The sequence below is a fragment of the Veillonella sp. AF13-2 genome (assembly GCF_003603295.1).
GTDB lineage: Bacteria > Bacillota > Negativicutes > Veillonellales > Veillonellaceae > Veillonella > Veillonella parvula_E.
In genome coordinates, this window is the sequence record NZ_QTMT01000001.1 from 403701 (window position 1) to 634386 (window position 230686).

Sequence of the window (230686 nt, forward strand, 5' to 3'; positions counted from 1 at the left end):
AAGGTATTACTTGATCTCGATGGTACACCGTTGCGTATCGTAAAACGCGATCGAACTATGGCAGAGCGGCTTATCGAAGAATGTATGCTCATTGCTAATGAGACGGTAGCTACGCATTTAAAGGATACTCAACGTACATCGGTATATCGTATTCATGAACATCCTAGTGAAGAAAAATTGGATTTATTCCAAAAGGTATTACATTATTTAGGTCAAACTCTTGTCCTTAGTGCTGATGGTGTAACACCACGAGATTTCCAAAAAATCCTTGATGTAGTGAAGGGACAAGATATCGAGCAAGTGGCTCAAATTATGACCTTACGTTCTATGCAGCAAGCGAAATATAGCATTGAAAACGTCGGCCATTTTGGGTTAGCATCCACTTGCTATACGCATTTTACATCTCCCATTAGACGTTATCCGGATTTGATGGTACATCGACTTTTAAAAGCGGATATGCACTGGAAGGGTGGATACTCTAAACGAGATGTAGATGAAGCTTTCTTAGCTGGTGCTGTGGAACATTCTTCCATACAAGAACAAGTGGCAACCGAGGCAGAACGAGAAACTACGGATCTAAAGAAGACTCAATACATGGTTCCATTTGTAGGTGAAGTTTTTGAAGGCACTATTGCGAGCATAACCTCCTTTGGCATGTTCGTAGAGTTAGAGAATGGTATCGACGGTCTCGTGCATATTAGCATGATGAACGACGATTATTATTTCTTTGACGAAGAACATTTTGTTCTTGTTGGTAAGCGGACAGGTAAAACCTATCACTTAGGTGAAAAGGTTACTGTTACACTTGTAAAAGCCGATGTAGAAAAGAAACAAATCGATTTTGTTCTTGGTGAAGTAGATAATCTGATGGCTATCCAAGAACAATTGAGTAGTGGCTCTGACCATGCTACTAGTCGTGATGGTTTTGGAAATCTAAAGGGGCGAAAGTCATCCCGAAAAAACGGTAGAAAAACTTCTAAACGAGATGATTCAAAAGCTGGGCGTTCTAGATATGATGCTTTCAGTAAAAAATCTAAAAAAGGTAAATCGAGTCGCAAGAAGTCAAATAAAGCTACAAAACGTAGTCAATCTAAAAAATCTAAAAGTAAACGTAAACGATAGAGGAGAATATGGCAAAGAAATCTAGCCCATCGCTTATTGCTGACAATCGTAAGGCGCGTCATGATTTTCATATTCATGAAACCTATGAAGCTGGTATTGCTTTAACAGGAACTGAAATAAAGTCTATTCGTCAAGGTAAGCTTAATCTTAAGGACAGCTTTTGTCGTATAGATAAAGGGGAAATTTTATTGTATGGTGTACATATCAGTCCGTATGAACAAGGTAATCGTTTTAACCATGAACCGGAGCGGACACGCAAGTTGTTGATGCATAAATCTGAAATCAATAAGTTACATGCTCAAGTTAAGGAAAAAGGATTTTCTTTAGTGCCGCTAAACTTTCATTTCAGTCACGGTTATGTAAAGGTTACTGTAGGTCTAGTAACTGGTAAGAAACTTTATGACAAGCGTCAAGATATGGCGGAACGTGATGCCAAGCGCGATATTGCTAAGCGAATCAAAGAACAACAAAAATATTAAGAGTCATAAGGAATCAAGTCGATATGGCTTGGTTCTTTTTTATATATTTGTTAACTATATTATTTTTAGTGGTTGATAAAAATACAGTGAGAATTTATAATGTAAACAATAAGAGGTGTTTGTAGTTGACATTTTCTAAGTAGAGGAGATATATTATGAATCAGAACATTCGGTACATTACAGAGGTTGCTATTTTAACTGCCATGATTACTGTATTAGGGGCTATTAAAATACCTAATGTCATTCCAGGTATAGAGTTTCAACTATCAGCCCCGTTGGCGGTAGCGATATGTGCCGTATTCGGATTTAAAAAGTATATTATAAGTGGTTGTTTATCTAGTCTAATAGGCTTAGCATTAGGTACTCAAACTATTTTAAATGTTATGATTGCTATGCAATTCCGGCTCATTGTGGGACTAATCCTTTGGATTTGCCATAATCACATGATAGGTATTATGGTTTCTGGTCCAATTGCATCTGCTTTAGCGCGATTATCCTTGTCTTTATACGTTGGTAAGGCTGCATTACCGATGATAGCTCTCGCAGTTCCAGGTATGATCTTTACAGTAATTATGGCACCAGTATTTGTGAAAGTATTCCATAAAATTCACAACCAAGTACCTCAAAGTAATGTAGTTAAAGGTAAGGTATCATAATGGACGAATTATATAGTGTGCGTATGCGCGCGGCTCAAGGTGGTCCCCATGAAAACGGGGGCCACCATATTTCTGGCGCAGAACGCATTGTGACCTTAAATCAAGTTGGAGCTATCGCTCAGTCTTTAGCCGAACGAGCACTACATCATAGTAAGGGGACAGCTGATTTTATCAATATTACAGTGGACTTGATTCCTTCAGAAACAATTACATATATAGAATGCTTAAAAGTAAATGAACATTTTGCTAATACTGTTGCTGAGGCGCATCAATTAGCTGTTGAACTTTTACAGGGCGCTGATATTAGTGAAACTGCTGTTAAACATGCTATTTATCTATTAGAAGGTTTAGATTCATCTATGCGAGGTGCTATGTTGGTTGACGCAATTTCTGGTGAGCGCATAGATTCTGGTAACCGTGGTGTTCGCGTGAGTCATATGGACTCCTTTGATTCTGAAAAACTAGGGGATAATGAACATATGAGAGAGGCCTTAGTATTGGCCTCTAAAGTACAATCTGCTGAAGGGATTGTAGGTGAATTATGTTGGTCTGATGATCCTGATTACACAGTAGGCTATGTGGCTTGCAATGATATTTACCATCGAATTCCTAGCATGAAAGAATTTGGATCTAATCTAGGAGGGCGTGTATTTTTTGTTAAAACAAATACTGATGTGGACTGTGTAATCAAGTATTTGGAAAAAGCACCAGTACTTGTTCAGCGGTGATTGTATGTATAAATTCTTCCAAGAGCAATTAGATAATAAAATCAATAACCTAAATTTGCGCACATTAACGGAATATTGCCCTATAGACGCAGTACGGGTTAGAAGAGATGATAAAGAATATTTGATGATGGCATCAAATAACTATTTAGGGCTTACTTTTGATGAACGTGTAATAGAAGGGGCCATTAAAGGGGCTCAACAATATGGTACTGGATCAGGTGGATCGCGTCTAGTATCCGGTACATTTCCCTTGTTTACAGATCTTGAAAGAGAACTAGCAAAATTTAAGAATACAGAAAAAGCCCTCGTATTTAATACGGGTTACATGGCAAATGTAGGAACCATTTCTGCCATAGCAGATAAGAATACTATTATTTTTAGCGATGCTTTAAATCATGCTAGTATTATAGATGGTTGTAGACTGAGTAGAGGATCTGTAAAGGCTTATAACCATTGTGATGTAGACGAATTAAAGTATTTATTGAAAGAAGTAGAACGAAATACAAGAAAGCTAATTGTCACAGATGGTGTATTTAGCATGGATGGCGATATAGCTCCATTGGATAAGCTCTACGAGCTTAGCCGTGAGTATAATGCTTTACTTATGGTAGACGATGCTCATGCGACGGGTACCATTGGTAGCGGTCATGGAACGGCTGCTTATTATGGTCTTGAAAAAGAAGTGGATATTCAGCTAGGTACATTGAGCAAATCGTTAGGTTCTGTTGGCGGCTATGTAGCTGCTAATAGCACCATCATTGATTATCTTGTGAATATGAGTCGTAGCTTTATATTCTCCACTGCATTATCTCCTGCTGACATAGGGGCAGCCCTGGCTGCATTACATGTTCTTGAGTCTGATACATCTGTTTTAAGGCGACTACAAAATAATGTGAACTATATGGCAGATTGCTTAAATTCTATAGGAATATATGCTACGAATGATACTCCAATTTTCCCAATACTTATCGGTAGTAATGAGGATACTCTAACAGTATCAAATTATTTATACAATGCTGGAATTATAGGTACAGCGATACGTCCGCCTACAGTTCCTGTTGGTGAAAGTAGAATTCGTTTAACCGTTACAGCTGCTCATAATAAAGAACAAATTGATTATGTGTGCCAATCACTGCATAATGCTTTGAAGCAATTAGACTCATGATAGTAGATAATATATCTAAATAAAGACAGTATTAAAAGAATCCTAAATTGATTGGTTAATTAGTCTATATTAGATAAATCGAGTAGTCTAAGAAGAGTGAATATATCTGAACTGTAAAGGTTTCATACAATTGACAGTAATACCAAATAGGCTTATAATTATTAAACCGACGCACGGGGATGTAAAGGTTTCGACAGGGGTGCGTGTGGTATAGATAGCGAGTCGGCGTTCCATGAGGCCGTTAAACGGTGGGAAAACATTTAAACGCAGAAGAAAATTTTGCATTAGCTGCATAAGCTACGTCCCTCATACTTGTGCCTACCAAGTGTGAATGGACGTCAAACAGTAGGCTGGTCTAATTTAGTTGTTCATATGAATTAGGCGAGACAATATGAACTGGGGTTGTGTAGCTTGTCTGTGAGCGATAGCAACCTGAGACTTAAATCATAGACTGTGCTCGGAGAAGTCTATATGGCAACACTTTTGGACAGGGGTTCGACTCCCCTCATCTCCACCAAAATAGAAGCGTACATTTTAAGAAATAAGTCTGCGCTTACAGATAAATTTGTGATTATTCGGCTATAATTGATATAGAACAGCCGATTAAATGGTTTTAAAACCGTCTAGGTAGATTCTTAGGCGGTTTTTTGTATATTAAACATAAAATTTTCATATTAATTTAAATAAAGAATCTTAGAGGTGATAAGACATGGAAATTTTACTTATGTCATATTTAGCAGGAGCAAAAAGTATAACAAAAAAGTATCTTTCAAAAATGGTTTCAAATAAAATAATTTTTATTCCTACTGCTGGAAATGTTGAACCATATACTGGATATATTGATGAAGGTGTTGAGATGTTAAAGTCTTTAGGATATGAATTGGAAATTATTGATATTTCTAAATATGATGAAGATTATTTAAAGAATAAACTTTCAAAGACTGAATGTATCTGTATATCTGGTGGTAACACATTTTATCTATTACAAGAGCTGAAAAAGAAAAATCTTATAGGCCTACTTTATGAAAGAATCAAAGAAGGCTTATTATATATTGGTGAATCTGCTGGCGCAATTATTATGTCTGAAAATATTGAATATAATCAGATAATGGATGATAAAAGTATAGCATCTGAATTAGATGATTATATGGGTGTAAATGTATTTAATCATTATGTTTTACCTCATATAGGGGAATATCCATTTGAAGAGACTGCTCAGAAAACATTAGATACTTATCAAGATAAGATACCATTAGTGCCGATAAACAATAATGAAGTAATCTTAGTTGAGGATCATGGTTATACGGTATTAACTGAAAAAAAGTAAACTAGTAATATATAGTTTTATAATTCTAAAACTATTTAAGTTCATATTGAATATAAAATGTCAATAGTTTTTAACATTTTTGTTGTATACAATATATGTGGGTTTAATCAGATTTTATCTATGTTCTACAAAGGTAGAGGGGTATCGGAAAAATTGACTTTATCTATATAATCCTGTAAAATATATAAAGAAATTTATGTAATTATGACACATAGATGATTAGTTTCGTGTAAAGGAGTACAGATAATGAAGTTCCGTTATTCCCGTATGTTAGCGGCTCTCGTTGTATCCGCTGTAATGGTTGCTGGTTGTGGCAGTAATCAACAGCAAGCAGGTGACGTGAGTGTCAATGCATACAAAATTACTGCAAGTGATGCACAGGTAAACCAAACCTATGCTGGTACGGTAGTTGCAGAAAACTCTGTAGCTGTACATGCTCGTGTAACTGGTTACGTAGTTGAAAAATTTGTTAAAGGCGGGGAGCAAGTTGTAGCTGGCCAGCCATTATATCGTATCGATTCTCGTCAATACGAAGCTACTCTTGCTAATGCAGAAGCACAAGCAGCTCAAGCTAATGCAAACTATAAAAATGCTGAAGTAGACCTTAATCGTTATGAAACATTAGCTCAACAAGATGCTATTGCGCAACAACGTGTAGATACACAACGCAGTACTGTAGAACAAGCTAAGGCAGCTTATGAAGCATACCAAGCATCCGTAAAAATTGCTCAAGATAACTATGGCGATACAATGGTATATGCACCATATTCTGGTACATTACGTATGGATGATATCGATATGGGGACATTTGTACAAGCAGGTTCTACAACATTAGTAACTATTGATTCTATCGATCCTATCTTTGTTGAATTTAGTATGACAGAGCAAGAATATCTTGACTTCATGAAAAATCCAACTGGCGATGATTCCAATGGTCCAAATATTCAATTAAAACTTGCTGATGGCGAAACGTATAATCAACCGGGTTCTATTGTTCAAGCCGCAAAAAGTCTTGATCAATCAACAGGTAAGCTTGTGTTGAAAGCATCTTTCCCAAATCCTGATCATTTGTTGTTGCCAAATATGTTTGCTACAGTGATTTCTCCTGGTCAAAAACTTAAAGATGCTATTCTTGTTCCTAGTCGTGCCATTCTTCAAATCATGGATAAAAACTTTATCTATGTTGTAAATGCTGATGGTGTAGTAGAACAAAAAAGTGTTGAAGTTGGCGGTACAAGTGGTAGCGATACAATTATTAAAGCCGGTTTAGCACCTGGAGACACAATCATCGTTGATGGCTTAACTAAGGTTAAAAACGGTGTGAAGGTTAATGCTAAATTGCTTTCAAAAGAACAATTAAAAACTACAAAATAGAAGGGGGCTAGATCGTGTCGAAATTCTTTATTAATCGACCTATCTTTGCCATTGTAATAGCCATTGTTATTACCTTGGTAGGTCTCATTTCTATGATGAACCTTCCGATAGCTCGATATCCACAAATTTCTCCACCTACAGTTCGTGTAAACACTGCCTATACAGGTGCAACGGCTCAAGTTGTTAATGATACGGTAGCCAGTGTTATTGAAACACAAATCGTAGGCGTACAAGATATGGACTATATGACATCTAGTAGCTCTAGTAATGGTAGTTACTCTTTGACTGTTCAGTTCAATCAAGGCACAGATGCCGATATGGATACGGTTAATACACAAAACCGTGTACAAGCAGCACTTGCTCAATTACCTGCAGAGGTACAAGCAGTTGGTGTTACAACTACTAAATCTTCTGGTGATATGGCTATGGTATTTTCCTTGAACTCACCTGATGGTACTTATGATTCTACATTCTTAAAGAACTATAGTACCAACTATATGATGGATGCTATTAAAGCCATTAAGGGTGTAGGTTCTGTACAAGAGTTCGGTTCTGACTATGCTATGCGCATTTGGTTAGATCCTGCCAAAATGCAAAACCTTGGTGTTACTATTTCTGAAGTAACGGCAGCTATTAAGGGTCAAAACTTACAGGCTGCAGCAGGTACAGTAGGTCAAAATCCTACTAATGGGGAACAAGCATTCCAATATCCTATCAAAATTGAAGGTCGTCTTGTGACACCTGAACAATTTGGTAACATTGCTATTAAAAGTTCCAATGGTAAGGTGTTACATTTAAAGGATGTTGCACGCATTCAAATTGGAGCTAAAGGCTATGACTTTATTGCTAAGTCCGCTCATAAAGAGGTAGCAGGTTTTGCTATTTCTCTTCAAAATGATGCGAATGCATTAGAAACAATTGCTAATGTTAAGAAGGTGTTGGATGAACAATCTAAATCCTTCCCACCAGATATGCAATATAACGTAGTTGTAGATAATACAAAATTCGTAAGTGCTTCAATTAATGAGGTAGAGCATACCTTTGTAGAAGCATTGCTACTCGTTCTTTTTGTAGTATATGTATTCTTACAATCTTGGCGCTCTACAATTATCCCGATGATTGCTGTGCCAGTATCTTTGCTTGGTACATTTGGGGCATTCGTATTATTAGATTTCTCCATCAATACATTAACTCTATTTGCCATGGTATTGGCTATCGGCCTCGTAGTTGACGATGCTATCGTAGTAGTAGAAGCGGTAGAGTACGAATTACAATATAATGGTTTGTCTCCTAAAGAGGCGGCTATTAAAGCGATGGAAAATGTACAAGGCCCTGTAATTGGTATCGCCTTTGTATTGGTAGCGGTATTCGTACCGGTTGCCTTCATGGGTGGTATGACAGGTATCCTTTACAAACAGTTTGCTTTAACAATCGCTGTATCTGTTGTTATTTCTGCGATTGTCGCTCTTGTTTTGACACCAGCCCTATGTGCTACGATGTTAAAACCTCACACACCAAAAGAACGTGAAGACTGGGTACATCGTCAGTTAAACAAATTTAATGCAGCTTTAGAGCGTTTTAGCAATTGGTATGGTATCCAATTGGCTCGTTTAAGCCATCGTTTGAGCTTAACTGTTATTGCATTATTAATCTTTGCTGGTGGTACAGGTTTAGTATTCCACTTCTTACCAACATCCTTTGTACCTGCAGAGGATAGTGGTTACTACATGATTGCTGTTAATGAGCCACCTGGTGCTACATCAGAACGTACTATGGCTACACTTGAAAAAATCGCATCTTTCTTGGAAGGTAAAAATGATCCTGAAAAGCCTAAGGATGAACAATTATTCCAAGAAGTATTTACTGTAGCAGGCTTTGACCTTTTAGGTGGCGGTCAAAAATCTAGTGCTGGTGTAATTTTTGCAACCATGTCTGACTGGAAGTATCGTACAACACAAGCTACATCCATTAATGCTATGATTGGTCAAACATTTGGCTTTGCTGCACAAGGTGTTCCTGAAGCTACAGTTATTGCATTGAATCCACCATCTATTCCTGGTCTTGGTACTACTGGTGGTTTTAGCATGTACATCATCAACAAAGCTGGTGATAGCCCACAAGTTATGGCGGAACGTGCTAATGAATTCTTAGCAGAAGCTCGTAAGAGCCCTGCCATTCAATCTGTTTACACTACCTTCGATACATCTACACCATCCTTACAATTTGATGTAAACCGCGAAAAAGCGGCCCAAGATGGTGTGGCATTAGCAGATATTTTTACTACATTACAAGGTTTCTATGGTAGTATTCAAGTCAATGACTTTACTACATATGGTAAAAACTACAAAGTAGTAGTTCAAGCTGAAGACGCTTATCGTCAAAATGCAGATCAGCTTAATATGTTAGCTGTTCGTAATAGTAAGGGCCTTATGGTTCCAGTTTCTAACTATATTACGAAGGAACAAACTGGTATGCCATCTAGTATTACACGTTTTGATAATGCTATGGCTGTACAAATCGGCGGTTCTCAAGCACGTGGTTACTCCTCTGGTGATGCTATTAATGCATTGAAAGAGGCGGCAGCTAAAACGTTACCAGCTGGTTATACATATGACTGGGCAGGTCAATCTCGTGAAGAATTGAAAGCTGGTTCTCAAACCATCATGATTCTTGGTTTAGGTCTAGTATTTGTATTCTTAATCTTGGCTGCTTTGTATGAATCTTGGAAGGTTCCATTTGCCGTATTGTTCTCTGTACCATCTGGTATGATTGGAGCTTCTTTAGTTCCATTCTTGTTGAATTTTACAGGTAGATATTCCTTAGCTAACGATATTTATATGCAAATCGGTCTTTTGACCCTTGTTGGTTTGGCCGCAAAAAATGCGATCTTAATCATCGAGTACGCTAAGATTCGTGTAGACGAACGTGGTATGAACGTTGTTGATGCCGCTATCGAAGCTGCAAAAATTCGTTTACGTCCAATCTTGATGACATCCTTTGCGTTTATCCTTGGTGTATTGCCATTGGCATTGTCTTCTGGTGCTGGTTCTGGTGCTAGAACAACTATGGGTATTACAGTAGTAGCAGGGATGACAACAGCAACATTGTTTGGTATCTTTATCATTCCAATGTTGTTTATCATCATTGAAACACTTGGGCCTGGTTTATTGACAAACCGCAAAAAAAATCACGACTAATCATCTACATTAGATAATTTTGTAGAATGATAAAAACACGCCACTACTTAGTAGTGGCGTGTTTTTTTATATAATTTATGATATAATAATAGAGTTAAAAATCGGATTGACGTAAGTCGATATTAAGTGTGAAATTAATATAAAAGAGGTATATTATGAGTGAAGTAAAAACATATGTAGCAGGTCATAAAAGCCCTGATACAGATTCCATTTGTTCTGCTATTTCTTTTGCTAATTTGTTAACTCAAATGGGTACACCAGCAACTCCAGTATGTGCAGGTGAAGCGAACAAAGAAACAACATACATTTTGAACCATTTTGGTTTTGAACATCCACAAATCGTTAAGAACTGGGAAGAATTTGCTCCAGAAGGTGGCAACTTATACCTAACAGACCACAATGAATCTAAACAAATCATTGACGGTTACAAGTCTATGAATATGTGCGGTGTTGTGGATCATCACCGCATTGGTGATTTCGAAACTGATGGTCCTGTATTCATGCGTTTAGAACCAGTAGGTTGCTCTAATACAATCATTACTAAATTATACATAGAAAACAATCAAGAAATTCCTAAAGGTATTGCTGGTTTGATGTTATCTGCTATCATTTCTGATACTGTATTATTCCGTTCTCCAACATGCACAGAAACAGATAAAGAAATGGCTCATAAATTAGCTGAAATCGCTGGTGTTGACATCGAATCTTATGGCCTTGATATGTTAAAAGCTGGTGCAGACATTTCTGATTTGACTAATGATGATATTGTTCGTACTGATATGAAAGAATTTTCTGAAGCAGGTAAAACAATTTCTATCGGCCAAATTTCTGTTATGGATACAACAGATGTATTGGCTAAACAAGGGGAACTTGTAGCGGCTTTAGAAGCTCTTCGCAGTGCTAACAACTACGATGCATCTTACATTATGGTTACAAATATTCTTGATGAAAGCACTACATTGCTATTCAGTGGTGATGTTGAGGCTGTAGTAACAAAAGCATTCGAAAAAGAAGTTAAAGACAATGGTGTATTCTTGCCAAATACTATGTCTCGTAAAAAACAAATCGTACCACCAATTCTTGGTGCTATGAAATAGTATAGTAGTATACAAAGATAAAGAACGTTGCTTGCAACGTTCTTCTTCTCTATTTATATGATTATCAAACTATAGTATTTGTAAGGGCGATAGGGGTGTTCCGATGAATTCATTACTAACAGGTTTAAATAAAGAGCAGCAACAAGCCGTTCAACATACGGAAGGCCCTTTATTGATTTTAGCTGGTGCTGGATCTGGTAAAACAAAGGTGTTAACCGTTCGCATTGCACATTTATTAGCTCAAGGTGTTAATCCATATGAAATCTTGGCGATTACATTTACCAACAAAGCGGCTAAGGAGATGAAAAGCCGTGTAGAAGGTCTTGTTGGTGATGTAGCCAATCGCATTTGGCTCAGCACATTTCATAGCTTCTGTGCGAAATTCTTGCGTTTTGAATTAGATAACTTCTTAGGTTATAACAGTAACTTTACAATCTACGATACATCTGACTCTCAAGCTGTTATTAAGGCTGCTTTAAAAGCATTAAACCTCGACGATAAATACTATCCTGTAGGTGCTATGATTGGTGCCATATCTGATGCAAAAAATAAATTGTTATTTGCCTCAGATTTTAGAAAGCAAGCAAGAGACTTTTACCAAGAAAAGGTTGCTGATGTATATGAGTATTATGAACGGGAATTGCGTAAGAATAATGCTCTAGATTTTGATGATCTTTTATTGGTAGCTGTTAAATTATTACAGTCCAATGAGGCTGTGTTAGATAAATATAGCAAACGTTTTCGTTATGTTATGATCGACGAATATCAAGATACGAACCATGCTCAATATTTATTGGCTAAATTATTAGCCTCTCATTGGAAAAATATTGCCGTTGTAGGTGATGCTGATCAAAGTATTTACGCATGGCGTGGCGCAGATATTCAAAATATCTTGGACTTTGAAAAGGATTATCCGAACTGTACATCCATCAAGTTGGAACAAAACTATCGTTCTACAAAGATTATTCTTGATGCAGCCAATGCGGTAATTGAAAATAATGAAGGCCGTCCTAAGAAAAATTTATGGACAGATAAGACAGAAGGGGCTAAAATTCAGCATTTTACGGCTCAGTCTGAACATGAAGAAGCTGCTTTCATCGGCGATACTATCGCTAAAAAGCACGATATTCATGGTGTGCCTTATGGTGATATGGCTATTTTGTACCGTACAAATGCTCAATCTCGTGTACTTGAAGAAGCGCTGATTAAACGGGCTCTGCCATATACGATGGTAGGGGGCACGAAGTTCTATGATCGTAAAGAAATTAAGGACGTTTTAGCTTACTTACGCGTGTTATATAATCCATTCGATGATTTGAGTTTATTGCGCATCATCAATGTACCTAAGCGTAGTATTGGTGCTACTACAGTGGCAAAACTACAAGATTATGCTCGCGCAAATGGCACGTCCTTGTTTATGACATTAACACAGTTGCATCTAGTAGATACGATTAAAGGTAAGACAAAGGAAAAGTTAGAGGAATTTGGTATCCTTATCTTTACTCTCGTAGCTGAAATGGAAGATAAAACGGTACTTGATATCTTAGAATCTATTCTCGATAGAACCGGTTACTTGGCACAATTAGAAGAGAGTACAGATCCACAAGATCAGGCTCGCGCTGAGAATATCGGTGAACTTTTATCTGTAGCTAAAGACTTCCAAGATACAAATCCAACTGGTACAGTGGAAGACTTCTTGGAACAAGTAGCACTTGTAAATGATGTTGATTCTTTCGAGCAAGAAGAGTCTAAAGTTACATTGATGACATTACATGCTGCGAAAGGTTTGGAATTCCCTATTGTATTCTTAGGTGGCTTGGAGGAAGGTTTATTCCCTCATAGTCGCACCTTGATGAACCCTGAGGAAATTGAAGAGGAACGCCGCCTTGCTTATGTAGGTATTACTCGTGCTGAAAAGGAATTATATATTTCTAATGCCACTACGCGTACCGTATTTGGACGCACTAGCAGCTATTTACCATCTCGTTTTATCGATGAAATTCCAGAAGAGTTAGTAGATGGTTTGCGTGCTAAGCGTAAAGTACCTGATGATATTAAGCGTCATGTACCGCAACATATGAGTGTTACAAGCCGACCAGTTACAAAGCCAATCGTTCGCAATGAAGTGATTGCTGATTGGAATATTGGCGATACGGCTATTCATAGCAAGTGGGGCAATGGTAAAGTCATCAATGTTGCCGGCGAAGGGGCTGGTATGAAGCTGACAATTGAATTCCCCACACAAGGTGTACGTGTAGTAATGGCAAAATTTGCACCTGTTAAGAAGGGATAAAATTTGTGTATGGCAGTTAACCTCTCTACCTTACTTGTAAGGAACGTATAGAGTGTTACTGCACTATAAAAGGGATGTAATATGAATCCGAAAGATAGAATTAAAGAGTTACAACAAGAGCTAACTCATGCGCAGTATTTATACTACGTAAAAGATGCTCCTACAATGAGTGACTTTGAATATGATAAAAAATATCGTGAGCTTGTTGATTTGGAAACAGCTCATCCTGAATATATTGTGCCATCATCGCCAACACAACGGGTAGGCATGAAGGTAGAAGGTTCCTTTGAAAAGGTCGTCCATGGCCGCCCTATGTTGAGCTTATCTAATGTATTTAGTGCTGATGAAGTACGTGCATTTGCTAGTCGTGTAGAGAAGGAATTAGGTCATAAGCCTTCTGCTTATGTGGTAGAACTTAAAATCGATGGTTTAGCTGTTAATTTGCACTATGAGAACGGCATGTTTGTACGTGCCGTAACACGTGGTGATGGTCGCGTTGGTGAAGACGTAACTGCTAATGTGCGTACTATTAAATCCATTCCTTTATATCTAGAGGATGCGCCAGAATTTATCGAGGTTCGCGGTGAAGCATATATGCCTCATAGTGAATTTAAACGTATAAATGAAGAACGTGATGAAGAGGGCTTACCTACCTTCGTAAATCCTCGTAATGCAGCAGCTGGTTCTTTGCGTCAACAAGATCCTGCCATTACGGCTAGTCGTAATTTAGCATTCTTTGCCTATGCAATCGGTTCTGAAGTGGGAGCTAATATTCATAGCCAAGAGGAATTGCTCCAAAGTCTAGAAACGTTCAAGTTTTCTGTAAATCCTCATTACCGCGTATGCAAAACAATTGACGAAGTCATAGAGGCTATTAATTATTGGGGTGAAAAGCGCCATGAGTTGCCATACGATACAGACGGTATGGTAATTAAGGTTAATAGTTTCGATGACCAAGAGGTACTTGGCAGTACTGCGAAGGATCCTAAGTGGGCTACAGCTTACAAATATCCACCAGAAGAGGTAGAAACCGTTCTTAAGGATATTACTATCAATGTAGGACGTACAGGTGTTCTTACTCCAACTGGTGAATTGGAATCTGTATTCGTATCCGGTACAAATGTAAGTCGTGTTACATTACATAATCAAGACTTCATCAATGAAAAAGATATTCGCATTGGTGACCATGTCATCATTCACAAGGCAGCCGAGATCATTCCAGAGGTTATTCGCGTAGTTCCTGAAAAACGAACTGGTTCTGAAGTGCCTTTTACAATTCCTAATACATGTCCTGTATGCGAATTTCCTGCAGTCCGACGTGAAGGTGAAGCCGCTGTTCGTTGTACCAATAAACATTGTCCTGCCATTGAAAAGGAACAAATTATCCATTTTGCATCTCGCGATGCTATGAATATTGATGGTCTCGGGCCTAGTATTGTAGAAAACCTAATCAATAACAAATTAATCACCAATGTTGTTGATTTATATCATTTAACGGTCGAACAACTAGTTACCATGGACCGAATGGGTAAGAAGTCTGCTGAGAATTTGGTAAAAGCTATCGCAGATTCTAAATCTCGCGGATTAGATCGTGTACTATATGGTCTTGGTATTCGACTAATTGGATCTAAGGCAGCCGGAACAATTGCAAGTGTTGTAAAATCTATGGAACGATTCATGACTATTACTAAGGAAGAACTCGTTGCAGTAGAAGAGATTGGTCCTACAATGGCAGATAGTATTGTTGAATACCGTCAAGATCCTGCTCATGTAGAAATCATTGAAGGCTTAACAGAAGCTGGACTTAAGATGACTGTAGATGTTGTTGAAGCAGCAGGCAACCAAATGGAAGGCGAAATCGTCGTTCTCACAGGTAAACTTGAAATTATGGGTCGCAGTGAAGCTGGTAAGATTCTTGAAGCTCATGGGGCTAAGGTTACAGGTTCTGTTTCTAAGAAAACAACCCTTGTTATTGCTGGCGAAGACAGTGGTAGTAAACTTACTAAAGCAAATGAATTGGGTATTCGTGTTATGAATGAAGAAGAGTTTGTAGAACTCCTACGCGAACTGGGAGAAATCCAATAATCATACATTCTACAATATTTTGAAAATATATATTATTTGCTTTATAATAAATAATTATGAAAGGATGTGTCTCGATGAAAATCAGCCAAGAGGAAATTAAAAAAATCGCCTTACTTTCACGCTTGGAAGTTAAGGAAGAACATATGGCACATGTAGAAAAAGAGTTGTCCGACATCTTGACTTATGTTGCTGAACTAGATGCATTAGAACTTGATGGTGTGGAGCCTATGGCTCATGCAGTACCATTGCACAATGTATTTAGAGAGGATGAAACAAAACCATCCCTTGATCATGATTTAGCTTTATCCAATGCTCCAGAAGCAGAGGATGGGTACTTTAAAGTACCTCGCGTTGTACAAGAATAGGAGGTTTCGCTGTGGCAACAATTCATGAATTACACAAGAAACTAGTGAATAAAGAAATCAGCGCTGTTGAATTGACGAATGCTGTTATTGCACATAAAGCGAAAGTGGAACCGACTGTACATGCGTACTTATCCGATTCTCATGATCGTGCTTTGGCTACAGCTAAGCTTGTAGATGAAGCAATTGCTAAAGGTGATGCTATTTCCCCATTGGCAGGTATTCCTGGTGCAATTAAAGATAATATTTGTATTAAAGATGAACCTGCAACATGTGCATCTAAAATGTTGGAAAACTTTGTGCCTCCATACAATGCGTCAGTTATTGAACGTTTACAAAACAATCATTATATTAGCCTTGGTAAACTTAATATGGATGAATTTGCTATGGGTGGCTCTACAGAGAACTCTGCATTAGCTAAAACATCTAATCCTTGGAATGCTGATTGCGTACCAGGTGGTTCTTCTGGCGGTAGTGCAGCAGCTGTATCCAGCGGGTCTGCTATTTGGGCTCTTGGCTCCGATACTGGTGGGTCTATTCGTCAACCAGCGTCCTTCTGTGGCGTTGTAGGCTTAAAACCAACATACGGTAATGTATCTCGTTATGGTTTAATCGCCTTCGCATCCTCTTTGGACCAAATTGGACCTATTACTCGTGATGTAACAGATGCTGCTTTAGTATTAAATGCCATCTCTGGTCATGATGCGAAAGACTCCACATCCATTCCAGGTGCTCGTGTAGATTACACTACAGCTCTTGTAAATGATGTACAAAATCTTAAAATCGGTGTGCCAAAAGAATTCTTTGGCGAAGGTCTTAATAGCGAAGTTCGCAAAGCTATGGAAGAGGCCATCGAAACGTATAAAAAATTAGGTGCTGAAATCGTTGAGGTTTCCTTGCCTAACTCTAAATATGCATTATCTGCGTATTATATCATCGCATTAGCAGAGGCAAGCTCTAACTTGGCTCGTTATGACGGTGTAAGCTATGGTATGCGCGTACCGGCGGATAATTTAGTAGAAATGTCTACTAAAACTCGTACAGAAGGCTTTGGTCCAGAAGTACAACGTCGTATCTTGTTAGGTACATATGTATTGAGTGCTGGTTACTATGATGCTTACTATTTGAAAGCATTAAAAGTTCGCCGCCTCATTAAAAATGAATTTGATGAAGCATTCTCCAAAGTGGATTTGATCTTAACACCAACTGCACCTAATACGTCTTATAAATTTGGTGAAAAAGCAAATGATCCATTGGCAATGTACTTAGAAGATATCTGTACAGTACCAGCAAACCTTGCAGGTATTCCAGGTATTAGCATTCCAGCAGGTATGAGCAGCAGCAATTTGCCAATTGGCTTGCAATTGCTCGGCCCTGCTATGGGTGAAGAAACATTGTTACGTGCCGCTTTCACATTTGAACAAGCACGTCCAGACTGTCAATTAGTAGCACCAACTGGGGAGGTTTCTCTATGAGTAGTAAATACGAAACAGTCGTTGGTTTAGAGGTTCATACAGAGCTTAAGACTAAGTCTAAAATCTTCTGTGGTTGTACCACTGAATTCGGCGGCGATCAAAATACACATGTATGCCCAGTATGCCTAGGTTTACCTGGTGCTATGCCTGTGTTAAATAAACAAGTAGTAGAATTTGCTATCAAAGTAGGTTTAGCATTGAATTGTGAAATCCTTAACTTTAACAAATTTGACCGTAAAAACTACTATTATCCTGATTTGCCTAAAAACTATCAAACATCTCAATATGATTTGCCAATTTGCCTAAATGGTCATTTAGATATTGAGGTTAATGGTGAAACTAAACGCATTGGTATTACCCGTATTCATATGGAAGAAGATGCAGGTAAACTCGTTCATAGTGGTAATACTATTTCCGACTCTAAATCTTCTAATGTTGACTACAACCGTACGGGTGTACCTCTTCTTGAAATCGTATCTGAACCAGATATTCGTTCCGGTGCAGAAGCGCGAGCATACGTTGAAAAATTACGTTCTATTTTACAATATTTAGAAGTATCTGACGGTCGTATGGAAGAAGGTTCTTTGCGTGGTGACTGCAACGTATCCGTACGTTTACGTGGCACTACAGAATTTGGTACACGTACAGAAACTAAAAATGTTAACTCTTTAACTGCAATTCAAAAAGTTGTTGAATATGAAGCATTGCGTCAAGCTAAGTTAATCGAAGCTGGCGGCAAAGTAGATCAAGAAACACGTACTTGGGATGATGCTCAAGGCATTACTATTGGTATGCGTAAGAAAGACGAAGAAAACGACTACCGTTACTTCCCAGAACCAGATTTGGTACCAATCGTAATTACAGACGAAAAAATCGAAGAAGTGCGCCGTGCATTGCCAGAATTACAAGATGCTAAAATTGCACGCTTTGTATCTGAATATGGTTTGTCTCGTGAGGATGCTACAATTCTCACAGTATCTCGTAAGACTGCAGACTTCTTAGATGATACTGTTAAAGCAGGTGCAGATCCTAAAACTGTGGCCAACTGGATGCTTGGTGACTTGTCCAAGATGATTAATGAAAGTGGTTTAACATTTGCTGAATCCAAGGTAAGTCCTGAAAACTTGGCTGGTATGATTGCTCTTATCGATAAAGGTACAATTTCCGGCAAAATTGCGAAAAAAGTTATCGTATCCATGTGGGAATCCGGCAAGGATGCTGATACTATTGTAAAAGAGGAAGGTCTAGTTCAAATCACAGATACTGGTGCTATTGAAGAAATTGTTAAGCAAGTTATTGCTAATAATCCACAACCAGTAGCAGACTTCAAGAGTGGTAATGGTAAGGCTATAGGCTTCTTAGTTGGTCAAGTTATGAAGGAATCTAAAGGCCGAGCTAATCCGGGAATGGTAAATGAATTACTTAAAAAATTCTTAAATGACTAATCTACGTGTAAGCATATATTAACATTAATCAATATATAAAAATACAATCCCTTCAGATATATGGCTTTATATCTGAAGGGATTTCTATTTGCCATTATGATGGTAAAATATGGTATAATAAATTGTATAAAATCAATTAGTATTTGTTCATATAAAGGAAATACATATGAATGATCAACACAATATAAACAATAATCAAAATACATATAGAAATGGTAAATCAGATGATACTTATAGTCGCAGTACTTATTCTGGTGAACCTAATACACGCGTATTATCCGACGATGAGAGACGAGAATTTGATGGTGTAACTATTGAAGAGGTAGGCGATTCCGTCCATGTAGATTCAACGCCAACTAATATCAATGACGAGCAACAATATTACGATGAAAACAATCAATATGAACCGAAAGTTAAGGTGTATAGCTTTAATAGTACAAGCTGGCTTAGTCGAATTATATTGTTCATTGTTTTAGGGATTATTTTGGCTGCTGTTGTATTCTTTGGCAGTATCATTCTCACTGTCGCATCTGTTGTTATTTTAGTGGGTGCTATTATTTCTATTATATTTAGTCTCTTTTAATGGTATAATACATATATTATGACTAGACGGTGGCTGAGCCATTCGATGATTTAAAGGGGACCTATGAACGTAGTTTTATCCACATTAAACTCAAAATTTATACATTCTTCTCTGGCTTTGCGTTATCTCAAAGCGTATGGGCAGGCTCACGGACAGGCATACGATATAGTAGAATATACTATTAATATGCCTGTTTTACATATTCTTAGCGATATTACAGAGCGCAATATAGATATATTGGGCTTTGCTTGCTATATCTGGAATATTGAGATGACTTTACATGTAGTAGACATGGTGAAAGCTGTGCGACCAGATATTAAAATTATTTTAGGTGGGCCGGAGGTGTCTTTCACAGCCGATGAAATCTTAAATCGTTGTGCTGCTGTGGACTATGTCGTACAAGGTGAGGGGGAAGAAGCTTTTTATCAACTTATTAGTGCACTAATCGCTGGCAATGATGGCTTAGAAGAGCAGATTCCTGGCGTACGTGGTCGACACATTTCTGGCCGACTCCTGGGCTCTACTGATACGGTGGAGGTAAAAGATCTGAGTACTATACCATTCCCATATGTAGAAGAGGATATGATAGATTTAGAACATAAAATCATCTACTATGAATCCTCTCGAGGGTGCCCATTCTCTTGTCAGTACTGTTTATCTGGCAATAAAAATACAGTTCGCTTTTTTCCGCAGGAAAGAACTTTTAAAGAACTACAGTGGTTTATCGATCATAAGGTAAAACAAGTTAAATTTGTTGATAGAACTTTTAACTGTGCGCCACATCATCATCGACCTATGATGGAATTCATGCGTGATGCCGATACGGAGACGAATTTCCATCTAGAAATGGAACCAGAGCTAATGACGGAATGGGAAACAAATATTCTTTGTGAAACACCACCAGGCCGTATTCAAATTGAGGTAGGGGTTCAAAGTACACATAAGAAAACCTTAGATGCTATTAATCGATATAATGATTGGCCGTATATTCAAAAGGCTATTCGCCCTATTATTGAAGCAGGCCGAACTCATGTGCACATGGATTTAATTGTAGGCCTGCCTTACGAGAATAAACAGCGGTTTGGATTATCCTTTAATGATCTTTTTAGTTTACAGCCACATGCGTTACAAATTGGATTTTTAAAACTGTTAAAAGGTTCTGGTGTACGCCGTATGGAGGAGTATCAATATATTAGTGATCCCTTAGCGCCATATGAGGTATTAAGTACTCACGTGCTCCCTTATAGAGATATACGTTTCTTAAAACACTTTGAAGATGTCTTTGAACGCTTTTATAATAGTGAACGATTTAGAACTGTGTTTGGCTATATTGGTAGTAAGCTTATAAAAGAACATACTGATACATCTATAACTGGGGAAGATACAGAAACTAATCATGTACCACCTATGAAAAAGTATGATCCTTCTAAAGTGGAGACAAAAAAAGATGCTTTTTCCTATTTTTGTGACATGACACAGGCTTGGCTCGATGCAGGTAATCATAAGATTAATTTGAAAGATATAGATCAAATAGAGTTCTTGTACAATTTTTTCTTGTCTAAAGGTGATACAGTAGCTGCCGAATTATTACAATATGATACACTCGTTAGCTATCGTGGTAAGGTCCGCAGTGAAGCCGTAGGTTTACCAAAACAGACAAAAGAACTTTTACAAGAAGGGGAAGCATTTTGGCGCAATGAAGAAATTGCATCTCAGTATATCCCTAACTATACATTTAAAGAGTGGCGCAAAATTCGTCAACAATATGTAGAAATGCCTATGTCTGAAGATACGGCTAAAGTGTTAGGTATAAAGAATGTACCAAATGTACCTTTTACAGTTGTAATCGACGTAAATAAAGAGGTAAAACCTTTTATACGTCCTGAAATAGAGGCTTGTTAGTAATATAAAAATAGTTTATCTAATTTTTTATAATCAAAAGATTAGAGAATTTATGATAGTTGAAATATTACATAATAAGCGATGATTGGTTAGTTTAATAGGAGTATTATGACCGATACAACGAGATCAAAACGATACCGCATGGTATCTAAATATTATAAAGAAACATATGGGGAAAAGGTTTATAAATTACCTGTAGCACTACCCTTGACCTGTCCTAACAGAGATGGTTCGGCTGGTGTTGGAGGCTGTACCTTTTGTGGTGAAATTGGCGCGGGATACGAAAATCGTCCTGCCTGGATGACGGTGCGCATGCAATTAGAGGAAAATATTGCTCACATAGGCCCTAAATATAAAGCAAAGAAGTTCATCCCTTATTACCAAAACTTTAGTAATACCTACTTGAATCTTGATGATTTTAAAAGCTATATTGAACAAGGTTGTATTGATAAAGCCGTGGGCATTGCTATTGCAACAAGACCCGATTGTATTGCCGATGAATATCTTGAGATATTAGCTGATATTAGGGATCGCTTTCATAAGGATATCTATATTGAGCTAGGTCTTCAAACGGTTAACTATGATACATTAGAGAAAATTAATCGCGGTCATGATTTAGCCCAGTTTATTGATGCCGTATTACGGATTAAGCGATATGGATTTAACATAACTACTCATATGATAGTTAATTTACCATGGGATACAATGAAGGATACAATCGAAGGGGCTCGTATTTTATCTGCACTCGGTGTTGATCAAGTGAAACTACATGCTTTGTATATTGTAAAAAATACATTGATGGCCAAGTGGTATCAAGAGGGTCAGTTTACCCTAATTAGTGCGGAAGAATATGCTGATCGGGTTGTTAATTTTGTACGTCATTTACATCCTGACATTGTTTTACAGCGTCTTGTAGGGAGAGCACCTGAAGATAATACGCTTTTTACAAACTGGTCTATGGGTTGGTGGCGCGTACAAGATTTAATTGATGATAAACTAGACGAACTAGATGCTCATCAAGGTGATCTCTGTGATTACCTAAATGGTAAAGCAGTTCGTAAATTTATAGATTAGGAGGTTGTATGAGCGAACAAGTATTTACATTTCCTACATATGACCTAGCACAATCCATACTAGGTCAACATAATCGATATCTGCATATGATGCTTGAAGTCATCTCTGCAGATGTAGTGGCACGAGGTGATACGGTAGTTATAAAGGGCGATGAAAAACAAGTAGAAGCTCTCTATCGTACCCTTGAAGAATTAGTATTCCTTTACCGTGAAGGTAGTACCATAACTGAGTCTCAAGTGCGTATTGCGGCTAAACTTGTGGCTAATGGTAAAGCTGATGCCGTACATACTATGTTTGAGGATACTTTATCCGTTAATATGCGTGGTAAAAATATTACGCCTAAAACGGAAGGTCAAAAATACTATGTAGATAGTATCCGAAAAAATACTATTACTTTTGGTATTGGTCCTGCTGGTACAGGTAAAACATTCCTAGCAGTAGCTTTAGCTGCATTCTATTTAAAAAACCGCAATGTAGATAAAATTATTTTGACACGCCCTGCTGTAGAGGCAGGTGAACGGTTAGGCTTCCTACCTGGTGAATTACAAGACAAGGTTGATCCTTATTTAAGACCTCTTTATGATGCATTACATGAAATGTTTGGTATCGAGCAAGTACAACGTTTTATGGAACGTGGTACTATCGAGGTAGCACCACTAGCGTATATGCGTGGCCGTACATTGGAAAATGCCTTCGTCATTCTCGATGAGGCTCAAAATACGACGGCAGAACAGATGAAAATGTTCCTAACTCGTCTAGGCAACAACTCTAAAATGGTAGTCAACGGTGATAAGACACAAATTGACTTACCTCCACGTGTTGTGTCTGGCCTCGGCGAGGCTGAAAAGGTATTGCGTCATGTACCTGGTATTAATATGGTTTACTTTAGCGATCAAGACGTTGTTCGTCACGATTTAGTAGGTCGCATTGTAAAAGCTTACGATGCATATCACGAACGTAAGTTAGCTGGTGAGACTACAGAATCTAACGCAGTATCCAAAGAGAATGTAGCGAAAGGATAAGTATGTATATACACATTAGCTATGATGAAGGAATTCAAGAGGATTCCAATATTGAGGCTGTTATACGCAAGGTCTGCGATGAAGTGAGTCGCGTATATGGCCTCGAAGAAGATGAAATGAGTATTTTACTCTGCAATAATGCTAAAATTCACGAGCTTAATAAGGAATATCGAGGCATCGATAGACCAACGGATGTATTGTCCTTTGCCCTCAATGAAGGGGATGATTACGAAGGTAGTAAAGAGGAACATCACTTACTTGGTGATATGATTATTTCCTTAGAGCGTACTCGTGAACAAGCTATTGAATATGGACATAGTTTTGAACGGGAATTAGCATATTTAACGACTCACAGTTGCTTACATATTTTAGGCTATGACCATATGAACGACGAAGATAAAAAAGAGATGCGCACAGAGGAAGAATTTATCCTAGGTAACTTGGGTTATGTGCGGGAGGATGCACCATATAATGAATAAGAACGAACATTTTAAATCAGGCTTTGTTGCCGTTGTAGGACGCCCTAATGTAGGTAAATCTACCTTAATCAACGCTCTTATTGGCGATAAGATTGCTATCGTATCCGATAAGGCTCAAACAACGCGTAACCGTATCATCTGCGTATATACGGATGAATCCAAACAAATCGTATTTATGGATACACCTGGTGTGCATAAACCTAAGCACAAGTTAGGCGAATTCATGGTAGATGCTGCTATTGAGTCCTTAAAAGAAACGGAAGCCGTTTTATTTGTCGTAGCAGGCAATGAAAAACGTGGTCCTGGGGATAATTTTATTATTGAACAATTGAAACGTGTAAAGGTTCCTGTATTTTTGGTAGTCAACAAAATTGATACACTCAAAAAAGAAGAGCTTTTAGAAGCAATCGTTTCTTATCAAGATGCATATCCTTTTGCAGGTGTCATTCCTATTTCTGCAAAAGATAAAGAGAACTTATCTGAAATTCTTAAGGTTCTAGAGGAAACCTTGCCGGAAGGTCCACAATATTTTCCGGAGGATATGATTACGGATCAACCGGAACGCCTTATTATTTCCGATATCATTCGTGAAAAAATCTTGTTAGCTACACGAGATGAGATTCCTCATGCTATCGCTGTAGACGTAGATGAAATGAAAACACGTGATGATGGTACTACCTATATCCGCGCTACAATCTACTGTGAAAGAGACTCTCAAAAGGGAATTATCATCGGTAAAAAAGGTGCTTTGTTAAAACAACTTGGCGCTGAAGCGCGCGCAGATATTCAAAAGCTATTAGCTACAAAGGTGTACTTGGACCTTTGGGTTAAAGTAAAAAAAGATTGGAGAAATAAATCTGGTATGTTATCTGAACTTGGTTATAGAAAATAATTTGATATAATAAAAAGAAATAAGTGTTTCCATATTCATATGAAAGGAATAAAGATGGATAGTGTAGATGGCCTGTTACCCATAGGGTTTGGTCTGTTATGTATTTTTTTAATTAACTTTTTTGTGGTTGCAAAGTTCTCCTTTGCACGCCTTCGTAAAGAACATGTAGAGGATATGGACATCCTCTTGGAGAAGGATAGAGAATTTTTATTAAAGCTTTATCAAAATCCTGAGTATTTTTTAAATACTACACAGTTTTTGATTCTATTCTTTATTTTGGCCCTTGCAGGCACAGGTACTTTTGTATTTGATAATATTGTTGATCGTATAGTGGCGGTTCTTAATATTCATAGTACTTGGATGCATTTGGTACTAGATATTATTCTATTACTATTAATTAGTTTAATCGTCCTAATTTTCGGTGAAATTGTACCTAAAGCATTGGGCTTATCCTTCCCTACAAAATACGTAAATACCTATAGCCGTATCGTCGTGGCTGCAGGTAAATTGGTGTATCCATTTATTTGGATTGCTAGTAAAATCTCCAATGTTATTTTAGGCTTTTACAAAACAAAATATTTAACAGAGCTTGATCTTGTGTACTCAGAAGAAGAAATTCGCATGATGATTTCTCGAAGCCACGAGGAAGGGCAACTGGACCAAGTAGAGTCTGAGTTAATCGATAATGTTTTTAACTTCGTAGATCGCATGGCGAAAGAGGTTATGGTGCCTCGTCAAGATGTAGACTGCGTATTCGTTGAAGATGGTTACGATGAAGCGATGAAGGTTATCCGCTCTAAAGTACATACACGTTATCCACTCTGTGTAGAGGATAAGGATCACATTATTGGACTCGTTCATATTAAAGATTTAATGGAACGCCCTAATCAAGCCCGTAAGGATTTGCGCAATATTAAACGAGACATTCTTACTGTTCCAGAGGTAATGAAATTATCTACCTTGTTGCAATATATGAGAACGCGCCGTATATATCTAGCTGTAGTAGTAGATGAATATGGTGGCATGGTTGGTCTAGTAGGCTTAGAAGATATTATCGAAGAGTTGGTTGGGGACATACAAGATGAGCATGAGCCGCATTTACCAGCTACGATGTCCTATGCAGATGGTTCCTTCGAGTTTGATGGCAAGGTCCTCGTAGACGAAGTAGAAGAAATTATGAATATTGAAATTGATAATTCTGATTCTGATACAATAGGTGGCTATGTCTTTGGTTTATTAGAACGTACACCAATCGTAGGTGATACGGTGGATGCTCATGGTTACACCTTTGAAGTTACTCAAATGCAAGGATATCGTATCTCTCGCATTAAAGTAACACCTATACCAGTAGAGGAACCAACGGAAGAAGAAAATGAAGAAGCTTAATGGTGGTTTTAATACGCCAGCCATCGTCATAAGTCGAAAAAAGTATAAGTTGTATTCCGTATTTACGTTTATTACGCCTAGCTTGGGACTTATTAAAGCATCGATTCCACATAAGCGAATGATGACGATGCGCAACAGCTCCTATTTACGTCCATTTAGTGCCATGTATATTACAGTTGTACCGGATGGGGAATATGTAAATGTTACGCAAATTGATGGCTCCTATGTGGTGGAATCCTTAGATGTAAACCTCGATAATATTGCTTATGCAGCAGTAGCGAGTGAGCTCATTCAAGAGTTATTTGCCATGTATGACGTAGATCGCAAGGTCTTTGATACTGTTGTAAACTATTCCAAGCAAATTCGACGTCGCAATGTACAATTGGGAACGATAATGCTCGGATGGCAACTATTATCTCTCGCAGGGGTTGTCCCTAGTGCTAATGCTTTTAACCATCAAGACGGAATTGAGCCATTCTGGATGCAGGTGCGGGAAACTACAAATCTTAGCATTTCTCGTTCTGTGAAAGCTACATTACCTCAGATTCTAGCTTACCAGTGGGGTGAAGATACGCCTTTAGAATTTCCCAAAACAATTTGGAAGGAACTTGAAAAACTACTATTTGCCTACTGTGAGCAAGAAATTGGTAAACCATTACAAAGCGTTAAATTTTTAAATTCCATAATTTAATGACAGTAAAAGGCAGTTTGAGACATCAAACTGCCTTTTATTGAAATGTATTATGAGGTACTATATGGATATAATATTTTCTTCGTTGCCTATAGACAAAATAAATAAAGATAAAACTTTAGATTTACAAGAAATTCAACAAATATATAATTTCCTTTTAACTAATGACTATTATATATTTTCTGATTATGCGTTAGTAAATAAGTTATTTCAAATCATGGTTTTAAACAATCGTTGGGATTCCAAGATAGCACTTAGATACTTTGAATACTTATGTTTTCTAAGTTGGGAATATGAAGCCATCATTGTTAGAGACCTTTTATTAGATAATCATGTTAGTTTAGCTGGTGAATTTTGTTTAGATACAGAATTAGTTAAAGATGGACTAAGTTATTTTAGAGATGATGCCATTTGGAGGGGGAAAGATTATGATAGTGACACTATTCCGGCATGTATGTCTAAATGGGCCATTTACTATGATGAAGAAGAACAAAGGTTTCATAAAGTAAAACCATCAATGATAGAAAATATTATTATTGAGGTAGTTGATGCTGAACAGGGACTCTATATTATTGGAAAAAAATAATTCAAATAGACAAATGTACATCTGTAATTGACACTTTTAATAACAATTATTTATAATATAACAATGTTATATTATGTATTTTTACAGGAGGTCATTATGCAGCTTTTGGGAAATCTCAAAATACATTTTCTAGCGCTCGTACTAACTGTAGTCGCTGAATTTATAGGCATAAAAAAACTAGGTCCTGTTGTATTATTGCCATTATTGTACACATTGATTCTAGGTTTATTAATTTCTATTCCTAAGTTTAAAATTCTTACGATTAAACAGATGGAAAAATCTGCCGATTATATCGGTATCGCCGTTATGATCTTGATGGTAAAAGTAGGACTTGGTATCGGTCCAAATCTTGGTATTCTTACAAGTGCTGGCTGGGCATTGTTATTACAAGAGCTTGGTCACTTCTTCGGTACTATTGTATTTGGTTTACCAGTAGCTTTGCTAGTAGGCATGCGTCGCGAAGCAGTAGGTGCTTGTTACTCTGTAGACCGTGAGCCAAATGTAGCGATTATCATCGATAAATTCGGTTTTAGCTCTCCAGAAGGCCGTGGCGTTATGGGCATGTACATCTGTGGTGTTCTTATCGGCGCTATGTGGTCATCTGTATTGGCAGGTATGTTAGCACAATCTGGCTGGTTTCATCCTTTGGCATTAGCTATGGGCGCTGGCGTAGGTAGTGCTAGTATGATGGCGGCAGCTACAGCTCCAATCATTGCAGTATATCCTGATTACGAACAACAAATTATGGCTCTTGCAGGGGCTGCAAACTTGTTGACTACTGTTCTAGGCGTATACTTTGGTTTATTTGTTTCTTTACCAGTTATGGAGAAAACATACAACTTCTTTACAGGTCGTACCCGGGAACAAGATTTAGCAGAGGAGGCAGCACATCATGAGTAAAAGTGAAAGATTAACACAGTTTGTCATCGTTATCTGTATTGCTGCTATCATCACTGCAGTCGGTAATGTAATGGATGGTAAACTTCTATTTAGCGATAGTTTAGTTGGCGTAGCTATCTTGGCAGCTCTTGCTACAATCGGTGCTTTGATCTCTAACTTGCCATATGCTAATAAATTGCCTATGGTATTCTGGGTGTCTTTAGTTGGTGTTATTGCATCCTTACCAGGTATGCCTGGTCAAGAATGGATTATCGCAAAAACTAGCCAAGTTACATTCTTAGCTACTACAACACCTGTACTTGCCTATGCAGGTTTATCCTTAGGTAAAGACCTTGGTGCATTCCGTCGCTTATCTTGGCGTATTATCCCTGTTGCACTAGCTGTAACAGCAGGTACTTTCATCTGTGCAACAGCATTAGCCCAATTAGTACTTCATTTAGAAGGTTTAATTTAATACTAAATCATAATGTTAGATGTCTAAATTATGTTAAGATATAATTATAGAATTATATTTTAGAAGATATCTATACATCATGATGACATGATCGACCGTATTTTATACGGTCGATTTTATAAAGGAGATATTATGAGCCGTATGACAAAGGAAGAAGTAAAGCAACGTGTTTGTAAAGCTATTGTTGATGCACAACCGCGTTTACGAGAATTGGCTGAATCTATTATGGCTGAACCAGAATTGGGTTTTAAAGAGGTAAAAACCTCTAAAAAGGTTCAAGCTATGTTTGATGAACTTGGCATTTCTTATACTACTGGCCATGCATTGACAGGTGTAAAAGGTAGAATGAAAGGTCGAGATAGTAAATATACGGTTGCAATGGTGGGGGAATTAGATGCCATTCTCTGTCCTCGCCATCCTCGTGCCGATGATTTAACAGGGGCCGCCCATTGCTGTGGTCATAATGTACAAATTGCGAATATGTTTGCTGTCGCTATGGGTTTACAAGCTGTGGTGGACGAATTAGCTGGCGATGTTGTATTATTTGCTGTTCCGGCAGAGGAAATGATTGAAATTGATTACCGCAATAAATTGCGTGAGCAAGGTAAGCTTAAGTATATGGGTGGTAAGCAACAGCTCATCTATGAAGGAGCTTTCGACGATATTGATATGGCTATGCAAATGCATGTGGAGACAGCCAAAACACCAGCTGGTGAAATGGGGCTTGGTAGTACCTCTAATGGTTTTGTATCTAAACTGATTGAATATCACGGTAAGGTAGCCCATGCAGCACAAGCACCTCATGAAGGCATCAATGCTCTTAATGCTGCTTTGATGGGGGTTATGGGGGTTAACTCCATTCGTGAAACTTTCAAAGAAAGCGATTATTTCAGATTCCACCCAATCATTAATCAAGGTGGTACATTGGTAAATTGTGTGCCTGATTATGTTCAAGTTGAAAGTTACGTGCGTGCCTCTAATATTGAAGCTATTGTAGATGGCAATCATCGTGTAAACCGGGCCTTAAAAGCCGGTGGCGATGCAGTAGGAGCCACATGTGTTATCCATGACCTACCTGGTTATTTACCGATGCGTAATGATGAACGTATGAATGCTCTATTACGAGAAAATTCAAATCCTATCTTTGGTGAAGCCAATATATACCAAGGCCCACATATAACAGCTAGTACAGATATGGGGGACGTATCTCACTTGATGCCGGTCATCCATCCATGGGTTGGTTGTATAAGTGGTGTACTACACAGTGCGGAATATGAAATCTCTGTACCTGATGTAGCGTACATTAAAACAGCACAAGCATTGGCTATGACAATCGTAGACTTACTATACGATGATGCAGCAGGTGCTAAAGATATATTAGACAACTTTACACCAGCCTTAAATAAAGAAAGCTATATTGAACTCTTAGACCGTATTGCTAAGGGTGAATAAAATAAACCGCCTATCGAAGATGAATTGATTTATCTTTGGTAGGTGGTTTTACAGTTTAAACTCTCTATTGACTGTCAAGATAAAAACATAATAAAATATAAAACAGATTTATATTTTATTACAAAAGGAGCAATATGAAAAAGAGAGAGTTATTATTCTGTCTAAGTTTAGTGTGTATGGTACCAATACATATTTTGGGTGCTAAACCTATTGATACTCAAGAACAACTAGATAGATCGAGAGAACAACAACTAGCGAGAGAGGCGCGGCTTGGAGAGGGACGAATTACAGTACAAACAGGTGGAATAGATTTTTCATCTGGTTCTTTAACACCACAAGATGGTTATACAGTACCGGCACAACAGCCAGCACATGTAGAGCCATCTTTTTTTGTATCTCATATCCGTGTTGTAGAAGAACCTATTAGTCAGTCTGCAGAATTAACATATAGTAATATGATAAATACTACTATGGATCAGACGACATTTGTGGATAATAGTTCTGCAGCAAGTGTACGATTAATTAAAGGTCCATTATATTATGAAGCACAAAAAAAGAAGATACAATTAGATGTGCCTAACGAGTTTACGTTTCTACGTAAAACAATTAAACCATTTGTAAATCGCAAACTTACAGTTGAAGATGTAAATAGATTATCTACTAGCTTAAATACTGCACTTATAGAACATGGATACGTCACGTCTCGGATTGGTATTCCATCCCAATCATTAGCTTCAGGTAATCTACAATTTAATTTACAACTCGGTCGCGTAGAGTCTGTCTTATATAAAACGTATGCACAACCATTGCCATGGCAAAATGCATTTCCTATTCGTGAAGGGGATATCCTTAATATTCGAAATATAGAACAGGGGATAGAGCAAATGAAGCGGATTGGTTCTCAAAATGTGTCTGTTGAGCTTGAGCCAGGAACAAAACCGTTAGCTACGAATATTGTACTTGAAACTACTAAAAAACCACCAATTCATGGAATGATATCCATAGATGATTCTGGACTAAAAGATACTGGTAAACTGCAGTGGACGGCTGCAATTGGAGTTGATAGGATATTTAATGCTAATGATTCATTAAACTTAAGTATTAATCGAGATGCTGCTCAAGATGGTGAACGAAAAGGTAGTCGAAACCATACTATTTCTTATTCAATACCTAGAGGGAAGGACACCTTTAGTATTTCCTATAGTGATATGAAATATCATCAAACGATTAATTCTATGGCTACTCCATTTATTAGTTCTAGTCATGCAAAGACTGTAAGAGGTTCGTGGAATCATGTATTTCATCGAGATCGAATGACTAAGCGTAGTTGGGATATTATTATCAGCAAGCGTAATGCTAAAAATTATATTAATGATGTAGAAATTGCTGTACAACGTGCTAATACAGCTTCTTTAGAAGTAGGTATATCAGAACGTAGATACATAAAGAAAAATACATTATACTCTAGAGCAGCTATTAAACAAGGGGTTGGTTGGTTTGGTTCGCAACCAGAATATGGTAATGGAGCGCCTAGTACTCGATATACTCAACTATTGTTAGATGTCGATTATCAAATTCCACGTATATGGGGACATAGACCAGCAAGTATAACTACATCTTTCCATGGACAATGGACATTAGGGGATAAACGTTTATTCTCTAGAGATATGATTAGCCTTGGGAATCGATATACTGTACAAGGATTTGATGGTGAAAATACACTAATGGCTGAAAGTGGCTGGTATATGCGTAATGAGGTTGCTAGTTACATCCCTAAATGGAAATCAAGTGTTTATGCTAATATTGATTTTGGCGCCGTATATGGTCCAAGTACAGAGGTATTTACAGGAAAATTTATTGCTGGTACTAGTCTTGGGATAAGAGGGCAATTTATATCTGGATTATTCTATGATGTATTTGTTGGGGCTCCTTTATATAAACCAAGTGGTTACAAAACTGATTCTGTAACCGCAGGTTTCCAAGCAGGTGTGCGGTTCTAATATAGTATACGTATTAATTGAGAGAGTAAATATGAAACAAAAACGATTACAATATAAAATTGCAGTATGGCTTACTATGGGGCTAATGATCGTTGACCCTTTAGTCGTACCGTTTGTATATGCAGAAAATCCTATAGAGGTAGATCGAAATGCGCCACATGAAAGACAAGCCATGATTGGACAAGCTGCTAATGGTGTCACATTAGTAAATGTCGTAGGCCCTAGCGCTGGTGGAGTATCTAGAAATGATTATACTAACTTTAACGTACCACAAAATGGTGTAATTCTTAATAACTCTTACCAAATGTCTAATACCAAGCTTGGTGGATATGTTCCTGGTAATACTAATATGATGCGTGGTTCTGCCAATGTCATTGTTAATGAGATTACTTCACACAATCCAACCAATATGAACGGGTTTATTGAGGTAGCAGGTCATAAAGCTTCAGTAGTTATAGCAAATCCTAATGGTATTACTGTAGATGGTGGCGGATTTATCAATACAGATCGAGCAGTATTAACTACAGGTAAACCTGAATATGATTTATCAGGAAATCTAAACTCATATCGGGTGGAGCGAGGAATTGTTGCTATTAATAGAAACGGTCTTAATGCCAAAGAGGCTAACTCGTTACAAATTTTAACAGAAGCAGCGAGTGTAAATGCTGGAATCTGGGCAAATTCGATCGAAGCTCGCACGGGTAAGAACAAAATAGATGCTAATACATTAGACACGCAAAAAATTGGTAATTCTAACAATATTGGCTTAGATGTATCCGCAATTGGGGGTATGTATGCAAATTCTATTACTCTGAAAGGGACCAATACTGGTCTTGGGGTAAATGTTAAAGGTGTAGTAAGTTCTTCACAAGCCTCTAGTATTACTAGTGATGGTCAAATTGTAGTTGATGGTGGCGTTACAAGTAATGGCAATACTATTTTAGATGGACAAAGTATAGCAATTCATTCAAATGGTGTGGTTCAAGGTGATTCCTCTACAACTGTACATAGTCAAGAAAAGGTAAACAATAATGGTCTTATCAACTCTGGAAATACTACAACTATAAATGCTAAATCTATAGATAATCATGAAGGTGGACGTATTTATGGTGATACAGTAGATATTAAAGCTAATATAGTTACAAATCATACTAATAGTGAAATAGAAGAACGCTATCATAAAGCTGGTAAAGAGCTAGAAAAGGCAAAAAATGAACTTGATGCTGAATGGAATGCTGATATATCTAAATATAAGACCAAGCCTGAGTTAGACGCACATCGTCAACGGATTAATGATTTAACAAAAGCGTATGATGATGTACAAGAGAAAGTTACTGCTCTTAAGGCAGAACTAGATTCTCATAAGTCTGGTGTAATTGCGGGTCGTAATCACGTTAATATAACTTCAAATACAATAGATAATACTGGTAAAGGTCTCATTTATAGTGGTGGAACTATGGACTTTATTGCTAAAGATGGTATACATAATAAAGGGGCGACTATTAAAGCTACAAAGTCTATTAAACTTGATACTCCTACAGTAGAAAATAATAATGTTGCGTTAGGAACCAAGCGTGTTTCAGATGGGATTACTAAAAATCCAGATAAAATAAAAGTTACTCATCCAAATCATAAATTAGAAGGTCAGGTATTTGATAAGTCTGAGTTCCCATATGCTGATGATTCAAGTGGTTATGGTACACCGCATGTAAAACCAGTTAAAACGCCTGAAGATGAAGCTTATAATAAGGAAATGAATAAGAATGAGAACCGAATAAATCAGTTTACAATCATTAGAAGTGAAGCCGAACAAACTCACAAAAAGATTACCAATGATGATCCAGGTATCATTAGTAGTGGTGGTGATTTAGTAACTACTGGTATACTTTATAATGATAATAGCAGCGTGATTTCAGGAGGAACTTTTAAAACAAAGGGCTCTATACAAAACATATCAGATATGATTAGTGATAAAACCTTTATTACTGGAACTACTCAAGAGAGTAGAACCGAAAAGAAAAGGAAACGTCATGGTTATAGAAGTAAACGTATACGTGTTTGGGGCCCTGAAGTCTTTATGACACCGTCGATTACTGAAGAAAATGTAAAACCAATTGGTACTCTAAAAGAGCACGCTGAAGATAAAGTATCCAAAGCTACTATTGCAAAGGTCAATGATAGTTTAGATCCATATGGTCTGGGTGGGGGCAAAGGTAAAGCAAGTCAAACCATAGATGGTTTATCGTTACCAACAGAGGCACTATATGATATTCATCCTGCTATTACGGCTAATGCTTTGATAGAGACTGACCCTGCTTTTACTAATCGAAAGAATTTTTTATCCTCTCAATTTATGATTGATGCGTTGACAAATAATCCTGAAAGAAGATTCAAACGTTTAGGTGATGGATTCTATGAACAGCAACTTATTAATGAGCAAATAGTATCAGCTACAGGTAAACAGTATTTAGAAGGTTATACAGATAATGAAGCTGAATATAAAGCATTATTAGAGGCTGGTGTAGCTTTTGGTAAAGCTTTTAAATTAACACCTGGAATTGCCTTATCTAAAGAACAAATGAAAGCTATAACGACTGATATGGTGTGGTTAGAAACTAAAACAGTTGTAGTAGATGGAAAAGCTCAACAAGTTCTATATCCTAAAGTATATTTAGCGAAACAACCTGCAAAATCTGTTGATGCAATGGGTGGAATCATAAGTGGTAAAGCTATTGTTAGCAACACTAATGCAGATATTCTAAATCAAGGCATTATGACTGCAGATACAATTGTATTAGGGGCTAATGATGTAGAAAATACAGGTCGTATAGATGGACGTAAAGTGACTATTAAGGCATCTCAAGACGTAATAAATACTGGTAATATTCATGGTGAGAAACAGGTTAATATTAATGTTGGTCGTGATATTAATGTAGGTGCTCATGTAAATAGATTACAACATCACGATATTGTTGGTCGCCAAGGAACTATAGGTGTAGGAGAAAAAGGCGATTTAGTTTTATCTGCTAAACGAGATGTTAACCTTAAAGGTGCTATTGTTTATACTGGAGATAATTCTAAAGCAACGATTGAGGCTGGTCAGAATATTAATTTAACAACAGAGGCATTATCCGCTAAAAAGGATATGACTGTTAATAGTGAGAATTATAATCGCACAGATCGTCGTACTGAATTAGGTACAGCTATTTTAAGTGATAGTAATGTTAATTTACATGCAGGAAATGATGTAAATATCCGCAATGGTATTGTTAATAGTGAACATGGTGTCACATCTGTTGAAGCTGGAAATGATGTTACTATTACAAATGGGCAAAGTTATAGTCGTGATGAATATGGTCTAAAATACAAAGAAAAGAGTTTACTATCTCGTACAACTAATATCATACGTACAGATCATGAACGCACAGGTGTTTTATCTTCAACAATTGGTGGAGATACGATTAATGTGAAAGCTAATCGCAATGTTTCGGTAACAGGTTCTAATATTTTGGGAACAAAAGATGTATCCGTATCTGCAGGTAATGACGTGCGTACAGATTCAGGTGAAGAAACACAACGTGATGATGTATATCAATATAGTAAAAAATCTGGCTTAATGGGCGCTGGTATAGGCTTTACTATTGGTAGTAAAAAAGTGACTGATACAACAGATGGCAGATATAAAAATCAAGTTGCTACCAATATTTCTTCCTCTAAGGACGAGATAAATGTTAGTGCTGGTAATTCAATTCACAGTACAACAACAAACTATTTTAGTAATAAACCGATAGACTTATCTGCTCAAAATGTAACGGTTGATGGAAAACATAATACTGCACATGTAGTGCAAAGTCACGAGGAGAAGCGTTCCGGTCTTACTGTAAGTGTTGGTGGTCAAATTGTTAATGAATTGAATGCTGTTCAGCAACTTGGTAAGCGTGCTAACTCTAGAAAAAATAGCAACTTATCAACATTAGAGTATCTTGAGGCTGCAAATACTTTAAAACATGCTTATAATGATGGGACTTCTTATAAAAATGCTAAGATAGAAAAACTTGTAGAAAAAGAAAAAGATATACTTGCTAAGGCTGATGAACTTAATAAAGCATATCAGGCAGAACATCCTGAAGAGAGCAATGCTATGCATCCAGATGTAAGAACAGCGATTAATAATGTAAATAATAGAATTAAAAAAGATCGTTTACTCAATATACAAGTAGGTATTGGTTCAAGTAAATTTAAACAGCATAGCGAACTTAATCAAGAAAATTATATAGGTAGTTCTATAGGGAGCAAAAATAATGTAAGTATTACTGCAGATAGTGATAATAGTGACAAAGGAAATATTCATATTAAAGGTAGTATTGTAGAGGCTCCAAAGGTTAATCTAAATGCATCAAATAACTTAAGTATAGATGCAGGAACGAACTCTTTAGTACAACGCGATACATATACAAGCTCAGGATGGTCTGTTGGTGCCACAGTTAGTCCTCACGGTAATGGTGTTATTGGTTTAGATGCTAATGTGTATAAAGGTAAAGAAAATGCATTAGAGACAACTAAGACGCATACTGGAACTGTTATTCGTGGTAAACAAGTCAATACTGTCTCTGGAAATGATACAGAAATTATTGGTTCTAAGGTCATCGGTGAAAGTGTGACCACAAAAGTTGGACATAATTTGAATATTGAAAGTTTACAAGATACGAATGACTACCATAAAATAAGTAAAAATAAAGGTATATCTGTATCTTATGGAATGAGTGGACCTGTAAGAGTTGGATTTGATAATTCGAGAGGCACTACAGACAGTCACTATGCAAGTGTTACAGATCAGGCTGGTATATACGCAGGTGATGGTGGATATAATGTACAGGTAAATAATGCAACTACACTTACAGGTGGTATAATTAAAGGGAGTCCTGATAAATCCAAGAATAAATTATCCTCTAATTCTTTAAAAATGAATGATATTCAAAATAAAGCATCCTATTCAGCAAAAACTTCTGGATATAGTTTATCTACAACTAAACGCTCTAAAAATAATCTGATAGGTATTACTGGCAGCCCTAAAATGGGGATTCCTGTGAAAGGTAATTCTAAATCAACTACTCATTCTGCCATCAGTGAAGGTATCATTGAAATTGCTGAGAAAGAATCTTTAGAAAAGATTAATCATGATACGGAACAAGCATTAAATAAACTAGCACCGATTTTTGATAAGAAAACAGTAGAAGAAAAACAAATTCTTTTATCTAAAATTTCTGATCATGGATATAAATTAATTGGTGATATTGCTGTTAGCGAACAAAAAAAATATGTAATATTAGCTGAATCTGCTGAAAATGCTAATAATGAAAAATTAGCAAAAGAATACTTGGACAAGGCTAAAAAATGGGATGATGGTGGAATTTATAAAGTTGCTTTACATGGTGCGCTTGGTGCAACTATATCGAAGCTTTCTGGATATGATTCTTTTAATGGATTTAAAATTAGTGCAATAAATGAAGTTACACAACCACTTCTAAGAAAAATCGATAATCCTGACATGCAAAAGTTAGTTAGTATAATTTTAGGGAAAAGTATTAGTGATCAATCAATAGCAGTGCCTTTGATAAATTCAGCCGTTGATAATAATTGGTTGACCCATGACGATCAGCTAAACTTGTTACGTGATTATAGAAGTTTTAAGTATGGAGAAATTAGTTTAGACGAATGGGTTAGAAAACTTGCTTATTATGATACCCTTATGTGGTATGAATACAATCATAATTCAATCTATAAAACTAATAATGAAACATCCATACTTTTAAATGGTGAATTGGAAAGTAGTATACCAGAAGTAATTGGATCGGGTTCATTCCAAGATATTATGAACAATTTAGTATATAAATATGTTACATCAAATGGCCTAGAAGATTCATTTAGTATGTACAAACAAGAGGCTAGTTCTAGAATTGTTTCTTCTAATAAAGCATATGAAGACTCCTTGCTAAATGACTATATTGATAAATATGGTGTAGAAAAAGGGCGTGCATTATATGGATATGAAAAACAGAAACGTGATAGAATCAATAATAATTCTATTAATAATTTAACTTTAAGTGTTGATAAAGATATTTTATATAATAACCACACTAGTACAACCAAAATATTTGACTATAATTTAAATTCTAATAATCCTAATGATACTATAGAAGTTAGTAAACCTACTAATAGTATAAGTACTAGAGATTTAGAAAAGTCGGTTTTAACTAATACTACATCTGAGTTGACCAATCAACCTTTAAAGGGGTATTTATATTATACTGAGAATGCTAAACCTGCTTTTAGAGTAGTTAATAGATTGGGGGGGGTTTTTAGTATAGGAAGCATGACAAATGATTTTGTGCAAGACTATTATACCTATAGTGGAACCAATTTAGTTAAAGCTTGGGGGACAAATTTAATTCCTCCAATAGGCTCTGCAATAGGAGGTGCTTATGGTACTGCAGAAGGATTCAAACTAGGATATCCTTATGGACCAATTGCGACAGCAGTTTCATCTTATTCTTTAGGAACTTTAGGAAGTATTTCCGGTGGAATAGCAGGAGATATAAAAAAAATGGAGCTACGACAAGATATTCCGACAGATGAAGAGATTAGAAAACGAGGTGAAAATAATAAATGAAATTAGTATATTATTTTGCTACTATATCCTTGTTTTTAGCATTTGCCTATAGTGTAATTCAATATATTCGAAGATCTAATGAGGACATAAATGAAAAATATAGATTAATTAGTTTAGGAATATTTTTAGTTGTATTTTTTGTGGATTTTAAGTTCTTAGATGATATAAATAAACAATTTAAATATCTAGTTGAGTTTTTACTATTATCATTCAGTACCTACTTGTTTTCGCTAATATTTAAAAATAGTAACCATAAATGGATTTACTATTTATTTACTTTCTTTACTATATTGCTATTTTTAATGGCTATCTTATTTTCTATATAATTTTATTCAAGTTATATATTTAGCTAGATATAGGTATTAATTTATTTTTCAACATATATTTGGGGTAAAAGTTTTAGATAATAGTTTGACATTCATCCCTCTCTATTGCTACAATATTGTGTATAATATATGCGATGAAGCAGAGTAGTAAACCTCTCTAGCGAGTGAGGATGGTGTAAGCTCACATTTGGTTGAAGGCGCTGTAGAGCATTGGCAGGAACGCAGGTATCTGTTAGTAAAGGCCAACATAGAAAAAAGAGGGCGCAAGCCAAATAGGGTGGAACCGCGGGTATACTCGTCCCTGTAACGTTTTTCGTTACAGGGACTTTTTTGTTTGTAACGAAATGGTTGATTTTATGTCGGTTGTGTAAAGTGGAGGCAGCAATGACATTTCAAGAGATTATTTTAAATTTACAAAAATTCTGGAGCGATCAAGGTTGTATCGTTCAAAATCCATATGACATAGAAAAAGGTGCAGGTACAATGAATCCTGCTACATTCTTACATGCTATTGGTCCTGAACCATGGGCTGTATGTTATGTAGAGCCTTCTCGTCGTCCAGCAGACGGTCGTTATGGCGATAACCCTAACCGTTTGTTCCAACATCATCAATTCCAAGTTATCGTGAAACCATCTCCAGATAACATCCAAGAATTGTACTTACAATCTTTGGCTGCATTGGGTATTCATGCTGAAGATCACGATATCCGTTTCGTTGAGGATAACTGGGAATCTCCAACATTGGGTGCTTGGGGTCTTGGTTGGGAAGTATGGCTCGACGGTATGGAAGTAACTCAGTTCACATATTTCCAACAAGTTGGTTCCATTGATTGTAAACCAGTTTCCGTAGAAATTACATACGGTTTAGAACGTTTGGCTATGTACATTCAAGGCGTAGAAAACGTATATGACCTTAAATGGAATGAAAATGTTACATACGGTGATGTTTGGCATGCTAACGAAGTTGAACAATCCGTATACAACTTTGAATTAGCTGATACAGATATGCTTTTCAAATTGTTTGATATGTACGAAGCAGAAGCAAAACGCGTTTGTGCAGCTGGTTATGTATTACCAGCTTACGACTATGTATTGAAATGTTCCCACACATTCAACTTACTTGATTCCCGTGGCGCTATTTCCATCAGCGAACGTACTGCTTTCATCGGCCGCGTACGTGCATTGGCTCGTATTTGTGCACAACAATACCTCGCTAAACGCGAAGAGTTAGGTTTCCCACTTTTGAAAGGAGATAAATAAGATGGCAAAAGATTTATTATTTGAAATCGGTGCAGAAGAAATTCCTGCCGGCTTTATGCCAAATATCTTAGGTCAATTGAAACAATTGGCTGAAACAAAATTAAATGATGCCCATCTTTCTTTTGAAAGCATCGCAACATACGGCACACCACGTCGTTTGGCTCTTATCGTGAAAGGTCTTGCTGACACATCTGCTGAAATCAGTGAACGTCATAAAGGTCCTTCTGCGTCTATCGCATATGATGCTGACGGTAATGCCACAAAAGCAGCTATCGGCTTTGCTCGTGGTAAAGGTCTTGATGTAGCTGATCTCGTTGTAGAAGACGGCTATATTTACGCTGAAACCAAAACTGCAGGGGTTCCTGCAAAAGATATCGTCACAGATATGTTACCTCAATTGATTACAGGTCTTAACTTCCCTAAATCCATGCATTGGGGTAATTTAGATGCTAAGTTCGTACGTCCTGTACGTTGGCTTGTAGCTTTACTTGATGAAGAAGTAATTCCTGTAGAATTTGCTACTGTAAAATCTGGTAATGTAACACGTGGTCATCGTTTTTTAGGGGCTGATGAAATCACTATTAAAAATGCAGCATCCTATGTAGATACATTAAAAGAAAACTTTGTTATGGTTGATCAAGACGCACGTCGTGAATTGATCTCCAAACAATTACATGATATGGCAGCTTCTAAAAATGCATCCATCGTTTGGGATGATGATTTGTTAGAAGAAATCAACTATCTTGTTGAATGGCCTACAGCATTGTGTGGTGGCTTTGAAGAGTCTTACTTGACACTTCCAGATGCAGCCATCATCACACCAATGAAAGACCATCAACGTTATTTCCCATTAGTTGATCAAGACGGCAAATTGTTGCCAATGTTCTTAACCGTTCGCAATGGCTCCGATCATTCTATTGAAGTAGTTCAAGCTGGTAATGAACGTGTATTGCGCGCCCGTCTTGATGATGCTAAATTCTTCTTCAACGAAGACCGCAAGAAACCTCTTATCGACCGTCAAGATGGTTTGACTAAAATTGTATTCCAAGAAGGTCTTGGTAATTTAGCGGATAAAACTGAACGTTTACTTAAATTGGGCCGTGTATTTGGTGAAGAATGTGGCTTGCACGAAGATACAGCTGTTGTGTTAGACCGCGCTACAGAGCTCGCTAAAACCGACCTTACAACCGGTATGGTTACAGAATTCACTGAATTACAAGGTGTCATGGGTAAGGAATACGCTTTACTCGATGGTGAATCCCCTGAAGTGGCAGAAGCTATTTTTGAACAATACTTACCACGTTTTGCAGGTGATGTATTGCCTCAAACTGAGGCCGGTAAAGTATTGTCCATCATCGATAAAGTAGATAACATCGTCGCTACTTTCAGCCGTGGTTTAATCCCTACAGGCTCTCAAGATCCATATGCATTGCGTCGTCAAACAATTGGTATCTTGAATATCTTGCTTGGTAGCGAATGGAATATCAGCTTACGTCCAATCTTCAAAGCATCTATGGAATTACTTAATGTACTAGCTGAAAAACAAGACGAATTGCTTGACCAAGTAGAAGAGTTCTTCACACTTCGTTTGAAAAATATCTTCCTTGATCGCGAAGTTCCTCATCATGTAATTGACTTATTGTTATCTAACAACGAATTGTCTGTTGCTGATGCTGAAGGTCTTGTAAATGCATTGTTAGCTAACCGCATCGATGAAAACGTTGAACTTGTTCAAGCTTATACTCGTATGTACAATCTTGTAAAAGATGTGGAATATACTGGTGTTAATAGCGATTTATTGAAAGAAGATGCTGAAAAAGAATTGTTCGAAGCTGCTTCTAAAGCATCTGAAGCAAGTAGTGCTGCTTGGGAAGCTGGCGATTATGATGCAGTCGTGGCAGTTCCAGCTACTTTAGTTCCAGCCATTAACAAATTCTTTGAAGATGTAATGGTTATGGATAAAGATGAAGCTATTAAAGCTAACCGTTTACAACTCGTTCGTTTAGCATACAGTGTAATGGCTATTATTGGCGATATTAGCGCATTAAAATAACATATTCTAGTAAAAGTTAAAATTTTTATAATGATATACAGGAGAAGAGGTACCGTGCGTACCTCTTTTTTGCTTTTACGAAGAATATGCAAATTTTATGCAGGATTTTTAGAGACTATGACGAATACTTTATAATATACAAAGTTGTATGAGGAGATAGATGATTATGAATCATGATGAATTATATAAAGCCTTGTGTAAGGTGCCAAGCGGCAAAGAAAAGTCTCGTGATAGAATTATTATTGAATTATATATGCGTTCCCAAGGAGCATCACAGAAGCAGTTAGTAGATGCTCTAAATATGCGTCCCGCTACTGTGTCGGAGCAGACAGATATTCTCATTGAATTGGGATATGTTACAAAACATATTGATTATATGGATAAACGTATATCTGTAGTTACTTTAACAGATGAGGGGAAACGGTTAGGCAAAACTCTTTTACATACATTTAACGAATTTCTTAATGTAATGTTCTCTGATTTATCGGATGAAGAACAGGAGAATTTATACCGCTTATTAGGTAAGTTAAAACGACCAATTATACGTAAATAATACGTAATTATTTGGATTATTAAAATAATATAGAAAATACTTGCTAACAGTACGTGATTTATGATACTATATTGCTGTTAATTTGAGACAGTCCGCTGCCTATAAGGTGTAGGTATTGAATGTCTGCAAACAGGAGGAAACAATGAACATTATTAACGTACTTGAACAAGAACAACTTCGTACAGACATCCCTACTTTCCGCGCTGGTGACACAGTTCGCGTACACGTAAAAGTAGTGGAAGGTACTCGTGAACGTATCCAAGTGTTCGAAGGTTTGGTAATTAAACGTCAAAACGGTGGCGTACGTGAAACTTTTACAGTTCGTCGTATTGCATCCGGTGTAGGTGTAGAACGTACATTCCCACTTCACAGCCCACGTTTAGCTAAAATCGAAGTTATGCGCCGTGGTGTTGTTCGTCGTGCTAAATTGTACTACTTACGTAACCTTACTGGTAAAGCTGCTCGTATTCGCGAAAAACGCTAATGTTCATAAAAGGCTGCCGTTGGCAGCCTTTTATTTTTGCTAAAATTAGATATAAATAGTTCTATTTTATTATTCTATGAATTAAAGAATTATAATAGAGGAATATAGAGCTGTAAAAAGATAAATATAAAATATACTAAGTATCTCTATGAGATGTATATAAAGTATGTAGAAAGGATATAAAATGGCAGATTCACCTATCGTACATTGGTTCCCTGGGCATATGGCGAAAGCTACTCGTATGATTACAGAGTACATCAAGAAGGTAGATGTTGTTATCGAGTTATTAGATGCGCGTATTCCTCGCTCTAGTGCGAATCCTGTAATCCTTGAACTCGTTGGTCAAAAACCACATATTGTACTGTTAAATAAAGTTGACTTAGCTGATCCTAAAGCCACAAAGGAATGGACTGAATTTTTTACTAAACAAGGCATTACAGTATTGGCTATCGATTCTAAATCTGGCAAAGGCAATAAAAAATTACTATCTACCGTAGAACGTCTAAGTAAACCTATCATTGATCGTTGGGTAGCGAAAGGTATTCGCAGTCGTTCTGTTAGGACTATCATCTTAGGCATTCCTAATGTTGGTAAATCTACATTGATTAACTCTTTGGCTGGTTCTGCTGCAACGCGTACAGCTAATAAGGCAGGTCATACACGTGGTCAACAGTGGGTTAAAATCGGTAAAAATCTTGAATTGCTTGATACACCAGGTGTATTATGGCCAAAATTAGAGGACCAACGTGCAGCGGCTCGCCTCGCTATGACAGGTGCCATTTCCGATGATGTTTATGATTTAGAGCATGTTATAAAACAACTATTAAATTACTTATTGACGAACACGCCAAATATTTTGGTAGAGCGTTATAAATTAAAAGAAGAAGAGATGACCGATGTTGATACGATTCTTGAAAGCATTGGACGTCGTCGAGGTTGTCTTGTAAGCGGTGGCATTGTAGATTTTGACAAGGCTCGCCGTATTATCTTGCAAGACTATCGCAATACTAAGTTAGGTACAATTACTCTCGATCAAGTTGATGAAGAACCGTACTACCCTGCAGATGGTGAGGAGAGTCATAATGGATAAGGATGTATTTTCTAAGTTAAAAGTAGCAGATATTAAAGCTCTCTTTGAAACTGAACAAGCCTTAGAGATTTTGTCTTTTGCTCAAGAGGATACTCGTAGTTCTGTACAGAAATTGGCTGCTTCTTATATTAAGCGTCAAGAAAAAGAGTTAAAAGAACAGCAACGCCTCATGGGTATGTATGACTATGAAGGCATGTTCTATGATCAAGGTATTTATCATGTGGCTGGTGTCGATGAAGTGGGGCGTGGTCCTATTGCGGGGCCTGTTACGGTAGCTGCTGTTATCTTGCCACCTATGACATTAATTCCAGGCCTTAATGACTCTAAAAAACTAACAGAGGAAAAACGAGAAACACTCTATGATATCATCATGGACGAAGCCGTTGCTGTTAGCTGTATTTCTTACGGTCCAGAAAAGATTGATGAGCTAAATATCTATGAAGCAACGCGACAAGCGATGTATGAGGCTATTCGTACGCTTAGCGTACCAGCTGAAGCAGTAGTAGCCGATGCTATGAAATTGCCTGATTTGAGGATTCCCGTTGAATCCATCATTAAAGGTGATAGCAAAAGCGCTAATATTGCTGCTGCATCCATCATTGCAAAGGTTACGCGAGATCGATATATGAAGAGCCTTGATGATGAGTTCCCTGGCTATGGCTTTGGTATTCATAAAGGTTACTATACGGAATTACATAAAGAAGCTATCGAGCAACAAGGGGTAACACCGCTTCATCGTAAGAGCTTTGAGCCTATTAAATCTATTGTGCGTTGGGTTAAACCTGACTAAATTTTAGTTATTTATATATGGATAATAAATTTATTTTATGATTAGACTATTAAGTTAAGTCCTATAGTTGTATTAGTTTTATTCATATTATTAGATTATAAATTGCATATAGTTTATAACCGTAAAGAGGTTCCTATTGGTCACCTATGTGACTATTAGGAACCTCTTTTGTATTTACTTTTGTTACCTCCATAATTTACGCTACAAGTAAGTATTACCTGTTGAAAGATTAATATAGTATAGATATTAAATTTTATGAGTTGTTGTTGCAGATACACTTTATTAGGAGGTATATATGAAAACGATTAGTACTGGTAAAGCTTTTAATGAACTCGATTCAAAAGAACTGGGCAAATGGGGAGAACGAGTAGCTACCAATTATATTGAAAAAATGGGACTTACGGTAGTAGATACAAATTATCGAACCCGTTTAGGCGAAATAGACATCATTGCTAAACGTGATTTAGTCTATCATTTTATTGAAATCAAGGCACGTCGGGGTATGCAACATGGTTTGGCACGTGAGGCAGTCACCAAGAAAAAACAAAAGCATATTAAACGAGCTGCCATGTTGTTTCTATATGATTTAAATCAAAAAAAGCGCCGTTGGAAGGAAATATCCTTTGATGTAATAGAGGTGTATTTGCACGAAGACTTTCAAAGTTCTATTCATTATTTACCACAGTGCTTTTAGTGAGGTCAGTTTATGTACGCAAAATTAAATGGAGCCACCTTACACGGCATTGATGGATGTATCATTACTGTAGAGGTTGATATATCACAAGGTTTGCCGGTCTTTGATATCGTTGGACTACCTAATCAATCTGTTAAAGAGGCTCGTGAACGAGTGCGAGCGGCCATTAAAAATAGTGGATACGAATTTCCAATGAGACGCATCGTAGTCAATTTAGCCCCGGCTACAATTCGTAAAAGTAGCGCTGGGCTCGATTTAGCAATCGCTTTAGGGGTTCTGCTTGCATCAGGACAGATAAATGGGCGTAAAGCTAAAATTTCGGCTTTATTTGATAAGAGTTTGTTTATGGGAGAGTTAGCGTTAGATGGTTCGTTATTACCGACCTTTGGGACTCTAGCTATGTCGCTAGCAGGATTAGATGCTAATTATTCAAAAATTTATACAAGTATTGAAAATAGTAAAGTGCTACAGTCTATTCCTAATTTAACTATATATGGTGGATCATCACTACAAGAAATTATTACTATTTTAGAGGAACAAATTAAGCCAAAGGTAGTTGATAAAAATAAACAAATAAGTATCAAAAAAGGAAAAGTAGATAAACACAATGCCAATAAATCAATTCTAGGGCCTTTAGAGTCTATGCCATTAACCGGAAGCAATGAAAATCTAGATACAATCAGTAAACCACAAGTAACTATGATTAGTAATAATTGTGTTGATACGTCTGTTACGGATGAAAGTATAACTATAAAGACTAATCAACCATATACAGTTGATTTTGGCGATGTACAAGGTCAAGAGTTAGGCAAACGAGCCATGCTCATCAGTGCTGCAGGTCATCATCATTGTATTATGATAGGGCCTCCAGGTGGGGGTAAAACGATGATGGCCGAACGATTGCCGACCATATTGCCTCCTATGACTTGGAATGAAATTGTTGAAGTGAGTCGTATACAAGATGTAATAGGTTTACTAGGTGATAATGGGCTAGTGAAATCTAGACCTTTTAGACATCCTCATCATACGGCAACTTTGGCTAGTATGGTCGGTGGAGGGATACAGGGACGTCCTGGAGAGGTAACATTAGCTCATGGAGGCGTATTATTTATGGATGAAGCGCCTGAGTTTCAACGCCAAGTAATCGATGCATTACGACAGCCTTTAGAGTCTAGAACGATTACTATAAATCGGTCTCAAGGAAATTATATATATCCAGCTAATTTTATTTGTATTCTTGCGGCCAATCCTTGTCCTTGTGGGTATTACCATGATCCTTATAAGGAATGTGTCTGTACAGAAACGATGGTTAAAAACTATCAGCAACGGTTATCAGGGCCGATTATGGATCGTATTGATTTGCATATTCCCGTTGAGAGACCGACCCTTGAACAGCTGTTAGATACATCATCTTCAAATATGACGAGTGAAAGTATGAGACAACAAGTTATCATGGCCACTGCTATGCAACAGAAACGATATGAAGGTTTTGACTTTAATTCGAATGGAGCAGTTCCCCATAAGGCAATTAGTGAACTATGCAATATTACAGATAAGGCTTGGAGTGTTTTAGGCAATATATTTGACCATTTTCATTTAAGTGGGCGAGCTTTTGATCGCATATTAAAGGTGGCTCGTACAATTGCTGATTTAGAAGAAAATCCAAAAGTAGAACCACATCATATTTCTGAAGCAATGTTATTTAGAACTGGCAAATAAAGTAATTATCTCATAAATTTAGTAGTTGTTTATTTGCCAAAAGTAGTTGTTTGATTCTATATAAAATTAATGATTATATACTTAGAAAGAATTACTAGGTGTTTATATGATTAGATACGATGACAATATTTATATTGCAGGATTACAAAGCTTATACAATGTTGGAGCCACATATGTAAGGCGTTTTATAGAGGATTTTGGATCCCCTTATGATGCGTGGCAAGCTATTAAGAATGTAGAAAACTTAAAATCTTATACATATATTTCTGCATCTGATAAACGTGCCATTTCAGCATCGGCTAAAGATGAAAAATTAGAGTATATTATCCATAAAGTAGACGAATACCAGATGGATTTTACTACCTTTTTAGACAAAGACTTTCCGTCTATTTTAAATCATATATATAATCCGCCAGCCATTTTATTTATGAGAGGTAATCGGGCACTCTTAGATGGACGCTTAAATCGTATTGCTATTGTTGGAGCAAGGAGTTGCTCCTTATATGGTCGGAATGTGGCGAGAATGCTCGGCAAGGAATTAGGTAAATATAGTACCATTATTGTTAGTGGTGGGGCGCGTGGTATAGACTCACATGGTCATGAAGGCCTTCTGGCTAGTCAGGGGTATGGAATCATTGTTATGGGATGTGGTTTAGATATTACCTATCCTCGAGAAAATGCAAAATTATTTGATCGTATATTACAAAATAATGGGTTACTTCTCTCCGAATACCCGCCAGGTACACCGCCGTCCGCAAAACATTTCCCAGCACGGAATCGTATCATTAGTGGATTATGCAGAGGTGTTATCGTAGTGGAGGCCAAGTCTAGTAGTGGTTCTTTGATTACGGCAGATATGGCGGTTAGTGAAGGTCGAGATGTATTTGTGGTACCATGTAATCTATTAGACCATACAGCAGATGGAAATAAATTCTTAATGAAAAATGGTGCATATGTACTTACTGGTTATGAGGATATAGTTGAACAATACCATTTAACAATGCGGGAATATTTTTCTAGTGAACATAAACTTTTACCAACAAATAATAAAGGTAATAAAGGCGTAAAAGCTAGCGTTCAAATAGGGAATCATAGTCAAAGTGTTGATAGAAAAGGGTGCTCTATGTTAAGCTTTAATGTGGATAGGAGTGTAATATTGAATGAAATACCTCATGATCGATGTATTACGGTTAGTGATATTTTGAAAGCGACTCGTATTCCATTACAACAACTACAGCCCTTATTACTAACATTAGAAATGGAAGGGGCTATAGAGAATCATCCGCCGAGAGGCTATATTAATATGACTAGGAGTGATATACTTGTCCATTAAACGATCTATCGTTATTGGCGAGCCGAAAGCAGCTAGTACTAGTAAAGATACAGAAAAGAAAAATACTAAGAAAGAGAGTACTACTATAAAGCGTAAGGTTACTAAAGAAGCCCTTACTCCAATGGGGATTGTACGGGATAAATCTGTACTACAAACTTCTGTGCCACCGGAGCAACGGGAACCTCGCGTATATAATCCGAACGGCAAAGTCTTGGTTATTGTAGAATCTCCTGCTAAATCTAAAACAATTGAAAAATTCTTAGGTCCTAACTATGTGGTAAAAGCAAGTATGGGCCATCTACGAGACTTGCCTAAATCTCAAATGGGCATCGATATAGAGCATGGCTTTACACCGCGCTACAGCAATCTTGTAACTCGTAAAAAGGTTATAGATGAACTCGTTTCCTATGCTGATGAAAGCAGTGCCGTATTGCTTGCAACTGACCCTGACCGCGAAGGGGAAGCCATTTCTTGGCACTTAGCGTACATTCTCAATGTAGATCCTAAGTCTACATGTCGTATTACGTTTAATGAAATCACTAAAAATGCCGTAGCAGAGGCTTTGGAGGCTCCACGTACCATCGATATGAATATGGTAGATGCTCAACAAGCGCGCCGTGTATTAGATCGTATCGTAGGCTATAAATTGAGTCCATTACTTTGGAAAAAAGTATGTAAGGGTCTCAGCGCTGGTCGTGTACAATCTGTAGCAGTTCGACTCATCTGTGAACGAGAGCGCGAAATCCAAGCCTTCGAACCACAAGAATATTGGACCATTAAAGGTAATTTTGAAACACCTAAAAAAGAATCTTTCACAGCGGAGTTGACACATATTAAAGGCGAGAAAATCGATATTACTACTGAAAGCGATGCACAAGCGGTGGTTGATGCTATTGGCGGTGAAGATGCAGTAGTGACAAATATTGAAAAGCGCAAACGTTCTCGTAAAGCGGCACCTCCGTTTACAACATCTACGTTGCAACAAGATGGTGTGCGTAAATTGAACTTTGGTGCTAAGCGTACGATGATGATTGCCCAACATTTATATGAAGGTTTAGAAATTGGCTCCTATGGCCACGTAGGTTTGATTACGTACATGCGTACAGACTCTACGCGTATTTCTAAAGAGATGCAAGTTATGGCTAAGGACTTTATTCTTCGTAACTATGGGGAGGAATATTATCCATCTAAACCAAATGTGTACGGTTCTAAAGGTTCTGCACAAGATGCGCATGAGGCGATTCGTCCTACATCTCTCGAGTTAACACCTAAAATGGTGGAACCATTCTTGAGTCGCGATGAACTTAAGCTATATACGTTGATTTGGAATCGTTTTATGGCGAGCCAAATGGCGCCTCAACAAAATGAATCCACAACGATTGAGTTGAATGTTAAAGATGACTATACCTTTAAAGCAACTGGCTCTCGTGTTATCTTCCCAGGTTTCAGTGCCGTTTATGAAGATGTGAAAAAAGAGGATGCACCTCAATTGCCAGCTCTGAAAAAGAATGATGCTGCCCATACGGTAGAGGTATTGCCTGAACAACATTTTACACAACCACCTCCACGTTACTCCGAGGCGAGTCTTATCAAGACATTAGAAGAACTTGGCATTGGTCGCCCTAGTACATACGCACCAATTCTAGATACTATCGTAAGCCGTAACTATGTGGAAAATACGAATAAACAATTCGTGCCTACAGAGTTAGGCTTTGTGGTGGTAGACTTCTTGATTACATATTTTGAAAAAATCATCAATACTGGCTTTACCCGTGATTTAGAAGAAGAACTTGATGCTATCGCATCTGGTAAGGATACGTATGTAAAAGTATTATCTGATTTCTACGAGGTCTTTGCGCAAGAACTAGAAGATGCAAGTGATGTAGACCGCATTGAAATTGCATCTATGGAAAGCGATGAGATATGTGAACTTTGTCATAGTCCAATGGTATATAAATTTGGTCGATACGGTAAGTTCTTAGCATGCTCTAATTTTCCAGAATGTAAAAACACAAAACCTATTACAGTGGGAACTGGGGTAACGTGTCCTAAATGTAAAGAAGGGGAAATCGTAGAACGTAAGTCTCGTCGTGGACGCATTTTCTATGGCTGTAATCGATACCCACAATGTGACTTTACACTATGGGATAAGCCAACCCATGATTTCTGTGAAACATGTGGTTCTATAATGGTTGAAAAGACATATAAAAATGGTACAGTTAAAAAGTTCTGTTCCAATGAAACTTGTCCGACTCGACCACCAAAGAAAACAAGAAAGAAAAAGAGCGAAGCTAGTGAAGAACCTGTAAAAGAATCTAAAAAGTCTAGTAAAGCTAAAAAAGAGGAAACTACAATTGAATAATAAAAATGTTATTGTTATTGGTGCAGGCCTTGCAGGCTCCGAAGCGGCTTGGCAACTCGCTAACCGAGGTATTCATGTAGACTTATATGAAATGCGCCCTGTGAAGAGTTCTCCGGCGCACCAAACAGATCAATTTGCAGAGCTCGTATGTAGTAACTCGTTGCGTGCTGGTAATATTGAAAATGCGGTAGGCCTTTTGAAAGAAGAAATGCGTCGTTTAGGTTCTATCATTATGGAATGTGCCGATGCAACTGCTGTACCTGCCGGTGGTGCATTAGCCGTTGATCGTCATTTATTTAGTGAAATGGTGACTAAGAAGGTAAAGAGCCATCCTAATATTACAGTTCATCACGAAGAGGTAACTGAGATTCCTACAGAGAGAACTGTTATCTTTGCTTCTGGTCCACTTACGTCTGAAGCATTAGGAGATAAGATTAAAGCCTTAACTGGTGAAACAGGCTTTTACTTCTACGATGCTGCTGCACCTATCGTAACGGCTGAATCTTTAAACTACGATAAAGTTTTTGCTGCTTCTCGTTATGACAAAGGCGATGCGGATTATCTTAACTGTCCTATGACAGAAGAGGAATATAAAGCGTTCTGGCATGAGCTTACAACAGCTGAAGCTGTACAGCCAAAGGATTTTGAAAAAGAAATCTACTTTGAAGGCTGTATGCCCGTAGAAATCATGGCAAGCCGTGGTGAAGATACATTACGTTATGGACCATTAAAGCCTGTAGGCTTAGTGGATAAACGTACCAATGAGGAATCTTACGCAGTGGTACAATTGCGTAAGGAAAATAAGGAAGGCACCATGTTTAACTTGGTAGGCTTCCAAACTCATTTAAAATGGGGTGAACAAAAGCGTGTATTCGGTATGATTCCAGGACTCGAAAATGCAGAATTTGTTCGTTATGGTGTTATGCATCGCAATACATATATCAATTCTCCTGAACTATTAAATCACGCATTTCAACTAAAAAAAGAACCACGTCTATTCTTTGCTGGTCAAATGACAGGTGTAGAAGGCTACTTGGAGTCTGCTGCTAGCGGTCTCATGGTAGGTCTTCAAGTAGCTCGCTATTTAGAGGAAAAACCGTTTATTGAATTCCCTAAGACGACGGCTATTGGCTCTCTTAGTCACTATATTTCTAACTACGAAGGCTCTAACTTCCAACCAATGAATGTCAACTTTGGCATTATGGAGTCGTGGCCTCAAAAAGTACGTAAGAAAAAAGAAAAAAATGCACTGATTGCAAATCGTGCATTAGAAGAAATTGATGTTCTAAAAGCTAAAGAAAGTTTATAAGAAATAGCCTTATAGAGAATAGGCTTTTAAGAAATAGTTTTATTTCAAAAAATAGTAAAAGTCCTACATTCAATGGTAAAACCAATGAATGCAGGACTTTTCTTTTTATATGTAATTTATTTACGTTTTTTAGTTTTTACTGTTGGTTCTATAGCAACAAGTACCTTTTGATTTTTCTTTTCTAGATAGCCTAGATAGATGAATACACAGATACCGACAATGATAGCTATTAAACTCGTCATTTGAGCAGATTTTAGACCTAGCGTTAAGTTTACGTAATCGCCACGTAAGAACTCTAAGAAAAAGCGAGCCGTAGAATAGAGAATAGCATATAGTACGAATACCTGACCCTTAGCATGCTTAAAAGATCCAAATAATAGAAGGACTACAAAGATAAGAATATCGATTTGACCTTCCCATACTTCGGCAGGCCATAGTGGTTGATTACCGTAGGTGCGGTAGGCAAGGGTACTTTCAGGATAGATAATACCATAATTACCGCCCGTAGGATGACCAAAAGCATCACCGTTTAAAAGGTTTGCCATACGACCTACGGATTGCGCCAAAATCAATGCAGGGGCAAATAAATCGGCAAAAGCCCAAAAGTCAATCTTGTTTTTACGAAGATACCAATAGCCCGCAATTGTGCCTAGTACTACGCCACCTTGAATGGCCATGCCTCCTTGCCAAACAAAGGGAATTTCCAATAAATGATTACCGTAATAATCCCAATCAAAGAAAAAGACATCCCATAGGCGAGCACCGATGAGACCAGCTACGGCAACAGTAATGGAAAAGTCGATGATGTGTTCATGCCAACCGCGGCCATCCTTTTTCAATAGTACATAGGCAACAGAGGCACCACAGATGATAGCCAAAGCTAACATGGTACCATAGGCTCTAATAGGGAAGTCCCCTATGAAAAATAAATATTGATGCATACAAAACTCCTTATGTGATAATTTTTATTAGTACATAGATTAAATTATAAATTACATATATCCTTCGTGCAAGAAAAGAGATGAACTATATATAATATGGTATAATATAGAAATTGGTATTGTATCCCAGTATGGGACCTAGAATTAGGAGAGTACATGATTCGTAAATCTACTATTATAAAATCGTTAACGGCTTTAGTAATGTCCGCATTATCAAGTACATTCGTACATGCAGAGGTATTGGTTTCATTAGATCAATTTTTAGCTAATACTACACGTCATTACGAAGCAAATCAATATAAAACATCATATACCGTGTATGTTCCACAAAGTGAATTACAAGGTGATAAGGTTGTTTTAAATCCTACAGCCGTAGGTGAACCTGTTAAATTGCCCATTACCAAAAAAGATGGTATATCCTATGTAGATATTGAGTCTGAACCAGCTATGCTGGGTGTTAGTTATACAAAAAATAATGGTCAACTTATTTTAGGCCCTGCACCAGAAGCATCTACGGTGAAAGCGCCTTATACATTGCAAACACCATTGGCGTGGGCTTTTGATCCATGGACAGCGGAGGGCGCTCCATATCAGGCAAAACTCAATACGAGTGGTGATAATATCATTTCTCCAAGTTGGTTTAAATTACATAGCTTAGGTTTAGAAGCAAGTCCAAATATTAATATTAATTATGTGAAAGCGTATAAGAATAAAGGCTATCACATTTGGCCGTTGATTACTAATCGGTTTGACTCTAATTTTACAAGTGGTATTTTGGCGGACCAATCGGTATGGAAGAAATATGCTCATAATCTTGTTCAATATGCCTATATATATGGGTTTGATGGTTATAACTTTGACTTTGAAAACATCGATTATGCTGACCGCGATCGTTTAACAACATTTGTATCATATTTGTCTAATCATTTACATCAATATAATATTAAAACTTCTATCGATGTGACCGGGTATTCTGATAGTCCAGAATGGTCATTAGTGTATAACCGCAAAGCTTTGGCAGATACTGTCGACTATGTAGTTCTTATGGCATATGACGAAACTTGGGCTAAGAGTACTACTGCAGGTCCTGTTGCAAGTTATCCTTGGGTTCGTAGCCATACAGAAAGAATGCTCTCTGAAGTTCCTTCTCAAAAGCTAATATTAGGGGTACCATTCTATATGCGCTTATGGCATGACACGAATGGCTATGCTAAAAGCGAAACATTGGCTATGAAGAATACAGGGAATTACTTTGCTAATTACAGAGATAAAATGACTTGGGACGATCGATTAAAGTTATACTATTTATCTATTCCAACAGCTGCTGGTTCAGATCGTATTTGGTTTGAAGATAATACATCGTTAGGCTTAAAACTTGATCTGGTAAAAGAATTACACCTTGGTGGGTTTGCAGCATGGCGTAAAGGGTTTGAAGATGTTTCTACGATTACTATGATTCAAGAAAAAGACTTAGGACGTGGTATTCCTAAATCTCCTACAGCAGTTGTTCCTGAACCTGTAGTTGAAGTATCTAAACCATTAACTAAGCTTGAACAATACAAATTACGCTTAGAAGAAAAAGAAAAAGAAAAAGCAGCTAAAGCGGAAGCAAAACGAAAAGCTAAAGAAGAGAAAGAGGCTGCTAAACGCAAAGCAAAAGAAGAAGCTGAAAAAGTAAAAGCTGAGAAAAAACGCTTAGAAGAAGAAGCTAAAGCTAAAAAAGAGCATAATAAACAAACAGTTAAAGAGCAAAATAATTTATATACTAGTTATAGTTCGGATCAAAATACAAGCCCTAAAAATGATTTAACCAAAAGTATTCAAGTCGTAAAACGCTAGTGTTTGACTGCTTTTACAGTACGTAGTAAAATAAAAACATTAATTATAAAATGGCAACTTATGAGGTTGACCATATGAGGAGGCCCCTACATGAACGAAAAATATGTAGCCCAAGATATTGAAAAAAAGTGGCAACAGTATTGGGAAGATAACCATACGTTTAAAACAGAATATGATGAATCTAAAGAAAAATACTATGTATTAGAAATGTTCCCGTACCCATCTGGTAATTTACACATGGGGCACGTGCGTAACTATTCCATTGGTGATGTAGTAGCTCGCTTCAAGAAAATGAAGGGGTTCAACGTGTTGCATCCAATGGGGTGGGACTCCTTTGGTATGCCTGCAGAAAACGCGGCGATTAAACATGGTATTGCCCCTAAAACATGGACTCTTGATAACATCGAGAACATGAAATTGCAACAAAAAGCACTTGGCTTGTCCTATGATTGGGACCGCGAAGTAGCAACATGTAAAGAAGATTACTATAAATGGACTCAATGGTTTTTTGAACAGTTCTATAAAAAAGGCTTAGCCTATAAAAAGGAAGCAAAAGTAAACTGGTGTGAAACTTGTCATACTGTATTGGCAAATGAACAAGTTATCGATGGTGCTTGCTGGCGCTGTGACAACCCAGTTGAGAAAAAAGACTTGTCTCAATGGTTCTTGCGCATTACAGAATATGCAGATCGCTTGTTAACTGATTTGGATACTCTTGATCATTGGCCACAACGCGTTAAATTGATGCAAAAGAATTGGATTGGTCGTTCTGAAGGTACAGAATTCTCCTTTGAAGTGCCATCCATTAATGAACGCGTATCTGTGTATACTACACGTGTTGATACTATTTACGGCGTAAGCTATGTAGTATTGGCTCCTGAACATCCGTATGTGGAACGCCTCATTGAAAATGCTCCTAATAAAGTTGAATTAGAAGCTTTCATTACGCGTATGCGCAATATGAGCGATATCGACCGTACATCTACAGAGGCACCTAAAGAAGGTATGTTTACTGGGTCTTATGCAGTAAACCCAATGTCTGGCGAACAAGTTCCTGTATGGATTGCAAACTATGTATTGGTAGACTATGGTACTGGTGCTGTAATGGGTTCTCCTGCACATGATGAACGCGACTGGGAATTTGCTCATAAATATGATTTGCCTATTAAACAAGTCGTAACTCGTGAAGGTGAAGAATACAGCCTTGAAAAATGGCAAGAATGGTATCATGAAGATGGTATCCTCGTTAACTCTGGTGAATATAATGGCCAAACATCTGAAGAGGCTCGTAAAAATATTACAGCTGCTCTTAATGAACGCGGTATTGGTAAAGGTAAAGTAAATTTCCGCCTTCGTGATTGGTTGATTTCTCGTCAACGTTACTGGGGCGTGCCAATTCCTGTAGTATATTGTGAAAAATGCGGTGAACAACTCGTTCCTGAAGAAGAGTTGCCAGTACGCTTACCAGAGGATGTTAAATTTGAATCTGGTGCTGTATCTCCATTAGCTACATCTGAAAACTTCCTACATACTACATGTCCTAAATGTGGCGGTCCTGCACGTCGTGAAACAGATACAATGGACACATTTATCGATTCCTCTTGGTACTTCTTGCGCTATACAGACGCTAAAAATGACCAAGCTCCATTCGATAAAAAAATTGCTAATTACTGGATGAATGTTGACCAATACATCGGCGGTATTGAACATGCTATCTTGCATTTATTGTACTCTCGATTCTTTGTGAAAGTTATTCACGATTTAGGCCTTATCGATGCAAATGAACCATTCCGTGGCTTGTTGACACAAGGTATGGTTCTTAAAGAAGGCAGCAAAATGTCTAAATCCAAAGGTAATGTAGTTTCTCCTGAAGAAATTATCAATACCTATGGTGCTGATACTGCACGTTTGTTCATTCTATTTGCAGCGCCTGTTGATCGTGACCTTGATTGGTCTGACCAAGGTGTTGAAGGTTCCTATCGTTTCTTAGGTCGTGTATGGCGTATTGTTGATGCGTACAACGAAGAGGCTAAGAAAAATGTAACTGGTGAACTTACAAAAGACGAATTCGGATTGCGTCGTGAATTGCACCGTGTTATCAAAAAGGTAACAGAAGACCTCGATAACAACTTCAACTTCAATACTGCTATTTCTGCTATCATGGAACTTGTAAATGCTATGTACGCTCATAAGGATAAAGCAGAAACAATCAATAGCGCATTAGCTAATGAATTGACACATTCCTTATTGCTTCTTTTAGCGCCATTTGTTCCTCATATTACAGAAGAATTGTGGCATGAATTGGGTGAAACTACATCCATTCACACAGAAAAATGGCCTGTATATGAAGAATCCGCTCTCGTTGTAGACGAAGTAGAAGTAGTCTTGCAAGTAAATGGTAAAGTTCGTGATAAACTTACTGTTTCCGTAAATATTACAAAAGAAGAATTAGAAATATTGGCCAAAGAATCTAGCCGTGTTCAAGAATTTATAGAAGGTAAGAATATCGTAAAAGTTATTTACGTACCTGGTAAACTTGTAAATATCGTAGTTAAATAAGGATATTCTATTTGTTTAATATTGTAAGCCCCCAACTACATAGGTAGAAGGGGGCTTATTTTAAGTGAGGTAATTATGGCAAAACGTAGCGATTATATTTCCTGGGATGAATACTTCATGGGTGTTGCCATTTTGGCAGCACAACGTTCTAAGGATCCAAATACACAAGTTGGTGCATGTATTGTTAGTAATGATAATAAAATCTTGTCCATTGGTTATAATGGTATGCCTTTGAATTGCAGTGATGATGATTTCACATGGGAACGTGATACAGCTGATGATAATAAATATTTCTATACTGTACATAGTGAACTCAATGCTATCTTAAATTATCGTGGCGGTTCTCTAGAGGGCTCTAAAATATATGTAACGCTTTTCCCATGTAATGAATGTGCGAAAGCCATCATTCAAAGTGGTATTAAAGCCGTTATCTATCGCGATGATCTCTATAAGGATACAAAAGAAGTAAAAGCATCCAAACGGATGTTGAAAACCGCAGGTGTAGACATTATTGAATACAAATCTACAGGCCGCACATTGAATATTACATTGTGATATAATAATTTTTTACCACTAATAAGAGCCCCTATATACGCTTGTATATAGGGGCTCTTTTATATGTAGCTTTCAATTATAAATTGCTATCTAATAGACAAGTTAGATAGGAAGTCCAGTTTTTATGGGAACATTTCACTTGTTTATACTTGTAAACGGCCATCAATCATAATGTCTACTTCTTGACCGTCACGAGTGTAGCCTTTAATATTCATATGTTCATGACCAATCATAAAGTCTACATGTGTTAAGGAGTAGTTAAGGCCACGTTCTTTTAATTCTTCTTCAGATAAACCATCACTATCTTTGAGGCATGTAGGATAAGATGCACCAATCGCTAAATGGCAGGATGCATTTTCATCAAACAATGTTTCGTAGAAAATTTGGTTAGATTGGCTAATTGGGCTGAAGTGGTCCACCAAAGCAACTTCGCCGAGGTAGTGGGAGCCTTCATCGGTTTCTATTAACTCTTTTAATACTTCATAACCTTCTTTTGCAGTATAATCAACGATTTTACCTTCTTTGAAAGTAAAGGAGAAATCAGAAATAGTATTACCCTGGTAAATTAAAGGTTTTGTGCTGTATACAATACCATTAACACCATTATATTGGGGTGCGGAGAAAACTTCCTCTGTAGGAATATTGGCATTAAAAATAGTGCCATCTTTTGAAGATTCTTCACCACCTAGCCATATATGACCTTCTGGTAATTCTAATAAGAGGTCAGTACCATTTTTACAAGTATAACGCAATGCCTTTAAGTCTAATTTATTCAATGCTTCACAGCGGTGACGCAATTTTGCCATGTGATGACGATATGTGTCTTTCGGTTCTACACCTTCAATACGGCAAAGTTTTAATAGGGTAGCCCATAGTTGTTCAATTTTCTCTTCATCTGTACCTTCATAGCCAAGTAAATCTGCCCATAGAACAGTTGGTACAGAAGCAACGCACCATGTAACAGAGGAGTTCATAATCGCTGTATGGTAGAAGGATAAAGCTTTATTTAAGTTACGAGATTGTAGTGAAATACGATTTGTTGGAATACCTTCTAACGCTTTTGGGTTCGCACTAATCAAAGATAAGAAAGCGGCCTTATCATCGATGTATTGCTTGTAGAATTCAGGTATCCAGTTAGCCGGTCTTTCTAATACAGATTCCTTAGCATGTAATAAACGTTGACGAGCGATTGGAGAACATCTCCAGTTGAGGACAACCTCTTTGGCACCTAATTCATATGCTTCTTCTGTGACGATAACTGCAAAGTCTTTGTTTTCCACATCTACAGAAATAACAAGAGTTTGATCTTCTTGTAAATTTACGCCATATTTTAACAAGGTATGTGCATATTTTTTTAATGTTTCTTGATTCATTGTATCTCCTTATATTCGACATCAATTATGAAACTCCTGCTGGTGTGACCAATAGAGTCAACGGTAGGAGTTTACTTTTTCATAGGGAATTCTTTCAGTAGGAGGTGCACTATGAAAGTAAAATTGAAGCCATATATGACAATTATATTAATCCTATGTGTTTTAGTAGGAATTTATTTCCTATGGCCTATTATAACAGATGAAAGCGATTCTGTCTTAGTTGAAGGAGCAATAGATGGAAATTCTTCTATATCAACTGTTGAACAAACATCCAACAAACCTATAGCTTATATTACGGGCGCCGTAGTTTCACCTGGTTTATATGAGTTTGAAAGTAGTGCTACTGTAGGTGATGTAGTTAAGTTAGCAGGTGGGCTATTACCTTATGCTGATGTAGAATCAGTCAATATGGCAAAGTCGGTTAATGCGGGAGATCATATCCACATAGTATTTAACTTCCACGGTAATCCAGAGGTTTTATTGCGCGGTAACAAAATTAATATCAATACAGCTTCTGCAAAAGATCTTGATGCATTACCAGGCATAGGACCCGCTATGGCAAAAAGAATTGAAGAGTATCGTTCACAAAAAGGACCCTTTACATCCGTTGAAGGTATCAAGGGGGTGAAGGGCATCGGTGATGGCGTATTTAAGAAGATTAAAGATAAAATTACAATCTAAATTTAGGAATACAGAACGAGCGTTTGAGGAATCAATCTTCAATACTCAAGTATTAGTTAATACAAAGCCATTTATAACTTATAGCCAATGGGCACATACTATATTGGGATCTATAATAATTGGCACTATATTAGGATATGGTAAATATTATCCCGTACTTAGTCAAATGCATTATATTTTTGCGATTGCCTTAGCTATTATCGGTGTAACTGTTATTAAAATAATGCAATCTTATTGTAGGTGGCGTTTATATGCCAATTTATTAATATTAGTTTTTGCTGCAATGGGATTATCCTATTATCATACAGACTTACAAATTATTAATTATAGTAGCTATACATCATACTATTTACAGCAAGAAGGAGAATATCTAGGTACTGTTGTATCATCTCCTGAAATAGTAAATCTAGATGGACAGGAGTATTACAAATATAATGTAGAGTTACATGGATTAAATCCCTATAAAGATACTGCTAAAAATGACTATATTAAGGCACAGGGTCGATTACAGATTTACTCAAAGGTATCTACTACAAAGTATTCAATACGGCTAGGGGAACAAGCAATAATTGAAGGTACACCAAAAAGCTTATTTCTCATTGAAGAGGAAGGACGCATTAATCTTAGAGGTAGATATATGAGCTCTAATACAAGAGGTCGAATCTATGATGGTGTATATCGATCTGCTACTAATAAAGATTTACAAGCATTCCACTTTAAAGAAACATTTTCTGAAAAACTATATGGAAAAAGTTTATATGTATGTGGTCAAATACGAGAATCTATTGAAAAAAATATTGCTAGTAATCTAGATGGTCCACAAAAGGTATTAGCACAAGCCTTATGCTTGGGTGGTCATTATAGTGAGCTAGGGGAAGAGCGAATGAAAGATTTTGCTTATACGGGTCTCATCCATATTTTATCTATCTCTGGCTCACATATTGCACTGCTATTAGCCTTAATTTACGGTTTAGGAAGATTCGTTAAATTACGGAAGCGCACATGCTTAATTTTAGGTATATTAGTAGCTTGTATATATTGCTGTATCGTTGGTGGAGATGCACCTGTTATACGTGCAACGATGATGAGTATACTCATGTGCATGGCTTATGTAAAAGGACGATTATATCAAGCTAAACAGGCTTTATGTATATGCGCTATTCTATGTCTTGTATATGATCCTTTTTCTTTGTTTGATGTAAGCTTTCAACTATCCTTTGGTGCAACCTATGGTTTACTTATATGGGGGAAGGTACTATATGAACGGATACAATGGCTACCAAAATGGATTAAAACACCCCTTGTGTTATGTGTGTCAGCACAGTTGCTCATCTTGCCGCTACAGCTGTATTACTTTCACTATATTAGTATTGCTAGTTTGTTAGCAGCTTGCATAGTAGCACCTATATTAGATATATCCATCATTTTAATCTTTATAAGCACTGTTATTAGCTATGTAATGTCTATATCGTTTCTATGGTCTTTGATAGATGCACTATTACGCATATCGTTATATTTAAATCATGTCCTAGGGCGTAGTGGTAGTTTACTTTGGCTTGGTATGATGCATCTTTATTGTGTTTATGTATATTATACTTTACTAGGTCTGTTTACGTACTTTTTGACAAATAAGAAGGAGTATACTGTATATGTAGTGATGTCCTTATTATGCATGGTTGCAGCCTATGGTGTTTCATACTATGTGACTCATCATAACAAGAATACGTTAATCCATTATATTCCTATGAAACAGTGTAATGTGCTGCTGTGCATAGCACCAAACCATGAACAGGCATATTTGTTAATCGATGCACCAGATTATATTAAAACGATACCTAATGAAAGACAAATTAATCAAACTATTAGGGCATATGGCATGAATCCTAGAATGGTAAAAGTTAAGTACTTTCACAGTAACGGTTTGGCAAGGGTAATATATAAAAATGGTATGAACCAAATAGTCGTATATAATGGACAAAGTAGAGAAAAAAATCTAAAATTAAATGATAAGGCTAATGTTTTATTTATAACGAGTCGATTTAGTGTAATGCATGAAATTGATCGTATTTCACCGCGTAGTACGGTTTTGTTTAGTAGTCCTCATGGTGCTTTACGCGATGTGGATCCATCATCAGAACATATGTATATAATGGGATACAGCTTTATTAAAGATATCTATCTGTGAAAGGAGGGAACATGGCACATATTCAACTCATCTATGGCGACGAACCACAATTAATTGAAGAAGAAAAACGTAAATTTTTAAGTGCCTATCCAGACCTTCCACTGACTGTATTAGATGATGAGGTGGGCCCACAAAAAATAAGTGAAAAACTATGTGAAGATTCACTTTTTGGCGATCAAAAGGTCTTCTGTTTAGTTAATTTGCCCATCATTCGTAAAAGTGGCAAAAATAGTGATGCTTGGGTTCCATTGTATGAACTCCTCTTGGAATATAATGGAGATAATCCTATCGTTTTGATTTATCATGATATGATTGATAAACGGATCAAGCAGAATAAAGAGATTTTAGAAAAAATACCAAATCATCAATGTAAGCGTCTTGAAGGGGAAGACCTCGTGATGTGGATACGTCAGTACTGTACGTCTAACGGCTTTAAAATGACGCCTGATGCACAGGAATATGTAGCCCATCTTATCGATTTGTGGCAAGAGGTACCTGTTTCTTTTATGAGAACTGAGTTTGACCGATATTTTTTACAGATTACTGGGGAAAAGGTTATTACCAAAGAATTTCTCGAAGAAAACGGTAGTGACTATGGAGCCAAAAACATTTTTACTTTTAAAGAGGCTCTATTAAAAAGAGATATTGATACATTACTTGAACTATTTCCATTTATGTTTGGCTATAAAGAATTAGACCGTGCTATGAGCTATATTGAGGGGCAATTACGTTTACAGTTGCTAGTTAGCGAATGTCGCCAAGTGGGTATGTCTGTTCAAGCCATACAAAACTTATGTAAGGATCATGATTCGTCATTTAAACCATATCCGATTAAGCTAGCTTACGAGGCGAGTCCGAGAATTTCAATTAAGGCTCTACGAGCTTTATTAAAAGGACTTTATGAGATTATATTAGATAGCCGTAGCAGCAAGGGCGATATTTGGCGATTTAGAGATTTATGTATTACCTACTGTGGGTATAAGGGATAAAAATGAAAGTACGTTATCGTGTTGTACCAAAACAGAATAAGAAATCATCCTTCTATGTGAACTGTCATAGCCAACATGTGACGATTCAAGCAGCAGACTCTGCATTTTCCACATTGCTTAGTCTACGTGAAAGGTTGTCTGCATGGTATAAGGAAAAAAATATCTCTTTTGATGATATTCCAACAAATACAGATACAGCTTGTTGCTTTGCTTGGAAAGTAGATACTGAAACGGGTGAAGGGTTAGATACCTATTATTATGGCGGTGGCTGTGGTGCTGGTGAATGGATTGAAGCGGCTGAAGCACAACGTGAAGCTGATGAGGCTAAAAATCAAGAACCTAGAGGCAAGTCTTTTGCGGGTTATGACCAACAAGATGAATATGATGATGTAGACGAAGATGATTTTGCCCCATTTGTAGAAGCTATTGAATTAGGCTATTTCAACAATAGTCCAGTTGTTGTGTCTCGTTCTAATCATACGGCTGCCGAATATAGCAGTAGTGATACTATCGCATCTGTGAGCAGTACACCTAAAGTAAGCAAAGGCTTTGGCCCTAAAAAAAATACAAAATCTACGGCTAAAGGAAGTGAAGGGGATGGTAAATATCCTCGTCGTGCACCAAAGGATGCACCTACTGATGAAGGCATGATTTTAGGACCTAAAATTGAAGGGGTCACCTCTAAAATCATGGGCACCTTGGATACACCTAGTGTAATTTTTGAAGGTGTCTTTGTTGGTTTAGATAAACGTGATACTAAGACGGGTAAAAGTATCGTTAACGGCAGCATTGTAGATGATACAAATAGCATTAAATTTATCAAGTTTACGAACAGTCCTGAAGAAGGGGATGAGTTACTAAAACAACTAAAAGGCTTACAACGGGTTCGCGTACAAGGTAGTGTCAGCTTTGATGATCGTTTTGACAAGGATTATATCCTTTCTATTCGCAGTATTGAAGCAATAGAAACTACTAGTGTGGAACGAACTGAAAATCGTCCGGACTCTCGTGTGGAACTTCACTTACATACCAAGATGAGTGATAAAGATGCTCTCGTATCTGTAAAAGACTTGTTTAAAACAATTAAAAAATGGGGCCATCCTGCGGTGGCTATTACGGACCATGGCGTAGTACAAGCCTTCCCAGAAGCGCAAGCTCTTGGTAAGGAGTTAGGTGTTAAAGTTATCTATGGTGTAGAAGGTTACCTCATCGAAGATGAAACGGTAATAAAAGATGAAGAGCCTGTACTAGATAAAAAGAAGAAGAAGGAAAAAGATAAACGTTACCATATTATTTTATTAGCTAAGAATATGGTTGGTTTGCGTAATTTATATAAAATGATTTCCATTTCTCACCTTGAACATTACAAAGTTCGTCCGCGTTTGCCTCGCTCCGTTATTGAAGAACATCGTGAAGGTATTATCATCGGTTCTGCCTGTGAAGCAGGGGAGCTTATGCAATCCATCGTTCGTGGAGCTACAAAAGAAGAGCTTTTGGAAGTAGCATCCTTCTACGATTATCTTGAAATTCAACCACATACTAACAATACGTTTTTGGTTCGTAAAGGTCTCATGCCCGACGAGCAGGCACTTATTGATATGAATAAGACCGTTATCGAATTAGGAGAAGCCTTAAATAAACCTGTATGTGCTACTTGTGACGTTCACTACCTGACACCAGAAGAAAAAATTTATCGTGAAATCATGTTAACTGCATGTGGTTATCCAGATGCAGACGAACAGCCAGATTTACATTTACGTACTACAGATGAAATGCTTGCGTCCTTCCCTTATTTAAGCGAAGAGAAAGCATACGAAGTAGTCGTTACTAATACACGTGCTATTAATGATAGCATTGAAGATATTAAGCCAGTGCCTGATGGTACATATTCACCTAAGATTGAAGGTGCTGACGAAGCTTTCACAGAAATGTGCTATAGAAATGCGAAGGCTATTTATGGTGATCCATTGCCTCGTGTCGTACAAGAACGTCTAGATTATGAATTGGATTGTATTATTTCCAATGGTTACGGCGTATTGTATTACATCGCTCATAAGCTGGTAAAAAAATCTCTTGATGATGGGTATCTCGTAGGTTCCCGTGGTTCCGTAGGGTCTTCCTTTGCCGCTACCATGTCTGAGATTACAGAGGTAAACCCATTACCGCCTCATTATGTATGCCCTAACTGTAAATATTCAGAATTCTTTGAAAAGGGTGAATATGCAGGGGGCTTTGACTTGCCTCGTAAAGACTGTCTTGAATGCGGTCATGCTTTACAAACAAATGGACATGATATTCCATTTGCAATTTTCCTTGGTTTTGAAGGTGACAAGGTTCCAGATATTGACCTTAACTTCTCTGGTGATTACCAAGCAAAAGCTCACAAATATACGGAAGAACTATTTGGTCGTGACAATGTATTTAAAGCCGGTACAATTGGTACTATAGCTGATAAAACTGCTTTTGGTTATGTTAAAAAGTACGCCGAAATTAGAGACATTCAAGCTCGTAATGGTTTCTTTGAACATTTAGCAAAGGGTTTTACAAATGTGAAGAATACTACAGGCCAACATCCTGGTGGTATTATGGTATGTCCTCGAGATATGGATGTGCATCACTTTACGCCAATTCAACATCCAGCTAATAAAAAGGAAAGTGGCGTATTAACGACACACTTTGATTATCACTCCATTGAAGGTCGTATGACTAAGCTAGATATTCTGGGCCATGATGATCCGACCATCATTCGTATGTTAGAGGATTTGACTGGTATCGATGCTAAGACAATACCATTTGATGATCCAAAGACATTAAGCTTGTTCTCCTCTACAGAGGGGATTGGTTTAACACCTGAGCAATTGCAAGGTGACCAAGTAGCTAGCTTGGCTGTTCCAGAATGTGGCACGAAATTCGTACGGGGCATGCTTGAAGACTCTCGTCCCCAAACATTCTCTGATTTAGTTCGTATTTCTGGCTTTTCACATGGTACAAACGTATGGCTTGACAATGCGCAAGATCTCATTAAAAATGGTACTTGTAAGTTGAATGAAGCCATTTCAACACGTGACGACGTAATGAACTTCTTGATTCATCGTGGTATGGATAGAAAACATAGTTTCTTCGTAATGGAAAACGTTCGTAAAGGTAAGGGTATTGAAAAACGAAATAAACAAGGGCAAGCTACGACGGAATTTGAAGCAGAAATGCGTGAAAATAATATTCCTGAATGGTTTATTGAATCTTGTAAAAAGATTTCCTATCTATTCCCACGGGCCCATGCGGTAGCTTACGTAATGATGGCTTTCCGTATTGCTTGGTTTAAGGTATATCATCCATTGGCATTTTATGCAGCTTACTTCTCCATTCGTGCGAAAGCCTTCGATTTACGGATCATGACAGGGGACCTCAAAACACAATTGACCGAGTTTAACCGTATCAAGGCTCTTGATCGTGCTGCTAGTCCTAAAGATAAGGACCTTATGAGTGCCTTGGAAGTATCTATGGAAATGTATCAACGGGGCTATCGTTTTATCAATGTAGACATTCAAAACTCAGAAGCTAGACGCTTTAGCATTAAGGATGGTGCTCTATTACCTCCATTCTTAGCTATTGATTCCCTTGGTGAAACAGTGGCTGATGCTATCGTCGAGGAAAGAAATGAACGTCCATTTACATCTCTAAAAGACTTACAACGCCGTTGTAAAGTATCAAACACGATCATTGATCTTATGAAAGACCTCAAATGCTGTGGTGAACTACCTGAAGACGAACAAATGTCACTCTTTGGAGCATAATAAACTACAAGACAAGACTTAAATACAAAGTAAGCACTATATACCCAAAAGGTGATATAGTGCTTATTTTTATATATTTTGCTACAATGAAATAAATAATTAAAAATAAATGATATATATTTTTTGCTGTGTATAATTAATAATATTATTGCTCACCTAAAAGACCGTAAGAGGATAACATGATTTTTATTTTTATAACAATAATGGCTATTATAACTATAGCAATTTTAGCTAAGCAAAAAGAAATATATTTTGTATCTTTTTCTTTTAAAAGAAGTAGATCTTATTTATACATACAAATTTTCCAAGTTTTAGTAATTTATATGGCACTAATATTTGCCAATTATAGTAATAAGGTATTCGCTATTACTTTATTTTCAATTTCTATCTTAGAAGTACTAAAATTATATTTTTTGAAGAAGATTGTGAACGAAGAGCTTAATAAAGAAACAAATATGCCTTATAAATTAACTGATGTCATTAGTCGATTTAGTCTGTATAGTCGAATTATCTTTTGGATAGTACTTAACATTATAGGGAATTGGTTTGTATTTAGATAGAGTGCTTTAATAAAGGGAGTGTTAGGAAATGATAGATAAAAAAAATAATCAATCTGTGAAGATAGAATTTTGGGATATTGAGCCCGAAGAAACTGTTGAACTAGAAGAATCAGATATTCCAGGTGTATACATTAACGAATTCCGGGAATATGTAGATGAAGAGAGGAATGTATTATCTCCATCAGAGGTTGATGCGATACGGTATAAAGACGATTACGAGGACGATTATTATAGATAGAAATAATTAAAGTGTAATTTTTATCTTGTTATTATATTAAAGTGAGTTGGTGAATTATGAGAATTCCAATATATGAAGCTTTAGCACACTATAAAAAGAATGAAGAGCTGCCTTATACAGAATATTTTGGATTAGGATTTTTTTCTTATATATCATTAGCTGAAGAGGCTCTAGTTGAATCTAAAATATTGTCTGGATTTTCTAAGTTAAATGATGATTCCTTTTCCATAAAAACTCACTATTTAAATGATTGTGCTCATATAGGTGATGATATTAACTATGAAATAGTAAATAATAAAATTTATGGTGTTTGGTATGATTACGATATAGATCCATATTATTCCAGTTCTGGATACATAGGTTTATTTAGCACTTTAGAATATGCAGAGAAAGCATTAAAGTGGTATAAAACATGGGATATCTTTAAAGTACATGGATTAGAGTATTTAGGAATAAACATAATTACTCTTAATTTAAGAGGGTGGACTGAAGGTTTTATAACAGTATATGATTAAAATTATGTAATAAAAGAGGTATCATCAAATGATGACACCTCTTTTTTGAAAGTTTTGCAGTTTTAAATATTTGGCAGATTTAGTAAAGTTTTAGTATAAGGATTTATATTTCATCCAGTTTGTTTTGGCCATTTCTTTAAGTTCCGTACCACGGCCATCAAGGATTGCATTGATTAAATATTTGCTGAAGCCTTTAGCTTGTTGGTAAGCAATCTTCGGAGGCATTGCAAGTTCTTGTTTGTCCACGCGAACATTAACGATGACTGGACCATTATGGTTAAGGGCTTCCATGATTTTTTCATCCACTTCGCTAGAGTTATGAATGCTTACACCTTTGATACCAGCAGCTTCAGCAAGTTTACCGAAATCTGGATTTACAAAGTCTGTAGCGTAGTCTAGATAGCCGGAAGCTTTCATTTCCATAGCGATAAAGCTAAGTTCTTCGTTATTGAATACAAAGATTTTAATTGGTAGATTCAATTGTTTTAAAGTCAGCATTTCGCCCATCATCATTGTAAAACCACCGTCACCAGAGAGGGAGATGACTTGACGATTAGGACATGCATTTTGAGCACCGATAGCGTGCATCATAGCATTAGCCATGGAGCCGTGGCTAAAGGATCCTAAAATACGGCGTTTACCATTTGTTTTTAGATGGCGAGCAGTCCAAATAACTGGAGTACCTACGTCAAAGGTAAAGATCGCGTCTTCTGCTGCTAGTTTATTGAGGCGATTTACGAAGTATTGAGGGTGAATTGCTACACCATCTGGCTCGGCAACGGCATAACTATCTAAATCACCTCTAAATTTAGTGTACGCTTTACGCACTGTGTCGATAAATTCAGTATCACCACGTTGGCCTACAAGAGGTAATAATTCTTTTAACGTATCTTTTACAGTACCAATGATACCTTGTGTAAGAGGTACGCGACGACCTAAAGCGCTAGGATCTCTATCTACTTGTATTACTTTCGCATTTTCTGGATAGAATGGACGGTAAGGAAAGTCTGTACCAAGCATTACCAATATATCACATTGTTCAATAGCACGGTAGCCAGATGTATAGCCTAATAGGCCAGTCATACCTACATCATATGGATTATCCCATTCAACCCATTCTTTACCTCTGAAAGCATGTACAACTGGTGCTTGTAAGCGTTTTGCTAATTCTACCACTTCGTCATGAGCACCTTCACAGCCGGCACCACAGAATAGGGTAATACGTTTGCCTGTTTCTAAATGAGCAGCCATTTCTTCAATATCTTCTCGTTGTGGAACAATATGAGGTAAACGAGGTGGGGCCCATATAGGTAATTCGTCAATTTCCATTTCCATAACTGCAACGTCCCCAGGAAGAACGATAACAGCAACATCTTGGTTACCAACAGCAGCGTTCATAGCACGGAATAGAATTTCCGGCATTTGCTTAGGATTGGATACAAGTTCGCAGAAACAAGAACATTCTTTGAATAGATTTTCTGGATGTGTTTCTTGGAAATAGTTCAAACCTACTTCAGATTGAGGAATGTGAGAAGCAATGGCCAATACTGGAACACGATTGCGATGACAGTCGAAGAGACCATTAATTAAGTGTAAGTTGCCAGGACCAGAGCTACCAGCACATACAGTTAGTTTATGAGTTAGGGATGCTTCTGCACCGGCAGCAAAGGCTGCTGTTTCTTCATGTCGTACATGTTCAAAAGCAATTTTACCATTGCGGCGTAAACTATCATTTACAGAGTTTAGACTATCTCCAGTGATACCGTAAATGCGTTCGATGCCCGCATTGGCTAAGACTTCTATAAGTACATCAGAAATTCGTTTTTTTGCCATATTATCACCTATATTTAATAATTACTATCATTAAAATATGGTTATTCAAACCATATATACTATATTAGACTTGTTTAACATGTAATTATGTGATAAAAGTTACTATTTACTGTATACATAGTTTATATATGTTTATATTAAAAGTAAATATATATTATTATTTATATTGTTCTAGTATTTGTGTTCTAAAAATTATATTTTAATTAAATTATTTAATATTCTTTCTCAATACAAAACTATTATTCTTGCATAACATTAATAAAAGTGTTACTATTAATTCATAAACAAAATAGATAAGTCTTTGGGGATAGGTGAAATTCCTTACCGGCGGTAAAGTCCGCGAACCTTTTTGGTATGAATCGGTGCAATTCCGATACCGACAGTAGAGTCTGGATGAGAAAAGACGAGGCACATTTGTTGTGCGCATTTGAGATGACCCAAGGACTATGTAATAGTCCTTTTTTTATTGAGGTGATATGGTGGATGACGTAGTATATATGAAACGCGCCATTGAACTGGCAAAATTAGCCACAGGTCACACCTCACCAAATCCTTTGGTTGGTGCTGTTGTGGTAAAAGATAATACAATAATTGGTGAAGGTTATCACCATAAAGCTGGTACAGCTCATGCTGAGGTGCATGCACTAAATCAAGCAGGTGATAATGCCAAAGGTGCTACTTTATACGTAACATTAGAGCCATGTTCCCATTATGGAAAAACACCACCTTGTGCGCTTCGTATCATTGAGGCTGGCATAGCTAAAGTAATAGTAGGTAGTACGGATCCAAATCCACTAGTTTCTGGAAAGGGAATGGAGTTACTTCGTGAAGCAGGTATTGAGGTTGTTTGCCCCGTATGTAGTGATGAATGTGCTGAACTAAATGAGCATTTCTTTACCTATATACAGACAGGTAAGCCTTTTGTCACTCTAAAAAGTGCTATGTCACTAGATGGGAAAATTGCTACATCTACTGGACAATCTCAATGGATTACAAATGAGTCCTCTCGTCGCGATGGACATGTGTTGCGTGCAACGCATGATGCCATGCTCGTTGGAATTGGTACAATTTTGGCAGATAATCCACAGTTAAATTGTCGTTTAACGGATAGTGAATTATCAGATGCGTTATTAGATAAAAGCATACTTGATGAACCGATTACGATTCATCAACCAGATGTAATTATCTTGGATAGTCTTGGTAGAACACCTACTACTAGTCGCGTCTTTGAAATAAATAATTGCAAGATTCATATATTCGTATCTAAAGGTTGTCCTAAGGATCGGATACAAGCCTTAGAACAAGTTGGTGCTCAAGTAACCGTAGTAGAATCTATTTCTACTCGTAAAAGCAAGAGCACAGACATTGTGATTGATATTAAGAAATTATCTATCGATGATATTCTTACAAAACTAGGTGAACTAGGTTACACATCTATTCTTGTTGAAGGTGGATCTGCAATTATCAGTTCCTTTGTGGAAACGAAGAACTTTGATAAGGTCGTAACATATATTGGAAATACCATTATTGGTGGTAACGATGCAACACCAGCTGTAGGAGGTCGAGGTTTTGAAAGCTTAGAGGTTTCACCGCAATTAACTTTTACCAAGACTAAAGTATTAGATAATAATATTCGCATTGAAGCGTATCGTCAAGGAAGGAGGGGCGCTTATGTTCACGGGAATCGTTGAAGAAATCGGCCGCATCGAGAACATTAAAAAGGGCCCTAAATCCTTAGCCATAACAATTCGAGGAGAAAAAATTTTTAGTGATTTAAAAGTTGGTGATTCCGTAGCTGTTAATGGGGTGTGCTTGACGGCCACAACGATTGGCAATAGTATATTTACAGCGGATGTGATGCCAGAATCCATTAAGATGACTACGTTTACTAATTTGAAAGTCCATCAACCAGTCAACTTAGAGCGAGCTATGCTTGCTAATGGTAGATTTGGTGGTCACATTGTGGCAGGTCATGTAGATGGTACGGGCCGCATCATTAATCGTGAACAAACGGATAATGCCATTATCTTTACCGTAGAGGCCCCAAAATCCGTTATGGATTATGTTATCTATAAGGGCTCCATTACCATCGATGGAATTAGCCTCACAATTATGCGACGAACAGACAGTAGTTTTTCCGTCTCTATCATTCCTCACACCTTAAGTGAAACCATATTAGGTTTTGCTCATATTGGAACAGAGGTCAATTTAGAAACGGATATTGCTGGACGATATATTCGTCATTTTATGAATCTTGGTAGTGAACCTACCGAAGAAAAACCTAAAAAATCTATGCAATCCCTCTTAGTAGAGAATGGATTTATATAAGTAAGGAGCGTTCCTATGAGCGAACAATTACATTCTATTAATGAGGTCTTACAAGACCTTAAAGCTGGTAAACCTGTTATTATTGTTGATGATGAAAGCCGTGAAAACGAAGGCGATCTTATCATTGCTGCAGAGTTTGCGACGCAAGAAAACATTAACTTCATGGTTAAATACGCCCGTGGTATTGTATGTACACCTATGCGCCGCGAAGCGTTAGAAAAACTTGGCATCCCTGCAATGGTTACCAAAAATACTGATAACCATGAAACTGCTTTTACTGTGACTGTGGATCATGTAGATACTACAACAGGCGTATCTCCTGCAGAGCGTGCTTATACAATTCAAAAACTATTAGATCCTAATGCGAAACCTCTAGATTTCCGTCGTCCAGGGCACGTATTTCCACTTGTATATAAAGAGGGCGGCGTATTGGTACGTCAAGGTCATACTGAGGCTTCTATCGACCTTTGTCGCCTAGCAGGATTACAAGAGGCTGCCGTTATTTGTGAAATTACTAAAGACGATGGCGATATGGCCCGTTTGCCAGATCTTATGAAATTTGCTAAGGAGCATGACTTGAAAATTGCTTCTGTAGCAGAACTTATTGAATATCGTAAACAACATGAAGATATGGTTGATCTTGGTGCTTGCTCTAAACTGCCTACTAAATTTGGAGATTTTAATATCTTTGTATTTAAAAATGAATTAGATCATAAAGAACATTTAGCTATCGTAAAGGGCAATGTTCAAGATTGTAGCGATGTACTTGTACGTATTCATTCCGAATGTTTAACAGGCGATGTATTTGGTTCTAAGCGCTGTGATTGTGGCGAACAATTAGACAATGCGTTGCGCGCTATTGAAAAAGAAGGCAAAGGCGTTGTTGTATATATGCGACAAGAGGGCCGTGGCATTGGTTTGACCAATAAAATTAAAGCCTATGCATTACAAGAACAGGGCCTTGATACAGTAGAAGCAAATGAACAATTAGGCTTCCCTGCAGATATGCGTGAATACTCCTTAGCAGCTCAAATTATCCGTTTCTTGGGTATTAAAAGCATCCGCTTATTAACTAACAATCCCGAAAAGCGTCATGGCTTAGAACATTGGGGAATCAATGTAACTAGCCGTGTACCACTCATCATTGCTGCAAATAAATTTAATGCAGGTTATTTAAAAACAAAAGAAGAAAAAATGGGTCATATGTTAGAAGACTAATTAACTTTCACCATATAACTCGGTCGTTACATATATATTTCCTTAGATGGAATAGAGGAGGTCAACATAATGATGGTTCAAGAAGGTAACTTATTAGGTACTGGTAAGAAATTTGCTATTATCGGTTCTCGTTTCAACGAGTTCATTACATCTAAATTAATCGGAGGCGCTGAAGATTGTTTACTTCGTCACGATGTTAAACAAGAGGATATTACAGTAATTTGGGTTCCAGGTGCTTATGAGATTCCTTTGATTGCTAAGAAAGCAGCTTTATCTGGTCGTTATGATGCAGTTATTTGTGTAGGTGCTGTTATTCGTGGGGCCACTACTCATTATGATTATGTATGCAACGAAGTAGCTAAAGGTATCGCACATGTATCTTTGGAAACTGGTATTCCTGTTATGTTTGGTGTAGTAACTACTGAAAACATTGAGCAAGCTATCGAACGCGCAGGTACAAAAGCGGGTAATAAAGGTTATGATTGTGCGATGGGTGCAATCGAAATGGTTAACCTTATCGATCAAATCTAAGAATTGTATATATAACACTCAGTATCTTATGGTACTGAGTGTTTTTATATCATCGAAAATATGTTCTTTTAACTTTAAATCAGACTAGACGAACATATATTCTCTATTATTGAAAGTTAAATATTTGACATGATATACTATATAAGCAATATAAAAGTAATACCTTAATAAAATAAGTAGAAATAAGGAATGATAGAATGGATTATATAAAACGTTTTACAACCCGAGAAGGGGTTCGTATGTCTTTAGCTGTAACAACCGATACAGTTGAAACAGCTCGTGTACGTCATGATTTATGGCCTGTAGCAACAGCTGCTTTAGGTCGTGCTATGACGGGAGCTATTTTATTAGCTGGTGATTTTAAAAACCATGAAAACGTAAGTCTTCGTATTAAAGGTGATGGTCCACTAGGTGTAGTTCACGTAGATGCATTCTCTGATAATACGGTTCGAGGCTATGTAGATGAGCCACATGTTGATGTACCTTTAAAGCATGCTGGTAAGCTTGATGTAGGTGCTGCCGTAGGTCATAATGGTGAAGTACAAGTTACGCGATTTACACAATTGGCGCAAGACTATACTTCTACAAGCCCGATTCAAAGTGGTGAAGTAGCAGAGGATTTGGCATATTATTTATATGCATCTGAACAAGTACCGTCTACGATTAGTTTAGGTGTATTAGTAGATCCAGATTACCATACGGTTGTAGCTGGAGGTTTTATCGTACAAGCCTTACCGGATGCTACAGATGAAGCATTAGCACAAGTAGAAAAGAATATTAATGAACTTGGTCCTATTACAGAATATTTGAAAGCAAACCCAGATGGTAAAGGTCTTATGGAACGTGTTCTCGATGGTTTAACTGTGAATGAAGTATATAATGAACCAATTCATTTCCAATGTCGTTGTGGTCGTGATCGCTTTGCCAGTGTGCTAATGACATTACGTGAAGAAGATAAGAATGCTATTTTGGAAGATGACGTAACAGAGCTTGTTTGCCATTATTGTAATGAAAAATATCATTTCACACGTGAAGAGTTACAAGATATGTTCATCCCAAAAGGTCCAATTCAATAAAAACTTTATAATATGTAGAAAAAATACAGGCTACTAGGTTTTTCCTATAGCCTGTTTTTCTATTCTATGAGAAAATAAAAGATAGAGTTATTAATAATAGGAGGTCACAATGAGTGCAATTGGCGTAATTGGTGGTACTGGTGTTTATGATCCGTCCATCTTTGAAAATATTCATGAAGAATCCTTAGTGACACCATATGGTGAAATAGATTATGTACAAGGTACATACCATGGGAAAACTGTAATCTTTGTAGCTCGTCACGGCAAAGATCATACAATTCCTCCACACAAAATTAACTATCGTGCTAATATTTGGGGCCTCAAAAAACTAGGCGTTACATTTATTATCTCCACGACAGCAGTAGGTTCTTTAAATGAGAACTTTAAGCCAGGTCATTTTGTGTTGACTGACCAATTCTTAGATTTCACAAAGAACCGCATCACTACGTTTTATGAAGGCGGGGACCGTCCAGTGGCACATCTTGATGTAACAAATCCATACTGCCCTGAATTACGTAATATTCTTCAAAAGGTAGGTACGGAACAAGGCCTTACGATACACAATGGAGGTACCTATGTATGTACTGAAGGCCCTCGTTTTGAGACTCCTGCAGAAATCAAAATGTTCCACATGCTCGGTGGCGATACAGTAGGTATGACAAATGTACCGGAAGTAAATTTAGCGAATGAAGCTGAAATGGCTTATTCGACGATCTCTATGATTACCAACTATGCAGCAGGTATTTCTGAATCTGCTTTGACACATGCGGAAGTTGTAGAAATGATGGGCAATATGGCGGCCCAACTAAAATCTCTTATCTTAGGTGCTATTGATGCAATCGATGTGGATGCGCGTTATGATGCTCATAATCGCATGCATGAATATGGTGGTTTTAAACTATAATCACACTCATAATGATACACAATAGTTCATTGAAGGAGAAGTTATGATTAATATTGAATGGCGTAAAGATACGCTGGTACTATTAGATCAAACTAAATTGCCTACTGAAATTACATACGTTCACTGTACAGATTGGCGTCAAGTGGCCGAAGCTATTAAAATGCTTCGCGTTCGTGGTGCACCTGCTATTGGCGTAGCTGCTAGTTATGGTCTCATTTTAGCTGCTATGGAAGCAGGACGTTTAGAGGCGCCATTTAGTGAACAACTTACAAGCTTATATGAGTTTAGTGAGACCTTAAAAGAAACTCGCCCTACAGCAATCAACTTAGCTTGGGCTGTAGATCGTGTCATTTCTCTTGTGAAAACTAATGTTGACAGTATGTCCTCAATGAGTGAAGTAGTAGACCTCATTACAAAAGAGGCTATTATCATTCACGAAGAAGATGTGTCTTTGAATAGACGTATGGCCGAAGCAGGGGCTACATTATTTGAAGGCAAAAAGAATATTCGCATCTTAACTCATTGTAATGCTGGTGCACTAGCTACAGGTGGTCTAGGAACAGCTCTTGGTGTTGTTCGTAAATTACATGAAAATGGACAATTGGAACGCGTGTATGCTGATGAAACACGTCCATTATTACAAGGTGCTCGACTTACAGCCTTTGAACTTCACGAGGATGGTATTCCTATTACTCTTGAAACAGATAATATGGCAGCCTATGCGATGCAACATGGGTTAATTGATGCCGTTATCGTCGGTGCTGACCGCATCACTACAAAAGGAGATGTAGCCAATAAAATTGGTACCTATGGTGTGGCTGTACTAGCTAAATTCCACAATATTCCGTTCTATGTAGCCGCTCCTTATAGTACATTTGACTTTATTCTGGAAAATGGTGGAGATATTCCTATTGAGATGCGCAACGATGATGAAGTAACCGCTTTACACGGTGTTCAAACAGCCCCTAGTGGTATTGGTGTACTTAATCCTGCATTCGATGTAACACCTCATGAGCTTGTAACAGCGATTATTACCGAAGAGGGAGTATTGACTCCAAATTATGAAGAGTCAATCGATAAGCTACGCCAGATTGTAGAATCTAAATAGCCTATTATCTTAATGATTAGCTTATTAAGCATTCTATATATAAGAAATATATTATCTATATAAGTAAGCATCTACAACGATATTAACAAAATTATATAGTATCAATAAATCTAAGTAGATTTACTATCAACCATTTATTTTATTGTATCTACTTGTATGAGTAAAAGGAGATATTATGCAATCTTTAATTAGAGATATAAATTTAGCAACAGAAGGTCGCAAAAAAATTGATTGGGTTTCTAACTTTATGCCTACATTAAACACATTAGGTGACCGCTTTGAAGCAGAACAAACTTTCAAAGGCCAAACAATTGTTGTTAGTGTTCACTTGGAAGCAAAAACAGCATACCTTGCGACTGTATTAAAACGCGGTGGTGCAGATGTAATTGTAACGGGCTCCAATCCGTTGTCTACACAAGACGATGTAGCTGCAGGTCTTGTAGATATGGGCATTACTGTATATGCTTGGTACGATTGTACTGATGAAGAATATTTTAACTTCCTCCATAAAGCACTTGATCATAAACCACATATTATCATTGATGATGGTGGTGATTTAGTAAATCTATTACATACTACACGTCAAGATGCAAAAGAACGTTTGTTAGGGGGGAGTGAAGAAACTACAACAGGTGTACATCGTTTATATGCATTAGAGAACGCTAAACAATTAACATTCCCTATGATTGCTGTCAATGATTCTTACTGTAAATATCTTTTCGATAATCGCTATGGTACAGGTCAGTCTGTTTGGGATGGTATCATGCGCACTACGAACTTGACTGTCACAGGTAAGAACGTTGTTGTTGCTGGTTATGGCTGGTGTGGTAAAGGCGTTGCAATGCGCGCAAAAGGCCTTGGTGCACACGTATATGTAACTGAAGTAGATCCAATTAAAGCTATAGAGGCTGTATTTGATGGCTTCAAAGTATTGCCTATGATTGAAGCCGCTAAGGTTGGGGATATCTTCTGTACTGTAACAGGTTGTAAAGATGTTATTGTAAAAGAGCATTACAAAGTGATGAAAGATAAAGCTATCTTATGTAATGCTGGTCACTTTGACTGCGAAGTGAATGTTTCTGATCTTACTGAACTTGCTGTAAGCCACGAAAGGGTTCGCCAAAACATCGAAGGCTATACTATGTCTGATGGTCGTAAACTCTATGTATTGGCTGAAGGCCGTCTAGTAAACCTTGCAGCTGGCGATGGTCACCCTGCAGAAATTATGGACTTGTCCTTTGCTATGCAAGCCCTTGCTGCAGAGTATATCTTGAAAAACGGTAAAGAAATGGATCCAAAAGTATACGTATTGCCTCATGAATTAGATGTGGAAATCGCTAAACTTAAGTTGAACTCCATGGGCTATGATTTAGATTCTTTAACACAAGAACAAATCGATTACCTAACAAAAGTAAACTAATACTGTATTGAAATATAATGGTTTCTGTAATACATTTTGTATCTAAACTATTACTAGCTTTCAAATTAAACAAATATAACCGAGCTATCATGGCTCGGTTATACCTATGAGGGAAGACTATGTCTGATTTATTGATTACTCATGTAGACGTCCTCACCGATGAGGGAGTTCTAAAAAATCATGCCATTGAAATTAAAAATGGTTATATTACAGCTATTTTAAACGATAGTGAAGCTACAAAAGTAAAAGATTCTGCTAAAGAAGTGTTAGAAGGTAAAGGCCAATTGGCTGCGCCAGGTCTTATAAATACACATACCCATATTGCGATGGGTCTATTTAGAAACTATGCAGATGATCTTGAGCTTATGGAATGGCTTGAAACGGCTATTTGGCCAACAGAAGCAAAATTAAATGACGATTATGTACGGTACGGTACACAACTCGGTATTGCTGAAATGTTGCGCACTGGTACCACTACATTTAGCGACATGTATTTCTTTATGAATACTACTGCTGAGGTGGTAAAAGAAACAGGTATTCGCTCTGTATTGTCACGTGGCTTAGCCGGTGTATCCCCAACAGCAGATCAAGCATTAGTTGAAAATGCTGACTTATTCCGCACTTGGAACGGCTTTGATAATGACCGCATCAAAGTATTGCTTGGACCACATGCACCATATACTTGCCCTGATGATTATATGGAAAAGGTGATTGCCTTATCTCATGAATTAAATTGTGGTATTCATATGCACTTGTCCGAAACAAAAGGAGAAGTGGAGAATGTTATGAAAGCTACTGGTAAGACACCAATTGCGCATATGCATGATTTAGGTTTATTCTGGAATACTACCTTAGCCGCACACTGCGTTCATGTAACAGATGAAGATATGGCTATTATGGCTGGAAATAATGTAGCGGTAGCGCATAACCCACAATCTAATTTAAAATTAGCTAGCGGTATTGCACCAGTACCTGAAATGATTGCCAAAGGTATTACGGTTGGTCTTGGTACAGATGGCTCCGCTTCTAATAATAATGCTGATATGCTTGAAGAAGTACGTCTTGCAGCAACATTACATAAAGCACGTCTTTATGATCCAAAGGCTATTCCTGCTCAAGCCGCATGGAACATGGGCACTGTAGAAGGTGCAAAAGCATTGGGATATACAGATCTTGGTGTATTAGATAAAGGCTATCGTGCAGATATCGTGCTATATGATGTATCTGGTATGCACTGGATGCCTCGTTACAATGATTTAGCAGCTCTTGTATACTCTGCTAATAGCTCCGATGTAAATACTACAATTGTGGGTGGTAAAGTTCTTATGAAAGACAAAGAACTGCTTACAATTGATGAAGAAAAACTACGGGCAGAGATTGATAAAGCTCAGGTATATTTTAGTAATTAGCAGTTAATCTAAACACAAAACCCACTCATGATAATCATAGAGTGGGTTTTGTGTTATATATTATATAGATTTATTTAATTGCTTTCACCAAGAACATGGGTACAGGAATATAAAACTCGTCTTCCTCATTGTAAATACGCGGACCTACAGTTAGATCAATGGTAACAGAACTAGCACCTAATTTAGTAAGTAGTTCTTTATCCCATTGAGGTCGTGTATAAGACGAAATGTCGAGCATATGATAAATGGTATGACACCGTTCTTTTAATTCGTTGCTTACATGTTCATGGGCATGATGAACAGATTGTGGTACATTATGATGATTACGAGCATGTTCCGCATCATAGTTTAAAATCAAACCGCCTGGGCGAATGACGCGAAACCATTCGGCATAGGCTTTGTCAGGATGGGGTAAATTCCACGTTACATTTCTGGCCACAACGATATCAAAGGTATTAGTATCAAATCCTAGATTCTCTGCATCCATCACAGAAAAGGTTGCATCACAATCGAGGGACTCTGCTAGTTGATTTGCCTCATCTATCATATTAGGTGTAATATCAATGCCATGCACTGTATGACCAAGCTGAGATAGTATAATACTAAAAAAGCCGGCTCCACATCCAATATCCAATATTCGTAAAGATCTATCAGAATCAAATATATGACAAGTTAATTCTTCTCTCCATAATTTTAGTTTGGGACTTTCTAATTCTTTTGCACGTAAAGCGCCAAAATCGTGAGATCGATCTGCCCAATAGGCTGTAATAAATTCTTTATCATCCTTCATAGGATGGTTGCGTTCAAAAGTATCATTCATAATTTAGTTCTCCTCATATTCTATAGTATGTATAGTACCATAAAATAATAATGAACTATACAGCAAAAATCACATTAACTCCATAAATACTTACTATTAGATATGATATAATACTCCTATGTTTTTATTTTACTGAAAGGGCAGGGGCTATGATATTACAGACTGGGCAACGTACAGATATTCCTGCTTTTTATGGGCAATGGCTAATCAATCGTATACGTGAAGGTTTTGTAGATGTTCGTAACCCTTATAATCTCCTACAGGTGACACGGTATCCAATTAATCAAGAAGTGGTAGATGGTATTGCATTCTGTACAAAGAATCCTTTACCGTTTATTCCACTACTAAATGAAATTGTTGATTACAGACAATACTGGCATATGACTATAACGCCTTATGGAACTGATATTGAACCCTATGTGCCAACTTATGCGTCTATTATAGAAGGGTTTAAACATATTTCTAAACTGCTTAATTCTCAATCTATGGTGTGGCGCTATGATCCTATCATTTTAACTAATGAATATACTGTTGATTTTCATTGTGAAAGCTTTTACAAAATGGCTCAAGCCCTTAAAGGTTATACAGATACAGTTGTTGTTAGCTTTTTAGATATATTGGATAAGGTGGCTCAGAATTTTCCAGAAGGATATAGACCAAGTTTAGATGTTCAAACTAAGATCATTAAAGAATTTGTTTCCATAGCTCATTCCAATCATATGAATCTTAAAACCTGTGGAGAAAGGGATATCTTTAAAGAGTTTGGTGCTGATACAGAGGGGTGTTTAACCTTAGATTGTTATGAGAGGGCCTGGAATATAAAATTAAAAGCACCTAAACGCACACCAGCACGATTAGAATGTAATTGTTATTTACATGGTGATATTGGTGCCTATGATAGCTGTAGCCACTTTTGCCGTTATTGTTATGCTAATACTAATCAAGCAGTAGTTCGATATAATCGTTTACATCATGATCCAAATTCTAGTTTACTTATTGGAAGACTTTCAAAAAGAGAAATTATCAAAGAAAGTACGGAAAAGAGCTGGATTGTAAAAGAAACTGTAACACAGGATAGCTTATTTTAGAGAGAATTACGAGGAATTACTAAATTAAATGAATTGACTTATCGTGTAAAATAGATACCAAAGGGGTTGTCAAGCAGGTATCTCAGGAATATAAGAGAGTGTAAATGTATTTTTTGTTTAGTTTAAAAGGAGGTGCATTTATGATAACGTATAAGAAAGATAGTAAAGATAATTTACTATCACCTGACTCGTCTATGCCCGTGTTAGCAATGTGTTATGACTTTGATAAGACATTAACCCCTGACGATATGCAGGCACAAGGTTTTATTCAATCGGTAGGCTATAACGAAGAGCAAATCAAACAATTTTGGCATGAATCAAATCAATTGGCTAAAAAACATGATATGGATAATAACTTAGCCTATATGTACAAAATGATTCAAGAAGCTGTAGGCCATTTCTATGTAACAAAAGATAAGCTCATGGAATACGGCAATCAGGTAGAATTATACGAAGGGGTACGGACTTGGTTTGAACGCATTCGTCAATATGGCTTAGAACAAGGCGTTAAGATTGAACATTATATTATTTCGTCTGGCTTAAAAGAAATGATCGAAGGCACTGAAATGGCAAAAGAGGGGGCTTTTACCAAAATCTATGCCAGTGCATTTATGTTCGATGATAAAGGTGTAGCTGTTTGGCCCGCACAAGCCATTAACTATACGAATAAGACGCAATTTTTGTTCCGTATTCAAAAAGGAATTCTCGATATTAATGATACTGGTGTTAATGATTACATTAAGCCTGAAAATCAACGTGTGCCGTTCCGTAACATGATTTATATTGGAGATAGCGATACAGATATTCCTTGTATGAGTCTTGTGAACGCTAATGGGGGTCATTCTATAGGTGTATATGATCCATTTAAGAAAGATAAAGAAAAGGTATATAAGATGATGCGTCATCATCGTATCCGTTATTATGCACCTGCAGACTATTCTAATGGTTCAAAACTAGATACATTAGTGAAGCAAATTATTCGTAAAACCGCAGCCTATGAAGTATTAGAAGGCGAATATATTCATTGTAAATACGAAGCCGAGGAGTAATATGGAACAATCTAAATTAACTAGCGAATGGATTCAAACCTTTAACCGATTAGGTTCTGAAGGTAAATTAAAACCTACCGTACCATATCATGATTTATTTAACCGAAAAGAGTTAAAAGGATTTCCGTTACACACATTACCTATGTGGACGGTAAATTTTCCAACAGGTTATATTACGTGTTGTGATCCTCTAGTAACATTGCCAAGCAAACCAGATACATATCTTAGACAGGTAACACCAGGTACGTATCTGTTAGAGACTAAGATAATCGAAATGGAACCAAATGAATATCGTTATGTAGCTAGTCGAGTTGTTTTTAGTGGCAATGAACCTGTATACTATGAATTAGCATTAAAAGGAACTGAAGACTTAACCGATTTAGATGATGGAGATACCTATATTGGATTTCCTGTAGATTCAGGTTTAGCTACAATTGTAGATGCACAAACAATTGAAATATATAATAAGTTTTATGAACAATGGCATATAAACTACCCTGAAAAAAATATATACGATGACTATTATAGTGATTTATTCCAATTAAATGCTATGGCATATCCACAATACCAACGTTCTAAAGGAGATTGGATTAACTTTACAATTCCTGATACAGAATTGACTGTACCGATGATTCAATCTGGATTTGGCGATGGTTTATATCCAGTATACTGGGCATTTGATAAAGATGGTCAGATCTGCCAAATTATTATGGAATACATTGATTGCAGTGAAGCATATGAATAATATACTGGGTGTAGTTAAGGAACCAATTTTATAAATCAAAAAATATAAAAATAAGGCGCTTAGAAAACTAAGCGCCTATTAATATGTTCATATTCATCTGAGAAATTAGATACCAAAAACCCAGTTAACTAACACGCGAATAATACTTAAACCAACAACCATTTCAGCAAGAAATCTTAAAGAACTCTCCATGCCATTTCCTAAATGTTTTAAACCGCCAATTTTGGCTTTACTTACAATATCACACCAGCACATAAAATTCCTCCATAAGAGTATGAGTTAATTAGATAATTTATATTACTATTTTACAATCTGATTCTAAAAAATTCAATATAAATTTTATGTAATAATAATACTTTATTGGCATATAGAATAATTAATTTTTACTGATTATTTTGATTAACTAAAATAAACTAGCTTATAGACTTATAGGCTAGTTTTTGTTTTTAACATAAATTACTTCCGATAACGATATATTATCGGAAGTAATTATGTTAAGAAAATTGGGCCTAAATGGCCCAATTCCTTATGTTATATGGTTTTTTAGCTATTAAGCTTATTTACGTTTAAATGTATATGGTTCGTATTCTACATCATTATTACGGTTAGTCCACCAGTTCCAACCAACTCTTGCTAACTTCCAAGCGATGAATCCTACGATGATCCCTAATACTAAGCCTGTTAATACATCTGTTGGATAATGTACAAATAAGTAAACTCTAGAAAATGCTACTACTACTGACAGTACCAATGCTAAAATCCCTAAATATCGCCTCTGAGGCTCTATTTGGCTCAAGCCTAGGTAAATGGTCATGGCAGACGCAAATGAACCAAAACTATGGCCTGATGGGAATGAAAAACTTGTCGCTTTTGGTAAAGCTGACTCTAATGGTACCATAACATTCGGAAAATCTACAAATGGTCTTAACCGAGCCACATTAGGTTTTAATCCTTGGTCACCGATGATAAATACAAATCCTAAGGCAATAATTATGGCTACGCCTAATACGCGGTATTTTTTTTGAATCATCAATAATAATGCGATTAGAATCCATAATGCGCCATTACTAGTTATTTTAGATATAATTGCCATTATTGGCGTTAAAAAACTATATACAAGGTGTTCATGTACATAAAAAATCACGGAGTGATCAAATTGTAAAATTGAGTCCATAACTTCCTCTTCTATTTTATTAAATGATAATTATTGAGAATGGATGAATGTAGATTATATCCTCAATATTCTGTATTGGATTTCTATATACTTTATACTATGTATATATCACTTTCTCATTTACATCCAAATAATAGCCTAAACTATTTATACATCATGGTCAATAGCTTAGGCTATATTTAATAAAATCTTTAATTATGGTTTCTTTTTATCTGCTTTTTTAGTAGTACCTTCTGGAGGCATTGTTATAATCGTATCTACTGGATCATATACGGATTCAAAGGAATCTGTTTGCGTAACCCAGTTACCATAGGTAATGGTTCTATACGTATTCATTGTTAAACCTACATGCCCCTCCTGCACTTCTTTTTCTTTTAATGAAGGATCTACCCTAGTGATAGTTTTGTTAGGAATTTCGCCATAGTCTCCTACAGAAATAGAAACATTTTTAGGCTTATCTTGAGCCGTACCTATAATGTAGATCGTTAACGTTCCGTTGTTCATAACACTAAGGATATAAATAGATTGTTGGTAAGGATTTCTAAACTTAAAGTCTAAATAGCCCCAAGCTACTGTAGCATCACGACCAGCTTGAATATATCCTACTGGCTCAAAGTGTGGTGTACGCTCGATAATATTCATACCGGATAGTAAAGCTGTATTAAATATGGTAGAACTTACTTGACAAATGCCACCGCCAATACCTGGAACTAATTTGCCATCAATCATAACCGGTGCATCATCATAGCCAGCCTCTGCAGTACGTTCACCTACAACATCGTTAAAGGAGAATTGTGCACCAGGCTTAATTAGGGTACCGTTTATTTTATCAGATGCTAATTGGATATTATGAGTTCTGCTTTCATTACTAGGATCATACTCTGTAGTGTAAGAAGCTAATACAGTATTCAATGGTTTTAAATCGGCATCACTTACTTTTACGGTATTTTGTGTAGTAAATACCATAGATAAGGAGTTAATACTATCACCGGCCTGTAAATCATCTTTTAATTTCTTAAGGGTAGCATCAATGTCGATACGCTTACCTTCCTTTGCAGGGTGGAATACAACTTGTCCATTTTCAATGGTAAGATATGCATCATGTCCTGGTGTATCAATTGTTTTAGCCAATTCACTTAGATAGGTTTTACCTTTTACCTCATCAAGCTTATATTGTGGCTTAAAATGATGACCGTAGAATAAGGCATTAAATCGATTTGAAAGTAGTGTCCATATATCATCTTCATAGCCATATGTAGAAATAGCTTTTACCATAGCATCTGCATCGATTTGGATCCCTAAATCATGATAGGTAGCTTGTTGTTTTTTATTATTGCCCATATCAATAGATATAGTTTGAGGGATTTTACTATTTAACTCTTGTAAGCGAGCTTGTAATTCATTCTTAGGTGTATTAGATAGATCTGTATCATTGTAATATACACCATAAGAAATATTTTCTGTTGGAATGTATGAACAGCCGCTCGTCCCTAAGAAAACAAGCATAGTTCCTACTAAAATATATTTCTTTGTCATTATTTATAAACTCTCCCGAATTAGTTATCATATTCTCTAATTATAGCATATTACTGTCTAATCTATGGTACAATTAGATTGATAATTTTAGGGGTAAGGGTGAATTATGTCAGAATCTAAGGAACAACAAAAACATTTCTATTTGCGTAATAATGATGCGCTTATGAATAGTACCAAGTTGTCTATGAAAGCTAAACAAAGTATATTGTTATCTAAGGCTGAGAATACTGTGGATGCTTACGAATCGGATTGGGATGATTTTGTAGATTGGTGTACCTATCAAAAGGTATCTTATTTTCCTGCTACACCAGAAACCATAGTAAACTATATAAATGATCTAGCTGATTATGCTAAGGCAAATACAATCTCTCGTCGTATTAGTGCTATCTCAGAGAATTATAATGCTTCTGGACATCGGGATAATCCATGTATGGCACCAATTGTAAAACAAGCGTTACGCGGGATTAGACGTTTAAAAGGTACATTTCAACAAGGTAAAACACCAGTACTATTAGAGGATATTGAAGATATTCTAGATTGTATGACTAAACTAGATGTACCCGAATTACAATTATTACGAGATAAGGCTATTCTTTTAATTGGTTTTATGGGTGCTTTTCGTCGTAGTGAAATTGCAGCTATTACAGTAGAACATCTACAGTTTTCTCCACAAGGTGTTGAAATCTTTGTACCATCCTCAAAAGCAGACCAAGAAGGTCAAGGTGCTGTTGTAGCGATTCCTCATCTATCCGGTTCTCCTCTAGACGCAGTACGTGCCCTACAGCAATGGTTACGTGCCTCTGGTATTACTGAAGGGCCTGTATTTAGAGGTTTTACTAAAAATATGTCACTTCGTAAAACAGCCATATCCGATAAAATGATTGCAGAAATTGTAAAGAAATATATTTCTCTCATTGGTCTTGATCCAACTATGTATGGTGCCCATAGTTTACGTCATGGCTTTGCAACCACTGCCGCAGCTTATGGTGTGGAAGAACGTAATATTATGAGACAAACACGTCATCATAGTGTTAACATGGTTCGCCGTTATATTAATGAAGCCAATAAGTTTGTCGATAATCCTATTTCAACAATCTTTGAAAAACGATTTAGATGATAATTATAGATCAATTGATTAAGATAATATCTATAAATCGTATTCATACATCCAGTTTTAATGGAACCCTCCTCAATAGAAAATTCGGCGTATGTACAATTTACTTTTGTCGGAGGCTTTAGATAAGATATTTCACTAGTTATCTTAATTGTATAACCTTCAATAAATTTATCACTCTTATCCCTAAATTCCTCTATACGCATTATATCTTTTAAGTAGTTATAACAACCTTGGTCCTTAGCACCTTGCTCCTTCAACATATACACTTACATATTTCTCTACTACTTTATTGTATTCTTTTGAAAACTCTTCTCTGCTATACGTATGTTTATTAAATACCCAATGGACTTCATCATATGTAGGATAGTTAACTTCTTCATATTCATTAATAGCTTCAGTATCTTTACGTTCTGTAGTATCTTTACAATTTTTCTTATCGTAGAAATTTTCAATGGTTTCAAATATTACAGGATAATCCGCCTTGTACTCTTTTGGCTTAATTTGAGTTAATAGATATTTTACAACTTCACAACACCAACCAAGTTGTTTATCTAAGTGGTCTTCTTTTGTCATTTTCATGGCCGTCTCTATTAACTGTAAAGCTTTCTGTACATGTTCAGATTCGTAGCTTTCACCACATGCTAAAGACGCATGAGCATAGCCACAACGATAATACCAAGACCAATCACGATGTGCCTCATCTATACGATCAAATAACTCGATAGCCTCTTCTGGTCGACCATTATTGTTATACATACGTCCTAAGGTGCTTAGTAATATAGGCGACAAATTATCGATACCGATGTTAGTTAACAGCTCCATAGTACGATCAACATCTAGGTCCTCTTGTTCATTAAGGAGCTTAACCTTTTCCTCATCACTTAAAGATTGAAATTCTTCATCCGTAATCTCTTCAATACTGATATATAAGTTCTTAATAAAGTCACCAAAGTTATCTGCTAACAGAGTGATTGAGTAATCACCTTCTTGGTCAACACGTACTACCTTAGGTTCACCAGTAGGACCACACTCACGATAATCGAGGAAAATCATATCATGCCCACCAGAAATCGTATCGGCTACAACGATACCGATAGGAGGATACTCCCATTTAGAAATCCAAAACTCATTACCCATCTCACCTATAAGAGAGTATTTTTTATCTCTATCGATGCCATATATGCCTGTTACATATACACAGTCGCCATTATTATTTATAAAGCAGTTCTTATTCAATACACCGCCATTATGATTGTTAAGTAATTCAATATATGTTGCAGGTAATGTATAGCCTAGCTCAGATTCAGCATCCTTAATATCCTTATCCGTAACAGGTTTACCTATATAAGATTCAAATGCATAATCAACATCGTTCCAAAACCCATTCCAATCAAAGTTTTTTAGATTACTCATAATACTCGCTCCTAGTCAAATATGTTACTTCAATCAAATTGTTTCTCATCAGTGGAATATTCTTTAATTAAAGCTTTTACCCTGCGTCGTATCAAAATGGTATCAACCATATAGGAAAAAATGATATAAGGAGATACATTTATAATCCCTATAGGCGCTAAAATAAGTGCTACTCTCAATAGGTCAAGTGAATATGCATACCACTTAAAATCGATATTATTTAAAATGGGTGTGACATAGTCAAAGACTTTTATCTCCCATTGCATTAGCGGGTTTAATTCCTCACTTGTTCCTAATAGCCAAACGAAACTTACAGCAAAGATCAAACAATATACTATGCCAACTGGAATCAATATCTTCGCTCTCTTTTTTAACAGATCACGGCAAATCTCATCTTCTTCCTCTGGTGTTACATCGTATACCATATTACATTCTATCTGAATCCGTCTAAATCGATAGCGAATATACTTATACAAAAGGTTATTCGGTGTATATAGCATAATAAGCTCCACAGTATCCTTTACAGGCTTTCTATCTCAGGTCTTAAATCTAACACGATTTCCCAACTATCTAATGTAGGAACCTTACGATGAGCAATAAAATCTTCTATTATCTGTAATACCTCTTGATGGCCCAGCTCATTCTTACCATATATGATGGCGCCTCGGTCACCATCATTAGTTACACTAAGCTCTATATGTAATAAATCGGTATCTTGATCACTACAAACCTGTACAAAGTTATATAGTTTATTATCTATGAAGATTGCCTTTGATGGAGAAATAACTACAAAGTCTTGCTCTTGGTCTTCAATAGCATACAGATTTTGTTCAACTTCATTCAGTGTAATACCTTCATATTTATAGGTGCCTACATCAATGGACCAATCCGTATATGTTTTCTCAAATGTATGTGTCATATGTATTGCCTCTCCTTTACGATATCCCCTAAAACAAGGTTTCTAATTGACCTGCCATATCGGACATAAACTCTTCAAATTTACAAAGCTCTCGTAGTTCTTGATGTTCTACATCATAACAAGAAATCTTTTTAGACTTAGGGTCCCACACAATTTGCCAATCATTATACTCACCTAGTTCTTTAGATAAACGTAATACATTACGGCGACCTAATTTAAATAGAATCGTATCAGTAAGTGAGAAGAACTCTATAGATATAAAATCAGAGTCTGGCAATTCAAAATAGAGAGTATCTCCCTCTAAAAACGATACTAACGCCTTTGGTAGTTTAAATGGCTTTAATTGATCCATTTTATTTTGTATATCATGGAACTCAGCAGGCTCTAATGATTTAAAATACTCTGCCATTTCCATATCGCCCTTTTCAATAGCAATGCTATAGGGACGCATACCATCCTTTTCTGTGATGGTCACATCAGCGCCATGTTCTACCAAATACTTACACATTTTTAAATCCACATACCGTGCTGCTACACACAATGGGGTTGGCTTAAAGGGATACACAGAATCAGGCTTGTTGTAGTTAATATCTACACCATTACGAATAAAGAAATCTAGAACATCATAATTTCTATCTGTAATGGCATTTCTGAAAGCTTTACCGCCATATTTCTGTACCGTATGGCCTAAGTCATGAATAATCTGTAAGTGATTATATTTCTTGCCATATAAGGCAGCTTGAAAGGCATCTACTTTCACACGGTTCAAGGCGTGAACATTAGCACCATGTTCTACGACGTAATCGATAATCGCTTGATTCCCATATCTAACAGCAAGCAAAAAACTTGGATTTTCCTCATCATTTAGATCAGCGCCATTATCGACTAACCATTGAATACTTGGCAAGCAACACATAACAAGAGCTAATTCTAAAGGTGTATGCTCACTATACTCACCAATTTCTATAGGTATATTAATATCCCAACCCTCTGCTAATGCATTTTCTAAAGCTACGATATTGCCTTTTACGATATCTATTACTATTTCAGGTACAGATTCAAAGGTACCTAAATCTTTTAACTGTATCATGACTCTCTCCTAAGAACTATATATTTAAAATGATTATCACTAATTACATTATATTACATTTATAAGTATGAGTGTATAGTAAAAGCCCTTCGTATAAACGAAGGGCTAATCTATTATTTCTCTTGTACTTGTTTACCACTCATATGTTCAATGGTGATTTCAAACATTTGAACTGCTCTACCAGCATGAGCAATATTTTTGTCTACAAGCTGCTCACTAGGATAATATTTCATAGCAAATTCTTTTAATCGATCTATAGATTCTGAACCTGCCTCTAGCAAACGACATCTTCCAAATACGACTACACTTTGTACATACGGCGCCCAGGATTCAGATTCATCAATTCTCTCATTACCATATACGGTAAAACATACCTTATCTGAAGTTTTCAATGACTCTACTTTATGACCAGCTTTAGCTCCATGAAAATAAATCTTTTTATTATCACAATCATAAAAATAATTAATAGGAATAGCATAAGGATAACCCTCAACACCATTCATGGCAATAATTCCACGACGATTAGATTGTAATAAAGCTTCTGCAGCACTATGGTCTATTTCATTTATCTTTATACGAATTGGTTTAAACATAATCTATCTCCTAATTTTATTTACTTATCCTATTTACAAGATACATAAAAGTACCACTATTAGTATCATCAACTTTAGAATATTCTTTCCAATTTATAGGATATATCCTAGTTAATACTATAGGTGCTTCCATTCCACGCATTGTTCCTTTTCCTGTATTAGAGGACCAATATATTTAGTTTTGAGCCACATAGTCCAAAGCTCTAACAGGACTATCATTTTTCTTAACCGGTACTTTTAAAACTGTACCAGGAACTAATGCACCAGAGTCATCAATTTTGTTGAGTTCCTTCATAGCATATACCATTTCACGAACATCCATATCTTTATGAGCTGTGCGAGCTGCAATATCCCACATCGTATCACCTCCTTGTACTTTTACTTCACGGATAGCATGTGTGTTTGCTTCTGTTACAGGATTTGTCATATTATAGCCGAATAAGATTGTTAAGCACATTCCTACCATCATCAATATATTTTTCATCTCATACCTCACATTTACATCGAACATAATATCTGAGAACATTTGTTTGTTTACATGCTTATATTAGCACACGAACGAATGTTCGGTCAAGTGTTTTAGAACAAATGTTTGCAAAAATTTTTGAAATTGCCTATAATAGGTATATAAGATAAGTAATTATCTTATGTTTTTATTATATAGTACAAAATGAGTAAATTTTTACGCATATACATATTAAAATTATTTTGACATTACATTGACTATGGAGGTTCATCGTGAGACGCCCTGCTACAGATATTAATACAAAACAGCGCCGTATATTAGATTTTATTAAGGAATCTTTACATAATGAATATCGTTGTCCTACTGTTCGAGAAATCTGTACCAATGTAGGCCTTAGTTCTACTTCTACAGTGCAATCTCATTTGAATGCTCTTGAAAAGTTTGGTTATATTAAACGGGATCCTAATAAAAATCGCGCTATTACAGTACTAGAGGATACAAAACCTTCTATTTCTGTAGATGGTAATGAAACATCAAGTTCTGATAATTTTGAGTTCTTAGGAGCTGGCTTAAAACAAGTTCCTCTTATTGGTACTGTACAAGCAGGTATGCCTATTACAGCAGTAGAAAATTTAGAATCTACTCTTACATTACCTGTTCAATTAACTGGTGATTCTGACTGCTTTTTACTACGTGTTCAAGGCGAATCCATGATGAATATTGGTATGTATGAAGGTGATATGCTCATCGTACGCCATCAAAATACGGCTAATAATGGTGATGTTGTTGTGGCACGTATCGATGATGAAGCTACAGTAAAACGTTTCTATAAAGAAAATGGTCATATTCGTTTGCAACCAGAAAATGATGATTTCGATCCAATCATTGTAGATGATTGTCATATTGAAGGTCTTGTCATTGGTCTTGTACGAGACAGAATATAGAAAAAAAACGGCAACGTATGGTTGCCGTTTTTTTTGGTATCTATTAAGTTTATATATTACGTAAACTATTCTCTCTACGAAGCATAGCAAAAATAGCACCTGATATATTGTGCCATACACTAAAGATAGCTCCTACTAGAGTTGCTAAAGGATTTAATGCAAAATTTGTTGCCGCCAATGTGACTGCTAAACCACTATTTTGCATCCCTACCTCAATCGCTAATGCTGTAGTTTTATCATATCTTAATTTAAGTATATATCCTACACCTAAGCCTAACAGCATGCCTAGTATATTATGTATACCAACAACTATTAGTGTTTCTAGGCCAGAAATTAAAAGTTTATCTCTATTAATGGCTATAATGGCTGCTATTAATAATATGATAGCAATCATAGAAACAATAGGACTTACGCTAGTTAATGTATTAATCCGTGATTTACAAACATATTGGATGATTGCACCTAATAATATAGGAACTATAATTACTTTTACCATAGTTATTATCATTGGTAGTAATGCTACATTTACCCATGTACCTCCCAAATATAGGATTAGTAAAGGCGTTACAATTGGTGCTATTAATGTTGAAGTAATCGTCATTCCTACAGATAAAGGAACATCACCTTTAGCAATATAGGTGATGACATTGCTGGCGGTTCCACCTGGACAGCAGCCAACTAATATGACACCAATTGCTAAATCTGGAGGTAATGTAAAAATATGACAGATTCCCCAAGCTAATAAAGGCATTATTGTATATTGAGCCAGTACACCTATACAAATATCCTTTGGATGTCTGAGAATACTACACAAATCTTCAAATTTAATAGTTAGTCCCATGCCAAACATAGCGATGCCAAGTAAAAATGGTGTATACGCTATGGCCCAAGAAAAATATGAAGGCACTATATAAGCAATACAAGAAAAGCCTATGATTAGTATCATTAAGTATTTGGATATCAGTTGATTTAGTGTTACTAGTTGCTTCATAACCTCTCCCTCCTAATTTGGATCATAGGAGAAGTTATCTATTAGACGTGTAGTACCAATATATACTGCCATGGCAACTAGAACAGGAGCATTAATCTCTTCAACTGGTTGCATAGTATTAGCATCTACAACTGAAATATAGTCAATTTTAGCAAGAGGCTCTGACTGTATTATTTCTGTCATAGTATTAATTATGCTATCCGCAGAACAACCTGGTGTAATTGATTCTTTACCTTTTTGGATAGATTTATATAATATAGTTGCTGCCTTACGCTCTTCAGTCGATAAATATGTATTGCGAGAAGATTTTGCTAATCCATCTTGTTCACGCACAATAGGAACACCAATAATATTTACAGGAAAGTTTAAATCAAAAACCATTTTACGGATAATGGCTAATTGCTGTGCATCCTTCTCACCAAAATATGCATTTGTAGGCTGAATAATATTAAAGAATTTTGCTACAACAGTACATACACCTTTAAAGTGAATTGGTCTACGAATGCCACATAATGTACTAGATAAATCAACAATATCTACAAAAGCCTTTTTATCTTGATACATTTCTTCTGGACTAGGTGTAAATATGAGGTCCACACCATGTGATTCACATAGCTTTTTATCGCTATTGATATCACGTGGATATGTGCTTAAATCTTCATTTTCTCCAAATTGAATGGGATTAACGAAAATAGAGACAATTACCTTATCATTATTTTTTCTTGCTTGATCTATTAATGATGCGTGCCCATCGTGTAAAAACCCCATAGTTGGGACGTAACCAATGGAATAGCCTTCTTTTTTCCATTTATTAATCGTATTGCGTACATTTTCAATTGTAAGTACATGTTCCATAGTAATTCCTCCGTTTATTGTAAATACGAAGATAGTCCTATACAGTCTACTGTAATTCGATCAATAACAATTAATTTTGATCAACTAATAAACCATGTTTCTCATAGTTTTTTATATGACTTATCTTGTTGTTTGTATCTACAAATACAACGAGAGGCTTATGGCTCTCAACTTCAGTTTCATTCAACTGTGCATAACACATGATAATAATTTTATCATGTACTTGTACATGTCGTGCAGCAGCTCCATTTAAACATATAACACCACTACCGGCTTCTCCGGCTATAGTATATGTGCTAAATCGTGCTCCATTATTAATATTTACAATTTGAACTTGCTCATATTCTCGTATTCCAGATGCACTCAAAAGATCTGTATCTATAGTAATGCTCCCCACATAATCAAGTTCTGCTTGTGTCACAGTAGCTCTGTGAATTTTACCTTTTAACATTGTTAGTTCCATGTTAAACTCCTTGTGTTTTAATGTAATCGCCTTATGGTCGATTCGAAATATCACAAATTTCTGTTTATCATGAATTAACAGTAGACTAGAGTATAGTTGAAAATACTATCTCCAGTGCAATTATATCATAATAAAAAGTTTACACATTATATTTTTGGTTATTAGACTATAAAGATTAGTAACAAATATAAGACATATAAAACAAAACCAGTAGCTACATAGTAGTTACTGGTTTTATGATTATTTATATATTATTGTAAATATTCTGCTAAAGCTTTATCAATATATGCTGCTTCATCAGCCGTTGGTTCACACATTGGTAAATTAAATTTTCCCACAGGTAAGCCAATTTTACGGGCTGCATATTTAACAGGAATCGGATTTGTGGTGATGAACATCGCTTTTATAATTTCTGATAAAGCTTGATGAATACGAATCGCTTCGTAGTTATGGCCAGATTCATAAGCTTGAATCATAGCATTCATATCTTTGCCTGCAATATGAGATACTACGGATACTACCCCACATCCTCCAATAGAAAGCATCGGTAATGTAAGACCATCATCCCCACTATAAACCATGAAATCATCTCCAGGCATTAAGCGCTTAATTTCAGAAGCAATCATTAAATTACCACTTGCCTCTTTGATAGCACAAATATGTGGATATTCGTTATGTAGTTGAACTAAGGTAGTTGGGAAAATACCTGTCCCCACACGACTTGGTACATTATACACCATAATTGGCAATGTAGTAGCTTCTGCAATAGTTTTAAAATGCAAATATTGGCCTTGTTGGTTCGGTTTATTGTAATAAGGTACTACAACTAGCAAACCATCGATACCATCGATTTTAGAGACTTCCTTTACAAATTCTGCAGAAGCCATTGTATCGTTACTACCTACGTTAGCAATAATCGAACCTTTATGTCCACATTCTTTTGCAATCGCATTAAATAGAGCTAATTTTTCGTCTCTAGACATAGTTGGGTTTTCACCCGTTGTACCACAAACCACAAGACCATCAGAGCCATTATCTAACAGATGATTGGCGATAGCAACACAATTTTCAATATTTACGGATCCATCATTATTAAAGGATGTCACCATAGCTGTTAACACTCGACCAAAGGTTTTCATATATGTCCTCCCCTTGATAGATTAAAATGCTTGTTTTTCCACCAAGTACTCAGCAATTTGCAACGCGTTAAGAGCTGCACCTTTACGAATTTGATCCCCTACAATCCAGAAGTTCATACCTTTGTCATTATATAAGTCTTTACGAATACGACCAATTTCACAGTCGTTTTGATTAGATGTATACAATGGCATAGGGTAAATTTGTTCAGCAGGATTATCTTTAACTTGTAAACCAGGGAATTTTTCACATGCTGCTTTGAAAGTCTCTACAGATACAGGCTCCGCTGTTTCTACCAAGACAGACTCAGAGTGGGAACGATATACAGGAACACGCACTGTAGTAGGAACTACTTGAATAGTTTCGTCATGAAGGATTTTTTGTGTTTCGTAAACCATCTTCATTTCTTCTTTTGTATAATCATTGTCCAAGAACACATCAATTTGTGGTAAAAGGTTAAATGCTACAGGATAATGTTTAGGCGCAGAACCTGTTGGCAATAAGTTTGCAGTCATTTCTTCGCCGGCTGTATATTGTTTTACTTGGTTTTCAAGTTCTTCAATACCTTCTTTACCTGCCCCAGATACAGCTTGATATGTACTTACAACTACACGTTTAATTGGAGAGATATCATGAAGCGGTTTTAATCCTAAACTCATGATAATTGTAGAGCAGTTAGGATTTGCAATGATACCTTTATGTTTCAAAATATCTTCTGGGTTAACTTCTGGTACTACGAGTGGAACTTCAGGATCCATACGGAATGCACTAGAGTTATCGATTACAATAGCACCGCGTTTAGCGGCTTCTGGCGCTAATGTTTTAGATATAGAGCCACCTGCAAATAGCGCAATATCAATATTATCAAAAGATTCAGGTTTTGCTTCTTCTACAATATATGTTTTACCATTCACAGTAAGTTCTGTACCTGCAGAACGAGCGGAAGCTAATAGTTTTAAGTTTTCATAAGGAAAGTTACGTTCTTCAATAAGTGTAATAAATTCAGCACCTACTGCACCAGTAGCACCTAGAATTGCAATATTAGGTTTTTTCATTGATACATCTCCTTGCACAAATATTATAAATAATGTTCTAAACCGTATGTTAAGCCAGTTTTAGAACTAATTTTTTTACATGCTAATACTACGCCTGGCATAAAAGATAAACGGCTTAAGCTATCATGACGTATGGTTAATGTTTCATCATAACCACCAAATAAAACTTCTTGATGAGCCACATAACCTGGAAGGCGTACACTATGAATTGTTACATCGTCAACCTTAGCACCACGAGCACCTGGTAAGCTTTCACGAGTTAAATCCTCATCAGCAGTTACCTTAGCAGCTTGTTTAGCATCGTTAATCAATTTAGCTGTTAAAATAGCTGTGCCAGAAGGCGCATCGTATTTGTGATTATGATGTAATTCTATAATTTCTACATTAGGGAAATATGGAGCGAGCTCTGCAGACACTTTCATCATCATTACCGCCCCAAGAGAAAAGTTTGGCGCCACTAAGCAATTTGCTTGATTGGAACGACCTATTGTATCAAGTTCATCACGTTGTTCTGCAGTCAATCCTGTAGTACCGATGACTACATGAATACCAGCGGATAACATTTTCTTCGCGTTTTCATAAATAACTGCAGGATTAGTGAAATCTACAATCACATCAGGTTTATTTATATCTAATACCTCATCAATGGAGGCATTCATCTTGATACCTAATTGTTCGATTCCTGCTACAGAGCCTACATCTTCCCCTGCCTTAGTCGGATCAATACCACCAACTAATGTTAAATCAGGATCGTTATGTACTGCTTTGACCACTTCACGACCCATTTTGCCGCCAGCGCCATTTACCATTACTCGAATCATATATACCTCCAAAAAAGCCAGTGGATGCATCCACTGGCCTTATAGATTATATAGCTATATATACTCTTATGAAAAGCTCAATGATAGCACTCCACCAATACAAGATTGATGACAGTTGTCTATCTATTAAATAGACAACCAGAACGATGAGTCGCAATCATCGAACTTCGGCAAGCATCCCTTTTATCATGGATCAATGCATGCCTACTCCTCATGATTACTCTTAATACTCGCACCTCTATCAACATATTCATTTAATACTATTAGTATAAGTAATTATGCGATTTTAGTCAATTAAAATGGTCAATAAGTTCTTTCGCCGCCGCAAGTGCTGTAGCAGACATTCCCTTACCAGACATCATAGACGCGATTTGTGTTACTCGTTCGTCCTCATTTAAGACTACTAATGTAGAGATTGTACGATCATCTTGCTCGATTTTAGATAGATGATAGTGTTGTTTCGCAATACTTGCAGTTTGAGGCAAATGAGTAATACAAAATACTTGATTTGTTCTAGATAAATTAAGTATTTTTTCTGCCACCTTAAGTGCTATATCACCACTGATACCAACGTCAATTTCGTCAAATACCATAGTTTTAAAAGCGTCACTGCGGAATACTGATTTAAAGGCTAATGCAATGCGAGCTAACTCACCGCCGGATGCTACTTTATGTAGAGGTAATAACTGTTCCCCTTTATTCGCAGAGAATAGCATTTCAATAGACTTTGCACCTAATGAGGATAACTCAGTCCCCTCTTCAATATGAAATTGAATATCCCCTTTGGGCATCCCTAGATCCACTAATTCTTGATGTAAGGCCGTAGCAATATCTTTTGCATTTTTTTGACGTACCTCGTGTAAAACTGTTAACGCTTCTTCTGCTACCTTTTTTGCTTCTTCAAGACGTGTTTCTAATTCATCTTGAGCAAATACAAGGCCTTCTAGTTCTTCTAAACGAGATTGCGCCTTTTCTTCGTATGCTAGAATATCTTCTACGGTTTCACCATATTTTTTCTTTAAGCTATAAATTGTGGTATCTCTGTCTTGGCAATACTTATAACGCTCTTCATCGTAGCTGATAGTATCCCTGTAACGATCTAAAGATTGTGCAGCTTCTTCTAGTTGGAAATAAGCAGAGTCCACCATTTCTGAGACTTCTTTTAACTCGCTGTCATATTTTACTAGATCATTAACCTCTACCTTAATCGAGTTAATCGTATCAAGTAATGGTTGACGTCCATTATAAAAGACATCATAACAAGAACCTAATACCTTATCGATATGTTCAAAACTGTCAAGACGGTTAAGTTCTTCAGCAATAGTTACATCTTCACCAACACTCAGACCAGCATCTTCAATTTCGTCGATTTGGTATCTAAGCATATCAAGCTCCCGGGCTCGCTCAGACATATTTTCTTGTAAATAATCTACATCTTGTTTTGCTTTCTTATACATTTTATACGCATCAGTATAAGTTTTATAGGCTTCTTTTCCTTCTTTATTAAAAGTATCTAAATATTCATGATGTGTATCAGCGTCTAGTAAACGTTGGTTGCTATATTGTCCGTGAATATCTGCTAAGTATTGACCAATCTCCTTTAAAGCTTTTAAAGGTATTGGTTGATCATTAGCCAATATACTAGATTTGCCATTACGGTTAAAGGATCTAGATAGAATTAACTGGCCTTCTTCTATCATGATATTTTTAGACTCTAATAGGTCTTGAATACTTTGGTGATTAGCAATATCAAATATTCCATCAATAACAAAACTATCTTTACCGTGACGAATAAACTCGCTACTTGCGCGTTCTCCTAATAGGATACTAAAGGCATCCATAAGAATGGATTTCCCTGCCCCAGTTTCGCCGGTAAAGATAGTAATGCCATCATTAAATGAAATATTCATTTGCTCAATCAACGCAAAGTTGCGAATGCTCATTTGCGTTAACATATTATTAGTCCTTCATTAAATCTTGAATTTTCGCTAAAATTGCTGGAACTTCAGCTTCAGATTTTGCAATTAACAAAATAGTATCGTCCCCTGCTAATGTACCAATAATTTCAGTCCATTTTGCATGGTCGATAGAAAATGCTACAGATTGAGCAGAACCAGGGATTGTATGTAATACAACTTGGTTTAAACTGTGATCAACCTTAATCAAAGAATCTTGGAATAGTCGGTTAATACGACTACGAGATAAAACTACATTTTCCTCTGGAGATAATGCATAACGATAATGTCCATCGCCTGTAGGAATTTTGATTAACATTAATTCCTTAATATCACGAGAAACTGTAGCTTGTGTAACTTCAATACCTTCTTCTAGTAAAGCCGCAGCTAATTCCTCTTGTGTTTCAATCGCCTTGGACTGCACGATCTCTTTAATTTTGTTATAGCGATAGCGTTTCATTTTGAACTCCCTTTTTTAAACCTTGCACATAAAAGAGAATAGTATCTTTCTGATAATATTATACCATATATTCATAATTAATATATGGTATAAATCGCATATATTATACGTCTTATGCATATTATATTAATATTTAAAATATTGTTAATATTCTATATATTGATAACGTGCAAATTCATAGCTCATAAGGTTCATCTATTTATAGGGAATTAATAATTTAAAAATAAAAAAATATACATGTATAATTAAAATCCCCTATAAAGGGGGTTTTACTAACTGAGTATGAGTTTTATTCATAATGAATAAAGATATATTTCGTTTTATCGTTTTTGCAATATAAATAACTCAGGTGGATTATGTATTTGGTTCATCGGATGCCAGTGACATACATTATATATTTTCTGATCTAAATCTGATAAATACGATTTAAGAGACTGCATTTCTTCAAATCCCTCTGTTGTTCCAGGGTAAGCAACTATTGTAATAACTCCAGACTTGGAAAGTTTGTGTAAACCTTCATTTATGGCATCAATGGTTTGATGCGGTTTTGTTACAACTTGGTGATCTCCTCCAGGTAAATATCCTAGGTTAAAAATCATTAAATCAATAACTTCATCCTTTAATTGATGAGCTACCGCCAAATCATGAGAGTCATGAATAAACGTTAAACTCACTTCTGGCGCAATATCATTTGATTGTAAAAGCTCCTTGCTAGTTTTAATAGCTTTCATTTGAATATCAATTCCATATAGATGGCATGCTTTTTGTGCCCGTTTAGAAAGGTATAAAAGATCATGGCCATTACCACATGTAGCATCTACTACCACTTTGGCATTTTCCATGCATCGATCCCAGATTAAATGTTGGAATTGAACAGCATTGTTAATGTTAATCACAAAACCACCCCACTTGAGATTTGGTTATAACAATTCATCTCGACGAGATGCTAACTTTTTAAATAAAGTACCAAAGAAACATTGATCCTTGAATCGTACAAATAAACAATATACAGGGTTAGAACTTATATGTAAGGTTTCTTTATTTGTAAAAGTATAGTCAAATGTACCATCAATACAAATATGTAATTGTGGTTCTCTTTCCGGCATTGTAATTTGAATCGTATCATGTTCCTCTAAAACAAGGCTTACACCTTGAATTAAATGTGGTGCTACTGGGGTGACAATGATAGATCGATTATCTGGTTTCATGATTGGACCACCAGCCGATAGATTATAGCCGGTAGAACCTGTAGCAGAGGAAATAATTAAACCATCCGATGGATACATTTGTGTGTGTTGATTATTTATGGACATATTAATTCGAGCCATTTTAGCAGGCTCAGCACGAGTGATAACAATTTCGTTAATGATAGGAACTAGTTCTTCCTCTTTACCCTCATGACGTTCTATATAAGCATATAAATGTCCGCGCTTTTCAATATTATAATCACCATTAGCAATACGTTTAATATGACTTTGCATTTGATGAATTTCAATTTGATTTAAAAAACCTAGTTCGCCAAGATTAATACCACAAACAGGTACATTATATGGATAAATTTGTCTTGCAAGATGGATGATGGTACCATCACCACCAAAACTAAAGGCAATATCTATTTGTTTGAAGATTTCTGGGCGACTTAAAATATGAGTTTCAGGAATCTTAAGTACTCGTGCAGGTGCATCTGATTCGAGATCATCTGGCAAAAATACTTCGATACCTTCATCTTTACAAATATGTGCAGCCATTTTTAGAACTGCCATAATATTGCTTTTCCCCATATTGGGGAAGAATCCGATACGCATAGTAATCTCCTATAATGAATGGGCTTCTGCAACCACTGTATCAATCAAAGTATCATCAATGGTTAAGGCCCCTTCTTCGTACTTTTTAAAATAACCTAAAAACTCTATATTACCTTCCATACCTTTAATTGGTGAGAAAGTTAAGCCATGTGTATACAATCCACAATCATACGCAACGTGTAGAATACGATGTAAAACCTCTTTATGGATTTCACTATCTCGCACTATACCGCCCTTACCAACATTTTCTTTACCAGCCTCAAATTGTGGTTTTATTAAGGCCACAAGTGAGCCCGTATCTTTTAATAAATTAGTAGCTACTGGTAAAACTTTGTCTAAAGAAATAAATGCTACATCAATAGAAATAAAATCAACAAGTTCACCTATTTGTTCAGCGGTAACAGTACGGATATTTTGTTTCTCCATATTAATTACACGTGAATCTTGGCGTAATTTCCAAGCTAATTGATTATATCCTACATCGATGGCAAAGACCTTAGACGCACCGTTTTGTAATGCGCAATCTGTAAAACCACCTGTACTAGCTCCTATATCAATCATCACAACCCCATGTAAATCGATAGGGTAAGTTTGAATAGCCTTTTCTAATTTAAGTCCTCCACGGCTTACATAAGGTAGGGTATTGCCTTTAACAATAATATTAGCATCCGCAGGAATCTTGGTGCCTGCTTTATCTATGCGCGTAGTATCCATAAATATAAGGCCCGCCATAATAGCTGCTTTTGCTTTTTCTCTACTTTCAAAAAGGCCTCGATTAACGAGGAGTATATCTAATCGTTCTTTATTGTTCATATTACACCATGATAAATACAATAAAACTGAATAAAGGCCACAAGAATACCGAGAATTAAACCACCAAATACTTCGATAGGTGTATGTCCCAACAACTCTTTTAATGCTTCTTTACGTGTAATGACAACAGGTATATTCTTTTTGGTAAAATAATCTACAATTTGATTAAGTATTTGAGCTTGTCGTCCTGCCTCTAATCGTACACCAGACGCATCATACATAACAACAATTGAAAATACTAAGGATAATATAAATAGATCCGTTACACCATTTTTAAGGTAAATCGCTGTTGTTGTAGCAATTACAAATGATGTATGTGAACTTGGAAAACCACCAGATCCAACAAGGCGCTCTGGTCGGAATTTACCATGTCTTAAGAGTTGCCATACAAATTTGATAGCTTGAGCCGTAAACCAGCCCCAAAATGCAGCTTGTGCGATATAATTATGTGCTATTTGTGGTAATATATCAATCATTGTTTATACCTTCTACAGGTAATACCCATTAATTCGTACGTTCTAAAAGATAATCAATTAATGCTGATAGTATAGTTGTATCATAAGAAACCAAGTTTAACGCATCATGAGCTTGGCTACCTACTAAGTAGGCTTGATGTTTTGCTTGATCTAAACCTAGTAAAGATACATAGGTAGATTTATGTTGGCGAATATCACTACCAGGTGTTTTCCCTAATTCTTCAATAGTACCGGTTACATCTAAAATATCATCAGTAATTTGGAATAATAATCCCAGGCAATTAGAATATTCCATAAGGGCTGTTCGCGTAGTATTATTAGCACTTCCAAGAATAAGACCTAATTCTACAGAAGCGTTAAATAGTGCACCTGTTTTACCACTATGTAAAACCTTTAATTCTTCTAAAGGAATATGTTTATCTTCACTGAGCAAATCAAAGGCTTGTCCCCCAACCATACCTTCTGGACCAGCCGCAGTAGCAACACATTGTATAGCATCTAGTTTTTGCTGTGCACTAGCAACTGTATTTGAAGTCATCAATTGAAAGGCATATGTTAATAACCCATCACCGGCTAAAATAGCAAGTCCCTCACCGTATACTTTGTGATTGGTCAAATTACCTCTGCGATAATCATCATCATCCATAGCTGGTAAATCATCATGAACTAATGAATACGTATGGATACACTCCATAGCACATAGAAATTCCTTATAATCAGCTGGCTCTTTATGAAGCATTTCCAACATAGCCTTAGTTAAAATAGGTCGTATTCGTTTGCCACCTTGCATTAAACTATAATTCATAGATTCATAAAGTTGTTCAAATTCTTGATTTGGGCTATTAAGTACTTCGCCTAACCATTGTTCAATATTTTGTTTGCTAGATGCTAAATAATCTTTGAACATAGAATCTCCTTATTCGCTGATGCGGACTTCTTCGATAATTTGTTGTACTTCATCTTCAACAGAATCGAGCATTTCAGCACATTCTTTTACCAAAGTTAAGCCCTTTTTATATTGTGATAAAAGCTCAGAAATGGTCATATCCCCATCATCTAATTGCTTAACAATATCTTCTAAGGCCTTATATTTTTTCTCATAACTTTTTAGTGATGCGGGCATCCTTGTGCGCCTCCTTTACCGTAGCAGTAATATAACCATCAGCTAGTGTAACTCGTATATCATCATTTGGTTGTAATTGGGCAACCGAAGTAATAGGTTTGTTATCATACTCAACCTTTGCAAAACCTTTAATCATCATTTGTAATGGATTTAGTGACTCTAACTGTTGTGCCAATAATGCTAAGCTATGTCTCTCTGCATTACATCGTTCTTTAGTTGCATTAGTTAGAGTTTGTGAAAGCTCTTGTAAGTGTGATTTTTGCTTATGTAAAAATTGCAGAGCTGGAATGCCAAGTTTTCGATTAAAGAGCAATGTTAAATCTGTACGTTTTTGTTGTAGTGTATAGTGTATATATTCGTGTAAATACTCTTCTTTTTCTGTCAACTGATCTTGTAATGTAGTAATTGGAAGTACTGCCATTTCTGCAGCATGGCTAGGCGTAGCACCACGTACATCAGCTACATAATCACATAAGGTGTAATCTGTTTCATGACCTACCGCCGAAATAATTGGTGTATGAGCATTATAAATTGCCTCTACAACAACTCTATCATTGAAACACCACAAGTCCTCCATAGATCCACCGCCACGACCAACGATGATGACATCAATATCTGGATCAGCATCTGCCGTAGCAATTCCTTTTGCTATAATTGGGCCTGCGGTACTACCTTGTACAGGAACGGAAAACAATTTAAATTGAACTAGTGGATTGCGTTGTTTACTAACATGTAGAATATCATGTAATACAGCACCAGATTGGGATGTAACAATACCAATGCAACTCGCCATATAGGGTAAACCTACTTTATGGCTATCATCAAAGTACCCCAAAGCAGTTAACTCTCGTTTTAGAGCGTCAAATTCGAGCTGTAACGGACTTTTAGCACCTACTTGCATATCTGATGCAATGAGATTTAAACGGCCCATTTTATTGTAAAAGTTAACAGATGCTTTTACAGTTACTAACAAACCATTTTGAATGGCATTAGCTAGTCCCTTTTGCATGACTGTACTAGACCACATTGTCACATCAATAGCAGATTCCTCATCTTTTAAAGAAAAATACATATGACCACTACTATGACGTTTTGCATTAATAATGGTCCCACTTACATATACATTCTTTAATAGATATTCACGATCTAAAGTACGTTTTATGAGATTGTTTAATTGTGTAATGGTTAATACATTCACGATTATCCTCTAGATTCTTGTAAATAAGCAGCACCAAAAGCATTACCTGTGGCATTATCAACAGAGAATTGTGGCTGCGCCACATGTAATTGGAGATGATTTCGTTTACAATAGGTTTCCATCCGCTTACGAAGTAAACTATTACTCATCACACCACCTACAGCAATGAGTGCACGTACAGATTTCTCTTTAGTATGATAAGTAATCATTTTTTCAAGAGCATTTCCAATGGAAGTAAAAACAGCTCTAGCTAACTTAGATTTATCTATATCACTCATAGCATTATTTATACGTCGCATAGCAGCACTACAAGGACCGGCAAAGCTAATCCATCCGTCTTTTACAGATGATGGCAATGGTTCATATTCTGTAGTTTGTAATGCTAATGCCTCTAAATGTTTACCTGCAGGAAATGGTAAGCCCAACGCGACACCTATGCGATCAACATATTGCCCCCCTTGTAAATCTTTAGAACCGCCAACGATGTGAGATTCAAAAATACCGTTTCCTTGATAATGGCAATATACTAGTTCTGTCGTGCCACCTGATAGATGTAATGCCAAAAATGGGTCATTAGGAATATTTTTTAAATCCCTCAAAGCAGCTAATATATGATTCTCTTGATGTGCAAAAATATGTAAAGGCACATTCATAAGATGACTCAAGGTTTGCCCCTGTCCTAACCCGACCATAAAGGCAGGCATATAAGAGCGTTCTTCACGGCGCGGAAAGCCACTAACACCTATGCCTCTAATTGGTACCTGAGGCAACTCTGACATTAACTTAGGCAATGCCTTTGTATGCTGAAAGACCATATTTGATTGTTGTAGTCCTCGCTCACCTAGTTTTACCTCTAAGATTTTACGTGCTTCCCCTACTATGTGAAAGTCGCTATCTACAATGGCACAACTTGTAGTGTAACAACTCGTATCAATGCCTAAGTAATATCGTTTCATTATTTACTCTTATTATATGCGTCTAAGATTGCATTAATTAATTTATAAGATGCATCAGAGCCAAACTCTTTAGCTAATTGAATGGCTTCATTAATAGCAATAGATGGCTCTAAAGGTTCCACTTTATTGGTCATTTCCCAAACAGCAATACGTAAGATAGAACGATCCACCTTATCTAAATTTGCTACTTTACGAGATTTACAGAATGGCTGTAATGTAGCATCAATTGCTTCAACATTTGATAGTACACCCTCTATAATACTATTTGCATATGCTTTATCCATTGCTTTATGAATGTTTCCTTCGGGAAATTGAACATCATTTTGATCAGTATGAAATTCATTGGCATATAACATTTGGAATGCGTATTGACGAGCCTCTCGCCGATTTCGCTTAGTTACCATGTAAAACTGGCTCCTTTTCTTTTACAATACCTTCAATATGCACATCAACCTTAATATGATCAAGATCTAGCATATTTTTTAAGGTTTGTTTGATTTCTAATTGCAATTGTTTCGATAATTCAATGAGATTATATCCATACAATGCTTTAATATAAATGTTAATTTCAATAAAACCTTTACGATGCTTTACATTGATACCAGGTAAGCTACGCTGACCAAAAGCATGGGTAATACCCTCTACCAACTCATCGTAAAAGCGTGGGCTTAAAGAATGAATACCAGGAATGGTTCCTAAAGTTTTTGTTGCTACATCAATGATGACAGAATCTGCAATATCAATGGTATCCGTGTCTAAACCATAATTTAATTGATTATCTGAACTCATAGAGATACCTCCTATGGCTGTTGAGGTGTTACTAAATCATCAAAAATAATGTCTTGTACAACTACATCAATAGTTTGAACCTCAATTTCTGTATAAGAGACTAAAGCAGTTTTAATGCGCTCTTGTAGACGTAAAACAACATCAGGAATACGATATCCATACTGAATGCACACATATAGCGTAACTGATATTGCTCCTTCATCGTTAAAGGATATCTTAACACCTTCATGATCGGATTTACGTCTAAAAAAAGTGTTAACGCCATCATTAAAGGTGGAACTCATATGATGAATTCCCTTTGTGTCAAGCGCTGTCATTGTTACAATTGTAGCATATACATCATCGTTAATCTTAATCTTACCAGACTCTAGTTCAGTATTTTTCTTGGTCATACTGGCCTCTTTCAAAAAAAGCACCTGTCCCTATATATAATTACATAGACGACAAGTGCTTACAGTGCAAATGTTACGATATATGGGGAATAAGATTCCATGAAAAGATCTTGCCCCAATACATATCAATGAGTATTAGGCACGTTCGATGTATTGTCCTGTACGAGTATCAATACGAAGTACATCATCTACTTCAATGAAGAGAGGTACTTTTACAGTGTAGCCTGTTTCTAATACGGCTGGTTTATTACCACCAGTTGCAGTATCGCCACGGATACCAGGATCTGTTTCAACTACGCGAAGTTCAACAGCTACAGGTAAATCGATACCGATTACGATACCTTGGAAGAACATGATGGATACTTCCATATTTTCAAGAAGGAAGTTTTTAGCATCACCTAATTGTTCAAGGGTAAGTTCAACTTGATCATAAGTTTCGTTATCCATAAATGTATAAGAGCCATCAGATTCATATAAGTATTGCATACGACGACGATCAACATGTGCTTTAGGCACTTTTTCACCTGCATTAAATGTACGCTCAACTACAGAACCAGTTTGCAAGTTTTTCATTTTAGTACGTACGAATGCAGCACCTTTACCTGGTTTAACGTGTTGAAAATCAACTACTTGCCATACATTACCGTCAATTTCAACGGTTACACCTGGACGAAAATCATTACTGGAAATCATCTAACTCTTCTCCTTCTAAATACCTATTTCAATTAACTCTTTTGGACTATGTGTCAACACCTCATAGCCGTCAGATTTGACGATGACACTATCCTCTATTCTCAATCCGATAGTACCTGTTATATAAATGCCAGGTTCTACCGTAATGATCATATTTTCTGTAAATACCGTATCGGATTTAGTATTGGCTACTGGTTCTTCGTGAATCTCAAGACCTACGCCATGTCCAGTACCATGATTAAATTCCTTGGTATATCCATGTTCTTTAATATAATCACGACAAACTGCATCAAGTTCTTTACCAGTAATACCAGCCCGAACTGCAGCTACGCCACGTTTTTGTGCTTCTAAAACTATACCATACAGCTTCTTTTGTAATTCAGAGGCAGCCCCCATTACAATCGTTCTAGTCATATCAGAATGATAACCCTTATATACTGCACCAAAGTCAAAGGTAACAAAATCACCTGCTTCAATGACCTTATCACTGGCTACACCATGAGGCATACTAGAACGATTACCAGAAGCAACAATGGTTGCAAAGGAAGGTTCCTCTGATCCACGTTTTAACATTTCTGATTCTAATATAATGCGCGCTTCGTTTTCTGTCATCCCTACCTTTAGTTGTGGTAGCAAGGCAGCAAAAGCATCATCACCAATTTTAGCAGCTTTACGCAATAAGTCTAATTCGTCTTCACGCTTAACCGCACGTAGTTTTGCAAAATTGATAGATGTAAACTTAAAGCGTTCATCTAATGTATCACATAAAGTTTCATACGTATCCACAGGCATTTGTTTGCCTTCTATACCGAATAAACCTTCGTGAATATGATGTTCATTGAATATATCTACAAGAGTATCCATAACAGTTGTTTCATATTGAATAACTGTGTACCCTTCACATTGTTTTGTTGCTTGTTCAGTATATCTGAAATCAGTAATCATAAAGGCTTTATCTTGAGTAATGATAGCAAAGCCTGTAGTACCAGTAAAGCCTGCAAAATAATGTAGATTTATAGGGCTTATTAAAATGACGCCTGTTAATTCTTGCTCTTTAATATACTGTTGTAGCAGATTTAATCCATTCATAATCTTGCTCCTAGTCTATAAAGTACAATTAATCTTACCATAAAATACCTATATTGAATAGAATTTTATGCTATTTTTTAAAGCCCTCTATCTGTTCAACGGTCAATTCCATTGCAGAACCAACCTCTTCAATGCCACTTAAATCAATATGACCAATCGTAAGACGTTTCAAATATGTTACAGTACCACCTGCAGCACCAATCATGCGCTTAACTTGATGATACTTGCCTTCTTCAATCGTTACATGTACTGAATGTAACGATACAAATTCAATTTCTGCCGGTTTACATTGCGTACCATCTCCAAGAAGAATTCCCTCTTTAATACGTTGTATACCTTCATCAGATAGCGTTCCTTCAAATTCTACGTAATAAACTTTAGGCACATGTTTATTACCATTGATGATAGAGTGTCCCCACACACCATCATTAGTTAATAATAAAAGTCCTTCTGTATCCTTGTCTAATCTGCCTACTGGAACAACTCCCATTTTTATGAATTCTAGAGGGAGTAAATCCATAACAACAGGGTGATTAGAATCTTCTACCGCTGTAACATAGCCCTTTGGCTTATGAAATTTTACATAATATAGTTGAGTAGTACTAACAACCTTACCATCAACAGCAACTATATCAACATCAATATCAATATGAGTATCTTTTTTCGTTGTTATACTGCCATTGATGGTAACTCTTCTATCCTTTATGAGTTGATGGACTTCTTTTCGACTACCATAAGCTTTATTGGCTAATAATTTATCTAGTCGCATTATGCATGACCTTGTAATACATCTACGTGTGCTGTATCATTGAGCAAGTTTAAAATATTATGATCAAATTCTCCCATGCCATTATAGAATATACGATTAATTGCTGTATTACCTTGACTAAAATTCCAACAATGACTAATGGAAATATCTAATAATTTACACAATAATGTTCGTATAGTCCCACCATGACAAGCAATGAGAAGTGTTTCCTCCTCATTATTAACATTGATGAATTCCTCTAGACCTGCCCATGCACGGTCTTGTAAATTCTTAAAGCTTTCACCATTAGGAACCTTAACTAGATGTGGTCGCAAATACATTTCATCTATCAAACCAGGCCAACGATCTTCGATATCTGAAAATAACATAGCTTCCCAATCGCCAAAATTAAGTTCTCGTAAGCGTTTATCTACTGTAATAGGAGTAGTACGTTCACCGCGAATGACTTCAGCTGTAACTAAAGCACGACTCAAATCACTAGATAATATGCGATCAAATTTAACATCTTTAAGAGCCTGACCACATGCCTTTGCTTGATTTAAACCATTTTCATTAAGTGGAACATCTGTGATGCCTTGGTATTTTCCCATTTTGTTCCAATCAGTTTCACCATGGCGCACAATATACAATGTCTTCATAGTCTTCCTATACTTTCAAAATATCTGTTAATTTTTCTACTAACTTAACATTAGTATCATGATCTTTTATTGCAACGCGAACCCATTGATTATTTAATCCCATATAAGAATCACAGTTGCGAACAATCATATTATATTTTTTAAGCGCTTCATTAATCGACTCTGCTGTTATTCCTTCTTGTTCAATGTGGAACAACATAAAATTAGCTGAAGGCGGATATATAGTAATACCATCTATAGTATCTAATGAGTTATACATAAAAAGTTGCTCTTCATGTAATACTTGTTTTGTTCGTTTCACATACTCTACATCATTCAAAGCCGCCTCTGTATAGGATTGAGCTAATGTATTAACAGACCAAGTTGGAATAAAACTATTTAGTTGCTCAATGATAAGAGGATTGCTGAAAGCAGCACCAATTCGTAGCCCTGGCACGGCATAGAATTTTGTAAAAGAATGAACCACGATAATATTATCAAACTCGTTAACTAGGGAGCGCATGGAGTATTCATTATCTTGTAATGTGTCGTTACCAACAAAATCGATAAAGGACTCATCTATAACAAGTAAACTATTAGCATCTTTCAGCATGCTTGCAATAGTACGAATATGATTCTTATCAAGTAACGTACCATCTGGATTATTGGGATTACCTAGAAATACAATAATACGACCATCTTGCCCCTTTAACTCAGCTGCAAAAGTTTCTAATGCTAAATAAGGAACCTCAAAATAAGGTTTTCCATGTTCATCTTCCCGTGGTCTATAATAAATATCGCGTACTGGAATTCTACTTGCTTCTAAAGCTGCTTTATATTCAGAAAAACCTGGTGCGGGAACAAAAGCGCCCGTATAGCCAGGTAACCGACAAATTGCATATAATAGCTCTGCCGCTCCATTGCCAACTACAATTTGATTTTTATTCATACCATAGATATCAGCAATGGCATTTAATATATCATCATTTGTAGCATCCGGATAATGTGATATATATCGCAATTGAGATTCTAATGCAGATAAGCCTCGTTGGCTAGGGCCTAGTGGATTGATATTAGCACTAAAGTCAATAACCTCATATGGTTCAATTCGTTGTTCATGGGCAAACTGAAAGATATTGCCCCCATGTATTTTAGACATACTATTCTCTTTCTATGAAATACTTTATCGTTTGATATAAGTTAATCCTTCATTCGTAGTTTCAACCGTATCTACATAGGTTAATTGTGGCAACTTACGCAAAATCTCATTCTTACAATCATTAATACGACCATAATCAACGGGGAATAATAGTCCCATAATGGTTCCGCTATGAGCGATGATTGTTCCTACACTATTATAAGAATTACCTACATCGTGAAAGTCATATAAATTAGGTTTATATAAAATACGCTGATTGCCAAAGGCACTCAATGTAGCAGCTTGGCCAATAAGCTTTATATCATGCGTTGTAAGCCCCTGTTTAAACAAATCAAAGGATTCTTGTATAATAGATTCTTTTTCTAAAATTTTATTTTGTAAATCTGCTTGTTTATTAAAGCTAACTGTATCAATGCTACCGCCTTCGTCAAAAACGAGGATTTTTAAAGGTGGGCACATACCTAATGGCTTAGAGATAGTCCCTTTAATATAATCAAACTGAGTTACACCTTGATAAAAAGAGGCATCTGTAGGCTCTACAGATAGACAAATTTGCTCAAGTTCTTTTAATGATAAATCATAGTCCATGGCCAAAGCTGTAGCCATAGCTGTTACAGAAATATCTGCCGAACTTGAAGCCATGCCTTTTCCTTGTAGAATATCGGATCTTACATACACAGGCGGGCAAATTTGATTTTTCTTTTTTTCTTGGACCAACTCTTGTACTAATTTACGAGCTTGTGCCGATTTTGGTTGAAGTGCACAAAATTCTTTAGAAAAAGGTTGTATTACATTACTCAATGCGTAGGAGTATCGATTAATTGGACATGTCACTAAAAATGACTGACCATCAATAGAACCTTGTAGAAATTCCCCACATGTACCTGGGGCTCTTACATAATAGGTCACATTAAACTCCTTTCACATCAAATAAAGTATACGTTCTAAAAATATTAAAACTTTGAAAATCAAAAATTTAGAGTTAGAACATAGTTGGATTATTAACTACCGTAGCTGATAGTATAGATAAAATTATGCTATATACCAGTATCAATAATACTTCAGTTACTTCCACAACAAATCCATATGTATCACCAGTAGTGCCACCTAACGCTTTTACAATATAGCGGTTTAATAATCGGTTAATAATATACGTAATAATCATGCTAACAATATTGATTTGGAAAATACCTATAGTAGCATATACTAACACACCTAATCCTACCAAATATCCTACATCAGGTGCTGATAAAATTGCATAAGCACCATATAAAAGTGTATATAATACTAAACCGATTAATAGTAATAGAATAGGCATAAAGAACGTAGATATGGTGTTATAAGTAATAACATGTTTAGGTGCTAAATTAGCAAATGCTGCCCCCATCCCCTGTTCTCTAGCATATGGATAGGATCGAATACTAAAAACCATAGACCAACGGCTCATTAAAGGCATCATAATGAGTGCCATAGGTATAAATTCAGCCGATGGAATCGAAGCTAATAATTGCCATTTCAAAAGTGTAACAAATACAAAAGCAACAACTCCAAAGGAGCCTATACGACTATCTTTCATGATTTCTAGTTTACGTTCTCTTTCACGGCCGGAAAACAAACCATCGCTTGTATCCATCAAACCATCAGCATGAAGGCCACCAGTTATTAAAAACTCAGCCACAACGATAATTAACATCAATGGCATAATCGGAATAAATGGCGATAATACGCCATATAATATAGCTAATATGAGACCAATAATAAGGCCCACATAAGGAAAGGCTACAACAGATTTACCAAAGTCCTCTACAGACCATTCAGTTTGATTTACAATTTTTAAACGCGTTAAAAATTGTAGTGCTATAAAAAAAGGTGTCATTATACATTCATCCCATAGGTAATGACTGTACTAATGATAACCATTAGTATAGTCGTAACATACATCATATAAATTGTTCGAGTAATATGGTTACGGTTTAGCTTTTCAATAGGATCCCCCATATATTCACGGAAGGTCATTTTTTTGAAATACTGATTGTAACCACCTAAACGGATATGTAAGGCCCCTGCCACAGGTGCTTCTGCATACCCCCCATTAGGACTAGGATGTTTTTTTGCATCACGTAAACCGATTTCTATTGCCTTTTTAGCATCAAAGCGTAAAAAGAATGCAGAAATTACAAATAATACAAAGGTAATTCGGGCAGGAATCCAATTTAATATGTCATCAAAGCGTGCAGCTACGCGACCAAAGTACAAGTACTTTTGATTCTTATAGCCTAACATAGAATCCATAGTATTAGCAGTTCTATAAAGAATAGCCCCCATAGGGCCACCGATAATAAAAAAGAAAAAAGGTGCAATAATACCATCTACCGTATTTTCCGCAATCGTTTCTACTGTAGCCCGAGTGATTTCGCTTTCATCTAAGTCTTCCGTATCTCGTCCCACAATCCATGATAAACGTTTGCGAGCATCTACAATATTACCTTGTTTTATTAACTGACTAATGGTAAAACCTGCGCCAGCCAATGAACGTGGAGAAATGGCAATGTAGAGGATCACTACTTCGAAAGCATAGTATACCCATTCGTCTACTACTCCACCTAGCCATAACAATAAAGATACTATGATATATACCGATATAAGAATTAAACCTACTGCAATACCACCGTACCACAATTTCTTCGTATCATTATCAGTGTCTTTATAAAGAACGGCTTCAAAAAAAGATATTATACGTCCAATAATGGCCACTGGATGATATTTACTATTGGGATCTCCAATAATTAAATCCAATAAAAATGCTAAAACTGGTATGCACACAAAGTTATACTTTGAAAACCAGTGAAAAATTGCTAAATGTTCCATATATCTCCTCTACTATCCCAAGGTAGACATAATATAATCCATATCTAGATGTTCCTCCACAATATCAGCTAAGCGATTATATGCCGCATTTTTATGGTCAAAATAATGGAATACTACATCTAATGGTTGTAATCCCTTGCGTTCACGTAATTGATTGATAATAAAACGTCTAAACTCGTCATTATCAAATACACCGTGAATATATGTACCCATTACTTGATGATTACCATCAATAAAACCATCAATAACATTGACAGCCTCTTCACTGCGACTTGTAATTGTAAAGCAACGAGACACCGAATCTGCTAGTGGCGTAGTATCCCCCATATGAATTTCATAGCCTACTAATTTTTCACCCCTGAAAGTACCATTTAAAAACTGTAAATTAGATACATTGAATTGTACTTGATGGGTAGTTTTTTGAGCCTTCATAGTCGTGGAGGATTCAACAAGGCCAAGTCCTTCAATTTCCTCGATATCACCTTCCATATGATGCGGATCATAAATAGTTTTACCTAACATTTGGTTACCGCCACAAACACCGATAATAGGTGTACCTTGAGCAGCCAATTTTTTGATTTCATCAGCAAAGCCTGTATCACGTAAATATGTTAAGTCAGCCAATGTATTTTTAGAACCAGGTAATATAATTAAATCTGGCGTACTGATAACATCTCCAGGGCCTACAAAACGGACAGATACATCTGGCTCATAATTAAGTGCATCAAAGTCTGTAAAATTAGAGATTTTAGGTGTTTGCATAACTACGACCTGAATATCTTTAGTACCACTATTGCGTTTGTTCTCTAATGCAACAGAATCTTCTTCATCAATATCGAGGTTCTCAATGGCAGGAATAACACCTACCACTTTTTTACCTGTTTTTTCTTCAATAAATGTAAGAGCTGGTTCTAATAGTTTGATATCACCACGGAATTTATTGATAACGATACCTTTAATAAGATCGCGTTCTTCTGGTTCTAATAATTCTAAGGTACCAACAATGGACGCAATAGCACCACCTCGGTCAATATCTGCAATGAGAAAAACTGGAGCTTGAGTCATCTTGGCAATACGCATATTTACAATATCATTTGCTTTTAAGTTAACTTCTGCAGGACTACCGGCACCTTCGATAACCATCATATCAAAATTTGAGTCTAAGAAATCAATAGATTCTTTAACCTTATCTAAAGCGGTTAGTGAATATTTTGTATGATATTCTTTGGCACTATATACGCCAACAGGTTTCCCCATCAATACAACTTGAGACGATTGATTTCCTGTAGGTTTTAATAACACAGGATTCATTTGAACAATTGGATCAATACCAGCGGCTTCGGCTTGAGCGACTTGAGCACGGCCAATTTCATCGCCCCATTTTGTCACATAAGAATTGAGGGCCATATTTTGTGCTTTAAAAGGAACGGTCTTAAAACCTTTTCTATAAAAAATACGGCATAATGCAGTACAAAGAATACTTTTACCTACATTAGAACTCGTTCCTTGAAACATGATTTTCTTAGCCATTTATATGAACCTCCTGTGATTTCAATTCAATGGTAACACCACTAATTGTTAAATAGAGTTTATCTGCAACAGAAGCTACTGCTCGATTCACACGACCAGCAATATCTCTAAAATATCTAGCCAGTTTATTATCCGGCACAATACCTAACCCAATTTCATTGGTCACAAATATAACTGTTTTACCTTCACATGATTGTATCGAGTCTAATAAAGTGTCTAATTCTGAAAGTATTGTCTGTTCTAATCTATTAGCATCTTCTTGACCACGAATGGAGCCATAAGCCATCATGTGATTGGTAGTGAACATGGTTAAACAATCTATAAGAATTACATCTGCTGATTGACTGATATTTTCCCATTCATCAGCTAAATGTAAAGGTACTTCAAAATTATTCCATATTTTTCCTCGTCGCTCTTGATGTTTTTTGATGCGATCCACCATTTCCTCATCAAAAGCTTGGCCCGTAGCTACATAAGCTTTTGGCCCCTTTGTAGCCAATGCTAAACGTTCAGCAAATTCACTTTTTCCACTGCGTGCCCCACCGGAACACAATATAATTTGTGATTTCATAATGCACCTATACAAGAATTTATAATTTCAGTATCATTATAAGTATAACAAAGGAGCGATACTATGGAAATTATGAATATGAAACTAAAAATGATGGCTACGCTATGGGATAATACATATCGTGTTGCCATCGATGACGGACAAGGTAAATATATTGGTACTGCACGAGTAGTAGTGAATGTTCCTCTACCACCAGAAGCTTTACCTGAAAATGCACCGCAAGTTGAAGCACAACTATTAGTATTAGTTGAAGACTTTGATTTCGGCGCTGATAAAATTATAAACTTTGAAACAACATTAGCCAATTTATTAAGAGAAAAATTCCGTTATGAAATTCCTCATATCTTCTTTTACTATCCTAGCCCTCAAGATGTTTTAAACCAAACAATTTCACAATAGGTCTATAACGAGCAAAAAGCTATGTAAAATACATAGCTTTTTTTGTTTATTCAGCTCCAAGTTCTTCCTCTACACGACACAAGATAAAGCAAAGGTCGGATAGACGATTTAAGTATTTTAAATTAGATTCGTGAACATTTTCACCAGCGTCTAATACTCGCCATAAAGCTCGTTCCGCACGTCGAGTAATAGTTCTAGCTACATGTAAATAAGCAGAAGATTGTTTTTCACCGGGAATGACAAAACTAGATAAAGGTTCTAACTTTGCATCAAAGCGATCAATAACTTTTTCTAAATGCTTTACATATTGCTCAGTAATTACCGGAGCAGTATTTAAACTTGCAATATCGGCCATTAATGTCCATAAGTTGCGCTCTATATCGTATAATTCAGCAGCAACACGTGGATTTTCAGCATAAGCGCGAGCCAATCCTAAAAAAGCTTGTAATTCATCGATTGTACCATAAGCTTCTACGCGTAAAGATGATTTCTGTACACGTTCTCCCGTGTATAAGCCAGTTGTACCAGCATCACCTGTTTTTGTATAAACACTACTTGCCATATGATTACCTCCTATAGATATACATGGATGTAGAAATAAAAGCTAAATGATCCCAACCTTGAGATTATTTGTATTCAGGGAACCAAAGATGAATTTCACGAGCAGCAGCTTCTGGAGAATCAGAAGCATGTACTACGTTAGCATCCATTGTTAGGGCATAGTCACCACGAATACTACCAGGGGCAGCATCTACAGGATTTGTTGCTCCGTTTAAAGCACGTACGGATACAATTGCGTTCTCACCAGCTAACACAAAAGCAAGAACTGGGCCTGATGTAATAAAATCAACTAATTCACCAAAGAATGGCTTTTCCTTATGTTCTGCATAGTGTTCTTCCGCTAATTCACGAGGTACTTGTAAGAGTTTTAATGCTTTAATAACAAGGCCTTTACGTTCATAACGGCTAAGGATTTCACCACTTAATTGACGTTTAACTGCATCTGGTTTAATTAAAACTAATGTTTCTTGCATGATACCCTCCAGTAGATACTAATTATAATATTACCTTTTCTTTATACTTTGGATTCATAGCTTGTTTCTTTAACTTTTGAATACGTTCTTCCGTGCGAGGATGTGTACTAAAAAGATTGCTCAAGCTTTCACCAATTCCCATCATAGGGTTAATAATAAACATATGGGCTGTAGCATTACTTGCATTAGGCAATGCACCATGTTTAGAGTAGTAGTCAATTTTTGCAAGTGCAGAAGCCAGTGCTAATGGGTTGCGACACATATCTCCGCCTCCCTCATCAGCTAAGAACTCTCGAGCTCGTGAAATACTCATTTGGATGAGGCCTGCTGCGATAGGGGCAATGATAATCGCACCAATTAAAGCAAGCGGATTAGAACCTTCTCGATCGTCAGAACGACCAAAAATGGCGGAGAATTGTAAAATTTGTGCAATCATGGAAATAGCACCAGCCATCATGGCTGCAATTGTACTAATCAAAGTATCTCGATTCTTAACATGCGTCAATTCGTGTGCAAGCACACCTTCTAATTCTTCATCAGTTAAAAGACGTTGAATACCTTCAGTAACGGCAACAGCTGCGTGACTAGGATTTCTACCTGTTGCGAACGCATTCGGTACTTCGCTCGGAATGATATATACCTTTGGCATTGGTAAATTACCATTTTTTGCCAATTGTTCTACCATAGCATATAGTTTTGGATTAGATTGTGCAGTAACTGGTTTAGCATTGTATTGTGCTAAAACGATCTTATCGCTGTACCAATAGGACATAAAATTCATTCCCATAGATACAACAAACATCAAAATCATACCGCTTCTGCCACCAATCATATCACCTAAGGCCACTAAAATGGCTGTTAGAGTAGCTAATAAAAGCGTTGTTTTTATATTGTTCATGTTTCCTCCAATTATAGTTATGGACTATGCCTAACACTATAATTATACCACAAACTATATAATTGATGCTCCAGTTGCATCAGCCTCTAAGCAATATATTTTATTTTCAATTCCATTCGCCGAAAATACGGCACCCATAGCCTTCGCTACCTCTTGCACATGAGCTTTATCAACATAGGCAATCAAGGTAGAACCAGATCCGCTAATAGTAGCACCGTAAGCACCGGCAACTTTTGCAGCTTCAAATACTTCATCACAATGAGGAATCAAAGTCTTACGATAAGGCACATGCAAGTTGTCATCTAAGGCAACAGATAAATTACTTAATTGATGTGTAATAAGACTTGTTACAAATAAAGATGCATGACTTACGTTTTGAACTGCTTCTTTAAATGGCACATGATTTGGTAATACAGAACGTGCATATTCAGTAGATACCATAACTTCTGGTACTACAACGGCAAAATGGAGCTCCGAAGGAACAGAAATAACGGTGTTCAACACTTTATTTTTTAAACCTGTAGCACAACATAAATTTCCGTAAATAGCTGGCGCTACATTATCTGGATGACCTTCCATACGATTTGCTATAACCAGTAACTCTTCTTTTGAAAGTGGATGCTTTACTAATGCGTTCGCCAGTAAAAGTCCCCCTACTATAGCCGTACTACTACTACCTAGTCCACGAGAGGGAGGAATCAAGGTTTCAGAAGTTATATGACCATATCGAATTGGTTCTTGAGCAGTAGCAAAAACTTGATCCATAGCGAAACCAATTAGATTCTTTTTAGGATCTTCAGCGCGTAAAATATCTGCACCAAAACCTTCAAAAGTATATGTATATTCTGTAGCATTTTCATCTGGTGTAAAGCTGAATATATTATAAAGATTTAGTGCTAATCCTAAGCAATCAAAACCTGGGCCACAGTTTGCACTAGTGGCAGGTACTTGTACACGAACAGTATTCATAATTAAGCTTCCATAATACGAATAACACTATTAACAGCCTTAACGGAGCGCAAGCTATTAAAAGAGTCTATAAGATTTAAAATATAAGATCTTGGGCATTTAGATGTAACAATGGCAAGAACTGCAGTTTCTGGATCCATATTTCGTTGAACGATGGATAAAACAGAAATTTTTTGTTCTGCTAATTTTGCAGAGATTTTTGCTAGAACACCTGTTTTATTATCCACTGCTAAACGCAAGTAGTAGCTAGATTGGATTTTACCTGGAGAATAAATATCTTTTTGATCATAATAGAACGGTTTCAAGCGCCCTGTTTCATTATAAGAGACATTCTTTGCCACTTCCATTATGTCAGATACTACAGAACTACCTGTCGGTAAGCTACCTGCACCACGACCATATAGCATGACATCATCGATACCATTGCCCTTAACATAAATTGCATTGTAGGATCCTCGAACAGATGCTAATGGATGTGTCGTAGGAATAAATGCAGGATATACATTTAAAGATAATCCTTGAGCAGTTTCTTTAGCAATACCTAATAATTTAATATTGTAACCAAACTCTTTCCCAAATTTTATATCTTCAGTATCAATACAAGTAATACCTTCTACAGTTACATCTTCAAAGAAAATACGACGGTTAAAGCTAATAGATGCAAGGATTGCCAATTTACGAGCTGCATCAAGGCCTTCTACATCAGCTGTAGGATCTGCCTCTGCATATCCTAAATCTTGTGCTTCTTTTAATACATCTTGGTAGCTTAAACCTTCTTCAGACATTTTAGTCAAAATAAAGTTTGTAGTACCATTCATAATACCAATGATTTCAGTAATACGATTACCGGCTAACGATTCATATAATGTGCGGATTATAGGAATACCACCTAGAACAGATGCTTCAAAACGTAGATCTACCCCATTTTTACTCGCTAAGTCTAATAAGTATGGACCAGCTTCTGCTAATAAGTCTTTATTGGCAGTTACCACATTCTTCTTAGCTTTTAAAGCTCCTTCTACGCAATCCTTAGCAAAGCTTGTACCACCCATCAATTCCACTACCATTTGGATGGAATCGTCTTTTAACACTTCATCAATATCAGTTACATATTTAGCTGTTTCTGGTAATGTAATATGACTATATTTTTCTGGATTTCGTACATAAATTTTTGAAATTTCAACATTGACACCTGTACGATTTTTAATTAATTCAGCATTGTCTTGCAATAAGTTAAAAGTACCTTGTGCAACAGTACCAAAACCTAATAAAGCAATTTTTATAGTGGTCATAATCGTCCTACTCTCTTAATTAGCCTATGCTTGGCCTAAAATTTCTACCTTGATAATACCCTTCATAGAGCGAATATCTAGCAATAAATCTTCTAATGAACCTTGTAAATCCTTGGTTTCAAAAGAAATGCTACTATTCGCAATGCCTTGTAATGGAATATCTTGATTAATCGTTAAAATACTACCGTTACGTTCAGCAATGGCTTTCAAAACGCTTGATAACATACCAGATTCATTTGACATAGAAACATAAATACTAACAATTTTCCCTTGAGCAATTTCAAAAAATGGAAAAACATAATCCTTGTATTTATAATACGCAGATCGACTTAAATCCATTTTTTCAACTGCTTCGTTAATTGTTTTAACCTCACCTAGTTTTAGAATTTCTTTTACTTTTATCGTCTTTTTTATAGCCTCTGGTAAAATATCTTCTTGAACCAGATAAAATTTATCTTTTTTTGGTTTAGACATAGAGCACACTCCCTTATTGTTCTCTTGAAGTTTCTTGGGCAACGAATTGTCGTCCATATAATGTTAATACTGCATACATACCGATGAAGAATGGCATATATTCAGCCACAACACGCCATCCTACAGCGATGATGCCCACTGTTCCATTAGGTACAAAGGCACTAAATAATACTACAAATAGACCTTCTGCAATGCCTGTTCCCCCTGGGGTTGGTGCAAAATACAAAATAAGATTTAATAAAATCATGCGATCTAAAATATCGATAATAGGAATATCTGGTGTGAAAGCATACATTAAAGCGGGTGCAATACAATATAAGCATAATAAACTCAAACCAGATTCAATAAAAACTATTAAAGATTGGACAGGTTGTTTATAAAGTAAACCAAGACCTTGATTTAATGTTTCTAATTTAGAAAGCCAATCTTTAGTGTTATGTGCTTTAAATCGTTGTGCTAGATTATAGACAAATTGACGCATATATTTAGTCTGTAATATATAAGTTCCCACTAAGGCCGCTATAACAGCAAGCACGGCAAAAATCAAAAGCATATCACGAGAGATATATGGAATTTCAATAGCATCTCGTAAGAATACTAATGGCAGCATAATGACCAAAAACATAATGGAAAATACGGTACGTATTAATACAATCGGTGTACCTTTAGATATAGGTACGCCATAACTTCTCAACACCAGTACTTGCGCGACAGCACCCCCGCTAGCTCCAGGTGTCAACATAGCCATAAAATAATTACTAAAAATAACTCGTAGCACTGCTCGTATCGATAACTTGTAACCACCAATTTTTACGAGCCTTTGAAGTCGTAATCCATCAAAATACATACCTGCTACTAAAGCAACTACAGCTAATAATAAGGAAATACTATTAAAAGATGATATGGCTTTCAATGCATCTAAATCAATAGTATAGTAAATGATACCAATTGATACAGCCAACAACAAGAGAAACATAAAGATGCCTCTCTTCATCATTTTACTCATACCAAGTCTCCATAATTAATGAGCTCTATATCATGTTGACTTATATATAATCGCGTATGACTGGAACAGAGTGCATGCAACTCATCTTCCCAATGATAACCCCAATTATAAAGCTTACTAAGAATACTACTATTACTACCTGGGTGAACCATCAATTCATGGGTACCAGAATGTTTATTTACCGCTTTTAGGATACCCATTAGAGATTTCTGATTTATATGGCCTCCATTTACCATGCCCCAAAAATATTGGGTTGTAGTCATACAATTATTTCGTATGATTGGTCGCGCATTAGCCGCAACCGTTGATAAACCAACTTTACCAAGAAATCGAATTGGGGAATACATATAATTCATAAAACCAGTAGACTCATCGGGTATACGTATAGCATGTATACCAAAGGATTTTGCCTGTTCAATCACAATTGGCAATACCGTTGGTAGAACATGCATATGTTGATGTCCATCAATATGAGTTACCCTTAAGCCGGTATCCATTATTTGAGCTATTTGTCCATGAATCTCTTTACGTAATTCACTATAATTGATTTTGCCAGAGTAAATACGTTTAATAAATTCTACATAGTTCTCTGGAAATACACCTTCTGGTGTGAGAAGTGATGAAACTTCTGATGGATCACATACTGGTTTCACCCCACCTACCAAGGTAATATGAATACCAATGCCCAACTTAGGGTTTTGTTTTGCCATACTTACGGCTTCTGTAAAAGCTTCTCCTCCTGCCATTAAAGAGGTACTGGTAATAATACTCCTACGATGACCATCAATAATACCAGCATTAACTGCACTATGAAGGCCAAAATCGTCTGCATTTACAATTAATTTGGACATAGTTATCTTCCTTTTCATGAAAAAAAGGGAGAACTTTGTTCTCCCACAAAGGATATATGTTATTGTACCAAATACACAACTAAAAAATCAATACAAAAGCCCTCTACTTGTATACTAGTAGAGGACTTTTTATAAGGTCATAAATTTTTATCATATATACTAAGGCATCAATTGTTCTTGTACTTTATACATACATAATGCAGCAGCTACGCTTACATTTAAGGATTCCATATCACCATACATAGGAATCATAATACGATTTGTACATAGATTCATAACCTCTGGTGTTACGCCATGCCCTTCGTTTCCTAATACTAGCATAGTTCGCTTAGCATAACGTACAGTATGATAAGGATTGGAATGTTCTAAAGCAGTTACATAGGTAGTCATATTAGACTCGGTTACCATATCATGTAACAGAGATAAGGTAATATCCTCATATAAAGGTATTTTATGTAAGGCGCTCATAGTACTGCGCACTGTCTTGTCATTAAAAGGGTCCACAGTTCCTTTCATCAAAAATATACCTTTTACACCTGCTGCAACTGCTGTACGAATTATGGTACCTAGATTGCCAGGATCTTGAACTCCATCTAATGTAATATATAAACCATCATCAATGTGAATGCTTTCCATATCGTATTTTGGTTTTGATACAATAGCAACTACACCTTGTCCATTTACGGTATTATCCACCTTATCAAATATTGGATCTTGTGCAATAAATTTAGGTACAAATTGAACAGTATCTAAGTCTAATAAATCTAATACATGTTTATCTTGCGCTTTAGATTCACGTATAACAATTGTTTTCACTGCCCCCATAGCTGCAATATCTCGAATAGATCGAATACCTTCAACAATGTACTCTCCATATTTTTGGCGATTTTTACGCTGCCCTAATGAGATAATTCGCTTAATAGTCTTATTATCTTTAGATTGGATACATTCCATACTAACTCCCACTGTGTTGATTATTCCAGAGATTATAAAAGGTCCCTTTTAAGTTGATAAGTTCATCAAAAGATCCTATTTCTATTATTTTACCATATTCCATATACACTATTTTATTGGCATCTTTTACTGTTGAAAGGCGATGAGCAATACTTACAATTGTTTTACTACCTCGAATATTTTCAATACTTGCTTGAATTTGCTTCTCCGTATGACTATCAATGTTAGCCGTTGCTTCATCTAACAATAAAATAGGTGTTTTTTTAATCAAGGTACGGCCAAAAGCCAATAATTGTTTTTGCCCATCAGATAATAAGGAGCCTAAATAACCAACCGGTGTGTCATACCCTTCCGGAAGGTGTTCAATCATAGAATCCAAATTAACTTGTTTTGCTGCATTGACCATATCCTCATTAGAAATTGATGTATCAAAAAGTGTTAAATTATCTCTAATGGAACCCTTAAATAGATAAGCTTGCTGAAAAACATATCCCATTAAATGACGAAGCACAGAACTATCATATTGGGCAATATTTATACCGTTCATATAGATAGCCCCTCTTGTTGGTTTATAGATTCCCATCAACAATGATAAAAGTGTTGATTTACCACTACCAGAAGGACCTACAATACCGATGAATTCTCCAGCTTTAATAGTGAATGTAAAGTCCTCTAGCGCATAAACGTCGTTATTTTCATAGGAAAACCATACATGCTCGAATTCAATAGTCTCTATATGTTTAAATTCATCAGGAACTTCATTAGCCATCTGACGCTCTTCTTCCTCTAATAAGGGAACTAATCTTTCAGCACCAGCTAATGCGCTTTGTAGGGAGTTATATTTATCTGCAATTTCCTTTAATGGTTGGAAGAATCGGTCCATATATTGTATAAAGGCAAATACTGTACCAGCATCAGCTACGGAGTCTATTAAATTCGTAGTTGTAAAAATAACAATTAACGCAACAAAGAATAGACCATCTACGAGCGGTCTAAAAATAGAAAATGTGGTAACCTCAAAAAGACCTGCTTCTAAGAAACCTTTATTAACAGTATTATAACGTTCCTCAATTGCTCTTTCGCCACCATAGGATTTTACGATTACAATATAATTTAACAGTTCCTTGATGCTTGCATTAGAAGCAGCTACAGAACGTCTTACCTGACGGAATGCTTTGCGAGAAAACTTTTGAAACACCCAAATAATTCCACCCATTATAGGTAGTAAAATTGTCATGATTATTGCTAAAGGTACATTAATGGCATACATAAATCCTAATATACCAATAATCATTAAACCGCTACTTGCCAAATTCAGAATTACATCTGTATATAATGTACGTAATGACTCTACATCATTAGTAATGCGAGTTACCCAATTCCCAATTGGCAACTTATAAAATTCATCATGTGGTTTATTAAGAATCTTTTGGAATATAATACTACGAATATTATAGATAATTTTTTGACCAAAACTTTTTAAAAAGTAATTCTCTACAAAGATAAACAATACACTACCAATTATAGTAAAGCCATACATTAAAGCATAGTATTCAATAACAGCGATATCATTAGTGGCAAATCCAAGATCGATAACTTGCTTAGTTAAATATGGGCGTAAAAGTAATAGTACTAAATTTCCTGCGAGCGCAACAGTTGCTAAAAATAGAATACCTAAATAAGGCTTAATGTAGCCAGTTATATAGGAGAATAGAGCCCAGTCATTTCTTAGATCACGCTTCTTCATGATGGCCCCCTCCATTCTGCGCTTCATATAAGGTACGGTATAAACCATCGTTAGCTAATAATTCCTCATGAGTACCTTCTTCTACAATACGCCCCTCATCAAATACTAGTATTTTATCTGCTTTCTCTACAACCTCTAATCGTTGTGAAATACATAGAATCGTCTGATTTTTTACATTATGTAATGAATTTAATATGGTTGTAACTGTTACTGCATCTAAAGCGGAAAAACAATCATCTAGCAATACATATGGCGCATTTTTATAAAAGCCGCGAGCCATATTGATTCGCTGCTTCTGCCCACCCGATAAATCATGACCTTCTTCAGCAAGCTCATGTAAATCATCGTTTAACAAATCGCCTAAATCTCTATATAAATCTGCCTTTTGTGCTGCCACTTCTACAGTTTCGTGCATAGGTAAATTTTTGCCAAATTTAATATTATCTGCAATGGTCGTACTTAAAAGGTAAGATTGTGTTGGCACATAAGCAATTGAGTTTCTAAGCTTTGATAAAGAAACAGTAGCTAAATCTTGACTGCCAAAATAAATAGATTTTTCCGGACACTCTTGTAATCCAATAAGCAATTTAAACAATGTACTTTTGCCAGAACCGGGTTTACCAACTAAACCAATAAAAGAACCTTTTGGTATTGTCGTTGTCAACTGAGATAATGCATGCCCTTTAGAGTTTTCATAAGTAAAATCTAAGTATCGAATATGAATATCCTCAAGCGGCAATACTTCATCGGTATCATCTATTGTTTCTGTAGGCAAATGTAAGAAATCCATAATACGATCTAAAGAAGCAAGACCTTTTTGTACAATCGAGATAAGGCCACCAAACCCTATTAAAGGTCCCACAATTAACATTATGAATGAATTAATAGTAACAAATTCGCCTATAGTCATTTTGCCTTCTACAGCTAAATGTCCACAAATAAAAATACTAATACTGATACAAATAAAGGGTGCAATTCTTGTCAAAGGTGTTAATATTGCATCTAGTAGTGCAACATCCATATTCTTCTTATAATTAAGTTTATTTATTTTTTCAAAAGAATTAGATATAATGCTTTCACGATTAAAAGCGCGAATAACATCCATCCCTTGAAATAACTCTTGTCCAAACTCTGTTAAATCGCTATAAGTAGCTTGTGCACTACGTTGTTTAATACGTAGCTTTCTGCCTAGTACAAATATAGCCACAATAATTAAGAATACAGGTGTCATAATTTTAAAAGCTAATACAGTATTAATCTTTTGAATTAAAATTATGGAGCCCACAATGGAATAGAAAATAATATCCACTATAATCATTACACCTAGACCAAGGGCAACACGTAGCGATGTTACATCGTTAGTCATGAGCGCCATAACCTTACCAGGTCCATTAGCCTCATAGTACGTTGTTTTTACTTGTAATGCTTTACTACACAAAATCTCACGAAAAAGATACTCCATGCGACGAATAGATCCTAATAGAGTTCTACGTGAGATAACTTTTAAAATAGTGATAATAATAAACAATAAAATGAAATAAAAAATATAAGTGACTAACCCTTCCTTATTATTGCTCAATGTATCTATAGCATTACCAATAAATTGAGGGACAAATAAAAAAGCCACATCAATTGCCATCAACATAGTTAAGCCAATGGCATAGATCCAGCCTTCACGCCGGAAAAACTGCATAAATAAATCTATTGGTTTCATAGGTCCTCTCTAACATATCCTATTAAGTCTAATCAAAATCATTGCCTATATAATTACTAGTATCATTATATTGTAAATGAATTTAAATCAATACTGTAAAAGCTAAATCAACAAATTTTATTACGTTAACTTTTCTCTTTATAGTATACACATTTTTTATGATACATTAATACACCTATACGTATAACAGTTAGATTAAATATTTTATTACAGTAGTAGTTCTATTTCATCAATATTAATATTAGTTAAATGGCCTCTTTAAATTTTTACAGTAATCAATCGTAACGATCTTTTTAATTAATACTATATCGAATTTTTTAGTTTACTTATGGTAATGTAAATGTTATACTATGCATATAAAGAAATTATATTTTACATAATTAGAATTAAAACTCTTAGGAGGAATACAACATGGAAAAACGTACTGGCGTAGTAACATTTGCAGGTGGCCCTATCACATTAGTTGGCCCAGAAATTAAAGTAGGTCAACAAGCTCCAGACTTCACTGTATTGAGTAATGACTTGCAACCTAAAACTTTAAAAGACTTCGAAGGTAAAGTAAAAGTTATCTCCGTGGTTCCTTCCCTTGATACAGGTGTTTGTGATGCTCAAACTCGTTGGTTCAACCAAGATGCAACAGCTCTTTCCGAAGATGTAGTCGTATTGACAATTTCTATGGACTTACCATTCGCTCAAAAACGTTGGTGTGGTGCTGCGGGCGTAGATAAAGTTATTACTTTGTCTGACCACAAAGATGCTTCCTTCGGTGAAAACTACGGTTTCTTGATTGAAGAGCTTCGTCTTTTAACTCGTGGCGTTGTAGTAATCAACAAAGATAACAAAGTAACTTATGTTGAATATGTACCAGAAGTAACTCAAGCAGTTAACTTCGATGCTGCATTAGAAGCTATTAAGGCCGATATCTAATTTTAAGATTTTGCTAATAGCTTAATATAGATGCAAAAAGACCGTACGTTGTACGGTCTTTTTATATGTCCTATTGTAAATTATTATTTTATTTGGAGTATGTATGTGGATTCGTATTTCTCAGCTTATTTTAACCATTAAAAATATTGCACTTATTGGTGTTGGCATTGGTTTATGCATTGCTTTAATCAATAGTTTAGTAAATTTTGGTTTTATTGCATGGGCCAATATTCAAGGCTATAGTACTTATTCTTTATTGATTGAAGAGATAATTACCTTCTTTCTTTACTTTGAATTTATTGCACTCATAATTAAGTACTTTAAGAATAATTTCCATTTTCCTCTTGATTTCTTCTTATATATTGGTATTACCGCCATTGTTCGTTTACTAATTATCGATCATGAATCAGCTTTAAATATGTTATTATGGTCTATTTCCATTTTAGTTCTAGTTTGTTGTTTAGTACTAGTAGAAAAATTTCTTAATAACAAATCCTAATAGCATAAAAGAGACTCTACATATTAGTAGAGTCTCTTTTATTTTAAAACTTTTACGTTTTAACACTATCAACTAGCATCTTAGAAGATATTTTTAGCGTAGTTAGCGTACTTAGCTTCTAATTCTTCCATTTTATCATTCATTTCAATTTGTAATTGGGATGCTAGATCATATTCACCATCATTAAGTGCATCAATTAAACGAGTGAATAAGGATTTACGATCGTCACTATCTTTAGCAAGGTAGAAACGTAAGTCATTAACTTCTGCAAAGCGTTTATCATCTACACTATTTCGGCTATCAGTATGAATTGCAACCATGCTACGAACTGTATCCAAATTATTTGGAATTAAGCGATTAGCCAATACTAGTTTCCAACGTTTAAGAATGGAGGCAATAAAGGAGTCCATTAAATCTTTAGCAAATGCATTGCCTTGAGCCAATGTTTCTACTAATTCAGGATTATTTTGGTAACCCTTTATGTTTTCCCATACAGTAGCTGGAGCAACACCAAACATTTGATTACGTTCTTCTTGTGTGAAATCATCAAACACATCTTTTTCAGTACGGTATGCACGATTTGTAGCAAGATAATCAGATGTTTCACCTACTTCTTTGGAAAGCTCTGCTTCCAATTGAGCTTGTGTTTTACCAGATGTAATGGCATATTTCATACCATCAAATGCAGAAATAAAGATCAATGCTAAAGCAGTATATGTATTGGTGTAAGGATTTGGAGAACGCAATTCATAACGTGTCGCCATAGGATTATCGATATCTCGAATTAAACCGCAAAGGATTGTACGGTTACGGCTAGGTTCAGATGGATCAGTACCTAAAGATGTAACAATACATACTGGCGCTTCAAACCCAGGTTTTAAACGGTTTAAAGAATCTGTTGTAGAGCTGATGAATGGATTAATGGCTTCATAGTGTTTTAAAAGTCCCATAATTGCACCAATGCCTAAAGAGCTAGCAGATTCTTTACGCATATCTTCTGGGCTAAATAAGTTAACAACTTTACCAGATTTTAATTTAGCCATAACACCAAAATGAGTATGTTCACCAGAACCAGCTACACCAATTATTGGTTTTGCATTAAATGTTACATCAAGACCATTTTCACGGAATACTTCACGAACAATGATACGAGCTTGTAATTCATTATCTGCTGTTTGTAATGGATTATTTGAGAATTTCCAGTCGATTTCTAATTGTTCTAATACAACTGCTTCATGACCATCTTCATCAAGTTTAGCTTTAACGCCACCTACTTCTTTATGACCCATTTCAGCAACCATACCATATCTATCAAGGCGTTCAACAGCTTGTTCTAAAGCAGTGCGAACTGTACCATGAGTACGTTGCCAGTATTGTTCTTGTAATTTTTGAGATACGGATAATTCTTTTTTTGTAACTGTTCTAGATGGAGTTTTTACCCAGAATTCTAGTTCTGTTGCTGATGTGAAAATGATATCTACAACTTCATCAGCTTTCACATGCGGCATACCGGGTAAGCCATGTTCTTTAATCAAAGCCAATAATTCAGCACGAACATAGTCGCAGCTGCGTTTCAAAATAGAACGAGAATCTACATAGCGATAGTTATGCATCAAGAATGCAGGAATACGAAGTGTACCAGTTGGTAAGCCTGTAACAGGATCAATATTTTCGTAGTTGTAATCAACAAACCAGTTTACACTTGGATCGCCCCACATATCTACACGAGCATTATTTAATGTAGCAATATTTGTAAGTACTACAGAGGAACCATCTGTTTGAACAGCACGACCTTCAAAGAAAGATTCGTAGTCATCGAAGAATGCTGACATAGGAATCTTTTCATCAGTATCATTACCTGCTAAGTCAATCCCTACAAGAGATACGAACTTGATTTCAGGATGTTGTTCTAATAATGCAAGAACGCCTTCTTTCCCATATTGACCCGCTGGAATGTAATATAATAATTCGTTAGTTGTCGACATATTTGTTCCTCCTAAAAGAAAAAGACTCCAACAAATAAATATATAAATCTATATATCTAAAGTGGAGTCTTCGTTGACCAATTATTTTATTGAGTTCATATTATCATATGTTGAAAATATATGTCAATAACTTTCTATAGAATTTTATTATTCTCTTAAAGTTACATCTAACACACTCAATACTATCAACTCTAATCAATAACTGTATATAGAATGGTCGTTGATATCACTATATATTATCCAAGTAATTCTTTAACAATATTATTGACAACCTTACCATCTGCACGCCCTTTTGTTTTTGGCATTACATGTTTCATAACATTGCCCATATTTACGTTATCACCACATGCAGCAATGGCTTCTTGTACAATTGTACGAATTTCATCTTCTTTCAATTGCTCTGGTAAGTATTTTTGCAATACAGCCATTTCTTCTTTTACATGACTAATTAAGTCCTCACGGCCTGCTTTTTCAAATTCTGTTAAGGAATCTTGACGAGTTTTCATTTCCTTAGCTAAAATGCCAAGAATGCCAGCATCATCTAACTCAATTTTGTCATTGATTTCTGTATTTTTTATGGCACTATTGACCATACGAATTACAGATAACGCTGTTTTACCTTCTTCACGAGCTTTCATAGCTGCTTTCATATCTTCCTTTAATTGATCTTTTAAACTCATATTTCCTCCTTATGTATATAATAAAGAAACCCTAATTCTGGATTTCATAAAGCCATGAAAAGGCAGAATTAGGGTAATCATCTTATGCTCTGAATTTGCGTTTTCTTGCTGCTTCAGATTTTTTCTTTCTTTTTACGCTTGGTTTTTCATAGTGTTCGCGTTTTCTTACTTCAGACAAAACACCCGCTTTTTGGCAGGAGCGTTTGAATCGACGAAGAGCACTTTCAAGCGTTTCGTTTTTACCGACTTTGATTTCAGACATCTATATCCCTCCCTCCAAAAATAATCTCGGGAAGTGCTGATAATTTACATACGCACATATAATATTATATGTATAGGTATAGATGTTGTCAATATTTTCAAGTATATTTTATAGGTTTTTTAATGAGTATTATAAAAAGAATGCATAATACTCAAAATTAGGCTTCTGGCCAGCCCATTTCTTCTCCACCTAAAAGGTGTGCATGCATATGGAATACAGTTTGGCCTGCTTTTTCACCAGTATTAAAAATTAAACGATATCCATCTTTAGAGATACCAAGCTCTTTTGCTACATCACGAACAAATGGCAGTAACCCTTCAACATAATCTGCATTCTTTTCATTAAGATGTGCAATATTAGACACGTGATTTTTAGGTACGATTAATACATGAACTTTTTTTACAGGTTGAATATCATAAAAAGCATAGAATTTATCATTTTCTAACACTTTTTTAGACGGAATTTCACCATTAATAATTTTGCAAAAAATGCAGTCACTCATAATCTAACTCCTTACTCAATAATTAAATAATTATCTTCTAAACCTACAACAGTTCCACCAACGAGATCACCAATTTTACGTGTCCCATCTGACTTAACTTTACCATTTATATATTCATTTGTTAAGCCCATGTAGTATCCATTCTCTTCCTTTTCGATGAGAATCTCACCAGGCTTACCAATGCGTGATTTTGCGTATCGTTCATAACCAGATTGGCTAAGACCATTTAAAAGTGCTACACGAGTTTTCTTAACAGCTTCTGGTACTTGATCCGCCATAGTGGCTGCAGGTGTACCCTCACGAATGGAGTATGGGAAAGCATGAATGTGCGAAAATCCAATTTCACGTACTGTATTCAATGTTTCTTCGAAGTCTTCATCAGTTTCTTGAGGGAAACCAGCAATAATATCAGTTGTAATTGATAAATCTTTAATACGAGAACGTAAACTTGTAATTAAATCTTTATATTCTTGTAATGTATAATGGCGTTTCATCAACTTTAATACATGATCAGAACCAGCTTGTAATGGTAAATGTAAATGAGGACAAACACGTTTATTCGTAGCCATTAATTCTACTAACTCATCAGAAACCTCTACGGATTCAATGGACCCGAAACGAATGCGGTATAAATTAGGAATCTCTAATAAAGCTTTTACCACATCAGCTAATGTTGGACGACCTGGTAATTCGACACCGTAATTACCCAAATGTATACCAGTTAATACGATTTCATGGAATCCATGATCTACTAAACGTTTTGCCTCTTGTACAATATCATCAACTTTACGAGATTTTAATTTTCCTCGAGTATAAGGAATGATACAAAAGGCGCAATAGTTATTACAACCTTCTTGAATTTTCATGAACGCACGAGCTTTGTCAGATTCATTACCATATAACGGCATTTCCTCGAAGTTAGATTCCTTCATGATATCCCGAACAGCATTAATTTGTCGTTCTGTAGATTCTAATTGCTCTACTAATTCAACAATTTTAGAGCGATTATTTGTACCAATAACGAGATTAACACCATCTATAGCGGCAATCGCATCTGGATCAAGCTGAGCATAACAACCAGTTACAATAACATAGGCATCTTCATTTTGACGCTTTGCCTTGCGGATTAATTGACGGGATTTCTTTTCCCCCATATTCGTTACAGAACAGGTATTAATTACATATATATCAGCTTTTTCATCGAAGTCTACCGCTTCGTAATTATTTTGTAAAAATAAACCTTTCATGGCATCTGTATCATATTGGTTTACGCGACACCCTAAGGTTGTAAAAGCAACGGTTTTCATTGCACCTCTCTATTCGTATTTTATTTATAATTCTAATTCATATTGAATCATCGATAACGATCCAATAGCAGCAGTTTCAGCCCGTAAAATTGTATTTCCTAGCGATACTGATTTTCCACCATATTTTATAATAGCATTGATTTCCTTCTCTTGATAGCCCCCTTCAGGACCTATACAAATTAAAACATCAGTTACAGACTTATCGGAATGTAAAGTTTTAAGTACATCTTTGATAGTCTGCCCTGCTTCATTTTCATAGGCTACCAATTTCAACGCCTCAGATTCAATGTCTAATGCTTGTAAAAGCGTCTCTCCTACTACGAGTGTAGGCAAGTGATTTCGTCCACATTGTTGAGCTGCTTCTAGCATTATTTTTTCCCAACGATTTACTTTTGATTGAAGCTTTTTTTCATCATATTTAGCTACGCAGTTAGCTGTGGGCACAAGATAAATTGTATCCACATTTAACTCCGTCGCCTTTTGTAACACCCATTCTAGCTTTTCACCTTTTAATAATGATTGAACTAGAATAGTACGATACGATGCTAGATTTGCATCTACATATTCAATCAGTTTTGCTTGAGCTTTACCGTCTACTTCTTCTGTAATTTGATATGTACCACAACGATTGTCACTACCTGTTACAGTTATAGGCTTCTCAATATTATGGCGAAATACATGTAGTACATGATGGGTCACATCTTTCGGCAATTCTATTATTTCATCTAATGGTGTAGGAATAAAAATCTTTTTCATCGTTTTTCTAGCGCAAATGTATGCCAAGGTCCTGCAACGCGCTCCTCAATAATATGCCAATGAGCCTCAATATATGGCATGATTTCATCATAACGATCATCAATAATGCCACTAATAATCAAAATGCCCTTATCATCCAGTTTCTTACCAATTTGAGGTAATAGTATTTTAAGGGGATCTACTGTTAAATTAGCTAAAATTAATTGGGCAGTACTATTGAAATCACTATCCAAATTACCACAAATGATTTCAGCAGATACATGATTATTCTCACAGTTAATTCGAGCTTGATTTGCAGCATACTCTTCTATATCTATACCAACTAAATTTTTAATACCTAAATGGGCTGCTACTAATAAAAGAATACCTGTGCCAGTACCAATATCCAAACAAGTAGCTGTATCAAGATCCATAGATTCACTATAGGATTTTAATAACTCTGCACAAGTCCGTGTTGTCTCATGAGACCCGGTACCAAAGGAAATATCTGAATCGATTATAATAATAGTTTTATTATCTACATTATTGTATTCCTGCCATGCTGGTTTAATGACTAAGTTAGGTAAAATTTCTGTAGGTTCAATATACTGTTGCCAAGAGTTTAACCAAGTTGACTCATCAAGAATATGTGTATCTATCGATATAATTCCAATATTTGCTTCTGTAAGACGTTTTTTCAAATCAGACTTAATCATATCGTCATCTAGTGATGGATCACTGTACATAGACAATTTTATTAAATTAGGCTGATCTTCAACATCTTCTTCTATAATTCCATTGTCTGCATAATTGTCAAAAAGAGTAGTCACCTCATCGGTGGCTACTCTTTCACAGACAACGGATATTTCTATCCATTGCATATATGCTCCTTTATAGGGAATGTGATGGAACAAACCATTCCTTCACATGAGCTGTTCATTTCGTTAAACAGTCCTTGATTTTTTCAAAGAGACTTTTGCTCACTTGTAAGTTATTTACATCTTCATTACTTTCATTTGCAAAGCGTAACAATAGCTCACGTTGAGTGTCTGTCAACTTCTTAGGCGTTTGGACGGTTACCACAATGTGTTGATCACCCCTTTGGTTAGGGTTACGCAAATATGGAATACCTTTGCCCTTTACGCGGAATGCCGTTCCCGTTTGAGTACCTTCCGGAATCTTTAACTCTACTTTACCATCTAAAGTGTTAACTTGTATAGTCGCACCAAGAGCAGCTTGAGCAAAGCTAATATTTACACGGCTAATAACGTCATTACCATTTCGTTCAAATTCCTTGTGAGGACGAACAAAGATATATACATAGAGATCCCCTTTAGGACCGCCTAAAATACCAGGTTCCCCTTCATTAGCTACACGTAAACGAGATCCGCTATCTACACCAGCTGGAATCTTAATGGAAATCTTTCGTTTAGCCAACATTTCGCCAGTACCACGGCATTTAGAGCAAGGTTTTTCAATACTTTTACCCGTACCATGACAGCGGGAACAAGTGCGAACGGACTGCATACGTCCAAATGGAGTATTTTGAATAACCGCTTCTTGACCAGAACCATGACAGTTTGGACAAGTATCGACACGAGAGCCTGGTTCACCACCAGTACCATGACAGTGATCACATTCTTCATGACGATGCACTTCAATTTCCATAGATTTACCAAAGGCTGCATCTTCAAAGGAAATATCGATATCTTCACGCAAGTCATTACCTTTTTGAGGGCCTTGTTGTTGGCGTCCACCACCAAACATGCCACCAAAAATGTCGCCAAAGATATCACCAAAGCCTCCAGCTTGACCACCGAAACCGCCAAAGCCGCCTTGGAAACCACCGGCACCAGCGCCGCCTCCTTGTTTGAAGGCGTCGTGGCCGAATTGGTCATATTGAGCTTTTTTAGTTTCATCAGACAATACTTCGTAAGCTTCGTTAGCTTCTTTAAACTTTGCTTCCGCTTCCTTTGGATTATCTTTATTTACATCTGGATGGTATTGGCGTGCCTTTTTACGGAAGGCTTTTTTGATTTCATCTTGAGAGGCATTTTTACTAACCCCTAGGATGTCATAATAATCTCGTGCCATTCGTTACCAACCCTTCTTATTTCTTGTCATCATCCACTACTGTGTAATCAGCATCAACAACATTGTCATCAGATTTTGTTTGTTGTTGACCTTGTTCAGCACCGCCAGCTGCTTGTTGAGCTTGTTGAGCTGCTGCATACATTTGTTCTGCTAATTTATGTAATGGTTGTTCCAAAGCTTCACTATCTTTTTTGATATCTTCGATATTGCCAGCTTCGATAGATTTTTTCAATTTATCTTTCGCTTCTTCTACTTCTTTCATCAAAGCAGCATCGCCTTTACCTTCAAGGTCTTTCAATGCTTTCTCAGCTTGATATACTAAGGAGTCCGCATTATTTTTAATATCTAATTCTTCTTTTCTAGCTTTATCTTCCGCTGCATGAGCTTCAGCTTCTTTAACCATGCGATCAATTTCTTCTTCTTTCAAGCCGCTAGAAGAAGTAATGGTAATCTTTTGTTCCTTTTGAGTACCCAAATCTTTAGCTTTTACATGTACAATACCATTAGCATCGATATCAAATGTTACTTCGATTTGAGGAACCCCACGAGGAGCAGCTGGGATACCATCCAAGTTGAAACGACCCAATGTTTTATTATCTGCTGCGAACTCACGTTCACCTTGCAATACATGAATATCTACAGATGGTTGATTATCTGCTGCAGTGGAGAATACTTGAGATTTAGATGTAGGAATTGTAGTATTACGATCAATAATACGTGTGAATACACCGCCCATTGTTTCGATACCAAGAGACAATGGAGTTACATCAAGTAACAATACGTCTTTTACTTCACCTACTAATACGCCACCTTGAATAGCAGCACCGATAGCCACACATTCATCAGGGTTAACGTTTTTTGTTGGTTCCTTACCCAATACTTTTTTAATAGCTTCTTGTACAGCTGGGATACGACTAGAACCACCAACTAACAATACTTTATCGATATCGGATGCAGATAAACCAGCATCGCTCATAGCTTTACGAGTAGGTTCAATAGTCGCTTGTACTAAATCAGCAGTTAATTCTTCAAATTTAGCACGAGTCAATGTTACATCCAAATGTTTAGGACCAGTAGCATCAGCTGTGATAAATGGCAAGTTGATATTTGTGCTAGCTACACCAGACAACTCAATTTTTGCTTTTTCAGCAGCTTCTTTTAAACGTTGATCAGCTAATTTATCATTGGATAAATCGATACCAGTTTCTTTTTTGAATTCTTCGATAAGGTAGTTCATAATGCGTTGGTCGAAGTCATCCCCACCAAGGTGGTTATTACCAGATGTTGCCAATACTTCAAATACGCCATCGCCAAGTTCAAGGATAGATACGTCGAATGTACCGCCACCAAGGTCAAATACAAGAACTTTACCATCTTCATCTTTATCTACACCATATGCAAGAGCAGCTGCTGTAGGTTCGTTGATGATACGAAGTACTTCAAGACCTGCAATAGCGCCAGCGTCTTTTGTAGCTTGACGTTGAGCATCTGTAAAGTATGCTGGAACAGTAATAACAGCTTGTTTTACAGGTTCGCCCAAGTAAGCTTCTGCATCAGCTTTAATTTTTTGAAGAATCATTGCAGAAATTTCTTGAGGAGTATAAGATTTACCTTCTACAGTTACTTTGTAGTCTGTACCCATGTGACGTTTAATAGAAATGATTGTATTTTCTGGGTTGGATACAGCTTGACGTTTAGCCAATTGACCAACTAAACGTTCTCCATTTTTTGCAAACCCAACAACGGAAGGAGTTGTACGTGCACCTTCTTGATTTGTAATAACCGTAGGTTCGCCGCCTTCCATAACAGCAACACAAGAGTTTGTTGTCCCTAAATCAATACCAATTACCTTTGCCATAATATATACCTCCTAAAACTTTATAATCTATTCAACAACTTTTACCATTGCTGGACGTATACAACGACCATCAACAGTATAGCCAGTTTGCAAAACTTCACACACCGTATCGGATTCATATTCATCTGACGGTACACGCATAATCGCTTGATGGAAATTTGGATCAAATGGTTGACCCATAGCTTCAATAACAGCTAAACCATGTTTAGATAACATAGCCATCAAATTTTGATGAATCATAATGAATCCATCGAGGAATACTTTTGCTTCCCCTTCTGCAGGACTTTGAACGGCCCGTTCAAAGTTATCCAATACAGGAAGAAGGTCCGTTAATACATCCCCTTTTACATATCCAGCAAGTTGCTCTTTTTCCTGGTTAGTACGACGTTTGAAATTTTCAAAGTCCGCTTGTAACCGTTTATAGCGATTATCAAAGTCGGCTTTAAGTTCTTCTAACACTTGAGCAGCATCAGCCACAGCTTCTTCAGTTTTTTCAACAGTTGGTTCCTCTACATTCGTAGTATCCTCTGTTTCCTCCACTGTTTCTTGTTTAATGTCTTGTTCTTCAGCCATTATTTGCCCTTTCTGTTTTGTTCTTTTACCATAGTTTCCATTATATGTTTCATATGGGACAACATGCCGATGATACGTCCGTATTCCATCCGCGTTGGACCAAGAATAGCAAGAGTTCCGATAGGCTGATCTTGATTCGTAAAATCAGCTTGTACCACACTCATTGAATGTAGCGCTTCAGTTTCATTCTCAATACCAATCTTGACCTTAACAGGTGTTGGAGAATCATCTTTTAATAACTGTCCTAATTGATTTTGTTCTTCCACTAAGGAAAGCAAGGGTTGTACCTTCTCAACAGACTTAAACTCTGGTTGATTTAACAACTCTGTGGTACCTACCGAATAGAACAACTTACGTTTATTAATAGCTCGTAATAATGTCTCCGAAAGGATTAATAAAATTCCCTGCGGTCCTTCCATATGGACCAATATAGATCCTAAAGCCTCAGCCGTTACATGACCAATACTTACATTCTGTAGTGCATTGCTAAATTGTATGGCTAGACTTTGTAAAAGCTCTGGTGAAACACTTTCACCAAAGTACATCAACTCATTATCGAGTGCTCCTGTTTCAGTAATAACTACCATAATGGCTTGATGACTATCTAGCGGTAATACATGAATGTATTTGATTAATGCTCTATCATGGGCTGGTGCTAAGAATAAACTCATGCTATGACTTACCTGTGAAAGTAGTTTAGCCATATTTAGAAAGAGTTCACTCGTTGATCCATTGGAACGCTTCCATAACATTTCAATTTTTTCAGCATCCTGTAATGGAACAGGTTGTCGACTCAGCATAGAATCAACATATAAGCGATAGCCCTTAGCTGAAGGAATACGTCCAGCCGATGTATGAGGTTGCTCTAAATAGCCTAATTCCTCTAAATCGGACATTTCGTTCCGCACCGTAGCAGGACTGATGCCAAGATCATAATTTTTAGCAATCGTTCGAGATCCTACAGGTTCTGCGGACTTAACATAGTCTTCAATTATGGCTCGCAAGATGCGCTGTTTTCTTTCATCCATAATGACACCTCTTGTTAGCACTCATTAACTTTGAGTGCTAATCGCATGTATAATATTACCATATTAAAAAAAATTGTCAAGCTAAAAAATGCCAAAAAAGTCAAATAATATCAATTTAGTCAAAAAGACAAATCAATATTTTTGATTAATTAGTCAAAAAATCAAAGTGCAACAATAAGAAAACACTTATACTATCTACGTTTATGTCATATCCCAAAATTTTAATATTAGAATATGTTGGTCTAATAAAATTTATATTATTAAAACCTGAAATAGTATAAGTGTTTATATTTGTAATAATTTTATTGTAATTCTGTTATTAATAGACTCTTAGTTAGAATACTTTTTGGGCCCTAACTATTTACAGACTAAAACCATAAATCAATAAGTACTAGAAATATAATAATTTATAGTTCTACACCTTCTAATGGATTACCAAGACGCTCTAACAGTTTCCCCATACGTTCACGAGGTTCACCATATTTAGCATACCAATCAATCAAAATATCTACAGCTTTTTTGGATTGCTCTACAGTAAGATGTCTAGCCAAAATTTTGCCAGCTTCTGGTCTCATGCCTGTATTACCACCAACAGCCAACATAAAACCTTGAGATGTGCCAATAAAAGCAATATCCTTTACCATCGCATCAGGACAGTTACGTCCACATCCACTGATGCCAATTTTGCACTTGTGAGATGTTTTTCGGCCGTAATGTTTTCTCTCTACATAATCAGCCAATTCTTTAGTTTCCATTTGTCCATTTTTACAATGACCTTTACCTACACAGGCAATTAAAGAATTAACACCTCTATGAATAACAGTTGTCACGCCATCAGGCAATTCAGAAATAAACTGTTCCTTATCATCTTTTTCAATACCTGTAATTTGTATACCTGTTACAACATGACGGAAGGATCCACCATATTTTTCAGCAAGTTCTATGCATGCTTTCATTTGATCTAAAGTAAATTCATTATGTAAACCGTGTAATATTACAGATGTCTTCATCGCTCCTCCTCAAATCTAGCATGCTTATTCACCATCATCCTATTTATACTAACATATTAGATTTTGAGAAACTGTGAGAAATTACTCACGAATAAATTGACTAAATACATAGTTCCCATGCTTGGCACCTTCAGCGGTTAAATAATAACTTGCATTTTGATACTCTAATAGACCTTTACTAACTAAATCCTCTAAAGTAGTAGCAAACAAATCATGGATAGATACGCCAAATTTATCTTCGAATTTTTGCTCATCAAGGCCCCATTTAGTGCGAAGAGCTAAAAAACAAAAATCCTCTTGAGCTCGTTCTAAAGTAATCGTCTCCGTATCGATAGTAGGCATAATATATCTGTCAACAGATTGTATATAGGGCATTACATTACGATTATTACTACGGCGAACTCCGTCATAGAAGGAATGAGCACCAGCACCAAAGCCTAAATAATCTACATAGTGCCAATATTTTAAATTATGACGGCTATAGGAATTAGCCTTAGCGAAATTTGAAATCTCATATCGTTCAAAGCCTAGTTCTTTTAATCCTTCCATCATCGTATCATACATGGATTCATCAATGGTTTCACTAGGAATGGAAATAAGATTTTTCTGAACTAAATGATATAAATAGGTACCCACCTCTACTTGTAGTCCATAGGTAGAGATATGATTAATTGGCAACTCTTCTACGATTGTTAAATTACATTTGATATCGTCTAAGCATTGTTTTGGCAAACCATACATCAAATCAATATTGATTTCTGTAAAGCCGGCCTCTTTAGCATCATAAACAGCTTGTTTAGCCTTTTCCCCATTGTGACTGCGATGCAGCATAGCGAGCGCCTTATCATCAAAGGTTTGAACACCAAAACTAATACGATTAAAACCTAATTGCACTAATTTGGTAAGATACCGTAAATCTACCTCTCCAGGATTCGATTCAATAGTAATATGACAATCATCAGTAATTGTAAAAGTATTTTTGATTTTATCAAGAATCATCTGTAGTTGTTGAATCGATAATTCTGTAGGCGTACCTCCCCCAAAATAAATTGTATCAATAGCTTTAGATGTAGACTCTGGATGTTCAGAGACCCATAAATCGATTTCTTGAACTAAAGCATATACATAGGTTTCGTAATAATCTTGTAAATTCTGATAAGCAGGAAAATCACAGTACATACATTTCTGTTTACAAAAAGGGATATGGACATACAAGCCCATATCCCCAAGTGTAGACAGACTCAAAATATTAGAATCTGTTTTCATTATATTAGTCCTCAACCTTGAGAATAGCCATGAATGCTTCTTGTGGAATCTCTACAGAGCCGACAGATTTCATGCGTTTCTTACCAGCTTTTTGTTTTTCTAGCAATTTACGCTTACGAGAAATATCGCCACCGTAACATTTAGCCAAAACGTCTTTACGCCATGCTTTTACGGTTTCACGAGCCACAATTTTTGTGCCTACCGCAGCTTGAATAGGGATTTCAAACATTTGACGAGGAATGAGTTCTTTTAATTTTTCTGCCAATGCACGACCACGTGTAGCGGCGCGGTCCTTATGTACGATAATGGACAATGCATCCACAGGATCACCATTTAATAGAATATCCATCTTAACCATTGGAGATTGTTTATAACCAATTAATTCATAGTCAAGAGATGCATAACCCTTTGTAGCGGATTTTAATTTATCAAAGTAATCATAAATGATTTCACTCAATGGTAAATGATAAACGACAGATACGCGTGTTTCATCTAAGTATTCCATAGATTGGTATTCACCGCGTTTATCCTGAGATAACTCCATGATAGTACCAACGAAATCTTTAGGTACGATTGTAGTTGCCTTTACATATGGTTCTTCAATATAGTCAATTTCCGTTGGAGGTGGTAATTTAGCAGGATTATCGACTTCAAGCATTTCCCCATTTGTTTTGTACACTTTGTAATTTACAGATGGAGCCGTCGTAATAAGCGTCAAGTTATATTCACGTTCTAAACGTTCTTGAATTACGTCCATATGCAAAAGACCGAGAAACCCACAACGGAAACCAAAGCCCAATGCCAATGATGTTTCTGCTTCATATTCTAAGGCAGCATCATTAAGCTGTAACTTTTCTAATGCATCCCGAAGGTTTTCATAATCTTTAGACTCTGTTGGATAAAGGCCACAGTACACCATAGATACAGCCTTACGATAACCAGGCAATGGTTCTGATGCAGGATTATTAGCTAATGTTACAGTATCGCCTACATGGCAATCTTTTACATTTTTGATGCTAGCTGCAATACAACCTACTGAGCCACATGGTAATTCTTGCACAGGTACAAGATTGGGAGTAAAAATACCGAGCTCTGTAACATCAAAGTCCTTTTTATCATGCATCATGCGAATTGTATCTTTTGCTTTTATGGACCCTTCTTTTACGCGAACATAAGCAATAGCACCTTTGTACGCATCAAAACGGCTATCAAAAATCAAGGCTCTTGTTGGCTCATCAGATTTATCTGGTGGTGCAGGAACTTTATTTACAATAGCTTCTAAAATATCAGGAATACCGATACCTGATTTGGCAGAGCATAATACAGCATCAGATGCGTCTAAACCAATAATATCTTCAATTTCTTGTTTAACGCGATCAGGATCTGCTGACGGCAAATCAATCTTGTTAATAACAGGAATGATTTCAAGATCATGTTCTAAAGCGAGATACACATTTGCCAACGTTTGCGCTTCCACACCTTGAGCAGCATCAACTACGAGTAATGCCCCTTCACAAGCTGCAAGAGAACGAGATACTTCATAGCTGAAATCGACGTGGCCCGGAGTATCGATGAGATTCAAAATATATTCTTCACCGTCTTGCGCTTTATACAAAATACGAACAGATTGCGCTTTAATAGTAATGCCGCGTTCACGTTCAAGGTCCATGGAGTCCAAAACTTGAGCCTCCATTTCACGTTTTTGTAATGTACCAGTATATTCAATTAATCTATCAGCGATGGTTGATTTACCATGGTCGATATGAGCTATAATACAGAAGTTTCGAATCTTTTTCGTTGACATACTATGTAAACAAGTTCAAAGAACTTGTATTCTCCTTTCTAACATACGCGATCGATAACAGCACCTCCCAATAATTGAGTGCCATTATAAAAGGCTACAGACTGACCTGGGGTAATAGCCCGTTGTGGTTCTTCAAAAATAACCTCCATTGTATCGTCATCTAAAATACGTGCTGTGCAAGGAGAAGGGTTAGCTGCATAGCGAATTTTTCCTTCTGCCTTCAATTCCTTATGAATTGTATCATCTAAGAAGTTATAGAACTTACAAATCATACGATTTGTAAAGAGACGTTCATTAGGACCCACGATGACCTCATTACGATCCCCATTAAATCCAATAACATATAAAGGGTGTTTATAAGCAATACCAAGGCCTTTACGTTGACCAATCGTATAATTAAATAAGCCGTTGTGCTTACCTAATACCTCACCATCTTCGGTAACGATATTACCAGACTCTGGCTTACCCTTCATTTCTTCTACCACTAGCTTTTGATAATTCCCATGAGGCAAGAAACAAATATCTACGCTATCTGGTTTTTTAGCGACTGGCAAATCATATTCAGCAGCTAATTTACGTGTTTCAGTCTTACATTGACCACCTAATGGAAACATAAGATGACTCAAAATACGTTGGTTCATATTGTACATAACATAACTTTGGTCTTTTGTAGGATCAACACCTTTATGTAACTCATATAGACCTGTTTCTTCATTATAATTTACTTGTGCATAATGACCAGTTACCATATGTGTGGCACCTAATTCAAGAGCACGATTGAGCATCAAGTCAAACTTGATGTTCTTGTTACAAAATACACAAGGATTTGGCGTACGACCATAGGCATATTCTTTTACAAAGTAATCTACTACGTTTTCGTAGAATACATCACGAGCATCGATAACATGATGCTCGATACCAAGAAAATCACACATCTTCTTAGCATCAGTTACGGCAAGAGGCACCTCATCATAAGGCGTACCACTCACCCATAACCATAGGGTAATACCAAATACTTTATAGCCTTGTTTTAATAGCATTGCAGCAGTTAAAGAACTGTCTACGCCGCCACTCATAGCTACAGCGATAACTTTTTCCATACTTTCTCCTTTTAATGATCTCTTGATCATAAAACTAATCAGGGTGAAAGCCTGACGTGTAAAACACTAGTTCGGTGTAAAAGTCCGAGTAGTATTGCTATAAAATTATAGCAACTTATATTATAGCCTAGAAATAGGTATATTGAAAAGATTTGAAATAAAAAGAATCCCTTTCACAAAAGAAAGAGATTCTAAATATTATCTATGTTTTAATAGTTCTTCAGCAGCTCCTAAAATACCAAGCATGGAATGTTCAAACACTAGGCCACCCTGCATGAAAATTGTATATGGTGGGCGTATAGGACCATCGGCACTGAGTTCAATAGAGGAACCTTGTACAAAGGTACCACCAGCCATGATGATTTTATCTTCGTACCCAGGCATATCCCCAGGAATAGGATGTACGTGAGCATCTACAGGAGAATAGGCTTGCATACCTACACAGAAATGCTCCATTTCTTCCCCATTTTTCAGATTAATAGCTTGAATCAAGTCATAGCGATCAGCATTTATCTTAGGGAATACATCATAGCCTAGTAACTCACCTACAGCAGCCGTATATACAGCACCTTTAAGAGCTTGTAATACTACGTGAGGTGCCATAAATAAACCTTGGAAGAACAAGCGATAACCAGGAGCATATGAACCCATATGATCACCAAGTCCAGGAGCTGTCAATTGATATGCTGCATCCTCTACAAGGTTTTCTCTACCAACAATATAACCACCAGTTGGTGCTAAACCGCCACCTGCATTTTTAATGAGAGAGCCAGCCATAATATCAGCACCAGCTTCTAATGGTTCTTGCAGCTCTGTAAATTCACCGTAACAATTATCTACGAAACAAATCGTTTTAGAATTTTTAGTTTTTACAGCATCTACAATAACCTTAATATCTGCAATAGATAAAGGTTCACGTGTGCTATAGCCTCGAGACCGTTGAATCACTACTACCCGCGTATTATCGTTAACAGCGTTAGCAATAGCTTCAACATCATAAGTATTATCTTTCAATGGTACCTCAGTATAGGTAAAACCTTTTTCTACTAAAGAACCACGTACTTCACGAGCGGCACCGATAACGGATTGCATCGTATCATAAGGAGCCCCTACGGCATAGATAAACTCTGTCCCTTTAGAGCCATTTCCCATCAAAGAAATTAATGTAGTAGCTAACGCATGTGTACCAGAAACAAAATGAGGACGAACGATAGCCTTTTCACCTTTAAATACATAGGCAAATACTTCATCTAATTTTTCACGCCCTACGTCGTTATATCCATAACCAGTAGTACCAGTGAAATGATAATCAGATACTTGGCATTCCTTAAAGGCTTCTAATACTTTTTTTGTATTGGCCAATGCAATAGGTTCAAATTTCTTAAATTCTGGTTCAGCCATTTCTAGGGCTTTACTGCGTATTTCTTCTAATGTCATGCTAATCCTTCTCTACGGATTAAATCCATAGCTTTATTAAATATAAAATCTTTAGATGTATTGCTATCAATATGTATCCATTCTATATATGGCATACGTTTATACCATGTAATTTGGCGCTTAGCAAAGTGACGTGTATTCTTCTTAATTAAGTCACGACACTCATCTAATGTTATATTGTCATTTATATAGTCTACAACCTCTTTATAGCCAATACCTTTAAAAGCTTGGCAATCTGGATTCACTCCAGATTTTATGAGTTGTTCCACCTCTTCAATCAAACCTGCACCAAACATCATATCAACGCGTAAATTGATGCGTTCATATAATTTATCACGATCTCTCATGAGACCGATAACAGGACCTTTATAGGATACACCATCTTTTGTCTGATTTCGCAACGAATCTACATCACCATGATGCAATATCTCAATAGCTCGATACAAACGATGTTTGTCGCTATATTGTATCTCTATATTATGCTCTTTACCTAATGTGAAAGCATAATCTCGTAAGCCTTCAATACCTTTTGTACTATAGAGCTCATCGAGTTCTGCTCGCAAATATTCGTCAGGTTTAACATCATTAAAGTTGTAGTTCTCCAATAATGATTGGACATACAGTCCTGTACCACCAGACAGAATAGGAAGAATATTTCTATCTTTTAATCTTGCAATTATTTCTTTAGCTTGATCTTGAAAAATAGATACCGAATATGAATCATTTGGTTCCAGTATATCGATGAGATGATGTTTCACCCGATTAAGTTCATCCACCGATGGTTTAGCGGTACCAATATTAAGTTGTTTATAAACCTGGTAAGCATCACCAGAAATAACCTCAGCATGTAGCTGTTCTGCTAAGTCCAAGGTAAAATCTGTTTTGCCTACCGCAGTAGGTCCAACGATGGTAATTAAGGGATTCACAATAACTCCTTCATATATGCTCCATAACCTATACGGCTATATTTCCCCCCCACCCATTGGTGAGGTGGATATTTCTGAAAGACAGAACTAAATGGTCGTTCTTTAATGATAACACCATAAGAGGCAACACGCATAGCTTCCTCCATAATTTTATCATCAATACGACTTTCCACAGTATGTCCACGAAGTGGTTTAAATTGAGGACTATCCTCTACAGGGACCTCAAACATAGGATCAAAATAAATAATATCTATACTTTCATCTGGTAGATTAGGTACATAGTTTTCAAAGGTATCATAACTTACCTCAATACGACGTAATGCGTCCGTCACACTTTTCACATTATGCGAATAATGAGCTAAACCATAAGATGTGGCAAGCCATATAGGTAAAGAACCTTCTAGACCTTTTATTTTAGCCTGAGGAAAAGCATAGCTCACAACGATACTGTCACTACCAAGACCAATTGTACAATCAAGAAACGAAAATTCTTCTTTATCAGTTATTTCATTAGTACTTAGTATTTTCTGAACAGCATTAATTAAATGATCTCCTTCTCCACGTTGCAAACGTAGTATACGTAATTGAGCCATGGATAAATGAAAGCTATGTTGCTGATTATCAGGAAAATGAATAGTTAAGCCATTACCAGAAAGAACAGCAATAAAATCACATGGATGAGCATTAAATAATGCTGGTATAGATAATTTTCCTCTTTTTATATAGGCCATATGCATAGAGGAAGCCAAAGCTTTGGCTTCCTCTTGAATGGCCTCATTAGATTTTTGAGCTGTAGTTAATATATTCATATTAAGACCGTAAGAATAATTTACCTAATTCATCAGGTGTAAATTTGATAATCGTAGGACGACCATGAGGACATACATATGGTTTTTCGGTACTAAATAAGTCCTCAATTAAGGTAGTCATTTGATACATATTTAAATTATGACCTGCCTTGATGGCCCCTCTACAAGATGCATAAGCTAACATTTCATGTCGTAATTGGGCCTTAGTAGGCTGTTGATGATCATGTAAGTAAGAGAATATATATTGCAGAATTTCAAATGCTTTTGACTCTACTAAATCTACTGGAGCCCCTACTAATTTTATCTTAGTAGGACCACCTAACTCTACATCAAAGCCAAGATCAAGTAATGTTTCTCGTTCTTCCTCTACCAAATTCATTTCATCATCTGTGGCCTCACTATACTGAGGAACCAAAATAGATTGCATAGGAATCGATTCAGAAGACTTACACAACTTATCATAACGCACACGCTCATGTGCAGCATGTTGATCTATGATATATAGATCATCACCTTTTTTAGCTAATATATAACAAGATGCAACTTGACCCATTGGTAAAAAGCCCGAGTTTTGAATTGTACGATCTTCTATCTCTTCGTTACGAATATCGTGAGACAAGGATTTAAACTTCTCTACATCTTCCGAAGTATAACTAGTGTAAGCCGTAGGAACAGCTTCAAAACTTTTATCTACAAAAGAGGATTGTTCATAAGTAGCCTTAGGTGCAGGTGGTGTATACCCCTTTGTTTTAAGGTTTTCCACAAACTGCGAAGTTTCACCGCGCATGACTTCATAGCCTTTTGTACGGCGTCCACCAAAAACCTTATCATAATCTATAGCTGTTGCTATATGTTCAGCTGACTGCATCGAATCGTGTACAACAGTAGGTGCTTGATAAGAATCATAAGTAGTATTACCAGCTAAGAATGTACTATTAGAACTAAAATTCTTAATATCACTATTACTAGCAATATCATTACCATATTTATCGGATATGTTAGCAACTGTACCCGTCATATAAGATGATGACTCTCGTTCGTATCTCTCATGGAGTGGATTATTTAAAGCATTTAAGATACCGTGATATACGGCTTTAAATATAATCTTATCATCTGAGAATTTAACTTCACTCTTCCGAGGATGTACGTTTATATCAACCATTCTCGCAGGAACAGTAATATTTAGTACCACCAAAGGATGACCATTTTTCGGCAATAGTGCATGGTATGCATTATCGATAGCCTTCATTATGGTTTTATCAGAAATCACGCGATTATTGACGATAATGGTCTGCCATATCCTTGTACTTTTAAGAAGTGTGGGCTTACTCACTACCCCATCGATATAGATAGAATCACTTTCATAGGCAACAGTAAAAATATCTTCTTTGGTTTTATATCCATATAGCGCAGCTACAGTATCACTAATATCGCCATTTCCTGGTGTGATAATAGCTACCCGATCATCGATGATAAGCTTAAAAGAAATATGTGGATTACTTAGAGCTAATTTCCCTACAATATCTTGAATTTTAGAGGCTTCTGTACGCTCCGTTTTTAAGAATTTACGACGAGCCGGCGTATTATAAAATAAATCTTTAATTTCGATAGTTGTACCAGGTGCCGCACCATAAGGAATGCAATCGGTAAAGGTGCCGCCATCAACAGTAATACGAGTCCCCAAATCAGAGTCTGCTTTACGAGTAGTCAAAGAGAAATGAGATACAGAGGCAATACTAGCCAAAGCCTCCCCACGGAAGCCTAGGGACGCAATATCAAAGAGGTCCTCTACTTGTTGAATTTTAGAGGTTGCATGACGTAGAATCGCCAAACGAGCATCTTCCTCCGTCATACCGATACCATTATCAGTAATCCGCATATAGGCCACACCGCCTTCACCAATTTCAACCTCAATATTAGTGGCAGACGCATCAATAGAGTTTTCAATGAGCTCTTTAATAACTGATGCGGGACGTTCAACGACTTCACCGGCAGCTATCTTATTGATTGTCGTTTCATCCAATACGTGAATGGTTGCCATTATTTCCCGCCTCCTTTACGAGCCTCCTCTTGTAGTTCATATAATTTATTTAATGCTTCAATTGGAGTCATGCTCATTACATCGACTTCCAGTAAGCTATCTACTACGGAATGGGTAAATAAATTGCCTAGTGGAGAATCACTAACTTGCTTAACAGCTGGTTTTGCCACATTAGTAAGTTGAGCGCCCATAACTCGATTATTTAAGTCACTTGCATCATGACTTTGATCTTCCAAGGATTCTAAAATCACTTCAGCTCGTTTTAATACAGAGTTAGGTAGGCCCGCCAGTCTGGCAACATGGATACCATAACTGCGATCTGCACCACCTTTAATGATACGACGCAAGAAAGCAACATCTTTCCCTTTTTCTTTAACTGCAACGGTATAATTTTTTAATTTACTATAGCTTTCTTCTAAGCAAATCAATTCATGGTAGTGCGTTGCAAATAAAGTCTTGCTATGAATATGCTTACAAATATGTTCCACTACAGCTTGTGCGATACTCAAACCATCAAAGGTACTCGTACCCCGACCAATTTCATCGAGAATAATTAAACTATTATGAGTAGCATTTTCTAAAATATACGCTACCTCTTTCATTTCTACCATGAACGTGCTTTGACCAGTAGAAATATCGTCGCTAGCACCGACACGTGTAAAAATACGATCCACAGGTGAGATAGACGCTTCACGAGCAGGGATAAAGGAACCAATCTGTGCCATAATCATTAAGATAGCCGCTTGACGCATGTAAGTAGATTTACCTGCCATATTAGGGCCTGTAATGAGTAAAAATTCTTCATCATCATGATTTAGAACGATATCATTTGGTACAAATACCTCACGTTTTAAAAACTTTTCAATAACTGGATGACGACCATCACGAATATTGATTTGACCATTCATTACAATAGTTGGACAAATATAATTTTCTTCATAAGCAACCAAAGCAAGAGAGCACAATACATCAAGGTCTGCAAGAGCACGTGCCGTTTCTTGCACATCTTTGATAACGAGTTTAATGTCATTGCGTAATTGTTGATATAGTTCGTGTTCCAACGCGATGATTTTATCTTTCGCACTGAGAATTTTAATTTCAAATTCTTTTAACTCAGGCGTAATATAGCGTTCAGCATTGGCCAGGGTTTGTTTTCGTATGAAATAGTCTGGTACTTGTTCTGATTTACTATGGGATACCTCGAAATAGTAACCAAACACTTTATTGTAACCAGTCTTAATTTTTGAAAGCCCTGTAGCTTCTTTAATATCCGCTTCCATCTTAGCAAGCCATTGCTCGCTATTAGTCGCTAAAGAACGTAGCTCATCTAAATCAGCATTAAATCCATCTTTAATAACACGACCGTCTTTTAATGTCAACGCTGGTTGCTCTGCAATAGCTCGACATAATAAGTCATAAATATCTTTATGATCTTGCATACGCTCATTAATAGATGTTAAAGCTAGACTTGAACATGTACCTAATACATTCTTAATATCAGGTAGAACTGCTAATGACTCACGAAGAGCCGTTAAATCTCTGGGAGACACAGATCCGGTTTCAACACGACCAACGATGCGTTCAAAATCGTAAATACAATCTAAAAAGTTACGAATATGAGAACGTTCAGCACCGCGTGTAATAAGTTCTGAAACGGCTGCTTGACGACGTTGTATTTGATTTATATCAGTTAATGGACTTTCAAGCCATTGTTTTAAAAGGCGTGCCCCCATTGGTGTCAACGTACGATCTAGTACATCCAGTAAAGTACCTTTTTGTCCACCATCGCGTAAATTATGAGTAATTTCAAGGTGCCGCAAAGAAGATGTATCAAGAATAAGGCGATTACCTACACTTAATTGATGTACATAGTTGATATGAGAAATTTCAGATTTAATGATATCCTCTAAGTACAAAAGCATATAACCTAATGCTTCCCATACATCCTCTTCCATAAGGCCTAAATCACCGAAATGAGTTACAGCTTTTTCAGCTACTTCACGTTGTGTATAGTATGTAGAAAAAGGAGAAAATACGACATTACTAAATTGATTTTCAATAAAATCCTGAATATCTTGCGGTAATATCGTTCCTTCAGGCAATATGATTTCACTTGGTCTATACATGCTGAGTGCATCGTACATATCACTGCGTTTTTCACAATCAGTAATGCGGTGCCAAATAACTTCCCCTGTAGATACATCAGAAAACACAAGAATCCACGTATCTTTTACCATATAAAATAATGATAAAAAGTTATTTGACCGTGCATCGTTACCATTTTCTGTCATCACTGTACCAGGAGTAACAACTTTAATGACATCGCGCTTAACAATGCCTTTAACTGCTTTAGGATCTTCTAGTTGTTCACAGATAGCAACTTTATATCCTTTTTTTACAAGCGTTTCTATGTAGCTTTCAGCCGCATGAAAAGGAACGCCACACATCGGTGTGCGTTCCTCATCTCCTGTAGGACGACCTGTTAAGGTAATATTAAGTTCACGTGATGCGACTAAAGCATCCTCATTAAATAATTCATAAAAATCACCTAATCGAAAGAACAATAATTCTTCAGAGTATCTAGATTTAATATCTAAATACTGCTCCATCATAGGTGTTTGCTTTTTACTCATATTCACCTCATATATTATGAGTCATATCACAGATTCCGCTTATATTCGTATATTCCCATACGGTTATTAAACAAATATATAAACGGGTATAATAATTTATAAACAATAGGTGCTAAGGACAACATACTTCCTGTAAAATTAATCAATCCAGTCTGTTTAAGATTAGGATTCATAACTACAATTTCATGACCGTCCTTAGTTCCCCACTGAAAAGAAACATTCATTTTACTAAGCATATCATGTTGTTTAGTGCGTTTCGCCACATATGGAGAAATCATATCAAGATATAACGTAAACTCTTCAAAAGAATCAGTCAGCAAGCCTAAAAACTGCTTCATTTCATCCAATGTAAGATACATAACTACACCTTCACTAACAAGCAGTAGTTTTCGTCCATTTATCTCAATATTTTTAGTCCACAATTCATCAGTTATAGAACTCACTAAATTATGGACTCGTTCATGAGGCTCAAAAAATTGTGTACGTGCTTCAATCACTCCGGCAAAATCGATATTATACCAATCAATATAACCGTTGTCGACTCGATAAAACATAGTATCTAAACCGGCACCTAATGATACGACGATACAATCTGGATATAGAGATATAAAGTTTCGTATCTCTTCATCGATTACTTTTGCTCGTCCTAAAATTCCATAATAAGACATCTTAACATCTTTAAATTGATCAAAATCATAATCAATATGCTTTAAAATATCCCAGGATTTCTGATCCTTTAATACAGATTGATCTGACTCATAATCTTTCGCTCTTGCATATAGTGTCAATAATGCCGTTTCGCCTACAGCGTTTAAATCAAGTTTCATAGTTACACCTTCTTTGTAAAAATACAAAATGTAAATGGTGTTCATACCTATGAATGTCTTCAATATACAACTTTTATATTATTTTATTATTATAACACATATGATTTCTAATCAGCATCTATGGTAAAAAAGAACATCGCCACCACATGTTTAGCAAACTAATTTTAGATAAAAATTCTAACCTTAGAGTTAACATAATAGTGACGAGTTCTTTTTGATTCTAATAGTTTATTTTACAATACTACCATAACAAACCCATGTTTGAGCTTTATCGATATGAGCTGGTACAGTTTGACCAATTGATAGGGAGTCATCCTTAGGGAATAAAACCATTTTATTACCAGATGTACGACCGAACCACATGTCTTCATCACGAGGACTTGGTCCCTCTACAATAATATCAAATACTTGTCCTTCCATAGGTTTATTTAATTCATAAGAGATTTCATTTTGTACATCCATCAATGTTTGTAAGCGAACGCGCTTAATCTCTTCTGGAATTTGATCATCCATAGTTGCTGCTGGCGTTCCAGATCGCTTAGAGTAGATAAACGTATACGCCATGTCATAGCGCACATCTTTTAATAATTGTAATGTAGCTTGAAAATCTTCCTCAGTTTCTCCTGGGAAACCTACAATGATATCCGTAGTCACCACCACATCTTTTATTTTTTCACGGCAATAAGAAAGTAATTCTTTATAATGCTCTACCGTGTAATGACGATTCATTTTCTTTAAAATACGATTGGAACCAGATTGAATAGGTAAATGTAAATGCGTCACAATATTGGATGACCTACCAAGAGCATCAATCATAGACTTACTCATATCTTGAGGATGACTTGTCATATAGCGAATACGTTCTATACCAGGAATACCATCAAGAGCATCAACTAATGTACCAAAATCTGTACCATCTTTAAAATCTAGGCCATAAGAGTTTACATTTTGCCCCAATAAAGTGATCTCTTTAAATCCTTTAACCCCTAGGTCTGTAACCTCTTTAACAATGGCCTCTACAGGACGGCTAATCTCTCTACCACGTACATGGGGAACAATACAATAGGTGCAAAATTTATTACATCCATTCATAATAGGTACCCATGCATAAAAAGAGCCATTTGGTTTTGCCTCTAATTCAGGTAATACAGAGTTATCCATATCTACGTTGATTTGATGCGTATGTCCATGTTGTACTTCTTCAATCATCTCGTTAATATGTTGAATATTATGAGTGCCTAATACAATATCAATATGAGGAGCTCGTTTAAACATTTCTGCTTGATTTTTTTGAGCCATACATCCTGTGACGGCGATAATCAAGTTTTTATTATTACGTTTTAGCCTTTTTAGCTCACCTATACGCCCATAAACTTTAGTTTCTGCATTTTCACGCACTGCACAAGTATTTAGCAGAATTAAATCTGCAGTTTCAACATTCTCTGTTGGTATATACCCAACAGATTCCAGCTGATGCGATAATCGCTCAGAGTCGGCAGTATTCATTTGACAACCATAGGTGTAAATATAATAAGACTTCATTCTAACTCCTACACTTTAACAATCTTTCGTTTTGTTTCAATAATATTCTTAACTTTAATGGACATGCGTTCAATAGACATGCCGGTAATATATTCAATTTCATTGCGAACAGATTTTTGTACCTGTTGCATCAACGGTTTAACAGGATATCCATGTTCAATAACTACAGCCATATCAACAACAAGACCGTTTTGACCTTTGTCGCTTTTTTTAAAAGAAATTATACTGGTCTCATCAACACCAGCTACTTTTTTTAACCCATTTCTAATCAATTTAATAATTACTTCATCGTCAAAAGTGAGTCGACCATAGTAGCTAAAAGCTGGCCGTACAACAGAACGTTCAAATCCTTCAGAACCAATTTGACCTAAGGTATCTTGATCTTGTTTTTTCAAAGTCCTGCGGCGCCACATGGTTTTGATTGGATCAATCAAATACCCCCTAAAGTGTGGCTTTAATTCCATAGTCGGCACAGGAATTATATGTTTACCCTCTTTAAGACGTGCATGTTGTGCCTTTTCAATTTCCTTAGGTGTTGCAACATCTTCTATACGAATATATCGATCAGGTTCTTGTAAGCCTAAAGCTTTAGTAATCTTCTTAACCATATTATCAGAAGTGCCGATAATCATAAGCTTATTAGGTTTAATCTTATCTAATTGTTCTCGTACGGATTTAACTTGTACTTCGTCTTGAAAAATAGCACGACGAACAGCTTTTAAACGACTAGACTCTTTTTTTGCAGAAAAGCCAGCTACAATTTTATTATCATGAATCAAAATACCATCATCGATGATACATTCAATTTTATTTTCATGAGCAACTACGAGGGCACGATGACTTTTACCTGTGCCACTACTACCTACAAAAGCAACGACTTCCATAGCCTACCTCGTCATTTATAACAAACTAATAAATTCTGATACATCCTTACCAGATACTAAGTAATCACCAAATCTATCAGGTTTCTTGCCTACAATACCATGGTAATCAGAACCACCAGTAATAAATAGCTTATGCTTTATAGCGAATTCTTTATATCGCTCCACATCATCATCATTATGCTTTGAGTGATATACCTCCATACCATCAAAATCATAATTTAACATTTCCAACACATATTCATCACTGGTAACCAATTTAGGATGAGCCATAACAGCAAGTCCTCCAGCTTTATGTATAATATCAATAATATAAGGAACCTCTACTTTTACCTTAGGAACATAGCAAGGACTATCTTTTCGAAGGATACCTTTAAATACATCATTAATATCCTTGGCATAACCACCATCAATTAAAAGTTTACCAATATGTGGGCGACCATAAGCTTTAGTATTAGGAAATTGTTTAATGAGCTCTTCTTTTGTAATATAATATCCTTCATTGTTACAACGACGGATAATTTCATCGATACGTTCTTCTCGTTTTCCTTTAAAAAACGTAATAAAATCGATTAAATCTTTATTATTTTCATCAAAACAATATCCTAAAATATGAATTGACTTATCTTTATAATCAGCACTAAATTCACAGCCATTTACGATTTTAATAGAATCATTAGGATCTAACTCTTTTTGAGCAACACGCAATGCTTGAATACCGTCTATTTCATCATGATCGGTTAAAGCCATCATAGATACATTACAGTCTATGGCATGTTGCAATAGATCTTTAGGTGTTTCAACACCATCTGAAAAGATGGAATGCATATGAAAATCTACAAGCATATAGCACCTCCATTCCAAATATTCTATCATTTAATTATGACTTATTTAATCTATTAATTCAAGTTTAGAAAGAAAAATTGCGACCCTAATGAACATTCACTAGAATCGCAATTCTATTATAAGTTTTGAAGCAATTCTGTTACTTTATCAGCTACAGAATCAATAGCACATGGAAGAGCTTCTCCAGACTTGCGGATTTGAATCTCTACTTCGTTATTCTCAAGAGTATTTTTACTTACTGTAATGCGAAGTGGATAACCAATCAAATCAGCATCTTTGAACTTAACACCTGCACGATCTTTACGATCATCTAACAATACATCTACACCAGCATTTTGTAATGCAGTATAAATAGTTTGACTAGTAGACATTAATGCTTCGTCTTTTGCATTAATTGGAACAATAACTGCTTCAAAAGGAGCGATAGAACGTGGCCAAATAATACCATTTTCATCGTGATATTGCTCAATAGCAGCAGCTAGTGTACGAGATACACCGATACCATAGCACCCCATAATCATTGGATTAGGACGACCATTTTGATCTAAGAATGTAGCTTGTAATGCTTCAGAATATTTTGTACCCAATTTAAATACTTGACCTACTTCGATGCCTTTAGCATGTTCTAAAGCACCACCACATTTAGGACACACATCGTCCTTCGTGATCAAACGAATTGGAGCAACAATAATGTCTTCTACATTAAAGTCCCGTTTTGGATTAATATTAACGTAGTGAGCATCTTTTTTATTAGCGCCACCACAAACATTGTAAGTTTCCATAACAGATTCATCAACAACAATAGCAAATTCTTCTGTTTGTTTTAAACCAATAGGACTGATGAAACCAGCTGTTAAACCTACTTTTTCTAATTCTTCAGGGGTAGCCATCTCAGGCTCTACAGAGCCAAGAACGGCATGTTGTACAGCGACTTCATTTACTTCATGGTCACCACGAACAATGGCTAATACCACTGTACCATCAATAGAAAATACTACCGCTTTAATAGTTTTATGTAATGGTAAATTTAACATGTCTGCCACAGCTTCAATAGAACTTGCATTTGGTGTATCCACAACAGATAACTCTTGAAGAACTTCTTCGTCTTGCTTCATGATACCAGGCTTGCCGATTTCAATGTTAGCTGCATAATCACACTTGGTACAATATACGATATCAGCTTCACCAGCTTCGGCAATGGCCATGAACTCATGCGTACCACTACCACCTATTGCACCACTATCAGCCTCTACTGGGCGGAATGTAAGACCACAACGTGTAAAAATACGTGTATATGCATCGTACATAGATTTATAGGATTCATCTAAACCGGCTTCATCTACATCAAAAGAATAAGCATCTTTCATAATGAATTCTCGGCTACGCATCAAGCCATAACGTGGACGACGCTCATCACGGAATTTACTTTGAATTTGATATAAGTTGACTGGTAATTGACGATATGAGTTAATCTCATTTTTAACGAGGGTTGTAATCATCTCTTCATGTGTTGGTCCTAGACAGAATTCATTATCATGACGATCATTGATACGCATCATTTCTGCGCCATATGCGTTCCAACGGCCAGACTCTTTCCAAATTTCTGCAGGCTGTAAAATTGGCATCATAATTTCTTGAGCACTAGCACGATCCATTTCTTCACGTACAATAGCTTCAATCTTTTTGATACTTCTCCAACCCAATGGTAAAAAACTATATAAACCATTTGCAGTTTTACGCATAAAACCAGCGCGAAGCATAAGCTGTTGGCTTACTACATCAGCGTCAGATGGAACCTCACGCAATGTAGGTGCATATAATTTAGTGGCTAACATAAAGACTCCTCATCTAAATTTTCTAAATATTGGTCAATTTCTCTAAACAATGTATCTACTAATTCGGCTTCTGGTACAGTCTTAATAACTTTCCCTTTACGGAAAATAATACCTTGACCATCACCACCAGCAATACCAAAGTCGGCCTCACGCGCTTCCCCTGGACCATTTACAACACACCCCATAACGGCAACCTTAATAGGCGCTTTTATATCTGCTAGACGTTCTTCTACAATACCAGCCATATCAAATAAATTTACTTGGCAACGGCCACATGTAGGACAAGATATCATAGTGGCCCCAAAATTTCTTAATCCTAAACTACTTAAAATACTTCTACCTACTTCAATTTCGTGAATTGGATCTCCAGTTAAGGATACCCGTAATGTATCACCAATGCCATCGAGCAATAATGCACCAATCCCCATAGCAGATTTAATAGTGCCTTGTTTAATAGTACCAGCTTCTGTTACCCCTAAATGTAACGGATAAGGAATCTTATCAGATAACTTACGATATGCTTCCACCATTAGAGGTACTTCCGTTGCTTTAATGGATAATTTCATTTGACGATAATCGAGTTTTTCTAAAATTCTTACGTGTTCTAAAGCTGTTTCAACCATACCATCCGCTGTAGGATGTCCTCCATGAGCATCGAGAATATGCTTTGGTAAAGAGCCTGCATTAACACCAATGCGAATTGGGATTTGTTTAGGTTTTGCCTTTTCAATAACGGCTAAAACCTTATCTTCACCACCAATATTTCCTGGATTAATGCGCAATCCATCAACATTATTTTCAATGGCTTCTAAAGCTAATCTATAATCAAAGTGAATATCGGCGATCAAAGGAATTGAAATGCCCGCTCTAACAGCCTTTAAAGCCTTTGCAGATGCCATTGTAGGAACGGCGACACGAACCAGTTCACAACCAGCCTCTGCTAAATGATTAATTTCTGCAATTGCCTTCTCTGTATGTACTGGATCCGTAGTAATCATAGATTGAATACTTACCGGTGCATAATCGCCGATTTTAACTGTACCTACATAGATACCATTTGTTGGTTTACGTACAATCATTGTAATCTCCCATCTGTCTTATAGTAAACGGAAAATATCCTGCGTTGTTACATATAAGAATAATGCTACCATTAAGGCAACCCCAACCATTTGTATATACATAAGAGCTTTAGCAGGTAATCTACGGCCTGTTATAGCTTCCGCCAAGATAATAATCAAGTGACCACCATCTAAAACAGGTAATGGTAAAAGATTAATAACCCCTAAGTTAATACTAAGGAATGCAGCAAAACTTAATAGTGGTGCAAATCCTGATTGTGCAATAGTACCTGCCATTTGGGAAATTCCTACTGGACCAGATAATTCGGCTGCTTGTGTGCCACGAATCATATCGTAAATCCCACTGACCATAGCAACAATAGTTTGCCCCGTCCGACTAACAGCAAAGCTCAAAGATTCACCAATACTATAAGTTTCACGAGTAAAGCTAGGGTAGATGCCAATCTTAGGACTATCTTGTTCCATTTTAGGTATTACCGTAGTCTCTATAGTTTGTCCTTCACGCTCTACAACAACAGTTACACCATGGTTTGCTGTGCCTTGTAAGCTAGGACGAATATCATCCCAAGTACTAATTTTTTTACCATCAATCGTAATAATTCTATCGTTAGCTTCTAAATGAGCCTGTTCTGCAGAACTACCCACAATAATGTTACCAATTACAGGTTCATTTGTATAAGTAAGATTTCCTACAGTCACATTTAGGCCAAAGAAAAGTACAATGGCTAATATAAAGTTAAATACAGCCCCTGCAGAAATAACAATAAATTTTTTCCACGCAGGTTTATTATAAAAGGAGCGCTCATTAAGAGGCTCGTCAGGTGTCATACCAGCAATACGATTAAATCCTCCAAGAGGAATTATACGAATAGAATATAAAGTTTCCCCTTTTTGTACTTTAAATATGGCTGGACCAAAACCTATAGCAAATTCATCAACTTGCATACCTGACATCTTAGCTGTAGTAAAATGGCCTAATTCATGAATAAACACAATTAAACCAAATACAAATATTGTGGCTAATGCCGTAATCATATATTCTCCTATAACATCAACGATGTTGCCTTTTCACGGGCCCATCTATCGATGGATAATAAATTATCTAATGTAAAATCATCTTCTGGTCCCATAGATTCAAGAACAGAAGTAACGACTTTATAAATATCACCAAAGGCGATTTTATCTTCTAAAAAGGCATATACTGCCGTTTCATTAGCTGCATTAAATACAGCAGGTTTAAATCCACTAGCACGTCCCACCTCATACGCAAGTCGAAGTGCAGGAAAATCGTCATACCGTGGCGGTAAAAACTCCAATTGTAGTGCTTGACTAAAATCAAGATGATTCATACTTAAAGCTTCACGTTTTGGATACGTCAAAGCATATTGAATGGGCTCACGCATATCTGGATTCCCCATTTGCGCTAATATCGCACCATCCTTCATACGAATCATAGAATGAACGATACTTTGAGGATGTACTACTACATCAATATGATCAAAATCGAAACCAAATAACCAGTGAGCTTCTATTACCTCTAATCCTTTATTAAATAAGGATGCAGAGTCTATAGTTATTTTATTACCCATATTCCAGGTAGGATGTCGCAAACAATCTGCAGCAGTTGCAGTTTGAATTTTACTAGAATCCCATGTGCGTAAAGGACCACCAGAAGCAGTGACGATTAAAGAATCAACATTGTCACGGTTCTGTCCTTCTAAGCACTGAAATATAGCACTATGTTCACTATCGATAGGTAAGATTTGCACGCCATGTTCTTTAGCTAAAGCCGTAATTAATGGACCTCCAGCAACAAGAGTTTCTTTATTAGCAAGACCTATAGTCTTACCTTGTTTTATAGCTTCCACTGTAGGCTCAATGCCCGCAGCACCTACAATAGCAGTAACAATCATTGTTGCTTCTTGAATTGTAGCTGCTGCAATGAGGGCTTCCTTACCACCTATCAATTTTGTAGGACCTGTATAGCGTGCTTGTAATTCTTTAAAAGCACCTTCATCTACAAGACCCGCCACCAAAGGTTTATATTCTTTAATCTGATGTTCTAAGAGGTCAATATTATGATGTGCCACTAAGGCAACCACCTTGAATTGATCTGGATGTTGAGACACCACATCAAGCGTCTGTGTACCGATAGAGCCAGTACTGCCGATAATACTTAGGTATTTCATAAGTGTACCTCTATGAAATTAGTACGAAAATAGTAATATATATACTAATGTAATAGGAGCCGCAAATAATAAACTATCAAAGCGATCCAATACACCGCCATGACCTGGTAATAATGTACCAGAATCTTTTACATTACATAGTCGTTTAATCTTTGATTCAAACAAATCACCTAATGGTGCTAATATACCGCTAATCATACCTACATGGATTCCCATCCACCAAGGAATGCCAACGATATACGAAAATACTGCACCTGTAAGGATACAGCCGATAAATCCACCAATAAAACCTTCTAGTGTTTTATTAGGACTAATGGATGGTACTATTTTACGTTTACCAAAAGCTCGACCTGAAAAGTATGCAAAGGTATCGCTAGCCCAAGTAGTAAACAATAATAACCAAAGTGTAATAGTGCCCCAGTTATATAGTTCAAAAGGCATTGATAAATTCATGTAAATTGAGTCATGACGAATCAAGAGCAATGAAGTCATACCCATACCAATATATAATAAACCAAATACACTAAAGGATACACTAGACATCAAGTACTTACTTTTACCAAATGTACACAACATATAATTGGCAAATAAACTTAATACTAAAATAGCTATAGCTATAATATACTGATGACATGCAAGAGCAATCATTAGCAATAAAATGCTAATATATCCCCATATAATGGATATCCGAACACGTTTAGCTTTACCAAGTAATACAAACTCACGCCACCCTAATAAAGCTAAAAGTGTAATTAGCACATCATACACTAATCCACCAAATGTAATGGTCCCTAAGGCAATAATAAAACCAATAACAGCGGTAATAACACGTGTTTTTAACATTTTTTATTCCTCATCACATAAGCCACCAAATCGGCGTTCTCGTTTCTGATATGCCGCCACAGCTTCAAGTAAAGTTTCCTTAGTAAAATCTGGCCAATGCAAATCGGTAAACCAAAATTCAGCATACGCTAGTTGCCATAACAAAAAATTACTAATTCTAAAATCACTACTAGGACGAATTAATAAATCTACATCACTAAACTCTTTAGTGAATAATTGAGAACTTACATATTCTTCAGTAATTTTGTCCATTGTAATAACGCCATCCGCAACGGATTTTACAATGTCGCGGATAGTTCTAATTATTTCATCACGCCCACCATAGTTAATCGCTAACTGTAATGTGAGGCCTGTATTATTCTGAGTTAATAATTCTGCATCTTGAATGATTTTTTGTAGGTCTTCTGAAAGCCCTCCAATAAAACCAATAAATCGAATGCGTACATTATGTTCATGCATATACTTAACATTATTATTTAAGTATTCTTTTATGAGAGACATAAGTAAAGAAACTTCCTGTTCAGGACGTTTCCAGTTCTCCGTGGAGAAACCATATACCGTAAGAGCTCTAATTCCGATCTCATCTGCGGCCATAACAATTTCTTTTAACACCTCTGCACCAGCACGATGCCCCATGGAGCGCGGCATGCCTCTGCGTTTAGCCCATCGTCCATTACCATCCATAATAATAGCAACATGTTGTGGAATTATATTACGATCAATGACAGGCGTATCAGAACGTTTACGGTTAAATAATTTCTTTAGCATAGTCTACCTCGATAGAATTTCCGAAGTCGCTGGCAATCATTGGTCTATATAGTAGTATATGTAAGCACTCATCAACCTTTGTAATACGTGCCACATAAAATCCTTTATCTGAAATTTCAAAGAAGCGATTAAAGGATCCACCAATCATTACCTTAAAAGGAATATGGGCAGCCTGCAAACGAGACTTTGCAAGCTGCCATGGTATTCCAATAAGGCTATTAGAATCAAACATTATACTTCTAATACGTCCTTTTCTTTTACTGCTTTTAACTCATCGATTTGCTTAACTTTAGCATCGGTAAGCTTTTGGATTTGATCTAAACCGTCTTTAGCATCATCTTCAGTAATCGTTTTAGCTTTCTCTTCTTTTTTTAATGCTTCATTTACATCGCGACGAATGTTGCGCACTGCAACTTTTGCATCTTCAGCCTTTTTATGAACTACTTTAACGATTTCTTTACGACGTTCCTCAGTTAATTGAGGAATACTTAAACGAATTTGTGCACCATCATTACCAGGGTTCAAACCTAAATCAGATTGTAAAATTGCTTTTTCAATAGCACCAATCATTGTTTTATCCCAAGGTGCAATCACAATCATTCGAGGTTCAGGCACGGAGATATTCGCAACTTGATTAATGGGTGATGGACTTCCATAATAATCAACCATTACTTTATCAAGTAGTGCTACACTAGCACGGCCTGTACGAATAGATGCGAATTCATGTTTTAAAGCCTCAATAGACTTATTCATGCGGTCTTCTGCTTGTTGTAACAATTCTTTAATTTCCATATGAATTATTCTCCTCGAACAATGGTCCCTATCTCTTCACCTTTAGCAGCTTTTGTAATATTACCAGGAATATCCATGCTAAATACAATAATAGGAATATTGTTATCTTTACATAAAGTTGTGGATGTAGCATCCATTACTTTTAATTCTTTTGTGATAATCTCGTTATATGTTAATTCGTCAAATTTAACGGCATTAGGATTTGTCTTAGGGTCAGAATCATATACGCCATCAGCAAATTTCTTTGCCATTAAAATAGCATCGGCTTCAATTTCAGCGGCCCGTAATGCAGCTGTTGTATCTGTAGAGAAGTAAGGTTTACCAAGGCCAGCACCGAAGATGACGATACGTTTTTTTTCTAAATGACGAATAGCGCGACGACGAATATAAGGTTCTGCAATTTCTTGCATTTCGATAGCCGTTTGTACACGTGTATCTACACCAGCTTGTTCTAATGCATCTTGCAATGCTAAGGAGTTCATCACTGTTGCAAGCATCCCCATATAGTCAGCAGTAGCACGATCCATACCTTGATTGCTACCAGCTAAACCTCTCCATAGGTTACCACCACCAACAACAATTGCGATTTCTAAATCAGTGGATTTTGCTAAAGCAGCAATTTCTTTTGCAAATTCTTCGACAACATCAGGATTAATACCAAAACCTTGTTCACCTGCTAATGCTTCACCACTCAACTTTAAAACAATACGTCGAAAGTTTCTTTTTGCCATATTTTTACTCCTCTATTGCAAAATAAGAGAACACTGTACGGTGTTCTCTTATTGTTTATTAATTATTTACCAACAGATGCCATTACTTCTGCTACGAAGTCATCTTGGCGTTTTTCAATGCCTTCACCTAAACCATAGCGAACAAAACGACGTACGTTGATGTTTTCACCGATTTTTGCAATACTTTCATTAATGATGTCTGTAACAGTTTTATCACCATCTTTAATGAATACTTGTTCTAATAGGCAATTTTCTTTATAGAATTTTTCGATACGGCCAGCAACCATTTTTTCTAAAACAGCTTCAGGTTTTGGTTTGCGACCAGCTTTAACGTCTTCTTCAGCTTCTACTTTAGCTTGTTCCAATAATACTTGTTTTTCGTGTTCAATAACTTCAGTAGGAACTTCTTCACGGTTCAAGTATGTAGGATTTACAGCCGCAATTTGCATTGCGATATCGCGTGCTAAATTTTGGAAATCATCAGTTTTTGCAACAAAGTCAGTTTCACAGTTAACTTCCACTAAAACACCGATACGACCACCAGCATGAATGTAGGATTGTACTACACCTTCAGCTGCAATACGACCAGCTTTTTTAGCTGCCGCAGCCAAACCTTTTTCACGAAGAAGGTCAACCGCTTTATCGATATTACCGTCAGTTTCAACCAATGCTTTTTTTGCGTCCATCATACCTGCGCCAGTCATGTCGCGCAATTCTTTTACCAAAGCAGCAGTAATTGCCATTATTTTGTTCCTCCTAGTATTAATTAAGGTAAGGATATAGTCCTTACCCCAATTATATATGTTATAGATTTATCTTTCAAATGCTAATACGACAACGATTAAGCTTTACCGTCTCGAACCATTTCAGCAGAGTCAGCTACCATGTTATCTAATGCTTCTTCGAAGGATTCGCCTTGACGACCTTCAAGAACAGCGTCAGCCATTTTACCAGCCAACAATTTAACAGCACGGATAGCGTCGTCATTTGCTGGAATTGGGAAATCAACTTCATCTGGGTCACAGTTAGTGTCAACTGTTGCAACCACTGGAATGCCCAATTTTTTAGCTTCCGCAATAGCAATTTTTTCTTTTTTAGGATCTACTACGAAAAGAGCACCTGGCATTTTAGGCATATCTTTGATACCACCAAGGTATTTTTCCAATTTATCCATTTCATGACGAAGACCGATAACTTCTTTTTTAGGCAATACTTCGAAAGTACCGTCTTCTGCCATAGCTTCCAATTGTTTTAAACGTTTAATACGAGTTTCAATTGTTTTGAAGTTAGTCAACATACCGCCCAACCAACGTTCGTTAACGAAGAACATGTTAGCACGAATAGCTTCTTCTTTAATAGCTTCTTGAGCTTGTTTTTTAGTACCTACGAACAAGATTACTTCGCCTTGGGAAGCAACTTCACGCAAGAAATTGTAAGCTTCTTCTACTTTTTTAACTGTTTTAGACAAATCAATGATATAAATACCATTGCGTTCAGTGAAGATGAATTTCGCCATTTTAGGGTTCCATCTTCTAGTCTGATGACCAAAGTGTACACCAGCCTCTAATAATTGTTTCATTGATACTACTGCCATTGTGGCACCTCCTGTTAATTAACCTCCGCCGCTTCATCCTTCGGGTCACCCAAAATTAGGCACAGTACCGAAGTCCACTGACGTGCATATTTTTCATACCTAATAATTCTAACAAAAAATCATGGCAAAAGCAAGCAAGGAGTGAGGAATTCTTTAAGTATTCCTCACTCCTTATTTTAAATACATTCTCTTTCTTATTGATGTACGATCTTATGTTCAAATTTGAATTATAGAATATTATGAAAATATTTATTTAATTATTGCGAATGAAGTCAATCATACTTGCACGATTTTCTGCTCCAAACACTGCAGAACCAGCAACTAAAACTGTAGCCCCCGCTCTTTTAATCGGTACACAAGTAATATCGTTAATACCACCGTCCACCTCAATGACTGCCGTTGAATTGTCTACTTCTTCTAACAATATCTTAGCTTGTTTAACTTTTTTTATGGCATTCTTAATAAAAGATTGTCCTCCAAATCCTGGATTCACAGACATAATTAAAATCATATCTAAATCTGCAGCTACATCTTCTAGTAGAGATACAGGTGTACTAGGATTCAATGCTACACCAGCCTTCATCCCACACTGTTTGATATGTTGAATCAAACGATGCATATGAGGTACAGTTTCTTGATGAAAAGTAAAATATTCTACACCAATTTTTGCAAATTCTTCTACATAATCACCAGGATTAGTAACCATCAAATGCACATCAAATGGTAATTTTGTATATGGACGAATTGCTTTCACAATGGGAGCACCAAAGGTTAGATTCGGAACAAAGTGTCCATCCATGATGTCGATATGTAATAAATCAGCCCCCGCTGCTTCAATAGATTTTAATTCCTCACTTAACACCGCAAAATTTGCGGAAAGCATAGATGGTGCAATTTTTATCATATTAAAACCTCTTTCGTTGACTTTCTATATCATTACGTATAGACATATAAGCATCATATCGTCCTTGATGAATATGACCAGCTTCTAGAGCAGCTTTAATCCCACAAATGGGTTCATGTTCATGATAGCAAGGATTAAATTTACAAGTATCAACATATTCACCAAATTCTGGGAATAATGTAGGCAATCTTTCAAGGGAAACATCATTAAATTCAATAGCACTAAATCCAGGTGTATCCATGATAAAAGAATCTGCATCTAAACTATATAAAGAAGCGTGACGAGTAGTATGTTTACCACGTTTAATCTTATCACTTACCTCCCCAGTCTGGAAGGCAAATTTGGGGTCTACCGCATTTAAAAGACTACTTTTACCAACACCAGATGGTCCTGCAAAAGCCGTTACCTTATGTTGAAGCACATGACGCAAATCATCAATGCCTGTCATATTATATGTGGATGTCATCAAAACCTCATAGCCGATTGATTTATAAAGATCAACCATAGTTTCCGTCTCTGAATCCATCAAGTCACATTTATTAATACATAGCACGATAGGAATATCCGCATGTTCAATCATAACGAGCATTTTATTGAGTAATAACTCATTAATATCTGGTTCATGGGCAGCTACAACTAATACAACTTGGTCAATATTAGCTACTGCAGGGCGAACCATCGAATTATGACGTTCATGGATGGATTCAACGAACCCATCCTCCGAAATCGTAACGCGGTCCCCTACAAGTAAACTATAGCGTCCTTGCTTGAGTCTGCCACGAACCTTACATTCATGAATGGTACCTGTATCATCTTGTACATAAAAGTACCCATTCATATTTTTGACAACAATGCCTGTAATCATAGTACCTCTTATAATGCAGTTTCTTGCACTAATGCACCATTGAGGTACACCTCAATACGTACATTACCTACACCAGACACTTTTTTAACAACACGATCTCCAGGTTTATTCGTATCATCATAGATTACGGCAGAACCTTCATCATCTTTTACGACAATTTTAAGTTCTTGATTTTTAGAACCAGCTGGTACAGTAACATCTATAGTACCAGTTGTTTTATTACCACTGTTTCCTTCTTTTTTATCGGATTTCTTTTTATCATCTTTTAACTCAGTCGTAAGATTTAATGTGGAACCTTCGTCAATTTCATCACCAGCTTTAATGCTTTGCTCTATAACCACAGATTTTTCTTCCACAGATCCAGATACTTGGTTTACACCTAGTTGAATATTACTCAATGTATCACGAGCATCTTTTAATGTCATACCAACAAGATTAGGTACTTTGACTTTCTTAGCCTTCGCTTTATTTACTACGAGATCAATTGTTGTCCCTTTAGACACTTTAGAATCTCCTGAAGGACTCTGAGCAATAATTACACCATCTTTTTTACCATCTACAGATTGCTGTGTTATTTTCCCCACAACTAAACCTAAATCTTTAAGTCGTTGACGGGCTTGATCGACAGTTAAATCAGTTAAATCTGGCACCGTAATATCGCCTACACCTTTAGAAACTACAAGGTGAATCGTCCGTTGCTCTTTAACCTTTTCTCCAGCCCCAGGTGTTTGAGAAATAACTTGACCAGCTGGCACATCAGGATTCGTAACTTCACTTGTAGACACACGCAAATGTTTATCTTCTAAGATATTTTTTGCTACAGAAACTTGTTTGCCTACCACATTAGGTACATCTACTGTTGTATTACTCCAGAAATTTCCGTAGCTTAAGAAAGCACCTAAAAATGCTACTAAAAAAATGACAGCAGCACCTAGAACGATGTATTTTTGTGGAATCGATGCAATTTTACTTAACATACTCTTCTTTTTATCCTCGTCTTTACGTTCTTCTTGAATAGTACTTAGATCTTCAAGTGCTTCAGGATCAACCGCAGGAATCATTTGTGTAGCAAAATCATATGGTTCATGACGTTGTGTTTTCCCCATTGTAAAACCTTGAGATAACCGCAAATCACTGATCATATCAGAGATAGAATCAAAACGATCTGCAGGATTTTTAGATAATGCTTTCATAACAACAGCTTCTAAAAGCGGAGGGATTGATGGATTATATCGAGTTGGAGGTTCTACCTTCTCACGAACGTGTTTTAATGCTACTGCAATTGGCGTTTCCCCTTCAAATGGTACACGACCTGTAAGCATTTCATACAATACAACACCCAATGAATAGATATCTGTATTTCCATCTACCGGTTTACCACTAGCTTGCTCTGGTGATAAATAGTGTGCAGAACCCAAAATCGAATTCGTATACATAACTGTGTTAGTTGCATTTATTGCACGAGCAATACCAAAGTCAGTTACTTTAACGCGCCCAGTATTGGTAATAATAACATTATGTGGTTTTATATCACAATGAACAATACCCATTGTATGAGCGTGTTCTAAGCCTTCAGCTATGGCAATAGTAAATTTAACAGCCTCATCTATAGACAGTCTTCCATGACGAGTTATATATTTTTTTAAGGTTTCACCATCTACATATTCCATAACAATGTAATGTAAATTTTGGTCAAAACCTACATCATACATATTTACAATATTGGGATGATTTAATTTACCTGCCGCTTGTGCTTCTCGTTTAAATCGAGTCACAAATTCATCATCATTTGCAAAATTAGCATGCAATACTTTTATTGCTACTTGTCTACCTAGTAAGGTATCTTCTCCAAGGTATACATCAGCCATTCCACCAACGCCAATTTTATCAACAATACGGTAGCGGTTATCTAGAAGTATGCCTTTTATATTCATAGTACTCATTATTTCTCCATTTCTAGATTAGATTGTTCCCACCACAATGGTCACATTATCTCCTGCTCCGACTTCATATACAGCTTCCATCAATGATTCAATAACCAACATATCATCATCCGTTGATTGTAATGCAGAGGCAATTACATCATCAGATACATAGCCACTTAATCCATCAGTGCAAAGTAAAATACGATCACCGGGAAGAATAGACTCTACACCACTATCAACCTCTAAGATTTCATCAACACCGACTGCACGGGTTAATAAATTACGTTGAGGGTGATTTAGCATTTCATCCTTTGTAATCTCTCCAGCTGTTAATAATTCTTGTACCATAGAATGATCCGTAGTAATTTGTCGTAAATGACCATCTCTATATACATACAAACGACTATCACCAACACTTGCCCAGTAAAGTTGATTACCATTTATAGCTGTAACTACAGCGGTAGTACCCATACCAGCAAGTCGTTCTTCACAAGCAACGCGATTTACAATACGTTGATTAGCGTGAATGATAGCATCACATAAGTCTTGTTGACCTATCGTTTCAAGGGAGGACAAATATTCTTTTATTTCATCTACAGCATAGGTACTTGCAATTTCACCACCGCTATAACCACCCATGCCATCAGTAACAGCACAAATATGGCCATCAATGAAAAAACGGTCCTCGTTACGCTGGCGTACAAGCCCAATTTTACTTAAACCAACAAAATTATTCATGATTCTCCTTTTTCCGACCATGAGCAGCCTTTAACTGTCCACATGCGGCTTGGATTGCATCGCCCATTTCCTTTCGTACCGTTACTGATACGCCATAGGAGCTAACGATGTCTTTAAATGTATTCATATTCGTAATAGATGGTTTATATAATTCAATATGTTCATTGCCATTAACTGGGATCAAGTTAACATGACAATTTGGGAAATCTTTACAGATTTTCCCCAAAGCATGAGCATCATCTATAGATGCATTTACAGAATCTATAAGAATATACTCAAAGGTAACACGACGCTGTGTCGTATTATAATAGTATTTTACCGCATCTAAGACTTCCGTCAATTCATAACGTGCCCCAACGGGCATAATACTACGACGAACTTCATTATTTGTAGCATGTAATGAAAGTGCTAAGGTTATTGGCAAACCTTCATCAGCTAATTTATAAATATTAGGAACCCAACCACAAGTGGAAATCGTCATCTTACGATAACTAATATTACAAATCATAGGATCATGTAGTAGTTGTAATGCTTGTAATACATTATCATAATTTTGTAACGGCTCCCCAGCGCCCATAACGACAACAGAGTGTATTTCCTCTTTAGTAAGAGCCCCAAATATGACAACTTGTCCAATAATCTCAGCGACTGTTAAATCTCTGTATAAGCCACCTTGTGTAGAAGCACAGAATACACATCCCATAGCACACCCCACTTGAGAGGAAACACATACAGAATACCCATAGTGTTGCTCCATCAAAACTGCTTCCACACGACTTTGATCTGACATCTCTACAAGTATTTTGCGAGTCTTTCCATCAGGGGCAATAGACTCTGTAATTAATGTAGGTAAAGAAATAACACAATTATCACCTAGCCATTGACGCAAGTCTTTCGGAAATTGTGTCATGTCTTCAAAATCAAAAATATATCTATGATAGATATAGTCAATTAACTGTTTCGCTCGAAACTTTTGTATATTATGGGTCTTAAAGATAGATTGTAATTCTTCTAAAGACTTACCCAATAATTCTATCATGGTGCTCCATTTCTTATATTATGATAAGCGTTTCATGCGAGCCATAAAGAAACCATCCATATGATCTCGCGGTGGATAGGTTGTAATCATACCATCTATAGCTTGTGGTGCCCCTTTATATGATACAGGATCGATGATAAAGTTCTTATGAATTGCCAAGAATTTATTTAGAACAGCTTCATTTTCACCACTATTCATAGTACATGTGGAATATACTAAATATCCATTAACCTTAACCATTTCAGAAGCTTTTTCTAATATTTCAAGTTGTAACGGCGGCAACTCAATAAGTAAAGACTCTGTTTTACGCCAACGCATGTCTAATTTCTTTTGTAATATACCTAGACCAGAACAAGGAGCATCAACTAAGACGCGATCAAATTGTTCTTTCCAATTATCAGGAAGATAACGACCATCTTGAAGCTTAGTAGAAATAATAGATACACCTAATCGCTCAGCATTTTGATTAATCAGTTCTAATTTATGGTCGTAAATATCACAACTCATAATAGCTCCTGTATTATTCATAAGACTTGCCATATGCATAGACTTGCCACCTGGTGCAGCACAACAGTCTAAGATACGCTCTCCTGGTTGAGGATCTACCACATGGGCTACTAACATAGATGCTTTATCCATAAAAGTAATATGACCTTCTAAAACAGGTTTAGCTTTTTCTAAATGACCTTGATGTCCATCAATATAAACTACTTCAGGAATATATGTATCCTGTTCTACAATCCAATCTAAATCTTCTAATTCTTTTAAACAATCCTCAATAGATACTTTCACTGTATTTATGCGAGCCGTCAAACGAGGTTGTTCATTAAACCAAGAACAAAGATCTACGGTCTTATCTTTTCCCATTTCTTTTATCCATAAGTTGACAAGCCATAATGGTTGATTGTAAATAAAGGAAATTTCTTCAGCTTCGGACTTAGCTAGTTCACCGATAGAAATGCTATCACTTTCACGTAAAACCAAACGCAAAACAGCATTTACAAAACCAGATAAACCTCTAGTTAGCTTTTTGGCGAGTTTAACAGATTCGTTAACAGCCGCACTTTCAGGAACCTTATCCATATAGATAATTTGATAAATACCAAGTCTAAGGATTTCCACAACCATAGAAGATAGTTTCTTTAAGGGTCGCTTTGCAAAGTGAACAATAATAGCATCCAAGTAATTTTTTCTACGAATGACCCCATACACAAGTTCAGTAAAGAATCTTCGATCTAAATCGGATAGATGATATTTCTGTAAATACTCTTGCAACTTTATATTTGCATAAGCACCATTGCGATTAATTTCACTCAATGCTTTTACAGCGAGCAATCGAATATTTTGTTGTTGATTAGTCTTTACCTCTATCATTACTATTCCTACCAATCAATTGTTCTACTACTGCTCGAACACGTTCAGAATCGACTGTTGTATTACAACATGGCCCATTAGGACGTTCATTTAATACCCCAATAACTGGGATGGGAAATACATCAGCCATTCCACTTGCTAAATCTCGTTCGCAAGCTATTGCTACAATAGCTTTTGGGCGTGCTTCCTTTACCTTCATCCGCGCTAAGGTGCCTCCAGTGACAACTATAAATTGACAACCATAGTCCTTAGCCACTTGCAACAAATTACCAACCTGGCATCGCCCACACTGCTTACAATTATATACATCATGTGTAACCTTATGAACACACGAACTTTCTTGTAAACAGTGAGGAGTTAATAATAATATACGTTCTGGATCTACCGTATACATATCTAGCATTACTAAATGATTGATTAAATCAATCATAGACTGGCGGAGTTGATCCTTAGTAACCCCTCTCACCTTACCAATCGCCAAAGTTAATGGAAATAATCCATAAATAAACTGATTGGCTAGTCTTAAAACAATAGGATGTAACCTTATAATACCTGTGCTAGCAACAATTAAAGATAAGCACAAAATCCATATAATAGCAATAAGTATAGATATAACTACACTACTTATAATTGATGCAAATGGATGCAATTGTAAAAGTCCTGGTTCTAATATATACATTAGAAAGGCTAGTACTGCTGTGAGCAAAGCACATGTAATAGTTGATAAAATCAAGTATAACGGATACGTTTCGTACTGCTTATATTGAGTCCCCAAAAACGATACCTTCCTTTATTTGATGACCATTTATAAAATCAATTGCAGAAATGCGTTTTTTATTTTCTGGTTGGACTTCTGTTAATAGAATTATATTTCCATCACCACAAAATACACCTAAACCGGCTATTTTAGATACGATTGTACCAGGCACAGTTGTGGCTGATATAGCAATTGGTACATGTTTACCATGGACATCTATCAAACAGTGAGTCGTATCACTGGGAACCACTTCTCCAGACCATACTTTTAAACGTTTTCCATCGAGATATGTATAACATCCAGGTGCTGGATTAAGTCCTCTAATGAGATTTGCAATTTCATTAGCCGGCTTAGACCAGTCGATCTGCCCCATTTCCTTTGTAATCTTAGTAGTATGTGTAGCCATTGAATCATCTTGTGGTGTAGCCACAATTTCTCCATTAACCCAACGAGTTAATACAGGCACTATAGTTTCACCCCCCAGTACAGCTATACGTTCAAATAACTGTCCTGTCGTTTCACCGGGTAAAATATCTATCTCCACAATGTCAATGATATCACCTGTATCAAGGCCATCATCCATATGCATTATGGTAACACCCGTTTTAGAGTCTCCATTAAGAATTGCATAATGAATTGGCGCAGCGCCTCTATAACTAGGTAAAATAGAGGCATGAACATTAATACAACCATATTGCGGCAATCGAATAAGCCAAGGAGGTAATATTTTACCATACGCAATAACAATCACTACATCTGGTTGTAATGCTTCTAATTCGGCTCTCACTTGTTCATCACGCAAAGTGACTGGTTGATATACAGGCAAGTCATGCTCTAAAGCAGCTACTTTTACAGGGGGCATTTGAACTTGTTTACCACGCCCTTTTTGTTTATCAGGCTGGCAATACACACCGACAATAGAATGACCAGCTTGAATCAAAGCCTCTAAGGTAGGCACAGAAAAGTCTGGTGTCCCCATAAAAACGATGCGTAATTGTTTATTATCAGACAATTTCTTTCTCCTCTGGATGATCAGTAATTAATCGTAAGTTAGTTGCTTTTTCAATAAACAAATGACCTTCCAAGTGATCAATTTCATGTTGGAAAATACGCGCCAAAAAACCTTCAGCTTTTATAGTTACCTTCTTATTATGTGGATCAATACCTTTAACAGTGACTTTATTAAATCGTTCCACATCTCCGAAATATCCTGGCACACTTAAGCATCCTTCAGGTCCAACTTGAGAACCTTCAGCATGAGTGATTTCAGGGTTAATTAGCGCAATAAGACCACTACCAGATTGGTCATCTACAACGATAATACGTTTAGCTACAGCCACTTGAGGTGCTGCAAGACCAACCCCTTCAGTCTTATACATAGTTTCAGCCATATCATCGATAAGGGCTCTAAGTTTTTTATTAACATGTTCTACAGGTTCCGCCACTTGTTTTAAAACGGGATGACCTGCTTTCACAACATCTAATACAGCCATTGATACTCCTACACTACACGGGATCCACGTCAATCAGCAGTCCTTCTTGCGTGAAAATCCATGAGTTATATATATATTCTTTCAAATTCGTTAAATCTGTACCGCGAATCATAATAGCTAAACGATACATATCGCGCACTTTTTTTATAGGCGCTTCATAAGGACCATTAATCAAAATATCCTGATTTCCTTTATAAGACTCCAAGTCATCGACAATACGATTTGCTATAGACTCTAATGTTTTCATATCTTGATGACGCACAACCATATGAATCATTTCGCGAAATGGAGGATATCCTAAAGCTTTACGGTTTTGAATTTCTTCATTGTAAAAGCCTATATAATCATGAGCCTTACTCTTTATTATAGCATAATTTAAAGGATTATATGTTTGTATTACAACGCTACCCGGTTTTTCACCCCTACCGGCACGTCCAGAGGTTTGAGTAAGTAAATCAAAAGTTCGTTCTGAAGCTGTATAAACAGGAATATTCAAAACTGAATCGGCTGTTAAAATACCAACAGCTGTTACATCTTTAAAGTCATGTCCTTTAGATACCATTTGTGTTCCCAACAAAATATCATATTTATGAGCCCCAAAGTCATGTAAAATATCTTCTGCTAATTGCTTATTTTTTGTCACATCTTGATCAAGACGAGCAATGCGGGCCGATTTAAAGTGACGACGTAACTCTTCCTCTACCTTTTGTGTGCCTGAACCAAAAAACTTAATCCTCTTACTATTACATTTGGGACAAACAGTTGGAATTGGTTCATGATGTTCACAATAATGACAACGCAATTCTTCACCAGCTTGGTGATAAACCATAGCTACATCACAATGAGGACACATAATAGTTTCCCCACAATCCCGGCACATAACAAAAGTACTATAACCGCGTCTATTTAACAGAATAATCATTTGATTATGCTCATCTAATGTATGTTGAATTAAGCGACTCATGGCATCAGAAAAAACGGAGTAATTTCCATGAAGAATTTCTTCCTTCATATCTACTATAGTAACCTTCGGCATAGGTTGCTCAAAAATGCGATTTGGCAATTCTAGTAAATGATACTCCCCTTGCTTAGCTTTATAGTACGAAGTAACAGATGGTGTAGCAGAACCTAAAATAACGGGACAACCATGTGCCTCAGCACGCCACAATGCCACGTTACGTGCATGATACCGAACCATATCCTCTTGTTTATAAGATGGATCATGTTCTTCATCGACCACAATAAGGCCGATATCCTCAGCTGGCGCAAATACGGCAGAACGAGCGCCAATAATAATGTGACTATCCTTACGGCGCAAACGCTCCCAATTATTGTTCCGTTGTTGTACCGTCAATTTACTATGAAATACTACGACTTCGTCACCAAAAGTTTCTACAAATCGTCTCACAATTTGATCAGTCAATATAATTTCAGGTACTAAAATAATAGCTGTTTTATCCTGACTAATACATCTTGCTGTAGCACGTAAATATAATTGAGTCTTGCCACTACCAGTGACACCATGAAGTAAAAAGGTTTTATGTTCATGGCTATTCATTGCATCTTGTATTGGTCCATATACAGCTTGTTGAGCTTCAGTAAGAGGAATATTAACTTCTTCTGTTAAAAGCTCATCAAATGTTGTTTTTGTGGCTTTAAAACGAGCTTCAACGACAATACCTTTAGCTTCACTCACTTGTTTAATGACCATACGAGAATAGCCTTTAGCTAGCAGTAATGCCTTAGATGCTCCGCCCACTTCAAGTAAGTATTTTGCTAATTCTCGTTGCTTCTTTTTCCGTTCACTAAATTGTGCCACCGAAAATTCTGGCATGACTACTAACCATTCTTCCTTTGGTGCCTCGTAAGATTTTAATGTCTTATTCACTGTAAACAATCGCAATGCATCGCCATAAGAGAATAAATAATACTCATTTAGACGGCGGGCCGTATCCATCATTTCCGGTGTAAACCAAGGTTCGCTATCTAATACTTGCACAATATTTCGTAAATTGAACTCTGGTGGCTCAACTAACTCGTCGTAACCAATAAGAATGCCTTCTTCACGACTATGTCCTAAAGGAATGAGTACGCGCGTACCAGGTAAGACATTACCAAACTTTTCAGGCATTAAATAGCTCAAAGGTTTATGAAGTTGTTTGGCCGGTCTGTTAATTATAACTTGTGCTACGCGCATACATTATTTCCTTTCGTTTATTATAAAAGGTCTCAGTAGAAATTCTACCAAGACCTTTTGTATTATAAGCCAGCTTCTTCTTTTAGAATTTGTGCTTTATCTGTACGTTCCCAAGGTAAATCCACATCAGTTCTACCAAAGTGACCATACGCTGCAGTTTTGCGATAATGAGGCTTTAACAAATCAAGCATTTCAATGATTCCTGCTGGACGAAGGTCGAAATGTTTTTTAACAAGCTCTTGAATTTTTGTTTCCTCTATGCGACCTGTACCAAAAGTATCAACTAAAATAGATACAGGATGAGCAACCCCAATTGCATAAGCAACTTGCACTTCACATTTATCAGCAAGACCTGCTGCTACAACATTTTTAGCTACATAACGCGCTGCGTATGCTGCAGAACGGTCCACCTTAGATGGATCCTTACCAGAAAATGCACCGCCACCATGACGGGCCATACCACCGTATGTATCTACAATAATTTTACGGCCAGTTAAACCAGCATCACCATGAGGTCCTCCAATTACGAAACGACCGGTTGGATTGATGAAGTATTTAGTATTTTCATCAACGAATTCAGCAGGCAACGCTGCGTCAATTACATAACGCTTCAAATCGGCTTTAATTTGTTCTTGGGTCACTTCAGGGCTATGTTGCGTAGAAATAACAATTGTATCAATGCGCTTAGGTTTACCATCAACATATTCTACAGTAACTTGAGTCTTACCGTCTGGACGTAAGTAAGTTAAGGTCCCATCCTTACGAACTTCTGTAAGTCGACGAGATAAACGATGTGCCAAGGAAATTGGCAAAGGCATGAGTTCAGGTGTTTCATTAGATGCATAGCCAAACATCATACCTTGGTCACCAGCACCGATTTTATCAAGCACTTCACCCTTGCCATCTTTTGATTCAAGTGCTTCATCAACACCCATGGCGATATCTGCAGATTGTTCATCGATGGATACAAGTACACCACAAGTATCACAATCAAAACCAAATTTTGCACGAGTATAACCAATTTCACGAATTGTATCACGTACGATGCGAGGAATATCTACATATGTGTGAGTAGAAATTTCACCTACTACATGAACTAAACCAGTAGTAACTAAAGTTTCACAAGCCACACGAGCAGTTGGATCCTTTTCAATAATCGCATCCAAAACAGCATCAGAAATTTGGTCAGCTATTTTATCTGGATGGCCTTCAGTAACAGATTCAGAAGTAAAAAACATATGTTTTTCAGCCATTTTATCCTCCTAATACGAAAAAAAGTCTCTCATGCACTCATGAGAGACCCTCCCATCTAACGACATTTGTCATAGGAATTAGCACCTTTTCCGCTTGGAATGGTTGCTGTAGCTTCACAGGGCCTATCCCTCCACTACTCTTGATGAGTTACAGAAATATTATAGTGTATTTACAGTGAGAAAGCAAGTCATTATTATACCTCTCTTGCCTCTTTTAAAGCTAAATCATGTTCAGCCTTATGAAGGGCACTTTCAAACTGACGATACATATGATGACGGCCCAGAATATCCAAGAAATCAGATTTATACATCTCTCTACGTATATCGTAACTCACATCACTAAGCAAAACTTCTATGCCTCTTTTTTGAAGTTCTTCAATAATACCTCGTAAAATACGTAAACCCGTTAAATCTACAAATGGTACTTTTACAAAACGAATGATTAAATATTTAGGATCTTTATGTATAGAGTTTAACGCTCTATCAAATGCACTTATAGCACCAAAGAATAATGGGCCTTCTACAGTGTATACCATTATTTCTGGATGGATTGTAATCTCATGCCTAATCTGTGCTGATAATTCGGCACTACTTGCTTCATGCACATCAATTGTATTAACCATTTTGCGCATAAACTGCAACACTGCAAGTACTACACCTACATTTACAGCTACTACTAAATCCGTAAAAATAGTCAGGAAAAAGGTAAGCAATAATATTATTTGATCTGGACGAGGTGCGAGAATAAGCATTCGTATAAAACGTGGTACATCACTCATATTGTAGGCTACTACAAATAATATGGCTGCCATAGATGCCAACGGAATATACACTGCATATGGGGCTAAAAATAAAAGAATGGCACCTAATGTAATGGCATGAACAATACCTGCCACCGGAGAATTACCACCTTGACGAATATTTGTAGCAGTTCGCGCAATAGCACCGGTTGATGCAATTCCACCAAACAATGGCGCAAATATATTAGCTAATCCTTGTCCAAATAATTCAGTATTAGATTCATGCTTGGTGCCACTCATACCATCAGCAACAACTGCAGACAATAAGGATTCAATAGCGCCTAGCATGGCAATTGTAAAAGCCGGCCCGATTAAAGATAAGATTTTATCAAAGCTCAATTTTGGTACAGAAAATTCTGGCAAACCTTGAGGTATACCACCAAATGCACTACCAATGGTTAAAACCGTAGGAAATTGGTAGATAGCTTGAATAACCGTAGCAACAATCATAGCTACAATGGGAGCTGGAACTTTATTAATATATGGGATTTTAGGTAAAACTAACAGTAGACTTAAGCTTAAGAGCGCAATCCCCAATGTAGGTAAGTCAGAGTATGGTAAGGACTGAATCATAGCCCATAATTTTTCATGGAAATGAGCCATATAAGGCAACGGTGGAAATCCAAAGAAATATGGCCATTGCCCTACCCAAATTGTAACACCAATACCTGCTGTAAAACCCATAATAACAGGTGTGGGTATAAACCGAATGACTGTCCCTAACTTTGCAACGCTCATTAAAACCAGAATAATCCCTGCCATCATGGTCGCAATTTGTAAACCTTCAAAGCCATAATTGACAACGATACTGCTCAATAGAACGATAAATGCCCCTGTAGGACCCGCAATCTGAACAGGGGAGCCACCAAACAAGGATACAAATATACCTGCAATGATTGCCGTATAAATGCCCGCCTGCGGTGTAACTCCACTAGCAATAGCAAAGGCCATTGCTAAAGGCAGAGCCACAACCCCTACGACCAATCCGGCGATAATATTATTACTCCATTTTCCTTTCCCTAATGAGCCGTCTAAATATGCTTTTTGTATAGCAAACATGTAAAAAAAACACACCCTTCTTAAAACAACACACACAAGAATTAATTTATGTCAGCTTTGTTTGCTACTAAATCAATAACTTCTCTAAGGATATGTCGAGCAAGGTCAGATTTTTTCATATTAGGCATTTCTTTAGGCTCTTTATCAGGATATAAAAAATAGCCTTCATTCGTATCTACATTAAAACCTGCATTCGATTTGCTTACATCATTGGCTACAAGCATATCTAGATTTTTTTTAGCCACTTTATCCTGACCATACTTGATTACATGTTCTGTTTCTGCCGCAAAACCAACAAGAATTTGATGACTTTTTTTAGAGCCCAACCCTTGTAGAATATCTGGATTTTTTACAAGTTCTATGGTCATAGACTCCATTTTTTTTATTTTTTGCTCTGCTTTATGAAGGACTCTAAAATCAGAAACAGCGGCAGCCATAATAACTACATTAACATCATTATAACAAGCTTCAACAGCCTCCTGCATAGATACCGCAGAATCTACAGAAATAAAGTCTACGCCACTTGGTATAGGCAAGGATGTGGGAGCACTTACTAATATCACCTTAGCCCCCATGCGTGCAGCCTGTTCTGCAATGGCATATCCCATCTTACCGCTAGAACGATTTCCAATATACCGAACAGGATCAATACTCTCCTGTGTTCCGCCAGCTGTAACAAGTATAGTAGTACCTTCAAGCTCATTGGTGCTGCACATTTTAGATTCTAGCCAATCCACAATTGCTTCGGGCTCCGGTAAACGTCCTACACCAGTGATGCCACAAGCTAACCAACCTTCTGCAGGGTCCATAATATGGTAGCCCAAAGAACGTAATCCTTCTAAATTGCGTTGAGTAATAGGATTATTATACATTTCTGTATTCATAGCAGGACAAAGGTACTTAGGTGCTTTGGTAGCCATAATTGTTGTAGTTAACATATCATCAGCAATGCCTGCATAAATTTTTCCGATCACATTTGCTGTTGCAGGCACAACTACATATGCATCTGCCCAAGTGGCCAGTGCAATATGTTCTACATCCCACTGATGAACTTGTTCAAACATGTCTAGAGCTACAGGATGTCCACTGATTTCGCCAAATGTTAAAGGTGACGCAATATGCGTTGCATTTTGTGTCATTACAACCTTTACTTCAGCCCCTTTTTTACGAAGTCTGCTTACCACTTCAATTGCCTTATACGCTGCAATACCTGCAGATACTGCGACAATGATATGTTTTCCGCGCATGTTCTTCTCCTTTTAAAAATTCCTTGTATCAATGATACAAGGAATTGATTTTTTATTTAATGCCTTCTTTAGTGCGTTTATATGTCACTTCACCTTCAGCAATTTCATAAAATGCCAAAGATACAGGCTTGTCAGTCGCATGTGTAGATTCTGCTAAGCAAGGTTCGCCATCTGTTAATTCGCGAGCGCGTTTAGCCGCTAAAGTCACCAATGTATATTTGCTATCTACTTGGCTTTCCAATTTTTTTAATGGAGGTTTTACCATCATACTATCACTTCTCCTTAGACTCTTGATATTGTTTATAAATATATTGAATTTGCTCTTTATTACGACTAATCTTACAAGACTCAGCTCGCAAGATAGAAGCAACCTTTTCAGAAGCCTCTGCTAAATCATCATTTACAACGATATAGTCATAACGATGAGCTAAGGCCAATTCTGAACAAGCCAATGACAATCGTTTATCAATGACTTCTTTAGCATCTGTGCCACGATTATGTAAACGTTCAGATAACTCAGATAGTGACGGCGGTACAATGTAAATAAATACAGCATCGCTAAAACGTTCCTTAACCTGCATAGCGCCTTGAATATCGATTTCTAATAGTACACTTTTCCCATCATCTAATAAATCCATTACATGTTGTTTTGGAGTACCATAGTAATTATCATATACCTTAGCATATTCTAAGAATGCGTCTTCACTAAGTAAAGACTCAAATTCCTCTTTAGAGCGGAAGAAATAGTTAATTCCTTCCTTTTCACCCACACGTGGAGCACGGGTTGTCATAGAAACGGAATAAACTAAATTAGGCATTTCTTTACGAATATTCGCACAAATCGTACCCTTACCTGCGCCAGATGGCCCGGATATAACGATTAATAATCCTCTGTCTGACATATGCACTCCTATGATTCCACTGTATCTACATCCACATCATGTTGCACAAGTCGATGTGCTACGGTTTCAGGTTGAATTGCAGATAATACAATTTGACCACTATCCATAACTAATACAGCACGTGTCTTACGACCATATGTGGCATCAATGAGCAATCCCTTGTCTCTAGCATCTTGAACCATCCGCTTTATAGGGGCGGATTCAGGACTAATAATAGCCATAACACGGTTAGCAGATACCATATTACCAAAGCCTATATTCAGTAATTGAATACTCATTCATAGACCTCCTATTACTCTACATTCTGTACTTGTTCTCTAATTTTCTCTAACTCACATTTAAGTTGAACCACAAGCTCAGTAATAATCGAATCCATTGCTTTGGATCCGATTGTATTTACTTCACGATTCATTTCTTGCAAAATAAAATCGACCTTACGACCGATTGAGTTTGTATCTGCAAGTGTATTTTTTAATTGTACCACATGAGAGGTAAATCGGACAATCTCTTCCGTAATATCCGTCTTATCAGCTAATAGAGCAATCTCTTGTATAAAACGATCCTCACTAATACTCGCTTCTAAAGAAACTAAATATTCCTGAATTTTAGTTTTTATGTGTTCGCGATATGCTTCTACAGCACCAGATTTATTAGTGTCAATTTTAGTAATGATCTTTTCAAGTGTATCGATACGATCTAATAAATCCTGCTTGATATGTTGACCTTCCGCAGTTCGCATTGCTATTAAAGCATCTAATGCTTGAGTCGTTGCTTCTTTTACAATATCTGATAGAACATCTTCTGCAATTGGTGTATCTTGTTGTTGAACCCATTCGGTAGAAATCGAATTTACAGCTTGTAAAGGTACCTTTTTAGAATCATCATAGAATTCTTCTTGTACCAACAACTCTTGTATTTGTTTTCTCAATACACTATTAATAGTAAAAGTTTTAGGTCGCTCCCCTGCATCTAAAATAGAAACTGATACCTCAACCTTACCACGAGTAATACGATCTTGTATCATTCCACGAATAGTACTTTCAAAAGGATTCATTTGTTTTGGACTACGAATAAACAGATCCAAGAAGCGAGCGTTTACGGACTTAATTTCTACCGTACAGGTAATGCCATCTTTGGTTGCTGTGCCAGAACCAAAACCGGTCATGCTTTTCATAAATCATCCTCCTTAGTAGTTTTTATTATTGTACCACGAATTACACAATCCGTGTTTAAATACTAAGAATTATATGTACACTATGGTATACTAAACTATACTTCTAAATATATTTGAAAGGAGTACTATGAATTTAGACGGACTTACCATGTCTGTACTCGCTAAAGAATTAAACGAGCGACTACAAACAGGTCAAATACAAAAACTATATCAAATAGATAAAACTACATTATTATTTAAAGTTCGAGCACTTAACGAAGACCAAAACTTAATTATTACCGTAGGTGCCACACCAGCAATGTATCTTAGCCAACCTCTTCAAGATCTACCAAAAGAACCAAGCTCACTTTGCATGTTCTTACGAAAGCATATTGAAGGTAGCCGCATCGTAAAGGTGGAACAAATCAACGGTGACCGTATCATGTGTATCCAAACGGATAAACTAGAAATGGATGGTTCTATTACGAGTACATATATTTATATTGAATTAATGGGCAAATATTCCAACTGTATCTTCGTACAAGACGGTATTATTTTAGAATCCTTAATTCACGTCTCCCCTCTCATGAACCGTGAACGTATTATTAGTCCAAAATTACAGTACAATTTACCACCTAATGCTAATCGCGTAAGTTTAATGGACTTTGATAATAATGAAATAAAAAATCTACTTATTTCCTTTGGTAATGGCTCTGTGCAGCAATCTATTCGAGCTATCTTTAACGGTTTTGGTAAACCTTTATTGGATGAACTTTTATATATTTCCAAATTAAGTGGTGAAGAAATCATAACTGATTTAGATACTTCTCAACTAGATACACTTGCTAAAGCCTTGTACGACCTCAAGGTAAAACTCGAAAATAGCAAAGGTTTGTTTACTTTAGTCAACGATAACAATAAAAAAGCTTACACAAGTATTTTATTACATAACTATAAGGTATTAAAAGAATACAACACTATTTCTGAAGCCTTAGAGGAATCTATTCATAATACAAAGGCAATTTATACAGCTGATAAAGAGTTAGAAAAAATCTTAACAGCAGCCATCAAAAAGGAAGAAGGTCGCCATCAAAAGATCAAAGATGAATTAGAAGATACTAAGAAAATGGAAACCTATAAATTATATGGTGATCTTCTAATGATAAATGCACACCTTCAAGTGCAATATGAGCCTTCTATTGAATTACAAAATCTTCTTTCCGAAGAAAATGAAATGTTAACGATTCCTTTAAAGCCAAACTTAACGATTGTGGAAAATGCACAATGGTATTATAAGCTTTATACAAAACTAAAAAATCGTATGGTTAGTGGCGAGTTCCAACTCAATGCTAGTACTACAAAACTAGCATACTTACAATCTATTCTGTACAGCATCTCTTTAGCCACAACTCGTGAAAGCTTAGAAGAAATACGCAAAGAATGCATGGATGCAGGTATCATAAAAAAATCAAAAAAACCACTATCTTACAAGCTTGGCAAATCTAACTACATTCACTTAACAATTGATGAAGGTGAAATATTCATCGGTCGTAACAATCAACAAAACGAATATTTAACACACCGATTTGCAAAGCCAACTGACATTTGGTTCCATACACAGGATATCCAAGGTTCGCACCTTATTTTAAGACTCAATGTTGAGCCAGACGATATGATTCTATCTAAAGTAGCTCAATATGCAGCCTACTTCAGTAAAGCTCGTGATACTAGTAAGGTCCCGGTAGATTATACATACATTAAAAATATCAAAAAGCCACCTGGATCTCCTTTGGGATTTGTTATTTTTAATACCCATCAAACTATGATTGTGGAGCCGAAAAAGCCAGAAAACTATAGAGAATGATAAAAGCGAAGGTATCCCTTCGCTTTTATTTTTGGTTTATTATTTCGCTCACATTATTTTTTACATATTGATCTGAAAATTGATATTACTTATCTTAAGTTTTCTATGGAATTTAAAATATAAAAAAAGAGGCTAGATATAATATGATATCTAGCCTTTGTTTAAACTATTGGTTTTCTTCTGTACGTTGTTCAGTTTGTTTCAAACTTTCACGATTTTGACGCAAGCTTTCCAATGTTTTTTCCAAGTTGTTTTCAACATATTTAAGAACATCACCAGCATATTGAATAGAACTAGCTTTCAACTCATCAGAGGATTGATTTGCTGCATTAATAATTTGATTCGCTTGTTCTTGAGCTTGTTTTACAAGTTCACTTTCAGCTGTCAATTTAGCAATGTAGTCTTTAGCTTGATCAATCAAAGTTTCAGCCTGACGTTGAGCATCAGCTAACACTTTATCTTTATCTGCTACAATACGACGAGATTCTTCAAGTTCCAAAGGTAAGGATTCCTGAATAGAATCAATAATACGCATAATTTCGTCTTCCTCAACCATACGTTTTGTAGTCATAGGAATACGGCTGCTAGATTCAATAAGAACCTCTAAATCTTCTAATAATTTTTCTGTTTTCATACAATTCACCCCTATTTATTATGGACCGTATTAAAGCGTTCTTCAAGTTTTTCCTTAACATCATCCGGAACAAGACCATCTAGCTTACCACCAAATTTAGCTAGTTCACGAATACCCGTGGAGCTGACAAAAGAGTATTTGTTATTTGTCATAATAAATACTGTTTCAATGTCATCATCCAAATATTTTGCAAATAATGCGCGCTGAAATTCATATTCAAAGTCGCTCAATGCACGTAATCCTCGAATAATAATAGTAGCATTCTTGGATTTAACATACTCATTGAGTAAGCCACCTGTACAATCAATTTCAACATTAGGAATATGTTTGACAGAATTTCGAATCATCTCAACCCGTTCTTCCATAGAAAATAAGGAATTTTTATTCGGATTTGAGCTGACAGCAATGATTAATTTATCAACCAATCGGCTGCCCCGTTCAAAAATATCAACATGTCCATTAGTAACTGGGTCAAAACTACCCGGACATACACCTATACGCACAGGTTTAGCTCCTTTCGGCTGTCTTTACAAAATAGGAAACCAACGTATAACCAAATTTCTGTTCTTTTATACATTCCCATGATTCTGGTAAGGTAAAAACCTCATCCTTATGATGTTCTAATAATAAAACACCTTCAGGTTTTAACAAATCATAGTTCACAACCAAATCTATGGTATCTTGTATAAATCCATTTTCATATGGCGGGTCAGAAAATATATAATCGAACTGTCGCCCTACTATATAATTTTTTAATTGTGAAAGTTTCCTCGGAATAATTTCTAACCGATCATCCACACGACAATGTTTAGCATTCTCTAAAATTAGTTTTCCCGTTTTAAAGTCCACTGCTACTGCATGTGCTGCACCACGACTTAAGGCTTCAATTGCTACTGCACCAGTGCCAGAAAATATATCTAGTATATCAGAACCAAATATACCTTTATTGGCTAATACATTAAATACACTTTCACGAACACGATCAAGTGTAGGCCTAGTATCTAATCCTTTAGGTGCTTTTATAGCATGTCCCTTAGCAGTTCCGCCAATAATTCGCATACAACCCTCACAAGATTATACTCATTAATTATAGTATATAAATAACCAAATTAAAAGTATCTTTTATTTATGATACTTCAATTTTAATATCACGCCCCATCAACTCAGCTAATGCTATGGATGGAGATTTTTTTTCGTATAAAACCTCATATAAAGCCTTCGTTATAGGCATTTCAATTTGATGTTTACAAGCCATTGTATAAATAATTTCTGTTGCGAAAAATCCTTCTACAACCATATTAGTATGATTAACAATAAAATCCATAGTCTTACCCTCGGCTAGTTTTTGACCAGCCGCACGGTTACGACCATGTGGGCTCATACAAGTAGCAATCAAATCCCCCATACCAGCAAGACCAGCATAGGTTTCTTTTTGGGCCCCTAAGGCCACCCCAAAGCGAGTCATCTCATGAAGACCACGTGTTAATAGTAAAGCCTTACAATTATCCCCTAAAGCTAAACCATCTGCAATACCAGCTGCAAGGGCAATGATGTTTTTCGTAGCTCCTGCTAGTTCAACACCAATCATATCAGTATTTGCATAAATCCTAAAATTTTGACTACATAATGCCTTTTGTAATGTTGTAGCTACCTCTAGGCTTTCAGTACTCAGCACAGATGCAGCAGGTAAGTTGCGACCAACCTCTTCTGCATGATTAGGTCCAGACAAAACCGCTAAATTACACCCTATGGTAGCAAGAACCTCTTTCATCACAGTCGTCAAAAGTTTGCCACTGGTTCGTTCTACACCTTTTGAACATAGAATATAGGCTTGATTTTTATGAGCATACGGTTTAATAGCCTCTAAACTGGTACGTACATGTACAGAAGGAGTAACCATTAATACCACTTCGGCATTACTAATACAGGCCTCTAAATCAGAACTATATTGTAATTCTTCTGGAAGTTTTACACCTGGTAAATAGTCTTTATTCTCTAAGTCTTTTGCAAGTTTATCTGCAAATTCTGGACGACGACAATATATAGTTGTAGTATTTCCAGCTAAAACGGATTTAATAGCAAGGGCCGTCCCCCAACTACCAGAGCCGATAACAACAACATTCATTCTTTAATCCCTTTTAATGCGCTCTACTTTTAACTCATTTCCAGCAAGTAGACGCTTAATATTATCCCAGTGACGTACAATGACAAACAAAGCTGCTAATCCGCCAAAGCCAACAAACCAGAAGGATTCTCCAGTGAAATACATCAGTACTGGTACTAATGCAGCGGCAATGATAGAGCCTAAAGATACAAGTTTAGTGAAGTATACGATAACACCCCATACCAAAAAGCAAATCAATGCTACTATTGGTGAAAGAGCAATAAGTACACCTAAACCCGTAGCAACGCCACGACCACCTTTAAAGCTCAGAAAAACAGACCAGTTATGCCCCATCATTCCAAGAATACCACCTAAGATCATAAACATAGGCCCATAGGGTGAGAGTAGCACTACTCCTGCTGCCCCTTTTAAAGCATCACATAGAAATACAGGTAAGGCTGCTTTAAGACCTATAACACGATATGTATTAGTAGCGCCAATATTTTTAGAGCCATATTGCCGTACATCTGTATTAAAGAAAAACTTACCTATAATTAATCCACTAGGAATCGAACCGATAAGATATGATAATACAGCATATACAATAATCATAATATCCATTAGTCTTCATCATCCCGTTTCTTGCCACGTAATACTAAACGAATCGGTGTTCCTTCAAAACCAAAGGATTCACGCAATCGATTCTCTAAGAAACGCATATAAGAGAAGTGAATTAGCTCTGGTTCATTTACAAATAAAATGAATGTAGGCGGCTTAACACTAGCTTGCGTCATATAATAGATTTTTGGAATTCTACCATTGCGAGACGGCACAGGATTTACGGTTTGTGCATCTTGTAATAATTGATTTAACGTCCCTGTAGATACACGACGGTATTGTTGTTCAGATACGAACTTCAACATATCAGCTAAACGATGAATACGTTGCTTAGTTAGAGCAGAAGCAAACAGGATAGGTGCAAACTGCAAGAAACCTAATTCATCATAAATATCTTCGGTAAATCGCAATGTAGTTTTATCATCTTTTTCAACAAGATCCCATTTATTTACAACAATTACTACACCCTTGCCAGCTTCGTAAGCGTAACCTGCAATTTTTTTATCTTGTTCTGTAACACCATCTTGAGCATCTAGTACAAGGACTACAATATCAGCACGATCTACTGATCGCAAAGAACGAACAATACTATATCGTTCAACGGCTTCTTCGATTTTAGACTTACGACGCATACCTGCTGTATCAATAAGTACAAACTTTTGATTCTCATGAGTCCAATACGTATCAATAGAGTCTCGAGTAGTACCTGCTACATCAGATACAATTACACGATCTTGTCCTAACAATGCGTTAGTCAAAGAAGATTTACCCACATTTGGACGACCTATAATAGCAACATGAATAGTATCTTCATCATCTACATTAGTACCTACTGGAGGAAAATGTTTTACAGTATCATCCAATAGATCACCTAAATTCATAAGATTTTTAGCGGAAATACCAATGGGGTCCCCCAAACCAAGATTGTAAAATTCATAAATATTCGGTTCTTGATTTACACTATCAATCTTATTAACTACGAGTACAACAGGTTTTCCACTAGCTCTAAGAATATTTGCGACCTCTTCATCAGCAGGTACAATACCTTGTTTACCATCAACGACAAATAGAATTACATCTGCTTCTTCAATTGCTAATTCCGCTTGTAGTCGCATCATCTTAGGAATAACATGACTATTGTCAGTAATGAACTCGATACCACCAGTATCGATCATTGTAAACTCACGATTTAACCACTCTGCATCGAAGTAAATACGGTCCCTTGTCACACCAGGAATATCTTCAACGATAGAGATACGTTTATTAACAATGGCATTAAAAAGTGTAGATTTACCTACATTTGGACGGCCTACAACAGCCACTAATGGTTTTGCCATAGTTTCACCTCATTATCTAATCTAATACATTACTATATTTTATCATATACTAAGTAAAGTACGCAAAAAGGCTAACCAAGGAAACCTTGGTTAGCCTTATATTAGACAATGAATTATTCAGCGTCTTCTGCAGTTTCTTTTGATTCCATCAACTCAGTCAAAGCCAAACCCAATTTCTTTTCATCTTTGTTAAGAGAAATGATTTTAACTTCAACTTCTTGACCACGATTCAAGTAATCTTCAACTTTCGCATTACGTTGTTTTGTAATTTGAGAAATGTGAAGTAAACCTTGGATGTCGTCATTAACAGCTACGAATGCACCGTAAGCTACTAAACGAACAACTTTGCCGTTAATAACATCGCCAACATGCAATGTTTCTTCAGCAACGTCCCATGGGCTCTTAGATAAAGCTTTTAAGGACAAGGATAATTTATTGCTTTCAGCGTCGAAAGATTGTAATTTAACTTCGATTTCTTGGCCAACGGAAAGAACATCTTCCACTTTTTTGATTTTTTGCCAAGAAATATCGGAAATGTGAAGTAAACCTTCAATACCGCCGATATCTACGAATGCACCATAAGGCATAATTTTACGAACGATACCTTTATAGTTTTCGCCAACGTTGATATTTTTCAATGCTTCAGCTAATTTAGCTTGACGTTCCACTTCCAATACTGCACGACGGGAAAGAACCAAACGGTTTTTCTTTTCATCGATTTCAAGTACTTTAGCTTCAAATTCTGTACCAACCAAGTTGTCCAAGGATTTCACGAAATGAACATCACCTTGGGACAATGGAATGAAACCACGAAGGGATTTAACTGTTACTACTAAACCTGCTGGGATAGCATCAATACCTTTACATACGATAGCTTCATCTTTTTCTTGTGCTTCGATAACATATTGCCAATCTTCATCTTTAGCCAAGCGAGTCATGGAAAGATAAATAGGATTATCTTCTTTGATGTGATTCATGATAACTGCTTTAATTTCATCACCATTTTTTAACACATCTTTGGCAGATTCTGGTGCTGGATAAGAAATTTCAGTTCTGTTCAAAATGGCTTCAGTTTTGTAGCCAAAAGATACATAAGCTCGTTCATCTTCGACTTGAACTACTGTACCTTCTACAACGTTCCCTTTCTTAAATTCTTCTTGACCTTCGGCTGCTAATAATTCTGCAAAATCTTTCATTGTCTCAATGACCTCCTTAATAATCCAGTCGGGAGTCGATGCTCCTGCTGTTACTCCTACCGTCTGTACTCGGTTAAACCATTCCAGTTGTAATTCAGTAGAAGTTTCAATGTGATACGTTGTACATCCAACGTCACGACAAACCTCTGCCAATCGGTTTGTGTTGCCGCTGTTCTTACCGCCTATCACTATCATAAGATCTACATTACGTGCTAAATCAACGGCAGAATTCTGTCGTTCTTGCGTTGCATTGCATATCGTTTTGAAAACCTTAAGATTCTTAGATTTTTTCTCTAATATGTCTATTATACTGTTAAATTTGAATTGTGAAAAGGTTGTTTGTACAACAACGCCCATTTTTTCCACAACTTGTAGTTTTTGGGCGGATTCTTCATCTTCGATGATTATTCCTTCGTTATTTGCCCATAAATTAATGCTTTTGACCTCAGGATGGTTTTTTTCTCCCAAAATCACCAAAGTCATACCATCATCTATAACAGACTTTGCATCTTGCTGTGCTTTTTTTACATGTGGACATGTGGCATCCACAACATGTAATCCTTTTTCTTCTGCCTCTTCATAAATAGCAGGGCCTACACCATGAGAGCGAATAATCATTGTGCCTTCAGCGATATCAGACACTTCTTGAACAGGGCTTACCCCTTTATCTTCAAGACGACCTACAACTTGAGGATTGTGAATAATAGGTCCTAATGTATAGCTTTTACCATCGCTATTTGCAGCTTCATTTGCCATTTCGACAGCCCGTTTTACACCATAGCAAAAACCATGGTTTTCAGCCAAAATTATTTCCATAAAGTCTCCTCTATACAATTATTATGATAAGAATCTATCATTCGTTGGATTTCACTTTTAACACTATCATTTACTTTTTGAATTGCTTCTGGAGTCGCTTTAGCTTTTTCAACTGGGATTGGTTTACCAATAATACAAGCCACTTTATTACGTTCCATATTGTGAGAGCCAATGATAGCAACAGGCACTATGCTAACACCTGTTCTAAGAGCAATTGATGCTGCACCATCATGGAATTTACCAAGTTTACCACTTTTTTGACGGTTTCCTTCTGCAAATATGCCTAAAACCTTATTGTCTTTAAGTAGTCCCATGGCATGACGAATAGCAACTTTATCAATAGCACCGCGATTTAACGGAAATGCACCAAGCCATGTACAAAAAAAACGTGAAATGGGATTCACAAATAATTCTTGTTTAGCCATAAAGTGTACATGTCTAGGCAAAGCATAGCCACAGATAGGGGGATCGTTATTACTTAAATGATTAGGCACAACGATAACAGGCCCTTCCATTGGAAAATTATCGCGACCATATACTTTCAACCCATACCCTACCTTATAGCGAAGCCAAAAAGCGGTACGCCATAACCAGGTAGAAAATTTATTCATGATTGATTGTCTCCTGTACTAAATTCAATATATATGCCACAGTTTCATCGAAATTCATATTACTAGAGTCTACAACTACTGCATCTTCAACGCATACAAGTGGAGACTCTTCACGATTTTTATCCATTTCATCACGACTAACAACATTCTTTTTAATTTCGTCTAGTGTTTGCTCGTTTGATGTACCTTGTACTTCTAACCATCTACGTTTTGCACGCGCATCTACAGAAGCGGTTAAATAAATTTTTAGCTCTGCATTAGGTAATACGACAGAACCGATATCACGTCCATCTAATATAACTCCCCCAACGGCGGCCATCTCTTGTTGGCGTTCTACCAAATATTGTCGAACCCCTTTATAAGAAGCTATAGTCGATACATTATCATTAATTTGCTGCTGGCGAATTAATGATGTAACATCTTTTCCTTTAATATAGACCTTGCATGCTGTTGCAGTAGGCTCTAAAGTCAAATTTAAAGAAGGTAATAAAGCTTCTACAGCAGCTTGATCCTTAACATCAATTTGACTATCAAGAACTGCCCATGTAACACCGCGATACATGGAACCTGTATCGATATATAAATACCCTAACTCATTGGCCACTACTTTAGAAATGCTACTTTTACCAGCCCCAGCAGGACCATCAATAGCAATGGCAATTTTTTTAGTGTTCATAATAACCTCTATTCTTCATCACCGTGTACGGCATGCATGGCCGCCACATAGCCTGTGGAAAAGGCAGCTTGTAAATTATAGCCTCCTGTAAAAGCATCTATGTCTAGTACTTCACCAGCACCATATAAACCACTAATCAATTTAGACTCCATAGTTTTAGGATTAAATTCTTTTAATGAAATACCACCTGCTGTAACAATAGCTTCCGCTACAGGTCGTAATTCCTTAACAGTTACTGTCATATGTTGCAATACATGGCATAAGCGCAAACGCTCTTCCTTTGTAATTTGATTAATTGGTTTAGCCGGATTTAACTCAGCAAGCTTTATAACAATGGGAATAAGATTTACAGGTAGTAAATCCTTCATCCCATTAGACAATTGTTTTTTAGAATATAAATCAAAATCCTTTTGCAAGCGCTTATCCAATACTTCTGTAGTTAAAGCAGGTTTAAGATTAATTTCAATGGTAATTTGAGGATTTTTCTTACGAAGCAACTTACCTACCGTGTGACTTAATGATAAAATTGTAGACCCCGTAAGACCAAAATGAGTAAACATCATTTCCCCAAATTGTTTTGCTTGTACCTTACTTTTAGAAATTACGGAAACCTCAACATTACGAAGACTAAGCCCCATAATTTCCTTTACCCACGTTTCGTTTGTAACGATAGGAACCAAGGATGGACGAATATCAGTAATAGTATGTCCCACTTTTTCGGCTAAAACGTAACCATCACCAGTAGAGCCTGTCAATGGATAAGATGCACCACCAGTACAAATAATAGCAGCATCACAAGCATATTGTTCCTTATCCGTTGTAACACCAACTACACGATTTTCCTGTACAGTAATCGATGTAACAGGTTCATTTAAATGAACTTGAACATTATACTTTTTTAGGATTTTCATAAAGATATTGCGAACTTCTAATGCAGAATCGGATTCAGGAAACACTCGTCCCCCACGTTCTACTTTAGTTTTTAACCCCCAACTATGCAAAAGGTCCAGAAGATCTTCATTACTAAAGCGTTCATAGGCACCGTACAAGAACTTACCATTACCAGGCGTATTTTTTATAAATTCGGTCATATCTGCACTATTCGTAATATTACAGCGACCTTTACCGGTAATGCCCATTTTCTTGCCAACCATATTCATTTTTTCCAATAAGATGACGCGTGCTCCTTCACGGCCTGCTATAACAGCTGCCATTAGACCTGCCGCACCACCGCCAATGACTATGATTTGCTTCATGCCTTATCTGTCCCCAATGCTTTTAGCGCTTTTACTTCACGAATTGTTAGTTGACGAGAAGCGCCTCGTTTCACACCACCTAAAGTAAGACCAGCATACGCAATACGTTTTAAATTATGAATACGATAGCCAAAGTGTTCAAACATACGACGAACTTGACGATTACGACCTTCATGAATTGTAATTTCTACTTCATGTACACCATTATGATCATCAAAACCTAAATCTACAATTGTTGCAGGTGCAGTTATACCATCTTCAAGCTCTACACCATTTGCAATAATTTGTAAATCATCATCGCGAACACGACCTTTGATACGAACTTCATAAGTCTTTTCAATGCCTTTAGATGGATGTGTTAGATTTTGTGCCAACTCTCCATCATTCGTAAGCAGTAACAAACCTTCTGTATATAAATCGAGACGACCAATAGGGTAAATTCTTTTCGTTTCATTTTTTATATAATCTAAAACTGTTTCTCGACCTTGAGGGTCAGACACAGATGTAATGACACCCTTTGGTTTATTTAACAAATAATATACTGGTTTCTCTTGAGCCAATAATTGGCCATTAACCTTAACCTTATCTTTTTGTGGATTAATTTTGACCCCTAATTCGGTTACCTTGCGACCATTGACCTGTACTTTACCTTCTGTAATTAGTTCTTCTGCCTTACGCCGTGATGCAATACCACAACTGGCAATATATTTTTGTAATCGTTCCATGCTATCCTTCTGTTTCCGAAACTTCTTGATGTAAGGCTTCTATCGATTCTACACCAGCACTTCTCAAAAATTCATCAGTCGTGCCATATAGAATCGGTCTACCTACAGTATCCTTATGACCTAATTCAGCTATAAGAGATCGAGTTAATAATTGTTTTATAATTTTATCGCTATTTACACCGCGCACCTCTTCGATTTCAGCCTTTGTAATAGGCTGCTTATAGGCGATAACAGCTAATGTTTCCATAGCCGCATTAGATAATTTATCTTCTCTTTTACGAATATGCCCAACATAATCAGCACATTCAACAGCGCTTACTAATTCAACACCAGCTCCAGATATACGTATTCGAATACCTCGATTCTGTTCTTCTAGTTCTCGTTGTAATTCTTCTATATATTTTTGTGTCGCCTCTGTGGAAAGCCCAAACACTTCTGCTAACATATCTATCGATATAGGCTTTGCCGATGAAAACAAAACGGCTTCTAAATGCATCGTTGGTAAGCTCATATGGCCCCCTTTCTACACGGCCCTCTCTAAGGTAGCAGTGAATATAATATCATCATCTTCATAGCGCATTTCCATAACTTGTTGTTTTAATAATTCTAAAACAGCCATAAAGATAGTTACCATACCACTTTTCGTTTCAATTGCTACTAATAACTCCCTAAAATATAGACATTCGCCACGATGTATACGACTAGACAAGGATATAATCATGTCCTCTAAACTATACGTATCCTTTTCAACCTTTACCTCACGAATTGTCTCTTCTTCTGGTAACTCTTTAGCCCGTTTTATAGTTTGATAAAAAATTTGATATAACTGTGAAAGTTCCAAATTATATACACTATCTAATCCAAGCACACTCGTTTCTTCAGGACGACTAAATATATTCGCAGATACAGCGGTACGCTCCATTAATAGAGATGTAATATCCTTAATTTTCTTAAATTCTACTAATTTTGCTACCAACTCGTCACGTGGATCCTCTACTTCATCGGGCTCAGGTTCAGCCTTAGGTAATAACATGCGTGATTTAATCTGTAATAAGGTAGATGCCATAACAAGAAATTCACTACTATAATGAATATCAAAATGGTTCCAATTGTCTAGATATGCCAAGTATTGACTCGTTATTTCAACGATAGGAATATCGGTAATTTCTATTTTATGTTTTTCAATGAGATGCAAGAGCAGATCAAGGGGACCTTCAAAAACGTCCAACTTGTAGTTATAATCTCCCATAAAACCCAATCCTCAGAAAAAATGTTTTTAACTATATAATTATAAAGCATTTATAGTAGTACTTTCAAATAATTGTTTTTTTTACACTCATCTGCTATCTTTATTATTGTAATTATTTTATATTAAAAAAAGATACGTTATTGTGTATTCCTTTTAGAGAGGATTTATTATGTCATCGAGTGTGAGGCAAATTGGGCGAAATCCAATTTTTCGCTTTGGTATTATAGGTATTGTTTTATATATCATCTTATTTTTAATTTATGAGCCCATAACCTTAGGGCTTGATGTAGAGGATATTACGATTTTAGCTGTACCAACAATTGTAGGTACCTTTTTATTTCAATATTTTATGGGGTGTACCGTTTTCCACAGGCCTTTTTTAGGGTATGGCCTAGTCGGAATCTTATGGGCACTTACCTTTCCTCTTTTATTCCATTGGTCCTATGTGAAGCCATTATACTTCTATGAATTTGCTAATGATTTTTTATTTGGCTTATTAATTTTCATGGGATTATCAGGCATTCAGTTTTTACTGAACCAAACAAATCGCTTCCATAAGACAACGTCCTTGATCATGGCTATTATTTCCATGATTTTAAGCTTAATACCATTCTTACAGATCGGCTATTACATGACTACCTGGCATTGCTTAACGCCAGCCAGTCTGCTCGCCGTATATATGACCAATCCAGAAGAAGCATTTGGTTTTTTAAAGAATGCAGCTGGAATACCTGGTCTTATAGCAATAAGTATTGGTCTTATCTTATGGACTTATTTATTGTACTGGTCTAACTTAGGTATGAAAGCAGTAGTAAACTTAAATACTACACGTCCTATGCGCTCAGCTATGCTTATCGCATCCCTTGTAGCTTTTTTAGTATATGTACCATTCTTCTTGTTCCCACAAACCTGTATTGTGGCGAACTGGATTGCTGCAGGCGATTATGTAAAACAAATGCAACAATATAATGATAATCACCACTTAGTATTTGATTCCTTTAATTTAGACACAAAGGAAACAGCGGTGAACAAAACACCTGGTACTATTATTCTAGTCATTGGCGAATCTAGTTCTCGAGATTATATGAAAGTATATAATCCAAACTTCCCATATGACGATACTCCATGGCAAGGCAATATGCGTTCGGACAATAAAGACTTTGTCTTCTTTGATAATGCCTATTCATCGTACGTACAAACAGTACCAACCTTGGAGCGTGCACTATCTGAACGAAATCAATATGATGATAAACCATTTCTTGATTCAGCCAATATCTTAGATATTGCTAAAAAAGCGGGATACACGACTTCTTGGTTTAGCAATCAAGGTGTATTCGGTGAATATGATACAGCTATTTCATTAATGGCTAAGACTGCAGACACAACAAAATGGGCCCATGAATCTTATGCATTCTCAGATCGATATGATGAAGCTCTATTGCCATTATTAGAAACTGTAGATCCTACCAAAAACAACTTTATCGTTATACATATTATGGGTAGTCATATTTATTACAATGACCGTTACCCTCATGAATTTAGCAAGTGGAAGCAAGGTCCGTATCCTGATGGTCAAGAAGCATATGCTAACAGCCAATTATACACAGACTGGTTATTACAACAAATTTACAATTATGGCAAAGACAAATTAAACTTACAAGCCATGGTGTATTTCTCCGATCACGGTGAAAGTTTAGACAAATCGCATAACCCTGATACATTTGATTTTGTTATGACACATATTCCATTCTGGGTATACCTATCTCCACAATATCGCTCAACCTATCCACAGACTGCTGAGGTACTTGCAAAACACGAGCATCAATTCTTTACTAATGATTTGCTATACGATACATTAGTTGGTCTCATGCATGCTCCAAGTCAACGATATGATGCAACACGAGATTTTAGTAATGCTCAATATCGATTTAATCTACATAACTTAACTACATTACTTGGTGAACAACCATTAGCAAATGATCCTGTTAATGCAAACAAGTAGTCTTTAATTGATATTGTAGCCATTATTTTTCTATTGTATTAAGTTATTTTAATAGTAAAACAACTTAATATAACCAAAAAGAGATGAGTTTAACTCATCTCTTTTTTTCTGCAAGCAAAAGCTCTATATCATTTTCCGTATAAATTCTTATATTCTTTTCTAATAGAGCCTCTACAGTACATCCATGACCATTTTTCAATGTTCTAGTAAAAGTTCCATCATAAATGCACTTATATCCACAGCTAGGACTTTTCGCCTTCATCAAAGCTTGCTTGCAACCATATTTTAGTGCAATATCAACTGTTAATTGAGCACCTCTTACAAACTCATCTGTAACATCAGCTCCATTAACAGTACATATACGTTTACCTTGACGCTCCGCAGGATCACGAGGCGTACTAAGTCCCCCTAACACTTCCGGACATACTGGTACTAATTCATAATATTCCTTTAGAGCCTCTATCGTTTCTATATAATTGTCTTTGCCATCATATCGACAGGGTACACCAAATAGGCATTCACTAATCAATAACTTAGGTTTCTTATTCATAGATTTATCTATCTCTTATATATTTATACGTAACTTATAGTAATAATTTTCACAAATCGTTTTAATTGTATATAAGAAAAAAGACTAACCCAAAGTTAGTCTTAATTGGTGCCGAGGACCGGAATCGAACCGGTACGGTTGTTTCCAACCGACGGATTTTAAGTCCGTTGCGTCTGCCTGTTCCGCCACCCCGGCATGGGTAACGATTGTGGAGGCGGCACCCAGAATCGAACTGGGGAATAAAGGTTTTGCAGACCTCTGCCTTACCGCTTGGCTATGCCGCCATATAAAATTGGAGCGGGAAACGAGATTCGAACTCGCGACCCCCGCCTTGGCAAGGCGGTGCTCTACCGCTGAGCTATTCCCGCATATAAATGGTGCCTCAGGACAGAATCGAACTGTCGACACACGGATTTTCAGTCCGTTGCTCTACCAACTGAGCTACCGAGGCATAAATGGCGACCCCGATCAGATTTGAACTGACGATCTTCGCCGTGACAGGGCGACATGTTAACCGCTACACCACGGGGCCGTAACCAAAGTACTTGCTTAGTATATCGGTTATCAGGACTTTTGTCAACACTATACTACAATATTTTTAATAAATTCTTCCTCATGTTTTAATATAGTAGATTCCCTATGTCCAGGCTCAACAATTAACTCCTTAGACAAAGTTAAAAGATGATTCAAACTCTTAATCAAATCAGCTGGATTACTGTTATAATTATCTGTATTTCCCACATTTTGTTTAAATAAAGTATCACCAGTAAATAGATGGCCTTCAATTTCTAAACAAACCGATCCAGCACTATGCCCAGGTGTATGATGAACTATTATATTAAAAGGATCTAACTGTAATTGCCCCTCTACTAAATCATTACAATGTGTATACATTTTTTTCTTATATACACTTGGTCTCCGTCGAATTAACTGTAACAATTCTTGATCTAAAGGATGTAAATAAGCGGGAATATTATAATGTGTACACACTTCATCCAAGGCTGACACATGATCACAATGACCATGTGTCAATAAAACTGCTATGGGTTGAGAATCTGCAACCATATCAATAATGTGGTTACAATGAAAACCCGGATCAATGATTATAGATTTTCCCTCTTTGATAAGCACATAACAATTTGCTTTATAAAGCCCTAGAGGACGTTTTATAACTTCCATATAGTTCCCGCCCTCCTATAGAATACGATATCGTTTAGGAACCTCTTTTTTAATAAAATACCCTTCCCAAAACTGAGGGTGAAGCATAACTAAAATCGTAAATAACTCCAAACGACCTAGTAACATGTCTACAATAGCAATACATTTAGCAGTATCCGGCATAACATTAAAGGAATCAGTAGGACCAAAGCCACCAAACCCTAGTCCTACATTGCTAAGAAAGGCCGTGACCACTTGCATAGAATCATATGTATTAAGACCAGTACAAGTCATTAGAAAAACAGATACCACATAAATCATTAAATATAAAAATAAAAATTGATGTGTCATCTGGATCCATTTAGTAGGCATCGGTTTGCCATTAATACGTACTACTTGAACCATATCAGGATGAATTGATTTTCGCAAATAAATTATAGAACTCTTAATCAAAATAATAAGTCGTATAATTTTTACACCGCCCGTTGTAGAACCACTACAACCACCAAAAAATGTACAAATAAATAACATCATCTGTGCTGCAGCAGGCCACAAATCATAATCACTAATAGCAAAACCACTACCAGTTTGAAGCGAAACTAAATTAAAGGCAGCATTTCTAACAATCTCTAAAGGACTAGAATAGCTAGATTGTAATGCTAGAGATATTGATACAATGGCAATACCAATAAACACTACAAGCCAGTACATACGTGTTTCAAAATCATTAATTAAAACGTGAATTCCTTTTTGAAGTGCATTGTAATACACAGAGAAATTGCCACCAGCAAGAAACATAAAGAATATAAATACTAAACAAATATAATTACTTTGTTCATAGATAAAAGCCCCTGCTGATGTCGGTGCAAATCCACCCGTGGCAATAATAGAAAAGGCATAGTTTAACGCATCAAAAGGTTCAATGCCTCCAGCCCACAGCATAAGAAAGCAAAGAGCAGTAAAGGCAATATACAACTGCCAAAGCTTTGTAGCCATTGATTGAATACGCGGCATTACAACACCAGGCTTTGGTACAGATGCCTCTGCATTAAAGAAATGTGCTGCATCTGCTCCTAAATTCTTTAAAAATGATAAGATAAGGACGATGATCCCCATCCCTCCAACCCAGTGCATAAGGCCACGCCACAATACAAATGTGTTTGGTAACGTATCAACACTATAAATAATAGTTGCACCAGTTGCAGTAATACCCGAAGTGGCTTCAAATAAAGCATCAAAAACATTAGTCAATATGCCACTCCCCAAAAAAGGTAAAGCCCCCAAAATAACCGTGAATATCCAAGTAGAGGATACAACTAAGAACCCATCACGAATACTAAAGCTTTGACTTTCACAACCGTAATAAGATAAAAGCGTCCCCAAAACTAAAGAAAGGCTTGTGGTTATAAGGAATGACCAATATGCAGTTTCAAATACAACACTGTATATAAAAGGGATTAAAGTAAAAATCCCAAATATATAGAGTAGTCGACCCACTAAGGACATAACGATTTGAATTCGCATAGCCCCTCCTTACTAAGTAAGATATTTAAGCAATTTGCTTACCGATTCAGGTAATGTAAAGAGAACGATATGATCACCATCTAAAATTTGAGTATTACCACGAGGTACGATAGCTTCATTTTCCCGTAAAATTACACCTACTAAGGCCTTCCCAGGTAAACGAATATCTTTCAATTGTTTACCTGCTACAGGTGATTCATTGGTAATTTCAATTTCGATAGATTCGGCTTTACCACCTTCAAAGGTGGAAATAGATACAACCCCTTCTCCACTTCGTACAAAGCGCAAAATTTGACTTGCAGTTAATAAACGTGGAGAAAATACTACATCAATACCTACTTGCTCCATCAGCATAATATATTCTGGCCGTCCCACACGAACAACGGTTTTTGGGATGCCCATATGCTTCCCTACAAGTGCTACAAGTAAATTAAGTTTATCATCATCTGTTAGAGCAATAATTACATCGCTATCAGCAATTTCCTCAGCTTCGAGCAAATCAAAATCAGTACCATCCCCATTGATAACCATGGCTTTATCCACTTGATTTGCCAGTTTCTCACAACGGTCAAAGTCTTTTTCAATAACCTTCACAGAAAAACCAGCTTTTTCTAATAATACAGTTAAGTTACGACCTAAGAGACCTGCCCCAATGATTACAGCCCTTTTATAGAATGTATTATAATTATGGAACCAAAGTTTCTCCACTTCAGAAACGGACTCTTTCAAACCTAGGAAAAATACACTATCATCAGCCTGTAAGCGACTTTCACCATGCGGAATAATCATTTCACCATAGCGCAAAATACCAACTAATAGAACACCTTCAGGAAAGCGAATTTCTTTTAGTGGCTGTTCTAATAGAGGAAATTCATTATTCAATTTGAATTCCATAAGGCGCACAGCACCTTGACCGAACTCCTCAACATCTATAGCTGATGGTGTTTCTAAAATTTGTAGTAACTCTTGAGCTGTAACCATTTCAGGATTGATGAAAAGATCAACACCTAATTGAGCTCGTATCTCCTCATCCATATGTTCCGCCACACTATTATCACGAACACGTGCAATAGTTGTAGGCACACCTTTTATTTTAGCTACCGAACAGGATAGCATATTAACCTCATCTGAATCAGTAACAGCAATAAACATACCAACATCAGACATATCGATTTCATTCAATAATTGAACATCACTGCCATTTCCTAAAACTAGGCTAACATCTAATGTATTTTCAAGATTATGAATGCGTTCTGGTGAGCGATCGATAACATATACATCATGATCGTCTTGAATAAGACGTTGTGCTAATGAATAACCAACCTTACCAGCGCCTACAATGACAATTTTCATCGTCTTTATTCCTCATCTTGGGACTCATCACTAACAAGAGGTGTCCATTGGCGACCTATGTCGGTAAGCAATGTCCAACCATCCTCCTGAACAATTTTTTTCTCTTTCATTAAATGCCCTAAGGCACGTTTGAACGCAGCCTTACTAATATTGAACTTATCTTTAATCAACATCGCTGAAGACTCATCACTATATGGCATCTTTCCACCGCGATTTAAAAGATATTCCATAATAATATCACCATCTGAAACAAGAGCTTTTTCCTTTGTAGGGCGCATAGATACATTGACACGACCATCATCGCGTTTGAAAGTAATACGACCTTCAATCATTTCCCCTACTTTTAACTTTCTCGTCATTTCAGAACGATGTAAAAAGGCAATCCAACGCTCAGGAGTGATAAAAAATGCCCCCTCACTCGTTAAGTTATAGATAGCACCTTTTACAAGTTGACCAACCGTAGCTTCAGTAGCAGCTTTAGAGGCACGACGCATTTCATCATCTACATCCATGGAGACCGCAAAACGGCCAGATTTATCTGTATAAAGACGAACCCACACCTTTTCCCCTACCTGAGGGCGACCACGCATCTCCGCATGAGGCATAAAGATACCACGTTCTGTGCCAACCTCAACGAAGCAACCAAAATTTGTCGTATTGATGACCTCAACATAACCAATTTGGCCAACCTTCATAGCTGGTAAACGCATAGAAGCAGTTAAACGCCCCTTTGGATCGCGATATAAAAATACTTCTACCGCATCTCCTATAGTAACTGGTGAAGTTTGTTGATCTTTATGAAGCAAAATATCATCATTTGTATTGCCTGTTTGACCATCTAGAAAAGCACCTTGGTCACTAGTACGCAATACTTTCAATGTGGCAATTGTATTTTCCAACAATTCTGTAGCCATATTATACTCCTTCAAATGGAACTCGACCAGCGTCATTCCACAATTCTTCTAAACCGTAGAATTCACGCAATTCATCACCACCAAAGACATGACAAATTATATCGCCAAAATCCAATAAGATCCATTCACCTTCACGATAACCTTCTCTATGCTGTACGGTTATACCTAATTCGGCTGCTTTATCTTCCATTTCATCAGCAATGCTTTGAGATTGCTTACTATTATTTGCACTGGCAATCAAAAAATAATCACCTAACATTGAAATACCTTCTAAATCAAGAATTTCAATATCTCTGCCCTTTTTATCAAATGCAGCTTGTGCAAGTTCTAATACGATTTGTTTAATATCTTCTTTCTTTTTCATTATATTGCCTCTTATCTTATCGCTTACTACCGCTCTCCTCACCTGGTTCTGTGGGCTTTGTAATAGTGCCCCCATTATGTTCCGATTCAGGTGCAACTTTCGACATACTATTTGTTGGTGCAGATATAAATTGCGTCATTTCATTAGCTGGTAAATTACCCATTGTAATACCCACTAAACGCTGAGCTTCCGTAGGGTTTACCTTCCAATAAGTCGTTTCACCTATAAGCTCTTTTTCACCAGGAAGAATATAGAAGTGGATCTCTTCCTTATTAATTTTGCTCGCATTATATACCAGTTTAATAGCATCTAAAGTGGAGATATTACTATCAAAATGCTCCCAAATACGCCAAATATGCCATGCATTTGTTATAAAAAATGCATTATGCTCTTGTTCCACCCACAACTTTAAGAATCGCTCTTGTCGTTGCACACGAGTAAAGGTATCGTGTTTAGGATCAGAATATCGTAAATATGCTAAGGCATTATTACTATCTAATGTTTGATAACCACGTCGTAAATCAATATCCTTATTGCCTTCTGCATCAACATGTTCCATCGGTTGCTCTACATAAATTTGTTGATTCCCTAACACATCATTAGTTTTCTTGAAAGCATCTTGATTAACTACCACGTAGTATGGTATTGAAATATGGAACATATCCTCAATAACAGCTTTAGTAAGTTCAATGCCTCCTTTTTCATAAATACTATTTAACATAGTCGCATCGGTTTGATCACGATTATCGATTTTACTATTACTTGGAATGCCGATAACGTCCATCGTTTTTTGATCAAGGTTTACAGATAATAGGAATAGACTATCACCTTGACTAGGATTATTGTCATCAGTGCCGATAACCAAAATATATAAAGGTTTATCTAAGCCTTTTTGCTCTACTGATACAGTATTTGCGTCCTGTTTATTTTCACTATCTATCACGGCTTCAGTAGCTTCAGTAGTTCCGACAATTGCTCTATATGCATAAGATACACCACTATATATGCCATACCCTATCCCACCGAGCAAAGTAAAAACTACAACAATAGCCAGAATAACTCTGGGCCACTTCACAGATGACTTTTGTTGACGTCTTTTTCTACGTCGGCGAGCTCTTGCTCGTTCACGTTCGTCCATATAAAACTCCATTATTTACAAGATTTTAATACATCATTACGACCAAGAATGGTCAAAGGATAAATAGAAAGATGTTGCTCAATAAGGTGATTAATAGTATTGTCAAAACCAAGCAATACAGCCTTATTTAGATCTTTTTTAGCTACCGTTCGAAGTTCATCAACACCTGGGAAATCACGATTGGGTTCAATATAATCTGCTAAGAATATAACTTTATCTAATGTAGACATTCCCACCTTACCAGTTGTATGAACACGAATAGCTTCTAAAATTTCTGAATCGGTTATAGAAAACTCAAGTTTAGCTCGAATCATACCTGCTAATCCATGTAAAAGATTACCATTGGCTAATAATTCTTCATCAGCTTTGTAATTATTCTCCTTCACCAAATCTTGCATCTCTTTCAAAGGCATTTCTTTAGCACAATCATGCAGTAATGCCGCTAATCGTGCTTTTTCTACATCAACATTATAAAGTTTAGCCAACTGAGTTGCAGATTCAACAACACCCAGGGTATGCTTAAAACGTTTTTTTCCCATCCATTGACTTACCCTTTGTTGTATTTCATCAAACGATAACATCATTTATTCCTTCCCATATATATGGTTTTCTTCTATATAATCCACTACACATTTAGGCAACATATAACGAACTGTCTTTCCAGACCGTAAGCGCTCTCGTAAATACGTAGCAGACAATTTCATTTCAGGCACTTCCATAACATGTATTTTTTCCCGTGCTTTAGCTCCTAATTCATCCAAAGTAGAATCAATAGCACTCGATCCATCTGGTCTAGTAGCTCCAATAAAATGAACCTCATCTATCAGTTCATCTATAAATTTCCAAGTCGGTAATGCACGAATAGTATCAGTCCCTGCAATAAAGTAAAATTCAACAGTAGGACCATATAGTTTTTTAAAATATTGAATCGTATCAACGGTATACGAAGGGCCCTCTCGACGCATCTCTACATCAGAAATTTCAAAATTGGGATTATCCAAAACTGCGGCCGCTGTCATAGCATAGCGATGATGACTATCAATCACATCATGTTGCTTATGTGGTGGAATACGAGCAGGTACAAAGATAACCTTTTCTAAATTAAAGCTCTCACAAGCCACTTCTGCAATCATGAGATGACCTAAATGAATGGGATTAAATGTTCCACCAATTATACCTATGCGACGTTTATCTACCATAATACGGTCACTCCCTTAATGACAATGACACAAATAATGATGAATAAGAGCAATGCCTTTCCATAGGATATCCATTCATATCGGCCCTTAGGTGTTTGAATGTATCTGAAGTATGCCCTTATAAAATAATATAGTTTCTTCACGTCCGTACTTGGCCTTCCCCAAATACAAAATATTTATAAGATGTTAAAGCTTGTAAACCCATAGGACCTCGAGCATGAAGCTTTTGTGTACTAATACCGATTTCAGCACCAAAACCAAATTCAAAGCCATCTGTAAAGCGGGTAGATGCATTATGATACACCGTAGAACAATCTACTAAATTCATAAATATCTTGGCTCGCATAGGCTCATCTGTGATAATAGCCTCAGAGTGATGTGTAGTATACCGATTCACATGTTCAATAGCTTCTTCAAGATTTTCAACGATACGCACATTTAAGTCCATATCATTGTATTCTGTGTTGAAAGAATCCTCTTCTAGAGGAATTGTGTTTTCCATATATTGAGCTACAGCTTCATCTCCGTGAATGCGAACACCGTATTCTTGTAGTGCTGTATCAAGACGTGGTAAAAAATCAGAAGCCACAGCATGATGAACTAGTAAGGTTTCCATAGAGTTACATACAGATGGACGTTGAACTTTAGCATTGACTGCAATTTCTAAAGCCATCTCTAAATCAGCAAATTCATCAACAAAGGTATGACATACACCGCTGCCAGTTTCAATAACAGGAATGCTACTATCTTCTACAACACGACGAATAAGTCCAGCACCCCCACGTGGAATGATTACATCAATATATTCCCGTTGTTGTAAAAGTACTCCAACCAGATCTCGATCAAGCACCTCAACGAGTTGAATAGAGTCACCATTAATACCTAACGACTCTAAGGTATCCCGCATGATAGACACGATGATTTGATTCGTGTGAAATGCCTCCTTACCACCTCGTAAAATTGTAGCATTTGCTGTCTTTAAACAAAGAACACCTGCATCTATGGTTACATTTGGACGGGCTTCAAAGATGATACCAATAACACCAAAAGGTACTGATCGCTTTTCAATAATCAAACCATTAGGCCGAGTGATTGTTTCTATAATGGAACCTACAGGACTTTCAAGAGCAGCCACTTGACGCACCCCTTCTGCCATTTGAGCAATGCGACTAGGTGTCAAAGTCAATCGATCTATCATAGTTCGAGGTAAATTATAATCAACAGATTTTTCTAGGTCTAACTCATTAGCCGCCATAATTTCATCTGTTTGTGCTTCTACAGCATCAGCAATTGCTAACAATGCAGAATCTAAAGTTTCTTGGTCGAGTTGGGCTAATTCAAAAGATGCCGTTTTAGCTCTCTGGCCCATATCTTTACAAATTTTTTCATACTGGTTCATAGGATTTCCTCAGTGTAATAAAACTAGATTATTACGATGTACAGCCTCATCATAGGTCGTATTAATACCCAGAATCTCGGCTATATCATTTGTATTGTGACCTTTAATCGCCTTCATATCATCAATACTATAATTAATAAGTCCACGACCAATTTCCTTATGATCATGATAAATGGAAATTGTATCACCAGGTCCAAAAGTCCCCTCTACTTCAATAATACCAGCGGGCAGAATGCTAGCACCCTTATCTAAAACAGCCCGAGCACACCCGTCATCAATCGTAATGGATCCTTTTAATCGTTTACCAAAAGCCAACCAATGATGTTTACCAGATAAACTTGCATCATGGGCTTCAAAGAGTGTCCCAATTTGTTCACCCTTACATACACGACGAACAGAATCCTCTACTTCACCTGAGGTGATAACCATTGGTACACCAGAATTTGTTGCCATATGAGCAGCTTTAATTTTTGTATACATACCCCCCGTTCCCATATTAGAACCAGCACCACCTGCAATAGCATAGGTTTCATCGTTAATTTCAGAAACAGTTTCTATCAAAGTAGCATCTGGATTGGTGGCTGGGTTAGCTGTATATAAGCCTTCAATATCTGACAAAATGATAAGTAAATCTGCATCTACAATACCTGCAACAGTAGCAGATAATGTATCGTTATCACCGATTTTAAATTCTTCGATAGCAACCACGTCATTTTCATTAATAATAGGAATAACGTTAAGTTGCAATAAAGTATGTAATGTATTACGCAAGTTAAGATAACTATGTCGTCCAGTACTATCCTCTTTCGTTAAAAGAATTTGCCCTACGGTGCGACCATATTCTCGGAACATGCGCTCGTACATATGAATGAGAATACCTTGACCTACTGCAGCAGCTGCTTGTTTTAATACGAGATCTCTAGGCTTTTCTTTAAAGCCTAAAGGGGCAAGACCTGCACCAGTAGCACCAGAGGAAACAAGAATAATCTCTTTACCTTGGTTAGCCAAATCTGATAATTGGCGCACTAATCTTTCAATACGCTCCAAATTTAAATGTCCGTTAGTGTAACAAAGCGTACTGCTACCAACTTTGACTACAATTCGTTTTGCATTAACGATAGCGCTGCGCATAGACTAACCTCCTAAGGTTGAAATTCTTAACTACGATGTATACAAATTTTTATGATTTACTAGATTATAAAATTATTTTGGCAAAATGATTTTAGGTTCTTTTTTAGCTTTATATAAAACACCATTAAAGCCAATCACTTGAACTAATTCAGCGCCAAGCATATCTGCTAAGTCTTGAAAAATTGTCTTATCTTCAGGACTATTATTATGTAATTTAACCTTAATAAGTTCACGTGCTGTAATCGCTGCACGAGCACTATCTATAACACTATCCTCTAAACCATTTTTACCAATTTGGACAACTGGTGGTATTGTAGCCGCCAATGAACGTAAATACCGTTTTTGTTTTCCTGTCATTATTACTCCTACTCTTGGAAAGTAAAGCGCTGATCGCCGATTACAACTTCATCACCGTCTTTACAGCCTTTTTCCTTCAATTTTGCATCAAGCTCCATAAAGCGCCAAATGCGTTGGAATCTACGAAGAGATTGATCATCGTCAAGATTTGTCATAGCTACTAATCGTTCAATACGTTTACCAGTAATGTAGAAAGCAGCATCATCACCGCGAGTAATGACAAATTCTACATCTTGTTTTGCTTCGTATACAACTGTATCATCATTTGCTTCAGGCTCTGGTTCGTAGTTTTCTACATAGTAATAAGCTCGTTCCATAAGCTCTGACAAACCTTCACCACTTAAGGCGTTAATGAGAAATACCTCATAGCCTTTGTCTTCAAAATATTTTTTTGTTTCGGGAATCGTCGTGTCATCAAAGACCATATCGATCTTATTGAGAGCTACAATTTGTTTCTTATTAGCCAATTTTTCAGAGTATTTACGTAACTCTTCATTAATCGCATCAAAGTCGACCTTAGGGTCTCGGCCTTCCATACCAGATACATCTAAAACATGAATTAAAATATTTGTACGTTCAACATGACGTAGAAAATTGTGACCTAAACCTACACCTTCACTAGCCCCTTCAATAAGGCCTGGAATATCGGCCAAAACAAAGCTACGATCTCCAGAAATTGTAACTACCCCGAGTACTGGTGTTAGTGTAGTAAAGTGATATGCTGCCACCTCTGGTTGAGCTTTAGATACTTTTCGCAAAATACTAGATTTACCAACAGATGGATAACCTAATAAACCTACATCAGCTAATACTTTAAGCTCTAATTGTAACCAGAATTCTTCACCAGGTTCACCCTTTTCTGCAAAGGTTGGTGCACGGTTAGCACTAGTTTGGAATCGAGCATTGCCACGTCCGCCACGACCACCTTTGGCAATAACAAAGGTATCGCCATCGTTGACAAGGTCGCAAAAGATTTTTCCTGTTTCCTCATCTTTAATTACTGTCCCCAATGGAACTGGAATGATAAGAGGATTGGAACCTCGACCGTGCTTATTAGAGCTTTCACCATTACCGCCAGCTGGTGCCTTAAACTGACGTTTATATCTAAAATCTACAAGCGTATTAATATTCTTGTCAGCTTTAAAAACAACATCCGCACCTTTACCACCATCACCACCACTAGGGCCGCCATTTGGAACGTATTTTTCTCGACGGAAGCTGGACATACCATCCCCACCGTCACCAGCTTTAACAAAGACGCGCGCTCTATCTATAAACATAATTTAACTCCTATGCATTATTGCTGTAATAGCTCTAATGCTTTTTTAATTTGAATATCATCTAATGTACTAGATGGATGTACACCTTTTGGTAAATCGATTTCTACATCAGGTTTAATACCTGTTCCATCAATAACACGATCACTTGGCGTGTGGTACTTAGCAATAGTTACTTTAATTCCTTCATCATCTAAACTAGGGAAAATAGTTTGAACGGTACCTTTACCATATGTATTAGTACCTACGATAGTGCCTAATTTACGATCTTGAACAGCCCCTGCTATGATTTCTGATGCACTAGCAGAGCCCTTATTAACTAAAACAACCAATGGCATAGCTACATCAGGTCCATCTGACTTATAAGTATCCTTTTTACCTGATCGATTTTGTACTGTTACGAGTGTACCTGGAGGCATAATATAGTTAGATATCTTTTCAGTAGTAGATAATAAACCGCCTGGATTATCTCGTAGGTCCAAGACAAGAGCCTTCATACCTTGAGATTGAAGCTCTTTATATTGAGTGGCAAAATCTTCTGCGGTATTTTCTGCAAACTGACTAATACGAATATATCCAACTGTGCTAGTAAGCATTTTACTTTTAACAGTAGGCAAAACTATGGATTCACGAGTGATATCAAAATGCAACTTTTCACCATTACGTTCAATATCTAGAGATACAGTAGTACCAGCTTCGCCACGAATACGAGAAGATGCTTCCTCTACCGGAATTTCAGTAGTGGATTGTCCATCGATAGCAATAATGTGGTCTCCAGGTTTAATTCCAGCTTTAAAAGCTGGTTGGTCTTCCATTACGCTAACTGCATATAGACCTTTATCATCAGTACCAAGGACCATACCAACACCAGCATATGTTGCAGATGTTTGCATTTTCATAGATTTATATTCTTCTGCATTTAAATAAACACTATGCGGTTCTCCCAAAGAGTCAATTAACCCCTTTAGCATACCATCATAAAGGGTAGTTTTAGCCATAGGTGTCATAAAAACTTGACTCGCAGTATAATAGGCTATAAATAATCTTGGTAGCCCCCAGAATGAACCGGAAAGATACCAAAATGTAAGCCACATAATAACAATGCCAGAGCCTATATATTTCAATAGACTCCATAACACTGTACGTGTATCAAATTTCATATTATAAATATCCCATAGGATCCACAGGATCCCCACTTATACGAACTTCAAAATGTACATGTGGCCCTGTACTATTACCTGTGCTACCAGCATAGGCAATAACTTGACCCTTACCTACATCTTGCCCTTCAGAGACAGCAAGTTCAGAATTATGTCCATAAAGAGTAGACATGCCATTACCATGATCGATAACTACGGCATAACCATAGCCACCCATCCAACCCGACCAAGCAACAGTACCACCATCTGCAGCATGAACAGGTGTACCTTCATCAACACCAATATCAATGCCAGAATGATAAATTGTAGTGCCCCAAATCGGATGTGTACGATAGCCATATGGAGAGGTAATTTCACCACTTACAGGCCACCCAAGTTGACCAGACCCTTGTACCCAAGAGTAAGTTGGTGAAGATTGTTGAGCCGCTGCTGCAGCACGAGCAGCGGCACGCTCTGCTTGACGTGCTTTCAATAACGCTGTAATCTGTGCAGAAGATGCATTTAATTCTTCTACTGCTTGCATTGCTGTAGCACGATCATTTTGAGCCTTTTGAAGAACTACCTCACGTTCTTTCTTCTTTTGCTCTATTTCAGCTCGTTTTGCCGCAGCTGCTTTTTCAAGCTCAACTAGTTTTGCGCGAGACTGTTCTAGTGCTTGCTTTCGAGCCGCTATTTCAGCGCGCTCTTTTTTGATTTCCTCAATTAATTTAATATCAGAATCAATAATTCGTTTTAAAATTTCTAAACGATTAGCAAAGTCTGTAAAATCTTTAGATCCAATAACTACATCTAAGTAACTTAAACGACCATTAATATAAATATCACGTACACGCTTATAAAATACGGCTTCTCGCCCTTCTAGTCGCTTTTGTGCTTCAGCAAGTAATTTTTCATTCACTGTAATATCATTTTCAACAGCTATACGTTGTTGTTGAATAGAATCCAATTGTTGCTGAGCCTGACGTAATTGTTCTTCGATTTGACGTAACTGTTCGGATACACTGACTATTACAGTTTCAGCATCTGCCTTTTTAGCATTTTGTTGATTAACTTGTTGTTGAATTGAATCAAGTTGATTTGTTAAATCTTCGTCCTCTGCAACGATGTATAATGGTGTTCCCAATACCACTATACCAGTCAAAATTGCCGCTACGAAGCGAGATTTAAATATACTATTATTCATAAACATTACACCTTCATGTATTGTTTCAAAGAAATAGTACTACCAATAGCACCTACTACTATGCCGCCACCTAAGATATAAAGGGCTACATCATAGAAGAATGGGAACATTGGTACTAAAGGGAAGAATGCTAATGATTCAGAAACTTCCATTGTGATGAAGTGATAAAATTCACCAACGCAAAGAACGGCAATGATAGCACCAATTAAGCCTAACAACATGCCTTCAATCAAAAATGGCCAACGAATAAATCCATTAGTAGCCCCTACATATTTCATGATTGCAATTTCTTTACGACGTGCGAATACAGTCAACCGAATTGTATTTGAAATGATGAATAGTGTTGCAGCTCCTAGGAAAGCAATCAATACAATCCCACCAATACGAATTACTTGCGTAATGCGGAAAAGCTCTTCTACAATATCTTGACCATAGTGTGTACTTTCTACGCCTTGGAATGTCGTAGCTAATTTTGCAGTTGCTTTTACATCGCTAGGATTATCAAAGGTTAACACATATGAGTTAGGCAACGGATTTACATCACCTAAAGCATTCACCAATTGTTGCTGATCACCAAGGCGTTCTTTGAACTCCTTCATAGCTTGCTCTTTATTAACAAATTCTAAATGCTTTAAGTTAGGTATAGCCTTAATTTGCTTTCCTACTGCCATAATTTGATCAGTTGTTAAGCCATCCTTTAAGTAAATACTTAACTGTACTTGATTTTCTAGACTGGATGCCATGTTATTCAAATTAATGACACCACAAAGGAATACACCGAGCATAAATAAGGATAAAGCCACTGTAGAAATGGACGCTAATGTCATAAGTCCATTACGTTTCATAGACTTCAGTGCTTCTTTAAAATAGTATTTTATCGTTCTAGGCTTCATTAATTTCTGCACCTCTCATATTATCACTTTGAACACGGCCGTCTTTTAAACGAATAACGCGTTTATTCAAGTATGAAACAAGATCCATATTATGGGTAACCATAATAACGGTAGTGCCGAAATTGTTAATATGCTTAAACAATTCAACAATATCCTTACTAGTATCAGGATCAAGGTTACCAGTAGGTTCATCAGCAATTAATACTGTTGGGCGATTAACAATAGCACGCGCAATAGCAACACGTTGTTGTTCCCCGCCAGAAAGATCCTCTGGTAAATCATTAGCCTTCTCAGATAAACCAACAAGGTCTAATACATGACTCACCTTTTCTTTAATAATTTTTGGTTTTTCTTCAATAACTTCAAGAGCAAAAGCAATATTCTCTGCTACCGTTTTATTAGGCAATAATCGGAAGTCTTGGAATACAACGCCAAGCTTTCTCCGCAATTTAGGAATTTTACTGCGCTTCATACGCGTAACATCAAAGTCATCAACAATGACAGTACCAGCATCTGGCACTACCTCATGTGTTAATAACTTAAATAATGTTGATTTCCCTGCACCACTGTGACCACAAACGAGAACAAATTCACCATCGTTAATGGTTAAACACACATCGTCTAATGCAACAGAACCATTATCATAGACTTTACTAACATTCTTAAATTCAATCATGGGATCCCCTTTGATTATTTACGAGCGATTACACGTTTTACGGCTTCTACAATATCATTGGCAGTTAAGCCATACTTTGCCATTAGTTCTTTTGGTGTTCCACTCTCCCCAAATGTATCTTGGACACCAACGAATTCCATAGGTACAGGCTTATTAGATACTACTACTTCAGATACAGCAGAACCGAGGCCACCAATAATATTATGTTCTTCAGCTGTAACGATAGCACCAGTTTCCGCAGCGGCTTTTATAATTGCTTCAGCATCAATAGGTTTAATAGATGCCATATTAATAACACGTGCAGATATATTAGATTCAGATAAAGTTTTAGATGCCTCTACAGCAGGTCCAACTAATGCACCACAAGCAATAATTGTAACATCAGAACCATCTACCAAAATAGTAGATTTACCTGGCACAAATGAGTAGCCTTCTGTTGTTACATCATCTACACCAGCACGCCCCAAACGAACGTATACTGGGCCGTTATAAGATGCAGCCCATTCGATAACAGCCTCTGTTTCACGCTCATCAGCAGGCACCACTACAGTCATATTTGGCAATGTACGCATACAGGAAATATCCTCTAAACTTTGGTGCGTTGCACCATCCTCACCAACAGTAATGCCCGCATGTGTAGCACATACTTTCACGTTTAATTTAGGATAGCATACAGCATTGCGAATTTGTTCAAATGCACGTCCTGTAGCAAACATGGAGAAAGATGATACAAATGGAATCTTACCTGCCGCTGCAAGTCCAGCACCAACAGAAATCAAGTTTTGCTCTGCAATACCTACGTTAAAGAAACGTTCCGGGCACACAGCTTTAAATGTATCTGTTTTAGTAGATTTGGATAAATCCGCATCTAGTACGATAATATTAGTATTCTCTTTACCAATGCGAGCTAGCGCATTACCATATGCTTCACGTGTTGCTTTACCCATTATTGCACCCCCATAATTTCATTAACAAAGGCTACACCTTGCTCTTCACTTGGTGCTTTACCATGCCAGCCTGCTTGACCTTCCATCTCTTCAACGCCTTTACCCTTTACAGTATGCATGATAATACATGTTGGGCCTTCTGTGAAAGCTTTCGCAGTTTCAATAGCATTATGAAGCTCATCAAGGTCATGACCATTAACTTCAATAACATTCCAATTGAAAGCTTTGAACTTTTCTGGAATTGGTAATGGAGAAAGAACTTTAGTAATATCACCATCAATTTGAAGACCGTTAAAATCGACAAAAGCTGTCAAATTATTCAGTTTATAAAAGCCAGCAAACATTGCAGCTTCCCACACTTGACCTTCTTCAAGCTCACCATCACCAAGAATAGAGTATACACGGTAATCTGCATTATCAATTTTGCCTGCCAATGCCATACCACAAGCCGCAGAAATGCCTTGTCCTAAAGAACCTGTAGACATATCTACACCTGGTGTGTGTTTCATATCAGGATGGCCTTGTAACATATGATTAATTTTACGTAAGTTCAAGAGTTCTTCTTTAGGGAAATAACCTTTTTCAGCCAATGTAGCGTATAGTGCAGGCGCTGCATGACCTTTAGAAAGGACAAAACGATCTCTATTAGGAGCTTTTGGATTTGCTGGATCTACATTCATCTCAACATAGTACAACAAGGCCATCACATCGGCGATAGATAATGAACCACCTGGGTGACCGGATTTCGCTGCCGTTACAGACTGTACAATACCAACGCGAATAGCTTTTGCCTTCTCTTGAACTAATTGTTTAACATCTTGTGTTAATGTAGCCATAGAGACCTCACTTTCTGGATAAAATCCAATATATTAATAATCTTTAAGTAATGAAATAGCAATTTCTGCATTGCGTTGGGAATCTACACGCAATGATTCAATGCGGTCATAAGATGCTTGATACTCCTCACGAGAATTCAACAATTTATGACACCATTGATATAAGGCTTCTTCACGCAAATGAGTCATTGTGCCAATAGGCTCTTGACCAATCATATGTAAAAAGCTTGTAATTTTAGGATCATAGGAAATACCAATAACTGGTTTTCCCATTAAAGAACTAAAAACTAAAGCGTGAAGACGTATACCAATCATGAGGTCCACATTTCCAGATAATGACACTTGTTGCTCTGTAGAGAACGGACCTTCTAGCACAATAGCGCCATTCGGCATATAGCTGGCAATGATCTTAGCCTCTTTTGTATCCTCAGGATGTGACATAGGAATAAAGATAATTTCCACATTATCTTGTTCTTGTAATCTGCTCAATACATTAGCTAAGGATTCTCTATACTCAGTATCCTCTTTCCAACTACGAACCGCTACACCAATTCGTTTACGTTGTTCATCTGCTTCAGATATTTTAGAAATATATCCTTTCAGAATATGAGAGCCAATTGAAAGATCTGCTGGTTGCATGGCCAATACCGCATCTGCAGTAACTTCTACATCTTCAATTCCCAAAGAAACTAGTTCATCCTTTGAAATAGAATCTCTAACTGTAATAGTATCTACAAAACGCAATACAAATCCAACGGCACGACGTGTTGATGAACGATTTAAAGGACCAATACCTTGGGAGTATAGCATTACTTTTTTCCCAAGCAACTTTGCTAACGCCATAATACTTAAGTAATAGTAAGTATTGCGAATACTAGTAGCATCTTGTAATAAACTACCACCACCACTAATAACAAGATCCGAATGAGCAATTGCTTTTAAGATACCCAATGCAGAGAATGTACCTACAGCATTAATATTATGCTTTTTACTAGTCTCTTTAGGATTACCAGAAATTACAGTAATATGTGCATCAGCCTCTTCTTTACGAATAGCATCGATAATAGCACAAAGCATGGCCTCATCACCAGCATTACCAAAGCCATAATAACCAGAGATAACAATATTACTCATGGTCAACCTCCCTAGCTTGGAACCATTGTGTTACGTACATCATAAACCGTACTGCGATGATAAGAAGCACTCCAAAAAGGGCGCCAATTAACAAACCATCATAACCACGCATGATGGACATGAACACTGGCGTTCTAAGATGACAGAAGGTTTCAACCATCGAAGCAATGCCAATAACACCAGCTAGAGTTAACAAGAAATGAATTACTGTAGGCCACTTACGCATGAACGCAAAGGTAGCTAGCATTAAAGCAGGATGACCAATAATGAACTCTTTTTCACGCGGTCTCGCATACATTGTATTTTCAAGAAAACGACGTAGCATAAGTTCAAAGCCTGGTACAGGAACACCTGCAGTGTGTCCACTACGGCCAACAAATACCCATACTGCACCACCAAGTGCTGCTATTATAAAGAATACATATAATTTAACATCCATAGTTAAGAATTCCACTACAAATGTTTTCGCTTCTTCTTTGGAATTAATCATGCGGCCGTTCCACAATGGGAATCGTTGAAGGTACGCAATAATAACTAAAATAATTGGCAGAACAAAGGTCAACTTAACACCTCTAAAGAGAGCAAACTCCATAAAGAATTTCGTATTGCCCAATAAAGATGCGATATACATTCCGCCAATAGCAGCAAATAATGCAGCAATTACAAGATATAATAAGGCAAGAATCGTAGACTTAATGGCACCTAATGGACGTGCACCATCATAACGGCGCCACTCTTCCATCAAGCGTATCATAGCACCTACAGGAGCCATAATAGCACTAGATAGAGCCCATATTTGAGTAATTAAGGTACCACTTGTAAGAATAAATACAACAATGGATGCCAAAGAAATTCCAAAAAAGGCCACAAGTTGCGTATGCTTAGACATTGGTAACATCATTTGTAGAACATATACAAAAAGTGCTATAGCCCCGATCATTGTAATAACTACTAATAATGGATTTGGTGTATAAGCAGGATAAATATCCGCTGGACCAAATTCATAACCTTTTACAGCCAATTTCTCTGTAGCTATGTTAATATAGTTGATTGTAGTCTGTAATACAGTTTCATTATTTATACCTGTTTCATACATCGGAAACAAGTTAAAACGAATATTTCGCTCTATATCACTAATGTAAAAGCGTTGTGCCGCTTCTTCAGGGGTAATTTTCTTTAACTCCTCTTTAGCGATAGTATACACACGACCTACACTATAATTATTTTTGGCCGCCATTTCCAAGAAACCTTGTTGTGGCTCATACTGCAACTGATTTACAGCTTCGATACCAACTAGTGGAATATGGTTTTTATTTAGTAATGCTAATGTTTCATCCGTTAAATTAGGTGCACCTAGAGCTTCTTTACCAGCAAAAATCATCCCTGTTACATGAGGAATGCCTTCAAGTCGTTTAAATACATATTGAATATCTTCAGATGTTACGTTTCTATAGTTTGTTGGACGAACGATAACATTGAAACCACGATCTACAACCTCTTGTGCTTGCAACTTTGAAATACCAAGATTCATCTTTGCATAGCTATCTGCTGTTGCACCATACAATTCAAGAACAGGACCAATACTTGTATTAAGCTCTTTCACCTTGTCCTTGCCAATACGGTGGTATAAATCCTCTCGAATTTCTTTATAATAACCTTCTTTACCTGAAATTAATGCCACATAAGTCGCCCCAGGTTTAATCGCAGCGCCATTAACACGAACAGAGTCCATCTCTTCAGAGCTTAATACTTTAACTTGGCCCGCATCTTTTGCTTTTTCTAACGTGCGATCATAAATAGCAAAAGCAGTCACACCAGCATTATGTAATGCATCAAAAGCTTCTTGTTGACTACGCTTTTCAAAGGCGCTGGCTCGTAAAACTGCATCATAGTCTACAATATTTTCAATATGATTTTGAGATTTCTCAATCTGATGGCGTTCAAATACTAAGTATAAGGAAGATAAAAGACCTATAATAATACAAAGTATAAGAATCCATGAGTACTTACTTTTTTGTGCGTTCCGATGATTCACGACAAATCCTTTCTAGTTGAGTACAGGTTTAACTTTAATGAGAATTTCACCATTATCAACAGTTAAACTTTCCGCTTTTACAGGAATTGGAAAATTGTTAAAGTCATAAATTTGAGTACTTTCTAACACATTAGATGTCATACCAGGAATTGTAGCACCATTTATGGTGAACTTTTTAGGTGAAAACAATAATGTATTGCCCTTTAACTCTAAATTCCCATCTAATTTAACATCCCCTTTAAACACCATGCCTACATTCATTTTACCGGTTAGGCTGATATTATCTTTACTAATGTCAACTTGTACGTCTTGAATATCACTACCTGCTTCATTACTTAAGAAAGTCCCTAAATCAGCTTTATTAATAGTCCCATCAATACTAGCATTCCCAACACTAACGATATCAATTTGTTGACTAGCTAATAAAGAAATTGGATTAACAAAAATTTGTTTAGCATCAAATCGGAAGCTAGCAAAATTCAATTTACCCAGTTTAATATTCTCCAAAGTGCCATAAACACGATCCACCTCACCATATAAAATTTTGAAAGCAGGTTGAGCCTCAACATTTACTGTTTGAGCCGTTGGTTTCAATGTTTCATTTAATTGACTTTCAATACGAGAGCCAATAAAAGATGGTAATAAAAATTGGGATGCCACTACAAGAGCAATAATTAGCACTAATAGGAATAGTAAAAACTTTTTCATAGTATCTCCTAAATTGTTAAGTTAGCCTCTTTTTTTAAGAAACCTTCGATAAATGGGTCTAAGTTGCCATCCATAACAGCTTGAACATTACCAGTTTCTACACTAGTACGATGATCCTTAACAAGATTATATGGATGGAATACATAGGAACGAATTTGACTCCCCCACTCAATTGCTTGGTAGGTACCTCCAATCTGTTCTTTAAGTTCAGCTTGCTTTTCGAGCTCTAACTCAAATAGTTTCGCCCGTAACAAACGTAAAGCTTGTTCTCTATTCTGCATTTGAGAACGTTGTGTTTGGCATTGTACTACAATACCTGTTGGCTTATGGGTCATACGAACAGCAGAATCGGTTTTATTAATATGCTGACCACCAGCGCCACTAGCACGATATGTATCAACTTGAACGTCTTTCATATCGATATTAATTTCTACAGTATCATCGATTTCAGGCATTACATCGACAGCAGCAAATGATGTATGACGTCGAGCCGCGGCATCAAATGGTGAAATACGAACGAGACGATGCACACCTTTCTCAGACTTCAAGTAACCAAAGGCATTTTCACCTTTAACAAGGAATGTAGCAGATTTTATCCCTGCTTCATCACCAGGTTGTTCATCCATTAACTCGATGGAGAAGCCAGATTTTTCAGCCCAGCGCAAGTACATGCGAATTAACATAGAACACCAATCTTGTGCCTCCGTCCCACCAGCACCAGCATGAAATGTTAAAATAGCATTATTTGCATCATATTCACCACTTAACAATAAAAGTACTTCTTGCTTTTCCAAGGTTTCTTCTATTTGCTTAACATATTCCTTGATTTCACTCTCCATGGAGAGGTCATCTTCATCTATAGCCATTTCAAGCATCATATTAGCATCTTCAATATCACTAACAAGTTGCTTATAGCTTTCTACAGCATTTTTTAGTTGTGTGGCCTCTTGAGAAATCTCACGAGCTTTATCTGGATTATCCCAAAATGTAGGATCACTCATCTGTACATCAAGTGTAAATATTCGGTCTTCCTTCTGAGCGATGTTAAAGTGAATCCCTCATCCCATAAATACGTTCTTCTAGATTAGAAATAATCGGTTTTAAATCTTCTAACAATTTATGTTCACCACCTTTAGTTAATTAGCCTATTACATCAATAAACTATTACCTTAACAAAATAGAAAAATGGCCGTTGCCCAGTGGAAATCCCTTTGAGCAACGTGCCATTCACAAATCTTAATCTATGTTTTGTGGCTCCAACACATCTTCATGATGGGATTGTGCACCTTCTAAGTGATCAACTGGTTCTTCGATTTCTTGAATCAATTGTGCACGAATTTTATATAATGCCATGATTGTCTCATCTTGAATAGCTGCAATCATGTTTTGGAACATATCGAAAGCTTCAAACTTATATTCTACCAACGGATTCTTTTGACCATATGCACGGAGGCCAATACCTTCTCGTAGCATATCCATATTATCCAAATGTTCCATCCATTTATTATCAACAACGCGCAACATAATCGCCTTTTCAAGTTGACTAAACATAGCCTCTCCAAGCATATCAACGCGATCTTGATACTCTTCATGAGCAATTTCTAATAAGCGTTCTAATAAGTCTTGACGACTATATTCTTCCATATCTTGAGAAGACATAATCTCCTCTGTTAAGAAATATTGACTTAAATGTTTATAGAGACCTTCATAATCCCATTCTTCTGGATAGAGCTTTTCATCAGCATAAGCATCTACAGATTCGGTAACAAGCTTGTCAATCATTTCATTAATTGTTTCACGCAAGGATTCGTTACGTAAAATACGACGTCGTTGTTCGTATAATACTTCACGTTGTTGATTCATAACATCATCATACTCGAGTACATATTTACGAATGTTATAGTTATGATCCTCTACTTTCTTTTGAGCACGTTCAATAGATTTAGTAATCAAAGAATGCTCGATAGGTTCATCCTCTTCCATACCAAGTTTATCCATGATACCTGTAATATTGTCAGCACCAAAGATACGCATTAAGTCATCTTCTAATGATAAGAAGAATTGAGAAGAACCAGGATCCCCTTGACGACCAGCACGGCCACGTAATTGATTATCGATACGTCGGCTTTCATGGCGTTCTGTCCCCAAAATTGCTAAACCACCTAGTTCTGGCACACCTTCTCCAAGAGTAATATCTGTACCGCGACCAGCCATATTAGTAGCGATTGTTACCATTCCCATTTGTCCAGCAGCTGCAACGATTTCTGCTTCTTGTTCATGATGTTTAGCATTCAATACTTTATGAGGTACACCTGCACGCAACAACATGTCTGAAAGTTCTTCAGACTGTGTAATAGATGTAGTACCAATCAGAATAGGTTGCCCTATTTGGTGGCGTTCTACTGCATTTCGTACTACAGCACGATATTTAGCAGCTTTAGTTTTAAAAATTTGATCAGGCAAATCCATCCGGATTAAAGGCTTATTTGGTGGAATTGGTATAACCTCTAATCCATAAATATCGATAAATTCTTTTTCCTCTGTTTTAGCAGTACCTGTCATGCCTGATAATTTATCATACATACGGAAATAGTTCTGGAATGTAACAGATGCTAAGGTTTGGCTTTCGCGTTCAACTTTCAAACCTTCTTTAGCCTCAATAGCCTGATGCAAACCATCAGAGTAACGGCGTCCAAACATCAAACGGCCCGTAAATTCATCGACGATAACAACTTCACCATCTTTAACCACATAGTCTGTATCACGATGCATCATAGCATAGGCACGCAAAGAAGCACCAAGCAAATGATTCAACTCGATATTTTCTGCATCATATAGGTTTTCAACACCAAGCATTTTTTCAACCTTTGCGATACCAGAATCTGTAGGGGCAATAGTTTTTTGTTTTTCATCGATAACATAGTCTTCATCTTTTATAAGGTGAGGAACAATTTTAGCCAATTTATAATAATTATCAGTGGAACGTTGACCAGGGCCTGAGATAATTAATGGTGTTCTTGCTTCATCAATAAGAATGGAGTCTACTTCATCCACAATGGCATAATTCAATGGTCGTTGTACCATTTGAACAACATCGGTTACCATGTTATCGCGTAAATAGTCAAAACCAAACTCATTATTTGTACCATATGTAATATCACACGCATAGGCTTCTTTACGTTGATTAAAGTCAAGATTAGCCACAATAAGACCCGTGGAAAGTCCTAAGAAATTATATAAACGTCCCATTTGCTCGCTATCACGAGTCGCCAAATAATCATTTACTGTTACAACGTGTACACCCTTACCGGTCAATGCATTCAAATATACGGGCAATGTAGCTACTAATGTTTTACCTTCACCAGTACGCATCTCCGCGATATTACCATTATGAAGGCAAATGCCCCCCATTAACTGTACATCGAAATGACGCATGCCTAAAACGCGTTTAGATGCTTCACGAACTACAGCGAATGCTTCTGGCAATAGGTCGTCTAACGTTTCCCCTTTTTGCAAACGACGTTTAAACTCATCAGTTTTTGCCACTAAGTTAGCATCACTTAATTTAATATAATTAGGTTCAATTTCATTAATATGATCTGCAATAGCACGCATTTTTTTAATTTCTTTTGCGTTATTATTGCCTAATAGCCTTTGTAAAAAGCTTAACAAACAAATCACTCCTCTACGGGACATCTTACATTATTTTATCTAACTTATTATAACGAAAAAGCCTTGAATAGTCAAAGAATTCAAGGCATTTCAAGATTATTTATAATATTATTTTGGCAAAAAAGGTGGATGACTATTTTAAGTCATCCACCTTAATATAATAATCGGCTGATTTAAAGTAGAAAGGAGTTAGGATTAAGTTCAGCCGACATTATATATTATTGAAGTTCTGGCTCGATCAAACCATAGAAACCATCATGTCTACGATATACAACGTTCATCGATTCAGTTTCAGCATTGAAGAACATAAAGAAATCATGACCAATAAGATTCATTTGTAAAATCGCTTCCTCAACATCCATAGGACGCACAACAAAATGTTTGCGTTTTACAACTTCAATAGTTTCTTCTTCCACAGGAGTTGCCAAAGCTTCAGGATGGAAAGCTTCTTGTTTTTTGAAACGTTTAGCCAAACGAGTTTTATACTTATGGATTTGGCGAACAATTTTATCCACTACTAAATCAATAGCTGCGTACATATCATCGTTGGTTTCCACACCACGAAGAACGATTTTATCAACAAAGCATGTAAGTTCAATTGTAGATTTATCTTTTACAACGGATAAAACCGCTTGTGCATTTAACTCATCATCGAAGTAACGAGTCAATTTACTCAATCTTTTTTCGATATATGCTCTTAAGGCATCTGTCACTTCAATGTTTTTTCCTCTAATTGCTACTTTCATAAGTCAACACCCTTTCTAAAAATCATCCACGAGATGCGAGTGTGTGGTATTATATAACCTTATCTCTCGTGTTATATTTAGTATTTCTACATCCAACTGTAAAACTCCTTCTTTTTTATGTAAAAATTTTATATTTTTTGTAGAATTATGTATAAAATGTATATAGAAAATCCAAAAACCCCGATAGTATATACTATCGGGGTCCAATTATATATTGTTTTTATAATTTTTTTGGTATGTAGTTACGCTTTAACAACGTTAGCGGCTTGAGGTCCACGGTTTCCATCAACAATCTCAAATTCTACATTTTGACCTTCAGTCAAAGATTTGAAACCTTCGTCTTGGATTGCAGAGTAGTGTACAAATACATCGCTACCGTCTTCACGTTCAATAAAACCATAACCTTTTTCTGCGCTGAACCATTTTACTTTACCTAACATGGTAACATCCTCCTAAAAATATATATATTGTCTTGCTGTCTTGCTCTATATGTGTATCATAACACAGCATGTATAAAATATCAAACAACAATATTTACATTTTTAATGAATATACAAACACTAGAAATAAGAATATCATTTGCTATAAATCTCAACAATCCCTATATCTATACATGTTATAAATAATTATATACGCCCTATAAATTAATTATATATTTTTATAATCATAAAAATATGTGAATTAAAAATTATTATTTTTAAAAATGACTGTATAAATTATTATTATATCACAAATATTTATAGCAATAATCGTGTTTTTCAGATTAATCTACCCTGTAAAGCTTTATACAAACTCTTTATAATTAATAAATTCAGTCTAAAAGTTATCAAATATATTAATAGATATTAAGCTATACATATATAATAAAAATTAATATAAATAGATAGGTTAAATTTAATGTAAAAAAACAGGAAGCAATTTCTAATTCTAGAATTTGCTTCCTATAATTATATTATTTAATCTAACAAAATTTTATCTAAGAATGATTTTGTTCTTTCATTGGTAGGTGCATCAAATACGCGTTCAGGTGTATTATCTTCTAAAATCAAGCCACCATCAACAAATAACACTCTATCCGCTACCTTTTTCGCAAAGCCCATTTCATGAGTAACGATGACCATCGTCATACCTTCCTCAGCTAAAGACTTCATAACATCTAGCACTTCACTAACCATTTCAGGATCAAGAGCTGAAGTAGGTTCATCAAAAAGCATTACTTTTGGTTTCATAGCTAAAGCGCGAGCAATAGCAACACGCTGCTTTTGACCGCCTGACAAAGAATCAGGGTATGCATTGGCTTTATCCGCCAAGCCTACTCGATCAAGTAAAGCTTGACCTATCTTCTTAGCCTCTTCCATAGATGTTTTACGAACCTTAGTTTGAGCTAAGGTAAGGTTTTCCATAACCGTCATATGCGGGAACAAATTAAAGTTTTGGAATACCATTCCTACTTCAGCACGAACGTCATTTAACTTTTTCTTATCAGAAAGATCCATACCATCTACGATAACCTTACCAGATGTAGGTTCCTCCAAGTAGTTCATAGTGCGCAGTACCGTACTTTTACCAGAACCAGAAGGACCGATGATTACAACTACTTGACCTTGTTCAATATGTAAATTAATACCTTTTAGTACTTCATTTTTACCAAAAGATTTATGTACATTTTCTAATTTAATCATTTAATGCTATATTTCCTTTCAAGATATCCAACTAATTGTGAGATAGTCACTGTCATAATAAGGTAAATCACAGCAACCGTACCCCAGATTTCAAAGGATGCATAGGTTTTAGCAATGATTAATTGACCACGACGTGTCAACTCCTCGAAACCGATAACAGAAACTAAAGAGGAATCTTTCAACATGGCAATAAATTCGTTCCCTAACGGAGGAATAATTGCTTTAAAAGCTTGAGGCATAATGATGTAACGCATGGTTTGTCCCCAAGTTAAACCAAGAGAACGACCGGCCTCCATTTGACCTTTATCAATAGATTGAATACCAGCACGGAAAATTTCAGATACATAAGCACCAGAGTTAATACTACATGCGGTAACAGCCGCAATATATGGATCAATCCGTTGACCTGTAATCATAGGCAAAGCAAAATAGATTAGGAAAATTTGCACCAGTAATGGTGTACCACGAATGATATCTACATAACATTTTGCAAGCAATCTAACTAATCTAAATTTAGATAAATTTGCTAAAGATACTAAAAGACCGATAAAAAAGCCACAACCTACAGACATGGCTGTAATTTCTACAGTCACTAGAGCACCTTGTAGCAAGAGCGGTAAATTATCCGCAATTAACCCCCAATTAAAACTC

The 230686-nt window shown here is 36.6% G+C and carries 213 protein-coding genes, 5 tRNA genes, 1 other RNA gene, 1 pseudogene and 3 riboswitches (2 of these 223 only partly in view); of the genes and pseudogenes, 69 read left to right on the forward strand and 151 right to left on the reverse strand.

From position 1 onward, the window contains the following. The 40 genes from rnr to trmFO all read left to right on the forward strand — a co-directional run. A protein-coding gene (gene rnr / locus DWV85_RS01910; protein ID WP_123137911.1) for a ribonuclease R crosses the window boundary here: on the forward strand, nt 1-1122 show its 3' end. It extends 1242 nt beyond the left edge of the window; 1122 of the gene's 2364 nt are visible here — the last part of the coding sequence; the start codon falls outside the window, past its left edge; it ends in the stop codon at nt 1120-1122. An 8-nt stretch (nt 1123-1130) separates the two neighbouring features. Further along, nucleotides 1131-1601, forward strand: coding sequence for an SsrA-binding protein SmpB (gene smpB / locus DWV85_RS01915; RefSeq protein ID WP_004695987.1), 471 nt, complete (start codon nt 1131-1133; stop codon nt 1599-1601). Nucleotides 1602-1756: 155 nt separating this feature from the next. Further along, on the forward strand, nt 1757-2257 hold the full coding sequence (locus DWV85_RS01920) for a hypothetical protein (RefSeq protein ID WP_101928323.1): 501 nt from the start codon (nt 1757-1759) through the stop codon (nt 2255-2257). Further along, nucleotides 2257-2985 carry a 6-carboxyhexanoate--CoA ligase gene (locus tag DWV85_RS01925; protein ID WP_101928322.1) on the forward strand — a complete coding sequence of 243 codons (729 nt, stop codon included), beginning with the start codon at nt 2257-2259 and terminating at the stop codon, nt 2983-2985. Before DWV85_RS01920 ends, DWV85_RS01925 begins: the two co-directional genes overlap by 1 nt. Before the next feature lie 4 nt (nt 2986-2989). Beyond that, nucleotides 2990-4150: an 8-amino-7-oxononanoate synthase gene (gene bioF, locus DWV85_RS01930; protein WP_101928321.1), complete on the forward strand. Its 1161-nt coding sequence runs from the start codon at nt 2990-2992 to the stop codon at nt 4148-4150. A 175-nt stretch (nt 4151-4325) separates the two neighbouring features. Next, nucleotides 4326-4667, forward strand: a transfer-messenger RNA (tmRNA) gene (gene ssrA, locus DWV85_RS01935). A 192-nt stretch (nt 4668-4859) separates the two neighbouring features. After that, on the forward strand, nt 4860-5477 hold the full coding sequence (locus DWV85_RS01940; protein ID WP_123137912.1) for a Type 1 glutamine amidotransferase-like domain-containing protein: 618 nt from the start codon (nt 4860-4862) through the stop codon (nt 5475-5477). A gap of 246 nt (nt 5478-5723) precedes the next feature. Then, nucleotides 5724-6851: an efflux RND transporter periplasmic adaptor subunit gene (locus DWV85_RS01945; protein WP_077708465.1), complete on the forward strand. Its 1128-nt coding sequence runs from the start codon at nt 5724-5726 to the stop codon at nt 6849-6851. A 14-nt stretch (nt 6852-6865) separates the two neighbouring features. Further along, nucleotides 6866-10048, forward strand: coding sequence for a multidrug efflux RND transporter permease subunit (locus DWV85_RS01950; protein ID WP_077708464.1), 3183 nt, complete (start codon nt 6866-6868; stop codon nt 10046-10048). A 155-nt stretch (nt 10049-10203) separates the two neighbouring features. Then, complete coding sequence (locus DWV85_RS01955) at nt 10204-11145, forward strand: manganese-dependent inorganic pyrophosphatase (RefSeq protein ID WP_077708463.1); 942 nt, start codon at nt 10204-10206, stop codon at nt 11143-11145. A 103-nt stretch (nt 11146-11248) separates the two neighbouring features. Beyond that, nucleotides 11249-13438, forward strand: coding sequence for a DNA helicase PcrA (pcrA, locus tag DWV85_RS01960; protein ID WP_077708462.1), 2190 nt, complete (start codon nt 11249-11251; stop codon nt 13436-13438). A gap of 81 nt (nt 13439-13519) precedes the next feature. Next, nucleotides 13520-15523: an NAD-dependent DNA ligase LigA gene (ligA, locus tag DWV85_RS01965; RefSeq protein WP_077708461.1), complete on the forward strand. Its 2004-nt coding sequence runs from the start codon at nt 13520-13522 to the stop codon at nt 15521-15523. A gap of 74 nt (nt 15524-15597) precedes the next feature. After that, nucleotides 15598-15888 carry an Asp-tRNA(Asn)/Glu-tRNA(Gln) amidotransferase subunit GatC gene (gatC, locus tag DWV85_RS01970; protein WP_004696952.1) on the forward strand — a complete coding sequence of 97 codons (291 nt, stop codon included), beginning with the start codon at nt 15598-15600 and terminating at the stop codon, nt 15886-15888. Between the two features lie 11 nt (nt 15889-15899). Beyond that, entirely contained in the window at nt 15900-17360 is a 1461-nt protein-coding gene (gatA, locus tag DWV85_RS01975) for an Asp-tRNA(Asn)/Glu-tRNA(Gln) amidotransferase subunit GatA (RefSeq protein ID WP_077708460.1), read from the forward strand. Continuing rightward, nucleotides 17357-18805: an Asp-tRNA(Asn)/Glu-tRNA(Gln) amidotransferase subunit GatB gene (gene gatB / locus DWV85_RS01980; RefSeq protein WP_123137913.1), complete on the forward strand. Its 1449-nt coding sequence runs from the start codon at nt 17357-17359 to the stop codon at nt 18803-18805. Before gatA ends, gatB begins: the two co-directional genes overlap by 4 nt. 166 nt (nt 18806-18971) lie before the next feature. Continuing rightward, nucleotides 18972-19388 carry a DUF308 domain-containing protein gene (locus tag DWV85_RS01985; RefSeq protein WP_123137914.1) on the forward strand — a complete coding sequence of 139 codons (417 nt, stop codon included), beginning with the start codon at nt 18972-18974 and terminating at the stop codon, nt 19386-19388. Nucleotides 19389-19451: 63 nt separating this feature from the next. Next, complete coding sequence (locus tag DWV85_RS01990) at nt 19452-21290, forward strand: B12-binding domain-containing radical SAM protein (protein WP_123137915.1); 1839 nt, start codon at nt 19452-19454, stop codon at nt 21288-21290. A 108-nt stretch (nt 21291-21398) separates the two neighbouring features. Beyond that, on the forward strand, nt 21399-22364 hold the full coding sequence (locus DWV85_RS01995; protein ID WP_123137916.1) for a TIGR01212 family radical SAM protein: 966 nt from the start codon (nt 21399-21401) through the stop codon (nt 22362-22364). 8 nt (nt 22365-22372) lie between these two features. Continuing rightward, complete coding sequence (locus tag DWV85_RS02000; protein ID WP_024061834.1) at nt 22373-23386, forward strand: PhoH family protein; 1014 nt, start codon at nt 22373-22375, stop codon at nt 23384-23386. Between the two features lie 2 nt (nt 23387-23388). Beyond that, the gene (gene ybeY, locus DWV85_RS02005) at nt 23389-23865 is read left to right on the forward strand and encodes an rRNA maturation RNase YbeY (RefSeq protein ID WP_021148196.1); all 477 of its coding nucleotides are present in this window, start codon (nt 23389-23391) and stop codon (nt 23863-23865) included. Then, a complete protein-coding gene (gene era, locus DWV85_RS02010) occupies nt 23858-24757 on the forward strand; it encodes a GTPase Era (protein ID WP_077708456.1) in 900 nt (299 codons plus the stop codon). Before ybeY ends, era begins: the two co-directional genes overlap by 8 nt. A gap of 54 nt (nt 24758-24811) precedes the next feature. Further along, nucleotides 24812-26143: a hemolysin family protein gene (locus DWV85_RS02015; protein WP_004695947.1), complete on the forward strand. Its 1332-nt coding sequence runs from the start codon at nt 24812-24814 to the stop codon at nt 26141-26143. Then, a complete protein-coding gene (locus tag DWV85_RS02020; RefSeq protein WP_077708455.1) occupies nt 26130-26834 on the forward strand; it encodes a DNA repair protein RecO C-terminal domain-containing protein in 705 nt (234 codons plus the stop codon). The genes DWV85_RS02015 and DWV85_RS02020 overlap by 14 nt, the downstream gene beginning before the upstream one ends. A 64-nt stretch (nt 26835-26898) precedes the next feature. Beyond that, nucleotides 26899-27420: a hypothetical protein gene (locus DWV85_RS02025; RefSeq protein ID WP_077708454.1), complete on the forward strand. Its 522-nt coding sequence runs from the start codon at nt 26899-26901 to the stop codon at nt 27418-27420. Nucleotides 27421-27516: 96 nt separating this feature from the next. Further along, nucleotides 27517-28320 carry a DUF3100 domain-containing protein gene (locus tag DWV85_RS02030; RefSeq protein ID WP_012864410.1) on the forward strand — a complete coding sequence of 268 codons (804 nt, stop codon included), beginning with the start codon at nt 27517-27519 and terminating at the stop codon, nt 28318-28320. Next, on the forward strand, nt 28313-28774 hold the full coding sequence (locus DWV85_RS02035; RefSeq protein WP_077708453.1) for a hypothetical protein: 462 nt from the start codon (nt 28313-28315) through the stop codon (nt 28772-28774). Before DWV85_RS02030 ends, DWV85_RS02035 begins: the two co-directional genes overlap by 8 nt. Nucleotides 28775-28906: 132 nt before the next feature. Then, nucleotides 28907-30226 carry an amidohydrolase gene (locus tag DWV85_RS02040; RefSeq protein WP_077708452.1) on the forward strand — a complete coding sequence of 440 codons (1320 nt, stop codon included), beginning with the start codon at nt 28907-28909 and terminating at the stop codon, nt 30224-30226. A gap of 134 nt (nt 30227-30360) precedes the next feature. Next, nucleotides 30361-32226: a ShlB/FhaC/HecB family hemolysin secretion/activation protein gene (locus DWV85_RS02045; RefSeq protein WP_024062585.1), complete on the forward strand. Its 1866-nt coding sequence runs from the start codon at nt 30361-30363 to the stop codon at nt 32224-32226. A 31-nt stretch (nt 32227-32257) separates the two neighbouring features. Further along, a complete protein-coding gene (locus DWV85_RS02050) occupies nt 32258-38896 on the forward strand; it encodes a hemagglutinin repeat-containing protein (protein WP_243632512.1) in 6639 nt (2212 codons plus the stop codon). A 710-nt stretch (nt 38897-39606) separates the two neighbouring features. Continuing rightward, nucleotides 39607-40482: a glycine--tRNA ligase subunit alpha gene (gene glyQ / locus DWV85_RS02060; protein ID WP_021148183.1), complete on the forward strand. Its 876-nt coding sequence runs from the start codon at nt 39607-39609 to the stop codon at nt 40480-40482. Nucleotide 40483: 1 nt separating this feature from the next. Beyond that, nucleotides 40484-42535: a glycine--tRNA ligase subunit beta gene (glyS, locus tag DWV85_RS02065; RefSeq protein ID WP_123137917.1), complete on the forward strand. Its 2052-nt coding sequence runs from the start codon at nt 40484-40486 to the stop codon at nt 42533-42535. Between the two features lie 166 nt (nt 42536-42701). Continuing rightward, on the forward strand, nt 42702-43088 hold the full coding sequence (locus tag DWV85_RS02070; RefSeq protein WP_077708654.1) for a MarR family transcriptional regulator: 387 nt from the start codon (nt 42702-42704) through the stop codon (nt 43086-43088). 142 nt (nt 43089-43230) lie between these two features. Further along, a complete protein-coding gene (rplS, locus tag DWV85_RS02075) occupies nt 43231-43572 on the forward strand; it encodes a 50S ribosomal protein L19 (protein WP_004695921.1) in 342 nt (113 codons plus the stop codon). A 184-nt stretch (nt 43573-43756) separates the two neighbouring features. Further along, nucleotides 43757-44662, forward strand: coding sequence for a ribosome biogenesis GTPase YlqF (gene ylqF, locus DWV85_RS02080; RefSeq protein ID WP_060919830.1), 906 nt, complete (start codon nt 43757-43759; stop codon nt 44660-44662). Next, nucleotides 44655-45452, forward strand: a complete 798-nt coding sequence (locus DWV85_RS02085) for a ribonuclease HII (protein WP_077708449.1) — start codon at nt 44655-44657, stop codon at nt 45450-45452. Before ylqF ends, DWV85_RS02085 begins: the two co-directional genes overlap by 8 nt. Nucleotides 45453-45747: 295 nt before the next feature. Then, nucleotides 45748-46146: a YraN family protein gene (locus DWV85_RS02090; protein ID WP_004696986.1), complete on the forward strand. Its 399-nt coding sequence runs from the start codon at nt 45748-45750 to the stop codon at nt 46144-46146. A gap of 12 nt (nt 46147-46158) precedes the next feature. Then, the gene (locus tag DWV85_RS02095) at nt 46159-47865 is read left to right on the forward strand and encodes a YifB family Mg chelatase-like AAA ATPase (protein WP_077708448.1); all 1707 of its coding nucleotides are present in this window, start codon (nt 46159-46161) and stop codon (nt 47863-47865) included. Between the two features lie 106 nt (nt 47866-47971). Next, nucleotides 47972-49198, forward strand: coding sequence for a DNA-processing protein DprA (dprA, locus tag DWV85_RS02100; RefSeq protein WP_077708447.1), 1227 nt, complete (start codon nt 47972-47974; stop codon nt 49196-49198). Beyond that, nucleotides 49188-51560 (forward strand): type I DNA topoisomerase, encoded by a 2373-nt coding sequence (topA, locus tag DWV85_RS02105; protein ID WP_024061638.1) that lies wholly within the window; start codon nt 49188-49190, stop codon nt 51558-51560. Before dprA ends, topA begins: the two co-directional genes overlap by 11 nt. Next, on the forward strand, nt 51553-52869 hold the full coding sequence (gene trmFO / locus DWV85_RS02110; RefSeq protein ID WP_077708446.1) for a methylenetetrahydrofolate--tRNA-(uracil(54)-C(5))-methyltransferase (FADH(2)-oxidizing) TrmFO: 1317 nt from the start codon (nt 51553-51555) through the stop codon (nt 52867-52869). Before topA ends, trmFO begins: the two co-directional genes overlap by 8 nt. Before the next feature lie 116 nt (nt 52870-52985). Here trmFO and lgt read toward each other — a convergent pair whose 3' ends face one another. Further along, nucleotides 52986-53810: a prolipoprotein diacylglyceryl transferase gene (lgt, locus tag DWV85_RS02115; protein WP_077708445.1), complete on the reverse strand. Its 825-nt coding sequence runs from the start codon at nt 53808-53810 to the stop codon at nt 52986-52988. A gap of 156 nt (nt 53811-53966) precedes the next feature. Between lgt and DWV85_RS02120 the strand changes: the two genes are divergently transcribed. The 3 genes from DWV85_RS02120 (at nt 53967) to DWV85_RS02130 (ending at nt 58763) form a co-directional block, all read left to right on the forward strand. Continuing rightward, nucleotides 53967-55649 (forward strand): glycosyl hydrolase family 18 protein, encoded by a 1683-nt coding sequence (locus DWV85_RS02120; RefSeq protein ID WP_123137918.1) that lies wholly within the window; start codon nt 53967-53969, stop codon nt 55647-55649. Nucleotides 55650-55739: 90 nt separating this feature from the next. Further along, on the forward strand, nt 55740-58208 hold the full coding sequence (gene leuS / locus DWV85_RS02125) for a leucine--tRNA ligase (RefSeq protein WP_123137919.1): 2469 nt from the start codon (nt 55740-55742) through the stop codon (nt 58206-58208). A gap of 75 nt (nt 58209-58283) precedes the next feature. Then, entirely contained in the window at nt 58284-58763 is a 480-nt protein-coding gene (locus DWV85_RS02130; RefSeq protein ID WP_004695896.1) for a dCMP deaminase family protein, read from the forward strand. A gap of 143 nt (nt 58764-58906) precedes the next feature. Here the strand turns inward: DWV85_RS02130 and DWV85_RS02135 are convergent, their stop codons facing one another. Beyond that, complete coding sequence (locus DWV85_RS02135) at nt 58907-60136, reverse strand: aminopeptidase (protein ID WP_123137920.1); 1230 nt, start codon at nt 60134-60136, stop codon at nt 58907-58909. Nucleotides 60137-60247: 111 nt separating this feature from the next. On the opposite strand from DWV85_RS02135, the gene DWV85_RS02140 reads away from it, so the two are divergent. The 7 genes from DWV85_RS02140 to DWV85_RS02170 all read left to right on the forward strand — a co-directional run bounded on the left by DWV85_RS02140 (nt 60248) and on the right by DWV85_RS02170 (nt 69098). Further along, on the forward strand, nt 60248-60817 hold the full coding sequence (locus DWV85_RS02140) for a ComEA family DNA-binding protein (RefSeq protein ID WP_123137921.1): 570 nt from the start codon (nt 60248-60250) through the stop codon (nt 60815-60817). Then, nucleotides 60774-63002, forward strand: coding sequence for a ComEC/Rec2 family competence protein (locus DWV85_RS02145; RefSeq protein ID WP_123137922.1), 2229 nt, complete (start codon nt 60774-60776; stop codon nt 63000-63002). The genes DWV85_RS02140 and DWV85_RS02145 overlap by 44 nt, the downstream gene beginning before the upstream one ends. 11 nt (nt 63003-63013) lie before the next feature. After that, nucleotides 63014-63991 (forward strand): DNA polymerase III subunit delta, encoded by a 978-nt coding sequence (gene holA / locus DWV85_RS02150; RefSeq protein WP_123137923.1) that lies wholly within the window; start codon nt 63014-63016, stop codon nt 63989-63991. 2 nt (nt 63992-63993) lie between these two features. Further along, nucleotides 63994-67785, forward strand: a complete 3792-nt coding sequence (locus tag DWV85_RS02155; RefSeq protein ID WP_123137924.1) for a PolC-type DNA polymerase III — start codon at nt 63994-63996, stop codon at nt 67783-67785. A gap of 179 nt (nt 67786-67964) precedes the next feature. Next, the gene (locus tag DWV85_RS02160) at nt 67965-68345 is read left to right on the forward strand and encodes a hypothetical protein (RefSeq protein WP_243632513.1); all 381 of its coding nucleotides are present in this window, start codon (nt 67965-67967) and stop codon (nt 68343-68345) included. Nucleotides 68346-68373: 28 nt separating this feature from the next. After that, on the forward strand, nt 68374-68583 hold the full coding sequence (locus DWV85_RS02165; RefSeq protein ID WP_123137925.1) for a hypothetical protein: 210 nt from the start codon (nt 68374-68376) through the stop codon (nt 68581-68583). Between the two features lie 56 nt (nt 68584-68639). After that, nucleotides 68640-69098 carry a hypothetical protein gene (locus DWV85_RS02170; RefSeq protein WP_008600986.1) on the forward strand — a complete coding sequence of 153 codons (459 nt, stop codon included), beginning with the start codon at nt 68640-68642 and terminating at the stop codon, nt 69096-69098. Between the two features lie 90 nt (nt 69099-69188). On the opposite strand, the gene poxB is transcribed toward DWV85_RS02170, so the two are convergent. Further along, a complete protein-coding gene (poxB, locus tag DWV85_RS02175; protein ID WP_123137926.1) occupies nt 69189-70931 on the reverse strand; it encodes a ubiquinone-dependent pyruvate dehydrogenase in 1743 nt (580 codons plus the stop codon). A 293-nt stretch (nt 70932-71224) separates the two neighbouring features. Further along, nucleotides 71225-71340: riboswitch (FMN riboswitch) on the forward strand. Between the two features lie 67 nt (nt 71341-71407). Here poxB and ribD point away from each other — a divergent pair. From ribD to DWV85_RS02220, 9 genes are all read left to right on the forward strand, one after another. Beyond that, complete coding sequence (gene ribD / locus DWV85_RS02180) at nt 71408-72622, forward strand: bifunctional diaminohydroxyphosphoribosylaminopyrimidine deaminase/5-amino-6-(5-phosphoribosylamino)uracil reductase RibD (protein ID WP_008600982.1); 1215 nt, start codon at nt 71408-71410, stop codon at nt 72620-72622. Then, nucleotides 72603-73259 carry a riboflavin synthase gene (locus DWV85_RS02185; protein WP_008600980.1) on the forward strand — a complete coding sequence of 219 codons (657 nt, stop codon included), beginning with the start codon at nt 72603-72605 and terminating at the stop codon, nt 73257-73259. Before ribD ends, DWV85_RS02185 begins: the two co-directional genes overlap by 20 nt. A 15-nt stretch (nt 73260-73274) precedes the next feature. After that, a complete protein-coding gene (locus DWV85_RS02190; protein ID WP_008600978.1) occupies nt 73275-74477 on the forward strand; it encodes a bifunctional 3,4-dihydroxy-2-butanone-4-phosphate synthase/GTP cyclohydrolase II in 1203 nt (400 codons plus the stop codon). Nucleotides 74478-74546: 69 nt separating this feature from the next. Then, nucleotides 74547-75008: a 6,7-dimethyl-8-ribityllumazine synthase gene (ribE, locus tag DWV85_RS02195; protein ID WP_004697404.1), complete on the forward strand. Its 462-nt coding sequence runs from the start codon at nt 74547-74549 to the stop codon at nt 75006-75008. Between the two features lie 197 nt (nt 75009-75205). Then, nucleotides 75206-76084, forward strand: a complete 879-nt coding sequence (gene hslO, locus DWV85_RS02200) for an Hsp33 family molecular chaperone HslO (RefSeq protein ID WP_123137927.1) — start codon at nt 75206-75208, stop codon at nt 76082-76084. A 109-nt stretch (nt 76085-76193) separates the two neighbouring features. Then, nucleotides 76194-76988 carry an S-methyl-5'-thioadenosine phosphorylase gene (gene mtnP, locus DWV85_RS02205; RefSeq protein WP_077708432.1) on the forward strand — a complete coding sequence of 265 codons (795 nt, stop codon included), beginning with the start codon at nt 76194-76196 and terminating at the stop codon, nt 76986-76988. 43 nt (nt 76989-77031) lie between these two features. Beyond that, nucleotides 77032-78096 carry an S-methyl-5-thioribose-1-phosphate isomerase gene (gene mtnA, locus DWV85_RS02210; protein WP_077708431.1) on the forward strand — a complete coding sequence of 355 codons (1065 nt, stop codon included), beginning with the start codon at nt 77032-77034 and terminating at the stop codon, nt 78094-78096. A 175-nt stretch (nt 78097-78271) separates the two neighbouring features. Then, entirely contained in the window at nt 78272-79516 is a 1245-nt protein-coding gene (locus DWV85_RS02215; RefSeq protein WP_004697218.1) for an adenosylhomocysteinase, read from the forward strand. 119 nt (nt 79517-79635) lie between these two features. Continuing rightward, entirely contained in the window at nt 79636-80925 is a 1290-nt protein-coding gene (locus DWV85_RS02220; protein ID WP_077708430.1) for an amidohydrolase, read from the forward strand. 70 nt (nt 80926-80995) lie between these two features. Here the strand turns inward: DWV85_RS02220 and DWV85_RS02225 are convergent, their stop codons facing one another. Continuing rightward, nucleotides 80996-81745, reverse strand: coding sequence for a class I SAM-dependent methyltransferase (locus DWV85_RS02225; RefSeq protein ID WP_004697068.1), 750 nt, complete (start codon nt 81743-81745; stop codon nt 80996-80998). Between the two features lie 149 nt (nt 81746-81894). Between DWV85_RS02225 and DWV85_RS02230 the strand changes: the two genes are divergently transcribed. From DWV85_RS02230 to DWV85_RS02240, 3 genes are all read left to right on the forward strand, one after another. Next, on the forward strand, nt 81895-82833 hold the full coding sequence (locus DWV85_RS02230) for a DUF1848 domain-containing protein (protein WP_077708429.1): 939 nt from the start codon (nt 81895-81897) through the stop codon (nt 82831-82833). A 140-nt stretch (nt 82834-82973) separates the two neighbouring features. Continuing rightward, nucleotides 82974-83882: an HAD family hydrolase gene (locus DWV85_RS02235; RefSeq protein ID WP_077708428.1), complete on the forward strand. Its 909-nt coding sequence runs from the start codon at nt 82974-82976 to the stop codon at nt 83880-83882. A 1-nt stretch (nt 83883) separates the two neighbouring features. Beyond that, nucleotides 83884-84627, forward strand: a complete 744-nt coding sequence (locus DWV85_RS02240) for a DUF4241 domain-containing protein (protein ID WP_077708427.1) — start codon at nt 83884-83886, stop codon at nt 84625-84627. A 105-nt stretch (nt 84628-84732) separates the two neighbouring features. Here the strand turns inward: DWV85_RS02240 and DWV85_RS09320 are convergent, their stop codons facing one another. From DWV85_RS09320 to DWV85_RS02250, 3 genes are all read right to left on the reverse strand, one after another. Then, nucleotides 84733-84882, reverse strand: a complete 150-nt coding sequence (locus DWV85_RS09320) for a hypothetical protein (protein WP_004695850.1) — start codon at nt 84880-84882, stop codon at nt 84733-84735. A 301-nt stretch (nt 84883-85183) separates the two neighbouring features. Then, nucleotides 85184-85801: a phosphatase PAP2 family protein gene (locus DWV85_RS02245; protein WP_123137928.1), complete on the reverse strand. Its 618-nt coding sequence runs from the start codon at nt 85799-85801 to the stop codon at nt 85184-85186. 195 nt (nt 85802-85996) lie between these two features. Next, on the reverse strand, nt 85997-87337 hold the full coding sequence (locus DWV85_RS02250; RefSeq protein ID WP_123137929.1) for a VanW family protein: 1341 nt from the start codon (nt 87335-87337) through the stop codon (nt 85997-85999). Nucleotides 87338-87443: 106 nt separating this feature from the next. Here DWV85_RS02250 and DWV85_RS02255 point away from each other — a divergent pair, with 106 nt between their 5' ends. Continuing rightward, nucleotides 87444-88454, forward strand: a complete 1011-nt coding sequence (locus DWV85_RS02255) for a site-specific integrase (protein WP_123137930.1) — start codon at nt 87444-87446, stop codon at nt 88452-88454. 267 nt (nt 88455-88721) lie between these two features. Here DWV85_RS02255 and DWV85_RS02265 read toward each other — a convergent pair. From DWV85_RS02265 to DWV85_RS02290, 6 genes and pseudogenes are all read right to left on the reverse strand, one after another. Continuing rightward, nucleotides 88722-89867 (reverse strand): annotated as a pseudogene (locus DWV85_RS02265) (SMI1/KNR4 family protein); the annotation flags it as partial. Nucleotides 89868-89896: 29 nt separating this feature from the next. Continuing rightward, the gene (locus DWV85_RS02270; protein ID WP_123137931.1) at nt 89897-90367 is read right to left on the reverse strand and encodes a glycosyl transferase family 4; all 471 of its coding nucleotides are present in this window, start codon (nt 90365-90367) and stop codon (nt 89897-89899) included. Nucleotides 90368-90387: 20 nt separating this feature from the next. Next, nucleotides 90388-90786: a bacteriocin gene (locus DWV85_RS02275; protein ID WP_123137932.1), complete on the reverse strand. Its 399-nt coding sequence runs from the start codon at nt 90784-90786 to the stop codon at nt 90388-90390. Nucleotides 90787-90814: 28 nt separating this feature from the next. Next, complete coding sequence (locus DWV85_RS02280) at nt 90815-91876, reverse strand: ankyrin repeat domain-containing protein (protein ID WP_123137933.1); 1062 nt, start codon at nt 91874-91876, stop codon at nt 90815-90817. A gap of 113 nt (nt 91877-91989) precedes the next feature. Further along, nucleotides 91990-92469 carry a pyridoxamine 5'-phosphate oxidase family protein gene (locus DWV85_RS02285; protein WP_105085463.1) on the reverse strand — a complete coding sequence of 160 codons (480 nt, stop codon included), beginning with the start codon at nt 92467-92469 and terminating at the stop codon, nt 91990-91992. Nucleotides 92470-92644: 175 nt separating this feature from the next. Next, a complete protein-coding gene (locus tag DWV85_RS02290; RefSeq protein WP_123137934.1) occupies nt 92645-92953 on the reverse strand; it encodes a LysM domain-containing protein in 309 nt (102 codons plus the stop codon). 254 nt (nt 92954-93207) lie between these two features. Here DWV85_RS02290 and lexA point away from each other — a divergent pair, with 254 nt between their 5' ends. Continuing rightward, nucleotides 93208-93879, forward strand: a complete 672-nt coding sequence (gene lexA, locus DWV85_RS02295; RefSeq protein ID WP_123137935.1) for a transcriptional repressor LexA — start codon at nt 93208-93210, stop codon at nt 93877-93879. 49 nt (nt 93880-93928) lie between these two features. Here lexA and DWV85_RS02300 read toward each other — a convergent pair whose 3' ends face one another. The 29 genes from DWV85_RS02300 to cobU all read right to left on the reverse strand — a co-directional run bounded on the left by DWV85_RS02300 (nt 93929) and on the right by cobU (nt 118464). Beyond that, on the reverse strand, nt 93929-94870 hold the full coding sequence (locus DWV85_RS02300; RefSeq protein WP_123137936.1) for a bile acid:sodium symporter family protein: 942 nt from the start codon (nt 94868-94870) through the stop codon (nt 93929-93931). 12 nt (nt 94871-94882) lie between these two features. Continuing rightward, a complete protein-coding gene (panC, locus tag DWV85_RS02305; RefSeq protein ID WP_024065700.1) occupies nt 94883-95725 on the reverse strand; it encodes a pantoate--beta-alanine ligase in 843 nt (280 codons plus the stop codon). A gap of 70 nt (nt 95726-95795) precedes the next feature. Next, nucleotides 95796-96188, reverse strand: coding sequence for an aspartate 1-decarboxylase (panD, locus tag DWV85_RS02310; RefSeq protein ID WP_024065701.1), 393 nt, complete (start codon nt 96186-96188; stop codon nt 95796-95798). A gap of 251 nt (nt 96189-96439) precedes the next feature. Beyond that, a complete protein-coding gene (gene dapA / locus DWV85_RS02315; RefSeq protein ID WP_123137937.1) occupies nt 96440-97327 on the reverse strand; it encodes a 4-hydroxy-tetrahydrodipicolinate synthase in 888 nt (295 codons plus the stop codon). Nucleotides 97328-97348: 21 nt separating this feature from the next. Further along, a complete protein-coding gene (locus DWV85_RS02320; RefSeq protein WP_123137938.1) occupies nt 97349-98380 on the reverse strand; it encodes an aspartate-semialdehyde dehydrogenase in 1032 nt (343 codons plus the stop codon). Nucleotides 98381-98403: 23 nt separating this feature from the next. Next, a complete protein-coding gene (gene dapB / locus DWV85_RS02325) occupies nt 98404-99201 on the reverse strand; it encodes a 4-hydroxy-tetrahydrodipicolinate reductase (protein WP_077708418.1) in 798 nt (265 codons plus the stop codon). A gap of 76 nt (nt 99202-99277) precedes the next feature. Further along, nucleotides 99278-99450: riboswitch (Lysine riboswitch) on the reverse strand. Nucleotides 99451-99491: 41 nt separating this feature from the next. Further along, nucleotides 99492-101156, reverse strand: coding sequence for a DNA repair protein RecN (recN, locus tag DWV85_RS02330; protein ID WP_077708417.1), 1665 nt, complete (start codon nt 101154-101156; stop codon nt 99492-99494). Between the two features lie 4 nt (nt 101157-101160). Then, entirely contained in the window at nt 101161-101616 is a 456-nt protein-coding gene (gene argR, locus DWV85_RS02335; RefSeq protein ID WP_004695825.1) for an arginine repressor, read from the reverse strand. A 320-nt stretch (nt 101617-101936) separates the two neighbouring features. Continuing rightward, nucleotides 101937-102512, reverse strand: a complete 576-nt coding sequence (locus tag DWV85_RS02340; protein ID WP_004695822.1) for a class I SAM-dependent methyltransferase — start codon at nt 102510-102512, stop codon at nt 101937-101939. 24 nt (nt 102513-102536) lie between these two features. Then, entirely contained in the window at nt 102537-103421 is an 885-nt protein-coding gene (locus DWV85_RS02345; RefSeq protein ID WP_024061669.1) for an NAD(+)/NADH kinase, read from the reverse strand. 9 nt (nt 103422-103430) lie between these two features. Further along, nucleotides 103431-104234 carry a TlyA family RNA methyltransferase gene (locus DWV85_RS02350; RefSeq protein ID WP_123137939.1) on the reverse strand — a complete coding sequence of 268 codons (804 nt, stop codon included), beginning with the start codon at nt 104232-104234 and terminating at the stop codon, nt 103431-103433. Then, nucleotides 104231-104710 (reverse strand): divergent PAP2 family protein, encoded by a 480-nt coding sequence (locus tag DWV85_RS02355; RefSeq protein ID WP_004695814.1) that lies wholly within the window; start codon nt 104708-104710, stop codon nt 104231-104233. The genes DWV85_RS02350 and DWV85_RS02355 overlap by 4 nt, the downstream gene beginning before the upstream one ends. 28 nt (nt 104711-104738) lie before the next feature. Continuing rightward, nucleotides 104739-105617 (reverse strand): polyprenyl synthetase family protein, encoded by an 879-nt coding sequence (locus tag DWV85_RS02360; RefSeq protein WP_123137940.1) that lies wholly within the window; start codon nt 105615-105617, stop codon nt 104739-104741. 9 nt (nt 105618-105626) lie between these two features. Next, nucleotides 105627-105833: an exodeoxyribonuclease VII small subunit gene (xseB, locus tag DWV85_RS02365; protein ID WP_021148145.1), complete on the reverse strand. Its 207-nt coding sequence runs from the start codon at nt 105831-105833 to the stop codon at nt 105627-105629. Beyond that, complete coding sequence (gene xseA, locus DWV85_RS02370; protein WP_123137941.1) at nt 105808-107031, reverse strand: exodeoxyribonuclease VII large subunit; 1224 nt, start codon at nt 107029-107031, stop codon at nt 105808-105810. The genes xseB and xseA overlap by 26 nt, the downstream gene beginning before the upstream one ends. A 2-nt stretch (nt 107032-107033) precedes the next feature. Next, nucleotides 107034-107987 carry a metallohydrolase gene (locus tag DWV85_RS02375; protein WP_123137942.1) on the reverse strand — a complete coding sequence of 318 codons (954 nt, stop codon included), beginning with the start codon at nt 107985-107987 and terminating at the stop codon, nt 107034-107036. Then, the gene (nusB, locus tag DWV85_RS02380) at nt 107987-108391 is read right to left on the reverse strand and encodes a transcription antitermination factor NusB (RefSeq protein ID WP_060919794.1); all 405 of its coding nucleotides are present in this window, start codon (nt 108389-108391) and stop codon (nt 107987-107989) included. Before nusB ends, DWV85_RS02375 begins: the two co-directional genes overlap by 1 nt. After that, on the reverse strand, nt 108381-108776 hold the full coding sequence (locus tag DWV85_RS02385; RefSeq protein ID WP_004695803.1) for an Asp23/Gls24 family envelope stress response protein: 396 nt from the start codon (nt 108774-108776) through the stop codon (nt 108381-108383). Before DWV85_RS02385 ends, nusB begins: the two co-directional genes overlap by 11 nt. Nucleotides 108777-108787: 11 nt before the next feature. After that, nucleotides 108788-109168 (reverse strand): Asp23/Gls24 family envelope stress response protein, encoded by a 381-nt coding sequence (locus DWV85_RS02390; RefSeq protein WP_004695801.1) that lies wholly within the window; start codon nt 109166-109168, stop codon nt 108788-108790. 135 nt (nt 109169-109303) lie between these two features. Beyond that, nucleotides 109304-109861, reverse strand: a complete 558-nt coding sequence (gene efp / locus DWV85_RS02395) for an elongation factor P (RefSeq protein ID WP_004695799.1) — start codon at nt 109859-109861, stop codon at nt 109304-109306. Between the two features lie 15 nt (nt 109862-109876). After that, a complete protein-coding gene (locus tag DWV85_RS02400) occupies nt 109877-110950 on the reverse strand; it encodes a Xaa-Pro peptidase family protein (RefSeq protein ID WP_123137943.1) in 1074 nt (357 codons plus the stop codon). Nucleotides 110951-111020: 70 nt separating this feature from the next. Further along, nucleotides 111021-111719, reverse strand: a complete 699-nt coding sequence (locus DWV85_RS02405) for a pseudouridine synthase (protein ID WP_021148139.1) — start codon at nt 111717-111719, stop codon at nt 111021-111023. Next, nucleotides 111719-112357: an alpha-ribazole phosphatase gene (gene cobC / locus DWV85_RS02410; RefSeq protein ID WP_004697091.1), complete on the reverse strand. Its 639-nt coding sequence runs from the start codon at nt 112355-112357 to the stop codon at nt 111719-111721. Before cobC ends, DWV85_RS02405 begins: the two co-directional genes overlap by 1 nt. A 7-nt stretch (nt 112358-112364) precedes the next feature. Then, nucleotides 112365-113495, reverse strand: a complete 1131-nt coding sequence (locus DWV85_RS02415; protein ID WP_021148138.1) for a threonine-phosphate decarboxylase — start codon at nt 113493-113495, stop codon at nt 112365-112367. A gap of 24 nt (nt 113496-113519) precedes the next feature. Then, nucleotides 113520-114404 (reverse strand): serine/threonine protein kinase, encoded by an 885-nt coding sequence (locus tag DWV85_RS02420; RefSeq protein WP_021148137.1) that lies wholly within the window; start codon nt 114402-114404, stop codon nt 113520-113522. Nucleotides 114405-114477: 73 nt separating this feature from the next. Then, nucleotides 114478-115371 (reverse strand): adenosylcobinamide-GDP ribazoletransferase, encoded by an 894-nt coding sequence (gene cobS, locus DWV85_RS02425; RefSeq protein ID WP_004695787.1) that lies wholly within the window; start codon nt 115369-115371, stop codon nt 114478-114480. Then, complete coding sequence (cbiB, locus tag DWV85_RS02430; protein WP_004695785.1) at nt 115371-116363, reverse strand: adenosylcobinamide-phosphate synthase CbiB; 993 nt, start codon at nt 116361-116363, stop codon at nt 115371-115373. Before cbiB ends, cobS begins: the two co-directional genes overlap by 1 nt. A 12-nt stretch (nt 116364-116375) precedes the next feature. Then, a complete protein-coding gene (locus DWV85_RS02435; protein ID WP_123137944.1) occupies nt 116376-117893 on the reverse strand; it encodes a cobyric acid synthase in 1518 nt (505 codons plus the stop codon). Further along, nucleotides 117886-118464 (reverse strand): bifunctional adenosylcobinamide kinase/adenosylcobinamide-phosphate guanylyltransferase, encoded by a 579-nt coding sequence (gene cobU / locus DWV85_RS02440; RefSeq protein ID WP_004695782.1) that lies wholly within the window; start codon nt 118462-118464, stop codon nt 117886-117888. Before cobU ends, DWV85_RS02435 begins: the two co-directional genes overlap by 8 nt. A gap of 63 nt (nt 118465-118527) precedes the next feature. Between cobU and DWV85_RS02445 the strand changes: the two genes are divergently transcribed. Beyond that, on the forward strand, nt 118528-118863 hold the full coding sequence (locus DWV85_RS02445; protein ID WP_004695781.1) for a hypothetical protein: 336 nt from the start codon (nt 118528-118530) through the stop codon (nt 118861-118863). Between the two features lie 46 nt (nt 118864-118909). Here the strand turns inward: DWV85_RS02445 and DWV85_RS02450 are convergent, their stop codons facing one another. From DWV85_RS02450 to DWV85_RS02500, 11 genes are all read right to left on the reverse strand, one after another. After that, a complete protein-coding gene (locus DWV85_RS02450; protein ID WP_123137945.1) occupies nt 118910-119425 on the reverse strand; it encodes a cob(I)yrinic acid a,c-diamide adenosyltransferase in 516 nt (171 codons plus the stop codon). 64 nt (nt 119426-119489) lie between these two features. After that, a complete protein-coding gene (ndk, locus tag DWV85_RS02455) occupies nt 119490-119897 on the reverse strand; it encodes a nucleoside-diphosphate kinase (RefSeq protein ID WP_004695778.1) in 408 nt (135 codons plus the stop codon). 22 nt (nt 119898-119919) lie between these two features. Then, nucleotides 119920-120795 carry a zinc metalloprotease HtpX gene (gene htpX, locus DWV85_RS02460; protein WP_123137946.1) on the reverse strand — a complete coding sequence of 292 codons (876 nt, stop codon included), beginning with the start codon at nt 120793-120795 and terminating at the stop codon, nt 119920-119922. A 54-nt stretch (nt 120796-120849) separates the two neighbouring features. Beyond that, nucleotides 120850-121764, reverse strand: a complete 915-nt coding sequence (gene thrB, locus DWV85_RS02465; RefSeq protein ID WP_123137947.1) for a homoserine kinase — start codon at nt 121762-121764, stop codon at nt 120850-120852. Between the two features lie 2 nt (nt 121765-121766). Continuing rightward, the gene (locus tag DWV85_RS02470; protein ID WP_004695772.1) at nt 121767-123056 is read right to left on the reverse strand and encodes a homoserine dehydrogenase; all 1290 of its coding nucleotides are present in this window, start codon (nt 123054-123056) and stop codon (nt 121767-121769) included. Nucleotides 123057-123080: 24 nt separating this feature from the next. Next, nucleotides 123081-123530, reverse strand: a complete 450-nt coding sequence (locus DWV85_RS02475) for an ACT domain-containing protein (protein ID WP_004695770.1) — start codon at nt 123528-123530, stop codon at nt 123081-123083. Between the two features lie 13 nt (nt 123531-123543). After that, on the reverse strand, nt 123544-124536 hold the full coding sequence (locus tag DWV85_RS02480) for a lysylphosphatidylglycerol synthase transmembrane domain-containing protein (RefSeq protein ID WP_004695768.1): 993 nt from the start codon (nt 124534-124536) through the stop codon (nt 123544-123546). Then, entirely contained in the window at nt 124533-125387 is an 855-nt protein-coding gene (locus DWV85_RS02485; RefSeq protein WP_123137948.1) for a ChbG/HpnK family deacetylase, read from the reverse strand. The genes DWV85_RS02480 and DWV85_RS02485 overlap by 4 nt, the downstream gene beginning before the upstream one ends. Nucleotides 125388-125546: 159 nt before the next feature. Continuing rightward, complete coding sequence (locus DWV85_RS02490; protein WP_123137949.1) at nt 125547-126341, reverse strand: RNA methyltransferase; 795 nt, start codon at nt 126339-126341, stop codon at nt 125547-125549. A gap of 1 nt (nt 126342) precedes the next feature. Next, a complete protein-coding gene (locus DWV85_RS02495) occupies nt 126343-128088 on the reverse strand; it encodes an ABC transporter ATP-binding protein (protein WP_123137950.1) in 1746 nt (581 codons plus the stop codon). After that, nucleotides 128075-129802 (reverse strand): ABC transporter ATP-binding protein, encoded by a 1728-nt coding sequence (locus DWV85_RS02500; protein WP_077708395.1) that lies wholly within the window; start codon nt 129800-129802, stop codon nt 128075-128077. The genes DWV85_RS02495 and DWV85_RS02500 overlap by 14 nt, the downstream gene beginning before the upstream one ends. A gap of 411 nt (nt 129803-130213) precedes the next feature. On the opposite strand from DWV85_RS02500, the gene tpx reads away from it, so the two are divergent. Together tpx and DWV85_RS02510 are read left to right on the forward strand one after the other, a co-directional pair. Continuing rightward, nucleotides 130214-130729 (forward strand): thiol peroxidase, encoded by a 516-nt coding sequence (gene tpx, locus DWV85_RS02505; RefSeq protein WP_123137951.1) that lies wholly within the window; start codon nt 130214-130216, stop codon nt 130727-130729. A gap of 103 nt (nt 130730-130832) precedes the next feature. Continuing rightward, nucleotides 130833-131228, forward strand: a complete 396-nt coding sequence (locus tag DWV85_RS02510; protein WP_077708394.1) for a phosphate-starvation-inducible protein PsiE — start codon at nt 130833-130835, stop codon at nt 131226-131228. An 80-nt stretch (nt 131229-131308) separates the two neighbouring features. Here the strand turns inward: DWV85_RS02510 and DWV85_RS02515 are convergent, their stop codons facing one another. The 52 genes from DWV85_RS02515 to DWV85_RS02770 form a co-directional block, all read right to left on the reverse strand. After that, the gene (locus DWV85_RS02515; RefSeq protein WP_004695754.1) at nt 131309-133213 is read right to left on the reverse strand and encodes a glutamine synthetase; all 1905 of its coding nucleotides are present in this window, start codon (nt 133211-133213) and stop codon (nt 131309-131311) included. Nucleotides 133214-133449: 236 nt separating this feature from the next. Next, a complete protein-coding gene (locus tag DWV85_RS02520) occupies nt 133450-133893 on the reverse strand; it encodes a GatB/YqeY domain-containing protein (RefSeq protein WP_004695753.1) in 444 nt (147 codons plus the stop codon). 82 nt (nt 133894-133975) lie between these two features. Next, nucleotides 133976-134155: a 30S ribosomal protein S21 gene (gene rpsU, locus DWV85_RS02525; protein WP_004695751.1), complete on the reverse strand. Its 180-nt coding sequence runs from the start codon at nt 134153-134155 to the stop codon at nt 133976-133978. A 157-nt stretch (nt 134156-134312) separates the two neighbouring features. Continuing rightward, nucleotides 134313-134657 (reverse strand): histidine triad nucleotide-binding protein, encoded by a 345-nt coding sequence (locus DWV85_RS02530; protein WP_004695748.1) that lies wholly within the window; start codon nt 134655-134657, stop codon nt 134313-134315. A gap of 11 nt (nt 134658-134668) precedes the next feature. After that, nucleotides 134669-135964, reverse strand: coding sequence for a tRNA (N(6)-L-threonylcarbamoyladenosine(37)-C(2))-methylthiotransferase MtaB (mtaB, locus tag DWV85_RS02535; protein WP_024061685.1), 1296 nt, complete (start codon nt 135962-135964; stop codon nt 134669-134671). A gap of 24 nt (nt 135965-135988) precedes the next feature. Then, entirely contained in the window at nt 135989-136720 is a 732-nt protein-coding gene (locus DWV85_RS02540) for an RsmE family RNA methyltransferase (protein WP_021148130.1), read from the reverse strand. Next, on the reverse strand, nt 136717-137580 hold the full coding sequence (locus DWV85_RS02545) for a 50S ribosomal protein L11 methyltransferase (RefSeq protein WP_021148129.1): 864 nt from the start codon (nt 137578-137580) through the stop codon (nt 136717-136719). Before DWV85_RS02545 ends, DWV85_RS02540 begins: the two co-directional genes overlap by 4 nt. A gap of 55 nt (nt 137581-137635) precedes the next feature. Next, a complete protein-coding gene (gene dnaJ / locus DWV85_RS02550) occupies nt 137636-138793 on the reverse strand; it encodes a molecular chaperone DnaJ (protein ID WP_004695739.1) in 1158 nt (385 codons plus the stop codon). A gap of 16 nt (nt 138794-138809) precedes the next feature. After that, entirely contained in the window at nt 138810-140651 is a 1842-nt protein-coding gene (gene dnaK / locus DWV85_RS02555; RefSeq protein ID WP_123137952.1) for a molecular chaperone DnaK, read from the reverse strand. 27 nt (nt 140652-140678) lie between these two features. Then, entirely contained in the window at nt 140679-141224 is a 546-nt protein-coding gene (grpE, locus tag DWV85_RS02560) for a nucleotide exchange factor GrpE (RefSeq protein ID WP_024061688.1), read from the reverse strand. Next, nucleotides 141224-142252 (reverse strand): heat-inducible transcriptional repressor HrcA, encoded by a 1029-nt coding sequence (hrcA, locus tag DWV85_RS02565; protein WP_021148127.1) that lies wholly within the window; start codon nt 142250-142252, stop codon nt 141224-141226. Before hrcA ends, grpE begins: the two co-directional genes overlap by 1 nt. A gap of 407 nt (nt 142253-142659) precedes the next feature. After that, nucleotides 142660-143262: a nitrite/sulfite reductase gene (locus tag DWV85_RS02570; RefSeq protein WP_123137953.1), complete on the reverse strand. Its 603-nt coding sequence runs from the start codon at nt 143260-143262 to the stop codon at nt 142660-142662. Nucleotides 143263-143343: 81 nt separating this feature from the next. Further along, nucleotides 143344-144528, reverse strand: a complete 1185-nt coding sequence (gene hemW / locus DWV85_RS02575) for a radical SAM family heme chaperone HemW (protein ID WP_123137954.1) — start codon at nt 144526-144528, stop codon at nt 143344-143346. A gap of 4 nt (nt 144529-144532) precedes the next feature. After that, on the reverse strand, nt 144533-146332 hold the full coding sequence (gene lepA / locus DWV85_RS02580) for a translation elongation factor 4 (RefSeq protein WP_119562946.1): 1800 nt from the start codon (nt 146330-146332) through the stop codon (nt 144533-144535). A 38-nt stretch (nt 146333-146370) separates the two neighbouring features. Continuing rightward, entirely contained in the window at nt 146371-147432 is a 1062-nt protein-coding gene (mnmA, locus tag DWV85_RS02585; RefSeq protein ID WP_004695727.1) for a tRNA 2-thiouridine(34) synthase MnmA, read from the reverse strand. A gap of 198 nt (nt 147433-147630) precedes the next feature. Beyond that, entirely contained in the window at nt 147631-148869 is a 1239-nt protein-coding gene (locus DWV85_RS02590) for a methionine gamma-lyase family protein (RefSeq protein ID WP_123137955.1), read from the reverse strand. Beyond that, nucleotides 148866-149795, reverse strand: coding sequence for a tRNA (adenosine(37)-N6)-dimethylallyltransferase MiaA (gene miaA, locus DWV85_RS02595; RefSeq protein ID WP_123137956.1), 930 nt, complete (start codon nt 149793-149795; stop codon nt 148866-148868). The genes DWV85_RS02590 and miaA overlap by 4 nt, the downstream gene beginning before the upstream one ends. Then, nucleotides 149792-150604 carry a class I SAM-dependent methyltransferase gene (locus DWV85_RS02600; protein ID WP_123137957.1) on the reverse strand — a complete coding sequence of 271 codons (813 nt, stop codon included), beginning with the start codon at nt 150602-150604 and terminating at the stop codon, nt 149792-149794. Before DWV85_RS02600 ends, miaA begins: the two co-directional genes overlap by 4 nt. A 1-nt stretch (nt 150605) precedes the next feature. After that, the gene (mutL, locus tag DWV85_RS02605; protein WP_123137958.1) at nt 150606-152645 is read right to left on the reverse strand and encodes a DNA mismatch repair endonuclease MutL; all 2040 of its coding nucleotides are present in this window, start codon (nt 152643-152645) and stop codon (nt 150606-150608) included. Then, the gene (mutS, locus tag DWV85_RS02610) at nt 152645-155278 is read right to left on the reverse strand and encodes a DNA mismatch repair protein MutS (protein ID WP_119562941.1); all 2634 of its coding nucleotides are present in this window, start codon (nt 155276-155278) and stop codon (nt 152645-152647) included. Before mutS ends, mutL begins: the two co-directional genes overlap by 1 nt. Before the next feature lie 26 nt (nt 155279-155304). Further along, complete coding sequence (locus tag DWV85_RS02615) at nt 155305-156105, reverse strand: class I SAM-dependent methyltransferase (protein WP_123137959.1); 801 nt, start codon at nt 156103-156105, stop codon at nt 155305-155307. A gap of 228 nt (nt 156106-156333) precedes the next feature. Beyond that, nucleotides 156334-157647: a tRNA (N6-isopentenyl adenosine(37)-C2)-methylthiotransferase MiaB gene (miaB, locus tag DWV85_RS02620; protein WP_021148119.1), complete on the reverse strand. Its 1314-nt coding sequence runs from the start codon at nt 157645-157647 to the stop codon at nt 156334-156336. Between the two features lie 8 nt (nt 157648-157655). Beyond that, complete coding sequence (locus DWV85_RS02625) at nt 157656-158531, reverse strand: Asp23/Gls24 family envelope stress response protein (RefSeq protein WP_004695710.1); 876 nt, start codon at nt 158529-158531, stop codon at nt 157656-157658. A gap of 15 nt (nt 158532-158546) precedes the next feature. After that, complete coding sequence (locus tag DWV85_RS02630; protein WP_024061698.1) at nt 158547-159374, reverse strand: PHP domain-containing protein; 828 nt, start codon at nt 159372-159374, stop codon at nt 158547-158549. Nucleotides 159375-159490: 116 nt separating this feature from the next. Further along, nucleotides 159491-161209 carry a proline--tRNA ligase gene (locus DWV85_RS02635; protein ID WP_123137960.1) on the reverse strand — a complete coding sequence of 573 codons (1719 nt, stop codon included), beginning with the start codon at nt 161207-161209 and terminating at the stop codon, nt 159491-159493. After that, nucleotides 161203-162288 (reverse strand): flavodoxin-dependent (E)-4-hydroxy-3-methylbut-2-enyl-diphosphate synthase, encoded by a 1086-nt coding sequence (gene ispG, locus DWV85_RS02640; protein ID WP_024061700.1) that lies wholly within the window; start codon nt 162286-162288, stop codon nt 161203-161205. The genes DWV85_RS02635 and ispG overlap by 7 nt, the downstream gene beginning before the upstream one ends. Nucleotides 162289-162306: 18 nt before the next feature. Then, nucleotides 162307-163323 carry an RIP metalloprotease RseP gene (gene rseP, locus DWV85_RS02645; RefSeq protein ID WP_123137961.1) on the reverse strand — a complete coding sequence of 339 codons (1017 nt, stop codon included), beginning with the start codon at nt 163321-163323 and terminating at the stop codon, nt 162307-162309. 8 nt (nt 163324-163331) lie between these two features. Next, on the reverse strand, nt 163332-164477 hold the full coding sequence (locus DWV85_RS02650; protein WP_123137962.1) for a 1-deoxy-D-xylulose-5-phosphate reductoisomerase: 1146 nt from the start codon (nt 164475-164477) through the stop codon (nt 163332-163334). Between the two features lie 18 nt (nt 164478-164495). Beyond that, nucleotides 164496-165320 (reverse strand): phosphatidate cytidylyltransferase, encoded by an 825-nt coding sequence (locus DWV85_RS02655; RefSeq protein ID WP_123137963.1) that lies wholly within the window; start codon nt 165318-165320, stop codon nt 164496-164498. Between the two features lie 3 nt (nt 165321-165323). Further along, nucleotides 165324-166088 (reverse strand): isoprenyl transferase, encoded by a 765-nt coding sequence (locus DWV85_RS02660; protein ID WP_120054748.1) that lies wholly within the window; start codon nt 166086-166088, stop codon nt 165324-165326. Continuing rightward, complete coding sequence (locus DWV85_RS02665; RefSeq protein WP_004697100.1) at nt 166069-166320, reverse strand: hypothetical protein; 252 nt, start codon at nt 166318-166320, stop codon at nt 166069-166071. The genes DWV85_RS02660 and DWV85_RS02665 overlap by 20 nt, the downstream gene beginning before the upstream one ends. Then, nucleotides 166320-166880 carry a ribosome recycling factor gene (frr, locus tag DWV85_RS02670; RefSeq protein ID WP_004695693.1) on the reverse strand — a complete coding sequence of 187 codons (561 nt, stop codon included), beginning with the start codon at nt 166878-166880 and terminating at the stop codon, nt 166320-166322. The genes DWV85_RS02665 and frr overlap by 1 nt, the downstream gene beginning before the upstream one ends. A gap of 5 nt (nt 166881-166885) precedes the next feature. Next, on the reverse strand, nt 166886-167611 hold the full coding sequence (gene pyrH, locus DWV85_RS02675; protein WP_004697414.1) for a UMP kinase: 726 nt from the start codon (nt 167609-167611) through the stop codon (nt 166886-166888). 62 nt (nt 167612-167673) lie between these two features. Beyond that, nucleotides 167674-168354, reverse strand: coding sequence for a translation elongation factor Ts (gene tsf / locus DWV85_RS02680; RefSeq protein WP_004695689.1), 681 nt, complete (start codon nt 168352-168354; stop codon nt 167674-167676). A gap of 98 nt (nt 168355-168452) precedes the next feature. After that, complete coding sequence (rpsB, locus tag DWV85_RS02685) at nt 168453-169205, reverse strand: 30S ribosomal protein S2 (RefSeq protein WP_004695687.1); 753 nt, start codon at nt 169203-169205, stop codon at nt 168453-168455. Between the two features lie 253 nt (nt 169206-169458). After that, nucleotides 169459-170109, reverse strand: coding sequence for a ribulose-phosphate 3-epimerase (gene rpe / locus DWV85_RS02690; protein ID WP_123137964.1), 651 nt, complete (start codon nt 170107-170109; stop codon nt 169459-169461). A 1-nt stretch (nt 170110) separates the two neighbouring features. Further along, nucleotides 170111-170974, reverse strand: coding sequence for a ribosome small subunit-dependent GTPase A (gene rsgA, locus DWV85_RS02695; protein ID WP_008600844.1), 864 nt, complete (start codon nt 170972-170974; stop codon nt 170111-170113). A gap of 8 nt (nt 170975-170982) precedes the next feature. Next, entirely contained in the window at nt 170983-172908 is a 1926-nt protein-coding gene (pknB, locus tag DWV85_RS02700) for a Stk1 family PASTA domain-containing Ser/Thr kinase (RefSeq protein ID WP_165851641.1), read from the reverse strand. A 27-nt stretch (nt 172909-172935) separates the two neighbouring features. Then, entirely contained in the window at nt 172936-173637 is a 702-nt protein-coding gene (locus DWV85_RS02705) for a Stp1/IreP family PP2C-type Ser/Thr phosphatase (RefSeq protein WP_004697417.1), read from the reverse strand. Then, nucleotides 173630-174676: a 23S rRNA (adenine(2503)-C(2))-methyltransferase RlmN gene (gene rlmN, locus DWV85_RS02710; protein WP_004695677.1), complete on the reverse strand. Its 1047-nt coding sequence runs from the start codon at nt 174674-174676 to the stop codon at nt 173630-173632. Before rlmN ends, DWV85_RS02705 begins: the two co-directional genes overlap by 8 nt. A gap of 18 nt (nt 174677-174694) precedes the next feature. Beyond that, entirely contained in the window at nt 174695-176050 is a 1356-nt protein-coding gene (rsmB, locus tag DWV85_RS02715) for a 16S rRNA (cytosine(967)-C(5))-methyltransferase RsmB (RefSeq protein ID WP_123137966.1), read from the reverse strand. Next, nucleotides 176031-176825: a DUF116 domain-containing protein gene (locus DWV85_RS02720; protein ID WP_004695673.1), complete on the reverse strand. Its 795-nt coding sequence runs from the start codon at nt 176823-176825 to the stop codon at nt 176031-176033. The genes rsmB and DWV85_RS02720 overlap by 20 nt, the downstream gene beginning before the upstream one ends. Beyond that, nucleotides 176809-177819, reverse strand: coding sequence for a methionyl-tRNA formyltransferase (fmt, locus tag DWV85_RS02725; RefSeq protein ID WP_004695671.1), 1011 nt, complete (start codon nt 177817-177819; stop codon nt 176809-176811). Before fmt ends, DWV85_RS02720 begins: the two co-directional genes overlap by 17 nt. After that, nucleotides 177812-178300 (reverse strand): peptide deformylase, encoded by a 489-nt coding sequence (def, locus tag DWV85_RS02730; protein ID WP_004695669.1) that lies wholly within the window; start codon nt 178298-178300, stop codon nt 177812-177814. Before def ends, fmt begins: the two co-directional genes overlap by 8 nt. 13 nt (nt 178301-178313) lie before the next feature. Continuing rightward, nucleotides 178314-180497: a primosomal protein N' gene (priA, locus tag DWV85_RS02735; protein WP_123137967.1), complete on the reverse strand. Its 2184-nt coding sequence runs from the start codon at nt 180495-180497 to the stop codon at nt 178314-178316. 62 nt (nt 180498-180559) lie between these two features. After that, a complete protein-coding gene (gene metK, locus DWV85_RS02740) occupies nt 180560-181750 on the reverse strand; it encodes a methionine adenosyltransferase (RefSeq protein WP_024061709.1) in 1191 nt (396 codons plus the stop codon). Between the two features lie 49 nt (nt 181751-181799). Next, nucleotides 181800-181900, reverse strand: a riboswitch (SAM riboswitch). A gap of 44 nt (nt 181901-181944) precedes the next feature. Then, complete coding sequence (locus DWV85_RS02745; protein ID WP_021148103.1) at nt 181945-183609, reverse strand: SulP family inorganic anion transporter; 1665 nt, start codon at nt 183607-183609, stop codon at nt 181945-181947. Nucleotides 183610-183650: 41 nt separating this feature from the next. Further along, the gene (coaBC, locus tag DWV85_RS02750) at nt 183651-184856 is read right to left on the reverse strand and encodes a bifunctional phosphopantothenoylcysteine decarboxylase/phosphopantothenate--cysteine ligase CoaBC (protein ID WP_123137968.1); all 1206 of its coding nucleotides are present in this window, start codon (nt 184854-184856) and stop codon (nt 183651-183653) included. 52 nt (nt 184857-184908) lie between these two features. Next, entirely contained in the window at nt 184909-185124 is a 216-nt protein-coding gene (rpoZ, locus tag DWV85_RS02755; RefSeq protein ID WP_004695660.1) for a DNA-directed RNA polymerase subunit omega, read from the reverse strand. A gap of 4 nt (nt 185125-185128) precedes the next feature. Continuing rightward, nucleotides 185129-185758: a guanylate kinase gene (gmk, locus tag DWV85_RS02760; RefSeq protein ID WP_004695659.1), complete on the reverse strand. Its 630-nt coding sequence runs from the start codon at nt 185756-185758 to the stop codon at nt 185129-185131. Between the two features lie 8 nt (nt 185759-185766). Beyond that, nucleotides 185767-186036 (reverse strand): DUF370 domain-containing protein, encoded by a 270-nt coding sequence (locus tag DWV85_RS02765; RefSeq protein ID WP_004695657.1) that lies wholly within the window; start codon nt 186034-186036, stop codon nt 185767-185769. 14 nt (nt 186037-186050) lie between these two features. Beyond that, nucleotides 186051-186932, reverse strand: a complete 882-nt coding sequence (locus tag DWV85_RS02770; RefSeq protein ID WP_123137969.1) for a YicC/YloC family endoribonuclease — start codon at nt 186930-186932, stop codon at nt 186051-186053. A 127-nt stretch (nt 186933-187059) separates the two neighbouring features. Between DWV85_RS02770 and DWV85_RS02775 the strand changes: the two genes are divergently transcribed. Next, entirely contained in the window at nt 187060-188775 is a 1716-nt protein-coding gene (locus DWV85_RS02775; RefSeq protein WP_123137970.1) for an NFACT RNA binding domain-containing protein, read from the forward strand. A 166-nt stretch (nt 188776-188941) separates the two neighbouring features. Here DWV85_RS02775 and DWV85_RS02780 read toward each other — a convergent pair whose 3' ends face one another. From DWV85_RS02780 to DWV85_RS02840, 13 genes are all read right to left on the reverse strand, one after another. Beyond that, entirely contained in the window at nt 188942-189409 is a 468-nt protein-coding gene (locus DWV85_RS02780) for a hypothetical protein (RefSeq protein ID WP_004693228.1), read from the reverse strand. Between the two features lie 11 nt (nt 189410-189420). Further along, nucleotides 189421-189912, reverse strand: coding sequence for a pantetheine-phosphate adenylyltransferase (gene coaD, locus DWV85_RS02785; RefSeq protein WP_004693226.1), 492 nt, complete (start codon nt 189910-189912; stop codon nt 189421-189423). Nucleotides 189913-189916: 4 nt separating this feature from the next. After that, on the reverse strand, nt 189917-190468 hold the full coding sequence (rsmD, locus tag DWV85_RS02790; RefSeq protein ID WP_004693225.1) for a 16S rRNA (guanine(966)-N(2))-methyltransferase RsmD: 552 nt from the start codon (nt 190466-190468) through the stop codon (nt 189917-189919). Between the two features lie 67 nt (nt 190469-190535). Then, entirely contained in the window at nt 190536-191534 is a 999-nt protein-coding gene (locus DWV85_RS02795; protein WP_004693223.1) for an NAD(P)H-dependent glycerol-3-phosphate dehydrogenase, read from the reverse strand. A gap of 3 nt (nt 191535-191537) precedes the next feature. Further along, a complete protein-coding gene (gene plsY / locus DWV85_RS02800) occupies nt 191538-192134 on the reverse strand; it encodes a glycerol-3-phosphate 1-O-acyltransferase PlsY (protein ID WP_123137971.1) in 597 nt (198 codons plus the stop codon). After that, entirely contained in the window at nt 192134-193468 is a 1335-nt protein-coding gene (der, locus tag DWV85_RS02805; RefSeq protein WP_008600817.1) for a ribosome biogenesis GTPase Der, read from the reverse strand. The genes plsY and der overlap by 1 nt, the downstream gene beginning before the upstream one ends. A 113-nt stretch (nt 193469-193581) precedes the next feature. Continuing rightward, nucleotides 193582-195480, reverse strand: coding sequence for a bifunctional 4-hydroxy-3-methylbut-2-enyl diphosphate reductase/30S ribosomal protein S1 (locus tag DWV85_RS02810; RefSeq protein WP_123137972.1), 1899 nt, complete (start codon nt 195478-195480; stop codon nt 193582-193584). Continuing rightward, a complete protein-coding gene (locus DWV85_RS02815) occupies nt 195471-196091 on the reverse strand; it encodes a lysophospholipid acyltransferase family protein (protein ID WP_004693215.1) in 621 nt (206 codons plus the stop codon). Before DWV85_RS02815 ends, DWV85_RS02810 begins: the two co-directional genes overlap by 10 nt. Next, complete coding sequence (cmk, locus tag DWV85_RS02820; RefSeq protein ID WP_004693214.1) at nt 196084-196767, reverse strand: (d)CMP kinase; 684 nt, start codon at nt 196765-196767, stop codon at nt 196084-196086. Before cmk ends, DWV85_RS02815 begins: the two co-directional genes overlap by 8 nt. 8 nt (nt 196768-196775) lie before the next feature. Beyond that, nucleotides 196776-198023, reverse strand: coding sequence for an NAD(P)/FAD-dependent oxidoreductase (locus DWV85_RS02825; RefSeq protein ID WP_123137973.1), 1248 nt, complete (start codon nt 198021-198023; stop codon nt 196776-196778). Beyond that, nucleotides 198020-198748: a pseudouridine synthase gene (locus DWV85_RS02830; RefSeq protein ID WP_004693208.1), complete on the reverse strand. Its 729-nt coding sequence runs from the start codon at nt 198746-198748 to the stop codon at nt 198020-198022. Before DWV85_RS02830 ends, DWV85_RS02825 begins: the two co-directional genes overlap by 4 nt. A 1-nt stretch (nt 198749) precedes the next feature. Next, a complete protein-coding gene (gene scpB / locus DWV85_RS02835) occupies nt 198750-199259 on the reverse strand; it encodes an SMC-Scp complex subunit ScpB (protein WP_004693207.1) in 510 nt (169 codons plus the stop codon). A gap of 12 nt (nt 199260-199271) precedes the next feature. Continuing rightward, the gene (locus tag DWV85_RS02840) at nt 199272-199997 is read right to left on the reverse strand and encodes a segregation/condensation protein A (RefSeq protein WP_123137974.1); all 726 of its coding nucleotides are present in this window, start codon (nt 199995-199997) and stop codon (nt 199272-199274) included. A 169-nt stretch (nt 199998-200166) separates the two neighbouring features. On the opposite strand from DWV85_RS02840, the gene DWV85_RS02845 reads away from it, so the two are divergent. Then, nucleotides 200167-201999, forward strand: coding sequence for a phosphoethanolamine transferase (locus DWV85_RS02845; RefSeq protein WP_004693202.1), 1833 nt, complete (start codon nt 200167-200169; stop codon nt 201997-201999). 94 nt (nt 202000-202093) lie between these two features. On the opposite strand, the gene DWV85_RS02850 is transcribed toward DWV85_RS02845, so the two are convergent. From DWV85_RS02850 to DWV85_RS03010, 33 genes are all read right to left on the reverse strand, one after another. Continuing rightward, a complete protein-coding gene (locus DWV85_RS02850; RefSeq protein ID WP_004697220.1) occupies nt 202094-202549 on the reverse strand; it encodes a DUF523 domain-containing protein in 456 nt (151 codons plus the stop codon). A gap of 106 nt (nt 202550-202655) precedes the next feature. After that, nucleotides 202656-202744: transfer RNA gene (locus DWV85_RS02855), tRNA-Leu, on the reverse strand. Between the two features lie 14 nt (nt 202745-202758). Next, nucleotides 202759-202833: transfer RNA gene (locus DWV85_RS02860), tRNA-Cys, on the reverse strand. A gap of 9 nt (nt 202834-202842) precedes the next feature. Continuing rightward, nucleotides 202843-202917 (reverse strand) — tRNA-Gly (locus DWV85_RS02865). 7 nt (nt 202918-202924) lie between these two features. Then, a tRNA-Phe gene (locus DWV85_RS02870) sits at nt 202925-203000 on the reverse strand. A 5-nt stretch (nt 203001-203005) separates the two neighbouring features. Continuing rightward, nucleotides 203006-203081 (reverse strand) — tRNA-Asp (locus DWV85_RS02875). 50 nt (nt 203082-203131) lie between these two features. Further along, nucleotides 203132-203728: an MBL fold metallo-hydrolase gene (locus DWV85_RS02880; protein WP_101928228.1), complete on the reverse strand. Its 597-nt coding sequence runs from the start codon at nt 203726-203728 to the stop codon at nt 203132-203134. A gap of 15 nt (nt 203729-203743) precedes the next feature. Then, nucleotides 203744-205231: a TrkH family potassium uptake protein gene (locus DWV85_RS02885; RefSeq protein ID WP_123137975.1), complete on the reverse strand. Its 1488-nt coding sequence runs from the start codon at nt 205229-205231 to the stop codon at nt 203744-203746. 12 nt (nt 205232-205243) lie between these two features. Further along, the gene (gene trkA, locus DWV85_RS02890; protein ID WP_008600796.1) at nt 205244-206584 is read right to left on the reverse strand and encodes a Trk system potassium transporter TrkA; all 1341 of its coding nucleotides are present in this window, start codon (nt 206582-206584) and stop codon (nt 205244-205246) included. Nucleotides 206585-206589: 5 nt separating this feature from the next. Continuing rightward, the gene (locus DWV85_RS02895; protein WP_039964931.1) at nt 206590-207498 is read right to left on the reverse strand and encodes a S1-like domain-containing RNA-binding protein; all 909 of its coding nucleotides are present in this window, start codon (nt 207496-207498) and stop codon (nt 206590-206592) included. 1 nt (nt 207499) lies between these two features. Next, nucleotides 207500-207862 (reverse strand): ribosome silencing factor, encoded by a 363-nt coding sequence (gene rsfS / locus DWV85_RS02900; protein WP_039964929.1) that lies wholly within the window; start codon nt 207860-207862, stop codon nt 207500-207502. A gap of 16 nt (nt 207863-207878) precedes the next feature. After that, nucleotides 207879-209000 (reverse strand): LCP family protein, encoded by a 1122-nt coding sequence (locus DWV85_RS02905; RefSeq protein WP_123137976.1) that lies wholly within the window; start codon nt 208998-209000, stop codon nt 207879-207881. 11 nt (nt 209001-209011) lie between these two features. Further along, complete coding sequence (gene yqeK, locus DWV85_RS02910; RefSeq protein ID WP_123138064.1) at nt 209012-209581, reverse strand: bis(5'-nucleosyl)-tetraphosphatase (symmetrical) YqeK; 570 nt, start codon at nt 209579-209581, stop codon at nt 209012-209014. A 3-nt stretch (nt 209582-209584) separates the two neighbouring features. Continuing rightward, complete coding sequence (nadD, locus tag DWV85_RS02915) at nt 209585-210199, reverse strand: nicotinate-nucleotide adenylyltransferase (protein ID WP_118091460.1); 615 nt, start codon at nt 210197-210199, stop codon at nt 209585-209587. A gap of 139 nt (nt 210200-210338) precedes the next feature. After that, on the reverse strand, nt 210339-211598 hold the full coding sequence (locus DWV85_RS02920; protein WP_123137977.1) for a glutamate-5-semialdehyde dehydrogenase: 1260 nt from the start codon (nt 211596-211598) through the stop codon (nt 210339-210341). Between the two features lie 9 nt (nt 211599-211607). Further along, complete coding sequence (gene proB / locus DWV85_RS02925) at nt 211608-212729, reverse strand: glutamate 5-kinase (protein ID WP_004693178.1); 1122 nt, start codon at nt 212727-212729, stop codon at nt 211608-211610. A gap of 72 nt (nt 212730-212801) precedes the next feature. Then, nucleotides 212802-213086 (reverse strand): ribosome assembly RNA-binding protein YhbY, encoded by a 285-nt coding sequence (gene yhbY, locus DWV85_RS02930; protein ID WP_004693176.1) that lies wholly within the window; start codon nt 213084-213086, stop codon nt 212802-212804. A gap of 8 nt (nt 213087-213094) precedes the next feature. Continuing rightward, the gene (gene obgE, locus DWV85_RS02935; RefSeq protein WP_123137978.1) at nt 213095-214366 is read right to left on the reverse strand and encodes a GTPase ObgE; all 1272 of its coding nucleotides are present in this window, start codon (nt 214364-214366) and stop codon (nt 213095-213097) included. A 17-nt stretch (nt 214367-214383) separates the two neighbouring features. Next, entirely contained in the window at nt 214384-215523 is a 1140-nt protein-coding gene (locus tag DWV85_RS02940) for a S41 family peptidase (RefSeq protein WP_008600791.1), read from the reverse strand. Nucleotide 215524: 1 nt separating this feature from the next. Continuing rightward, the gene (locus DWV85_RS02945; RefSeq protein ID WP_004697211.1) at nt 215525-216712 is read right to left on the reverse strand and encodes a M23 family metallopeptidase; all 1188 of its coding nucleotides are present in this window, start codon (nt 216710-216712) and stop codon (nt 215525-215527) included. Further along, nucleotides 216712-217599, reverse strand: a complete 888-nt coding sequence (ftsX, locus tag DWV85_RS02950) for a permease-like cell division protein FtsX (protein ID WP_123137979.1) — start codon at nt 217597-217599, stop codon at nt 216712-216714. The genes DWV85_RS02945 and ftsX overlap by 1 nt, the downstream gene beginning before the upstream one ends. Beyond that, nucleotides 217589-218275: a cell division ATP-binding protein FtsE gene (gene ftsE / locus DWV85_RS02955; protein WP_004693165.1), complete on the reverse strand. Its 687-nt coding sequence runs from the start codon at nt 218273-218275 to the stop codon at nt 217589-217591. Before ftsE ends, ftsX begins: the two co-directional genes overlap by 11 nt. 14 nt (nt 218276-218289) lie before the next feature. Continuing rightward, on the reverse strand, nt 218290-219222 hold the full coding sequence (locus DWV85_RS02960) for a transketolase family protein (RefSeq protein WP_004697368.1): 933 nt from the start codon (nt 219220-219222) through the stop codon (nt 218290-218292). Then, nucleotides 219222-220058, reverse strand: a complete 837-nt coding sequence (locus tag DWV85_RS02965; RefSeq protein WP_012864276.1) for a transketolase — start codon at nt 220056-220058, stop codon at nt 219222-219224. The genes DWV85_RS02960 and DWV85_RS02965 overlap by 1 nt, the downstream gene beginning before the upstream one ends. Nucleotides 220059-220091: 33 nt before the next feature. Then, nucleotides 220092-221192 (reverse strand): polysaccharide pyruvyl transferase CsaB, encoded by a 1101-nt coding sequence (gene csaB, locus DWV85_RS02970; RefSeq protein WP_004693157.1) that lies wholly within the window; start codon nt 221190-221192, stop codon nt 220092-220094. Beyond that, nucleotides 221185-223227, reverse strand: coding sequence for a DUF5693 family protein (locus tag DWV85_RS02975; RefSeq protein ID WP_021148074.1), 2043 nt, complete (start codon nt 223225-223227; stop codon nt 221185-221187). The genes csaB and DWV85_RS02975 overlap by 8 nt, the downstream gene beginning before the upstream one ends. A 12-nt stretch (nt 223228-223239) precedes the next feature. After that, the gene (locus DWV85_RS02980; RefSeq protein WP_004697145.1) at nt 223240-223935 is read right to left on the reverse strand and encodes an LmeA family phospholipid-binding protein; all 696 of its coding nucleotides are present in this window, start codon (nt 223933-223935) and stop codon (nt 223240-223242) included. An 8-nt stretch (nt 223936-223943) separates the two neighbouring features. Continuing rightward, nucleotides 223944-225051 (reverse strand): peptide chain release factor 2 gene (gene prfB, locus DWV85_RS02985; protein ID WP_206669385.1). Its coding sequence is split into 2 segments (ribosomal slippage): nt 223944-224993 and nt 224995-225051, totalling 1107 coding nucleotides; the frame shifts between segments, so codons are not numbered across the junction. A gap of 120 nt (nt 225052-225171) precedes the next feature. Beyond that, complete coding sequence (secA, locus tag DWV85_RS02990) at nt 225172-227607, reverse strand: preprotein translocase subunit SecA (protein ID WP_004693148.1); 2436 nt, start codon at nt 227605-227607, stop codon at nt 225172-225174. A gap of 218 nt (nt 227608-227825) precedes the next feature. Then, on the reverse strand, nt 227826-228353 hold the full coding sequence (raiA, locus tag DWV85_RS02995; RefSeq protein ID WP_008600782.1) for a ribosome-associated translation inhibitor RaiA: 528 nt from the start codon (nt 228351-228353) through the stop codon (nt 227826-227828). A gap of 242 nt (nt 228354-228595) precedes the next feature. Beyond that, on the reverse strand, nt 228596-228793 hold the full coding sequence (locus DWV85_RS03000; RefSeq protein WP_004693056.1) for a cold shock domain-containing protein: 198 nt from the start codon (nt 228791-228793) through the stop codon (nt 228596-228598). Nucleotides 228794-229309: 516 nt separating this feature from the next. Continuing rightward, nucleotides 229310-230035 (reverse strand): amino acid ABC transporter ATP-binding protein, encoded by a 726-nt coding sequence (locus DWV85_RS03005; protein ID WP_012864269.1) that lies wholly within the window; start codon nt 230033-230035, stop codon nt 229310-229312. Then, nucleotides 230032-230686: the 3' portion of an amino acid ABC transporter permease gene (locus DWV85_RS03010; protein ID WP_004693053.1), read on the reverse strand. 2 nt of this gene lie beyond the right edge of the window; only the last 655 of its 657 coding nucleotides appear in the window; only part of the start codon is in view: it crosses the right edge, with 1 base visible at nt 230686; it ends in the stop codon at nt 230032-230034. Before DWV85_RS03010 ends, DWV85_RS03005 begins: the two co-directional genes overlap by 4 nt.

Coding starts and splice junctions, on each gene's coding strand:
- smpB (WP_004695987.1), top strand. CDS start 1,131: ATGGCAAAGAAATCTAGCCCATCGCTTATTGCTGACAATCGTAAGGCG.
- DWV85_RS01920 (WP_101928323.1), top strand. CDS start 1,757: ATGAATCAGAACATTCGGTACATTACAGAGGTTGCTATTTTAACTGCC.
- DWV85_RS01925 (WP_101928322.1), top strand. CDS start 2,257: ATGGACGAATTATATAGTGTGCGTATGCGCGCGGCTCAAGGTGGTCCC.
- bioF (WP_101928321.1), top strand. CDS start 2,990: ATGTATAAATTCTTCCAAGAGCAATTAGATAATAAAATCAATAACCTA.
- DWV85_RS01940 (WP_123137912.1), top strand. CDS start 4,860: ATGGAAATTTTACTTATGTCATATTTAGCAGGAGCAAAAAGTATAACA.
- DWV85_RS01945 (WP_077708465.1), top strand. CDS start 5,724: ATGAAGTTCCGTTATTCCCGTATGTTAGCGGCTCTCGTTGTATCCGCT.
- DWV85_RS01955 (WP_077708463.1), top strand. CDS start 10,204: ATGAGTGAAGTAAAAACATATGTAGCAGGTCATAAAAGCCCTGATACA.
- pcrA (WP_077708462.1), top strand. CDS start 11,249: ATGAATTCATTACTAACAGGTTTAAATAAAGAGCAGCAACAAGCCGTT.
- ligA (WP_077708461.1), top strand. CDS start 13,520: ATGAATCCGAAAGATAGAATTAAAGAGTTACAACAAGAGCTAACTCAT.
- gatC (WP_004696952.1), top strand. CDS start 15,598: ATGAAAATCAGCCAAGAGGAAATTAAAAAAATCGCCTTACTTTCACGC.
- gatB (WP_123137913.1), top strand. CDS start 17,357: ATGAGTAGTAAATACGAAACAGTCGTTGGTTTAGAGGTTCATACAGAG.
- DWV85_RS01985 (WP_123137914.1), top strand. CDS start 18,972: ATGAATGATCAACACAATATAAACAATAATCAAAATACATATAGAAAT.
- DWV85_RS01990 (WP_123137915.1), top strand. CDS start 19,452: ATGAACGTAGTTTTATCCACATTAAACTCAAAATTTATACATTCTTCT.
- DWV85_RS01995 (WP_123137916.1), top strand. CDS start 21,399: ATGACCGATACAACGAGATCAAAACGATACCGCATGGTATCTAAATAT.
- DWV85_RS02000 (WP_024061834.1), top strand. CDS start 22,373: ATGAGCGAACAAGTATTTACATTTCCTACATATGACCTAGCACAATCC.
- ybeY (WP_021148196.1), top strand. CDS start 23,389: ATGTATATACACATTAGCTATGATGAAGGAATTCAAGAGGATTCCAAT.
- era (WP_077708456.1), top strand. CDS start 23,858: ATGAATAAGAACGAACATTTTAAATCAGGCTTTGTTGCCGTTGTAGGA.
- DWV85_RS02015 (WP_004695947.1), top strand. CDS start 24,812: ATGGATAGTGTAGATGGCCTGTTACCCATAGGGTTTGGTCTGTTATGT.
- DWV85_RS02020 (WP_077708455.1), top strand. CDS start 26,130: ATGAAGAAGCTTAATGGTGGTTTTAATACGCCAGCCATCGTCATAAGT.
- DWV85_RS02025 (WP_077708454.1), top strand. CDS start 26,899: ATGGATATAATATTTTCTTCGTTGCCTATAGACAAAATAAATAAAGAT.
- DWV85_RS02030 (WP_012864410.1), top strand. CDS start 27,517: ATGCAGCTTTTGGGAAATCTCAAAATACATTTTCTAGCGCTCGTACTA.
- DWV85_RS02035 (WP_077708453.1), top strand. CDS start 28,313: ATGAGTAAAAGTGAAAGATTAACACAGTTTGTCATCGTTATCTGTATT.
- DWV85_RS02040 (WP_077708452.1), top strand. CDS start 28,907: ATGAGCCGTATGACAAAGGAAGAAGTAAAGCAACGTGTTTGTAAAGCT.
- DWV85_RS02045 (WP_024062585.1), top strand. CDS start 30,361: ATGAAAAAGAGAGAGTTATTATTCTGTCTAAGTTTAGTGTGTATGGTA.
- DWV85_RS02050 (WP_243632512.1), top strand. CDS start 32,258: ATGAAACAAAAACGATTACAATATAAAATTGCAGTATGGCTTACTATG.
- glyQ (WP_021148183.1), top strand. CDS start 39,607: ATGACATTTCAAGAGATTATTTTAAATTTACAAAAATTCTGGAGCGAT.
- glyS (WP_123137917.1), top strand. CDS start 40,484: ATGGCAAAAGATTTATTATTTGAAATCGGTGCAGAAGAAATTCCTGCC.
- DWV85_RS02070 (WP_077708654.1), top strand. CDS start 42,702: ATGAATCATGATGAATTATATAAAGCCTTGTGTAAGGTGCCAAGCGGC.
- rplS (WP_004695921.1), top strand. CDS start 43,231: ATGAACATTATTAACGTACTTGAACAAGAACAACTTCGTACAGACATC.
- ylqF (WP_060919830.1), top strand. CDS start 43,757: ATGGCAGATTCACCTATCGTACATTGGTTCCCTGGGCATATGGCGAAA.
- DWV85_RS02085 (WP_077708449.1), top strand. CDS start 44,655: ATGGATAAGGATGTATTTTCTAAGTTAAAAGTAGCAGATATTAAAGCT.
- DWV85_RS02090 (WP_004696986.1), top strand. CDS start 45,748: ATGAAAACGATTAGTACTGGTAAAGCTTTTAATGAACTCGATTCAAAA.
- DWV85_RS02095 (WP_077708448.1), top strand. CDS start 46,159: ATGTACGCAAAATTAAATGGAGCCACCTTACACGGCATTGATGGATGT.
- dprA (WP_077708447.1), top strand. CDS start 47,972: ATGATTAGATACGATGACAATATTTATATTGCAGGATTACAAAGCTTA.
- lgt (WP_077708445.1), bottom strand. CDS start 53,810: ATGCATCAATATTTATTTTTCATAGGGGACTTCCCTATTAGAGCCTAT.
- DWV85_RS02120 (WP_123137918.1), top strand. CDS start 53,967: ATGATTCGTAAATCTACTATTATAAAATCGTTAACGGCTTTAGTAATG.
- leuS (WP_123137919.1), top strand. CDS start 55,740: ATGAACGAAAAATATGTAGCCCAAGATATTGAAAAAAAGTGGCAACAG.
- DWV85_RS02130 (WP_004695896.1), top strand. CDS start 58,284: ATGGCAAAACGTAGCGATTATATTTCCTGGGATGAATACTTCATGGGT.
- DWV85_RS02135 (WP_123137920.1), bottom strand. CDS start 60,136: ATGAATCAAGAAACATTAAAAAAATATGCACATACCTTGTTAAAATAT.
- DWV85_RS02140 (WP_123137921.1), top strand. CDS start 60,248: ATGAAAGTAAAATTGAAGCCATATATGACAATTATATTAATCCTATGT.
- holA (WP_123137923.1), top strand. CDS start 63,014: ATGGCACATATTCAACTCATCTATGGCGACGAACCACAATTAATTGAA.
- DWV85_RS02155 (WP_123137924.1), top strand. CDS start 63,994: ATGAAAGTACGTTATCGTGTTGTACCAAAACAGAATAAGAAATCATCC.
- DWV85_RS02160 (WP_243632513.1), top strand. CDS start 67,965: ATGATTTTTATTTTTATAACAATAATGGCTATTATAACTATAGCAATT.
- DWV85_RS02165 (WP_123137925.1), top strand. CDS start 68,374: ATGATAGATAAAAAAAATAATCAATCTGTGAAGATAGAATTTTGGGAT.
- DWV85_RS02170 (WP_008600986.1), top strand. CDS start 68,640: ATGAGAATTCCAATATATGAAGCTTTAGCACACTATAAAAAGAATGAA.
- poxB (WP_123137926.1), bottom strand. CDS start 70,931: ATGGCAAAAAAACGAATTTCTGATGTACTTATAGAAGTCTTAGCCAAT.
- ribD (WP_008600982.1), top strand. CDS start 71,408: ATGGTGGATGACGTAGTATATATGAAACGCGCCATTGAACTGGCAAAA.
- DWV85_RS02185 (WP_008600980.1), top strand. CDS start 72,603: ATGTTCACGGGAATCGTTGAAGAAATCGGCCGCATCGAGAACATTAAA.
- DWV85_RS02190 (WP_008600978.1), top strand. CDS start 73,275: ATGAGCGAACAATTACATTCTATTAATGAGGTCTTACAAGACCTTAAA.
- ribE (WP_004697404.1), top strand. CDS start 74,547: ATGATGGTTCAAGAAGGTAACTTATTAGGTACTGGTAAGAAATTTGCT.
- hslO (WP_123137927.1), top strand. CDS start 75,206: ATGGATTATATAAAACGTTTTACAACCCGAGAAGGGGTTCGTATGTCT.
- mtnP (WP_077708432.1), top strand. CDS start 76,194: ATGAGTGCAATTGGCGTAATTGGTGGTACTGGTGTTTATGATCCGTCC.
- mtnA (WP_077708431.1), top strand. CDS start 77,032: ATGATTAATATTGAATGGCGTAAAGATACGCTGGTACTATTAGATCAA.
- DWV85_RS02215 (WP_004697218.1), top strand. CDS start 78,272: ATGCAATCTTTAATTAGAGATATAAATTTAGCAACAGAAGGTCGCAAA.
- DWV85_RS02220 (WP_077708430.1), top strand. CDS start 79,636: ATGTCTGATTTATTGATTACTCATGTAGACGTCCTCACCGATGAGGGA.
- DWV85_RS02225 (WP_004697068.1), bottom strand. CDS start 81,745: ATGAATGATACTTTTGAACGCAACCATCCTATGAAGGATGATAAAGAA.
- DWV85_RS02230 (WP_077708429.1), top strand. CDS start 81,895: ATGATATTACAGACTGGGCAACGTACAGATATTCCTGCTTTTTATGGG.
- DWV85_RS02235 (WP_077708428.1), top strand. CDS start 82,974: ATGATAACGTATAAGAAAGATAGTAAAGATAATTTACTATCACCTGAC.
- DWV85_RS02240 (WP_077708427.1), top strand. CDS start 83,884: ATGGAACAATCTAAATTAACTAGCGAATGGATTCAAACCTTTAACCGA.
- DWV85_RS09320 (WP_004695850.1), bottom strand. CDS start 84,882: ATGTGCTGGTGTGATATTGTAAGTAAAGCCAAAATTGGCGGTTTAAAA.
- DWV85_RS02245 (WP_123137928.1), bottom strand. CDS start 85,801: ATGGACTCAATTTTACAATTTGATCACTCCGTGATTTTTTATGTACAT.
- DWV85_RS02250 (WP_123137929.1), bottom strand. CDS start 87,337: ATGACAAAGAAATATATTTTAGTAGGAACTATGCTTGTTTTCTTAGGG.
- DWV85_RS02255 (WP_123137930.1), top strand. CDS start 87,444: ATGTCAGAATCTAAGGAACAACAAAAACATTTCTATTTGCGTAATAAT.
- DWV85_RS02270 (WP_123137931.1), bottom strand. CDS start 90,367: ATGCTATATACACCGAATAACCTTTTGTATAAGTATATTCGCTATCGA.
- DWV85_RS02275 (WP_123137932.1), bottom strand. CDS start 90,786: ATGACACATACATTTGAGAAAACATATACGGATTGGTCCATTGATGTA.
- DWV85_RS02280 (WP_123137933.1), bottom strand. CDS start 91,876: ATGATACAGTTAAAAGATTTAGGTACCTTTGAATCTGTACCTGAAATA.
- DWV85_RS02285 (WP_105085463.1), bottom strand. CDS start 92,469: ATGTTTAAACCAATTCGTATAAAGATAAATGAAATAGACCATAGTGCT.
- DWV85_RS02290 (WP_123137934.1), bottom strand. CDS start 92,953: ATGAAAAATATATTGATGATGGTAGGAATGTGCTTAACAATCTTATTC.
- DWV85_RS02300 (WP_123137936.1), bottom strand. CDS start 94,870: ATGAAGCAACTAGTAACACTAAATCAACTGATATCCAAATACTTAATG.
- panC (WP_024065700.1), bottom strand. CDS start 95,725: ATGGAACATGTACTTACAATTGAAAATGTACGCAATACGATTAATAAA.
- panD (WP_024065701.1), bottom strand. CDS start 96,188: ATGGAACTAACAATGTTAAAAGGTAAAATTCACAGAGCTACTGTGACA.
- dapA (WP_123137937.1), bottom strand. CDS start 97,327: ATGAAAACCTTTGGTCGAGTGTTAACAGCTATGGTGACATCCTTTAAT.
- DWV85_RS02320 (WP_123137938.1), bottom strand. CDS start 98,380: ATGAAAAAACCTAATATTGCAATTCTAGGTGCTACTGGTGCAGTAGGT.
- dapB (WP_077708418.1), bottom strand. CDS start 99,201: ATGATTCGAGTAATGGTAAATGGCGCTGGCGGCAAAATGGGTCGTGAA.
- recN (WP_077708417.1), bottom strand. CDS start 101,156: ATGTTAACGCAAATGAGCATTCGCAACTTTGCGTTGATTGAGCAAATG.
- argR (WP_004695825.1), bottom strand. CDS start 101,616: ATGAAACGCTATCGCTATAACAAAATTAAAGAGATCGTGCAGTCCAAG.
- DWV85_RS02345 (WP_024061669.1), bottom strand. CDS start 103,421: ATGCGTATCGGATTCTTCCCCAATATGGGGAAAAGCAATATTATGGCA.
- DWV85_RS02350 (WP_123137939.1), bottom strand. CDS start 104,234: ATGAACAATAAAGAACGATTAGATATACTCCTCGTTAATCGAGGCCTT.
- DWV85_RS02355 (WP_004695814.1), bottom strand. CDS start 104,710: ATGATTGATATATTACCACAAATAGCACATAATTATATCGCACAAGCT.
- DWV85_RS02360 (WP_123137940.1), bottom strand. CDS start 105,617: ATGTTCAAAGATTATTTAGCATCTAGCAAACAAAATATTGAACAATGG.
- xseB (WP_021148145.1), bottom strand. CDS start 105,833: ATGCCCGCATCACTAAAAAGTTATGAGAAAAAATATAAGGCCTTAGAA.
- DWV85_RS02375 (WP_123137942.1), bottom strand. CDS start 107,987: ATGAAACGATATTACTTAGGCATTGATACGAGTTGTTACACTACAAGT.
- nusB (WP_060919794.1), bottom strand. CDS start 108,391: ATGGTAACTAAGCGAAATCGGCGAGAGGCTCGTCAATACGCATTCCAA.
- DWV85_RS02385 (WP_004695803.1), bottom strand. CDS start 108,776: ATGAGTTCAGATAATCAATTAAATTATGGTTTAGACACGGATACCATT.
- DWV85_RS02390 (WP_004695801.1), bottom strand. CDS start 109,168: ATGACCAAGAAAAATACTGAACTAGAGTCTGGTAAGATTAAGATTAAC.
- efp (WP_004695799.1), bottom strand. CDS start 109,861: ATGATTTCCAGTAATGATTTTCGTCCAGGTGTAACCGTTGAAATTGAC.
- DWV85_RS02400 (WP_123137943.1), bottom strand. CDS start 110,950: ATGAATGGATTAAATCTGCTACAACAGTATATTAAAGAGCAAGAATTA.
- DWV85_RS02405 (WP_021148139.1), bottom strand. CDS start 111,719: ATGCGACTAGATAAATTATTAGCCAATAAAGCTTATGGTAGTCGAAAA.
- cobC (WP_004697091.1), bottom strand. CDS start 112,357: ATGAAGACATTGTATATTGTGCGCCATGGTGAAACTGATTGGAACAAA.
- DWV85_RS02415 (WP_021148138.1), bottom strand. CDS start 113,495: ATGTCTAAAATACATGGGGGCAATATCTTTCAGTTTGCCCATGAACAA.
- cobS (WP_004695787.1), bottom strand. CDS start 115,371: ATGACACCTTTTTTTATAGCACTACAATTTTTAACGCGTTTAAAAATT.
- cbiB (WP_004695785.1), bottom strand. CDS start 116,363: ATGGAACATTTAGCAATTTTTCACTGGTTTTCAAAGTATAACTTTGTG.
- DWV85_RS02435 (WP_123137944.1), bottom strand. CDS start 117,893: ATGGCTAAGAAAATCATGTTTCAAGGAACGAGTTCTAATGTAGGTAAA.
- cobU (WP_004695782.1), bottom strand. CDS start 118,464: ATGAAATCACAAATTATATTGTGTTCCGGTGGGGCACGCAGTGGAAAA.
- DWV85_RS02445 (WP_004695781.1), top strand. CDS start 118,528: ATGGAAATTATGAATATGAAACTAAAAATGATGGCTACGCTATGGGAT.
- DWV85_RS02450 (WP_123137945.1), bottom strand. CDS start 119,425: ATGGCAAGTAGTGTTTATACAAAAACAGGTGATGCTGGTACAACTGGC.
- ndk (WP_004695778.1), bottom strand. CDS start 119,897: ATGCAAGAAACATTAGTTTTAATTAAACCAGATGCAGTTAAACGTCAA.
- htpX (WP_123137946.1), bottom strand. CDS start 120,795: ATGAACAATATAAAAACAACGCTTTTATTAGCTACTCTAACAGCCATT.
- thrB (WP_123137947.1), bottom strand. CDS start 121,764: ATGAATACTGTTCGTGTACAAGTACCTGCCACTAGTGCAAACTGTGGC.
- DWV85_RS02470 (WP_004695772.1), bottom strand. CDS start 123,056: ATGACCACTATAAAAATTGCTTTATTAGGTTTTGGTACTGTTGCACAA.
- DWV85_RS02475 (WP_004695770.1), bottom strand. CDS start 123,530: ATGTCTAAACCAAAAAAAGATAAATTTTATCTGGTTCAAGAAGATATT.
- DWV85_RS02480 (WP_004695768.1), bottom strand. CDS start 124,536: ATGAGTAAAATGATGAAGAGAGGCATCTTTATGTTTCTCTTGTTGTTG.
- DWV85_RS02485 (WP_123137948.1), bottom strand. CDS start 125,387: ATGTCCAAATTAATTGTAAATGCAGACGATTTTGGCCTTCATAGTGCA.
- DWV85_RS02490 (WP_123137949.1), bottom strand. CDS start 126,341: ATGGAATGTATCCAATCTAAAGATAATAAGACTATTAAGCGAATTATC.
- DWV85_RS02495 (WP_123137950.1), bottom strand. CDS start 128,088: ATGAAGAAGCGTGATCTAAGAAATGACTGGGCTCTATTCTCCTATATA.
- DWV85_RS02500 (WP_077708395.1), bottom strand. CDS start 129,802: ATGAAACCAATAGATTTATTTATGCAGTTTTTCCGGCGTGAAGGCTGG.
- tpx (WP_123137951.1), top strand. CDS start 130,214: ATGGAAAAACGTACTGGCGTAGTAACATTTGCAGGTGGCCCTATCACA.
- DWV85_RS02510 (WP_077708394.1), top strand. CDS start 130,833: ATGTGGATTCGTATTTCTCAGCTTATTTTAACCATTAAAAATATTGCA.
- DWV85_RS02515 (WP_004695754.1), bottom strand. CDS start 133,213: ATGTCGACAACTAACGAATTATTATATTACATTCCAGCGGGTCAATAT.
- DWV85_RS02520 (WP_004695753.1), bottom strand. CDS start 133,893: ATGAGTTTAAAAGATCAATTAAAGGAAGATATGAAAGCAGCTATGAAA.
- rpsU (WP_004695751.1), bottom strand. CDS start 134,155: ATGTCTGAAATCAAAGTCGGTAAAAACGAAACGCTTGAAAGTGCTCTT.
- DWV85_RS02530 (WP_004695748.1), bottom strand. CDS start 134,657: ATGAGTGACTGCATTTTTTGCAAAATTATTAATGGTGAAATTCCGTCT.
- mtaB (WP_024061685.1), bottom strand. CDS start 135,964: ATGAAAACCGTTGCTTTTACAACCTTAGGGTGTCGCGTAAACCAATAT.
- DWV85_RS02540 (WP_021148130.1), bottom strand. CDS start 136,720: ATGAAAAAGATTTTTATTCCTACACCATTAGATGAAATAATAGAATTG.
- DWV85_RS02545 (WP_021148129.1), bottom strand. CDS start 137,580: ATGCAATGGATAGAAATATCCGTTGTCTGTGAAAGAGTAGCCACCGAT.
- dnaJ (WP_004695739.1), bottom strand. CDS start 138,793: ATGGCACGAGATTATTATGACATCCTAGGGGTTAGTAAAAATGCCTCT.
- dnaK (WP_123137952.1), bottom strand. CDS start 140,651: ATGGCAAAGGTAATTGGTATTGATTTAGGGACAACAAACTCTTGTGTT.
- grpE (WP_024061688.1), bottom strand. CDS start 141,224: ATGGCTGAAGAACAAGACATTAAACAAGAAACAGTGGAGGAAACAGAG.
- hrcA (WP_021148127.1), bottom strand. CDS start 142,252: ATGGATGAAAGAAAACAGCGCATCTTGCGAGCCATAATTGAAGACTAT.
- DWV85_RS02570 (WP_123137953.1), bottom strand. CDS start 143,262: ATGAAGACATCTGTAATATTACACGGTTTACATAATGAATTTACTTTA.
- hemW (WP_123137954.1), bottom strand. CDS start 144,528: ATGAAAACAGATTCTAATATTTTGAGTCTGTCTACACTTGGGGATATG.
- lepA (WP_119562946.1), bottom strand. CDS start 146,332: ATGTCAACGAAAAAGATTCGAAACTTCTGTATTATAGCTCATATCGAC.
- mnmA (WP_004695727.1), bottom strand. CDS start 147,432: ATGGAAAAAGTTATCGCTGTAGCTATGAGTGGCGGCGTAGACAGTTCT.
- DWV85_RS02590 (WP_123137955.1), bottom strand. CDS start 148,869: ATGACATTAGAAGAAATACGCAGTAAAGCCCTAGAAATGGCTGAACCA.
- DWV85_RS02600 (WP_123137957.1), bottom strand. CDS start 150,604: ATGAATATATTAACTACAGCTCAAAAATCTAATGAGGCCATTCAAGAG.
- mutL (WP_123137958.1), bottom strand. CDS start 152,645: ATGGCAACCATTCACGTATTGGATGAAACGACAATCAATAAGATAGCT.
- mutS (WP_119562941.1), bottom strand. CDS start 155,278: ATGAGTAAAAAGCAAACACCTATGATGGAGCAGTATTTAGATATTAAA.
- DWV85_RS02615 (WP_123137959.1), bottom strand. CDS start 156,105: ATGAAACTTGATTTAAACGCTGTAGGCGAAACGGCATTATTGACACTA.
- miaB (WP_021148119.1), bottom strand. CDS start 157,647: ATGAAGTCTTATTATATTTACACCTATGGTTGTCAAATGAATACTGCC.
- DWV85_RS02625 (WP_004695710.1), bottom strand. CDS start 158,531: ATGGAAGTCGTTGCTTTTGTAGGTAGTAGTGGCACAGGTAAAAGTCAT.
- DWV85_RS02630 (WP_024061698.1), bottom strand. CDS start 159,374: ATGCTTGTAGATTTTCATATGCATTCCATCTTTTCAGATGGTGTTGAA.
- DWV85_RS02635 (WP_123137960.1), bottom strand. CDS start 161,209: ATGTTAGCCACTAAATTATATGCACCTACATTGCGTGAGGTTCCATCT.
- ispG (WP_024061700.1), bottom strand. CDS start 162,288: ATGATTGTACGTAAACCAACAAATGGTATCTATGTAGGTACAGTTAAA.
- rseP (WP_123137961.1), bottom strand. CDS start 163,323: ATGATTACGGCATTAGCCACAATATTTGTATTTGGTTTAATTGTGTTT.
- DWV85_RS02650 (WP_123137962.1), bottom strand. CDS start 164,477: ATGAAATACCTAAGTATTATCGGCAGTACTGGCTCTATCGGTACACAG.
- DWV85_RS02655 (WP_123137963.1), bottom strand. CDS start 165,320: ATGTTAAAAACACGTGTTATTACCGCTGTTATTGGTTTTATTATTGCC.
- DWV85_RS02660 (WP_120054748.1), bottom strand. CDS start 166,088: ATGCTAAAGAAATTATTTAACCGTAAACGTTCTGATACGCCTGTCATT.
- DWV85_RS02665 (WP_004697100.1), bottom strand. CDS start 166,320: ATGTTTGATTCTAATAGCCTTATTGGAATACCATGGCAGCTTGCAAAG.
- frr (WP_004695693.1), bottom strand. CDS start 166,880: ATGGAAATTAAAGAATTGTTACAACAAGCAGAAGACCGCATGAATAAG.
- pyrH (WP_004697414.1), bottom strand. CDS start 167,611: ATGGCAAAAAGAAACTTTCGACGTATTGTTTTAAAGTTGAGTGGTGAA.
- tsf (WP_004695689.1), bottom strand. CDS start 168,354: ATGGCAATTACTGCTGCTTTGGTAAAAGAATTGCGCGACATGACTGGC.
- rpsB (WP_004695687.1), bottom strand. CDS start 169,205: ATGGCAGTAGTATCAATGAAACAATTATTAGAGGCTGGTGTACACTTT.
- rpe (WP_123137964.1), bottom strand. CDS start 170,109: ATGATAAAAATTGCACCATCTATGCTTTCCGCAAATTTTGCGGTGTTA.
- rsgA (WP_008600844.1), bottom strand. CDS start 170,974: ATGATTACAGGCATTGTTGTCAAAAATATGAATGGGTACTTTTATGTA.
- pknB (WP_165851641.1), bottom strand. CDS start 172,908: ATGAATATAAAAGGCATACTTCTAGATAACCGCTACCGTATTGTTGAT.
- DWV85_RS02705 (WP_004697417.1), bottom strand. CDS start 173,637: ATGAATAATTTTGTTGGTTTAAGTAAAATTGGGCTTGTACGCCAGCGT.
- rlmN (WP_004695677.1), bottom strand. CDS start 174,676: ATGATAGAATTATTGGGTAAGTCTTTAGAAGAATTACAATCTATCTTT.
- rsmB (WP_123137966.1), bottom strand. CDS start 176,050: ATGATAGAGGTAAAGACTAATCAACAACAAAATATTCGATTGCTCGCT.
- def (WP_004695669.1), bottom strand. CDS start 178,300: ATGGCTGTATTAGATGTTGTGAAAGCAGGTCATCCCGTTTTAAAACAA.
- priA (WP_123137967.1), bottom strand. CDS start 180,497: ATGCGCGTAGCACAAGTTATAATTAACAGACCGGCCAAACAACTTCAT.
- metK (WP_024061709.1), bottom strand. CDS start 181,750: ATGGCTGAAAAACATATGTTTTTTACTTCTGAATCTGTTACTGAAGGC.
- DWV85_RS02745 (WP_021148103.1), bottom strand. CDS start 183,609: ATGTTTGCTATACAAAAAGCATATTTAGACGGCTCATTAGGGAAAGGA.
- coaBC (WP_123137968.1), bottom strand. CDS start 184,856: ATGCGCGGAAAACATATCATTGTCGCAGTATCTGCAGGTATTGCAGCG.
- rpoZ (WP_004695660.1), bottom strand. CDS start 185,124: ATGATGGTAAAACCTCCATTAAAAAAATTGGAAAGCCAAGTAGATAGC.
- gmk (WP_004695659.1), bottom strand. CDS start 185,758: ATGTCAGACAGAGGATTATTAATCGTTATATCCGGGCCATCTGGCGCA.
- DWV85_RS02765 (WP_004695657.1), bottom strand. CDS start 186,036: ATGAGTATTCAATTACTGAATATAGGCTTTGGTAATATGGTATCTGCT.
- DWV85_RS02770 (WP_123137969.1), bottom strand. CDS start 186,932: ATGAAAAGCATGACCGGTTTTGGTTCTGGCACAGCAACCAAAGATGGC.
- DWV85_RS02775 (WP_123137970.1), top strand. CDS start 187,060: ATGAATTTAGACGGACTTACCATGTCTGTACTCGCTAAAGAATTAAAC.
- DWV85_RS02780 (WP_004693228.1), bottom strand. CDS start 189,409: ATGAAAACAGAAAAATTATTAGAAGATTTAGAGGTTCTTATTGAATCT.
- rsmD (WP_004693225.1), bottom strand. CDS start 190,468: ATGCGAATTATTGGCGGAACTGCTAAGGGACATGCTATAAAAGCACCT.
- DWV85_RS02795 (WP_004693223.1), bottom strand. CDS start 191,534: ATGAATGTTGTTGTTATCGGCTCTGGTAGTTGGGGGACGGCCCTTGCT.
- plsY (WP_123137971.1), bottom strand. CDS start 192,134: ATGGATATTATGATTATTGTATATGCTGTATTATCATATCTTATCGGT.
- der (WP_008600817.1), bottom strand. CDS start 193,468: ATGGCAAAACCATTAGTGGCTGTTGTAGGCCGTCCAAATGTAGGTAAA.
- DWV85_RS02810 (WP_123137972.1), bottom strand. CDS start 195,480: ATGGAAATAATTTTGGCTGAAAACCATGGTTTTTGCTATGGTGTAAAA.
- DWV85_RS02815 (WP_004693215.1), bottom strand. CDS start 196,091: ATGAATAAATTTTCTACCTGGTTATGGCGTACCGCTTTTTGGCTTCGC.
- cmk (WP_004693214.1), bottom strand. CDS start 196,767: ATGAACACTAAAAAAATTGCCATTGCTATTGATGGTCCTGCTGGGGCT.
- DWV85_RS02825 (WP_123137973.1), bottom strand. CDS start 198,023: ATGAAGCAAATCATAGTCATTGGCGGTGGTGCGGCAGGTCTAATGGCA.
- DWV85_RS02830 (WP_004693208.1), bottom strand. CDS start 198,748: ATGGAACGATTACAAAAATATATTGCCAGTTGTGGTATTGCATCACGG.
- scpB (WP_004693207.1), bottom strand. CDS start 199,259: ATGAGCTTACCAACGATGCATTTAGAAGCCGTTTTGTTTTCATCGGCA.
- DWV85_RS02840 (WP_123137974.1), bottom strand. CDS start 199,997: ATGGGAGATTATAACTACAAGTTGGACGTTTTTGAAGGTCCCCTTGAT.
- DWV85_RS02845 (WP_004693202.1), top strand. CDS start 200,167: ATGTCATCGAGTGTGAGGCAAATTGGGCGAAATCCAATTTTTCGCTTT.
- DWV85_RS02850 (WP_004697220.1), bottom strand. CDS start 202,549: ATGAATAAGAAACCTAAGTTATTGATTAGTGAATGCCTATTTGGTGTA.
- DWV85_RS02880 (WP_101928228.1), bottom strand. CDS start 203,728: ATGGAAGTTATAAAACGTCCTCTAGGGCTTTATAAAGCAAATTGTTAT.
- DWV85_RS02885 (WP_123137975.1), bottom strand. CDS start 205,231: ATGCGAATTCAAATCGTTATGTCCTTAGTGGGTCGACTACTCTATATA.
- trkA (WP_008600796.1), bottom strand. CDS start 206,584: ATGAAAATTGTCATTGTAGGCGCTGGTAAGGTTGGTTATTCATTAGCA.
- DWV85_RS02895 (WP_039964931.1), bottom strand. CDS start 207,498: ATGGCTACAGAATTGTTGGAAAATACAATTGCCACATTGAAAGTATTG.
- rsfS (WP_039964929.1), bottom strand. CDS start 207,862: ATGAAAAAGAAAGAAGATATTAAACAAATCGTATTAGAACTTGCACAA.
- DWV85_RS02905 (WP_123137976.1), bottom strand. CDS start 209,000: ATGGACGAACGTGAACGAGCAAGAGCTCGCCGACGTAGAAAAAGACGT.
- yqeK (WP_123138064.1), bottom strand. CDS start 209,581: ATGTTATCGTTTGATGAAATACAACAAAGGGTAAGTCAATGGATGGGA.
- nadD (WP_118091460.1), bottom strand. CDS start 210,199: ATGGTAGATAAACGTCGCATAGGTATAATTGGTGGAACATTTAATCCC.
- DWV85_RS02920 (WP_123137977.1), bottom strand. CDS start 211,598: ATGAACCAGTATGAAAAAATTTGTAAAGATATGGGCCAGAGAGCTAAA.
- proB (WP_004693178.1), bottom strand. CDS start 212,729: ATGCGCAGCGCTATCGTTAATGCAAAACGAATTGTAGTCAAAGTTGGT.
- yhbY (WP_004693176.1), bottom strand. CDS start 213,086: ATGACAGGAAAACAAAAACGGTATTTACGTTCATTGGCGGCTACAATA.
- obgE (WP_123137978.1), bottom strand. CDS start 214,366: ATGTTTATAGATAGAGCGCGCGTCTTTGTTAAAGCTGGTGACGGTGGG.
- DWV85_RS02940 (WP_008600791.1), bottom strand. CDS start 215,523: ATGAAATTTGATACACGTACAGTGTTATGGAGTCTATTGAAATATATA.
- DWV85_RS02945 (WP_004697211.1), bottom strand. CDS start 216,712: ATGTTTATGAATAATAGTATATTTAAATCTCGCTTCGTAGCGGCAATT.
- ftsX (WP_123137979.1), bottom strand. CDS start 217,599: ATGAAGCCTAGAACGATAAAATACTATTTTAAAGAAGCACTGAAGTCT.
- ftsE (WP_004693165.1), bottom strand. CDS start 218,275: ATGATTGAATTTAAGAATGTTAGTAAAGTCTATGATAATGGTTCTGTT.
- DWV85_RS02960 (WP_004697368.1), bottom strand. CDS start 219,222: ATGGGTAAAGCAACACGTGAAGCATATGGTAATGCGCTAGCTCGCATT.
- DWV85_RS02965 (WP_012864276.1), bottom strand. CDS start 220,058: ATGGCTACATTAACACAAGATGTTAAACAATTAGTTCAAGAGAAGGCA.
- csaB (WP_004693157.1), bottom strand. CDS start 221,192: ATGAGTAATATTGTTATCTCTGGTTATTATGGCTTTGGTAATGCTGGT.
- DWV85_RS02980 (WP_004697145.1), bottom strand. CDS start 223,935: ATGAAAAAGTTTTTACTATTCCTATTAGTGCTAATTATTGCTCTTGTA.
- raiA (WP_008600782.1), bottom strand. CDS start 228,353: ATGAAAGTAGCAATTAGAGGAAAAAACATTGAAGTGACAGATGCCTTA.
- DWV85_RS03000 (WP_004693056.1), bottom strand. CDS start 228,793: ATGTTAGGTAAAGTAAAATGGTTCAGCGCAGAAAAAGGTTATGGTTTT.
- DWV85_RS03005 (WP_012864269.1), bottom strand. CDS start 230,035: ATGATTAAATTAGAAAATGTACATAAATCTTTTGGTAAAAATGAAGTA.